Consider the following 227,055-nt stretch of genomic DNA (forward strand, 5'->3'; position numbering starts at 1 on the left):
AAGGCCCGGAAGAGCACCTCCGGCCGCACCCGCTCCGCGACGGTGGTGAACTGCCCGTGGTAACGGGTCAGGAAGAGCCCCGCCATGTCCCAGTTGCCGGAGTGCGGCAGGGTGAGCACCACCCCGCGCCCCGAGGCCAGGGAGGCGTCGATGTGCTCCCGCCCCTCGAGACCGGCGAGGAGGCGGTCGTGGAGCGTGGGGTCGTCGAGAAGCGAGGTGAGGCGGAACGCCTCCCGCCAGTAGCGGGCGTAGGAACGGACGGACGCGCGGACCAGCTCCGCCGTCACGTTCTCCGCCCCCACGACGCGCGTGAGGTTGCGGCGGAGCATCTCCATGCCCCGGCCCTCATCGGAGACCAGGTCGGCGCCCCTGTCGAAGAGCCACGCGACCAGCTGCTCCGGAAGATGACGGACCAGCCGCCAGCCGGCCAGGTAGCCCAGGGCCGCCGGATCGAGGGTCATCGGGCGCCGGCCCCCTGCGGATCGGAGTCACGGGTACCGGGCGGCGGGGCGATGTGGTCGAGCGCCTCCGGGTTCCGGGAGGCGGTGAACAGCCGCTGGACGACGGTGAACACCGAGCCGAAGGCCAGGGCCCAGAGGGCCGTCTCGATGGCGAAGGGCACGCCCAGGCCCTCCAGGCCGACGCCCACCAGGGCGATGATGAGGCGCTCGGGGCGCTCGACGAGACCGCCGACGATGGTGAAACCGCTGGCCTCGCCGCGCGCCTTGACGTACGAGGTCACCTGCGAGGCGATGAGCACGACAAACGCCGCGACGACCAGCGCCGGATAGGCATTGTCGACGAAGACGAGCCACCAGATGATCGAGGCGAAGAGCACGCCGTCGGTCACCCTGTCGCACGTCGCGTCGAGGGTGGCGCCGAACTTCGTGCCCCCGCCCCGCAGGCGGGCCATCGTGCCGTCGACGAGGTCGAAGGCGGCGAACAGCCCCGAGGCGACGGCGGCGGCGAACAGGTGCCCGCTCGGGATCAGCAGCAGGGCGATGGCGCTGGTGACGACCGTGCCGATGACCGTCGCCATGTTCGGGGTCAGTCCGACACGCAGCAGCGCCCGCGCCACCGGCTCCACGACGACCGACGCCGGCCTCCGCCCCCGGGTGCTAAGCACCGGAGACCTCCACCCAGGCGTCGGCGAGCAGCTGCCGGGTGTCACGCAGCAGCTGCGGGAGCACCTTCGTGCCGCCGAGGATCGTCATGAAGTTCGCGTCGCCCGACCAGCGCGGCACGATGTGCATGTGGATGTGGTTGCCCACCGACCCGCCCGACGCCTTGCCCAGGTTGAAGCCGACGTTGATGCCCTCCGGGTTCGACACCTTCTTCAGCGTCTTCACCGCGGTGGTGACGAAGCCCATGAGCTCCGTCATCTCCTCCGCCGTGAGGTCCTCCAGGTCCGCGGTCTTGCGGTACGGGATGACCATCATGTGCCCGGCGTTGTACGGGTACAGGTTGAGGATCGCGTAGACCAGCTCACCCCGGGCGACGATGAGGGCGTCCTCGTCGGACATCTTCGGCGCCTCGATGAACGGGTCGGCGGGTGCCCCGGACCCCACCGCCGGACGCTTCTTGATGTAGCTCATCCGGTAGGGGGCCCACAGGCGGGTCAGCGAGTCGTCCTCGCCGACGCCCGTGTCGGTCCAGTTACTGTCGGCGGGCTGCAAGGGCTGCCTCGCTCGGCTGCTCGTTGACGCGGTCCCGGACCCAGGCCTCAATCAGCTCGACGGCCTCGGCCACCGGCACGCCGTTGACCTGCGTGCCGTCCAGGAAACGGAAGCTCACAGCGTCAGCCTCGACGTCGCGGGCACCGGCCAGCAGCATGAACGGGATCTTGCCGGTCGTGTGGTTGCGGATCTTCTTCTGCATGCGGTCGTCCGAGGTGTCCACCTCGGCGCGGATGCCACGCCTGCGCAGCTCGGCGGTGACAGCCTCCAGGTGCGGCGCGAAATCATCCGCGACCGGGATGCCCATCACCTGGTGCGGGGCCAGCCACGCCGGGAAGGCGCCGGCGTAGTGCTCGAGGAGCACGCCGAAGAAACGCTCGATGGAGCCGAAGAGCGCACGGTGGATCATGATCGGGCGCTTCTTGGAGCCGTCCGGGGCGGTGTACTCGAGGTCGAAACGCTCCGGCAGGTTGAAGTCCAGCTGGACGGTGGACATCTGCCAGGTACGGCCGATGGCGTCCTTGGCCTGGACGGAGATCTTCGGGCCGTAGAACGCGGCGCCCTCCGGGTCCGGCACCAGGTGCAGGCCCGACTTGTCGGCCACCCGCTGCAGGATGTCGGTGGAACGCTCCCAGATCTCGTCGGAACCGACGGACTTCTTCGGGTCCCGGGTGGACAGCTCCAGGTAGAAGTCGTCCAGGCCGTAGTCCTGCAGCAGCGAGATGATGAAGTCGAGGACCGTGGTCAGCTCCTGCTCGAGCTGGTCCTCGGTGCAGTAGATGTGCGCGTCGTCCTGGGTGAAACCGCGGGCGCGGGTCAGTCCGTGGACGACACCGGACTTCTCGTAGCGGTAGACCGTGCCGAACTCGAACAGACGCAGCGGCAGCTCACGGTAGGAACGGCCCCGGGAGGCGAAGATGAGGTTGTGCATCGGGCAGTTCATCGGCTTGGCGTAGTAGTCCTGCGCCGGCTTGGTGACGTTGCCCTCCTCGTCCGTCTCACCGTCGAGCTGCATCGGGGGGAACATGCCCTCCGCGTAGAAGTCCAGGTGGCCGGACTTCTCGAACAGGTCACCCTTGGTGATGTGCGGGGTGTTGACGAAGGAGTAGCCGCCCGCGATGTGCTGACGACGCGAGTGCTCCTCCATCTCCATGCGGATGGTCGCACCGTTGGGGTGGAACACCGGGAAACCGGAGCCGATCTCGTCCGGGAAGGAGAACAGGTCCAGCTCGGCTCCCAGGCGACGGTGGTCACGCTTCTCGGCCTCGGCCAGCATGTGCTGGTACGCGTCGAGGGACTCCTTGTCCTCCCAGGCGGTGCCGTAGATGCGCTGCAGGCCGGCGTTGTCCTGGTTGCCGCGCCAGTAGGCGGCGGAGGAGCGGGTGATGGCGAATGCCGGGATGTAGCGGGTCGTGGGCACGTGCGGGCCACGGCACATGTCCGACCACTCGACCTCACCCGTGCGCGGGTTGATGTTGTCGTAGGCGGTCAGCTCGCCGGCGCCGATCTCGGTGGCCTCGTCGGAGTCCGGGTCGATGTTGCCCTTGTCGGCGACGAGCTCCAGCTTGAAGGGCTCGTCGGCAAGCTCCTCGGCGGCGGCCTCGGTGGAGGCGTAGGTGCGGCGCTCGAACTTCTGGCCCGACTTGATGATCTTCTTCATGCGACGCTCGATCGCCTTGAGGTCCTCCGGGGTGAAGGGCTCGGCGACCTGGAAGTCGTAGTAGAAGCCGTTGTCGATGGCCGGGCCGATGCCCAGCTTCGTGCCCGGGAACTCGGCCTGGACGGCCTGGGCGAGGACGTGAGCGCAGGAGTGACGGATGACGCCGCGCCCCTCCTCGGAGCTGGCCGGCACGGGCGTGAACTCCGCGTCGGTCTCCGGGGTGTGGGACAGGTCGCGGAGGTTGCCCTCCGCATCCTTGACGACGACGACGGCGTCCGGGCCCTTGTTCGGCAGATCCAGCTCCCGCATCGCGGTGCCGACGGGGGTGCCGGCCGGGACCGTGAACGAGGGGAATGCGGGGGCGGTGGTGTTCACCATGAGTGTGCTGCGCTCCTTAACTTGCGCTCACGCAGGCGGCGGCATACCTGGCCGCTGCCTGCTCGACATGTCGGGCACGGCTGCGATCCCCGGCGGGGCGCAGTCGCTTCGGCAACATACTACCCCGCCCGGTCACGGGTTCCTGCAGTGGCGTGGAACCGCGTCCTGAACAGCGGAAAGGCGCGGCACGGGGACCACCAATGTCCCGTGCCGCGCCCGGTTCTCGCGGGGGCGTCAGGCCTCGAGGAGGCGCTGCGCCCAGTAGGCGTCGCCGGTCGAGCCGTCCTCGCTGGTTCCCGGCGGGATCCAGTAGACGGCCGAGCCGATGTGCGTGATCCACTCGTTGAGGCGGTCGGCCTCGTCGAGACGCTTCTGGATCGGGTCGTACTGCAGGAGCGGATCCTTCTGGAAGCACAGGAACACCAGGCCCGAGTTGGACAGCTGTTCGCTGCCGGGCTCCGGGGCGATGTCGTAGTTGTAGGCACGACGCTTGATGCGCTGCTCCGGGTGTCCCTCCGCCGGTTTGGCGCGGAAGACATGGCTCTGCTGGTCGATGACCGGCAGGCCGAACTTGTCCGTGGCCGTGAAGTCCGGTTCGTCGAACTCGTCCTCACCGGTCAGCGGGGCGCCGGTGTCGAGCTTCCGGCCCATGGCCTCCTCACGGGAGGGGCGGTCGAGCATCTCCCAGGTGTCCATGTTCATGTTGATGCGGCGCACGACCATCGAGGTCGAGCCCTGCATCCACTCCGGGGCGCCGTCGGCGATCCACACCTGCTCGTTGAACTCCTCCTCCGAGCGGGGGTTGACGGTGCCGTCCACCTGGCCGAAGAGGTTGCGCGGGGTCTCCCCCGGCTTGTGCGCGCCGTAGGCACGCAGGAATCCCTGCTGCATCCAGAACACCCGTGCGTAGTCCATGCCGGAACGCACGAGGTGACGGGTGGCGTGCGCGAGCATGATGGGATCGTCGGAACAGATCTGGACGACCAGATCCGTCTGACCCCACCGGTCCTCGAGCTGGTCCAGCTTGTACTCGGGAAGTGGCTGCAGCCACTCAGGCCGCTTGTCGACGGCGTCGATCACCTCGAACACCCGCGGGCCGAATCCACACGTGATGGTGAGGTTCGACGGCGCGACCACGAGCTCCGGCTCCAGGCTGCCCAGCGGGGTCTCGCCGGTGCACAGGCGCCGGGAGTCCTCCGACCAGGACCGCATGAGACGGGCCACCGCTCCCCTGTCGACACCGTCGACCAGGTTGAAGCCGACGAGGTTGAGGTTGGCCTGGGCGGGCGTGGAGATACCCGCCTGGCGCTCCCCGTCGAAGGGGACGATGGCGTCGTAGAGCCGGGTGTCCGCGGCGGCGGTCATCTTCGCCGCTGCCCTGTCCTGCGGGGTGGCGCAGGCCGCCAAGGCAGCACCACCCGCCGTGACGGACAGTCCGGTGAGGAACCCGCGACGGGACAAAGCTGACATGTCTGTTATTCCACTTCCTGGGTAGTGTGCTGGATCTAGTTCTCGGACTCGGACTCAGCGTCGTCCATCTGGCCCATCTGGTGGCCCTGGAGGGAGCCGTCGGAGTTGTAGCTCTCCTCGCCGGAGGCGATGGTGCGGACCGGGAGGTCCTTGACCTCCTGGGTGGAGCCGTCGCCGAACTCGATGATGATGTCGATGGTGTCGCCGGCCTCGATCGGCTCGTTGTAGTCCATGATCATCATGTGGTCGCCGCCCGGCTTGAGCTCGTACTCCTCGCCTGCCGGCAGGACGAAGCCACCCGGCTTCATCTGCATGACGCCGTCGACGACCTCGTGGAGCTCGTAGGTCGGAGCACCGAGGTTGGAGGTGAATCCGACGACGTTGATGTCCTCGTCGCTGTTGTTGGTGAAGATGCCGAAGATACCGGTCATGTCCTTCTCAGCCGGCTTGGACTTGACGAAGCCCTCGGTGAAGGTGACCCACTCGGCGTTCTCGCCCTCGCCGACGACGTCGGTGGCCGTGGTGGTGGCGGTGGTCTCGGCCGCGGTGGTGGCGGTCGTGGTGGTGTCAGCGTCACCGTTGTCGGAGCAGCCGGCGAGCGCGAGAGCGGAGACAGCGAGAACAGAAAGTGCGATACGGCCTCGGGTGAACATAATTTACTCCTGGGTGTTTTTCTGGCCCCGGGCGATCACCATGACGATGACGCCGAGGATGGCGAGTATGCCCACTCCTGCGAGGATCCACGTGAGCGGATTCTGCAGCATTCCGGTGTCCTCCGACGCCTCGGACGCGGCATCCGCGGTCGACTCGGCGGCAGTGGAAGCCGCGTCGCGCTCACCGGCCACCGTGAAGGTGGTCATACCGCGCGTCGAGTGACCGTCGGAGGACGTGATCTGGAAACCGATGCGGTAGTCACCGGGCCCCGGGTTCACGTCGGCCGGCACCTCGATGCTGACCATGCGCCCGTCGATGGACGGCGGACCGGAGAAGAGGATCTCCCCGGAATTGATGTCCGAGATGGCGAAGGTGTTGAAGTCCAGCTTCACGTAACCGGAGAACTCCAGCTCGATGACCTCCGGAAACTCATCGACCACATCCCCGTTGTCGGGGTTGCCGCCGATGACCAGGTCATGAGCCGGGGAAACCGGGGCAGCCAGAACCAGCAGGCCGGCGGTTGCGGCCGCCGCCGTGAGGTTCCGGAGCTTACGGAATCGGGACTGCGTCACAGAGTGCTTCACCTTCGTTCGGATCATGATCAGGGCATACGATACCCACACTGCGCGGGCATCAACAGAGCTGTCGGAGTGGCGTCGGACATAGTTCCCGGGGGTACTTTCCATGACACGGATCTCCGGCAATTCCACAGATGGCTGTCACATCACGCAACACATGGGCCTGCGAATATATTCCCGACCAGGCGAAACTGTGATGTAAAGCACCCGCGCCCATCAAAGGGTTGAATCCCATACCCTCCTTGGGTATGGGTCGCCGCAGCGCTTCCCGACGCCCGGAAAAGCAGAAGACCCCCGGCCGACTGCTGTCGACCGGGGGTCTCCCGGGTGGTGGCCCCAGCCGGGCTCGAACCGAGACCCGCCACTGTCCGGCAAGCCCACAAAATCCCACCCCAGGTCCCACGCAGCCGCGACCACGAGGGTTAAGCACTAAAAAGTGTGTCCGTGACTCTGCGTAGCCCCAGCACAGTGCCACTAAACCGGGGTTTAATAGCTCCCGAACAGCTATTTCCCGCACGTTAACCCACCCCGGTGCCGCCTTCTGCTAGGCCCGCTCGATTGGCTGTAAGCGGTGACCACAAACCGACCCCGCTGCCCCGTATGCAGCCACACCACCAAGAAAAACGGCACCACCAGCAAAGGCACCACCCGCTGGCGCTGCACCGACTGCGGACACTCCTTTGTCCGCACCACCCAGCACGACCACCCCCACGCCGCCACCATGCGGACCTTCATCACCTGGGTCACCGGCACACAATCCCTGACGGCCCTGGCCGAACACCACGGCCGCCACCGCAACACCCTCAGCCGTCGGATGTCCTGGTGCTGGTGGATCATCCCACCCTCAGCAGTCGACCCGCACCGCATCCACGACCAGATCTTCCTCGATGCCACCTTCCTGGCCAGCGGCTGCCTGCTCATCGCCGCCAGCCGCACCCACATCATCAACTGGACCTGGGCACGCACAGAAACCACCGCCGCCTACCGGGAACTGATCAGCCCGATCCCCGCACCATTGATGGCTGTCATCGATGGTGGCCAAGGCGCCGCCTCCGCGATCACCTCCACATGGCCGACCACAATCATCCAACGGTGTCTGGTCCACGCCCAACGAGTTGTCCGCCGCCACACCACCAGCCGGCCACGCACCGACGCAGGGAAAACCATCTACCGTCTGGCCCTGCAGCTGACCCGGATCACCACCCTGGACCAGGCCGCCGAATGGACCGCGCACCTCCAGCAGTTCGGTGCCGTCTACCAGGACTGGCTCAACCAGAAGACCACCGTCCAGGACCCGGTGACCCGTCAGTACAAGCAGGTGTTCACCCATCCACGGGTCCGTGCCGCCTATCATTCGCTGCTGTCGTTGTACCGGCGGAAACTGCTGTTCAACTACCTCCAACCACCTGCCGGGGCCGTGGACCCGGACAGGTTCGCCCCGACCACCAACGTCCTGGAGGGCGGGTTCAACGCACCGGTCAAAGAGCTCGCCCGTCGCCACCGCGGACTGTCGCGTCCCCATCAACGCACCGTCATTGACTGGTGGCTGTACCTGAAGACACAAACTCCTGACGATCCAGTAGCGATCGCCAGGAGTCAGTCCTGGGGCCAAGTCGCACTTTCCACGGCGCAGGACTTGGTCAACCACGAAAACACCCGCCCCGACATAAACGGAATCGGTGCCCCTGCAGGCTACGACACTGCGATTGATTCCAGCTACCAGCACTCCATGGGCATCCAGCAAGGATGGATAGGCCGCTGACCCGCCTCGTCTGGCCCAGACGACACGCCCGGGCCAGACACACTTTTTGGTGCTTAACCCGACCACGAGCCCTGAAAACAGAAAAAACCCCCAGGCGACCGGGGGTTTTCACGTGGTGGTCCTAGCTGGGTTCGAACCAGCGACCTTTCCGGTGTGAACGGAACGCTCTTCCACTGAGCCATAGGACCTTGTGCGATAAGGAACCTTACACGGAGAGGCACAGTTAGACCTAATCCGCAGGTCACGCCACTTTCCGGCCCTCTCGACGCCCGCCGGACCGTCAGCGAATGACATCGACGTAATTTCGAGACCTTCCGGCAGCCCGGAACCATGCCCCGACCTGGCGATTTGTGTTCTGACGGCGGATGAGGATAAAGTTTTGACTCGCACCACGGCAACAGCCACGGTGCAGTGCGGATGTAGCGCAGTTGGTAGCGCATCACCTTGCCAAGGTGAGGGTCGCGAGTTCGAGTCTCGTCATCCGCTCTCATTTCACCGGGCCAATCGGTATGAAATGAACCCGCGCGATTAGCTCAGCGGGAGAGCGCTTCCCTGACACGGAAGAGGTCACTGGTTCAATCCCAGTATCGCGCACAGAGACCCACAAGGTCTCGATTGCGGATGTAGCGCAGTTGGTAGCGCATCACCTTGCCAAGGTGAGGGTCGCGAGTTCGAGTCTCGTCATCCGCTCTGGTACCTTCTCACCAAGGTACCCCTGAGGCGGCAACGCCACGGTGGAATGGCCGAGTGGTGAGGCAACGGTCTGCAAAACCGTGCACACGGGTTCGATTCCCGTTTCCACCTCTGGTTAGATCCTGCGCGATTAGCTCAGCGGGAGAGCGCTTCCCTGACACGGAAGAGGTCACTGGTTCAATCCCAGTATCGCGCACAGAGACCCACAAGGTCTCGATTGCGGATGTAGCGCAGTTGGTAGCGCATCACCTTGCCAAGGTGAGGGTCGCGAGTTCGAGTCTCGTCATCCGCTCAAGGCAGAAGGGCCGGTCCATCAGGACCGGCCCTTTTTCGCACGCTTGTCGACGCCCTCCGCCTACCCTGGTGACATGATCACAGACATCATCGGTCCGCTGCTTCCCCCCACGGAGCCGGAGCTGCGTGCCATCTTCATCACCTCCCTCAACGGTTCCATCACCGTCGACGGCCGTTCCGGGGCCCTCGGCAACGACACCGACCGCGCCCTGCTGCTGGCGATGCGCGACTGGTCGGACGTGGTCCTCGCCGGTGCCCACACCGTCACCGCCGAGAACTACGGAGGCGTGGTCACCTCGCCGGAGGTCTCGGCCGCCCGTGTCGCAGAGGGTCGTCCGCCGGTCCCCCGCCTGGCGGTGGTCACCCGCAGTCTCCGCCTGGATCCGGAGTCCCGTTTCTTCCGGGAGGCCACCACTCCCCCACTCGTGCTCATCCCCGGGTCCTCCTTCACCGACCCGGATCTCGCTGCACAGCGGGACCGTCTCACGGCCGCCGGCGCGGAGATCCACTCCACCGGAGACGGCAGTCCCGCGGAGATCGTCCGCGTGCTGCACGGCCTGGGGCTTCCCCGCATCTCCTGCGAGGGCGGGCCGGCGCTCTTCTCCGAGGTCCTGCGGGCCGGACTCGTGGACGTGCTGCACCTGACGGTCGCGCCGGTGATCCACGCGCCCGTCGAGAAGCAGCTGGCACACGACGTGCACACCCGCTTCACCCTCGACCGTCACCTCGCCACCGACGACGGCACGCTGTTCCTCCGCCTCCGCAGGCCGGGCGCGGGGCTGCGGTAATGTCGTCGGCGTGACTTCGCCGACGACCCGACTCGAGAACCTGTGGGTTGCCCGCACCCCGCTGACCGACACGACGCATTCCCGCCGCACCCCCGTCGACCGCATCGGCCGGCTCGTCGCCTGGCCGCTGGCCGTCGTGCTGGTGCTGCACCGGATCTTCGTGCTCGCGCTCAACGGCTCGGTCACCGACGACTTCACCACCGTCTACTCGGCGGTCCGCCGCTCGCTGGAGGGCGTGCCGGTCTACAACGAGGTGTACCACCACGTCGACCCGCACTACCTGTACAACCCGGGGGCCACGCTGCTGCTCTCCCCGTTGGGCTGGCTCACCGAGCCCGACGCCGCGCGCACGGCGTTCATCATCGTCAACGCGGCCGCCGTCATCGCCGCCCTGGGGATGCTCACGCGGATGTTCGGCTACTCGCTGCGCTCCCTGGTGTGGCCTGTGGCCGTCGTCATCGCCTTCCTCACGGAGGCGGTGCGCAACACGCTCATCTTCTCCAACATCAACGGGCTGCTGCTCCTCGCGCTGGTCGCCTACCTGGCGCTGCTCCTGCGGGGGCGCGGCTGGCTGGCCGGCCTGGTGATCGGGCTGGCGATCCTCATCAAGCCGCAGTTCGCGCCGCTGCTGTTCCTGCCCGCCGTGAAACTCGACTGGCGCACCGTCCTCGGCGGCGTCACCGTCCCCGTCGTGTTCAACCTGGTGGCCTGGCCGCTCGTCCCCGGGGCCTCCGAGTACCTGACCAACCTGGTCCCCTACCTCAGCGAGGTCCGCGACTACGCCAACTCCTCCCTCGCGGGCGCCGCCATCTACTTCGGTATGCCGCCCCTCCTCGAGAACGCCCTGTGGCTGCTCTTCGCCGCGGTCGTCGGCGTCGGCGTCATCGTGCTGCTGCGCTGGCGCTACACCGACCCCCTGCTGTGGGCGACCACCACGACGGGCCTGCTCATGACCGGCGTGTTCTTCCTGTCCTCCCTGGGGCAGATGTACTACTCGATGATGCTGTTCCCCATGATGTTCACCGTCCTGCAGCGCACCAGCGTGTTCCACACCTGGCCCGCCTGGCTCGCGGCGTACCTCTTCCTCACCCCGGACTCCTTCCACTCCTGGCGCGAGCCGGACCTGTCCCGCTGGATGGACTTCTTCCACCCGACCCTCGGCTGGGCGACGATGCTCGTCGTCATCACCACCTGCGCCGTGGTCTGGTGGCGCGCCGAATCAGTAGAATCGTCACATGACCGACTTCAAGCTGATCAGCGACGACGAATGGCGCCGGCGACTCACCCCTGAGGAGTTCCACGTCCTCCGGCGGGCCGGCACTGAACCGCCCTACGTCGGCGAGTACACCGACACGAAGACCGAGGGCGTCTACTCCTGCCGCGCCTGCGGCACCGAGCTCTTCCGCTCCACCGAGAAGTTCGACTCCCACTGCGGCTGGCCCTCCTTCTTCTCCCCCCTCGCCGGGGACCGCGTCATCGAACGACGCGACACCTCCCACGGCATGGTCCGCGTCGAGGTGCTGTGCGCCGCCTGCGAGTCCCACCTGGGTCACGTCTTCGAGGGCGAGGGCTACGACACGCCCACGGACCTACGCTACTGCATCAACTCGATCGCCCTGACCCTCGAGGAGGAGTAGGAACGCAAGAACGCCCCGCCGGCAGGAGCTGGCGGGGCGTCGTCACGCGGTGCCTACGGGAGGATCTCGACGACCTCACCGATGTCGGCGACACGACGGCCGGAGAAGAACGGGGTCTCCTCACGCACGTGCAGACGGGCGTCCGTGTAGCGCATCTGGTGCATCAGGTCAACGATGCGGTCCAGCTTCGGCCCCTCGAAGGCGAGCATCCACTCGTAGTCGCCGAGCGCGAACGCCGGGACGGTGTTGGCGCGGACGTCCGGGAAGTCGCGGGCGGCCTGGCCGTGCTCGGCGAGGATGCGGCGACGCTCCTTCGGGTCGAGGAGGTACCACTCGTAGGAACGCACGAACGGGTACACGGTGATCCAGGCCTCGGCCTCCTCACCCATGATGAACGACGGCAGGTGCGAGCGGTTGAACTCGGCCGGACGGTGCAGACCGGTGCCGATCCACGCGGCCTCGAGGAGCTGGCCGAGGACGGTGGTGCGTCGGAAAGCCTGGTAGGCGGCCTGCAGATCCTCGAACTCCTCCGCGTGCCACCAGATCATCAGGTCGGCCTCGGCGTTGATGCCCGCGATGTCGTAGATACCGCGGACGACGACCTTCCCGCCGTCGGCGAGGGTGTCGAAGAAGGCACGGGCCTCGGCGATGATCTCGTCACGCTCGGTGCCCAGGGCACCCGGGATGGCACGGAAGGTGACGAACTGGGTGTAGCGCTGCATGCTGTTGAGTTCGTCGAAGTTCAGTTTGCTCACGAAGATCCTCTTTCTGCGGTTGGGGGCGATGCCATCCATCATAAGTTGGAGTGACCCACGGAGGGCAACCCACGGCGCGCCTCCGCCTCAACAGGTGCACGCGTGGTTAATTTGATGACGTGTTCACCCCAGACTCTCCCGAGACCCCGACGCCGCTCAACCGCGCCACCGCGGGCAGGGGCGCCACCTTCGGTGCCGATGACGAGACCGGAACCCCGGCCGTGTTCACCCGCGCCGTCGAATCGATGCACAGGGCCGAACTGCGCCCCGAGATCACGCTCGGCACGATCCGTCCGCCGCAGCGCCTGGCCCCGTTCAGCCACGCCATCGGCCTCGAGGTCGAACGATCGTGGGACGAGGCCGCCGCCTACGGCGACGCCTTCGGCAGGCTCATCCTCCTCCATGACCCCGGTGCCGACGAGGCCTGGGAGGGTGCCATGCGCCTCGTCGCCTACATCCAGGCCGACATGGACCACGAGGTCGCGGCCGACCCGCTGCTTCCCGACGTCGCCTGGCAGTGGCTCAACGAAGGCCTCGCCGGGGCCGGCGCCGACCACACCAACCTCGGCGGCACCGTCACCGCCACCGCCTCCGTCCGCTTCGGCGAGATCGGCGGCCCGCCGCGTGCCCACCAGCTCGAGATGCGCGCGTCGTGGACCGCCTCCGAGCTCGACCTGGCCCCGCACGTCCTGGCGTTCTCGCGGGTGCTGGCCAACGTCGCCGGACTGCCCCCGGAGGGTGTCGCCCGCCTGGGCTGAGCCTGGTTTAAGCTGGGGGGACCATGGCTCCACTGATCTCTCCCCGCGACGGCATCCCCCGCGTGCTCTCCACGCCGGCGGATTTCACCGCCGCGGCCGCCGCCCTCGCCGACGGGCAGGGCCCCGTGGCGATCGACACGGAACGCGCCTCCGGCTTCCGTTACGACGACCGCGCCTTCCTCGTCCAGGTCCGCCGCCGCGACGTCGGCACCTTCCTCCTCGACCCGGAGGGACACCGCCCCGAGTTCACCGCCGCGCTGGCCCCGGCCCTCAACGGCCTCGACTGGATCATCCACGCCGCCCCCTCCGACCTGCCGTCCCTGGCCTGGTTGGGCCTCTACCCCGGCACCCTCTTCGACACGGAGCTCGCCGGCCGCCTCGCCGGCTTCGACCACGTCAACCTCGCCGCCATGACGGAGATGCTTCTCGACGTCCACCTGGCCAAGGGCCACGGCGCCGAGGACTGGTCCCAGCGTCCCCTGCCCGCCGACTGGCTCGCCTACGCCGCCCTCGACGTGGAACTGCTCCTGGAACTAGGCGACACGATGGCCGAGATACTCGACCACCAGGGCAAGCTCGAGTGGGCCTCCCAGGAGTTCGAGCACATCCGGCGCACCCACGCCACCATCACCGGCCCCACGGAAACCACGTGGCGCGATGTGAAGGGCATCTCCACCCTCGGCCGCCCCGAGCAGCTGGCCGTGGCCCGGGAACTGTGGATGACGCGCGAGTCCATCGCCGTCGCCGAGGACCTCGCCGTCGGCCGGGTCCTGCCGAACAAGGTCCTCATCGAGGTCGCCCGCACGCTCCCCCGCACCGGCCGTGACCTGGCCCGCGTGAAGGGCTTCCCGGCCCGTCGCCGCTCCGCGGTGAGCTTCTGGGGCGAGGTCGTCGAGCGTGCCCTCACGTCGAACCCCCGCACCTGGCCGAAGCGCGAACGCCCGCCCCGCGGTCTGCCCTCCAGGCAGGCATGGTCCAACGAGTACCCGGACTCCTACGCCCGCTACTCCGCCGCCCGCGACACGATCGACGAACTGTCGGCGGAGCTGGAGATCCCCACCGAGAACATCCTGCGTCCGGCCACGCTGCGCGAGGTCGCGTGGGCGGCGACGAACGGTCGCGAAATCCGCTCCCCTCTCGAGCTGCCCGACATGCTGCGGGCCCACGACGCGCGGGAGTGGCAGATCGACCTGACGTACCCGATCCTGCAGGACGCCCTGTTCTAGTTGTTGATCAACGCCATGGCGGAGAGTTGCCGTATCGGGTGAATGTTGCTCCGTGTTGGCCCACCATCCGGAGGCAGATGCACCACCCCACCAGGCCGGCGCTCCAGGCGTCCATTCCGGGGTGGGGCATTCGGATCATCGTCATTGCGCGCGTTATGTACCGCGCACGCCATCGACAGGTTCTCGATGTTGGTCTCCCCACCCTGCTCCCAGGCGATCAGATGATGTACCTGGCACTGACTCGCCGGGGTCGTACACCCCGGGTGCGGGCACAGGATCGTCTCCGCTGCCAGCAGCATCCGCTGCTTCCAGGTGGCGACACGCTCCTCCCGGTACATGTTCACCCCACCGGAGACCGGGTCGTACAGACCCACCACCCCGACAGTGGCCATCTCCCGGGCCACCAGCTCCGCCCCGGTGATGGTGGTGCCGTCGGTGAGGGCGAAAATCGTCTCATCACCCTCCTGCCGCAGCAGCTTCGCATAATCCGGTAACCCGATGACCACGTGCGGGACCGGGGTGACCGGACCGGTCACCCCCGCCCCGCCGGCCAGCAGGGCGTCGAACATCGCCTGCTCATACGACAAGCGTGGATCGGCTCGTCGTAGTTCCTGGGCTTTGGTGTGCAGGTCCCCGAGGAAAGCGGCCATGAGGTGTTCCGGGCCGGTGAACGTGGCGGTGCGCAGGCCCCAGGCGTCGGTGTTCTTCCCACCCTTGAGGGACCTGCCCCCGTAGGCCTTCTTCTCCGCGTCCTCCACCCCACGGTTGTAGGCACGCACCCGGGCGGCGGCCGCCTGATCAATCTCGGCAACCGTGCCTCGCAGGGCGCACAACTCGACACGCAGTTCCCAGGGGGACACGGCAGCACCCGACAGGAGGCGGCGGGTGTTCTTCTCCACCACCCCCAGAGCATCCAGAGACAACCCTTCGGCCGCCGACCTAGCAGCACGTTGCAGCTTCCGGTGACGGGTCGGCCCGAAGTAGATCCCGGCCAGCTTCTGCCAGGCCCCCGCGTCCCGGAAACCCAACCCTGACAGCGCAACGACGTCGACCGTGCCGGTCGCTAACGCCTCCAGCACGGGGATGGCCCGCAGGGCCTCAAACGCCGACATCAGGTTCATGCCCCGCACGCTAAACGCCCGACAGGCACACGTCGACACGCCGACCGCAAGGCCTGTGGACAACACCTAGTTATCCACAGAAAAACCGCTCCCGGAGGAACGGCGCTTGACAATCAGTCCTCGACGAGCCCCTCGAGCCAGCCGCTGATCGAGGCGAGGATGCCGTCGTGGTCGAGACCGACCTCGGCGAGCAGCTCGGAACGGGAGCTGTGCATCGGGAAAAGGGACGGGAAGCCGAGGCGGCGCAGCGGGGTGTCCACCTCGGCGGCGGAGAGCACCTCGGAGAGCAGGGAGCCGACGCCGCCGCGGACGATGCCGTCCTCGATGACGACGACGAGGTCGTGGTCGTCGGCAAGTCCCACCAGGGAGGCCGGGACGGGGACGATCCAGCGCGGGTCGACGACGGTGACGTTGACGCCGAGGGCCTCGAGGGAGGCCGCCACCTCGAGGGCCACTCCCGCGAAGGAGCCGACGGCGACGAGCAGCACGTCGAGGCCGTCCTCGGTGGCGTCGCTGTAGTGGAGCATGTCCACGCCGTCCTCGAGCTGCATGAGCGCGGGGACCTCGGTGGGCAGGGCGCCCTTGGGGTAGCGGACGACGGTGGGGCCGTCGGTGATGTCGAGGGCGGCGTCGAAAAGCTCCTTGAGCTGGGCGCCGTCGCGGGGGGCGGCGATCCGGATGCCGGGGACGATGCTGCTGAGCGCCATGTCCCAGACGCCGTTGTGGGAGGCGCCGTCGGGGCCGGTGACGCCGGAGCGGTCGAGGACGAAGGTGACGGGGAGGCCGAGGAGGCCGACGTCCATGAGCATCTGGTCGAAGGCGCGGTTGAGGAACGTCGAGTAGATCGCCACGACGGGGTGCATGCCGGCCAGTGCCAGGCCGGCCGCCGAGGTGACGGCGTGCTGCTCGGCGATGCCGACGTCGAAGAAGCGGTCCGGGAACTTCTCGGAGAAGGGTGCCAGTCCGGTGGGGCCGGCCATGGCGGCGGTGATGGCGACGATGTCGTCGCGTCGTTCCGCGGCGTCCAGGACGGCGTCGGTGAACACGCTGGTCCAGTCCGGCTTGGACTGGCTGAGGGCCACGCCGGTGAGGGGGTCGATGACGCCGGTGGCGTGCATCTGGTCGGCGATGTCGTTGACCGCGGGGGCGTAGCCGTGACCCTTCTCGGTGACGGCGTGGACGATGATCGGGCCGTCGTAGTTGCGTGCGTAGGTCAGTGCGTGGAGCAGCGACTTCAGGTCGTGGCCCTTGACGGGGCCGACGTACTTCATGTCGAGCTCGGGGAACATCTCGGTCGGGATGATGTGGGACTTCACGCCCTCCTTCACCGCCGAGAGCGCCTCGAAGGTCCGCTCCCCGACCCAGCCCATCGACTTCAGGGTCTTCTTGCCGTGCTCCATGAACTCGTCGTAGGAGCGCTCCATGCGCAGACGTGCGAGGTTGTCGGCGAAGCCGCCGATGGTCGGTGAGTAGGAGCGGCCGTTGTCGTTGACCACGATCACGACGTTGCGGTCGTGGCCGGAGGCGATGTTGTTGAGTGCCTCCCAGCACATGCCGCCGGTGAGGGCACCGTCTCCCACGACGGCGACGACCTTGCGTTCGCTGCGGCCGGTGAGCTGGAAGGCCTTGGCCATGCCGTCCGCGTAGGACAGGGCGGCGGAGGCGTGGGAGGACTCGGTCCAGTCGTGCTCGGACTCGTTGCGGGCGGTGTACCCGGAGATGCCGCCGCGCTGCCGGAGGGTGTCGAAGGCGTCGGCACGGCCGGTGAGGATCTTGTGCACGTAGGACTGGTGCGAGGTGTCGAAGATGATCGGGTCCTCGGGGGACTCGAAGATGCGGTGCAGGGCGATCGTCAGCTCGACGACGCCGAGGTTGGGGCCGAGGTGCCCGCCGGTCGCGGACACCTTCTCCACGAGCAGCTGCCGGATCTCGTCCGCCAGGGCCTCAAGCTGTGCCACATCGAGGCGCCTGAGATCGGCGGGCGAGGACAGTCCACTGAGAATACCCATCGTTGTCTGCTCGACTCCTTCAACCTTGTCCGACCGGGGTTCCGATCATCTTACCCGGACAGTCATCTGCCCCGAATCAGCGTGTCAGTTCCGCCATGACCTCGAAGTGGTGCGTGCCGGGGAAAGCGTTGAGCACCGCCAGACGCTTCAGGCGGTAGCCCTGCTCCCCCCACGCGGCGACGTCCCGCGAGAAGGTCGCGGGATCGCAGCCGACATGGATGACGCGCTCCGGGTTCTGCTTCGCGACGCCCGCCACCACATCATCCCCCGCGCCCGTGCGCGGCGGGTCCAGCACGACGACACGCGGCGCCGGCAGGTTGCCGATCGCCTTCTCCACCATCCGGTTGTGCTTCTCGACGACGTACCCCTCCAGCGACTCCTGCGTCAGCTTCGCCGCCGCCTGCGAGTAGTCGACGGAGTGGATGACGGCCCCCTCGCCGAGGGAGTCGGCCAGGGCGGGCACGAACAGGCCGACGCCGCCGTAGAGGTCCCAGCCGACGGCGGGCGTGCCGTCGGCCGGACCCAGGTCGGCGAGCCACTCCCGCACGAGCCCGGTGTAGGCGTCGGGGGCGGCGCTGTGGGCCTGCCAGAAGGCGGTGGCCGGGAAGCGGAACGTGTGGTCGTCGGCACGCTCGGTGACGGTGCCGGAACCCTCCAGCACCTGCTGGACCTTCTCCACGCGACGACCGCGCGGCGCGCGGCGGGACTCCACGACGTGACGCTCACCCGTCGAGTCCAGGACGGCGACGATCTCGGCGCCGGGGGTGTACGTGGCCTCGAGGAGACCGTCCAGCAGACCCGGCACCACCTGGGTGCAGGCCACGGGGATGATCTCGTGGGAGTTCCGCGCCCGGAAACCCGCGCGCCCCTGCTTGTCGACGCCCAGGCGCACCCGCGTGCGCCACCCACGTACCGGCTCCAGGGGGTGGAGCTCCGGGGTCGGCGGCTCCGCCACCCTGCCGAGGCGGGTGAGCTGCCCCTGCAGGATGTCGGCCTTCAGCTGCGTCTCCGCGGCCGGATCCAGATCACCGAAGTCGCAGCAGCCGGCGCCGGCGGCAGCCGCCGGGCAGGCCTGGGCGACGCGCAGCGGACCGGGGGTGGTCACGCTGACGACCTCGGCGCGGGCGAAGCGCTTCTTGTCCTGCGTGATGGACACCTCGACGACGTCGCCGGGGTACGCGCCGCGCACGAAGACGACCCGCCCGTCCAGCTCGGCGATGCCCTCGCCGCCGTGTGCCATGCGGGTGATCTCGAGTTCGGTCACAGAAGTGCTCCTTGGTGGTTGAGAAGTGGGGAGTCAGACGTTACACGCCGCTACTTCTCGGTCGTCTCGGTGGCGGACCCGTCCTCCAGGTCACGCAGGGCGGCGGCGGTGTCGTCGATCGCCTGCTCCTCGGTGTCCTGCTGGGTCTGCTGGGCCTGTGCCTCGCGCATCTGGGTGGCGCGCTGCTCCATCGCCTGCTGCACCTGGGACACCAGCTGCTGCGGCAGGACGACCGGCAGGGAGTTGCCGGCCAGGATCGGGTCGTCGCCACGGTAGACGAAGGTGCGGGCCGTGACCTCGCGGGCGAGGTCCCGCATGCCCTCCTCCTTGCCGTTCGGGGCGGTGGTGGTCATGCGGAGCATCCAGCGCGGCCCCTCGACGCCGATGACACGGATCATGCCGTGCTCCCCCGTGCCGACGACCTCGGGCCCCCAGGGGCCCTGCTCGACCTCCACGGTGAGGCCGTCCGCGGTCATGCCCTGGACGATCTGCTCGCTCGCCTCGGCCCACTGGCCCGCGGAGGTCGGGGCGGCGAAGGCGACGGGGGTGATCCGGCCGAACTCGGTGACGATGTGGACCATCTTCGGTCCCTGCTCGCCCATCTCGACCTGCACCTGGGAGGTCTTCGGCAGCGGGATACGCAGCGATCCGAGGTCGAGGACGCCGAGCGAGAAGTCGCTGAAGTCGAACTCCCCGATGTTGACGGTGTCACCGTCGAAGGGGCCGGTGTCACCGGTCGCGGCCTCCGGCTCCTCCTCCGCCGGGACCTCCGGGGTCGGCTCCTCGTAGGTGGACTGGGCCTCCTCTACCTCCCCGTCGTCGGTCTCGTGCGGCTGGTCCTGCTTCTTGCCGAATGGCCACAGTGCCATGAGTCATCGTCTCCTTGAGGTTGTGTTTCGGCCCACTGTACTAGCGGCTAATGAACGCCGGTGGACCCGTGCCCACCCGCTCCCCGCTCGGTGGCGTCGAGTTCGTCGACCTCCACGAAGTCCACGAGCTCGACGCGCTGGATCACGAGCTGCGCGATCCGCATGCCGCGGGTGATCTCGATCGGGGTGTGCGGGTCCAGGTTGATGAGGGACACCTTGATCTCCCCGCGGTAGTCCGCGTCGACGGTGCCGGGCGCGTTGACGATGCTCAGCCCCTGCTTCGCGGCCAGCCCGGAACGCGGGTGGATGAGGCCGACGGTGCCCAGCGGCAGGGCCAGGGCGATGCCCGTGCCGACGAGCTGCCGCTCCCCCGGCGCCAGGGTCACGTCGGTGGTCGCGTAGAGGTCGACGCCGGCGTCACCCCGGTGGGCGCGGGCGGGAAGGGGCAGGTCCTTGTCCAGTCGGGTGATGCGGACCGGGCTGTATTCACTCATGTACGTCACGGGCACCAATCTACCCATGGGTTAGAGTGGTGAATCGTGAGTGACACCGGTTCTGCTTCTGCCTCCCCCGTCCGCACGCTCTACCGTGAGCGTCAGTGGGTACCGCTCTACTGGTGGTTCCTGGCGGCCTTCCTCGTGGTGCTGACGTCGATGCAGCTCTACCACAACCGCACCATCATGTGGCTGATCGTGCCGCTGGTCGTCCTGTCGGCGATCGCGGTGTGGGTGCTGCTGAGCTGGTCGTCCACGGTGCTCACGGTCGAGCAGGATCCCGACGGCACGCGGTGGCTGTCGGTGAAGTCCGCGAACCTCCCCCACACCGTGGTGTCCCGCTCCCTGGCCGTCCCCGCGACGGCGAAGCGCAACGCGATGGGCCGTCAGCTCGACCCGGCCGCCTTCGTGGCGTCGCATGGGTGGATCCACGAGATGGTGATGCTGGTCCTCGACGACCCGGAGGACCCCACCCCCTACTGGCTGGTGAGCACCCGCAACCCGGAGGAGGTGCTCCGGGCGTTCCTGCCGGAGCAGACCGACACCTCGCTGGCACACCTCGAGCGCTGAGGTCGCCCGGAGAAGACGAGAAGCGCCTGTCCACCGTGGGGTGGGCAGGCGCTTCTGTGTCTCCGGGCTCCTTAGGCGCAGTCCAGGCAGACCTCGGAACCGTCGTCCTGGGTGAAGGCGACACGGTTACGACGCTGCACCAGGAAGCACTCCGCGCAGGTGAACTCGTCGGCCTGCTTCGGCACGACGGTGACGTTGAGCTCCTCGCCGGAGAGGTCGACGGCCGGGAGGTCGAAGGGCTCGACGATCTCACCGTCATCGTCGATGCCGGGGCTCTGGCTCTCCGCGGCCTTGAGACCCTCGAGGGAGTCGGTGTCGAGCTCGTCCTCGACGCGGCGGCGCGGGGCGTCGTAATCAGTCGCCATAACTCGTACATCCTTCACGTGTAGATCGTCCGCGGTCCACGGCCGATGTGCGTAGTATCGTGCCGCATATTAAGCCAGAATTCCCCGTGTGTCATACTCCCAGTTCGCGGGGGTGTTTCCTGGGGTTTTCCGCGACCTTTTCAACGACCGGTGAGCGGCCTGAGCACACCGGCCCCGGAGACCAGTTCGGCCCACGCCCCGGCCAGTGGACCGGCGGCGGCGGAGACGGCCTCGCCGGCGGACCCGGGCGTCGACAGCCGGGGGGTGTGCACGACCGCCCCCGCCTCCCGGGCAATGAGCGCGCCGGCCGCGAAGTCCCAGCAGTGCAGACCGTGCTCGTAGAAGGCGTCGACGGTTCCCTCGGCGACGCGGCAGAAGTCGAGCGCGGCGGCCCCCATGCGGCGGATGTCACGGACCTGCGGCAGCACGGTCGCCAGCAGCGCGGCCTGCTGGGCACGCCACGTGGAGGAGTAGGAGAATCCGGTCGCCACCAGCGCCAGCGCGGGATCGCTGACGTCGTTGCAGCGCAGCCCGATCTCCTGCCCGTCCCCGGAGCGGGTCGCCCCCTGGCCCAGCGCCGCGGAGTACACCAGGCCGCGCGGGACGTTGACCACGCAGCCGGCGAGCACCTCCCCGTCGACGGCGGCGGCGATGGAGACGGCGTACTCGGGCAGTCCGTAGAGGAAGTTCACGGTGCCGTCGATGGGGTCGACCACCCAGGAGACACCGCTTGCCGACGCCCGCTCGCTCCCCTCCTCCCCGATGATGCCGTCGTCGGGACGCAGGGTGAGCAGCCGGTCGACGATGTAGTCCTCGGCGAGGGTGTCCACGACGGTCACGGGGTCCACCGCGGAGGTCTTGGTGGTGGAGAAACCGCGGATGTCCCCACCCCCCTGTTCGGCGAGCTCCGCCCGCTTGGCCAGGATGCGTTCACCGGCGGCGACGGCGACCTCGACGGCGATGTCACGGAGGTCACGGAGGTGGGCAGGATCGTGAGAAGTCATGGGGCCCATTGTGCCCGCTCTTTGTATGCTGGGCGCCATGACCAACATCGGCTTCGGCATTGACATCGGCGGCTCCGGGATCAAGGGGGCCCGCGTCGACCTGGACAACGGTGACTTCGTCGGCGACCGCATCAAGATCGCGACGCCGCGGCCCGCGACCCCGGAGGCGGTGGCGAAGACCGTCGCCGAGATCGTGCGCCTCGCGGAGTGGGACGGCCCGGTGGGCCTGACGATGCCCAGCGTCATCAAGGCGCAGATCGCCCGCACCGCGGCGAACATCGACGAGTCGTGGATCGGCACCGACGTCCACGAGCTCTTCGCCCGCCACCTCGGCGACCGGGAGATCACCGTGCTCAATGACGCCGACGCCGCCGGCATCGCCGAGGTCGCCTTCGGCGATCCGCGGGCCCGCCAGGGTTCCGCGCTGTTCCTCACCTTCGGCACGGGCATCGGCTCGGCGCTGCTCATCGACGGCCACCTGTTCCCCAACACCGAGCTCGGCCACCTCATGATCGGTGACTTCGAGGCGGAGGAGCGGGCCTCCTCGGCGGCGAAGGACCGGGACGAGCTGAGCTTCCGCAAGTGGGCCAAGCGCGTCAACCGGGTCCTCGCCGAGTACGAACGCCTGCTCAACCCGGGTGCGTTCATCGTCGGGGGCGGCATCTCCCGCGAGCACGAGAAGTGGGTTCCGCTGCTGGAGGTGGAGGCCCCGGTCTTCCCGGCGCAGCTGCGCAACCGGGCCGGGATCGTGGGTGCCGCCATGGCCGTCGCGGCGCACGTGACGCCCTGACCGGGCGGGCGTAGACCAAGGGCGGTTGAACCGCCGGGGAATAATTGCTCTATACTGGGCGGTTGATCGTGAAGACCATGCCGACGGTGGACGTCGGCGGATTTTCACTAGTGTGGTCCCGGGGGCCGGTTCCCCATCCCCTCACAGGGACGAACACATTCATGTTGGCTAGGCGAAAGGGCGTACGTGGCAGCCACGGATTCTTCAGGCAATGCAGCGACCGACAATGCAGAGACTACTGCGTCGGCCGCCGATACCCCGGTGAAGAAGGCCGCCAAGAAGGTGGCGAAGAAGACCGCGCGCAAGGTCGCCAAGAAGACCGCGCGCAAGGTCGCGAAGAAGACCACGCGCAAGGTCGCCAAGAAGGCCGTCAAGAAGACGGCCCGGAAGGCCACCAAGGCCACCACCAAGGCCGAGGTCGACAACGAGGATCTCGAGGACGAGCTGGACGACGACCTCGAGCCCGAGGAGCCGGACTTCGACGAGGAGAACCTCGACGAGGACGAGCTCGGTGAAGAGGAAGAGGAAGAGGAGGAGGAAGAGGACGAGGGTGCCTCCGTCTGGGACGAGGACGAGTCCGCCGCCCTCCGTCAGGCCCGCAAGGACGCGGAGCTGACCGCCTCCGCCGACTCCGTCCGTGCCTACCTCAAGCAGATCGGCAAGGTGGCGCTGCTCAACGCGGAGCAGGAGGTGTCCCTGGCCAAGCGCATCGAGGCCGGCCTGTACGCCACCTACCGCATGGAGCAGATGGAGGAGGCCTTCGCCGCCGGCGACAAGGACGCGAAGCTGACCCCCGCGGTCAAGCGTGACCTGCGGGCCATCGCCCGCGACGGCCGGAAGGCCAAGAACCACCTGCTGGAGGCCAACCTCCGTCTGGTCGTCTCCCTGGCCAAGCGCTACACCGGCCGCGGCATGGCGTTCCTGGACCTCATCCAGGAGGGCAACCTGGGCCTCATCCGCGCGGTGGAGAAGTTCGACTACACCAAGGGCTACAAGTTCTCGACGTACGCCACCTGGTGGATCCGTCAGGCGATCACCCGCGCCATGGCCGACCAGGCCCGCACCATCCGTATCCCGGTGCACATGGTGGAGGTCATCAACAAGCTGGGCCGTATCCAGCGTGAGCTGCTCCAGGACCTCGGCCGCGAGCCCACCCCGCTCGAGCTGGCCAAGGAGATGGACATCACCGAGGAGAAGGTCCTCGAGATCCAGCAGTACGCCCGCGAGCCGATCTCCCTGGACCAGACCATCGGTGACGAGGGTGACTCCCAGCTCGGTGACTTCATCGAGGACTCCGAGGCCGTCGTCGCCGTCGACGCCGTCTCCTTCACCCTCCTGCAGGACCAGCTGCAGGACGTGCTGCAGACGCTGTCCGAGCGTGAGGCCGGCGTCGTCCGTCTGCGCTTCGGCCTGACCGACGGCATGCCGCGCACCCTCGACGAGATCGGCCAGGTCTACGGCGTCACGCGTGAGCGCATCCGCCAGATCGAGTCGAAGACGATGTCCAAGCTGCGTCACCCGTCGCGTTCGCAGGTCCTGCGCGACTACCTGGACTAGTCCGGCCACTGAAAGCAGAGAACCGCCCCCGGTCATCGACCGGGGGCGGTTCCTCTCTGTCTAGGGCAGCTGCGGCCGGTACGCGGCGGGCAGGCCCGCACGGCCGTAGCTGGCACGGCGGTGCGCCCACTCGACGGGGCCGGGCCAGCCGAGCCAGTCCCACACGTACGCCCAGAGCAGGGTGGCCAGCCACACGCCGGAGGCGATGCCCATCTGCACCAGGATGCCCGACTCGCGGCCGAGGCCGAGGGTGAAGGGCTGGGTGAGGATGACGAAGAGCGCCGACTGCAGGATGTAGCCCGACATCGAACGCTGGCCGAGGGCCACGAAGGCGCGCAGCGCCGGGTTGAGGGTGTCGGTGGTGCCGCGGAAGACCAGGGCCACGAGCGCCAGGATGCCGGGGCCCGTGAGCAGTCCGAGGCTGTTGTTGAGGATGGACAGCGGCATCTCCCAGGCGGCCGGCAGCACCCCGATGGAGGACAGTCCCCAGGGCAGGCCGATGACCAGGATGACGGCGGCGGCCACGGCCACCCAGGTCAGGAGGAGGCGGCGGTGCTGGTCGACGTCGACAAGCACTCCTCTCCGCGCCCACACGAAGCCGATGATCATGATCGGCCCCAGCATGAGGACCACCAGCGGCAGGCTCGCCAGGGTGCCCAGCAGTCCCATCGTGTTGAAACCGAGGTACTGGGCGTAGCTGTCGATGCTGATGTCACTCATGTCGGGGAACATGTCGGTGAACTGGGGGTAGAGCACCATCGCGGCGGCGACCAGCGAGGTGACGAACACCTGCAGGCCGATGAGCACCCACGCGATGATCAGGAGGGTGCGGTCACGCAGGGTGATTAACCCGATGAGGATCATCGCAATCACGGAGTACTGCACGATGATGTCGCCGAAGAAGAGGAGCACCAGGTGGACGACGCCGATGAGGGCGAGCAGCCCGTACCGCCTCCACATCACCTTCCGGGCCTCATTCGGCGGGAAACCGCGCCGCCACAGGCTCATCGTGATGAGGCCGACGCCGAAACCGAGCAGCGTGGAGAACATCGCCAGTCCGCGGACGTGGACGAACATGCCGTGGAACACGACCGCGACGGACTCGGCGAGGGTGGGGGTGCCGTAGATGCCTCCGAACCCGGCGGCGAGGTCCGCGTTCACCGGGATGGCCCACGCGGTGGGGAGGTTCGCCACGGCGATGCCGAGCAGCGCCAGACCCCGGGCCAGGTCCGGTGCGATGTAGCGGACCTTCTGCGGGGTGGTGGACGGGGTCGCGGAGCTCATGGCTACTGGTTCAGCCAGGTGTCGATCGCACGCTCCACGCACTGCTGCCGCTCGGTCGGGTCGCTGATGCTGATGCAGTCCATCATGCCGGTGTCCGACAGGACCACCGCCATCAGCACCCAGAAGATGACGGACAGGCCGATCGCGATGAGCGACAGCACCAGGCCGGTGACGGCCATGCCGGTGCGGCGCCCCGGACCGTTGATGCGGCGTCCGCGGACGAGCGCGATGATGCCGATGATGAGACCGACGAGGCCGAAGATGACGGCGAAGGCCGTCGCCACGACGCTCACGGCGACGAGGAGGGACAGGATGCCGACGCCGAGGGCCCAGCCGGCGACGCCGTTCTTCCTCTCGTCCACCGCCCACGTCGAGGCGGCGTCGGAACCACCGGCGGAACCGTAGCCGCCGTACCCGGCCGAGCCCGCCGAACCCCCGTACCCGGCATACCCGGGATCAGTGGGCGGGACCGGGGTGGGGGCCGGCGTGGCGTCCGCGCCACCGGAGGGGTACCGGTAGGCCTCGTAGTTCGGGGGCGTCGCAGCCCGGTCGGGGCCGGGTTCCTGCGGCTCCCCCTGGGGCGGGTGGGAATTGAAGGGGTTGCTCATCTTCGTCAACTTTCGGTGTGGTGTCCAGTGTTTTCCTCCACACTAACCACAGAATCGGGCAGTTTCCCGTCGCAGGACCGGGGAACCGGGCCTGAACTGGGAGTCACCACTGACGGAGATAGGCGATCCGGTCCCGGAGCTGCTCGGCGGTGCACAGGGCCGTGGGTGGTCCGCCGCAGGCGTTGCGGGCCTCGGTGTGGATGGCCCCGTGCGGGCGGCCGGTGCGACCGGCGGTGATGGAGACGATGGCGTTGAGTTCCTTGCGCAGCTGCGGGATCTCGTCGCTGGCCACCCGTTCGGCGGCCGCCCGGTTGCCCGCGGACTGGCGGGCCTCCTCATCGGCCTTGGCGGCGGCGTCGCGGGCGTCGAGCTGCTCCTCCTGCCGCTTGCGCAGGAGGGCCTTCATCTGCTCGGCGTCGAGAAGCCCGGGGAGGCCGAGGTAGTCGGCCTCCTCGTCGGAGCCGGCGAAGGTGGCGGTGCCGTAGGTGGAGCCGTCGTAGATGAGGGAGTCGAGTTCGGCCTCGGCGCCGAGGGACTCGTAGGACTTCTCCTCGTCCTTCTCGGTCTGCTCCCGGTTGGCCTCGGCGAGCGCCTCGTCGTCCCAGCCCTCCTGGGGGCGGTCGGGCTTGCCCAGGACGTGGTCACGGGAGGTCTCGAGCTTCTCGGCCAGGCCCAGCAGGACCGGCACGGAGGGCAGGAACACCGACGCCGTCTCGCCGGGCATGCGGGAACGCACGAAACGGCCGATGGCCTGGGCGAAGAAGAGCGGGGTGGCGGCGGACGTCGCGTAGACGCCGACGGCCAGGCGGGGGACGTCGACGCCCTCGGAGACCATGCGCACGGCGACCATCCACTCGTCGGTGTTGCCGGAGAACTCCTCGATGCGGGCCGAGGAGCCCGGTTCGTCGGAGAGGATCACCGCCACCGGGGTCGAGGACATCTTCTCCAGGATCCGCGCGTAGGCACGGGCGGTGGCCGTGTCGGTGGCGATGACGAGGCCGCCGGCGTCGGGCATGTTCTTGCGCAGCTGCAGCAGGCGGGTGTGCGCGGCCTGCAGGACGGCCGGAATCCAGTCGCCCTTGGGGTCGAGCGCGGTCTTCCAGGCCCGTGCCGTCTGCTCCGCGTTGAGGGGCTCGCCGAGGCGGGCGGCGTACTCCTCGCCGGCGGAGGTGCGCCAGCGGGCCTCACCCGAGTAGGCGAGGAACACGACGGGGCGGACGACGCCGTCGGCCAGCGCGTCGGCGTAGCCGTAGGTGTGGTCCGAGCGGGAGACGAGGTGCCCCTCGCCGTCCTCCTCGTAGCGGACGAAGGGGATGGCGGCGTCGTCGGAACGGAAGGGCGTACCGGTCAGCGCGAGCCGGTGCTCGGCGTCGGCGTAGGCCTCCCGGATGCCGTCGCCCCAGCTCTTGGCGTCACCGCCGTGGTGGATCTCGTCGAGGATGACGAGGGAGCGCTTCGCCGAGCACACCGCGTGGTGCTTGTACGGGTGCATGGACACCTGCGCGTACGTCACCACGACGCCGTCGTAGGCGGGGTTGACCGCGGAGGCGTTGGTGAAGTGCGGGTCGAGGGCGAGTCCGACGCGGGCGGCGGCCTGGGACCACTGGATCTTCAGGTGCTCGGTGGGCACGACGACGATGATGCGGTCGACGGTCCGGGAGGACTTGAGCTCGGTGGCCACGCGCAGCGCGAACGTCGTCTTGCCGGCGCCCGGGGTCGCGACCGCCAGGAAATCCTTCGGTTTGTGGAGCAGGAACTTCGTCAGCGCCGACCGCTGCCAGGCGCGGAGCTGCCCCTTCGCGGCCCCACTCACTTGCGACGCAGGCCCTTGTAGATCCGTTCGCAGTCGGGGCACACCGGCGAACCCGGCTTGGCCTGCTTGGTCACCGGGAAGGTCTCGCCGCAGAGGGCGACGACCATGCTGCCGCTCACGGCGGACTCGACGATCTGGTTCTTCTTGACGTAGTGGAAGAACTTCGGGGTGCCGTCGTCGAGGTCGGTGTCTTCCCTGATGTCGGTGCGTTCGATGGTCTTCGTACTGGTCTTCACGCAAACCATCATGCCCCACATCTGACCGGAAAGGCACACAGGGCTACCCTGAGCTGTATGGATCAGGACACCTTCGACGCCGTTGAGGACCCCGCGGACGAATCCCCGACCGGCGCTGGCCGCCGTCGCCGCCGACTGCTGCGACGCCGCCGTGCGGAGCTGATCACCACCGCCCGCCGCTCCCCCGCCGAGAATCTGCGCCACCGTGAGCGGGTCTACACGTGGCTCCAGCTCTCCCGCCTCCCGGCGCTGCTGGTCAGTGCCGGCAGCTACCTGTGGCTGGGTGACTGGGTCTTCTCCGGCGTCCTCTTCCTCATCTCCGTCCCGCTGCCGTGGATCGCGGTGGTCATCGCGAACGGCAAGGGTGAGGTCCGGGAGAAGCGCACCCGCAACGTGTACAAGCCGCAGGCGGCCCGCGAGTACTACGCCGCCGTCGACGCGGCCGAGAAGGCCCGGCTGGAGGCTCCGGAACGCCCGGAGCTGGAGGCCGGGGAATCCGACATCATCGACCACGAGGAGGACACCAAGTGACTCTCGCCGCACTCGCCCCCGAGTTGATCACCCTGTTCCGCGAGGCCGGGTTCACCGCCGACGGCATCGCCGCCCACCTGGGCCCGAACGCCACCGAGGCGATGCACCGCGGCGAACCCGCGGCCGTGCGTTACGTCGCCTCCGACGACTCCCTGCTGTCGCGGCTCATCCGTTTCTTCGTGCTCCGCGACGCCCTCCCCGCCACCGCCCTCGCCGATCTGGTGGGCGCCTCCCTGGCCACCCGGCTTCTCGACGCCGGCGCCGTCCGCGCCGACCGCACCGGCACGGTGACACCCGTGCTGGACATCCGTCCGCACGTCATCGTCGGCGAGAACCGCTGGGTGTTCTCCGACGCCGACGCCTCCATGACGCAACACGTCCCCGGCCCCGACCACGTGCTCGGCGTCGGCGCGGCGAGCCTCTCGCTGCTCCAGTCCACGCCGGTCACCCCGGTGGACACCGTCCTCGACCTGGGCACCGGCTCCGGCGTCCAGGCCCTCGGCCAGGTCGGCATCGCCGCGCACATCACGGCCACCGACATCCATCCGCGGGCCCTCGAGCTGGCGGCCGCCACCTTCGCGGGTGCCGACGCCCACGTGGAACTCCTCCAGGGCCCCTGGTTCGAGCCGGTCGCGGGCCGGACCTTCGACCGCATCGTCGCCAACCCCCCGTTCGTCGTCGGTCTGCCGGAGGTCGGCCACGTCTACCGGGACTCGGGCCTCAACCTCGACGGCGCGTCCGAGCTGGTCGTCTCCCAGGCGGCGGACCACCTCGCCCCGGGTGGCACCGCCCACCTGCTGGCCGCCTGGGTGCACACCCACGAGGAGTCCTGGGCCTCCCGCGTCGCCTCCTGGCTGCCCCGGCGCGGCGTCGCGGCGTGGATCATCGAGCGGGACGTCGCCGACCCGGCCCACTACGTCGGCACGTGGCTGCGCGACGAGTCCCTCGACCCCCGCTCCCCCGCGGCTGCGGAACGCACGCAGGCCTGGCTGCGGCACTTCGCCGACCACGGCGTGACCGGCATCGGCTTCGGTTTCGTCGCCATCCGCGAGATCGGCGACGAACCCTCCGACATCATGGCCGAGACCATGCCCCAGGCCTTCACCGATCCCCTGGGCCCCGAGGTCGACGAGTACTTCGACCGGATCGCCTGGCTGCGGCACCGCTCGGCGGAGGACCTGTCGGCCGCCACGTTCCTCGCCCGCCCCGGTCTCGCCCGGGAGGACATCTCCCAGGCCGACCTCGACGCCGGCGTGGGTTTCGCCCCCGCCGCCCTGCGGCTGACCCGCACGGACGGACCACGGTGGTCGCACGACGTCGACAAGCACCTGGCGTCGATCGTCGCCGGCCTGCACCCGCAGGGGCTGTCGCTCGGGGAGGTCGTCGGCCTCTACGCGATGGCCAACGACCTCGACGAGGAGCAGCTGCTCGAGTCGGCCGTGCCCGCGATCGTCGACCTGGTGCGTCACGGCCTGGTCCTGCCGGCGGAGCTGGTCCTGTGAAGGCCGTCCTGACGCGCGTGAGCTCGGCCTCGGTGACCGTCGACGGGGAGGTCGTCGGCGAGATCGGCCCCGGCATCCTGGCGCTCGTCGGCGTCGGCCGGGAGGACTCCCCCGACGCGTGGGAGACGATGGTGCGCAAGATCGCGGAGCTGCGCATCCTGGACGGGGAGCAGAGCGTCTCCGAGGCCGGACAATCGGTCCTGCTGGTCAGCCAGTTCACCCTCCACGGCCGGACCGCGAAGGGGCGGCGCCCCAGCTGGTCGGATGCCGCGCCGGGAGAGGTGGCGGAGCCGGTCATCGCGCGGATCGCCGAGGGCCTGCGGGCCCGGGGCATCCCGGTGGAGGAGGGTGTCTTCGGTGCGATGATGCAGGTCACATCGGTCAACGAGGGGCCGTTCACGGTGCTCGTGGAGTGCTGATCCGGCTTTCGGGAACAAAAGGGACCTCCGGAACGTTGTACCTTTAAGACCGGCGAAAATAGGAGGCCTCCTGATGACCAACCCTTCCCTGCAGGATTCTGACGTAGAGACCACCGACCGCGGGAGCCGTCGCGGCCAGACGAACGACAACCCGTCCGCGGACCTGGTCCGTGTCTATCTCAACGGAATCGGGCGCACTGCGCTCCTGAATGCGGAGGAGGAGGTGGAACTCGCCCAGCGGATCGAGGTCGGCCTGTACGCCGCCCATCTGCTGGAGTCGGACCGGAAGCTGACCCGCGCCATGAAGCGTGACCTCAAGGTCCTGGCGAAGGACGGCAACAAGGCCCGTGCACACCTGCTGGAGGCCAACCTGCGTCTCGTCGTCTCCCTGGCGAAGCGTTACACCGGCCGCGGCATGCCGCTTCTCGACCTCATCCAGGAGGGCAACCTGGGCCTCATCCGCGCGATGGAGAAGTTCGACTACGCCAAGGGCTTCAAGTTCTCCACCTACGCCACCTGGTGGATCCGCCAGGCCATCACCCGCGGCATGGCCGACCAGTCGCGCACGATCCGTCTGCCCGTCCACCTCGTCGAGCAGGTGAACAAGCTCTCCCGCATCAAGCGTGAGATGTACCAGCACCTGGGCCGCGAGGCCACCAACGAGGAGCTGGCCGAGGAGTCCGGCATCGAGGAGTCCCGCATCGAGATGCTGCTCCGCCAGTCCCGTGACCCGGTGTCCCTGGACATGCCCGTCGGCGCCGACGAGGAGGCTCCGCTGGGTGACTTCATCGAGGACGCCGAGGCCACCGACGCCGAGTCGGCGGTCGTGGCCACCATGCGCCACTCGGACATCCGCGCCGTGCTGGGCACCCTCGAGGACCGCGAGCAGGACGTCATCCGTCTGCGTTACGGCCTCGACGACGGTGTGCCGCGCACCCTGGACCAGATCGGCCGCCGCTTCGGTCTGTCCCGTGAGCGTGTCCGCCAGATCGAGCGTGAGGTCATGAGCAAGCTGCGCGACGGTCACCGCGCCGACCGGCTCCGCGAGTACGCTCTCTGAAGCGTCTGAGCACCCCATGATCAACACCCGTTGACACGGGTGGCACCGCCCTCCCGGACCCCGGGAGGGCGTTCTCCTTTAGGGTAGGCTTCTACCCAATGTGACTTGCAGAAAGGCGTTGTGGCTGTGAAGGATCTGGTCGATACCACCGAAATGTATCTGCGGACGATCTACGAGCTCGAGGAGGAGGGCATCGTCCCCCTCCGGGCCCGTATCGCCGAACGTCTGGAGCAGTCGGGTCCGACCGTCAGCCAGACCGTCGCACGCATGGAGCGTGACAACCTCGTCGTCGTCCGCCCGGACCGTTCCCTCGAGATGACCCCGGAGGGCCGCGAGTTGGCCACCGCCGTCATGCGCAAGCACCGCCTCGCCGAGCGTCTGCTCACCGACATCCTCGGCCTGGACATCCACCAGGTCCACGACGAGGCCTGCCGCTGGGAGCACGTCATGAGCGAGGCCGTGGAGCAGCGCGTCGTCGCGGTCCTCGATGACGCCACCCGCTCCCCCTTCGGCAACCCGATCCCGGGGCTGGACGCCCTGGGCGTGGTGGGTCCCGCCACCGCCGACCACGGAATCCGCGCCGTCGACCTGCCGGAGGGCAAGCCGGTGGAGGCACGCATCGTGCAGCTCAACGAGATCCTCCAGGTGGATCTGGAGCAGTTCTCCCGGCTCGTCGACGCCGGCATCGGTGTCGGCGCCACCGTCACCGTCACCCACGAGGGCGGCACGATCCGTCTGTCATCGGGCAACTCCGACGTGGAGCTCAACCCCGAACTCGCCCACGCCGTCCGCGTCGAGCTCGTCTGATGAAGCTGCTGGTCACCGGCGGTGCCGGGTACGTGGGTTCCGTGTGTGCGCAGGTCCTCCTCGAGGCCGGCCACGAGGTCGTGGTGGTGGACAACTTCAGCACCGGCAACCGGGAGGCGGTGCCCGCGGGCGCACGCCTGGTCGAGGGCGACATCCGTGATGTCGCCGCCGACGTGTTCTCCGAGGGCGGCTTCGACGGTGTCCTCCACTTCGCCGCCCGTTCGCTGGTCGGCGAGTCCGTGGAGCACCCGGAGGAGTACTGGCGGCACAACGTGGTCACTACGCTCGTGCTTCTCGACGCCATGCGCGCCGCCGACGTGACCAACCTCGTCTTCTCCTCCACCGCCGCCACCTACGGTGAGCCGGAGGTCGTGCCCATCACCGAGGACATGCCGACGCAGCCGACCAACCCCTACGGGGCGTCGAAGCTGACGATCGACCACATGATCACCTCCTACGCCCACGCCCACGGGCTGGCGGCGACGAGTCTGCGCTACTTCAACGTGGCCGGCGCCTACGGTGACATCGGCGAGAACCGGGAGATCGAGACCCACCTCATCCCGCTGGTCCTGCAGGTGGCGCTGGGGCACCGTGAGCAGATATTCATGTTCGGCGACGACTGGCCCACCGCCGACGGCACCCCGGTCCGTGACTACATCCACATCCGGGATCTCGCGGACGCGCACGTCCTGGCGCTGGAGACGAACGAGCCGGGCCGTCACCGGATCTACAACCTCGGCTCCGGGGACGGCTACTCCGTGCGCGAGGTCATCGAGATGTGCCGGAAGGTGACCGGCCACCCGATTCCCGCGGAGGTGGCGCCGCGCCGCGCGGGTGACCCGGCGACGCTCATCGCCTCCTCCGACCGCATCCGGCGGGAGCTGGGCTGGAACCCGACCCGCACCGACCTGGAGACGATCGTCACCGACGCCTGGGCGTTCACCAGCCGTCTCGGTGACCGGGCCTGGTCGACACGACGCTAGGCTCCACCCCGTGGTTGGCCCGCACGATCCGGGAGCCCTCCCGCACGGACCGCACCATGAACTCGAACTCCCCGGCCTGCGCGGGCACGAGCAGCAGCTGTGAGAGCGAGTGGCTGCGGTCCTCCTCCAGCACGGCCAGCAGGGCGTGGGTGGAACGCATCGTCAGACGCAGTTCCACCATGCACAGCGCGTAGACCGCCAGCGCGTTGTGCCGGATGAAACCCGTGAACGTCCGGGCCACCGCCAGCATGAGCTGCGCGCCGGTGCCCGGCTCCTGCAGGACATCCTCGATGAGCAGGTCACGCAGCTCGAGGGTGCCCAGGAGGGTCGCCACGGTGAGCAGGACCTCCTCGTCGGCGAGCAGGTCGTCGAGGGGCACGTCGCGGGCCTCCCCGATGAACAGGCGGGCGTCGGCCGCCAGCGCCGGGTAGACCGTGGGCGACAGCTCGTGTGCCCGTTCCAGGGCGAAGCGGGTGAGGTACGCGCACTCCGCCTCGTCGAAATGGGGGTTGGCGCGTCGGAAATGCTCCTGCGCCTCCGCCCGGTTCAGGTCGGGCAGCTCCCCCTGCTCCAGCAGGGGCTCCATCGCCCGGGCGCTGGACACGGGGGCGATGACGTCGTGGGTCCAGGAGGCGTCGAGCTCCGCGAGCGCCGAGGGCGGCCCGAAGCCGATCCGGACGGGCTCGCCGGTGAGGATCTCGCGGGTCACCCACGCGAGGTCGAGCCGGAGGAGCCCGGCGCGGGTCATGGCGACGAGGGTGTCGATGACCTCGTTGATCTCCGCGTCCGGGCGGGTGGTGACGAGGAACCCGAACACCACGTCCTGGCCCATGTCCTCCACCGCCTGGGCCAGCTCGGGGAGCATCACCAGGTCATCCAGGTCGATGCGCAGCACCGGGCCCAGTTCCATCTTGTCCGGGGAGCCGGTCTCGGAGAACGTGACGAAGACGAGGGAGTCGTGCGGGTAGAAGCCGAGGATCCCCGGCAGGTTGGCGGCGATCTGTCCGGGCGAGTTGAGTGACGTCGTGGCTGCTGTCATGCCCCGCACACTGCCCTGGATCGGGGCGGGGTGGAAGGGGGCGTCGGAAAGCGGCACCCGTGCCTGTGGACAACCCCACCCTGTCCACAGGCCGACGGACGCGCGCTGGCGGATCATTACCCGATCGGGCAGAATGGTACGGCTAGACTGGACCCTCACTGGAATAACACCCGTGTGAGGTGCGTTGCAGCGAATGTATGCCGTTAGAGCCGAAGGAGGATGATGGGTATGCACGACAATGAGCGCCGCATGTACGAGCTCGAGTACCCGGCCCCGGAGGTGGGTGCGGGGACACAGGACGGCCCGACGCTGATCGTCGCCCTGCAGGGTTACGCCGACGCCGGCCACGCCGTCCAGACGAGCGCCGACCACCTGCTCGCGGCCCTGGACTCACGTCCGTTGGCATCGTTCAACAACGACGAGCTGATCGACTACCGCTCGCGTCGCCCCGCCGTGACCATGGACAACAACCAGATCACCGGGATGGAGAACCTCGACCTCGGGATCCGCGTGCTCCGGGACACCGAGGGACGGTCCTTCCTGCTGCTCTCCGGCCCCGAGCCGGACCTGCGGTGGGAGGCGTTCACCGAGGCCGTCGCCGATCTGGTGGAGAAGTTCGGCGTGCGCCGCACCATCTGCCTCTACGCGGCCCCGATGGCCGTGCCGCACACCCGTCCCCTCATGGTGTCCGCGCACAGCAACACCCCGCAGCTGGTGAACTCCATGTTCACCTACGACTCGAAAGTCATCCTGCCGGGTTCGGCCTCCATGATGCTCGAGCGTGCACTGCACAAGCGCGGCCTCAACGTCGCCGGCTTCACCGCCCACGTCCCGCACTACCTCGCGGCCTCGCCGTACCCGGCCGCCACCCACGAGCTTCTCGACGCCGTGGCCCGCGCCGCCGACCTCACCCTCCCGCTCCGGGCGATCGAGATCGACATCGAGCGCGTCGCCCAGCAGCTGGCGGAGCAGGTCGACGACAGCCACGAGATCCAGCAGGTCGTCGCCCACCTCGAGCGCCAGTACGACGAGGAGCTGGAGCGCTACCGCGCCTCCAATCCGAAGGCCATGCTGCCCGGGGAGCACGAGATGCCCTCCGGCGATGAGATCGGTGAGGAGTTCGAGCGTTTCCTCGCCGCCCTCGACGCCACCGAGGAGGACAACCGGACCGAGGAGGTCGGCGGGCCGCGTGAGCTGCCCGACGAGGACCCGGACGACGACGAATAGATACAGCGGACACCCTGTCTGCCCCTGGAGGGCCGGCAGGGTGTTTCTGTGTCCGGGAACGCCCCCGCCTGCCGTCCGGCTAGGGTGAATAGGTGTGAACCTCGCTCAGATGCTGCCCGACCTGTCCGACGTCCCCGAGAGCCTGCTGGATGAATCGATCTTCGATTCCTTCCTCGCCTGGGTGCGGGGGCGCGGCATCGAGCTCTACCCCGCGCAGGAGGAGGCGGCGCTGGGCATCCTGGCCGGCGACAACGTCATCCTGGCGACGCCGACCGGTTCGGGCAAGTCGATGGTGGCCAACGCGGCGCACTTCATCGCGATGGCCCGCGGGCAGCGTTCCTTCTACACCGCCCCGATCAAGGCGCTGGTGAGCGAGAAGTTCTTCACGCTGTGCGAGATCTTCGGCCCGGAGAACGTCGGCATGATGACCGGTGACGCCACCGTCAACGGCAAGGCGCCGATCATCGCGGCGACCGCGGAGATCGTGGCGAACATCGCGCTCCGGGACGGCGCGGACGCGCGGATCGACCAGGTCGTCATGGACGAGTTCCACTACTACTCCGACCCGGAGCGCGGCTGGGCGTGGCAGGTGCCGCTGCTGGAGCTGCCGAAGGCGCAGTTCCTCCTCATGTCCGCCACCCTCGGTGACACGACCTTCCTGCAGGAGGACCTCACCGCCCGCACGGGCCGCACGACCTCGCTCGTCGCAGGTTCGGAACGCCCCGTGCCGCTGGACTTCTCCTACGTGTACACGCCGGTGCACGAGACGATCGAGAACCTGCTGCAGGACGGCAAGGCGCCGATCTACGTCGTCCACTTCTCCCAGCGCGAGGCCACCGAACGCGCGCAGGCGCTGACCAGCCTGAAGATCATCGACGACGAGACCAAGGAGAGGATCGTCGCGGAGATCGGCAACTTCCGCTTCACGACGACCTACGGCAAGACCCTCTCCCGCCTGCTGCGCCGCGGCATCGGCGTCCATCATGCCGGCATGCTGCCGAAGTACCGGAGGCTCGTCGAGAAGCTCTCCCAGACGGGCCTGCTCAAGGTCATCTGCGGCACCGACACGCTCGGCGTGGGCATCAACGTGCCGATCCGCACCGTCCTCATGACGGGGCTGGCAAAGTTCGACGGCACCCGCCAGCGCATCCTCAAGTCGCGGGAATTCCACCAGATCGCCGGGCGCGCCGGACGCGCGGGATACGACACCGAGGGCACCGTCGTCGTCGAGGCGCCGGAGCACGAGATCGAGAACTGGCGTCTGCGGCAGCGCGCCGGCTCGGACCCGAAGAAGCTGAAGAAGCTGCGCCTCAAGTCCGTCCGCGAGGGGGAGGTCACCTGGTCGGAGAAGACCTACGAGCGTCTCACGGTCGCCGAGCCGGAGCCGATGAGCTCGCAGTTCCGCATGACCAACTCGATGCTGCTCAACGTCATCGCCCGCCCCGGCAACGGTTACGAGCACCTCAAGCACCTGCTGCGCACCAACCACGACACGCGCGCCAAGCAGAACCGCGACATCCTCCACACCCTGGAGCTGTTCCGCGGGCTGCTCAACGCCGGCATCGTGGTCAGGGCCGAGGACGGGACCGACGAGGAGGGTCGCCCCTACCACCTCACGCAGGAACTGCAGCGCGACTTCGCCCTCAACCAGCCGCTCTCGCCCTTCGCCCTGGCGGCGCTCACGCTGCTCGACCCGGAGTCGGAGAGCTACACCGTCGACGTGATCTCCACCTTCGAGGCCATTCTCGACGACCCGCGACCCCTCCTCCAGGCCCAGCAGAAGCAGGCCCGCGGCGAGGAGATCGCCGCCCTCAAGGCCGAGGGTGTCGACTACACCGAGCGCATGGCCATCGTCGAGGACATCACCTGGCCGCAGCCGCTGGCCGAGGAACTCGAGGACGCCTACGAGACCTTCACCGAGGGCGCCCCCTGGGCCCGCGAGTTCGAACTCTCCCCGAAGTCCGTCGTGCGCGACATGATCGAGCACGCCATGACGTTCTCGGACCTCATCGCCACCTACGGCCTCGCCCGCTCCGAGGGCGTGGTCCTGCGCTACCTCACCGACGCCTGGCGCACCCTGCGTCAGTCCGTCCCCCTGGACTCGCTCAACGACGAGCTCGAGGACGTCATCGAGTGGCTCGGCGAACTCATCCGTCAGGTCGACTCCTCCCTCATCGACGAGTGGGCGCAGATGGGCGACGAGGACACCCCCATCTCCAAGGAGGACCTGGAGCGCGAGCTCGCCTTCGGCCTCGAGGACCCCACGGCGCTGACGGCCAACAGGCGCGCGTTCACCATCATGGTGCGCAACCTCATGTGGCGCCTCGTCGAGCTCTTCGCCTGGGAGAAGGAGGACCGCCTCGCGGAGCTCCTGGACTACCTCGAGCGCGACGAGAAGCCCGACTGGGGTGCCGAGCTCGACGCCTACTTCGACGAGTACGCCGACCTCGACATCGGGCCCGACGCCCGCTCCGGCGACTACTTCACGTTGTCGCAGGACGGCCGCGAATGGACCGCGCGGCAGATCATCAAGGACCCGGAAGGCGACAACTCCTTCCAGCTTGTCGCCGTCGTCGACCTCGACGCCTCCGACGCGGAAGGCGAGGTGCGGCTGAAGTCTCTGGAGATGGTGCGGCGATGAAATCCCACCAGCAGACCACGGCCACGCACTAGAGCCGGCAGGGCCACCTCCACTGCTCGACAGGCACGGGAAGCAGGGGTGCGACGGCGCGCAGGAACTCTCCCGTGTCCGCGTCGCCGCACTGTCCCCACAGGTCAGCGACCCGCAGGAAGTCCTCCACGCCGATCTGCAGATCCACCGCCGCGTCCGCCCCGTCCCGGAACACCACGTGACCATCGGTGGCCCGCACCGCCCAGGTGTCACCCGTGCCGCTGACTGCGACGCGCCGGTAGGGGGTATCGGTCCACCCTGCAAGATCGATCCTGATGTCGGGTGAGAGTTCCCGCCCCTGCAGTGCGACCAGCGTGTCGGCTGTCTCCCGCCCCAGGAGTTTCCTCACACGGAGTCGCACGACGGGGCTCAGGTGTGCGTCGGTGACGGCGGGGTACTCCCCCACCCGTCCGACGATGCGGGACAGCGTCCTCAGGTGCGGGACCGGTTCGACCGGGAGGAAGGTGTCCCGCTCAGAGTAGAAGCGCAGCGCCCGTGCACACAGCTCCTCATCAAGTGGGGATCCCTGGTGGTCCAGATTGAGGATCACGTCCTCGCACATCTGACCACTGAGGAAATAGTCCAGACCTCGTTCCCTCACCGCCGGCGGATAGGTCTCGGTATCGTCATCGCCGACCTCGGGGTACTCGTCGACGAGGTACTCCCCCGGGGTCATCCCCGGGCCTGTGTACAGGCACCAGCCGGAGCCCGAGGTCGGGTCGGCAAGGACCGTGTCAATGATGTCTGCCAGGGGGTGGGTGCGTCCGGTCTCCAGCATGCTCCGATGATAGGCCGCCGACGCGACCCGGGCAGCCTACATCCCCTCGACAATCCCCCGCATGATCTCCGCGGTCTCCGTCGGCGTGGTGCCCACCCGGACACCGGCCGCCTCGAGCGCCTCCTTCTTGGCCTGCGCCGTGCCGACGGAACCGGTGACGATGGCACCTGCGTGCCCCATGGTCTTGCCCTCCGGGGCGGTGAACCCGGCGACGTAGCCGACGACGGGTTTGGTCACGTGCTCCCGGATGTAGTCGGCGGCGCGTTCCTCGGCGTCGCCGCCGATCTCGCCGATCATGACGATGGCCCGGGTGTCGGGGTCCTCCTCGAAGGCGCTGAGCGCGTCGATGTAGGCGGTGCCGATGAGGGGGTCGCCGCCGATGCCGAGGGCGGTGGAGATGCCGACGTCGGAAAGCGCGTGCATCATCTGGTACGTCAGCGTGCCCGACTTCGAGATCAGTCCCACGGGGCCGGGGCCGCTGATATCCGCGGGGATGATGCCGGGGCAGTTCGGGCCGATGATCCGCGTGCCTCCCTCCGTCCGCGCGTGCGCCAGCATCTCGGCGGTGTCGCGGACGGGCACGCCCTCGGTGATGACGACGATGAGCGGGATCGCGGCGTCGATGGCCTCGCAGACCGCCTCCCGGACGAAGGGGGCAGGCACGAACACCACGGACACGTTCGCGTCGGTGGCCGCGCGTGCGTCGGCGACGGTGCCGAACACCGGCAGCTCGTGGCCGCCGACCGTCACCGTCTCGCCCGCCTTCTTCGGGTTGGTGCCGCCGACCACGTTCGCGCCGGCGGCGAGCATCCGGGCGGTGTGCTCCCGCCCCTCACGCCCGGTGATGCCCTGGACGATGATGCGGGATTCGGAGTTGAGGAAGATCGCCATGTCGGTGCCTTTCGCTAGACGACGCTCGGGGTCACCGCGGCGAGCTCCGCCACCCGGTCCGCGGCCTCGTCCATGTCGTCGACGACGGTGACGAGGGGGTGATCGTACTCGCGGAGGATGCGGCGTCCCTCGTCGACGCTGTTGCCGTCGAGACGCACGACGATCGGCTTGCGGGCCGTGTCCCCGAGGTGAGTGAGCGCCTCCACGATGCCGGTGGCCACCGCGTCGCAGGACGTGATGCCTCCGAAGACGTTGACGAACACGCTGCGCACCTGCTCGTCCGAGAGGACGATCTCCAGGGCCGCGGTCATCGTCTCCGGGCAGGCGCCACCGCCGATGTCGAGGAAGTTCGCCGGCTTCTGCCCGCCGTGCCGCTCCCCCGCCCCGGACACGACGTCGAGGGTCGACATGACCAGCCCGGCGCCGTTGCCGATGATGCCCACCGAACCCTCGAGCGTGACGTACTTGAGCCCCTGCTCGCTCGCGCGTCGCTCGATCGGGTCGAGGTGGTCGGCGGCCTCGGCGAGCTCCGCGCGGTTGTCGTGACGGAAGGCGGCGTTGTCGTCGAGGGTGATCTTCGCGTCGAGGGCGATGATGTCCCCCTGCACCGTGAGGACGAGCGGGTTCACCTCGACGAGGGTGGCGTCCTCCTCGCGGAAGACCTCGGCGAGCCGCCGGATGACGGGGACGACCTTGTCGCGGAGGTCGGCGGGGAGGGCGTCGACAAGTTCGTGGGCGTCGAAGCCCTCGAGGGGGTCGACCTCCACGCGGGCCAGCGCCTCCGGCCGCTCCGCGGCGAGCTTCTCGATGTCCACGCCTCCCTCCACCGAGAACAACCCCAGGTAGGAGCGCCGCGCGCGGTCGAGGAGCAGCGAGAAGTAGTACTCCGCCTCGATCTCCACGCACTCCACGACGAGCACCCGCTCGACCGTGTGCCCGCGGATGTCCATCCCCAGGATCGCCTCCGCCGCCTGCTCGGCCGCCTCGGGCGCCGCCGCGACGCGGACACCGCCCGCCTTGCCGCGGCCGCCGATCTTCACCTGCGCCTTGACGACGCACTCCCCGCCCAGCCGCTCCGCCGCCGCGCGTGCCTCCGCCGGAGTCTCAGCCACCGTTCCGGACAGAACCGGAACGCCGTGGGCGGCGAAGAGTTCAAGGGCCTGGTACTCGTAGAGGTCCATGCCCTGCAGTGTATAGACGTTGCCGCACGCACGACGCCGGATCGGCGATACCCTGCGGCCACACGCCCCGGACGGAGGCGCTACGCCGTGGTGGGCGCGTCCCACAGCTCCAGGAAGCGTTCCACCAGCTCCCCGAGCCGACCGCTGCAGAGTTCCGACGTCAGGTGGCCGTAGCCGAAACGGTCTCCCCTGCTCTGCCACGTGAACCAGGTGGACATGTCGCGCCAGGTCGCCTCACCGATGGGCTGGTCGTAGATCGGCTTGATGTGATCGAGGTACCGGAAGTCCGGACCGGCCAGCCGCACCCCAGCCAGCACACCGTCCCACACGATCTCCGGGGCGTTGAACTCGTCGGGATTCTCCCGGAACCAGGCCAGGTGTCGGCCGGCAGCTATCCACTCCGCGAGTGCCCGGACCTGCGAGATGTCCCCGCGGGCGCCGTAGAGCACGGGGTCCGCGCGATGTGAAGTCAGGTCCACATCCTCCCCCGGCCTCAACCACTGGGAGCTGTGGGAGAGGAGGAGAGCGGCGGGGAGCTCTGCGCCCGGCTCGCTGAACCACATGAGCAGGGGGCCTTCCGTGCCGAACATCACCGGGTCCGGGATCTGGCTCCCCCAGGTCGCGGCGAACCCCTCCGGACGAAGGAGGATCCGGAGCTCCTGGACGACGGGCACCGGCAGTCCGAACACCTCATCCGTGACCACGAACTGCTGGACCGGAACCGACACGGCTGTTGTCTCCGTCCGACTGACCTCCCACACAGCCATGATCTCCCGGGCCGCCGCGGTGAGTTCGAAAAAGTCGGCGCGGGGATCCCCCACCTCTTCCCTCTCTGCTTCCTGCTCATGCACCCACAGATGCACCGGGTCACCGTTCGGCGTACTCATGGGGATCCTGGTGACACGTCGACCGTCGACACGCATGACGGGCAGCGACGGGGACTCGAACGTCCAGCGGAGCTCCGAGTCATCCCCTTCCATCGCCCCGTGGGTGACGGGCACCTCCCACCCGAGCCGGGTGAGATCCAGGGTGGTACGGAGGTACTCCGCTCGCTTTTCGACGTGCACCAGCCGAGCCAGCGCAGAAGGCACGGATCCACCCAGAACACGCGGCAGACGGGTGTCGAGGAACTCGTCGACGGCGAGCCGGAGGCTCACGGGGTCCACGGCCGACCATGCGTAACTGACGGGATTCGGGGCATCGTAGGTGTTGGACATGACCACAGGGTCTCAGACAGGTGTGACAGACAGCGTGCGACCACCACACAACTGTCCTACAGGTCTGGCAGGGGGGAATTAGTTTCGTGCTGTCGGGAACACCGGTACAGGGGGTTCTGGAATCCATTCACGCAGGCCAGACACCGGAAGTGACTCTCGATTCGCGTTCCCGGACACTCCCTGCCGCCTCGTAGCAGTCAATGATTTTCCGCAATCTCGTGTTCACACGGCGTTAACCCATGTACCGTGGCTCATACAATCACATGCTTATGTAACCCACATCACTCGAAAGGTGAACACAATGAAGAGCCGTCTCATGCAGTCCATCGCTCTCGCCGCCACCGCCGGCCTGGCACTGAGCGCCTGCACCACCTCCGACGACACTGCCGCGGACGACCCGGGCACCGTCGTCACCACCGTTGAGACCCCGGGCGGCACCCCGGTGGAGACCACGGTCACCACCGCCGACACCGCCGACCAGGTCGCCGGCGAGGACCCGATCTTCAACGTCATCAACGCCGCCCTGGCCGAGTACCCGGAGGGCATCATCGTCGACATCGACCGTGAGGACGACACCGACAGCTACGAGATCGACCTGGTCCAGGGCGACCAGCTCATCGAGCTGCAGGTCGACTTCGACGGCACCCTCCGCGAGGACGACCGCCAGGGCGACGAGGACATGATCGTCCGCGCCCAGAACGCCACCGTCACCGCCGAGGACGCCATCCGCGAGGCACTCTCCCTGCACCCGGAGGGCCTGCTCGACGAGGCTGAGCTCGAGGACGCCGACGGCACCATCCAGTGGAAGATCCAGCTGGACGACGCCGACCGTAACGACCTCGCCGAGCTGGACATCGCCGCCAACTAGGCCGGACTGCCCCTTAGTGACCAGAACCCCGCCACCGGTCTCCGGTGGCGGGGTTCGCCATTGCCGCACGTCCCCTGCCCCACAGCCCCCGGAAACCACGAACGCCGCCCTCCGGGACGGAGAGCGGCGAAGTGGGGTACGTCGGCAAGCAGTTAGCGTGCAGCCTCGATCTGGACGGTCTGTGCGACCGCCTGGATGACGGCGGCGACCTTGACGGCCTCCCAGACCTGCTCCTTGGTCAGACCCTCCTCGCGGACGGTCTTGTCGTGGGCCACGACGCAGTTCTCGCAGCCGTTGATGGTGGAGACGGCCAGGGACCACAGCTCGAAGTCGGCCTTCTCGACGCCCGGCTTGGCGATGATGTTCATGCGCAGGCCGAACTTGACGTTGGTGTAGTCCTCGCCGAGGAAGTGCTTCGCGCGGTAGGCCACGTTGTTCATGGCCATGACGGTGGCGGCGCCGAGGGCTGCCTCGAAGGCCTCGTCGGAGAGGTGCTCCTTGGCCTCCTCGGAGATCTCTGCGAAGACGGTGTCGTTGCCGGTGGCGGCAGCGGAGGCCAGCAGGGTGCCCCACAGCTGCTGCTCGTTGAGCTCGGTGGTACGGGTCAGGGAGCCCAGGTTGAGCTTCTGGTCCTTCGCGTACTCGGGGAGGGCGCTCCTCAGGTTATCGATCGACATTTACTTCAGGGACTCCTGAACGACGTCCATCTTGTTGATGTTCTTGGTCGGGTCGTTGGCCTGCCAGTTGCATGCGCAGACCTCCTCGGACTGCAGGGCGTCGAGGACACGCAGGACCTCGTCGACGTTGCGGCCGACGGCGTCCGGGGTGACGGAGACGAACTGGATGATGCCGTCCGGGTCGATGATGAAGGTGGCGCGGTCGGCGACACCGTCGGCGTTCTCGACGCCCAGCTCACGGATGAGCTCGTGCTTGATGTCGGAGAACATCGGGAACGGGATGTCCTTCAGCTCTTCGTTGGTGGCGCGCCAGTTGAAGTGGGAGAACTCGTTGTCGATGGAGCCGCCCAGGATCTGGGTGTCGCGGTCCTGGAACTCCTCGTCGAGCTTGCCGAATGCGGCGATCTCGGTCGGGCAGACGAAGGTGAAGTCCTTCGGGTAGAAGAAGACGACCTTCCACTTGCCCGGGTACTTGTCGAGGGAAACGGTCTCGAAGTAGTCCTCCGGCTGCTGGGCGTTGGCCTCAGCCAGGTTGCCGCCCTTGAGGGCGAGCAGCTCGAACTCGGGGAACTTCTCTCCAACGGTCATGATTGCCATGCGTAAATCTCCTCAGAAAAGTGGGATGTGACGGCCGTCACGGAAAGGTCTTACGTTTGCGCCTTTCCGAAGCCACAAACCATTATGCACCCTCAAACACGATCCGTCAATAACAAATTCTGTGGAGTTGATGTAAAGTGATAGGCATGAACAATAAGGAGTACCGTCCGACGCTCTCTCAGCTGCGCACCTTCGTCACCATCGCTGAGAACAAGCACTTCGGCACGGCGGCCACGAAGCTGGGCATCTCACAGCCCTCCCTCTCGCAGGCCCTCGTCGCCCTGGAACAGGGACTGGGCATCCAGCTCATCGAGCGCTCGACCCGCCGCGTCATCGTCACGCCCGCCGGCGAGGAACTGCTCCCCTACGCCAAGGCGACGCTCGACGCCGCCGACGCCTTCCTCGCTCACTCCCGCGGCACCCACGGCACGCTGATCGGCCCGCTGACCATCGGCATCATCCCGACGATCGCCCCCTACGTCCTGCCCGGCCTGCTCACCGCCACCGCCGCGCAGTACCCGGAGCTGGAGCCGCGCATCGTCGAGGACCAGACCCGTCACCTCGTGCAGATGCTCCGCGACGGCCAGATCGACATCGCCGTCATGGCGCTGCCCTCCGAGGCCACCGGTGTCGCCGAAGTCCCCCTCTACAGCGAGGACTTCGCCGTCGTCGTCCCCGAGGGCCACGGGCTCGCCGGCCGCACGGATCTCGGCCTGTCCGACCTCGACACCCTCGACCTGCTGCTTCTCGACGACGGCCACTGCCTCCACGACCAGATCGTCGATCTGTGCCGCAAGGCGGACCTCAACCCCACCGAGGCCGCCAACTCGGTCACCCGCGCCTCCTCGCTGACGACGATCATGCAGCTCGTCGCCGCGGGTCTCGGCGCCACCCTGGTGCCCGTGTCCGCGTTGCGTACCGAGTGCCACCGCCCGGGCCTGGCCACCGCCACCTTCCGTGACGACGTCACCGCCCAGCGCGAGATCGGCCTGGTCTACCGCAACTCCAGCTCCCGGGCGGAGGAGTTCCACGTGCTCGGCACCCTGGTGACCGCCGCCTTCGAGGAGGCGGTCTCCCCCACCGAGTGAGCCGCTAGCGTGCGTCCACCGGCAGTGCGCCACCGGAGGCCTGGCGGTACATCATCGCCAGCGTGAGGAGGTACGCCGGGCCGAGGATGAGGAGCGCCAGCCCCAGGGTGACCATCGCGCCGAGGAGCATGACGATGCCGGCGACGAGGTTGAACACCAGCAGACGCCCGTAGTTGTTCAGGCCGGCGCGGAATCCCTCCTTGATCGCCCCGCCGAAGCTGGCGCGGCGGTCGATGACGTACCAGATCATGAGCTGGGTCAGCGGGGTCACCAGCAGCGAGAGGACCACCGCCACGAGGAGTAGCCCCAGGACGACCCCGAGGAAAGAGAGGAAGTCGTCCTGCGAGGTCAGCTGGTCGACCGCGAAGAGGCCGCCACCGAGGGCGACGGGCACCAGGATGACGGCCAGGACCAGCACCATGAGGAACTGGAGGAGGATGTAGAGGCCCACCGCGGGGCCGAGGTTGACGTTGCCGGTGAAGTCCCGGAAGCTCAGGTCCTGCTTGTCCACCTGGCGCAGTGCGCCGTGGTAGATGAGGACCGTCACCACGACCGAGGCCACTCCGTAGAGGAGCTGGAAGATCAGTCCCCCGGCGTTGAGACCGGTCTCCATCCCCGGGCTGAACTCCGCGGGGACCTGCCCGCCGGAGGTGGGGAAGAGGAACTCACCCACGGCGGACACGATGAGGCTGACCACCAGCAGAGCCAGCATGCCCAGGATCCAGACCTTCCAGTTGCGGAAGACCGCGCTGAAGGCCCAGCGCACGGCCGCCATCGCGTCGATACGACCGGTGCCCTGCGGCTGGATGCCGGCGGGCTGCCCGGCGCTGCCCCAGTCGGCCGCCCCGTAACCGGAGTAGCCGGAGTAGCCGGCGTAGCCCGGCGCGTCCTCCGGGTGCGGGGTCGAGGGGTAGGAGGGGTAGGAGGGGTAGGAGGGGAATTCGCCGTTCCCGCCGTCACCGGAATCTCCGCGGTTCTCCGGGTGCTGGGACCGATCCCCGAAAGGATCGTGGGGGTTGGTCATCACTCTGACCTTTCTCATGTGGAGGAAATGCTGCAACCGGTCCCACGATAGAGCAGTTGCCGCGAGCCGGTAGGATGAGACGTCAGCCATGACTAACGCTTCTCCTTCCCCGATCACCCGGGACGCGCTGTACGAAATGCTCAGCGACGTCACCTTCGCCGACGAACGAGCTTTCCGACGCCGCCTGCACCGCGCCCGCTCCCCGCAGGCGCTGGAGGCGATCGCGAAGGACGTCCACCGCGCCGTCGAGAAGCGGCAGCTGATCGACATCGGCGTGCCGGAGATCACCTATCCCGAGACCCTGCCGGTGTCGGCGCGCCGCGAGGACATCGCGGAGGCGATCGAGAACAACCAGGTCGTCATCATCGCCGGTGAGACCGGTTCGGGTAAGACGACCCAGATCCCGAAGATCTGCCTCGACCTGGGGCGCGGCCGCCGCGGCCTCATCGGGCACACCCAGCCGCGCCGCCTCGCGGCCCGCACCGTCGCCGAACGTATCGCGGAGGAGCTGGGCCAGCCGATCGGTGAGACCGTCGGTTACGCGATCCGTTTCGACGACCGCGTCTCCCCCACCTCCGCCGTCAAGCTCATGACCGACGGCATCCTGCTCGCCGAGATGCAGCGGGACCGCTTCCTCAACGCCTACGACACGATCATCATCGACGAGGCGCACGAGCGTTCCCTCAACATCGACTTCATCCTCGGCTACCTCAAGCGTCTGCTGCCGAAGCGTCCGGACCTCAAGGTCATCATCACCTCCGCGACGATCGACCCGGAGAGCTTCGCGGAGCACTTCGCCGACGCCTCCGGCGAACCCGCCCCCATCATCGAGGTCTCCGGCCGCACCTTCCCCGTGGAGATCCGCTACCGGCCGATGGAGTTCGAGCGCGACGGCAAGGTCGTCGACCAGGACCCCCTCGACGCGCTGTGCGAGGCCTGCGAGGAGCTCATGCTCGAGGGCCCCGGCGACATCCTCTGCTTCTTCCCCGGCGAACGCGACATCCGCGACGCGATGGAGGCCATCGAGGGCCGCAAGTGGCGCGGCGTCGAGGTCACGCCCCTGTTCGGACGCCTGTCGAACCAGGAGCAGCACCGCGTCTTCGAGCCGCACTCCGGCCGCCGCATCGTCCTGTCGACGAACATCGCGGAGACCTCGCTGACCGTCCCCGGCATCCGCTACGTGGTGGACACCGGCACGGCCCGCATCTCCCGCTACTCGACGCGCAACAAGGTCCAGCGCCTGCCCATCGAGCCGATCTCGCAGGCCTCCGCCAACCAGCGTTCCGGCCGCTGCGGCCGTGTCGCCGACGGCATCGCCATCCGCCTCTACTCCGAGGAGGACTTCAACTCCCGCCCGGAGTTCACCGACCCGGAGATCCTGCGCACCAACCTGGCCAGCGTCATCCTCCAGATGGCGCTCATGCGGCTGGGCGACATCGCCGAGTTCCCCTTCGTCCAGGCCCCCGAGAACCGCGCCATCCGCGACGGTCTCCTCCTGCTCCACGAGCTGGGGGCACTGACCGACGAGGAACGCGACGGCCAACCCGTGCTCACCCAGATCGGCCGCGACATCGCCCGCATCCCGGTCGACCCCCGCATGGCGCGCATGCTCGTCGAGGCCAACCGCCTGGGCGAGCTCGACGCCGTCATCGTCATCGTCGCCGCCATGACCATCCAGGACGTGCGCGAACGCCCCCTGGAGAAGCAAGCGCAGGCCGACCAGAAGCACGCCCGCTTCAAGGACTCCACGAGTGACTTCCTCAGCTCCCTGAAGCTGTGGGACTACATCACCCAGTCCCGCGACGACCTCTCGGGCAACGCTTTCCGACGCCGCATGAAGTCCGAGTACCTCCACTACATGCGCATCCGTGAGTGGTACGACCTGGTCCGGCAGCTGCGCGAGGTCACCCGTCAGCTCGGCTGGTCGGCCCGCCACCTGGGCGAGGTCGCCGGCGAGCGCAGCTCCGACGCGATCCACCAGTCGCTGTTGTCCGGCCTGCTCTCCCACATCGGCGCCCGTGACGGCAACACCCGGGAGTTCAGGGGTGCCCGCGGCACCCGCTTCATGATCTTCCCCGGCTCCTCCCTGGCGAAGAAGCCACCGGAGTTCCTCATGGCCGCCGAGCTGGTGGAGACCTCCCGCCTGTGGGCCCGGGACGTCGCGAAGATCGAACCCGCCTGGGTGGAGAAGCTCGCCGCCCCGCTGCTCAAGCACCAGCACTCCGAGCCCAGCTGGTCCCGCAAGCGGGCCTCCGGCATCGCGCACCAGAAGTCCACGCTCTACGGCGTCACCATCGTCGCCGACCGGATCGTCCCCTACCACCGGGTCGACCCGGAGGCGGCCCGTGACATGTTCATCCGGCATGCGCTCATCGAGGGCGACTGGACGACGCACCACACGTTCTTCCACTCGAACGTCGAGAAGCTCGAGGCCGCCGCGGAGGTCGAGGAGAAGGCCCGCCGTCGTGGCCTGGTCATCGACGAGGAGGCGCTCTTCGACTTCTACGACGCGAAGCTGCCCGCCACCATCACCACCGGCCGGCACTTCGACTCCTGGTGGAAGAAGGAACGCCAGAAGAATCCGCACCTGCTCGACTTCGACCCCGAGGCGCTCCTCGGCGACGACGCCGAGGAGATCACCGAGGCCGCCTTCCCCGACAAGTGGCGCAAGGGCACCATCGACTACGACCTCGAGTACCGCTTCGAACCCGGCCACCCGCAGGACGGCGTGACCATCCTGGTGCCGATCCCGCTGCTGGCCGGCATGGACCGGGAGGGCTTCGACTGGCTGGTGCCGGGCCTGCGCGAGGAGCTGCTCACCGAGCTGATCCGCACCCTCCCGAAGGACAAGCGCCGCACCGTCGTGCCCGCCCCCGACTACGCCCGGCAGGCACTGCCCCGCCTGGTCCCCTACGAGGGATCCCTCGTTGAGCAGTTCACCCAGGTGCTCCACTCCATGGGCGGCCGCCACATCACGGCCGAGGACTTCCGCCCGTCCGCGATCCCGCCGCACCTGAAGATGACGTACGGGGCCGTCGACAAGCGGGGCAAGGTCATCGACGCCGACAAGGACCTCGGGGCCCTCATCAAGCGGCAGGCCGGGTCGATCACCTCCTCGGTGAGCAAGGTCGCCCGCACCTCCGAGTCGCAGGCCGTGCCGAAGTGGACCAGCGACACCCTCGGCACCGTCCAGGAGGAGGTGACCACGGTCGTCGACGGCCACGAGGTCACCGCCTACCCGGCGCTGGTGGCCACCCCCGGGGGCGTGGAGATCCGCGTCCATCCGACGAAGGCCGCCGCCGACGCCTCCATGATGACCGCGACGCTGACGCTGCTCCTGCGGGAGATCTCCGTCAACGCCGGGCAGATGACCCGCGGGCTGCCGCTGCAGCAGCGCGTCGCCGTCGACAACTACCCGCACGGCGGTGCCCAGGGACTCGTCGAGGACGCCCGCGTCGCCGCGATCCGCGACCTCATGCTCGAACACGGCGGCCCTGTCCGCTCCCCCGAGGAGTTCGAGGCCCTCCGCGCGAAGGTCGCCCCCGAGGTGGCGGGCGTGGTGCGCCGCACCATCGTCTCCCTGGCGCCGGCCCTCATCGAGTACCAGTCCGTCGCCGAAGAACTCTCCCGCTGGAGCGGCGACGCCATCGACGACATGACCGCCCAGCTGGAGTTCCTCCTCCCCCGCAACGCCGTCACCCTGCACGGTGCCGCCCAGCTGCGCCACCTGCCCCGCTACCTGCAGGCCATGCGCATCCGCCTGGAGGAGATGGCGCAGGACCCGGACAAGGACGCCGACCGCCAGGACGAGGTCGAGGAGGCCCAGTCCTACCTGACGCTGCGCCTGGCCAAGCTCCCGCAGGGCCGGGAGAAGACGCGCGAGGTCAAGGACATCCGCTGGATGATCGAGGAGCTGCGCGTCAGCCTGTTCGCCCAGCGCCTCGGGACGGCCCGGCCGATCTCGCTGCGCCGGATCCAGAAGGCGGTGGACAAGCTCCGCTGACGGGTCAGCCCTCGAGGGCGGAGGCCTCCTCGCGGGCGCGGCGGCGCATGAGGCGGATCTCCGACTCGAAGTCCTCGGCCGACTCGAAGGACTTGTAGACGGAGGCGAAACGCAGGTAGGCGACCTCGTCGAGCGCACGGAGCGGCTCCAGGATCGCGAGGCCGATGTCGTTGGCGTGGACCTGCGAACTGCCGTGGGAGCGGACGGTCTCCTCGACCTCCTGCGCCAGGCGCTTGAGGGCGTCGTCGGAGACGTCACGGCCCTGGCAGGCGCGGCGCACGCCGAGCACGACCTTGTCGCGGCTGAACGGCTCCGTCACCCCGTTGCGCTTGATCACCAGCAGGACGGCCTTCTCGATGGTGGTGAACCTGCCGCGGCAGGAGGTGCACTCACGGCGGCGGCGGATCGAGGCACCGGAGTCGATGATGCGGGAGTCGATGACCCGCGAGTGGTCGTGATGGCAGAACGGGCAGTACACGGTGTGCTGTCAGCGCCTTTCTGGGACGGGAGGACGGGGCTGTTCGTGACCCCTCAGTCTACCCGCGGCGTTGGTCCACTCAGCGCCCCTGGACGGTGACGGGGTGCATGACCGGTTCCTCTCCCCCGTCCACGCCCAGCACGGCGGCTCCGACGACCGCCAGCCCGAGCAGTCCGCCGAGCAGGTAGGTGAGCCCCACCTCCCGGCGTCGGCGGGCGCGGTCCCGCCAGGTCTCGTGGCACACCTGCTCGACCGTCCCGGGCACGACTGCGACTCGGCCCTGCGTTCGATCGGAGGGCCGCAGCGTTCGAATGCCACGCTGTTCCGCGGAACCCTCCCGGAATCCGGAGGGCTCCCAGACGGCGGCCGCGGGCACCACGGCCTCCACCGGTCGAGAGTCGCTGCCACCTGCACGGGAGTCGTGGATGAAGGTCGTCATGGTGCGGTCCTTTCCTGGCCTGTCTGATCTGCGGGAAGAATATCGGCGACGGCAGACACCCCGAACCTCAAACCGTTCAGGTGTTCGAACCCGCCGCTGTGTTCGATTTATAGCACCCGTTCGAAAGTCTGTCCACAAAACGCCGGAAATACTCGAACATCCGTACCACGACGTGGTAGACATGTATCAGGTGAATCACGCACTCACGGTGCGTCATTCGAACAGACCCGGGCAGTCGCCGCCCGCGCACCACCAGCCCCCGCAAGGAGCGAGAAGACCATGTCCGCCAAGACCCCGCCCACCGGCAAGCCCGACCCGTCCACCCTGTCCGACCGCCAGCGCCGCATCCTGGAGGTCATCCGGGACGCCGTCGTCCTGCGGGGCTACCCGCCGAGCATCCGTGAGATCGGCGACGCCGCCGGGCTGCAGTCCACCTCCTCGGTGGCCTACCAGCTCAAGCAGCTCGAGAAGAAGGGCTTCCTGCGGCGCGACCCGAACAAGCCGCGCGCGGTGGACGTCCGCACCCTGCCGTCCACCGAGCCCGCCCGGAAGCCGGGCCGGAAGGTGGCGGCGAAGCCCTCCGCCCCGACCTCTGCCCCGGAGGGCGCGGGTGCCGCCAACTTCATCCCGGTGCTGGGTCGCATCGCCGCCGGTTCGCCGATCCTCGCCGAGCAGGAGGTGGAGGACTACTACCCGCTGCCCGCCGATCTCGTGGGCGACGGCGAGCTCTTCATGCTCCAGATCGACGGCGAGTCGATGCGGGACGCCGGCATCCTCCACGGCGACTGGGTGGTCGTCCGCTCCCAGCCCGTCGCCGAGCAGGGTGAGTTCGTGGCCGCCCTCATCGACGGGGAGGCGACGGCCAAGGAGTTCCACAAGGACTCCACGGGCGTGTGGCTTCTCCCCCACAACGACGACTACGCCCCCATCCCCGGCGACCAGGCGGAGATCATGGGCAAGATCGTCTCGGTGTTCCGCCGCCTCTGACCCACCCCCGAGGGAACGGGCATTTCACCGCCCCGAGATCCACAGCTTCCCACCCAAGCGGGCATGTCAGGGGCCCGTGACCGGCAATTCCGCCACCCCCGCCATAGGAGCCGTCCGCCCCCGTCGGCGCAGGACAACTGACTTCGTCCTCCCCCGAAACTCCGATGTTTGAAACAATGGGAAAAACGGACATGGCCGATGTCCGATTTCACCACCCGGGTGCCAGAGGAGTCCACATGTACGCAGAGGAACGCCGTCGGCAGATCGCCTCCCTCACCGCTGTTGAGGGGCGCGTCAATGTCACCGAACTGGCGAACCGATTCGAGGTCACCGCCGAGACGATCCGCCGGGATCTGGCGGTGCTCGACAGGGAGGGGGTGGTGCACCGCGTGCACGGCGGCGCCGTCGCGAGCCAGACCTTCCAGACCACGGAGTTCTCCCTCGACGCCCGTTTCCGTTCCGCCCCGACCGCCAAGTCGGCGATCGCCCGCGCCGCGCTCCGTTTCCTGCCCGAGCCCCAGGGGGGTCTCTTCCTCGACGCGGGTTCCACCATCGGCACCCTCGCGGATCTCATCGCCGAGCAGCCGAACGCCCGGCAGTGGTCGATCGTGACCAACAGTCTGCCCATCGCCCTCAATCTGGCCACCAAGGGTCTCAGCGAGGTGCAGCTGCTGGGTGGTTCAGTCAGGGCGATCACGCAGGCCGTCGTGGGCGACACCGCGCTGCGCACGCTGGCGCTCATGCGTGCCGACGTCGCCTTCATCGGCACCAACGCCCTCACCCTCGACCACGGCCTGTCCACCGCGGACGCGCAGGAGGCCGCCATCAAGTCGGCGATGGTGACCAACGCCCACAAGGTCGTCGTGCTCTGCGACTCGACGAAGCTGGGAACCGACTACCTGGTGAGCTTCGCCGGCATCGACGACATCGACGTCGTCATCACCGACCCGGCCGCACCGGAGTCCTTCGTCACCGCGCTCCGCGAGCGCGAGGTCGACGTCGTCATCGCCGAGAACTGACCTCGCGCCACGCGGGCGCCGGTTACCCGAGGATCATCTCCCGGGCGATCTCGCGTGCCGCGGTGGCGCCGGGGGCGTCGAGAACCGCGCGGGCGACCTCCTGGCACGCGGCGAGATCCAGCTCCGCCAGCTGCGCACCGACGCCGGCCACGGCGGTCGACGCCGCCGACAGCGAGGTCACGCCCAGGCCGGTGAGCACGCACGCCAGCTTCGGGTCGGCGGCGGCCTCGCCGCACACGCCGACGGGGGTCTCGGTGAGTTCACCGACGCGGCAGGTCTCCTTGACCAGACGCAGGACGGCCGGCTGCCACGGGTCGGTGAGGTAGGCCAGGCTCGGGGAGAGACGGTCGGCGGCCATCGTGTACTGCGTGAGGTCGTTCGTGCCGATGGAGACGAAGTCCAGGTGGGGCATGATCTTGTCGGCCATGATGACGGCCGCGGGGACCTCGATCATCGCGCCCGGGGTGAGGCCGCGCTCGCGGCACAGCTCGGCGAACCAGCGGGCCTCCCGCTCGCGGGCCAGCATCGGGGCCATGACCCAGGTGGGGGCGTCCTCGCCGCGTCCCTCGGCGGCCAGCGCGATGGCGTCGAGCTGCCGGACCAGGATGCCCTCGTTGCCCCAGGCGATGCGGAGACCGCGGACGCCGAGCGCCGGGTTGTCCTCGTGCTCCATGTTGGCGTAGGCGATGGGCTTGTCGGAGCCCGCGTCGAGGGTGCGGATGACCACCTTGGAGGCCGGGAAGGCCTCGAGGACCTTCCGGTAGACGGCGGCCTGCTCCTCCACGGAGGGCTCCTGGGAGGTGCTGAGGAAGCTCATCTCCGTGCGGTAGAGGCCGATGCCCTCGGCCTGGGTGTCGGCGGCGATGCGGGCGGCGTTGCCGTCGGCGACGTTGGCCAGCAGCTGCACGCGGTGACCGTCCTTCGTCTGGGCCGGACCACGCCACTGGGCGACGATCGCGGCACGCTCCCGGGAGGAGGCGACGGAGGCGCGGGCGGTCTCCTCGTCGGCGTTGAGGGTGACGGTGCCGCTGGCGCCGTCGACAAGCACGTACTCACCCGCGGGGATCTCGTGGACCGCCCGGCCGGCGGCGACGATGCAGGGCACGTTGAGCTGGCGGGCGATGATCGCGGTGTGGCTGGTGGGGCCGCCGAGTTCGGTGACCAGGGCGACGACGAGCTCCGGGTTGAGGGTGGCGGTGTCCGCCGGGGAGAGGTCGTCGGCGAACAGGACGGACTCCCGGGTGACGTCGGGCAGGCCCGGCTCGTCCTCGCCGCGGAGTTCGGCGATGACGCGGTCGCGGATGTCGCGCAGGTCGGTGGTGCGCTCCGCCATGAGTCCGCCGGCGGCCTCGAACATCTCCACGAACTTCTGGGTGGCGGCGACGGTGGCGTAGTCGGCCGGATGCCCGGCGGTGATGTTCTTCTTCACCGTCCGGCGCCAGCCACGGTCGGTGACCATGCCGGCGGTGGCCTTGAGGACCTCGGCGGCGGCCCCCTCGACGGTCTCGGCGCGGGCGCTCAGGCGCGCGGCGACGGCGTCGGCGGCGGTGGTGAAGCGCTCGAACTCGGAGTCGTGGGCGTCGTCGGCGATGGTGGTTCCGGCGGTGGGCAGCTCGGGTCGGGGGTGGACCCAGATGGCGGGTGCGTAGGCGATTCCGGCGACCACACCGGTGCCCTTGATGATCGTGGAGTCTGAAGTCATGGTTGCTTGTCCCATCTCACAGTGACGAGGTCTTGTGACCTCCAGAACACCACAAAATCCACTAGTTAGCAACGATCCAGACAGGCAACCCTTGACAAACGGACACAATCGGACAATGATGATGTTGTAACACCACATTAAATGTGACTTAATTCATCATTTTCATAACGTCCCGCCCGGGACAGCCCCGGAGCGCCCCGATCCCCGGGTCGCGCCCCATAGGATTGATCCAGCTCAGGACCTGTTCGGTCACCCGACCGGACACCGCTCCGGGCACGCGTCCCCCGCCACCCAGCGGACACGCCGCAACGACACGTTTTTCCGAACGGACAGGGAGCCCGCCGTGATTCTCACCCTCACCCCCAACCCCAGCATCGACGCGACCATGCAACTGGGGACGCGGCTGCGCCGCGGGCTCGTCCACCGTCCCTCCTCCATCTCCCAGGTGGCCGGCGGAAAAGGCGTCAACGTCACGCACGCCCTGACCCTCGCGGACAAACTCAGCCTCGCCCTCTTCCCGGCGGACGGCAACGACCCCTTCGTCGCCCTGGCCCGCCAGTCCGGGATCCCCTTCCACGCCATCCCGGTGTCCGAGGGCGTCCGCATCAACACCACCCTCACTGAACCGGACGGGACCACCACCAAGATCAACGGCCTCGGCGCGCAGATCGAGCCGCCCACCCGCCGCATCATCGAGGAGACCGTCGTCCGCCTCGCCGCGAACGCCTCCTGGCTGGTCATGGCCGGTTCCCTGCCGCCCGGGGTCCCCACCGGCTGGTACACGGAACTCATCACCACCGTCCGCGCGACGCACCCGGACCTGCCGGTGGCCGTCGACACGTCCGACGCCGCGATGATCGCCCTCGGCGAGGGCTTCGAGGTCGCCGCCCCGACCCTCATCAAGCCCAACGGCATGGAGCTCGGGCAGCTCGTCGACCGTGACGGCGAGCACCTCGAGGCGGCCGCCGCCCGCGGCGACTTCTCCCCGGTCATCGACGCGGCCCGCGTCGTCGTCGACCGCGGCGTCAACGAGGTCCTGGTGACGCTCGGCGTCGCCGGAGCCGCCCTCGTCACCGCGCAGGGCGTCTGGCTCGCCACCCCTCCCCCGGTCGACGTCATGTCCACCGTCGGCGCGGGCGACAGCTCGCTCGCCGGGTACCTCATGGCCCGCGCGGAGGGCGGCAGTCCCGCCGACTGCCTGGCCCGCGCCGTCGCCTACGGCACCGCCGCCACCGGCCTGCCCGGCACCACCATTCCTTCCCCCGCACAACTGAATCTCGAGGAAACCCATGTCCGTCATATCTCCTGACCTGGTACACCTGGACGCCGACCTCGGCGGCACGACCACCGAGGTGATCACCGCCCTGGCGGGCGTCGTCCACGCCGCCGGCCGCGCCAGCTCCCCGCAACTGCTCGCCGACGCCGCCCTCGCCCGTGAGGCCCAGAACCCCACCGGTGTGCCCGGCCGCGTCGCCATCCCCCACTGCCGTTCCGCCGCCGTCGAGGTCCCGACCCTGGCCTTCGCCCGACTGTCGCGCCCCGTCGACTTCGGCGGTCCCGACGGCGACGCCGAGCTCGTCTTCCTCATCGCCGCCCCCGAGGGCGGCGGCAAGGCCCACCTGAAGATCCTCTCCAAGCTCGCCCGCGCCCTCGTCCGGGGTGACTTCCTCGAACGACTGCGCGCCGCCACCACGGAGGAGGAGATCGTCACGGCCGTCGAGGAGGTCGTGGGTGACATCCCGCAGACCACCCCGCCCGCCGAGAAGCCCACCGACAAGCCCGTCGAGAAGCCGCGGACCCGCCTCGTGGCCGTCACCGCGTGCCCCACGGGCATCGCCCACACCTACATGGCCGCCGACGCCCTGGCGCAGACGGCCGCCGCCCGCGAGGACGTGGAGCTCCACGTCGAGACCCAGGGCTCCTCCTCCACTGAGGCCCTCGACCCGGACCTCATCCGCGACGCGGACGCCGTCATCTTCGCCACCGACGTCGGCGTGCGTGACCGTGAGCGTTTCGCCGGCAAGCCCGTCATCGAGTCCTCCGTCAAGCGCGCCATCAACGAGCCGTCGGTCATGCTCGACGAGGCCGTCGCCGCCTCCCGTAACCCGGAGGCACGCCGGGTGAGCGGGACGGCGTCGGCAAGCGCGGAGAAGCAGACCGAGCTGAGCTGGCCACGCCGCATCCAGCAGGCGGTGATGACGGGTGTGTCCTACATGATCCCGTTCGTCGCGGCCGGTGGTCTGCTGCTCGCCCTCGGCTTCCTCGTCGGCGGCTACGACATGGCCAACGGCTGGCAGGCCATCGCCCTGCAGCACTCGCTGACCAACCTCCCCGGCAACGAGGTGCTTGTCGACGGCGCCACCGTCGCCTTCGACCGCTCCGGCCTCGCGCTGTACCTCGGTGCGGTGCTCTTCGCCACGGGCCAGATGGCCATGGGATTCATCGTCGCGGCGCTGTCCGGCTACACGGCCTACGCCCTGGCCGGACGCCCCGGCATCGCCCCCGGTTTCGTCGGCGGCGCGATCTCCGTGCTCATCGGCGCCGGCTTTATCGGCGGTCTGGTCACCGGTATCCTGGCCGGACTCGTCGCCTGGTGGATCGCCTCGTGGAAGGTGCCCCGCATCCTCTCCTCGCTCATGCCGGTGGTGATCATCCCGCTGCTCACCTCCCTCATCGTGGGTCTGACGATGTTCCTGCTGCTCGGCCGCCCTCTGGAGGGCATCATGACCGGGCTGACCGACTGGCTGTCCTCGATGTCCGGCTCCTCCGCCGTCGTGCTGGGCGTCATCCTCGGTCTCATGATGTGCTTCGACCTCGGTGGCCCCGTGAACAAGGCGGCGTACCTCTTCGCCACCGCCGGCCTGTCCACCGGTGACGAGGCCTCCATGCAGATCATGGCCGCCGTCATGGCCGCCGGCATGGTCCCGCCGATCGCCCTGTCCGTCGCCACCATCCTCCGCCGCAGCCTGTTCACCCCGGCCGAGCAGGAGAACGGCAAGTCCGCCTGGCTGCTGGGACTGTCCTTCATCTCCGAGGGTGCGATCCCCTTCGCGGCGGCCGACCCGTTCCGCGTCATCCCCTCGATGATGGTCGGCGGTGCCGTCACCGGCGCCACCGCCATGGCCCTGGGCGTCGGTTCCCGCGCCCCGCACGGCGGCGTGTTCGTCCTCTTCGCCATCGACCCCTGGTGGGGCTTCCTGCTGGCGATCCTGGCCGGCACGGTCGTCTCCGCCGCCACCGTCATCGCCCTCAAGCAGTTCTGGCCGACGAAAGCGGTAGCAGCCGCCACGGTCGATGCCTAAACTGGCCACAGAACCCCTTAATTCACGAAAGGACCCCACCCATGGCCTCCAAGACCGTGACCGTCGGCTCCGCAGTCGGCCTCCACGCCCGCCCCGCCGCCATCGTCGCTGACGCCGCCGCCGAGTACGACGACGAGATCCTCCTCACCCTCGTCGGTGACGAGGACGGCGAGGAGGCCGATGCCGCCTCCTCCCTCATGATCATGGCGCTCGGCGCCGAGAAGGGTGACCAGGTCACCGTCACCTCCGACAACGCGGAAGCCGTCGAGAAGATCGCGGCTCTCATCGAGTCGGACCTGGACAAGTAGTCCGGACACGGAGAACGCCTCCCTCCCCTGTCAGCAGGGGCGGGAGGCGTTCGTCGATTCGGGGTCACATGTAGGCGATGATGATCGCGTCGTGGCGTTCGGCCGCCTCGGCGAAGAACTGCGCCAGGGCGGGCAGGTCGTGGGAGTAGGTGACCTCGCCGACCTCGGAGAGGGCCTGCGCGATCATCGTCACCTGGACGGGGGCCAGCGCGTTGCGCGTCGGCTTGAACTGCCACATCTCGCCGCCGTTGAGGGCCGGCTCCGCGTGCGTGAGCATGAGGTCGTCATCGAGGATGAACCACTCGTCGCTGAGACGCAGGACAGGGAGCTCAGCCTCCGCAATGAGCTTCTCGACGACCGCCACCCGGTCCGGGTTGACCGTCAGTCGCAGGTAATCGTCCTTGGAGACGGCAAGGTAAACAGGAACACGCATGCCTACCGTTCTACCACCGGCAGCCCCCTGCGGGCTGCCCGGAGGCGGGGATCACCCAGGTGTCTGTGACGAATATCGCGGGATGAGGCCAGGGTGACGTAGGGGTCGGGTCAGTGGTGGAACTTGGCGTGCCGCCCCTCCCCGAGCGTGACGTAGAGCCACTTCAGCACCGGGTAGGCGACGATGATGCCGGCCGAGCCCCAGGCGATGCCCTCCAGCTCGATGCCGCCGACCGTGAGCGTCAGGTTGCCGATGCCGGCGATGAGCGCCACCGCCGCGGCCGTGAGGTTGACCGGGTTGTTGAAGTTGACCCGGTTGTCCTGCCAGATGCGGATGCCCAGCATGCCGATGAGTCCGTAGAGCACCAGGGTCGCCCCGCCGAGCACGCCGGTGGGGATGGTGAAGATGAGTGCCCCGAACTTCGGGATGAACGCCAGGGCGACGGCGGTGGCCGCCGCCACCCAGTAGGCGGCCGTCGAGTAGACGCGCGTGGCCGCCATGACGCCGATGTTCTCCGCGTAGGTCGTCGTGCCGGAACCACCGAAGGAACCCGCCAGGGTGGTGGCCAGGCCGTCGGCGACGAGCGCGTCACCGGCCAGGTCGTCGAGGTTCCGGCCCGTCATCTCGGACACGGCCTTGACGTGGCCGACGTTCTCCGCGATGAGGACGATGACCACCGGCAGGGTGACCAGGATCGCCGAGAGACGGAACTCCGGGGTGTGGAACTCCGGCAGGCCGAACCACGCGGCGTCCGCGATGGTGTCCGCGGCCCCCTCTGCGAGGTTGCCCGTGAGGGTGGCGAACACCCAGCCGACGACCACGCCGATGAGGATGCCCAGCCGCGCCACCATGCCCCGGCCCGCGACGGTGGCCAGGAGGATGGCCACGAGGGTCACGGTGGCCACCAGGGGCTGCGTCTGGAAGTTGCCCGTCGCGACGGGCGCCAGATTCAGCCCGATGAGCGCGACGATCGCACCCGTGACGGCCGGGGGCATCACCGCGTCGATGACCTTCCGGCCCGCCGCCTTGACCGCCAGGCCCACGGCGACGAGCACCAGGCCGGTGACCAGGACGCCGCCGATCTGGGCGCCGGGGCCGTGCTGCTGGCTGGCGATCAGCGGGGCGATGAACGCGAAGGAGGAGCCCAGGTAGGAGGGCAGACGGTTGCGGGTGATGAGCAGGAAGAGCATCGTGCCCACACCCGAGAACAGCAGGGTGGTGTTGACCGGGAAGCCGGTGAGGGTGGGGACGAGGAGGGTGGCGCCGAACATGGCCACGACATGCTGCATGCCGATGCCGATGGTGCGGGGCCAGCTGAGTCTCTCGTCGGGCGCGACGACCGCGCCGGGGGCGATCTTTCGGCCGTCGCCGTGGACGGTCCATCCGAGGTTTCTGAGGGTCACGGTCTCACAGTAGCGCCGTTGCCGCCCGGACTCCGGCCGGGAGGCTACTCCTCGCCGTCGTCGACGACGAACTCGGCGAGCTCGCCGGCCATCTGCCGGGGCAGGCGGACGTCGATACGTGTGCCGTGCTCGGTGTACTCCTCGGAGCGGACGGTGCCGTACTCGTGGAGGCGCGAGATGATGTCGCCGCGGGTGAACGGGACGAGCAGCACGAGGTGGGCGTCGAGGGAGTTGAGGAACAGCTCGATGCGCGCCTCCAGCTCCTTGATGCCCTCGCCGGTGACGGCGGAGACGTACACCGCGTCCTCGACGGCGTGTCGCAGCTCCGCCAGGACCAGCGGGTCGGCCTGGTCGATCTTGTTCACCACGATCATCTCCGGCGGGGCCTCCTCCCCGGTCTCCTTGACGATGTCGTAGATGACCTTGTTCACGGCCTCGATCTGCTTGAGGGGGAAGGGGTCGGAGCCGTCGACGACGTGGAGGACCAGGTCGGCGGCGAGCACCTCCTCGAGGGTCGACTTGAAGGCCTCGACCAGCTGCGTGGGCAGGTGGCGGACGAAGCCGACGGTGTCGGTGAACACGACCGCGCGGCCGTCGGCCAGCTCGGCGCGCCGGGTCGTGGGATCGAGGGTGGCGAAGAGCGCGTCCTCGACGAGCACGCCCGCGCCGGTGAGGGCGTTGATGAGCGAGGACTTGCCGGCGTTGGTGTAGCCGGCGATGGCGATCTGCGGGATCGTGGACGCCTGGCGTCGCTGCCGCTTGATCTCGCGGGCGGTCTGCATGCCGGCCAGCTCACGGCGGAGCTTGGCCATCTCGGTGCGCAGGCGACGACGGTCGGCCTCGATGCGGGTCTCACCCGGACCACGCAGACCGACGCCACCGTTGGACCCGGCGCGGCCACCGGCCTGCCGGGACAGGCTCTCGCCCCAGCCGCGGACGCGGGTGTACAGGTACTCCATCTGGGCGAGGGAGACCTGCGCCTTGCCCTCCTTGGACTTCGCGTGCTGGGCGAAGATGTCGAGGATGAGCATGGTGCGGTCGATGACCTTGGTGTTGAGTGCCGTCTCGAGGGCGACCAGCTGGCCGGGGCTGAGCTCACCGTCGAAGATGACGGTGTCGGCGTCGGTGGCGAGGATGATCTCCTTGAGTTCCTGCACCTTGCCGGAGCCGATGTAGGTGCCCGGGTCCGGCTTGTCGCGGCGCTGGTAGAGGGCCTCAAGGACCTCGGCGCCGGCGGTCTCGGCGAGGGCGGCGAGTTCGTCCATGTTGGCCTCGACCTCGGCGGTCGTGCCCTCCGTCCACACGCCCACGAGGATGACCTGCTCGAGGCGCAGCTTGCGGTACTCGACCTCGGTGATGTCCTCGGCGTCGGTGGAGCGGATCTCCGTGGTGCGGGTGACGCGGCGGAAGCGGTTGCGGTCGTCCAGGTCGAGTTCACCGACGGTGGGGGTCAGGAGCCCGGACAGGTCCGTGCCGGAGTCCTCCCGGATGGTCGGCTGCGGGGCGTTGTCGCGGAAGGCGCGGGCCAGCAGATCCTCATGCGAGGTGTGGTCGGGGTCGTGCTTGAAAACATCAGTCATTAGTGTCCATTGTTCCACGCCGGACCGAGAGTTAACAGTACCGGTCCGCCGCAACCTTCCTGGACGGGGCAGGAACGGCACGCGCTGGCCCCGCAGGACTCCGGTGCGGTGAAGTGCCGGAGCACCGCGTGGACGAGGGCCTCGGGCAGCTCGGTGTGTTCCGCTATTTCCCGGGTGGTGCGTGCCCCGGCGTCGACGGCGGCGCGGATGCGGGCTACCGGTCCCACCGTCACCACCACACGCTGAGGAGCTGGAACGTGCCGACGGCCAGCAGCCACGCGACCCCGAGCTGCAGCACCAGGCCGGTGAGCGTCCACCGCAGGCCGATCTCACGGCGTTGGGCGGCGAGGGTGGCCACGCACGGGGTGTAGGCGAGCAGGAACATCATGAAGGCCCACACCGCGGGCACGGTGTGTCCGCCGGAGGCCTCCGCGAAGTCCCGGGTGACGGCCTCCCCCAGGTCCTCGCCGGGGTAGGTCTGCGCCCACGTGGACAGGACGGCCTCCTTGGCGACGAACCCCGTGACCAGCGCCCCCGTGAGCGTGCCGGAGCCGAAGCCCGCAGGCGTGAAGACCGGGGCGAGGGTGCCGGCGACAGCGGCGTAGGCGGAGTCCGCGACGGGCAGGTCCTCGTCGGCGAAGCGGTGGTCCCCGACCACCGGGGTCGCCTGCAGGAGGAACACGACCGTCACGCAGGCGACGATGACCGTCGAGGCGGTCCGCAGGAAGCCGGAGACGCGGGTCCAGGTCACCCGCCCCACCATCCGCGCGCCGGGCCACTGGTAGCGGGGCAGCGCGATGACGAGCGGTTCACTGCCGAAGCCGCGCCACAGCAGCCGCCGGACGAGCATGCCGACCCCCACGATGAGCAGCACCGACGTCAGGTACATGGCGAAGACGACGGAGCCGGCGTGCGTCGGGAAGAAGGTGGCGGCCAGCATGACGTAGACCGTCAGCCGGGCGGTGCAGGAGGCGAAGGGGATGAGCAGCGCGGTGAGGATGCGGTGCTCGCGGCGCCCCAGGATGCGCGTCGCCGCGATCGCGGGCACGTTGCAGCCGAAGCCGACGATGAGGGGGATGAACGCCCGCCCCGGGAGGCCGATGGCACGCATCGTCCGGTCGGCGACCACGGCCGCGCGCGCCATGTAGCCGGAGTCCTCCAGTACCGCCAGGCACAGGAACATGAGCGCCATGAGCGGGACGAAGGTGAGCACCATGCCCACCCCGGCGATGAGTCCGTCGACGATGACGGCCTCCGCGAACCGGTTGCCCAGCAGGGTGCGGGCGGCCTCGCTGACGGGACCGCTGAACAGCCGGTCGAGGAGGTCCTGGAAGGGGGCGGCCACGGTGGTGGTGATCTGGAAGACGCCCCACATGACGGCGAGGAACACCAGCGGCCCGGACACGGGGTGCAGGGTCACGGCGTCGAGCCGGTCGGTCCACGTCCGCTGCCGCGGCCGCGTGTCGACGACCCCCTCCATCACCGCGGCGATCCACCCGAAGCGTTCCTCGGCGGCGGCGATCTCGTCGCCGGCCACGGGGGCGGAACGCAGGGCGCGCGGTTCCCGCTCGAGCGCCGCCTCCAGGGCGGGTCCGAGCTCTGCGAGGTGACGGCGCTGCCGGGGGTTGACCGCCACGACGGGCACCCCGGTCGCGGCGGACAGCGCGGCGGTGTCCACCGGGTCCGCCACGTCCGTCTTCGTCAGGGCCACCACCACGCGGAGTTCGTGCTCGAGCAGCTGGGAGACCAGGTAGAGCCCGCGGGCGAGGGCGGAGGCGTCGACGACGGCGAGGACGGCGTCGGGTGGGTCGTCGAGAAGCATGTCGCGGGTGAACTCCTCGTCCGGGCTGGCGGGTTCGAGGGAGTAGGCGCCGGGCAGGTCGATGAGGTCGAGGGGCGTGCCGCCGGGCCGCCATTCGCCGCGGGCGACGTCGACGGAGGTGCCCGGCCAGTTGCCCTCCTGGACGCGGGAGCCGGTGAGGGCGTTGAAGAGCGTCGACTTGCCGGAGTTGGGGGCGCCGACGACGGCGACGACCGGGGAACCGGGAGGCGCGGAGCGCAGGGCGGGGCCGTGGCAGCCCGGGGTGTCGGCCATCATCAGGCGGGGGCGACGGTGAGACCGGAGGCGGTGCGCCGGTCGATGACGTACCGGGCCGTGCCGATGCACACGAGGCAGGCGCCGCCGATGGCGCGGCGGTCGAGGGAGAACTCCACGCCCTGTCCCAGCCCCAGTTCCGCCAGGCGGCGCCGGATGTCGGCCGGCAGGTCGGGGTTGACGGCGAGCAGGCGCAGCGGGCAGTTGCGCGGTGCCGTGGGTAGCGGACAGGTCATCATGTTCCCCTGATTCTCGGATAGGCCCCACCGATATGTAAGGCTTGCCTTACTGTAGTCCGGCGCGGGCGTTTTGAGAAGCCCCGGGCGGGCATGTTTTTCCCGCACCCGCGAAGGGATAGACTGGACAACCATGAGCACCGACCTGAAGAGCATCGGACTGGGTTTTGACCGCTGGCAGGACGCCGTCGAGGCGGCCATCGCCACCAACCAGCTGGTCGTCACCGGCGAACTGCGCGGTGGACAGCTGATCCAGTTCACGGACGCCTCCGGCGCCCAGATCAACATCCTGGCCGTCGAGCCTTTCGCCACCTTCGCCGGCTTCGAGTCGGTCACCCAGACCTTCGCCCACGTGAGCATGGTCAACGACGTCCTCGCCCTCTGCGAGATCGTCACCCCGGACGGCACCGTCCTCACCTCCGTCACCTGCAACCTCGCCCAGGGCCCCCTGCTTGTCGACGCCCCCACGCAGACCTGGCAGCAGGTCGGCATCACCGCCCTCGGCCTGGACACCACCACCTACGCCTCCGCCGCCGAGTACGAGGCCGCCACCGGCGAGGTCACCGGCCTGCTCATCTCCGAGGGTGCACAGCTGGTCACCTCCGGCTCCGGTGCCGCCGCCCCGGACGCCTCCGCGACCTTCTCCGCCCGCGTCCTCGACTCCGAGTACCGCCACAACCAGCTCACCGGCCAGCGTTTCATCCACGCCACCGTCGACGGGGCCTTCCCCTTCGACCTGTGCCTCCCCGACGGCCCGGAGCTCCCGGCCCGTGACTCCGTGGTCGCCGGCACCGCCGTGCTCACCGCCTCCGTGCTCTCCCCCATGTCCGATGGCGGGGGCTGCGGTGGCTGCGGCGGAAGCTGCGGCTGCGGCGGACACTAGGGGCGCGGTAACCGTGCCCGACCGGATGCTGGTGAGACCCGAGCCGAATCGACGACTGTGGATTCTGCTCATCATCCTCGCCAGCTGCGTCGCGGTCCTCGGCATCTTCCGCCTGCAGGGCTTCCTGCTCCTCGTGCCGATCGCCGCGGTCGCCCTGTTCGTGGTGACCAAACGCCCCGACTCCAGTGAGACCCTCGCCCTGCGCTCCTCCATCGCGCTGAGCGCCGAGGACATCCAGGACGTCATCCACGAGTTCGACCACTTCGCGTCGGGGACCGATGCGGAGGCCATCGCCGACCGCACCCTCAGCCGCCCGGCCCTCCTCGACCTGGACTGCACGGACGGCGACATCGCCGCGTTCCACCACCAGTACGCCACCGCCCGGCGTTTCCTCGGGCGTCTCGACGCCCGCCTGGCCAACCCGGACCTCGACGTCTCCCAGCTGGAGGCCCTGCTCCAGGTCACCGACCTGCGGGCCCTGGAGATCAAGGAGACCTGGCTCGCCGCCCGGCAGGCCGCGCAGCGTCTCGGCCCCGACTACTGAGCCCCTCAGGGGCGCAGCAGCTCCAGCGCCCGGGAGGCCGGGTCGGCGGCGGCGACGAGCCACACGATGCGGGGGTCCCGGTTGAACCACGACCGCTGACGACGCACGTAGCGCCGCGTGCCCGTGATCGTGCGTTCCACGGCGTCCTCCCAGCTCAACTCCCCCGCCCGGGCCGCCAGGACCTGCGCGTAGCCGATTGCCCGGCCCGCGGTGGAGTCCGCCACCAGCCCGTGCTCGGCGACCAGGTGGTCCACCTCCTCGACCAGTCCCCGCTCGAACATCTGCCGGGTGCGCAGCTCGATGCGCGGGTTGAGCCACTCCGGCTGCGTCCGCAGACCGAGGATCCGGGTGCCCCACCGCGGGGGCGCGTCCTTCGGCGGCTGCGACGCCTGGAAGGGCCGGCCCGTCAGCTCGATGACCTCGAGCGCCCGGACGGTACGGCGGGGGTCCTTGTCCTCGATGACCGCGGCCGCCGCCGGGTCCACGGCCGCCAGCTCGGCGTGCAGGGCATCGATGCCGACGTCCGCCAGGCGCCGTTCCCACCGGGCGCGAACGGCGGGGTCGGTGGGCGGGAACTGCCAGTCGTCGAGAAGCGACTGGACGTAGAGCATGGAACCCCCGACGAGGATCGGTATCTTCCCGCGGGACATGATGTCCTCGACGTCCGCCACCGCGTCGGCCTGGTAGCGGGCGACGGAGGCGGTCTCCGTGACGTCCCACACGTCGAGCTGGTGGTGCGGGATGCCCTCCCGCTCCTCCACGCTGAGCTTCGCGGTGCCGATGTCCATGCCGCGGTAGAGCTGCATGGAGTCGACGTTGACCACCTCGCCGCCCAGTTCATGCGCCAGCACCAGGCCCAGCGCCGACTTGCCCGAGGCCGTCGGGCCGACCACCGCGACCGGGGTCATATCTGCCATGCCGCCACGTACCTTCCCACTCCATGCTCCATGTCCGCGTCCACCAGTTCCGCCCGCCGCGGCCGCAGGGCCGCCAGCTCGTGCCACAGCTCCGGCTCCAGGATGCCGCCCCCGTCGGGCAGGTCACCGACCTCCCGCCCGGCCAGGAGGTCCCGGCACCAGGCGTCGGCCGCGGCGGCCTGCGGGAGCAGCGCCAGCGGGGCCCGCTCCGTCAGCCCGGCGGAACCGTCGAGGGCCACCAGGGTCAGCGCGGCGGGGTCCGGTTCCCCGAGCTCCGCACGCACGTCCGTCACCCGGGAGGCCCGCTCCCCCAGCACATAACGCTGCACCAGCTCCGGCAGGTGGTGCCCCGCCCCGACCTGCACCTGCGGGGCTCCCCAGGCCCGGAAGGAACCCTCCACGCCGGTCTCCCACCGGGGGGACCGGGAGCCGACGAGGTGGACGGGGCGGCCACCGGTGGCGTCGACAAGCGAACGCACCGCGGCGACCATGCGCTGACCTGCGGCATCGCGGGGGGCGAGTTCCCGGACCAGGGCCGGTCCGGCGGGCATCACGACGAGGTTGGTGCTCACCCGGGTCATCCTACTGACTCCTGCTGACAGGCCCGAACGCTGCGCGGTATGTTGGTTGAAGCACTACAGGCAGCCGTGTCGCGCGGCATGACGACCAGCAAAGGACCCCGACATGACGAACTCTCCGACGCCCTCCCCCACGCCCGGCCCCAAGCCGGGCCTCCGTCCGGGCCCGAAGCCTGGTCCGCTGCCCGGTGTCGGCCACCGTCCGACACCCTCGCCGCGTCCCGCCGCCCCGGCCGCCGTCCGCCCGCCGAAGAACGACCCCGCCAAGTGGGGCCGCGTCGACGCCGACGGCACCGTCTTCGTGAAGACGGCCGACGGCGAGCGCGAGATCGGGTCCTGGCAGGCCGGCACCCCCGAGGAGGGCCTCGCCCACTACGGCACCCGCTTCGATGACCTGGCCACCGAGGTCGAGCTGCTCGAGGCCCGCCTCATCGCCCACCCGGACGACGCGAACTCCATCAAGGAGACCGCCGCCCAGCTGCGGGAGACGCTGCCGACCGCCGCCGTCATCGGTGACCTCGTCGGCCTGGACCGGCGCCTGGGCGACATCATGGAGCACTCCGACGCCGCCGGCGAGCAGGCGAAGGCCGACCGCGCCCGCCGCCGGGAGCAGGCCATCGCCCGCAAGGAGGCCCTGGCCGCCGAGGCCGAGGAGCTGGCCGAGAACTCCACCGAGTGGAAGGCCGCCGGCGACCGCCTGCGCGCCATCCTCGAGGAGTGGAAGACGATCCGCGGCATCGACCGCCGGACCGACGACGCCCTGTGGAAGCGCTACTCCCGCGCCCGCGACTCCTTCAACCGCCGCCGCGGCTCCCACTTCGCGGAGCTGGACCGCAGTCGCGCCGCCGCCCGCCGCGCCAAGGAGGCCCTCGTCGAGCGTGCGGAGGCCCTCAAGGACTCCACCGACTGGAACGACACCGCCCGCGCCTACCGTGACCTCATGAAGGAGTGGAAGGCCGCCGGCCGTGCCCCGCGCGACGTCGACGACAAGCTGTGGGAGGCGTTCCGCGCCGCCCAGGACCACTTCTTCAACGCCCGTAACGCCGTCAACGCGGAGCGGGACAAGGAGTTCATCGCCAACGCCGAGGCCAAGGACGCCCTCCTCGCCGAGTACGACGCCCAGATCGACCCGGCCAAGGGACTCGACGGGGCCCGCGCGAAGCTGCGTGAACTGCAGGAGAAGTGGGACGAGATCGGCTACGTCCCCCGCCACCAGGTCCGTGAGTACGAGGACAGGATCGGCGCGATCGAGAAGCGTGTCTCCGAGGCGGAGGAGTCCCAGTGGCGCCGCACCGACCCGGAGGCCCAGGCCCGCGCCCAGCAGTTCCTGGACAAGGTCGCCGAGTTCACCGCGCAGGCCGACGCCGCCGCCGCGAAGGGCAACACCAAGAAGGCGGAGAAGCTGCGCGCCCAGGCCGCCCAGTGGCAGGAGTGGGCGGACGCCGCCGCTAAGGCAGTGGAGGACCTCTAGCCCGGGTTTTTCACGAGAAGTAGCGGGACACCGGCTGAAGAAATGAAGAAAGTGACCCTTGACCAGGTAAATTGGTAGTTGCTTAGACTCCAGACACCCAGGTCGAAAGGATCACCTTCAGGGTGGATACTACCAGCTTCCATATCGGCACCCCCGCACCTTCCCAGCTGTGTTCGAACGCCGGACTCATGCTACTGGCCACCACCGCTGATCAGGTCGGGGTGGCCGCTGCGATCGACACTGAACTCGGGGACCGGCAGAACCCGAACCTGGTCCACACCACCGGCCACACCATGACCACTCTCGCCCTGGCACTTGCCCTCGGTGGGGACGACGCAAATGACGTGGACCTCCTGGATCCGCTGGTGGCCACCGGCCTGATCGACCAGGTGCCCTCAGACTCCACGGTGCATCGCCGCCACGCAGAACTCGCCGGCCTGGGTTCTGACGGCACCACGGCGATCCTGGCGGGGATGAAATCGGCCCGTCGAGCCGCCTGGGCCGCCTGCGGCACCCGCAACCCCGCAGCCCGGGCCACCACCGACAATCCACTGGTCATCGACCTGGACGCCACCGAAATCCTCTCCCACTCCGACAAAGAGCATGCCACCCCGACGTGGAAGAAACACTTCGGATTCCACCCCCTGGCAGCGATCATCGACCACGGCGACGGGCTGACCGGGGAACCCGCAGCCGTGCTCCTGCGCCCCGGCAACGCCGGATCCAACACCGCCGCCGACCACATCACCGTGCTGGACCAGGCGGTGAGTGCTCTGCCCGAGCACGCCGACGGACACGAGTGGGACACACGCCTGCTGGTGCGTACCGATGCCGCCGGTGGTTCCCAATCCTTTCTCAACCACCTCAACGACCAGGGCCTGGCCTATTCCATCGGGTTCCCGGTGACCTGGCAGATCGGGGAGATCGCCTCGACCCTGGGGGACCCCGTCAAGCAGGGCATCATCCGCCCCGACGGCACCGTCACCGACCCGGGTGACGGCTACGTTGCCGATATCACCTCCCGGATGCGGTCCTGGGCCGGGGAACCCCTGGGCACCGACCTGGACAAATACCCCGACGATTTGCGGATCATCATCCGGGTGGAACACCCCGCGTCCGGGGCGCAGCTGCGCATCACGGATGTCGATGGCCGCCGGGTTCAGGCCTTTGTCACCAACCGCCCCGGCCATGCCAACCGGCTCGACGTCCTGCACCGCGGCAGGGGCAGGTGCGAGCAACGGATCCGGGATCTGAAAGACTGCGGGTTGGGGAAACTCCCGCACGAGGGTTTCCGAATGAACCAGGCGTGGTGTCATGTGGCGGTCCTGGCAATGAGCCTCGTCACCTGGGCGGGGTTGGTCACCGCTGCCGGCAGTACCGCGGCACAGCAACGGCGGTCGCGGTGGTGGGTATGGGAACCGAAGACGCTGCGGGCGAGGATGTTGTCGATCGCCGCGATCGTGGTGCGTCACGCAAGGCGGGTCAGCCTGCGGTTCGATGCCGCCGCGCCCCACCGGGAGTTACTGGAGCATGGGCTGGCCAGGATCAGACGGATCGTCTGATCCTGGCCCCATCCAGCCGCACGCTTTCGTCACTGCAGTCCTGAAGTTCCCCTACGATCTCATACCGGACCCTGGTTTCCCGGCCCAGTACCCGCCGGGACTCCGCAGACCCTGCAGTCGGTCACCCCCGTGCTGAGGACTCAGCAACAAGACCCGTGAAAAATCCGGGCTAGGGTGCGTTTCACCCGTATTGATCGGCCGGTTCCGGGTGCGGAACCGGCCGATGCCGTTGTCAACCTCGTATTCCTCGCCAACCTCGCCGCCCAGGAGACCACCGGCGACACCGCCTCCTCCACCTCCGTGGAGCGTGTGCAGCACCGCCTGCGCGGCTCCGTGGAGTACGACACCCTCGCCTTCGCCCTCGAGGTGCCGGACGAGGATCCGGCCGGCTACCTCCTCGTCAGCACGCCCCTGATGGAGGACCGGGACGTCGTTGAGGCCGAGGTCATCCTCGACGCAGGGCATCTCCCCCTCCCGGGCGCCGGTTTCGAGCCGGAGGGCCGCGCGGTGCTGTCCACGCTGTTCGCGGAGGCCGAGGCCGTCACCGCCTGCCTGGGGCGCAGCGTCGTGCAGACCTGGCTGCTCCACCCCGCCGACGAGACCCCGGGCACCGGCGAGTGGGCCGACCTCCTCCGCGAACGCGGCTACTCCCTCGGCCTCACGGAGATCCAGGGTGTCGTTGAAGTGGACGCGGGCACGCCCGACTGGCCCTCAGGGGTCACCGTGGAGGTGGTCCGCAACCTCCGCTTCCCGCCCCCGCTTATCGACGGCGTCCTCGCCCTCTACCACCGCGCCTCCGTCGACGTCCCCACCGGTGGGCTCGTCGCCGAGCCCGTCGACTGGACGCGGGAGCGGCTGGCGGCGGCCGCCCGCCGGGTGGTCAACACCGGACGCGAGATGGTCAGCGTGGTGCTCTCCGACGCCACCGGGGTCATCGGCATCAGTGAGATCACCCGCTTCCCCGGCTCCGAGCCGGGCATCGCGGAGCAGGGCATCACCGCCATCGACGTGCGGGCCCGCGGCAACGGCTACGGCCTACGCATCAAGCAGGAGGCGCTGCGCGCGGCGGCGGAGCACCTCGGGGCGACGCGCGTCTACACGTCGAACGCCGCCGACAACACCTGGATGGTCGACATCAACCGTCGGCTCGGGTGGCGGGTCGTCAGCGGCGGATCAGGCTGGCAGAAGCGTCTCTAGCCCTTCTGGTGACGCTCGCTGGCGCGGGAACGGCGGTCGTCGATGAGCAGCGGGTTCTCCTCCGGGGAGACGTTGGCCTGCTGCTGCATGCGGCCGACCTCGTCGAGGTTGTCGGAGCTGGCGCGGTCGCGGGCCAGCTTCTCCTGTTCCGGGTTACGGCGGAACATGGTCATCGCGTAGCCGAGGAAGGCGAGGACCAGTGCCAGCAGGGAGATCCAGAAGCCGAGGTTCATCTCGACGCCGTCGTCGGCGTTGGCGCGGGTCTGCCGCAGCCAGAGGGCGAAGAGCGAGTACGCGGTGCCGACGGTGGTGATCATCCACGCGGGGATGGCCACGAACAGGCGGCGGGTCAACAGCGTGAGTGTGGTCAGCACACCGACGCCGAGGAAGGCGAGGACGGCGTAGACGTACTCGGTGATCTTGATCCCGGCGTCGGCGGCCGGCTGCAGCTGGAACAGGACCTCGTAGCCCCGGACGGAGCCGGCCTGCGGCAGGACGAGCGACACCGCGTAGAGGACGACGGCCGCGACGAACAACCAGAGCCGACCTCCCAGATCCAGGCGGGAAGCCACGCGCTTCTCACGGGTGGCGAGCTCCTGTGGGACGTTACTCACGGTCGGTGTTCTCCTCTGGGGGTCGGTGGTGACTTTCTATGCAGCCTACGTCAGCAGCCGCAGGAATCCGCGGCGGCCGAGGGTGCCGAGGGCTCCGGGCGTCCGATGGACGGCAGCCCCAGGCCGACGCCGATGGGCTCGGTCGTGGGGACCTGTCCGGCGGCGGACATGTCGCCGGCGCGGGTGCGGCGGTGGGTGAGCACGGTGGCGTCGGCAAGCAGATGGTGCGGTGCGGAGGCGGTGACCGTGGTGGTGACGATGTCACCGGGACGGATGTCGCCATCGAGGTTGCCCTGCGGGGCGAAGTGCACGAGGCGTCCGTCGCGGGCGCGGCCGGTCATGCGGCCGGTCTTCTTGCGGCCTTCGGCCTGGACGAGCAGCTCCACCTCGGTGCCGACGAGCTTCGCGTTCTCCTCACCGGAGATGCGCTCCTGGAGGGCGAGGAGACGCTCGAAGCGCTCCTGGACGACCTCCTTGGGGATCTGGTCCTCATACTCGGCGGCCGGGGTGCCCGGGCGCGGGGAGTACTGGAAGGTGTACGCGGAGGTGAAGCGGGCCTTCTCCACGACGTCGAGGGTGCCCTGGAAATCCTCCTCCGTCTCGCCGGGGAAGCCGACGATGATGTCGGTGGTGATGGAGGCGTGCGGGATCTTCTCCCGGACCTCGTCGAGGATGCCGAGGAACTTCGCGGAACGGTAGGAGCGCCGCATCTCCTTGAGCACCTTGTCCGAGCCGGACTGCAGCGGCATGTGCAGCTGCGGGCACACGACCGGGGTCTCGGCCATGGCGTCGATGACGTCGGAGGTGAACTCGGCCGGGTGCGGGGAGGTGAAGCGCAGGCGCTCCAGGCCCTCGATCTCACCGCAGGCGCGCAGCAGCTTGGAGAAGGCGCTGCGGTCACGCTCCAGCTCCGGGTCGGCGAAGTTGACGCCGTAGGCGTTGACGTTCTGTCCCAGCAGGGTCACCTCGGTGACACCCTGGTCGACCAGGGCCTGTACCTCGGCGAGGATGTCGCCCGGGCGGCGGTCGATCTCCTTGCCGCGCAGCGCGGGGACGATGCAGAAGGTGCACGTGTTGTTGCAGCCGACCGACACGGACACCCAGCCCGCGTAGGCGGACTCGCGCTTGGCGGGCAGGACGGAGGGGAACGCCTCGAGGGCGTCGACGATCTCGACCTGCGCCTCCTCGTTGTGTCGGGCGCGTTCCAGCAGCGTCGGCAGGGAGCCGATGTTGTGGGTGCCGAACACCACGTCGACCCACGGGGCCTTCTCGACCACGGTGTCCCGGTCCTTCTGCGCCAGGCAGCCGCCGACGGCGATCTGCAGACCAGGCTGCTCGCGCTTGGTGGCGCGGAGCTGGCCGAGGGTGCCGTAGAGGCGTTCGTCGGCGTTCTCGCGGACGGCGCAGGTGTTGAACACGATGAGGTCGGGGTCATTTTCGCCGGCGGCGGTGTAGCCGGCCTCCTCGAGCAGACCCGAGAGACGCTCGGAGTCATGCACGTTCATCTGGCACCCGAAGGTGCGCACTTCGTAGGTGCGGGGGGTGTCGGTCTCAAGCTGTGCCACGGTAGGCCATTGTAACGACCGTGCTGGTGGCGACCTAAACGGTGCAGGTCGTCACCTTCCGGTGCTTAACAGGCTTCGCGATGTTGCAGAAAAGTTAACCCAAAGTCGTATGACCAAGGCGCGCTTATGTCTAAGATCAGGCTATGACCCAGACCACACCTGCTTCGGATCATGTTCCACAGAACACCGGCACGCCCATGATCCGGATGACGGACGTGCAGAAGTACTTCGATGACTTCCAGGCACTCAAGGACATCAACCTCGAGGTCCCCAAGGGCCAGGTCGTCGTCGTCCTCGGGCCCTCCGGCTCCGGCAAGTCCACCCTGTGCCGCACGATCAACCGCCTCGAGACCATCGAGTCCGGCACCATCGAGATCGACGGTGTCCTCCTCCCCGAGGAGGGCCGCGACCTGGCCCGGCTGCGCGCCGACGTCGGCATGGTCTTCCAGTCCTTCAACCTCTTCCCGCACCTGACCATCAAGGACAACGTCACCCTCGGCCCGATGAAGGTCCGGAAGATGAAGAAGGCGGACGCCGAGAAACGCGCCATGACCCTGCTGGAACGCGTCGGCATCGCCAACCAGGCCAGCAAGTACCCGGCGCAGCTGTCCGGTGGACAGCAGCAGCGCGTCGCCATCGCACGTGCGTTGGCGATGAACCCGAAGATCATGCTTTTCGACGAACCGACCTCCGCCCTCGACCCCGAGATGGTCAATGAGGTCCTCGACGTCATGGCCAGCCTGGTCAAGGAAGGCATGACCATGGTGGTGGTCACCCACGAGATGGGGTTCGCGCGTCGCGCCGCGGACCGGGTCCTGTTCATGGCCGACGGAGCGATCGTCGAGGACGACACTCCGGAGGAGTTCTTCACCAATCCGAAGACGGACCGCGCCAAGGACTTCCTCGGCAAGATCCTCTCCCACTGATCCCCCTGATCCCCCTCATTCACGCAACTTTCACAGCAAAGGAACCAAGACAATGAAGCGCAACATCTACCGCCTCACCGCCCTCACCTCCACCGTCGTCCTCGCCGGCGTCACCCTCGCCGCCTGTGGCGACTCCTCCGGCGGCGGTGACGGCATGCTCGCCGCCATCGAGTCCGGCAACGTCACCATCGGCACCAAGTACGACCAGCCGGGCCTCGGCCTGCGCAACCCGGACGGTTCCATGGCCGGCCTCGACGTCGACATCGCCGAGTACATCGTCAACCACATCGCCGAGGACAAGGGTTGGGACGCCCCGACCATCACCTGGCGTGAGACCCCCTCCGCGCAGCGTGAAACCCTCATCCAGAACGGCGAGGTCGACCTCATCGCCGCGACCTACTCCATCAACAAGGGCCGCTCCGAGTCCGTCAACTTCGGTGGCCCCTACCTCATCACCCACCAGGCGCTGCTCGTGCGTGAGAGCGAGACGGAGATCTCCGACCTCGAGTCCCTCGACGGCAAGATCCTCTGCTCCGTCACCGGCTCCACCCCGGCACAGAAGGTCAAGGACGCCCTCCCAGGTGTCCAGCTGCAGGAGTACGACACCTACTCCTCGTGTGTCGAGGCACTGCGCCAGGGCAACATCGACGCAATGACCACCGACGCCACCATCCTGCTCGGCTACTCCGCGCAGGCCCCGGGCCAGTTCAAGGTCATCGAGATGGAGAAGGACGGCGCCCCGTTCACCAACGAGTACTACGGCGTCGGCCTGGCCAAGGACGACTCCGAGGGCACCGACGCCATCAACGCGGCCCTCACCGAGCTCCACGAGTCCGGCGAGTTCGACAACCTGCTGCAGAAGAACCTCGGTGGTGACGAGGCCGTTGCACCGGGCACGCCGGGCGACCTGTCCTTCCTCGACAACTAGCAGACCGCCGACTAGGAGTCCCTCATGACGACGCTATGGGCCGAGCTCGGTCCCCGGTTGTGGCCGGCCTTCTGGCTGACCATCCAGCTGACGGTCTACTCCGCCATCGGGTCGATGATCCTCGGTACCATTCTCACCGCCATGAGGGTCTCCCCCGTGAAGATCCTGCGCGGGTTGGCCACGTTCTACATCAACACGGTCCGTAACACCCCGCTCACCCTGATCATCATCTTCTGTTCCTTCGGCCTGTACCAGAACCTCGGTCTGGTCCTGGCCGACCGGACCTCCCCCACCTTCCTGGTGGACAACAACTTCCGGCTCGCGGTGCTCGGCTTCGTGCTCTACACCTCGGCTTTCGTGGCCGAGTCACTGCGCTCCGGCATCAACACCGTCCACTTCGGGCAGGCGGAGGCCGCCCGTTCCCTGGGTCTGTCCTTCGGCCAGATCTTCGGCAACATCGTCTTCCCGCAGGCCGTCCGCGCCGCGATCATCCCCCTGGGCAACACCCTCATCGCCCTGACCAAGAACACCACCATCGCCTCGGCGATCGGCGTGGCGGAGGCCTCGCTGCTCATGAAGTCGACGATCGAGAACCACGCCAACATGCTCTTCGTGGTGTTCGGCATCTTCGCCCTCGGCTTCATCGTCCTCACCCTGCCCACCGGCCTGGCCCTCGGCCGGCTGTCCGACCGGATGGCGGTGAGGAAATAATGTCCGTACGCGCGACAGTGCTCTACGACGCCCCCGGGCCCCGTGGTCGTCGCAACAACGTCATCTTCACCGTCCTCACCGCGGTGCTCACCGCCCTGGTACTCGGCTGGATCATCTGGACCCTCAACGACAACGGCCAGCTCACCGCCGCCAAGTGGATGCCGTTCCTCGACTCCCTCACCTGGCGGACGTACATCCTGCCGGGCCTGTGGGGCACCCTGAAGTCCGCCTTCGCGTCCATCATCCTGGCGATGATCCTCGGTGTGCTGCTCGGCCTGGGCCGCCTCTCCGAGATGGCGTGGCTGCGCTGGATCTGCGCGGTGATCGTCGAGTTCTTCCGCGCCATCCCGGTGCTGCTGCTCATGATCTTCGCGTACCAGATGTTCGCCATCTACCGCATGGTCCCGCCCCGGGAGCTGGCGTTCGCGGCGGTCGTCTTCGGCCTGACGATGTACAACGGCTCCGTCATCGCGGAGATCCTCCGTTCCGGCATCAAGTCCCTGCCGAAGGGGCAGACCGAGGCCGCCCGCGCGCTCGGCATGTCCCACTCGCAGACGATGCGCACGATCCTCCTGCCGCAGGCGATCGCCGCCATGCTGCCGGCGCTCATCGCGCAGATGGTCATCGCCCTGAAGGACTCCGCGCTCGGCTACCAGATCGGCTACGTCGAGGTGGTCCGTTCCGGCATCCAGACGGCGTCCGTGAACCAGAACTTCCTGGCCTCGCTGACAGTCGTGGCGATCATCATGATCCTCATCAACTGGGCGCTCACCTCGCTGGCGCAGCGCATCGAGCGGCAGCTGCGCGCCGGCCGCGCCCGCCGCAACATCATCGCCAAGGTGCCCGAGCTCCCCGACCAAGGCCTCGACACCAAGGACAACGTCAACGTCGACTGGCACGACCCCGACTACGTCGAGATCAAGAACCCGGGCCAGTAACCTTCCGTTTGCCGACGCCGCCGTCAACCCCCGTGGTTGGCGGCGGCGTCACTGCAGTTGCGCGACCCGCTCCTCCAGGGCCTCCCGCGCGATGCGCAGGCTCATCCCCTGGTTGAATCCCCGCCGGGCCAGTACCCCGACGATCCGACGCAGCGCCTTGTCGGACTCGGCCCGGTCCTCCGGGACGGTACGCACGGAACGGGCCTTCTTCGCGGCGAGGCTGCGTGCCATGCTCTCCTCGTCCGCGGGGTCGATCTGCTCGAGGGCGGCGGCCCGGGTGCCGGCGTCGACGCCCTTGTCGCGGAGCTCGCGGTCGAGCACGCGCGCGGACTTGCCGCGGCGGGCGTGCCGCTGGCGCACCCACTCCTGCGCGAAGACCGCGTCGTTGAGCAGGCCGACGCCGGCGAGGTCGTCGAGGACGTCGTCGATGACCACCGGATCGAACTCGAGGTCCACCAGGCGGCCGCGCAGCTCGTGACGGGAACGCGCGCGGGCGTCGAGAAGCAGCAGTGCCCGGCGGCGTACCGCGGCCTTCGCCTCCTCGGCCTCGTGGTCGAAGAGGTTGCCGGGCGTGTACTCGGCAATCGCCGCCCGCAGCTGCGCGATCCTCTGTTCCTGGCTGGTCACCGCTGCCCTCCCCTACTTGGCGGCGGCGCTGGCGGCCTCCGCCTCATCGTCGTCGAAGTCGACGTTCGGGACCATGTCGACCGGGTCGTCGCTGAGGCTGTCCTCCTCCGTGGCGGCGTCCGGGCCGATGCCGAGCTTGCCGAAGATCTTGCGCTCGATCTCGTCGGCCAGCTCCGGGGTCTCCTTGAGCAGCAGGCGGGCCTTCTCCTTGCCCTGGCCGAGCTGGTCGCCCTCGTAGGTGTACCAGGAGCCGGACTTCTTCACGATGCCGTTCTCCACGCCCATGTCGATGATGGAGGACTCGCGGGAGATGCCCTCGCCGTAGATGATGTCGAACTCGGCGATCTTGAACGGCGGGGAGACCTTGTTCTTGACCACCTTGACGCGGGTGCGGTTGCCGATGGCGTCCTGGCCGTCCTTGAGGGTCTGGATCCGGCGGACGTCGAGTCGCACGGAGGCGTAGAACTTCAGGGCCTTGCCACCGGTGGTGGTCTCCGGGGAGCCGAACATGACGCCGATCTTCTCGCGCAGCTGGTTGATGAAGATGGCGGTGGTGCCCGAGGAGTGCAGCGCACCGGTCATCTTGCGCAGCGCCTGGCTCATGAGGCGGGCCTGGAGGCCGACGTGGGAGTCACCCATCTCGCCCTCGATCTCGGCCTTCGGGGTCAGCGCGGCGACGGAGTCGATGACGATGATGTCGATGGCGCCGGAACGCACGAGCATGTCGGCGATCTCGAGGGCCTGCTCACCGGTGTCCGGCTGGGACACGAGCAGGGCGTCGGTGTCCACGCCGAGCTTCTTGGCGTAGTCGGGGTCGAGCGCGTGCTCGGCGTCGATGAAGGCGGCGATGCCGCCGCCCTTCTGCGCCTGGGCGATGGCGTGGAGGGCCACGGTGGTCTTACCGGAGGACTCCGGGCCGTAGACCTCGATGATGCGGCCCCGCGGATAACCGCCGATGCCGAGCGCCACGTCGATGGCCGTGTTGCCGGAGGAGATGACCTGGATCGGCGGGCGGTTGTCGTCACCCAGGCGCATGACCGCGCCCTTGCCGAAGTCCTTCTCGATCATCGCCAGCGCTGCGTCGAGAGCCTTCTGGCGGTCATCGCCCTTGGCGGCGGTGGCCTTCTTCTTGGGTGCCATGGTGACGGTTCCTTCTCTTGGGTGGTCGATGGTGCCGGGGGTGCCGGTGTCGTCGGTTGCTGGGTCGGGTGTGCAAATGTCCACACCCTCTTAGACCCCGGTCTTCCCCGGAAGGATCCCGGTTCCGACAGGTCGGTCACGAGTGCGCGATCTGGGCCCCACCGTATCCACAGGGCGGGACATGAGGATCATCGACTTCGAACATACACGCACACCCGTTCGAACACAACGTCAACGGCCTGGCAGGTCGCGACCCAGACGGCGCTCCTCGGGGACGTCGAAGTCCCGGCAGACCTCCTCCCAGACGCGCCGCAGGTCAACGCCGTCCTCGACGAGGTCCCCGACCACCCCGCCGAGACCGGCGAGGTAGTGGCTGTGGACGATGTGGCGGGCCTTCGCCCGTCCGAACTCGTCCGCGAGCAGTTCATGGAATTCCGCCAGTCGCATGCCACGATGGTACCGACACGCCATCCACAGGCGCCCCGGACACCGTGCTGAACGGCGTTCAATGCTATCGTTTCCGCCATGACCACTGCTGCACGCCCCGCCCGCACCTCCCGTTCCGCGGTGCAGGATCTGGCCTACATCGCCGTCTTCGCCGCACTCATCATCGTGCTGGCCTTCGTGTCCATCCCGGTCGGAGCCGCCGGAGTCCCGATCGTCCTGCAGAACGCGGCGATCGTCCTCGCCGGCCTCGTCCTCGGTGGACGCCGCGGCTTCCTCGCTGCCGCCCTCTTCCTCTTCCTCGGCCTCATCGGACTGCCGGTCCTCGCCGGTGGCCGCACCACCCTCTCCGCCCTGGCCGGCCCGACCGTCGGCTACCTCGTCGGCTACCTCGTCTCCGCCGGCGTCGTCGGGCTCATCGCCTACCGCGCGCGCCCGCGCAAGCGCGGTGAGCAGGCCATCTGGTTCACCGTCGCCGCCGTCGTCGGACTCCTCCTCCAGTACACCCTCGGGGCGCTCGGCCTCGTGTGGCGTGCGGGCCTGTCCCTCACGGAGTCGATCATCGCCCAGGGTGCCTTCATCCTCCCGGACGTCGCCAAGTTCGCCTTCATGGTCGTCATCGCCCTCGGCATCCACGCTGCCTTCCCGGATCTGCTGGCACGTCGTAAGTAATGCCCACGATCACCTTCGAGGACGTCTCCGTCACCTTCGACGGGGACGTCTCCCCCACTCTCGACCGGATCTCGCTCACCCTCGACGAGCACCGCATCGGCGTCATCGGCGCGAACGGCTCCGGCAAGTCGACGCTCGCCCGCCTCATCAACGGCCTCGGTGAGCCCACCTCCGGGCGCGTGCTTGTCGACGCCGCCGACGTCACCCGCCACGGCCGCGACATCCGCCGCCGCGTCGGCTTCGTGTTCTCCGACGCGGAGAACCAGATCGTCATGCCCCAGGTGCGTGACGACGTCGCCTTCTCCCTCCGCCGCCTGAAGCTCTCCCGCGCTGAGCGGGACGCGCGTGTCGACGCCGCCCTCGCCCGCTTCGGCCTCACCGACCTCGCCGAGAACTCCCCGCACACCCTCTCGGGCGGGCAGAAGCAGCTGCTGGCGCTGGCGTCGGTGCTGGTCATCGAGCCGGACCTCATCATCGCCGACGAGCCGACCACCCTGCTCGACCTGCGTAACCGGGCCCGCATCGCCCGCGAGTTCGCCGCCCTCGACCAGCAGCTCATCGTGGTCACCCACGACCTGGACATCCTCGCGGACTTCGACCGCGTGATCTGCCTCGACGACGGCCGCGTCATCGCCGACGGCTCCCCCACCGAGGTCTGCGCCCACTACCGTTCCCTGATGCTCGCATGAGGAACATCCCGCTGGGCGTCTACCTGCCGGGAACCACCCCCATCCACCGCCTCCCCGCCGGCTGGAAGTTCCTGTTCCTCCTCACCTTCATCCTGCTCTCGACCTTTCTGGTGAAGACGCCCCTCGTGGCGGCGGGCTGGCTGGCGGCCGTCGCGCTCGGCTACGTCGTGGCGCGCGTGCCGCTGCGCACCGCCCTCGGACAGACCCTGCCCGTCCTGCCGGTGCTGCTCGTCCTCGGTGCCTTCCAGTGGTGGCAGCGGGGCTGGGAGTTCGCGCTGACCACCGTGCTGGTCCTCTTCGCCTCGGTGGCTGCGGCAGCCCTGCTCACACTGACCACGACCATCGCCGAACTCATGGGCGCCGTGGAACGCGGCCTCTCCCCCTTCGCACGGTTCGGCCTGCCCGTCGAGACGATCTCCCTCGCGGTGTCACTCACGCTGCGTCTCATCCCCCTGCAGCTGGCCACCGTCCACGAGGTGCTGGCCGCCCGGAAGGCCCGCGGCGCCGGGTTCTCCGTCGCCGCGTTCGGCACCCCCGTGCTCGTGCGCTCCATCCGCCGCGCCCGCCTGCTCGCGGAGGCGCTCATCGCCCGCGGCGTCGGCGACTAGAGGGTGTTACGAAAGTCGTTTCAGCCAGTAGCGGATATTCGCCAACTGCACCGTGGCCTCGAAATGCACCGCTAACTTGTCGAAACGCGTGGCACACCCACGATGCTGCTTGATCCGGTTGATACCCCGCTCCACGGCATTACGCCGCTGGTAAGCCACGGCATCGAAGGCAGGGGGTCGGCCACCGGCCGACCCCCTGCGCCGACGGTTGGCGACCTGGTCCTTCGGCTGGGAGATCGTCGCCTTGATCCCCCGCGCCCGCAACCACGCCCGGTTCGCCCGTGAGGAATACGCCTTGTCCGCCAACACCCGCTCGGGTCGTTTCCGCGGCCGACCACGCGTGGCGGACGGCACCCGGATTTTCTCCAGTACCCGCACCATCTGTGGACCATCACCGGCTTGACCTGGGGTGATCGCAAAGGACAGCACCCCGCAGTCAGCGTCAATGGCCACATGGATCTTGGTCGACCACCCGCCCCGCGAGCGGCCGAACCCATGATGATCCGGCTCCCCCGGGTGGCGGAGGGGGCTGTCTTTCCGTGCACCCGCGGCGTGGATATGTCCACGGGTGGTTGTGGAATCCACGCTGACCTCCCAGGAGGGTTTTCCTTTCTCCTGGGCGTGGGTGAGCAGCCGGGTGTGCACGTTCTCCCATACTCCGTTGGCCCGCAGCCGGGCGAACAGATCGTGGACCCGCCACCAGGGGCCGTAGCGCTCATGGACGTCGCGCCACGGGCAGCCGGTGCGGATGCGAAAGAAGATGCCGTTGACCAGGGACCGTAGGTCCCAGGTGCGGGGGCGTCCCCGCCGTGACGGGGCCGGTAGCAGTGGGACAAGCAGGTCCCATTCAGCGTCGGTGAGGTCATGGCGTGCTGAGGGCGGTACAGTAGGCAACGAGGGTTTCCTTGCAAGCGTTGATGATTCGACACCAACAGCGTGCGCGGGGAGACCCTCGTTGCTGTTTATGACACGCCGGTCTCACTCACCGGATTTTCGTAACACCCTCTAGTCCCCCAGGCACAACGCGGCCCCGGAACCTCAGTTCCGGGGCCGCGTCAGGTGCTGCCGGTTACACGTACGGGATGAACGGGAGGGAGGACAGGAGGGTGTACAGGGCCAGGGGGATGGAGGAGAGAAGTGCGCTCATGACATCAGCCTAACGTGAAAGTGGTGGAGGCGCCGCAGACGATCGGGCAGTCGGCGCCGGGGACGAAAACTACTCGTGCACGCACCCGCTGGTGTCGTGCAGACCGCACTGGGGGATGCCCAGCATCGTCAGACCCAGCGAGGAGAGGAACAACGCCATGGAACTGACGAAATAGGTGAAGTCTCGGATGTAGGAACTCATACCCTCACTGTATGCCATTTGACTCATGCGTTGTGGCAACACGTGATCACGGAACGGCAACAGCCCCGACCTTTCCGGGCCGGGGCTGTGTGGAGTTGACTACTCGCCGCGCAGTTCGCGCATGCGCTGGGCGACGGCGTCGTCGGTGACGTTCGTGGTGCCACCCTCGATGGCCTTGTCCGCCTGGCCGGAGGTCAGCTGACCGCCGCCCTGCATCTCGGCGCGGATCTGCTCGAGGCGGGAGTGACCGGCCATCTGGATGCCGGCCTGCTGCACCTCGGCCATGCGACCCTCGACGGAGTTCTGGGCCAGCTCGGCCTGACCGAGGGCGTTCGCGTAGCGACGCTCGATCTTCTCGCGCACCTGGTCCAGGTTCGGGGTGGAACCGGCGGTGATCGCGTTCATGGACTGCAGGGACTCGGAGACCTTCTCCTGCATCTTGGCCTGCTCCAGCTGGGAGAGCAGCTTGGTGCGCTCGGCGACCTTCTGCTGCAGGGCCATGGCGTTGCGCTCGACGGCCTGCTTGGCCTGGTCGGCCTGCTGCAGGGCCTGGTCGTGGAGCTGCTTGGTGTCCTCGACGGACTGCTCCGCGGTGACGAGCTGCGCGGCGAAGGCCTCGGCGGCGTTCTCGTACTCCACGGCCTTCTTGTCGTCGCCCTCGGCGCGTGCCTTGTCGGCGAGCTGCAGTGCCTGCCGGGTGTTGGCCTGGAGCTTCTCGATCTCACCGAGGCGACGGTTGAGCTGCATCTCCAGCTGACGCTGGTTGCCGATGACGGCGGCGGCCTGCTGCGACAGTTCCTGGTGCTGGCGCTGGGCATCCTCGATGGCCTGCTGAATCTGCACCTTCGGGTCGGCGTTCTCCTCGATCTTCGAGTCGAACAGCGCCATGAGATACTTCCATGCCTTGACGAAGGGGTTAGCCATGTCGGTTCGGGCCTTCCTGATTATCGTTCAATGTTTTACGCCACCATGGTAGCGGAGAGGTGTGTGGACCGTCGGTTATGCATGCAGTGATTCGGAGGCGAGTTCCTCGGCCACGGACTGCAGCGCCATGGAGCCGGCGGCCTCGATGAGGACGTCGGCGACCGAGGTGCCCAGCGCATGGCACACGGAGGCCAGCAGCTCGCTGGAGACCTCCTTGCGGCCGCGTTCCAGTTCGGAGAGGTATCCCGGGGAGACCCGCGCCGTTTCGGCGAGTTCCCGGAGGGTGATGCCCTGGTCCGCCCGGAAGGCGCGCAGGGCGGCACCGAGTGCCTCCCGCAGCAGTGGTTCGGGTGTGCGTCGGGTGGTGACGATCGGGGTATCAAGTACAGCGGTGGTAACCATTACTCCTTCTAACGTCCGGGTTGCCCGGATTGTTCCACGCGGGAGGCAAGTCCCGTTAATGCGGCCTGCACCGCCTGTTCACGGATGTCACGTCGGGTTCCACTGAGCTGCAGGCGCTGCGTGTCGACGCCCGCCTTCCCCGCGTACCCGATCCACACCTCACCCACCGGGTGCTCCCCCTGCGCGTCGGGTCCGGCGACCCCGGTGAGGGACACGCCCCAGTCCGCCCCGCAGCGCTCCCGTGCCCCGACCGCCATGGCCGCGGCGGTCTGCTCCGCCACGGGGTCCGCCCCCTCCGGCACGCCGGCGAGCGAGTACTTCAGGTCGGTGGCGTAGGTGATGAGCCCACCCCGCAGCACCGTCGAGGCACCCGGGGTGTCCGCCAGCGTCGCGGCGGCCAGCCCCGCGGTCAGCGACTCGCAGAACGCGACGGTGAGACCGCGGCGGCGGAGAGCCTCGACGAGGGTCACTGCTTCCTCGAGTCCCAGAGGTACTGCACGCCGGTGATGACGGTGACGGCGACGGCCGCGAGCATGATGAGCCAGGTCGGCAGGTCCATCCACGCGGGCAGCGGCATGAGGTACAGGCCGATCGCGAGGGCCTGCAGCGTCGTCTTGATCTTGCCGCCCTTGGAGGCGGGGACGACCAGGCCGCGGCGCAGCATGACCATGCGCCACAGGGTGATGCCGAACTCACGCACCAGGATGACCACGGTCACCCACACCGGCAGGACACCGGTGATGTTGAGGCCGACGAGGGCCGCGGTGATGAGCGCCTTGTCTGCGATGGGGTCGGCGATCTTGCCGAAGTCGGTGACCAGGTTACGGGCGCGGGCGATGTCACCGTCGAGTTTGTCGGTGATCATCAGGGCGACGAAGACACCGAAGGCCCACCACATCTGGCCCGTGAGCAGGAGCCAGAGGAAGAGCGGGATGACCAGGATGCGCAGGCTCGTCAACACGTTGGGGAGGTTGAAGTTGCTGGGCGGGGCCGGCTCGGTCGGCGTTGGTGCAGTCACGACTCACACCCTACCCGTCAGCCCCGGCGTAGAATCGGAGGGCATGAAGTACTTCGCAGTCCACTACCAGTACCCCGACGGTTCCGACGAGATCGTACGCCTGCGCCCGGAGCACCGCGCCTGGCTGTCCACGCTCGCCGAGACGGACCGCCTCGTCGGCTCCGGCCCCTACGTCGACCGGCAGGGTGGCGCGCTCATCGTCATCCGCATGTCGGACACCGCCACCCTCCGGGACGCGGAGGAACTGATGGACAACGACCCGTTCACCCGCGAGGGTGTCCTGGCCGGCCGTGAGGTCCGTGAGTGGAAGCCGGTGCTCAACGTGTTCCGCTCCCCGACCGACGAGTGCTAGACCCCGCACACCAGAGACCCCCGGCACCTCACGGCACCGAGGGTCTCTCGGTTACTTGTCGCCCAGGTCGCTGAGCCGGGTGGACCCGTTCGCGGTGCCGGGGCGCTCGGCCGGCAGGTCAAGGTGGCCGGTGGAGTACTTCTCCTCGTCGGTGAGCTCGTGGTCCCACTCCTCCGGACGGATGCGGGTGTCGATGGCGCCCTGCGCCTCCTCCCACTTGTTGCGCCAGATGGACGCGAGCACCGTGACCGTGAGGATGCTGACGATGACCAGCAGTGAGGCCTCCGTCGGGATCTCCGGGACCGAGACGTCCTCACCGCCGTTGATGAACGGCAGGTTGTTCTCGTGGAGGGCGTGCAGCATGAGCTTCGCGCCGATGAACGCCAGGATGAGCCCCAGGCCGTAGGGCAGGTACACCAGACGGTCGAGCAGGCCGTCGAGAAGGAAGTACATCTGGCGCAGGCCCATGAGCGAGAACGCGTTGGTGGTGAACACCAGGTACGCCTCGGTGGTGATGCCGTAGATCGCCGGGATGGAGTCGAAGGCGAACATGACGTCGACCAGGCCGATGGCGACCAGCGCCACGAACAGCGGGGTGAGTGCGAACTTGCCGTGGAACTTCGTGGTGAGCTTGTCACGGTCGTAACCCGGGGTGACCGGCACGACCTTGCGCAGCCACCTGATGATGCGCATGTCGTTCGGGCTGGTCTCGGGGGCGTCGGTGATCTCGTCCCAGAGCAGCTTCACGGCCGTCCACAGGAGGAAGATCGCGAAGAGGTAGAACACGTCGGACCAGGCGGAGATGATCGCCGCGCCCGCCAGGATGAACAGCAGGCGGAAGAACAGGGCCAGGACGATGCCGATGAGCAGCACCTTCTGCTGGTACTTCCGCGGGATCTTGAACGCGCCCATGATGAGCGCGAAGACGAAGAGGTTGTCGACGCTCAGCGCCTTCTCCGTCACGTAGCCGGTGAAGTACTCCATGCCGTGCTGGTGGTCCCACATGAAGTAGACGAACACACCGAACAGCAGCGCCAGGCCGACGTAGAACCCGGACCACAGGGCCGATTCCCGGATGGTCGGTTCATGCGGGGTGCGCACGTGGGAGTAGAAGTCGAAGATGAAGAATCCGAGGATCACCACGATGGTGGCGACCCAGATCCACAGGGGGACAGTCAAAGCGTGAGCCTCCGGTCTCTCAGGGGTTGCATAAAGGACCGGAGGTCTCCCCCACCCTGCCGGGGCGGGGCCGACACGACCGGATTCCACTGCGGGAAACGTGCTGACGATCGGTGCCGCTTAGGGGGTACTCCCCTCCATGCGCGTTCACTATACACGTGTCGACGGCGTCGAAAAGCAGTCTCAGAAGACGCCGCGCGGCGGGTCCGCCTGCACGACGGTGACGTCGTCGGCGGGCTCTTCCTCCCAGCCCTCCTCCTTGGGCGCCTCCGCCGGGTCGGCGCCCTTGATCATCCAGATGATCGTGTCCAGCTCCTCCGGCTTGACCAGCACGTCGCGTGCCTTGGAGCCCTCGGAGGGACCGACGACGCCGCGGGTCTCCATGAGGTCCATGAGGCGGCCGGCCTTGGCGAAGCCGATGCGCAGCTTGCGCTGCAGCATGGAGGTGGAACCGAGCTGCGAGGTGACGACGAGTTCGACGGCCTCGAGGAGGTCGTCCATGTCCTTGCCGATGTCCTCGTCGATCTCCTTCTTGGCGTCGCTGGCCCTGTCCTCGGTGACGCCCTCGGTGTAGTTGGGCTGGGCCTGGGACTTGGCGGCCTCGACGACGCCCTGGATCTCCTCGTCGGTGACGAAGGCACCCTGCAGGCGCTGCGGCTTGCCGGCGCCCTGCGGGATGAACAGGGCGTCACCCATGCCGATGAGCTTCTCCGCGCCGGCCTGGTCGAGGATGACGCGGGAGTCGGTGAGCGAGGACGTGGCGAAGGCCAGGCGGGACGGGACGTTCGTCTTGATCAGGCCGGTGACCACGTCGACGGACGGACGCTGGGTGGCCAGGACGAGGTGGATGCCGGCGGCGCGGGCCTTCTGGGTGATGCGGACGATGGAGTCCTCGATCTCCTTGGGCGCGGTCATCATGAGGTCGGCGAGCTCGTCGACGACGCAGATGATGTACGGGTACGCGCGGTACTCGCGCTGCGAGCCCGGCGGGGTCTCGATCTCCCCGGCCTTGATCTTCCGGTTGAAGTCCTTGATGTGGCGCACGCGCGCGGACTTCATGTCCATGTAGCGCTGCTCCATCTCCTCGACCAGCCACTGCAGGGCGGCGGACGCCTTCTTCGGCTGCGTGATGATCGGGGTGATCAGGTGCGGGATGCCCTCGTAGGGGGTGAGCTCCACCATCTTCGGGTCGACGAGGATGAGGCGCACCTCCTCCGGGGTCGCGCGGGTCAGCAGGGACACGAGCAGCGAGTTGATGAACGCGGACTTACCGGAGCCCGTGGAACCGGCGACCAGCAGGTGCGGCATCTTCTGCACGGAGTGGGAGATGAAGTCACCCTCGATGTCCTTGCCCAGGCCGACAAGCATCGGGTCGTGGTTGCCGCGGGTCGCGGGCGCGTTGAGCACGTCCGCCAGGCGGACCATCTCACGGTCGGTGTTGGGCACCTCGATGCCGACGAGCGACTTGCCCGGGATCGGGGTGAGCAGACGGACGTTGTCCGTGGCCACGGCGTATGCCAGGTTGGACTGCAGGTTCGTGATCTTCGAGACCTTCACGCCCGGACCCAGCTCCACCTCGTAGCGGGTGACTGTCGGGCCGCGGGAGAAGCCGGTGACGGTGGCGTCGACGTTGAACTCGTGGAAGACCTCGGTGATCGCCTCGATCATCCGGTCGTTGGTCTCGGTGCGGGTCTTGGGGCGCTCGCCGTCGATGAGCAGGTCGGTGCTCGGCAGGCGGTAGTCGGTGGTGGTCTCCGGCTGACGCGGCGCCGGGGCGGGCTCGTCGGCGAGCTCCGACTTCGGCGTCGCGGCGGGGACGGCGGCGGCGTCGATGCCGGAGCGCGCCACGATGGCCCGGCGCATCTGCTCGCGCGAGGCGGCGACGGCGTCCTCGGACACCGCCGGGAACTCGTCGGTGTCCGCGCGGGTGACGGGCGTGTCGAACAGCGTGTGCTGGGTGTCGTGCTCGAACTCGTCGCTGGGGTCGTCGTCCGGCTCCTCCACCGGGTAGTTGTCCATCGGGCTTCTCGACGTCCGCGTGGTCCGCGCAGCCCGGGCCGGACGCGCCGGCCGGGCGGGGCGGGGACGGCGTTCGCGGCCCTCGGCGAGGTCCTCGATGTCGTCGTCGGCGTAACCGTAGAGGTCGTCATCCCCGTCGGCGGGGAGGTCGTCGTGCTCCGCGCCGGGCCAGCGGAATTCGCGGATGAGCTCCGCGGCGTAGTCGAAGGCCTGCCGGGTGGTGATGCCCGTGACCTTGAGCGCCCCGTAGATGATCACCAGGATGAGCAGCGGCACCGCGACGTAGGAGCTGAAGCCCATGGCGAGGGTGCCGCCGGTCCACGCGCCGATCGCGCCGCCGGCGATGAGGCGGCCCTCCCAGGTCTGCGGGTCACCGGCGAACAGGTGCACGAGGCCGAGCATCGACACGGCGATGAGGCCGGTGCCGAGGGCGATCCTGCCGCGGTCGCCGGGGCGGTGGCTGACGCCGATCATCAGGGCGATGGCCAGGGCGATGAGGGCGACCGGCAGGATGAGCGCGCCCGCTCCGATGACGAGGTGCGCGCCGTGGGAGATGGCCGCGCCGATCGGGCCGGCGATGTCGAGCCACACGGAGGCGCCGAGCACCGCCGCCAGTCCGAGGATCGCCAGGGCGATGCCGTCGAGGTCGGCGGGTTCGTGGTCCTGCTCCGGCTCCGTGGCGCGGGTGTTCTTCGCGGGTGCGGTGTCGGAGTCGCCGCGGCGGGCGGCGCTGCGGGTGAGGCTGCCCACGCCGCGGGCGAGGGAGCTGAGGCCGCCGCCGACCGCACGGAAAGCGCTGCCGGTCCTCTCGTCGGAGGTCTCAGCAGCGCGGAACGCAGAGGTCTGGGCGGCCGGGGGTGCGGCCTTCGAGGAGCCGCGACCGGAGGGTCGGGTGCGGTCCTTCCTGTTGCCCTTCTGGGTGCGGGGTGCCGAGCTTCGTACAGACATGGTCCCCACTGTAGTTGCTCAAACCACACTATTCACATCAGCCACACCGGACTCAGGTGAATCCTCGGTTATGAAACAGTCAAGTTCACAGCCCTGATCGGCGGACGTCGGAGGCGGTGCCGTCAATAAGCACCTCGACGGCGTCGCGGCCGAAGACCCACAGCAGCAGCTCCCCCACGGAGCCGGAGACACGCACGACGTTCTCCCCGTCGAGGCTCACACCCCGCTGATCCGCCGCGACGATCCGCGGCATCCCCGTCGGGTGGAGGATCACCGGGGAGAGGCTGCGACGCAGCAGACGCGGCGCCAGCATCCGCAGGATCCCGTGCAGCTGCTCCTTCACCACCGTGCTGAACTCCCGCGGACGCGCCACCCCGTCACCGCGGCGCACGTCCTCGTGGTGGACGAAATGCTCCGCGGTGTTCATCTGCCTGTCGAGGAGCCGCACCGGATTCAGCCTCCCCGGCCCCTGCGCCCAGTCCCGCACGAGATCCTCGTAGTCGCGCTCCCCCGCCTTCGCGCTGGCCTTCGCCAGACGCCCGGCCAGCGCCGGCACGAACATGCCGGCCGCGGCGGGCAGGTTGTTCTCACGGAGATACAGGTGCACCGCGAGATCCCGGGTGGTCCACCCCTCACACAGCGTGGGGGCGTCGGGGCCGAGCTCGAGGAGGAGGGCAGCCAGGCGGGCACGTTCGGTGCTGGAGAAAGACATGCACCCCAGCATAGTGCCGGGGTGCATGCGGGGAACGGGATTAGAGCGACGGGCGCGCCGAGGCCCTGATCTGGTCGTCGTCGATGGTGCTGTCGATGTCGGAGGTCATCGGGACCACCGTCGGCAGGATCATCGGCTCACGACGCCACTTCTGCTCCACGAAACGGGAGACGCGGCGACGCAGCTGCTGGACCATGCGGTACGGGTTGTTCTCGCCCTCCGCGGCCAGATCGTTGAGGACGGTCTCCGCCAGCTCCTTGACCTCGGGGGTCATGGCGCGGTCGTCCTCGGTGAAGCCCTTGGTCTCCACGGTCGGGGACTCCATGAGTCGGCCCGTGCGGTTGTCGATCACCGCGGTGATGGAGATCAGGCCGCCGGAGCCGAGGCTCGTGCGGTCCGCCAGGACGTCGGCGTCGACCTCACCCATCGTGGTGCCGTCGACGTAGAGGTTACCGACCGGGATCTGGCCGACCACCTGGGCGCGGCCGTCGACGAGGTCGACGACGACGCCGTTCTGGGCCAGCACGACGCGGTCGCGCTCGGTGCCGGTCGCGATGGCCAGCTCCTTGTTCGCACGCAGGTGACGCCACTCGCCGTGGACCGGCATGGCGTTCTTCGGGCGGGCCGCGTTGTAGAGGAACAGCAGCTCGCCGGCGTAACCGTGACCGGAGGTGTGCACCTTGGCATCCTTGCCGGTGACCACGGTCGCGCCGATCTGGGCGAGCATGTTGATGACGCCGAACACGGCCTCCTCGTTGCCCGGGACGAGCGAGGAGGACAGGATGATCAGGTCGCCGTCGCGGACGGTGATCTGGCGGTGCTCACGACGGGCCATGCGGGACAGGGCCGCCATCGGCTCACCCTGGGTACCGGTGGTGATGAGCATGACCTTGTGCGGCGCCAGCTTCGAGGCGTCGTCCATGGACACGATCGTGCCGCGCGGGGCCTTGAGGTAGCCCATCTTCTCGGCGATCTCCATGTTGCGGATCATCGAGCGACCGTTGAACGCGACCTTGCGGCCGGCGGCGACGGCGGCGTCGACGGCGGCCTGCACACGGTAGACGTTGGAGGCGAAGGACGCGAGGATGACCCGCTGACGGGCGTCGGCGACCAGACGCTTGAGCGTCGGGGCCACGTCGGCCTCGGACCCGGAGACACCCGGGGTCGTGGCGTTGGTGGAGTCGCACAGCATGAGGTCGACGCCCTCGTCACCGAAGCGGGACAGGGCCGGCAGGTCGGTCGGGCGACCGTCCGTCGGGGTCTGGTCCAGCTTGATGTCACCGGTGTGGATGACCAGGCCGGCGCCGGTCTTGATCGCCAGGCCGAGGCAGTCCGGGATCGAGTGGTTGACGGCCCAGAAACGGATGTTGAAGGGGCCGCGGTTCTCGTTGGACTGCTCGTTGACCTCGATGAGCTTCGGACGCTGGCGGTGCTCCTTGCACTTCGCCGCGATGAGCGCGAGGGTGAAGCGGGAGGCGAGGATCGGGATGTCCGGGCGCAGCTTGAGCAGCCACGGGATGGCGCCGATGTGGTCCTCGTGACCGTGGGTGACGACGAGTGCGTCCACGCGGTCGAGGTGCTTCTCGATCGGACCGAAGTCCGGCAGGATGAGGTCGACGCCCGGCTCACCCGAGGACGGGAAGAGCACGCCGCAGTCCACGATGAGCAGACGGTTGTTGTACTCGAAGACCGTCATGTTGCGGCCGATCTCCGAGATGCCGCCCAGCGCGTAGATGCGCAGGCCGTTGCGCGGGGCCTTCGGCGGCTCCGGCAGACGACGGGTCAGGTCAGCGCCCTGCATGGACTTGACGACGTTGCGACGTCCCCGTCCCCCCTGCTGACCACCCTGACCGCCCTGGCCCTGGCCACCCTGACCGCCGCGGCCACCACGGCCGCCGCGGGCGCGGCCGCCACCGTTCCGGGAGCGGTTGCCGCCGCCCCGCGGGGCGTTGTCGGTGTCCGCGGACTTCCTTTCGGTGGTCTTCTTCTCGGCGGATGCGCCGTTTCCGTTCGTTTCCGGGGTCGGTGCCTGGAAAACCGGGGATGCACCAGTGCTCTCGGTCTCCGGCGGGCCCGCCTTGCGGGTGACCTTCCGGGCACGACTACGGGATTCAGTCATATTTAAAGGACTCCAGCCTTTTCCATGTCACGGCGGAGGGCCTCGATCTCCTGCTCGTCGGGAGCGACGACAGGCAGACGCGGGTCCCCCACCTCAATGCCCTGCAGACGCAGGGCAGCCTTGGCCATGCTGACACCACCCAGGCGACCCTGAGCGGCGATCAGCGGTGAAAGAACAGTGGCGTTGATTTCCCGCGCACGGGCGAGGTCGCCTTCCTCGAAACTTGTGTACAGCTCACGCAGTGCCTGGGGTGCGGCATGGCCGACCACGGAAACGAATCCCGAGGCGCCGAGCGACAGCCACGGGACGTTGAGCGGATCATCGCCCGAGTACCAGGCGAGACCGGTCTCATGCATGAGCGGTGCAGACTCAGCCATGTTACCCTTTGCATCCTTCACCGCACGAATGGTGGGCAGCTCCGCGAGTCGGCGGATGGTGTCCCCCTCGATCGGGATCGAGGAGCGCGGCGGGATGTCGTAGAGCATGATGGGCAGGTCGGTGGCCCCGGCGACGGCCTTGAAGTGCTGGTAGACACCCTCCTGGCTCGGCTTCGAGTAGTAGGGGGTGACCACGAGCAGGGCGTCGGCGCCGGCCTCGGCGGAGGCGCGGGCGAGCTCGATGGAGGAGGCGGTGTCGTTGGTGCCGGCACCCGCGATGAGCTTGCAGCGGTCGCCGACCTCCTCCTTCACCGCCTTGAGCAGGCTGATCTTCTCGTCGAGCGTGGTGGTCGGGGACTCACCGGTCGTGCCTGCGAGCACGAGGGCGTCCAGACCGTTGTCGACGAGGTGGGCCGCGATGCGGCGACCGGCCTCGAGGTCCAGGGCGCCGTCCCGGTCGAAGGGCGTGACCATGGCGACGCAGACGGTACCGAAGTCCTCGACTCCGGTCTTCGAAGTCATACCTGTACTCATGGTGTTCAAGGTTACCTGTTTACCTTTCCGCTGGGGAATCCCTCGCTGGTCAGAAGTCGGTGGCGTAGGGACTGACGGCCATCTCTGTGCCGTCGGAGAGAGTGGAGATCTGGAAATCGGCGAAGAGCACCGGGGACTGCTGCGCGAGGAGGCGGAGGCACGCCACCGCCAGTGCCCGGATCTCGACGTCCGCGTGCTCGGTGGCCCGGGCGCCGATGAAGTGGCGCCACGCCCGGTAGTTGCCGGTGACGACGATGCGTGACTCCGTGGCGTTCGGCAGCACCGCGCGGGCGGCCTGCCGGGCCTGCTTCTTGCGGAGCAGGGCGTTGGGCTCGTCGGAGAGCTTGTCCTCGAGGGCGTCGAGAAGCTCCTGGTAGATGAAGCGGGACTCGTCCACGGCGCGCAGCATGAGGCGGGCGAGCTCCGGGTCGTCGGCGATGAGCTTCGGCAGCACGACCTCGGCCTCGTCGGTGTGGACGAAACGCTGGGAGAGCTGCGAGAAGCTGAAGTTGCGGTGGCGGACCAGCTCGTGGGTGGCGGAGCGGGAGATGCCGCGGATGTAGAGCGTCGCGGTGGCGTGCTCGAGCAGTGCGGTGTGTCCGACCTCCATGATGTGGCGGAGGTAGGCGTCGTTGGCCGCGGTGCGCGGGTTGGGTTTGTCGAAGGTCTCGTAGCAGGCGCGGCCCGCGAACTCGACGAGCGCCTCGGCGCCGGTGGCGGTGTCGTCGGCCTCCCAGTCGACCCCGGCGGGCGGGGTGAACTGCGTGGCCGCGATGAGCTGGACGTCCAGGTCGACGGGCTTGGCCATCTAGAGTCCCAGGTAGCTGTCGAGCCCCACGGTCAGGCCGTCGTGGTTCGCGATCTCACGGACACCGAGGAGCACGCCCGGCACGAAGGAGGTGCGGTCGTAGGAGTCCTGGCGGATGGTCAGGGACTGGCCCTGGGCACCGAAGATGATGTCCTCGTGGGCGACCATGCCGGTCATGCGCACGCCGTGGACACGCACGCCGTCGACGTCGGCGCCGCGGGCACCCTCGAGGGTCTGCTCGGTGGCATCCGGGATGGGGCCGAGGCCGGCCTCCCGGCGGGCGGCGGCGATGCCCTGCGCGGTGTGGATCGCGGTGCCGGAGGGGGCGTCCAGCTTGTAGGGGTGGTGGTACTCGACGACCTCGGCGGAGTCGAAGAAGCGGGCGGCCTGCCGCGCGAACTCCATGGCCAGCACTGCAGAGATCGCGAAGTTCGGGGCGATGAGGACGTTGCCCGCCCCCTCGGCGGCACACCACTCACGGACCTGCGCGAGGCGCTCCTCGTCGAAGCCGGTGGTGCCGACCACCGCGTGGATGCCGTTGGCGATGCAGAACTCCAGGTTGCCCATCACGGAACCCGGAGTGGTGAAGTCGACGACGACCTCCGCCCCGGCGTCGAGAAGCAGCTGCAGGTCATCGTCCTGATCGACCTGCGCGACGAGCTCGAGGCCCTCCGCCCCGTTGACGCCCTCGCACACCGCCGAGCCGACACGGCCCTTCGCGCCGAGCACTCCCACCTTGATCGCCATGGTTCCTCCTTGAGTTCCTGAAAGATTCAGTGCCCCAGTCTAGGCGCATAGAATCGTTGCATGCGCATCAACATCACCAGCGGACCTGACCCCTTGATGGTGGACACGCTGAAACCAGCATTTCGCTGGGGAAGTGAGGTACCTTTCCACCATGCCACGCAAGACCTACACCGAGCAGTTCAAGCGTGACGCAGTGGCGTTGTACGAGTCGACTCCCGGAGCAACGATCAACGCGATCGCCTCCGATCTCGGAGTCAACCGCAACTCCCTGCGCACCTGGCTCGACTCCTTCGGCACCGGCACCAAAACCAACGCCAACGGCGAGAAAGTCGCCAGCCCCGTCGCCGCGGCCAACAGCGCACGCACCCCGGCTGAAGGACTCTCCGATACCGAGCGCATCCGCGTGTTGGAACGCGAAAACGCCAAGCTCCGGGAGGAACGAGAGATCCTGCGCAAGGCGGCTAAATATTTCGCGGAAGAGACGAATTGGTGAACCGCTTCCGATTTGTTGACGACCACCGAGACTTCTACGAGGTCAAGCGGTTATGTGAGGTTCTGAAGATCAACCGGTCCTCGTACTACGCCTGGAAATCGGCTGCCCCTGCCCGCCAGCAACGCCTCGTCGCCGACGCGGTGCTGGGAGCGCAGATCAAGACCACCTTCAACGCCGAGAACGGCTGCTACGGGGCGAAACGTGTGACTGCGACTATCAACTCCAGCGACGGCAACTCCGCCGGCGGCGTTGTTGTGCAGCGGGTCAATCACAAGCGCACGGCCCGGCTGATGCGGCAGATGGGTCTGTTCGGCTACACGAAAAAACGCCGCGTGAAGACCACCGTGTCTGCGAAACGGGTTCCGAAGTTCCCGGACCTGTTGAAACGTCGGTTCACCGCAGCCAAGCCGAACACGGTCTACGTCGGCGATATCACGTACCTGCCGATCGCGGACGGGTCGAATATGTACCTGGCCACCGTTATTGATTGCTATTCGCGGCAGTTGACCGGTTTCGCGATCGCCGACCACATGCGCACCGAGTTGGTCGAAGAAGCCCTCACGATGGCCCACGGGGCCCGAGGTAGTCTGAACGGGGCGATTTTCCACTCGGATCACGGCAGTGTTTATACCTCTGAGCAGTACCGGAGGTTGTGTGAGCAGTTCGGCGTCACCCAGTCGATGGGAGCGATCGGGACGAGTGCGGATAACTCGTTGGCGGAGTCGTTCAACGCGTCACTGAAGCGGGAAGTCCTTCAGGATGAGCCTGTTTTTCCAAGTCAGCTGGTGTGCCGCCGGGATGTGTTTCGGTGGTGCACCCGGTACAACACGAAACGTTTGCACTCATGGTGCGGCTACCGCTCGCCGAATGCCTTTGAAGCCGCCTGATTAGCTACACTGACTATCGCATCTTGATGAAATCCCCGTGTCCACTTTCCGGGGTTCGGGCCCAGCATCTACGTGGCGGATCAGCAGAAGGCGCAGAACTTCTACGTTAACACCCTGGGTTTCCGTATCAAGCACGACATTCCGGTCGGGGACGGCGCCCGCTGGCTCACGCTTGTCTCCCCCGCGGACCCCGAGGGCACCGAACTGCTCCTCGAGCCCATGGGGCACCCGGCGGCGGCCGTGTTCTGCGAGGCCCTCTACGCCGACGGGATGCCCTTCACCCAGTTCGCGGTCGACGACATCCAGGCCGAGTACGAGCGCCTGCGTGACCTCGGCGTCGAGTTCTCCATGGAACCCACCGAGACCGGCCCCGTCACCGTCGCCGTCTTCGACGACACCTGCGGCCACTGGATCCAGCTCATCGAAGGGGAATAACGAAACGGTAAGGCCCGGCGACAAACACCGGTTATGCCATCTATCGTGAGGATATGACCGCTTATCGACGCCCCCTCACCACCGCCGCCGTCACCGCTGCCGCGCTGGTGCTCACCGCCTGCAACGGTACGGGCACCACCGAAGGCGGAACAGGCACCACCTCCGCCACCCCCGTCACCGTGACCTCGACAGCCACCACGAACTCCCCCGCCCCGACAACCCCGACGACCACCACGGGGACGACGACGACGGTCTCCGCCACCACCGCGCCGGTCGACCGCCCGCTGGGCACCCCGACCACCGCAAGCGAGACCCGCACCCCCGTCATGTGGGATGAGCCCGCCCCGCTGGTCACCGGCGTGCGCATCGGCCGCCACGACACCTACACCCGCGTCGTCTACGACCTCGTCGGCAACGGCGAGCCCGGCTGGTACAGCGGCTACATCGACCAGCCCTACCAGGACGGCTCCGGCTTCCCCGTCGACGTGCAGGGCAACGCCTACCTGATGATCAACATCACCGGCACCACCTACCCCTTCGAGCATGACGCCGAGGAACTGGCCATCGGCCCGCATCCGGGCACCGGCGTGGTGAGGGAAGTGGTCAACACCGGTGTCTTCGAGGGCAACACCCTCACCTACATCGGACTGGATGAGCAGCTCCCCTACTCCGTCACCGTGCTGCACAGTCCTCTGCGCGTGGTGGTGGACATCCAGCACCCGTAGGCGCCGTAGGCACTGCCGGATGCGGCGGCGCGGCCTAGTATCGGCTCATGTTCGCTGACTCCGCCGCACTCCACGACTCCCTCGCCGACTCCGACCTCTCCCCCGCCCTCCGCGAGGAACTGGACTCCCTCGTCCGCCCCGCCGCCCGGCTCCTCTCCGAGCCGGGCGCACCCACGTCGCCGGGCCAGTCCCGGTTCGGAGGTCTCCCCGACCTGCCTGCGGACCTCGAGTGGCCCCGGCACCCGGACACCGGGCAGCCGCTGCCCTTCCTGGCCCAGATCAACCTCGCCGACGTCGTCGGACTCACCGACCTGGATCTGCCCGCCACCGGGCACCTGCTCTTCTTCTACGACTGCGACGAACAGCCCTGGGGCTACCAGCTGTCCGACCGTGCGGGGTTCCGCCTCCTCCACGTCGCTGACGGGGAGCTCACACCCCGCGCGGGCACCGGGGCGCTGCCCCCGCACCGCCTCACCGCCGCCCCCGGGGTGAGCGTGCCCTCCGAGAGCTCGCAGGCGCTCGACTGGTCCGAGGAGGACGACGCCTACCTCGACTGGTCCGACTCCACCCCCGACCCCACGGAGAACCACCAGCTCGGCGGCTGGCCCGCCGTCATCCAGGAGGACGACATGGAGGCCAAGTCCTCCGTGCTCACCCGCGGCGAGGAGTACCGCCACGGCATGGAGGCCGAGGGTGACTGGGTGCTGCTCGCCCAGTTCGCCTCCTCCGAGGACGGCGAGTGGTCCTGGGGCGACGACGGCTGCCTCTACGTCTGGATGCGCCGCGAGGACATCCGCGACGGCGTCTGGGAGAACGCGCACCTCATCCTGCAGTGCTTCTAACTGCCCACCAACGGCGAACGCCCCCGCTCACCAGGGTGAGCGGGGGCGTCGTCACGCAGGGGTCTAGCCCTCGATCGGGACGAGGGAGATCTTGCCGCGGTTGTCGATGTCGGCGATCTCGACCTGGATCTTGTCGCCGACGTTGACCACATCCTCGACCTTCTCGATGCGCTCGTCGCCACCGAGGTTGGAGATGTGGATGAGGCCGTCACGGCCCGGGGTCAGGGAGACGAAGGCACCGAAGGCGACGGCCTTCACGACGGTGCCCAGGTAGCGCTCGCCGACCTTCGGCAGCTGCGGGTTGGCGATGGCGTTGATCTTCTCGATCGCCGCGTCAGCGGCCTCACCGGAGGCGGCGGACACGTAGACGGTGCCGTCGTCCTCGATGGAGACGTCCGCGCCGGTCTCCTCGGTGATGGAGTTGATGGTCTTGCCCTTCGGGCCGATGAGCTCACCGATCTTCGAGACCGGCACCTTGACGGTGGTGATCTTCGGGGCCAGGCTGGACATCGCGTCCGGGCGGTCGATGACCTCGGCCATCGTGTCCAGGATGGTGATGCGGGCGTCACGGGCCTGGGCGAGGGCGTCGGCGAGCACCTGCGACGGGATGCCGTCGAGCTTGGTGTCCAACTGCAGCGCGGTGATGAAGTCCGGGGTACCGGCGACCTTGAAGTCCATGTCGCCGAAGGCGTCCTCGGCGCCGAGGATGTCGGTCAGTGCGACGTACTTGGTCTCACCGTCGACCTCGTCGGAGACCAGGCCCATGGCGATGCCCGCGACCGGGGCCTTCAGCGGCACACCCGCGTTGTACAGGGAGAGGGTGGACGCACAGACGGAACCCATGGAGGTGGAACCGTTGGAGCCCAGGGCCTCGGAGACCTGACGGATGGTGTACGGGAACTCCTCGCGGGACGGGATGACCGGCTCGAGGGCACGCTCGGCGAGTGCACCGTGGCCGATCTCGCGGCGCTTCGGGGAACCGACGCGACCGGTCTCACCGGTGGAGTACGGCGGGAAGTTGTAGTGGTGGATGTAGCGCTTGGAGGTCTCCGGAGACAGCGAGTCGATCTGCTGCTCCATCTTGAGCATGTCCAGGGTGGTGACGCCCAGGATCTGGGTCTCGCCACGCTCGAACAGCGCGGAGCCGTGTGCGCGGGGGACGAGATCGACCTCGACGCCGAGGTCACGGATGTCGGCGACACCGCGGCCGTCGATACGGAAGCCCTCGGTGAGGATCTTCTGGCGGACGATCTTCTTCATCAGCGCGTTGTAGGCGGCACGGACCTCCTTGGCGGCGTCCGGGTTCTCCGCGAAGGAACCGACGAGCTGCTCCTCGATCTCGACCATGTAGTCGTTGGCGGCGTCCTCGCGCTCGTGCTTGCCGGCGATGGTCATGATCTCCGCGAGCCTGCGGGAGGCCTTCTTCTCGACGGCCGCGAACACCTCATCGGCGTACGGCGGGAACACCGGGAACTCCTGGCGCTCCTTGGCGGCGTGCTCGGCGAGGCTGGCCTGCGCCTTGCACAGCAGGGCGATGAACGGCTTGGCGGCCTCCAGACCCTCGGAGACGGTGGCCTCGGTCGGGGCCGGGGCACCGCCCTTGACCAGCTCGATGACGTTCGCGCCGGCAGCGGCCTCGACCATCATGATGGCGACGTCCTCGCCCTTGCGACGGCCCTTGCGCTCGACGAGGCGGCCGGCGACGACCATCTCGAACACACACTGCTCACGCTGTGCCTGGTTCGGGAAGGCCACCCACTGGCCCTGCGGGTGCTTGTCGTCGGCGATGAGCGCCATGCGGACACCACCGACGGCGCCGGAGACCGGCAGACCCGACAGCTGGGTGGCGGCGGAGGCACCGTTGATGGCGACGACGTCGTAGTAGTCCTCCGGCACCTGCGACAGGACCGTGATGACCACCTGGACCTCGTTGCGCAGGCCCTTGACGAAGGTCGGGCGCAGCGGACGGTCGATCAGGCGGCAGGCGAGGATCGCGTCGGTCGAGGGACGGCCCTCACGACGGAAGAAGGAACCCGGGATACGACCCGCGGCGTACATCCGCTCCTCGACGTCGACGGTCAGCGGGAAGAAGTCGAAGCCCTCACGCGGCTGGTTGGAGGCGGTGACCGTGGCGAGAAGCATGTTCTCCTCGTCCAGGTAGGTGGTCACGGCGCCGCCGGCCTGGCGTGCCAGCTGGCCGGTCTCGAAACGGATCTCGCGGGTACCGAAGTCACCGTTGTCGATCGTGACAACTGCCTCGGTGACGCCGAAATCCTCGTCGACGTGGATCTCCACGGGGTTGCTCATGTATCTCCTCAGATCTGAGTTATCGGCGATCATCGGTGTCGCCGGATGCGTGTCTTAACAACGAGATGGGATTCTACCAGGTGAACCAGGGTGTTAAAAGCCCCTTCCGCGGTCCGGCGCGTGGGTATCTGCTAGAGGTGGGGATATGACCACATCACTGACCGCCGACCCGGCTCTCCGACGCGCCGCCGTCGCCGCCGCGAGCCCCCTCCGGGGCCGTCGCCTGTGGGGCGGACTGGCGGGTCTGACAGGCGGTGGGCTGGGTGGCGTCCTGGCCACCGGCAACGTCGGCGATGCCGCCGGCCCAGCGGCGGTGCTGCTGGTGATGCTCACGTTCGCGGTGGCGGTGGCGACGGCAAGATACTTGTCGACGCGCCGCCGCGTGGCACAGCACTACGAGCCGGGGTCGGAGCTGGTGATGTCCGAGCTTCCTCACGGTGGCGTGTCGGTGCGGACGGCAGCAGGTGCCTATTCCTTCGCGAACGACGCCCCGCGGCAGCACCGCGGGCCGGACTTCGTCTGGCTGGGAGGCCGGCGCGACGGCCTCCTGCTGCCGACCCAGCTGGTTCCCGCCGCATAGAAACGCAGAACCCGCCCTCCGACTGGAGAGCGGGTTCCGGGTGAAGTTGTTGCTTCGCTTAGCGACGCAGGCCCAGACGGGCAATCAGGTCACGGTAGCGGTCGATGTTGTTGTCGGCCAGGTACTTCAGCAGGCCACGACGACGACCGACGAGCAGCAGCAGGCCACGACGGGAGTGGTGGTCGTGCTTGTGGAACTTGAGGTGCTCGGTCAGGTTGTTGATGCGGTTGGTCAGCAGTGCAACCTGGGCCTCCGGGGAGCCGGTGTCGGTCTCGTGCAGGCCGAACTCGCCCAGGATGGTCTTCTTCTGCTCAGAGGTCAGAGCCATGATGTATCTCTCTTCGTTGTTTCAGTCCACATGAAATGTCCCTGGCCTGGTTCTTTGGGGAACCGGGCCCGGTGGCGCAACTGCTGTGGACCGCAGTCGCATGAAGCCTTGGAGGATCTTACCGGGTGTGGTGAGTGGGGACCAAATTCCTGTGACTGAGCTCAATAAAAATGCACTCTCGCCCAAATGATAGAACACGATAACTCTGTGTCCAGCTTTCGGTGCATTCTGTACCTTGTCTACTACTCTTCATCCAAAGCAGAAACCCAACAGCAAGGAACATCACTTTTCACATGAACTCCTCCACCTCGCTCTACCAGGCAGTCTGGCAGACAGCAGACACCTATCTCCGTGGCGTTGTGCCCCGCCAGAGTTACGGCGACTACATCCTCCCCTTCACCGTGCTGCGGCGGCTGGAATGCCTGCTGGAGCCCACCAAGGAGGCGGTGCTGCAAACCATCAGGCACACGAAGTTCCCGGAGAGCATGTGGGGGGCGCTGATCCGTTCCGACCATGAGCTCGGTTTCTACAACACCTCGGAGCTGTCGCTGGGGCTTATCGGCGGCAGTGACGACCACGTCAAGCAGGGCATGCTCACCTACCTGGACGCCTTCTCCGACAACGTCCGCGAGGTCTGGAGCGCCTTCAAGTTCCCGGAACTGTTGACCAAGCTAGAAGAGAACAACGTTCTGTGGGGAGTGGTCAAGCACTTCTCCCAGATCGACCTCTCGGATGAGGCCCTCGGCGAGAACGCCATGGGCAACCTCTTCGAGCACCTCATGTACCGGTCCTTCTCCGAGAACGGGCAGGTCGCCGGCGAGTTCTACACCCCCCGCGACGCCATCCGCATGATGGTCGATGTCCTGCTCTCTAGCGATGATGACGGCCTCTACGGCAAGGCACCCGCGCGTACCGTGTACGACCCGGCCGCCGGCACCGGCGGCATGCTGCTGGTCGCCAAGCGTGCCATGGAGGAACTCAACCCCAATATCCAGGTCTCCGTCCACGGCCAGGAGCTCATGGCCGAGTCCCTGGCATTGGGCAAGTCCGATCTCATCGTCTCCGGTATCTCCCCTGATGCCATCCGCGACGGTGACACTCTCGCCGATGACCGTTACGAGGGTGAGCTCTTCGACTACGTGCTCTCCAACCCTCCCTACGGCAATGACTGGAAGCGTTCCAAGGACGCAGTCGAGCGCGAGGCCAAGATCGAGGGCTCACGGTTCAGTCATGGCCTGCCGCCGGTCTCCGACGGTCAGATGCTCTTCCTCAGTCACGTGGTCCACAAGCTCAAGGAGCGGGAGCACGGCACCACCAACGGCGGTCGCGCCGGCGTGGTTACCAACGGCTCGCCGTTGTTCACCGGCGGGCCGGAGTCCGGCCCTGATCAGATCCGTAACTGGCTCATCAACGGCAACCTCATCGACGCCATCATCGCGCTGCCGACCGACATGTTCTACAACACCGGCATCGCCACCTACGTGTGGATCCTCGACAAGAACAAGGAACCGCAGCGCGACGGCAAGATCCAGCTCATTGACGCCAGCAGTATCTGGTCACCCATGCGCAAGGGCATGGGCGCCAAGCGCCGGGAGTTCTCCGACCAGGACCGGGAGTTCATCCTCGGCCTCTACCAGGACTTCGAGCACGCCGATCCGCAGTACTCGAAGGTCGTCACCCCTGAGGAGCTCGGCTTCACTGACGTGCCGATGTACCGGGTCAAGCGTTACTCGGTGTCGGTCACTGGTGACACGGTGGCAGCGGCGATGGAACACAAGCAGGCACTCACCGGCCATGAGGCCGTGATCCGCAGCTGTGCCGGCGTGGCCTGGAACGACCTACCGGACCACCTGCGTCAACAGGCCAAGAAGGCCGGTCTCAAGATGGGTGTCGGTCTTATCGACCACATCATGAACGCGCTTGCCGTCGAGGATGCTGAGGCGCCGGAGGCCGTGGACCGCAAGGGCAACAAGGTCATCGACACTGCCTCCCGGATCACCGAGCGCATTCCGCTCACAGAGGACATTGACGAGCACATAGCCCGCGAGGTGCTGCCCTTCGCACCGGACCTGGTCTGGGACATGGCGGACGCCAAGATCGGCTACGAGATACCCATGACCAGGCTCTTCTACCAGCCAGAGGAGCTGCCCTCGCTGGAGGAGATCGACGCCGAGATCGAGACCGTGCTGGAGTCCATCCGTGCCCGCTTCCAGGAGGTCAAGGAATGAGTCTTGAATGGATTGAGGGCGTTCCGACAGATTGGAAGATCTCAGAATCTCAGTTTGTGCTGGATTATCAAAGTCGAGATGTTCAAGAAGACGACGAAATAGTCACAGCTTTTCGTGACGGGCAGGTAACGCTCAGGAGCAACCGCCGAACCGATGGATTCACCATGGCAGATAAGGAGATCGGCTATCAGCATATCTGCGAAGGAGACCTCGTAGTCCATTCTATGGATGGTGGTTTCGGAGCAATCGGAGTGTCCGACTCATGTGGAAAAGCATCTCCTGTTGTCCACGCATACACCAGCACTTCGTGTGATCTCCGATTCGTTAGTTACCAGTTGAGGGCAGCGGTTGATGCAGGATGGATCGCCGCATTGGCAAAAGGCATCCGAGTTCGCTCGACTCAATTCGATCGTCCAGCCCTGGCAAACCTCAAGATCGCCTATCCGAGCATTGAAACGCAGCAGCGTATCGCCGACTACCTGGATCGGGAGACCGCCGAGATCGACGCTGCGGTCGCTGACCTGGACCGGTACGTGGACCTGCTGGAGAAGCGTCGACGTGAAGTGATCTACGAAACACTGAAGTTTCGCAAGGGACCTGGCTCAGGAATGACAATCAGCGATTCCCAACGGAGTAGAGTCGGGTTTGTCACTCGACTACTGCGACGGGGCATTTCTCCAAGATACGTCGACGAAGGTGTCCCGGTAGTGAATCAGAAGTGTGTGAGACCAGGCGGGCTTTTCGACATCAACAACTGTCGATACCATGACCCAGAAGCTAGAAGTGTCGATTTGGATTTGACGATTCAACATGGCGATATACTCATCAACTCCACGGGTACCGGAACCCTGGGGCGTTCCTGCATGGTGCGTGAAGTCTCGACCCCCATCACTTGGGACAGCCATGTCACGCTGGTGCGGCCAAACCCCGAGGTAGCATATCCCGGGTACCTCAGTTGGATGATTCTGAGCCAAGAATCTAAGCTAATTGAATTTAGCACAGGCAGCACAAATCAAATTGAACTCTCCCGCGACACGGTATTCAATCTTGATTTCATTAACGTTCCACTGGATTTGCAAAAGAAGATTGCATTTTACCTTGATCGTGAAACAGTCGAAATCGACGCCCTCATCGCTGACTCCACCAAACTCCGCGAGCTTCTCCTGAAGCGTCGCTCTGTTCTCATCACCGACGTCGTCACCGGCCGAAAGCAGGTCTAATCATGGGTATCCAGTCCACCATGGAGAAGGCGTTCGAGGACGCCATCGTCGATCACCTCACCACCCACGGCTGGCTGAGCGACACTGGCTCTGGCACCGGCGCTGGCAGCAGTGCAGCGTCTACCAGATCATCCACCGGCTGGGACAAGCGCCGGGCACTCTACGTCCCTGACGTCCTTCACTGGCTGGAGACCCAGTACCCGGAGGAGTACCTCAAGGCCGTGCCGGAGTCTCTCACCGGCGTTCAGCGCGAGGTCTACGTCTCCAAGCTGCTGGACCGGCTGGCCGAGATGCTCGACAAGACGCCGATCCTCAACAACCGCACCAAGCAGGTCCAGCACGGCCTGCTCGGTACCTTGCGGGGTGGTTTCTCGCACGCCCAGCGCGGTCAGAGGAAGGCCACCTTCGGCCCCATGGTGGCGTTCTACCCGGAGAACCCGCTGTACACGAACGCCATTGAGGACGCGCAGCGCAACCGGCTCCGTGTCTTGCGTCAGGTGCCCTTCGACGTCACCGGCACCGACACCCTTGATCTGGTGCTCACCGTCAACGGCATCCCGGTGGTCACCATGGAGCTCAAGACCGACAACACCCAGGCCGTGCGCGATGCCGTCAAGCAGTACAAGGAGGATCGCCGGCCGAACAAGAACCGGCCGCTGCTCAAGCCGGGCCGGGCTCTCGTGCACTTCGCGGTGTCCAACCAGGAGGTCTACATGTCCACCGTGCTGGCGGGCCTGAACACCTTCTTCCTGCCCTTCAATCAGGGCAACGACGGCCACGCCGGCAACCCCCCAAACCCCCATGGTTCCGACACCTCCTACCTGTGGGAGGAGGTCCTCGACACGGAGCTCTTCCTGCGTATCCTGCGCGACTACGCCCTGTGGGAACCCTCCTCAAAGGGCAACCAGGGCCGGTTGATCTTCCCTCGCTACCACCAGCTGCGTGCCACCGAGAAGGTCATGGATGACATCGCTACACGCGGCGCTGGTGGACGGTACCTCATCCAGCACTCCGCCGGCTCCGGCAAGACCAAAACCATCGCCTGGCTGGCTCACCGGGCAGGTCGATTCATTGACTCAACAGGTAAGCCGGTGTTCGACTCGGTCATCGTGGTCACCGACCGCACGGTCCTCGACGACAACATCAAGGAAGGACTGGACCTGCTCCGAGCCTCGGAGGGGCTGGTGGTCAACGTCGATAACAAGCTTGGTTCCAAATCGAAAACCCTGGAGGCGGCCCTGTCCCGGGGCGGACACATCGTTTCCTGCACCATCCAGACTTTTCCGGCACTGGCGAAGATGATGGAGAAGTCCCCCGCCCTGGCTGGGCGCAATTACTGCGTCATCATGGATGAGGCTCACTCCTCCCAGCACGGTGAGGCTGCTACCCGTCTGCGCGAGATTCTGGTCGACGTAGATCTCCCGGAGGGTGAGGACATCTCGGCAGATGATGTCCTACTCGCCATGAACAAGGCAATCGCCAACTCCCCCAACCTGAGCTTCATCGCGCTCACCGCCACCCCGAAGGGGAAGACTTTCGCTGTATACGGCGTACCGAACCCGAACGGCAAAGATGATCCGAGTGTTCCGGATGATCCCGAAAACCCCGAGAAGCGAGTGGCGTTCGACTCATACTTCATGAGCCAAGCCATCGAGGAGGGGTTTATTCTCGATGTCCTAGGCAATTACTCGACCTACCAGATGTTTGCCCGTATTCGTGACCAGCTCGACCGAGAAGACACCGTGAACCTGGGAGAGGCAGTCTCAGACATGGTCCGCTTCGTGCGGATCCACCCCACCTCCATTGCACAAAAGGTGGCGGTGACGGTCGAACATTTCCGTCGCAACGTCATGCATCACTTGAACGGCACCGCCAAAGCCATGGTCGTGGCACCAGACCGCATGTCGGCGGCCACTTGGTCGCACAAGATGAACGAGTACATCGCCAAGAGCGAATACACGGACATGACCACCCTGGTGGCTTTCTCGGGGTCACTGGCCTACAGCGACGATCCCGATGCTCCCGAGATCACCGAGGCGTCGATAAACGGTGTGCGTGACACCGCCCTACACTTCCGCGAACATGACGAGGCCAAGGTGCTCATCGTCGCCAACAAGTTCCAGACTGGATTCGATGAACCACGCCTGTGTGCCATGTACGTTGATCGCGAGCTCTCCGGCGTCCAAGCCGTGCAGACCTTGTCTCGCCTGAACCGCGTAATTCCGGACAAGCCAAAGCCCATGGTCGTCGACTTTGTCAACGAGCCCGCCAAGATCCTCAAGTCCTTCGAGCCCTATTATCGTGACGCCCACATCGAGGAGGAGATCCCAGCCAATGCACTGGCGGACCTGGGCGACATCCTCGACGCAGCTGCCTTCTACACCCCAGAGGAACTCCAGAGTCTGGCAGATGCCTACATCGCCCGTCAAGACGCTGAAACGCTGCAGGGGCTGGTCTCCCCCATCCGGGCTAGATGGAACAACCACATGCGTCAGGCGCGTCAAACCCACAACAAGGAGGCGTACAAGGAAGGCACTGCATTTCGGGCCAACCTCATCAAGTACGCCCACGCTTGGGAGTTCCTGAGCCAGATCGTGGACTTCCAAGATGTGCTCCTACACAAGCGGGCCATCGTCGCCGGCCTAATGGCGAAAAACCTCAACCTCGAACGCCAAGACGACGAAGATGACTACACCGTCGGCATCGAACTGGTCGGCGTCGCAGTCGAGCCTGCCACCGAGGGAATAGACCTGGGACTAGCTGCCGAAGAGATCGACGGCAAACTCGAACTGCCCGGTTTCGATGGCCGCCCGGTGGCCAAGAACTCACCCGTAAAGGCTGCCTTCGACGAGGCAGTGGACCAAGTGAACCAGATTCTGGCCGCAGTCGGTATCGATGCCTCGAATGAAGCCACCAAGTCTGCAATTCGAGCGAGCTACGGCATCCTAGTCGAGGATAGAACTGTGCAGGCATTGGCTCGAGAGAATGATCCTTCCCAGGTTGCTGGTACGGATGCCTTCAAGAACAAGGGTTTCGGAGCCATTATGCAAGCTGCCCGGGAGTCAAATGAAGTTTTCGAAGCCGTCACCGCTGATGCAGACAACCTGGACTTGTTCCTCACCGCCCTAGCGAAAATGCTCGTGGCTGCGTCCCCACGGTCTGTTGAGAAGTATTTCTCGTCCACAAACAGGCCAATCGAAGTTGATTTTGGAGCGAATTCGTCAACAGAAGCACCGGCTTCCTACTAAGAAAACAACCACAGCGTCTCGCTAGCTTCTCCGAGATACCCAGCGTGTGACAGGTATTCTCGGAGGAATTAGACGCGGCAAGATGAGACTTTCTAGCTCAACGTAGCGCGACGTGAGCTATTCTTCTCGCCGTGGCATTCCATTTACGTCACGATATTTGAAAAAGACCCAAAGATCGAAAAGTTGCCCAATTAGTAACGTGGATGTGCGCAAAGCTGCTGCATGTTGAGCCCACTGTTAGCTGTACGAACCGGGGGGCTAGTTAACCTGGTGACCTAAATCCCCACCCACGCCCCCGCCTCCGTGTACACCACAGCGAACGGCAGGGCCTTGTTCTCGTTGCCTTCGCTGAACCAGAACACCACGGGTCCCCGCTCCCCCAGGACGACGTGCTTCGGTGCGCCCCAAGTGGGCAGGCTGCTCTTGATCACGGTCTCGGCAATTACGCGGGCGCCCTTCTCGTCCACCACGGCGCGGATCTTCTGGCGGGTCGGGCGGTCGAGTCCTTTGACGAAGGCCTCGTAGTCCACGTCCTGCTGCGGGACGGTGAGGGTGTCCACCTTCTTGTCCTCGGTGGAGAAGTCCTTCATCCAACGGCGGGCGTCGGCAACCAACTTGAACCCGTCCAGGTCCAGATCGCCGGGGACCTCGGCGAACCAGGCGCGAAGCTTGCGGTCCTCGAGTGTGATGGAGACGCGGGCGACGGTGGCGTCGGCAAGCGAGGCGACCCGGGCGCCGGAGAGGGAGACTCCGGAGACCTCGGAACCGTCGTAGGCGACGAAGGGCTTCGCCTCTGCAGGGTGAGCCCAGGTGAGCTGGCCGGTGTCAATGCGCGCGGCCACGTCGAACGGCGAGACCTCCACCGTCGCCAACGCGCAGAGGTGCTCGGGCATCTCAGCGTCCAGGGCCGAAGGGAGCTGCACCAGGGGCAGCTGCTCCGCGGCGATCCGCAGGGTGACAGGGTCGAAGGCGGCGACGCCGTTGCGCAGTTCCATGGGCCCTCCCAGGTGGCTTATGTGTTAGCGGCCAGCCTAGTCAATCGCTCCATGAATGCGCCGAGGAATTTCTCCGCATCCACGCCGACGGCCACCTTGACCTGCGGCGCGACGCGCGAGAGGTCGCCGATTGTGCGGCCGCGGGTCTCCTCCGCCAGGTCGACCTGCATGGGCAGCGAGAGGCACGTGACCAGCGAGGGGTCGAGGGCGACCGCGACGGCCAGCGGGTCGTGGAGTCCGCAGCCGCCGAGGTGCGGGGCGGTGGTCTCGTAGGCGCGGATGTAGTACTCCGCGAGCTCAGCCAGCACCTCGCCGGCCCGGGTGCCCACGGCCCGCCACCGGGCGACCTCCGAGTGCGTGAGCAGGGTACGCAGCGTCACGTCGAGGCCGATCATCGTGACGTCCGCGGCCTGCCGGAACACCCGGTCAGTGGCCTCCGGGTCCTGCCACACGTTGGCCTCCGCCCAGGGGCGCACGTTGCCGGGGACGGTGAGCGCCCCGCCCATCATCACCAGGCGGGCGTGCGAAGCGAAGTACTCGTCCTCCAGCGCCGCCGCGATGCTTGTCGACGGCCCCGTCGGCACGATCACCAGGTCCTCGTGCTCACGCACCGCCGCCACGAGGAAGTCCACGGCGTCACCCGCCGACCCACCGGCCGGCGCCGGCAACGACACCTCCCCCAGCCCGTGGGCGCCGTGGATGAAGGCGGAGACCTCGGCGACCTCCCACCCGGCGGGCGAGGGTCCGGCGTACACGGGCACGTCAGGGCGACCGAAGAGATCCAGGAGAGCGCGGGTGTTGCGCACGGCATCGTCGACGGCCACGTTGCCGTAGGTGCAGGTCACGGCGATGAGCTCGACCTCGGGGGAGGCCAACGCATAGGCCAGGGCGAAGGCGTCGTCGATGCCCGTGTCAAGGTCGAGGATCAGTTTCACCCGAGGATCTCCCGCACGCGCGCCACGTCGGCCCGGATGGCCTCCAGCAGCGCCTCCACCGAGTCGAACTTCACCATGTCACGCACGTGGTCGACGAAGGAGACCTCCGCGACACGCCCGTAGAGGTCGGCGTCGCGGTCGAGGATGAAGGACTCGACGCTGCGCTCCTTGTCCCCGAAGGTGGGGTTCTTGCCCACCGAGATCGCCGCCGGGTACGCGACGCCGGGCTCCATGTCACCGTCGATGGGGTCCTCCCCCAGCACGGTGAACCAGCCGGCGTAGACGCCGTCCGCGGGCAGCGCGACGTCGTCGGAGAAGTACTGGTTGGCGGTCGGGAAGCCGAGCTCGCGGCCACCGCGGCCGGCGCCGCGCATGATCTCACCCGCCACGGTGAAGGGGCGCCCCAGGGCCCACTCGGCGCGGGCGACGTCCTGGTCGGCGAGGAAGGCACGGATGTTGGAGGAGCAGATGCGCAGGCCGTCGTCGTGAAGCAGGTCGACGATCTCGACGTCGACGCCGTGCCGCATGCCCTGCTCCCGCATCGTGTCGGCGGTGCCGGCGGCATCACGGCCGAAGGTGAAGTTCTGACCGACAACCACGCAGCGCGCGTGCAGACCGTCCACCAGCAGCGTCTGGAAGTAGTCCTCCGGCGACAGGCCCGCGAGCTCCCGGTTGAAGTCGATGACCAGCACCGCGTCGATGCCCAGCTCACCTGCCCGGCGGAAACGCTCCTCCACGGTGTTGAGCAGCACCGGCGCGCGGTCCGGCAGGAACACCTTGATCGGGTGCGGGTCAAACGTCACCATCACCGCGGGAACACCGCGGGTGTGCGCCTGCCGCACCGCCTCTTCGATGAGGCGCTGATGTCCCCGGTGCACACCATCGAACACGCCGATGGTCACCACAGTCCCCTCGAGGTCGGCGGGGATCTCCTCAACTCCGTGCCAAACAATCACCGCTACAGACTACGGCATACACTGCCTCCTATGACTGATCCCCTGGCCAGTTCCGGACTCGTCGTGGTGGACAAGCCCCAGGGCATGACCTCCCACGACGTTGTTTCCCGCCTCCGCCGCATCTTCTCCACCCGTCGCGTCGGACACGCCGGCACCCTCGACCCGATGGCCACCGGCGTCCTCGTCGTCGGCGTCGAGCGCGGCACCCGCTTCCTCGCGCACCTGGTCACCGCCACGAAGGCCTACGACGCCACCATCCGCCTCGGCGCCGCGACCAGCACGGATGACGCGGAAGGCGAGGTCCTGTCCACCGCCTCGGCGGCTGACGTGTCCCCGGAGGATGTGCTCGCCGCCATCGCGGACCTCACCGGCGACATCATGCAGCGCCCCGCCGCCGTCAGCGCCATCAAGATCGACGGCCGCCGCGCCCACGAGCGCGTCCGCGACGGCGAGACCGTCGAGCTCCCCGCCCGTCCCGTCACGGTCTCGCGTTTCGACGCCCACGAGTTCCGCCGCGACGGCGACTTCCTCGACGTCGACGTCTCCGTCGCCTGCTCCTCCGGCACCTACATCCGCTCCCTCGCGCGCGACCTGGGCGCGGCGCTCGGCGTGGGCGGTCACCTCACCGCTCTACGACGCACCGAGGTCGGCCCCTTCCTCCTCGCCGACGCCCTCACCCTCCCGGAGCTGGAGGAGTCGCCCCGCCTCTCGCTCACCCTCGACGAGGCCCTCGCCCGCTCCTACCCGGTGCTGCCCGTCACCGACGAGGAGGCCACGGCTCTGGCCATGGGCAAGTGGCTCGAACCCCGGGGCCTCAAGGGCGTCCACGCCGCGGTCGCCCCGGACGGCCGCTCCATCGCGCTCGTGCGCGAGAAGGGCAAGCGGCTGGCCACCGTGTTCGTGGCACGCCCGAACACTCTCTAGGCTGCCCGCCGCGCGTGCGCCTGCAGGGTCTCGCGCAGCATCCGGATGAAACGGCTCTCGCCCTTGACGACGTTCGCCAGGTCCCCGTACGTCACATGCATCCGCGGGATCCCGGCGTTGCTCAGCTCTCTGTCACGCTCCCGGTCCCGCCTCATCTGCTCGGTCGGCGCGACCCCGGTGGATCCGTCGTACTTCAGTTCACCGTCAGTCTCCACCACCAGGAAGCCGTTGACCATGAGGTCCACCCGGCGGCTCCCGCCGAGGACCGGCACCTGGGGCTCCACGCTGGTGACCTCCGGCAGGTCAGCGGTGAGGATCTGCGCCCGCGCCCAGGACTCGAGGGGGCTCTCCGCACGGCCGTCGGCGAGTGAGAGAGCGCGCCGGGCGGTACCCAGCCCCCGCATCCGCCCCAGATCACCGAGCAGGGCATCCGCCCGTCCGCGGCTCATGGTCGGCAGCGTGAGAACGTGATCGAAGGCCACGATCCCGTCCACCAGCCCGTGGTAGCGGCAGACGTCCGCGACCGTCCGCATGATGCGGGTCACCCGGACCCCGTTCACCTCCATGACCTGCTCCTCAGGCAGCAGGGCACGCCGGTACTGCACGCACGCTGGCCACTGCTTCACCGGCGGGCGTCCCCCACCGGGCAGCACGACGGTGGCGGGTTCCCTGTTCCCCAGGACCGGTATCCCGTGGAGTCGGGCGGCGGACTTCCCTACCAGCACCGCCTTCCGGCTGCCCAACCCCACCGCGAACGCCCGGATCGCCTGCTGCTCCCAGGGTGGGAGAGCCTGGAACTCCGCGGCAGGCACCGCGATCTCCGGGCACAAAAGCAGGAAGCTCCCCGCCCGCAGCTCCCGGCGGAACGACGGGGTACCCGCCCGGTGGGTCCGCATCCTGATGAACTCGATCTCGCCGCTCCAGTCCCGCATGGGTGCAGTATGGGCCTGGGCTGACGGGAGGTCCACCGGGTGACGCCGCGGCCTGTGGACAACGTGGCGGGCGGGTCGGGTTATCCACAGGTCCCGTAACGGGGTATCCGGGTCAGGGCATCAATCGGGTACGGCCCTCCGCCCCTCTCGATTGATGCCCGAGCTCGAATACCCCCGTAGTGAGCCGGGAAGGCGGCGGCGCCTACGTGACGGCGGTTGCGGCGATCACGTAGCCGTCGTCAAGCATCCAGCGCCCGGAGATGAACGGCACCGGCGTCGGACGCACCAGCAGGTAGGAGACGAAGGACCCGTCGGAGCGGATGTCGATCTCCGCCTCCTCGAAGCCGAGCCAGCGGTGCGTCATGGGGAACCACGCCTTGTAGGTGGCCTCCTTGGCGCAGAAGAGCAGCCGGTCGGCGCATTCGATGCCCTCGTCCTGGAGGCGTTCGAGCTGCGGCATCTCGCCGGGCCGGGCGATGGAGCTGATGACCTCGCGGGGCAGGGGCTGCGCGGGTTCGGCGTCGAGGCCCATGGAACGCACGTGCGTCTTGGGGGCGACGACGGCCGCCCGGAAGCCCTCGGTGTGGGTCATGGAACCGGTGATGTCGCGGGGCCACAGGGGCATGCCGCGTTCGCCGCGGAGGATGGGTTCGTGGTTCCACTCCCCCAGGTCGGAGAGGGCCTGGTGGGCGCACCAGCGGGCGTCGCCGAACTCGGCCTTGCGGATGTCCACGGAGTGGGACACCAGCGCCTGCTCGAGGGGGTGCAGTCCGTGGTAGTTCTGCAGGTCGGGGTGCTGCTTGTCGGTGATGACATAGCAGAAGCGCGCCGCGTCGGGGAAGAGGGAGGCGTCAAGCATCCTCGTCACCTCCGAGGCGCATGACCGGGTAGGGCCAGGGGTTGAGGTGGCCGTGGCGTTCCCATTCGCGCGGGTAGCCGAGGGAGACCTCGATGTGCGGGACGCCGGCGACCTCGATCTTGCCGGGCATGTGCAGGTGCCCGTAGATGACGGCCTGCGCGTTGTAGCGTTCGGCCCAGGTGCGGGTGTGGCGGGTGCCGCACCAGAGGGCGATCTCGGGGTGGCGCATCGTGAGGGTGGGTTCCTGCACGAGGGGCCAGTGGTTGATGAGGATGGTGGGGCCGTCGATACGCGAGAGGCGCTTGATGGAGTACGCCAGCCGGTCCCAGCACCACGCGCGGACGTCGACGAAGGGGGCGATGGCGAACTCGTCGGTCATCATGATCTGCCGGTCGTGCGCCGCCTGGACGGCCTGCTCGACGGTCATGCCGGGGCCGCGGAAGGAGTAGTCGTAGAGCGTGAACAGCGGCACGAGGGTCACACCGCCGAACACGGGGTACGGGTCCTCCGGGGTGAGCACGTCGATGGCCCGGCAGGCCTCGACGAGTTCGGTGTACTTGTCGCGCCCCTGGTAGCGGTCCGTCGAGCGGGAGAACAGCTCGTGGTTGCCCGGCACCCAGATGACCTGCGCGAAACGGTCGCGCAGCTGCGTGAGGATGCGCACCACCAGATCAGTGCGCTCCGCCACGTCGCCGGCCACGATGAGCCAGTCCGAGGGGTCGCTCGGCTGGATCTCGTCGAAGCGGACGGTGTTGGCCTTGACCGCGCCGTGCAGGTCGCTGACCGCCCACAGTGTCGTACTCATTGGCGCACCTCCTTCCTAAGTTGTCTACCACAGCGGGTCGCGGTGGCGTGTCCGCGTTGACACGTCGGTTTCCGCGCGGATCGGCGTTGCCGCAGGTCGCGGGATGTGACGCGTGGGGTTGACGTGTGAACGGTAGGTGTGACCAAACATTTCCCGGGACTACGGCTCCACCACGGCCCAGGCCATGGACCGGAAGCGCCAGACCACGGCGAGCAGTCGGATGAGGATGAACGCCAGCAGACCCACCCAGATGCCGGTCAGCCCGCCGTCGAGGGCGAAGGAGAGCCACACACCGGGCAGGAAACCGCCGACCACGGCGAGGACGGTGATGGTGCGCAGGAACGCGGCGTCACCGGCGCCGAGGAGCACGCCGTCGAGGGCGAAGACGACGCCGCCGAGGATGATCATCACGATCATGAGCCACCAGGGCCCGCCCATCGACGCGAGCACGTCCCCGTCGTCCGTGAAGATGCGCGGGATAAGCCCCGCCCCGAGGGCGAACCCGGCGCCCAGGGCGGCGGCGAAGATGAGCGAGTACAGCGTCACCCGCTGCCCCACCTGCTTCGCGACGCCCACCGTCCCCCGCCCCAGCGCCGCCCCCGTCAGGGTCTGCGCCGCGATGGCCAGCGAGTCGAGGACCAGGGTGATGAAGTTCCACAGCTGCAGCAGGATCTGGTGCGCCGCCAGCGAGGAGGTGCCGAACCGCGCCGCCACCGCCGCCGCCGAGATGAACGCCACCTGGAAGGACAGGGAGCGGACGATGAGGTCCCGTCCCATGACGAGCTGCCGGCGCATGATGTCCCAGCGGGGTCGCCAGCTGCCCGTGTGCTCCCGGCGCAGGGCCAGCAGGAAGAGCGTGCTCGTGATGCTGATGCCCACGACGTTGGCCATCGCCGAGCCCGGCAGCCCGAACTGCCCGACGAGCACCGGGATGAGGATCGCGCCGGGAATCACGCCCGCGAGCGTGTAGTAGAGGGGGCGTCTGGTGTCCTGCACGCCGCGCAGCCAGCCGTTGCCGGCCATGATGAGCAGCGTCAGGGGGATGGCGAAGGCCTCGATGTGCAGCCACTGGGCCGCGGCGGCCGCGGTGGCCGGGTCGCCGGAGAGCGCCAGGCCGATCTGCCCGGCGAACAGCCACACGACCGCGGCGAGCAGCAGCCCCACGCCGAGCCCCACCCAGGAGGCCTGGACGCCCTCGGCGACGGCGTCGGCACGCCGCCCGGAACCGTAGAGGCGGGAGGCGCGGGCGGTGGTGCCGTAGGACAGGAAGGTCAGCTGCGTGGTCACCGTCGACTGCACGGTCGTGCCCACCGCCAGCGCCGCCAGCTCGAAGGCGCCGAGGCGGCCGACGACGGCCGTGTCCAGGAGCAGGTACAGCGGGGTGGCGGCCAACACACCCAGGGCAGGCAGAGCCAGCCCGAAGATCTGCCGGGCGGTGACCGTCACTGTCGGCGCAGCTCCGCCAGCAGAGCGTCGGTGACCTCGTCCGCGGTGCCGTGCGCCGAGTAGCCGGCGGCGGGGATGTGCCCGCCGCCGCCCAGGGCCACGGCCAGGCGGGAGACGTCCATGTCCACGGAACGCAGGGAGACGTGCCAGAAATCAGGCGCGGACTCCTTGAACACCGCCCCCAGATCCGTGCCCTCCACGGTGCGGACGAAGTCGACGAGCCCCTCCACCGCCGGCAGGGAACCGGAGCACACCAGCTCCTGGTCCGCGACGATGAGCGCCAGGCGGTGCCCACCGGCCTCGTGGATCTCCACGCTGGCCAGGGCCCGGCCGATCATGCGCAGGTCGGCGAGCGAGTTGGCGTCGAGAAGGTCGACGGCGATCGCGCGGACGTCGAGCCCCGTCTCCATGAGGCGGGCGGCGTACGTGTGCATCTCGGGGCGGCCCCAGCGGAAGCTGCCGGTGTCGGTGAGCAGACCGGCGTAGAGGGCGTGCGCGATCGGCACGTCCAGCTCGACGCCCAGCTCCTCGAAGAGACGGCCCAGGATCGTGGTCGTCGACTCCGCCTGGAAGTCCAGCAGGTTGACCGCGCCGAAGCCGACGTTGGAGGCGTGGTGGTCGACGACCAGGGTGTCCTCCACCCGGGCCGCGATGTCCCCGGCGAGACGTCCGGTGCGGTCGAGGGAGCCGCAGTCGACGGTGATGATGAGGTCGACGTCGGGGAGCTCCTCCACCAGCTGCACCTCCTCCGCGCCGGGGATGGTCTGCAGATTCTCGGCGTAGGGCCAGGTCTGACCGATCAGACCCACCGCCTCCTTGCCCAGCTGACGCAGGGCACCGACGGTGGCGCAGACGGAACCGATGGCGTCGGCGTCGGGGCGCACGTGCCCCACGACAGCCACCGATCGCGCGGCCGTGACAGCCGCGGCTGCCTCGGCGTAGGAGTGCACTACTACGGCTCCTCGGTCTTGTACGGGTTCGCGTCGCCGGCCGGCGTGGCGTTCTTCTTGAGCTCGGCCAGCTCGGCGTGACGGGCCCGGGCCTTGGCCAGCAGCGCCTCCATGTGGGCGGACGCCTCCGGCACGGTGTCGACCTCGAAGGCGAGGGTCGGGGTGAAGCGCACCCCGAGCTGGTCGCCGACGATCTTGCGCAGCTGCCCGCGGGCGCGGTGCAGGGCCTCGGCGGCCTCGTCGTAGTTCGGCTCCTCGTCGATGGTGCGGCCACGGACGGTGTAGTAGACGGTGGCGTCGTGCAGATCTCCGGTGACCCGGGTGTCGGTGACGGTGATCAGCTCCAGGCGACGGTCCTTCACCTCGCGTTCGATAGCCGAGGCCACGATCGTCTGGATGCGCTTGGCCATGCGGCCGGCGCGGGCGTTGTCAGCCATGTCGGTCTCCTTGAGTCCGGGTGCGAATACGGTGCTCCATTCTACCCGCCGGGCACTGTCAGGGAACCCGCAGCCCCGGCAGGGGCCACGCCCGCCGCGGCATCCGGGCCTGCTCGAAGGGGTAGCCGAGGGAGACGTCGACATGCGGAACGCCGTCCACGTGCATCTCGCCGGGCATGTGGAGGTGTCCGTGGACGACGGCGACGGCCCGGTGGTCACGCACGAAGGACCGCGTGAGCGTCGTGCCGCACCACAGCGCCATCTCGGGGTGGCGCAGGCGGCGGGTGGGTTCCTCCACGAGCGGCCAGTGGTTGACCAGCAGCGTCGGGCCCTCCACCTCCGCCAGCCTGTCGCGGGAGTAGGCGACCCGCTCGGCGCACCAGTCCGCGACGTCGACGAAGGGGGCGATGAACAGTTCGTCGTCGAGGGTGGCGCGGGCGGCGCGGGCGTCGGCAAGCGCCTCCTCCGCGCTCATGCCCGCGGGGCGGAAGGAGTAGTCGTAGAGCGTGAACAACGGCGCCACGGTCACGTCCCCGAAGACGGGGTACGGGTCCTCGGGCGTATCGACGCCCACCTCCCGCAACAGCTCCACCAGGCGTTCGTAACGGGCCCGCCCGCGGTACCTGTCCGTGGGGCGGGCGAAGAGTTCGTGGTTGCCCGGGGTCCACACCACACGCGCAAAAAGTCGCCGGAGACGGGCGAGGGTGTCGACGACGGTGTCGATACTCTCGGCCACGTCTCCGGCGACGATGAGCCAGTCCCCCTCCTCCGCCGGCCGCAGGCGCTCGACGCGCTCACGGTTGGCGGGGAAGGTGACGTGCAGGTCAGAGACCAGCCACAAGGTGCTCATGCACCCCGAGGTTAGTCGCGCGGGACCTCGACCATCTCGAAGACCTCGAGCTTGTCGCCGATCTGGATGTCCGGGTAGGACAGGACCATACCGCACTCGTAACCGGCGTTGACCTCGGTGACGTCGTCCTTCTCGCGTCGCAGGGACTCGATCTTGACGTTGTCGGCGATGACGTTGCCGTCGCGGACCAGGCGACCCGAGGCGTTGCGACGGACCTTGCCGGACTCGACCATGCAACCTGCGATGAGGCCGATGGCGGAGGCCTTGAAGATCGCGCGGATCTCGGCGGTACCGATCTCCTTCTCCTCGTAGATCGGCTTCAGCATGCCCTTGAGGGCGGCCTCGACCTCCTCGATGGCGCGGTAGATGACCGTGTAGTAACGGATGTCCACGCCCTCGGCGTTGGCCTCCTCGGTGGCCTTGCCCTCGGCACGGACGTTGAAGGCGATGATGACGGCGTCGGACGCGGCAGCCAGCGAGACGTTGGTCTGCGTGACGGCACCGACACCACGGTCGATGATGTTGAGCTCGACCTCGTCCTCCATCTCGATCTTGAGCAGGGACTCCTCCAGTGCCTCCACGGAACCGGCGTTGTCGCCCTTCAGGATGAGGTTGAGGACGCTGGTCTCCTTCAGCACCGCATCCAGATCCTCGAGGGAGACGCGCTTGCGGGCGCGTGCCTGGGCGGCGGAACGCTTGCGGGCGTCACGCTGCGCGGCGATCTGACGTGCGACACGGTCGTCCTCGACGACGAGCAGGTTGTCGCCGGCGCCGGGGACGCCGTTGAGGCCCTGCATCTGGACCGGACGGGACGGGCCCGCCTCCTCCACGTCGTGGCCGTGCTCGTCGATCATGCGACGGACGCGGCCGTAGGTGTCACCCACGACGACGGAGTCACCGACGCGGAGGGTACCGCGCTGGACCAGGACGGTGGCCACCGGACCGCGACCGCGGTCGAGGTGCGCCTCGATGGCGACACCCTGGGCGTCCATCTCCGGGTTGGCGCGCAGATCCAGCGACGCGTCCGCGGTGAGGACGACAGCCTCGAGCAGCTCATCGATGTGGAGGTTCTGCTTCGCGGAGATGTCGACGAACATGGTGTCGCCGCCGTACTCCTCCGGCACCAGACCGTACTCGGTGAGCTGGCCACGGATCTTGTCCGGGGAGGCCTCCGGCTTGTCGATCTTGTTCACCGCGACGACGATCGGCACATCCGCCGCCTTCGCGTGGTTGATGGCCTCCACCGTCTGCGGCATGACACCGTCGTCGGCGGCGACCACGAGGATCGCGATGTCCGTGGACTTGGCACCACGGGCACGCATGGCCGTGAATGCCTCGTGACCCGGGGTATCCAGGAACGTGATCCGGCGCTCGCGGTCATCGACGACGCGCTTGATCTGGTACGCACCGATGCCCTGGGTGATGCCGCCGGCCTCACCCGCACCGACGTCCGCCTTGCGGATGGTGTCGAGCAGTCGGGTCTTACCGTGGTCGACGTGACCCATGACGGTCACGACCGGCGGGCGCTTCGCGAGGTCGTCCTCGCCGCCCTCGTCCTCACCGAACTGCAGGTCGAAGGACTCGAGCAGCTCGCGGTCCTCGTCCTCCGGGGAGACGACCTCGACGTTGTAGTTGATCTCGGCACCGAGCAGCTGGAGGGTCTCCTCCGGGACTGCCGCGGTGGCGGTGATCATCTCACCGAGGTTGAACAGTGCCTGGACCAGTGCTGCCGGATCCGCGCCGATCTTCTCGGCGAAGTCGGACAGGGAGGCACCACGGCGCAGACGCACGGTGTCGCCACCGCCGTCGGGCAGACGAACGCCACCGATGACGTTCGGGGCCTGCATCGCCTCGTACTCGGAGCGCTTCTGACGCTTCGACTTACGTCCCCGACGCGGTGCGCCGCCCGGACGTCCGAAGGCACCTGCGGTACCGCCGCGGCGTCCGCCGCCACGGAAACCGCCGCCACCCGGGCCACCCGGGCCACGGCCCTGGCCACCCGGACCGCCACCGCGGCCACGACCGGCGCCGGCCGCCTTCTGCGGCATCTGGCCCGGGGTCGGGGCCTGGGAGGTCGGCATCATGGCCGGCGACGGACGACGGCCGCCGCCCTGTGCCGGACGGTCAGTCTGGGCACCCTGGCCCGGACGCGGTGCGCCCTGGCCGCCACGACCGCCGCCGGGGCGCGGACCGCCCTGACCACGGCCACCGCCCGGACGCGGTGCCGGACGGTCCCCACCACCGGTGGAGAAGGGGTTGTTGGCCACGCGCGGGCGACCACCCGGACGCGGCATCGGACGCGGCATGGCGCCGGCGCCCGGCTTCGGTGCACCACCCGGCTTGGGGGCGGGTGCGGCCGGCTTCGGGGCAGCCGGCTTCGGGGCAGCCGGCTTGGGGGCCTCTGCGGCAGCCGGCTTCGGGGCCGGTGCCGCCGGCTTCGGTGCGGCCGGCTTCGGGGCCGGTGCCGCCGGCTTCGGTGCGGCCGGCTTCGGTGCCGGGGCTGCCGGCTTGGGTGCGCCACCCGGCTTGGGGCCGGGCTTCGGGGCACCTGCGGACGGCTTGGCCGCGGGCTTGGCCGCGCCGCCGTCCTTCTTCTGGTAGAGCGCCTCCATCTTGCGAACCACCGGGGGTTCGACGGTAGACGAAGCGGTCTTCACGAACTCGCCCTGCTCCTTGAGCGTGGCGAGCAGTTCCTTGCTGGTTACGCCGAGCCTCTTTGCGAGCTCATGGACGCGTAGCTTTCCGGGCACTTTACTCCTCTTGTTGTTACCAGAGATCGAGCGTCAAGCCCCGGAAAGGGAACTCGACCTCTAGATGACGTCTGTGACTTTCATCGCTGATGCTTCATCGTGCTGTGCTCATCAGTGTTCGGTCTTCCTTACAATGTCGGGTCCGGCAGCGGTTGCTGCGAGGTACGTACGCACGTGACCTGTGTCCAGGCTTGTCCCGGACACCCGGAACGCCCGCCCGAAGGCGCGGCGCTGTTCCGCCAGCTCGAGTGCAGTGATGTCAGGTGTGATCCACGCTCCCCGACCGGGGAGCCTCCGGCCCGGGTCCGCCAGCAGGCGGGTCGGGTCCCGGGGATCAAGAACCACCCGGAGCAGCTCGATGTCGGGCTTACGCTCACGGGTGGCGATGCAGGTACGGACGCGGATCTCGCGGGGTGCGCGGGTCTGCGTCATTCGTCTCCTACTCAGGTGCTGATCATCGACGGCACATGGGCCATCGAACAGTTTACCCCATTTTCACCTGAATTTGAACTCCCGGCCGGTGAACGTCTCAGTTGATGTCCGAGTGGATGTCGATCTTCCAGCCGGTGAGACGCGCCGCCAGGCGGGCGTTCTGCCCCTCGCGGCCGATCGCCAGGGAGAGCTGGTAGTCCGGCACGGTGACCTTCGCGGTCTGGGCCTCGGCGTCGGTGATCTCGACGTTGACCACCTTGGAGGGGGCGAGGGCATTGCCGACGTAGGTGGCCGGGTCCTCGGACCAGTCGATGATGTCGATCTTCTCACCACCGAGCTCGTTCATGATGTTGGTCACGCGCTGGCCGCGCGGGCCGATGCAGGCACCCTTGGCGTTGAGCCCCTTGACCTTGCCGGCGACGGAGACCTTGGAACGGTGGCCGGCCTCGCGGGCGATGCCGAGGATCTCGACGGAACCGTCGGCGACCTCGGGGACCTCCAGCTCGAAGAGTCCGCGGACCAGCTCCGGGTGGGTGCGGGACAGGTTGACCTGCACGTTGCGGGGACCCTTGTTCACGCCGACGATGTACGCCTTCACGCGGTCGCCGTGCTCGAGCTTCTCGCCGGGGATCTGCTCGGCGGGCAGGAGGATGCCGTCCTGTGGGTCGGCCTCGGTGCCGAGCTGGACGATGACGATGCCGCGGGAGTTCGCGGTCTCGTCGCGCTGGACCACGCCGGAGACGACGCGGCCCTCGAAGGCCTGGTACTCGTCGAAGAGGCGGACGTTCTCGGCCTCGCGGAGGCGCTTGACGATGGCGTCGCGCACGGCACCGGCGGCGATGCGGGCGAAGTTGCCCGGGGTGTCGTCGTACTCGGAGGTGACGTTGCCGTCCTCGTCGAGTTCGCTGACGATGATGGCGACGGAGCCGGAGGCCTTGTCGATGTCGACACGGGCCTCGTTGTTCTCCTCCTCCCCGCGGTACTCACGGTAGGCGTGGATGAGTGCGCTGCCGATCGTCTGGAGCATGTCATCCACCGGGATGCCCTTGTCCTTCTCGATGGTGGTCAGCGCAGCCATGTCGATATTCACTTGTTGTCCTCCTGCCAGGTGAGAGCCTGGTCATAGTCAAGTCCGGTCAGCTCTGTCTCGGCTGCCGGGGGGTTCGAGAATTCAATTTCTACCACCGCGCGGACGTTTTCCGAAAACTCGAGGACCCGCATCTCGAGGTCCTTCTTCACCGGACGCACCAGCACGACGGCCGTCTCGTCCGGGGAGAGGGCACCGACACGCCACGTGGACTTCTGCCCGTCCTCCAGCAGTTCCACGAGGCGGCCACGGTTGCGACGCCAGTGGCGCGGCAGGGTGAGCGGGGCGTCGACGCCCGGGGTGGAGACCTCCAGCGTGTAGCCGGCGCCGAGGTTGACCTCGCCGCGTTCCTCGGCGGCGTCGAGAAGCATGGAGACCTCCTGCGAGACCTGCTCCAGCAGGTCGAGGTCGGGGCGGATGTCGGAGTCGACGAAGATGCCGACGACCGACTTCCGGCCCGCACGGGTCACCTTGACGCCCTCGATGTCGAGGCCGCACGACTGTGTGACGGGAGTGATGAGGGTGACAAGTTCTGCTTCGCCGGGGAATGCCATGACACACACCCTATCGCGGGTATGGTGTCGGCTGTGAACCGTCGCCTCGCTCCCCTGCTGCTCGTGCCGCTGCTGGCTTCCTGCTCGTTGGAGGACGTCGCCGAGTTCCTCGGTCCGCAGCCGAACCCCGAGGTGGCGGCCCTCGCCGACCGGGCGCACGCCGACGGCCGCACCGCCCACGCCGCGGAGCTCGAGGCGGAGATCGCGCGCCTGTGCGGCGCCCACGAGGACGGTTCCGTGCCCGTGTCGTGCGACTACACCCCCACCCCGGTGGAACCGGGCGACGCCTTCCTGGTCACGGTGGACGCCGTCGACGCCGTCCCCGCCGAGTCCCGGGACCTCATCGCCCGGCAGTCCGTGGAGCTGGCCACGCAGGCCCCGGGCGACCACACCCTCCTCCAGGCGGAGGCCGAACAGGCGCGCGCGCTGCTGCGCGCGGAGTTCGCCACGCTCCACGGCCTCGAGGTCGCCCGCGCCTTCCACTCCCCCGACCTCACCGACCCGCTTATCGACGCCACCGAGCACCGCATCACCCTCCTCCGCGGGATCCTGGAGCCCACCGGTGACGTCCCCGTCGCGGAGCCGGGCTATGAACTACGCGGGGGCGCCGACCCTGCCGCGCCGGGGTTCGTGGCGCAGCTGGAGAAGGCGAGCGCCGACATGTGGCTCGCCGCGGTCCGCGACGCGCAGGCCGACGCCTGGCGTGAGTGGCTGGCCCGTGCCGCCGCCGCACCGGAATAACCGCCGGTAGCCTGGGAGAGGTGAGTACCTCCACCGCCCGGGCCTTCCGCTGGCTCGCCCTCCTGCTCATCGTCCTCGCGGGCGTCGCCCTGTCCTTCGGTCCGGCGGAGGCCCCCTCCGATCCGACCGCGATGGCCCCGGACGACGTCGACTCCACACGGGTCGCCCGCATCCTGCAGGAACGCCCCGGCGACAACGGCGGTGCCGCGCTCGTCCTGTTCAGCAGCGACGACCCCCTCGATCTGGCCGCCCTCGGGCCGCGGGCCGCGGAGCTGGGTGGGCCGCTGATCCCCAACGGGGACATGACCGCGGCGCTGGTGCCGGTCGAGGTCATCTCCGAGAGCCTCACCGAGAACTCCGAGAAGATCACCGGGCTGCGGGAGCAGGCGTCGGCGGACCTGCCCGCGGGGGTGACAGCGCAGGTGACAGGCCCCGCGGCCATCGAGGGCGACCTCGCCGGAGTCTTCGCCGGCGCGAACGTCCTGCTGCTGGCGGTGACGGGCGGCATCGTGGCGGTCCTGCTCATCGTCACCTACCGCTCCCCTCTCCTGTGGATCCTGCCGTTGCTGGTCATCGGCCTGGCCGACCGTGTCGCCGCCACCGGCTACACGTGGGCCCTCGACGCCCTCGGGGCCGCCTGGAACGAGTCCACCGCCGGCATCCTCTCCGTCCTCGTCTTCGGCGCCGGCACCAACTACGCCCTGCTGCTCATCTCCCGCTACCGCGATGAGCTGCACGGCACAGAGGACCGCTTCGAGGCCATGGCCACCGCGTGGGGGCCGACGGTGAAGACGGTCTTCGCCTCCGCCGCCACCGTCATCCTCGGCGTCGCCTGCCTGCTGCTCTCCGCCGTGCCGACGACCCGGGGCCTCGGTCTGGCCTCCATGTTCGGCATCGCCGTCGCGTTCCTCTTCGCCGTGTTCGTCCTGCCGGGCGTCCTGCTGCTCTTCGGCCGGTGGATCTTCTGGCCGCGGATCCCGCGCGTCGGGCAGGAGATCAGGCACGGTCTCTGGGACCGCATCGGCGGCGTGGTGCGCGCCCGGCCGGCCCTGGTCACGGTCGTCTCCCTTCTCGTGCTCGGGGTCGCCAGCCTCGGTGCCCTGCAGATCCGCACGGGGCTCACCCAGGCCGAGCAGTTCCTGGACACCCCGGAGTCCATCACCGCCGCGGCTGTGCTGGAGGAGAAGTTCCCGGACCAGGAGGCCACCCCGGCGATCATCGCCACGCAGGAGCCGGAGCGCGTCACCGCCGTCCTCGCGGACGCGGGCCACAACGTCACCCCGCAGGAACCCGCCGGCGAGTGGGACATCCTGCAGGTCAGCGGCGGCACCACCGAGGAACTGCGCTCCTCCCTGGAGGGCACCGACGCGCTCGTCGGCGGGCAGGAGGCCGAGCTCCACGACACCGAGCAGTCCGCCGCCGCGGACCGTACCCTCATCTTCCCGGTGATCCTGCTGGTCCTGCTGGTGGCACTGATGGTGATGCTGCGGTCGGTCGTGGCGCCGGTGATCATGACCGCGACGGTCCTGCTCACCAACATCGCGGCGCTCGGCCTGGGCTGGTGGATCTCCACCGGCGTCCTGGGCTTCACCAGCTTCGACGCCCTCACCCCGCTCTACTCCTTCGTGTTCCTCGTGGCGCTGGGCATCGACTACTCGATCTTCCTCATCACCCGCGCCCGCGAGGAGGCCCGGACTCACGGCACGAGCGAGGGCGTCCTGCGTTCGCTGTCGGCCACCGGTGGCGTGATCACCTCGGCCGGCATCCTGCTGGCCGCCGTCTTCGCCGCCCTGGGCGTCCTGCCGCTGGTGGTGCTCGCACAGGTGGGCATCGTCATCTTCATCGGTGTCCTGCTCGACACCCTGGTCGTGCGCACGATCCTCATCCCGGCGCTGGTGCAGCTGCTGGGTGAGCGGACCTGGTGGCCGGGCCGCGTCAGGGCGTGAGCGTGCGCATCGCCACCCGCGGCACCACGTCGAGGCCGAGGGCCCGCTCCATCTCCCGGATGATGCGCAGCCCCGGCTTCATCTCCTCCTCCGCCAGCACCCGGAACCCGAGCCGCCGGTAGAGCGGCCCGTTCCAGGGGACGTCGGCGAAGGTCGTGAGCGTCACCTCGGGCAGCCCGCGTTCCGCCGCCTGCGCCAGCGCCCACCGCACCAGTCCGGTTCCCAGCCGCCTGCCGCGGTGCTCCGGGTCGACGGAGACCTGCTCGATGTGCAGGCCGTCGTCGAGAGGCATGAGCCACAGCCAGGCGGACAGCCGCCCGTCGGGGCGCCCCTCGTCGATGACGTGGATCTCCCCGTCGGCGATGGGCCCGGCCAGGTCCTCCGCGCCCGGGGGCTCGTCGTCGGCGATCGAATCCAGCCCCAGGGTGCGGAAAGGCTCCCCGGCGCGGCGTTCCAGTTCCCGGATGAACGGGATGTCGCGCAGGAGAGCCTGTCGGAGCATGTGCCTAGCCGCGGACCAGTTCGACGACCTTGGCCACGGCCTCGTCGGCCGCGATCTCCAGGGTCTCGCCGCCGCGGATGCGCAGCTCCACCTTGCCGTCCGCGAAGGCGCGGCCGAGGATCAGGGCGAAGGGCATGCCGAGGAGTTCAGCGTCCTTGAACTTGACGCCGGGGCTGACCTTCGGGCGGTCGTCGAAAAGCACCTCGACGCCGGCGGCGTCGAGCTCCGCGACCATGCGGTCACCGGCCTCGATGGCGGCGGCGTCCTTGTTCGCGACCACGACGTGCACCTGGAACGGCGCCACCTCGACCGGCCAGTTGAGGCCCTTGTCGTCGTGACGCTGCTCCGCGAGGACGGCCATGAGGCGGGAGACGCCGATGCCGTAGGAGCCCATCGTCGGGATGGCGCGCTTGCCGTTCTCGTCGAGGATCTGGACGTCGAACGCCTCGGTGTACTTGCGGCCCAGCTGGAAGATGTGGCCGATCTCGATGCCGCGCTGCAGGGTCAGGGTGCCCTGGCCCTCCGGCGCCGGATCGCCCTCGCGAATCTCGGCGGCCTCGACGTGGCCGTCGATGTCGAAGTCACGGCCGACGACGAGGCCGACGACGTGCCTGTTCGGGGCGTCGGCGCCGGTGATCCAGGAGGTGCCCTTCACCACGCGGGGGTCGGCGAGGACGCGCACCCCGTTGGCCTGCAGGCCGCGGGGGCCGACGTAGCCGCGGACGAGGAAGGGGTTCTTCTTGAAGTCCGCGTCCTCGGCCATCGCGACCTCGGCCGGCTCGAGGGACGCCTCGAGGCGCTTCATGTCGACCTCGCGGTCACCCGGCACGAGCACGCCGAGCAGCTCGGGCTCCTCGCCCGGCGCGGTGACCTTGACCACGACGCACTTGAGGGTGTCGGCGGCGGTGACGTCGAGGCCCTCGGAGTTGGCCCAGTCCACCAGGGTGGCGATGGTCTCGGCGTCGGGGGTGTCGTACTCCACTGCCTCGGGCAGGCCCTCGACGGCCTTCTCGATGCCCGGCTGCGTCACCACGGCCTCCACGTTCGCGGCATAGTCACCCTCGGTGGCGCGGACGAAGGTGTCCTCGCCGTTCGGGGAGATCGCGAGGAACTCCTCGGAGGCGGAACCACCCATCGCGCCGGACGTGGCCCGGCAGATGGCGTAGGAGAGGCCCAGGCGGTCGAAGATCCGCTGGTAGGCGGCGCGGTGGGCGGCATAGGAGTCCTCGAGACCCTGGTCGGACATGTCGAAGGAGTAGGAGTCCTTCATCACGAACTCGCGGCCGCGCAGGATGCCGGCGCGGGGACGTGCCTCGTCGCGGTACTTGGTCTGGATCTGGTACAGCGTGACCGGGAAGTCCTTGTACGAGGAGTACATGTCCTTGACGGTCGAGGTGAACATCTCCTCGTGCGTGGGGCCGAGCAGCATGTCGTTGCCGCGGCGGTCCTGGAGGCGGAACAGGTCGTCGCCGTACTCGGTCCACCGCTGCGTCGTCTCGTAGGGCTCACGCGGCAGCAGCGCCGGGAAGAGGAGCTCCTGTCCGCCGATGGCGTTCATCTCCTCGCGCACGACGTCCTCGATCTTGCGCAGGGTGCGCAGTCCCAGCGGCAGCCAGGAGTACACACCGGGGGCGGCGCGGCGGATGTAGCCGGCGCGGACGAGCAGCTTATGGCTGGGCACCTCGGCATCAGCGGGGTCTTCGCGGAGGGTGCGAAGGAACAGCGAGGAGAGACGTGTGATCATGGTGTGAAACTTTACCCGTTACCCTGTCCCACATGCTGATAGTGCTCCCTCCTTCCGAAACCAAGGCCCCCGGCGGGGATGGTCCCGCGCTCGATCCGGAGGGACTGAGCTTTCCCGCACTCAACCCCGTCCGCGACTCGCTCCTCGAGGAACTCTCCTCCCTGCCCGTCCCGGAGGCGCTGGAGGTGCTGAGGATCTCCCCGCGGCTGCAGGAGGAGGCGGAGGCGAACCTGGCGCTGCGTTCCGCGCCGACGATGCCCGCGCTGCACCGCTACACCGGCGTGCTTTTCGACGCCCTCTCCGCCCCCACCCTTCCCCCGCACGCGTGGGAGCGCCTCGCCGTCGGCTCCGCACTGTTCGGCGTGGTCCGGGCCGGGGACCTCATCCCCCGTTACCGGCTCTCCGGTGGCACGAAGCTCGGCGGGCGGACGATGCGTTCCCGCTGGGGCTCGCTCATCACGGAGGCGCTGGCGGAGGAGGACTTCGTGGTGGACCTGCGCTCCGGTGCCTACCAGCAGCTGGGCCGGGTGCCTGCCGCCGTGACGGTGCGCGTGGAGAAGGACGGCAAGGTGGTCAGCCACTTCAACAAGCACTACAAGGGAGAGCTCGCCCGGGTGCTGGCCGGCGCGCCGGAGGAGGCCGGATCGGTCGCGGACGTCATCGCCATCGCGCGTGATTCCGGACTGGACATCACCCAGAATTCGGCGACGGAGCTGTTGCTTTCGGTGTGAGCCGGCGACCGGTTTTCTGGATTTACGCCAGCGTAAGTGGTGTAGTTGATGCCATGGGTGTTGATGAAGAGCTGAGGAAAGTAGCCGTCCTCTCCCCCTCGAAGGCGGCCCCCGCCCTCGGTGTGGAGGTCCACGAACAGGCCATGCGACGCCTGCGCGAGGAGTTCGGCCTCGAGCCCGTCGAGTACCCCACCACCCGTGAGTTCGAGTCGCTTCCCGAGGACCGCGCCCGCGACATCATGGCCGCGTTCACCGACCCGGAGATCGAGGCCGTCTTCGCCACCCTCGGCGGTGACGACCAGGTGACCGTCATCCCCTTCCTCGACCCGGAGCTCATCGCGGCGAACCCCAAGCCCTTCTTCGGGTACAGCGACAACACGAACATCCTCAACCTGCTGCACAGCCTGGGCATCCGCGCCTTCCACGGCGGCAACACCCAGGTGCAGATCGGCGCGGGCCCGAACATCGACGACATCACCGTCACCTCCCTGCGGGCCGCCCTCACGGGTGAGGGGGTCCTGGAGATCACCGACCCCGGCGAGTCCGAGGACCACGGCATCCTCTGGTCCGATCCCCTGGCGCTGGAGGTCAACGGCCTGCGCGAGTCGACGAAGCCCTGGCGCTGGGCCGGACCCTCCCGACGTGTGAGCGGCCGCACCTGGGGCGGCTGCTTCGAGGTCATCACCCAGATGTCCCTGGCCGACCGCGTGCCGCGTGCCGAGGAACTCGAGGGCGGCATCCTCATGCTCGAGGCCTCGCAGCGCCTGACCAACACGCACGGCATCATGGAGATCGTCCGCGCGCTCGGTGAGGCCGACATCCTCGGGGCGATGCGCGGCGTCATGGTGGCCCGTCCCCCGGCGCGCAGTCTCTTCCTGCCGGAGTACCGCGACCGCGAGGAGATGTACGACGCCGTCATCGAGCAGGTGACGCTGTACAACCCGGAGGCGGTCGTCGTGTGCGGCGTGCCCTTCGGTCACACCCGTCCGCAGTGGATCCTCCCCTACGGCGGCGAGATCACCCTCGACGGCGCAGAGCAGCGGATCTGGGCCGACTACAGCTAGGGCAACCCAAGTACACCGCGAGGGGTCCCGCGCCGGGTCCCCGGAGGGGCCTGAAGGTACGAAATGCGGAGCCCGGCAAAGTATCAAAGTATCAACTACCGTGGCGGGCATGAGAAACCCCTTCCGGCCCACCTTCGGCGCCAGCCCCTACCACTGGGCCGGCCGCAGCGTCGTCCTCGAGGAGTTCGCCCGCGGGCTGGACGGGTACCCGGGTGAGCCGTCGAGAAGCATGGTCATTGACGGCGCCCGCGGCATCGGCAAGACGGTGCTGCTCACGGAGCTCGAGGACATCGCCGCGCAACACGGCTGGATCGTGCTGCGCGCGACGGGTCGCGAGGACTCCGTACGCACCCTCATCGACACGACGATCCCGGCGAAGATCGCCGAACTCGCCCCACCCGCCGGTCGCGCCGTCACCGCGGTGCAGTTCAGCGGTTTCCGGGTGGACACGGAGCTTCTCGACGTCCCCTCGCCCACCCCGACCCTCGGCACCCGCATGCGCGACCTGCTGGGACTGCTGCGTGGCACCGGCGTGCTCATCACGGTCGATGAGGTGCAGGACGCCGACCCGGACAACCTCTCCGAGATCGCCCTGACGCACCAGGACCTCATCCGCGACGAGCAGCACGTGGCACTGGTCATGGCGGGCCTGACCCACGGCATCAACCGTCTGCTCGACCTGCCGGGCACGACGTTCCTGCGCCGGGCCCGCCGATTCGAGCTCGGCCCCCTCACGGATGACGACGCCCGCGCCATCATCACCGCCACCGCGGCCAAGGGGAAGCCCATCGACGCCGACGCCGCGGACCTGGCCGTCGAGATCGCCCGCGGCTACCCCTACCTCGTGCAGCTCGTGGGCTACCTGGCGTGGAACCGCGCGGGCTCGCGGATCACCCGTGCAGACGTGGAGGCGGTGTGTGCGGAGGCCGTGCAGACGATGGGCTCGCAGGTCCACGCCCCCTCCCTCAAGGGCGTGCCCCCGGCGCAGATGGCCTACCTGCGGGCGATGGCGGACCTCATCGGCGACGCGGCCGACGTCTCCAGCTCGGACGTCGCGGAGCGGGTGGGCAAGAAGCCGAATGAGGCCACCGACACCAGAGGCAAGCTGCTGGATCGGGGCCTCATCGAGGCTCCGGCCTGGGGGCGGGTGTCCTTCACACTGCCCTACCTGGCGGAGTTCCTGCGTTCCGACAACCGGACGACGCGGGTCAGCTGACGGCGGCCTTCTCGCGTCGCACCAGCGCCGCACCGGAGTACAGGCCGGCGGTGGCGATGAGGGCCGTGGCGACCATGACGGCGGTCATCGCGACGGGCTGGGACAGACCTGCGGCGGCAGCGAGGCCGACCAGCGGGGAGAGGATGCCGGCCATGACGAACTGACCGGAGCCCATGAACGCGGAGGCGGAACCGGTGACGGCGCCTGCCCGGGAGATCGCCAGGGCGGAGTTGTTGGCGAAGTTGACGCCCATGGAGGCGACGACGACGAAGAGTCCGACGAGGATGGCCCAGCGGTTGGCGTCGAGAAGCGCGGCGGCGAGGAGGAAGAGCGTCGCGCCGACGAGCACGCCGTTGCCGATGCGGGCCAGCTTCAGCGGGCCGACCTTCTTGACGATGCGCGCGTTGGTCAGCGCGACGAGGAACATGCCGAAGGTGTTGGTGCCGAAGATGAAGGCGAACTGGACCGGGGAGAAGCCGTAGTGGTCCTGGAGGATGAACGGGGAGGCGGCGACGTAGGCGAACATCGTCGAGAAGGAGAAGATGAACGCGAGGGTGAAGCCGACGTAGGCACGGTCACGCAGCAGCCCGCCCATCGCGGTGAACAGCGGCGCCATGCCACCGGTGGTGCGCTTCTCCGCGGGCATCGTCTCCGGGATCCACTTCGCGACGAGCAGCGCGCCGATGATGTTGAGGCCGAAGAGCACCCAGAACACGCCGCGCCAGCCCACACCGTCGACGATGAGGCCGCCGGCCACGGGACCCATCACCGGGGCGACGCCACCGAGCAGCATGAGCAGGGAGAACACGCGCGCCAGTTCCGGCCCCCTGGCCAGGTCGCCGGCGACGGCGCGGGCCAGCACCACGGCCGCACCGGCGGCCAGTCCCATGACGAAGCGGGCGGCGAACATCACCCACGCGTACGGCGCCAGGGCGGAGGCGGCGGTGGCCAGCACGAGGAGGACCGTGCCGCCGAGGAAGAGGCCGCGGCGGCCGCGGGCGTCGGAAAGCGGGCCGGTGACCAGCTGGCCGATGGCCATGCCGGCGAGGAAGAAGGTCAGCGTGAGCTGCGCGCCCGCCTGGGAGATGCCGAGGTCACGGCCGAGCTGCGGCAGGCCGGACAGGTACATGTTGACGGACAGGGGCTCGACGGCCGAGATGAACGCCAGGACGCCCAGGATGACCGGCGGGATGAGCGCCTTCCTGCTGGGTGGTGTGGACACGGTGGTCGCCATTTCTACTCCGGGAATACTGTTGGAACTCTATTGACAATGGTTTTTGATTACTTGTCAACAACATAGCATACACACCCCAGGGGGTATAGTCGTGCGTACCCTGGATCACATGAACGCGCCCCAGCTCGACCACCAGTTCGCCGACGCCTTCCCCGAGCTCGTCCACGCCGCGCACGCGGAGGAACAGCCCGACCCGCAGCTCATCGTGCTCAATGAACCGCTCGCCCGGGAACTCGGCCTCGACCCCGACTGGCTGCGCTCCCCCGAGGGACTCCGCTTCCTCCTCGGTCTCGGCGGCAACCGGACCGTCGCCATGGGCTACGCCGGACACCAGTTCGGCCAGTTCTCCCCGCGCCTCGGCGACGGCCGCGCACTGCTCCTCGGCGAGATCGACGGCCGCGACCTCCACGCCAAGGGCACCGGCCCCACCGTCTTCTCCCGGGGTGGCGACGGCCGCGGCGCCCTCGGCCCCATGCTCCGCGAGTACCTCGTCTCCGAGGCCATGCACGCACTCGGGGTGCCCACCACCCGGGGACTCGCCGTCATCTCCACCGGCCGGAGGATCATGCGCACCGGGGCGGTGCCCGGCGCGGTCCTCGTGCGCACGGCGGCCAGCCACCTGCGCATCGGCACCGTCCAGTACGCCCGCATCACCGACACCGGCGACCTCACCGAACGCCTCTGCACCTACGCGCGGCAGCGCCACTACCCCGACAGGAACACCCACGAGGAGTTCTTCACCGCGGTCATGGACGCCCAGATCGCCACCGTCGCCCAGTGGATGCGCCTCGGATTCATCCACGGCGTGATGAACACCGACAACACCACACTGTCCGGCGAGACCATCGACTACGGACCCTGCGCCTTCCTCGACCACTACGATCCGGCGACCTTCTTCTCCTCCATCGACACGCACGGGCGTTACGCCTTCCGCAACCAGCCGGTCATCCTCGGCTGGAACCTCGCCCGTCTGGCGGAGGCCCTGATCCCCCTCATCGAGGTCGAGACCGCGCAGGAGCTCATGAACTCCTTCCCCGACCGCTGGGAGAGGGCACAGGCCGCGGAACTGGCCCGCACCCTCGGCACCGACGACCCGGCCGTCGGCGAACGCTGGACCAGCATGCTCGAGGAGCACTCCCCCGACCTCACCGACACCCACCGCCTGCTCAACGACGACCCCGCCGCCCTCCCCGGCGGCGACTGGACCGGCCTGAACCCCATGGAGCACCCGTTCCACATCCCCCGCAACCACCTTGTCGACGCCGCTCTGCGGGCCGCCGAGGCCGGGGACCTGGCGCCGTTCCACACGCTGCTCGCCGTGGTGACGGACCCCTTCACCGACCACGGAGCCGAGTTCCGGGGGCCCGCCCCGGAGGAGTTCAACGAGCTGTTCCGGACCTTCTGCGGCACCTAGAACTCGTCGATGACCAGCTTCCCCATGCCCAGCATCCTCTGGTAGGCGCCGGGACGCGCCATGAGTTCGGCCATGTTGTCGGGCACGATCTGCCAGCTCACGCCGTAGCGGTCCTGCAGCCAGCCGCACCGCTCGAGCGCGGCGACAGCGGAGAGCCCGTTCCACAGCCGGTCGATCTCCTCCTGCCCGTGGGCGTTGACCATGAGCGACAGACCCGGCGTGAAGGTGAAAGGCTGCTCGACGGCGGAGTCCATGGCGGTGAACCACTCGCCGTACAGCTGGAACTCGGAGAACATGACCTCGCCCGAGTCGGGGTAGGTCACCCGGGTGCCCACCTGCGCCCCGGGGAACAGTGCCACGTAGTCGTCGACGGCCTGTCGTGCCTGCCCGCCGTACATGAGGTTGGGGATGATGTAGGGGCGCGGCTCCCCCGCCGGGTCGGTGAGCATGAGCTGCCAGTTGACTCCGAAGCGGTCCGCCACCCAGCCGTAGTGCTCGGAGAAGTCGTACCGGTCGAGCGGCATGAGGACGATGCCGCCGTCGGTCAGCCGATTCCACAGGCGGTCGAGGGCGCCGCGGGCATCCTCCGTGCGGGAGGGGTCGAAGTTGACGAAGAAGCTGATCGCGGGGGTCGGGCCGAACTCCGGCCCACCGTTGAGGAGGGTGACGCGGTAGCCGTCGATGAGCACGTCGACGGTGAGGGTCTCGCCGGATTCGGGGTGGGGGACGCGGGCGTCGACAAGCGTGTCGGGGAAGACGTCGGCGTAGAACTCGGCGGCCTCGTCGGCGTTCCGGTTGAACCAGATGGTGGGCACGATGCGTTGCATGGCCACCAGCCTACGGAATCGGCGAAGGCCGCGACCCGGTGGTCGCGGCCCTCACAGTGGAACTACTTCTCGAGCTTCAGGGTCTTCTGGGTGTAGTCCCAGAGCTCGTTGAACATCTTCTCGTCGTCGCCCAGCTTGGTGCCGTAGGACGGGATCATCTCCTTGAGCTTCGGGCCCCACTGGATCATGCGGTCACCGAAGCAGCGCTCGACGAGCTCGAGCATGGCGGCCGGGGCGATGGAGGCACCCGGGGAGGCACCCAGCAGGCCGGCGATGGAGCCGTCGGTGCTGTTGATCAGGGCGGTGCCGAACTCGAGGGAGCCGAAGCGCGGCGCGCGGGCCGGCTTGATCACCTGGACGCGCTGACCGGCGACCACGGTCTCCCAGTCCTCGGCCTTGGCGGACGGGACGTAGTCACGCAGGTCGACGAGGCGCTTCTCGAAGTCCTTCGCCACCTCGGTGATGAGGTACTTGGTCAGGGCGAACTCCTGGGCGGCGACACCGAGGTAGGACGGGAGGTTGTCCAGGCGGATCGACTTGAACAGGTCGAGGTACGAACCCTCCTTGAGGAACTTCGGGCTCCAGCCGCCGTAGGGGCCGAACAGGAGGCCCTTCTTGCCGTCGATGACGCGGGTGTCAAGGTGCGGGACGGACATCGGCGGGGCACCGACCTTGGCCTTGCCGTAGACCTTGGCGTCGTGCTGGTTGATCAGCTCCTCGTTGGTGCAGCGCAGCCACAGGCCGGACACCGGGAAGCCGGCGTAACCGCTGACCTCCGGGACGCCTGCCTTGCGCAGCAGGTCGAGGGCGTAGCCGCCGGCGCCGACGAACACGAACTTGGCCTTGACCACGGAGGTGTCACCCGTGTGGACGTTCTTGACGGTGATCTTCCACTTGCCACCGTCCTTCTTGATGTTCTTGACCTCGTGGCCGTAGCGGATCTCCGTGCCGGAGGCCTCGGCGGCAGTGAGGAACTGCTCGGTCAGGGCACCGAAGTTGACGTCGGTGCCGATGTCGGTGCCGGAGTAGGCGACCTTCTCGGCGGCGAAGTCACGGCCCTCGGACATGACCGGGAGGCGCTCGGCGAACTTGGCGTCGTCCTCGACCCACTCCATGCCCGGGAAGAGGATGTTGTCGGCCAGCGCCTCGTGGCGGCGCTTGAGGTAGTCGACCTGGTCGTCGCCCTGGGCGAAGGCCAGGTGGGCGACGGGGTTGATCCACTCCTTGGGGTCGTCCAGCACGCCGTGGTCGATCTGGTGGGACCAGAACTGGCGGGAGACCTGGAACTTCTCGTTGATGCCGATGGCCTTGGCCACCTCGATCTTGCCGTTGACCTCGGGGGTGTAGTTCAGCTCGCAGAGTGCGGAGTGGCCGGTACCGGCGTTGTTCCACGGGGAGGAGGACTCCTGGGCGGGGCCGTCCAGGCGCTCGAAGATCATCTGGGACCAGCTCGGCTCGAGCTCGCGGATCATCGCACCCAGGGTGGCGCTCATGACACCCGCGCCGACGAGGGCGACATCGACCTCGTCAGTGACCTTGGGAGCGTTCTTGTTTTCGGTGGACACCTTGCATTACCTCATTCGTCGTCGAAGGTTCTGGCCAGTCATGGCCCACACCGGGTGTCGGCACTACTCCCGGTGGGCAGGACAATTCCGGGTGCGGACTCTGACGTCCTCGGCACAGATCCGCTCCCCTTGTCCGGTAAACATCAACCTTACGCCTTAGGTTCACGGGGGTGTGACGAAGGTCCGGAAAACACGAACTTATCGACGCCCCTCACTCCCCCGCCCCCTGCCCCCGTACCCCCACTAGTGTGGTCATCATGAGCGTTCCCGCCTTCTCCGACTGGTATGAGGACATTCTCGGTCCCGATTTCTCCGCCTGTGACATTCATCTCGGCCCCGATCCGGACGGGGAGGGGGAGGCGGTGGCCACCCTCGTGCGCTACCAGGAGCCTGTCCCCGGACGGCTCTCGGTGCTGTGGGTGCACGGCATGACGGACTACTTCTTCCACGCCCATGTGGCGCAGGCGGTGGCGGAGGCGGGGTTCAACTTCTACGCTCTGGATCTGCGCAAGTGCGGCCGTTCCCGCCGCGAGGGCCAGACGTGGCACTACAGCACCGACTTCCGCCACTACTTCCCGGAGCTCACCGCGGCCCTGGACATCATCGACGGCGCCGTGGTCCCCGTCGCCCACTCCACCGGCGGCCTCATCGTCCCCCTGTGGGCGGCGCACCTGCGTCGCAACGACTCGGCCCGGCATGCCCGCCTCGCGGGGATCATCCTCAACTCCCCGTGGCTGGACATGATGTACCCGCGGGCGGCGGTGCGGGTGATGCGGCCGGTGGCGGGCGTGCTGGGTCGTGTCCTGCCGTCCGTGGAGATCCCCGGCGGAAACCTGGGCACGTACGGCGTCTCGATCCACAAGGACCATCACGGCGACTGGGACTTCAACGTCGATTTCAAGCCCGTCGGCGGGCACCGCAAGTACCTGGGCTGGCTGCGTGAGGTGCTGCGGAGTCAACGGCTGGTGCACGACGACCGCGTGGACGTCGGGGTGCCGGTGCTCACGCTGTGCTCCTCCACCTCCCTGCTGCGGCGCGGCTACTGCGAGGACTCGCACTGCAACGACACCGTCCTGGACACGGTGCAGATCCAGCGCTGGGCACCCCACCTGGGCGCGGACGTCACGGTCCTTCCCGTCGAGGGGGCTCGCCATGACGTGTTCCTCTCCCGCCCCGGCCCGCTCGAGGAGGCACTGACCGCCACGTTGGACTGGCTGGGGCGCAGGTAGACTCGGTTGTCGATCATTTTTCCTAGACAAGGAGCCCTCTCGCATGTCTGCTGACCTCAAGGTCGACAAGCACTATGACCTGATCATCATCGGCACCGGTTCGGGCAACTCCATCCCGGGGCCGGAGTTCGATGACAAGTCGATCGCGATCGTCGAGAAGGGGACCTTCGGCGGCACCTGCCTCAACGTGGGCTGCATCCCCACCAAGATGTTCGTCCACCCCGCCGACATCGCCCTGGCGGCGCGGGAGTCCGGACAGCTGGGCCTGAGCTCGCAGGTGTACCGCGTCGACTGGCCGGCCATCGTCTCCCGCATCTTCGACCAGCGCATCGACCTCATCGCCGAGGGCGGCGAGGCGTACCGCCGCGGCCCCGAGACCCCCAACATCGACGTCTACGACCAGCACGCCCGTTTCGTCGGGGAGCGCACGATCCGGACGGGTGACTCGGTCATCTCCGCCGACCAGGTCGTCATCGCCGCCGGTTCCCGTCCGATGATCCCGGAGCAGATCGCCGAGTCCGGCGTGACGGTCCACACCAACGAGACCATCATGCGTCTCGAGCAGCAGCCGCAGTCGATCGTCATCGTCGGCGGCGGCTTCATCGCCATGGAGTTCGCGCACGTCTTCGACGCGCTGGGCACCAAGGTCCACATCGTCAGCCGTTCCGGCCTCATGCGGCTTCTCGACGCCGACATCTGCGCCCGCGTCAACGAGGACTCCGCGAAGCGTTACGACGTCCGCGTGGGCCGCACCGTCGCCTCCGCCGTCGAGGACCACCGGGGCATCACCGTCACGCTCGACGACGGCGCTACCATCACCGCCGACGTCCTCCTCGTCGCCACCGGGCGCATCCCCAACGGCGACCAGATGGACCTGGACAAGGGAGGCATCGAGATGACCGACGACGGCCGCGTCGCGGTCGACGAGTTCGGCCGCTCCACCTCCGCGGAGGGCGTCTGGGCCCTGGGCGACGTCTCCTCCCCCTTCATGCTCAAGCACGTGGCGAACGCCGAGATGCGCACCGTGCGCCACAACCTCCTCCACCCGGAGGACCTGCAGAAGCTTCCGCACGACCACGTGCCGTCGGCGGTGTTCACCAACCCGCAGATCGCCACGGTGGGCATGACGGAGCGCCAGGCACGCCAGGCCGGCCACAACGTGACGGTGAAGATCCAGCGCTACGGCGACGTCGCCTACGGCTGGGCCATGGAGGACACCACCGGCATCTGCAAGCTCATCGCAGACAAGGACACCGGAAAGCTGCTGGGCGCCCACTACTACGGCCCGCAGGCCTCCACGCTCATCCAGCAGCTGATCACGGTCATGGCCTTCGACCTGGACGTCCGCGACGTCGCGACGAAGCAGTACTGGATCCACCCCGCGCTCCCGGAGGTCACCGAGAACGCCCTGCTGGGACTGGAGTTCTGACAGGCCTCTGACCTGGCCTTTCCCACCCACTACCCCCGACAATCACCCCTGTGTCGGGGGTGTGCCCTAGCGTGATGATCGAACACGCAGGCGAATGAAAGCAAGGGGGTGAATGCGGTGCTCCAGCCGTCCTGGGCGGTCCTCGACCCGAACGACTTCTACCACCCCTTCCGCCAGGCCCGTCTGGCGCAGGACTACGAGATGTGGCGGGCCTTCCAGCCCATCGCGGAGCCCACGTCCGAGCAGGACTGGACCATCCTGACCACCCTCCTCTACAACCGGACCGGCTTCCCCCGGCACCGCGTCACCCGCTTCCTCGACGCGCTGGACACCCTCGACCGTCTCCCCCGCCTCCGCTCCCTCGTCGAGGAGACGTGGCTGCTGGACATGGACCACCTGGCCGACATCGACCGCGCCGCCCGCCGGGCACCGGTGGAGCTGCAGAACGACGACCACTACTGGTCCACCCTCGACGCCGACCTCATCGAGCGTTTCACCCCGTCCCGGCCCCGGCAGGCGCTGCCCGGCCGACGCGCCATCCGGGAGGCGGTCGACGCCACCATCCGCAGCGTCGAGGCGGAGGCGGCCGCCGCCGGCAACCCCGAGCCGGACCCCTGGGGTGCGCCGCAGCCTGAGCAGGAGCCGGCCGGGCCCGTGCCCTGCGAGGATCCCGCGGCACAGATGCGGTCGCTGCCTCCCCGTGAGGAGCAGCCCGACGGCATCCTGTTCATCGAGGATCTCGCGGGCGGCAAGGTCCGCTTCGACCTCATCGTCGACCAGGCCACCGGCACGCAGATCGCCGACGCCGTCGCACAGGCTGCCTCCGAGAAGGAGACCACCCAGGCCCGGGCCATGGCGGACCTCATCCTGGGACAGACCAGCACCCGGGTCACCACCATGGTCTACAAAGCCACCGACGTGGAGGACGCACCCGCGTACCACCCGGACCGCGGCATCCTCACACCGGAGACCACCGCGGTGCTGGAGAAACTGGCGACCGGGACGCTCGACATGGACGCCGCCGCCACGCGACAGACCGACGCCTACGAGACATCCCCAGCCATCCGGGCCTACCTCTTCGGCCGGGACTGGATCTGCCGCTGGCCCGGATGCAACCGGCGGGCCACCCACTGCGACGCCGACCACCGGATCAACCACGCCGACGGCGGCCCCACCACAGCGTCGAACATGGTGATGCTCTGCCGGCACCACCACAACCGCAAGACCGATGAGCAGGCCTTCTACCTGCTCGATCCCGTCACCGGTGACGTCTTCTGGCTCTTCGCGGACGGCTCCTGGGTCGTCGACACCGCGATCGGCCCCCTGGCCCCGCGGCAGCGACGCTGGGTGCAGACCTACGCGCAGCGGCGCCAGAAGCAGCGCAAGCGCGCGGCCGCGCAGGCCGCGGAGGAGCGTTTCGAGCGGTACCAGGAACGGATCAACGCCCCGCCACCGCCACCTGCTCCCCAGCCGGGCACGCACACCCCCTGGCTGAACCCACCACCGGACGAGGATCCCCCGCCGTTCTGACGACCCCGCTAGTCGGCGAGGGTGAGGATTTCGTTGCCGTCGTCGGTGATGACGATGGTGTGCTCGAACTGGGCGGTGAACTGGAAGTCGTTGTTCTGGACGGTCCAGTCGTTGTCCCAGATGTGGTAGTCCAGGCCCCCGAGGTTGATCATCGGCTCGATGGTCAGGGTCATGCCCGGCTCGAGGATGTCGCGGTAGGCGGTGGAGTCGTAGTGGAGGACGACGAGGCCGTTGTGGAAGGTGGGGCCGACGCCGTGGCCGGTGAAGTCGCGGACGACGTTGTAGCCGAAGCGGTTGGCGTAGGCCTCGATGACGCGGCCGATGACGTTGATCTCGCGGCCCGGCTTGGCGGCCCGGATGCCGCGCATCATGGCCTCCTCGGTGCGTTCGACGAGGAGGCGGTGCTCCTCGGAGACGTTGCCGGCGAGGAAGGTGGCGTTGGTGTCGCCGTGGACGCCGTTCTTGTAGGCGGTGACGTCGATGTTGACGATGTCGCCGTCCTCGATGACGGTGTCGTCGGGGATGCCGTGGCAGATGATCTCGTTCATCGAGGTGCAGCAGGACTTGGGGAAGCCGCGGTAGCCGAGCGTCGACGGGTAGGCGCCGTGGTCGAGCATGTACTCGTGGGCGATGCGGTCGAGTTCGTCGGTGGTCACGCCGGGGGCGACGGCGGCGCCGGCCTCCTTGAGGGCGTTCGCGGCGATCTTCGACGCCTCACGCATCGCCTCGATGACCTCGGGGGTCTGCACGAAGGGCTCGCCGATGTTCTCCTGGACGGTGTCCTTCCACACGTACTCGGGGCGTTCGATGTGATCGGGGACGGTACGGATCGGGGACAGACGGCCGGGGACCAGAGGAGAACGAGAAGTCATGCATGTCATGGTAGCGCTCTCTCTGCGCGCATCTGGTCCAGGGTGATGAACATGTGGTCGGTGATGGCCACGGCGGTCTCGGATCCGCCGCCGAGGACGACGAGGGTGGCGAAGGCGATGTCGTCGTCGCGGTAGCCGGCGAACCAGGCGTGGGAGCCCTGGTTGATCTCGGCCTCACCGGTCTTACCGTGGATCTGGCCGCCGGCCTGCATGCCGCGGGCGGTGCCGGAGGTGACCACGGAACGCATCATCCGCTGGAGCTGTTCGATGGCCACCGGGTCGGGGGCGGGGACGTCCTCGGAGACGGTGGTCTCGTGGCCGTCGATGAGTACGGGCAGGGGCGTCTCCCCGCGGGCGGCGGTCGCGGCGACGAGCGCCAGGCCGAAGGGGCTGGCGAGGTCGAGGCCCTGGCCGTAGCCGGCCTCGGTGCGGTCGAGGGGGGTCTCGCCCTCGGGGACGGAGCCGGTCACCGTGTACAGCCCGGGGATGTGGAAGTCGAGACCGAGGCCGAACTGCTTCGCGACGTCCGCCAGCTCCCCCGGCTCCAGCCGCGTCGAGATGTCCGCGAAGGTGGTGTTGCACGAGGACGCGAAGGCCCGCTCGAGCGGCACGCTGCCGAGCGAGAACTGGTTGTAGTTGTTGACGATGCGCCCGTAGATGTTCATCGAGCCGGGGCACGGCACGATCGAGTCGACGCCCAGCCCCTCCTCCTGCATGCCGGCGACGGCGGTGATGATCTTGAACACGGAGCCGGGCGGGAACTGGCCGGACAGGGCGATGTCGCCCTTCTCGTCGGCGGCCTTCGTCTGCGCGACCGCGAGGACCTGCCCGGTCGAGGGGCGGATGGCGACGATCATCGCCTGCATGTCCGCCCGCAGGTTGACGGCCTGCTGGGCGGCCAGCTGGATGTCGTGGTCGAGGCCGACACGGACGGCGGGGGCGGGTTGCGGCCCGTGGTACTCGACGTCGTCGATGGTGGCGCCGTGCGGGTTGACGGCGGTGACGCGCCAGCCGTTGGCGCCGTCGAGTTCGTCGGCGACGATCGCGGAGACGCGCGCCATGATGTCGGGCGCGAAGGAGGGGTCGCGGTTGACCATGGCGGCCTCGTCGTTGACGATGATCCCCTCGATGTCCGCCAGTTCCTCCGCCACACGCGGGCCGTCAGCCTGGTCGACCAGCGCGACGGAGTAGACGCCTGCGGCGCGGGAGAGTTCCTCGGAGAGGGCGGCGGCGTCGAGACGCGGCACGGCGGCGGCGATGCGCGCGGCGACGGGCCGGACGTCGCTGACCTTGCCCAGGTCGACGAGGATGCGGTACATCGTGCCGGGCTGGAGGATCTCCACGCCGTCGGAGGAGACGACGCTGGCCTTCCCCGCCGGCACGGGGCGCAGCTCGAGGTGCTGGTTTGCGCCGAGCCGCGGGTGCAGGAGGCTGGGCTGCCAGCGGACGGTCCAGTCCTCGTCGGTCTTGGTGAGGGTGAGGGTGGTGTCGTAGGTGAGGTGGCGGTCGCGCGGCAGCTGCCAGTCGAGGGTGTACTGCGCGGTCGCCAGGTTCTCACGGACCTCGACCTCCCCCAGCGTCGCGGTGAGTCCCTCGGCCTGCAGGCCGTCCCAGGTGGAGTCGATGACCTCGCGGGCGGTCGTGGGCAGGTCGATGACCTCCGCCACGCCGTCGAGGTCCCGCGCCGCGAGGGCGGCGAGGAACTCCTCCGCCGTGGGCGTCGCGTCAACCGGCTTCGGTGTGCACGCGACGAGCCCGGACACCAGTCCGAGCACGACGAAGCCCCCCGTGATACTGCGTGCAGTCCCTCTCATGTGCGCAGGTTAACAGGCATTCTGCTTGTCGACGCCCAGGACTCGCCCTAGTGCGTGACCTTCACCTCCGCCTTGGCGCCCTCGACCTGCTCGAGGCCCTGCTCCTCGGCGATGCGCATGGCCTCCTCGATGAGGGTCTGGACGATCTGGGACTCCGGCACGGTCTTGATGACCTCACCCTTGACGAAGATCTGGCCCTTGCCGTTGCCCGACGCGACACCCAGATCGGCGTCACGGGCCTCGCCGGGGCCGTTGACGACGCAGCCCATGACCGCGACGCGCAGCGGGAACTCCATGCCCTCGAGGCCGGCGGTGACCTCCTCGGCGAGCTTGTACACGTCGACCTGTGCGCGGCCGCAGGAGGGGCAGGAGACGATCTCGAGCTTGCGCGGGCGCAGGTTCATCGACTGGAGGATCTGGTCACCGACCTTGATCTCCTCCACCGGGTCGGCGGACAGGGAGACACGGATGGTGTCGCCGATGCCCTGGGACAGCAGCGCTCCGAAGGCCACGGAGGACTTGATGGTGCCCTGGAAGGCGGGGCCGGCCTCGGTCACGCCGAGGTGCAGCGGGTAGTCGCACTGCTCGGCGAGCTGGCGGTAGGCCTCGACCATGACGACGGGGTCGGAGTGCTTGACGGAGATCTTGATGTCGCCGAAGCCGTGCTCCTCGAAGAGGCCGGCCTCCCACAGCGCGGACTCGACGAGGGCCTCCGGGGTCGCGCGGCCGTACTTCTTCATGAGGCGGGCGTCGAGGGAGCCGCCGTTGACGCCGATGCGGATCGGGATGCCCGCGTCACCGGCCGCCTTGGCGACCTCCTTGACGCGGCCGTCGAACTCCTTGATGTTGCCGGGGTTGACGCGCACGGCGGCGCAGCCGGCGTCGATGGCGGCGAAGATGTACTTCGGCTGGAAGTGGATGTCCGCGATCACCGGGATCGGGGACTTCTTCGCGATGACCGGCAGCGCCTCCGCGTCGATCGTCTTCGGGCAGGCGACCCGCACGATGTCGCAGCCGGCGGCCGTGAGCTGGGCGATCTGCTGGAGCGTGGCGTTGATGTCGTGGGTCTTGGTGGTCGTCATCGACTGCACCGAGATCGGGTGATCAGAGCCGACTCCGACGTTGCCGACCATCAGCTGGCGGGTCTTGCGGCGGGGTGCCAGGGTGGGCGGCGGGGTGGACGGGATACCAAGTCCGATGTTCATGCGGACAACTCTAGCCGAACAGCCGGACAGGGTTGACCACGTCAGCGACGATGACGAGCATGCCCACGGTGAGCAGGAGCGCCGCCATCGCGTAGGTGATCGGCAGCAGCTTCTCGTAGTTGGCGGGACCGGCCGGGGCGAGGCCCCGCAGACGGCGGAAGAAGTCACGCACCTTCTCCCACAGCACGACGGCGATGTGCCCGCCGTCGAGCGGCGGCAGCGGCACGAGGTTGAACAGGGCCAGGAAGAAGTTCAGCGAGGCGAGCATCATCCAGAACATGTTCCACAGGGAGCGTTCCACCAGTTCACCGCCGACGCGCGAGGCGCCGACGACGCTCATGGGGCCCTCCATGTCCCGCTCGGCGCCGAAGATGGAGGCCACGACGCCGGGGATCTTGGCGGGGAAGCTGGCGAGCCCGCGCACGGTGGCCTCGAAGAGGTCGCCGGTGAAGGCGGCGGTGGCCCCGACGGCGGCGACCGGGCCGTAGGAGACCCAGAGGTTCTCCAGGGGCGCGCTGCTCAGGCCGACGGCACCGGCGGTGACCGGGTTGCCGGCGGTGTCGAGACGCGTCACGGGCGCGACGGGGACGGTGACGTCGAGGGTGCGGCCGTCGCGCTCGACGGTGAACACGACGTCCTCCCCCGGCTTCCCGAGGACAGTGTCACGCAGCTGCACGAAGCTCTCCACGGGCTCACCGTCGAGCGCCACGATGCGGTCACCGACCAGGACCCCGGCCTCCCCGGCGGGGCCGGTGCCGGTGCAGTCCGCGAGCGTCTCGGGGCCGGTCTGGTCGGAGACGCAGGAGACCTCCCCGACGGTGGGCGTGGTGTCGACGTGCGGGTTCGGGAGTCCGGAGGTGACCGCCAGGCCGTAGATGATGAGCACGCCGACGATCATGTTCATGATGACGCCGCCCGAGAGCACCGCCACCCGCTGCCACCACGGCTTGTTCACCATGGCGTGCGGGGCCTCCTCGGCCGTGACGGGGTCCTGCGCAGTCATGCCCGCGATGTCGCAGAAACCACCGAAGGGGAGGGCCGCCACGCCGTAGGTCGTGTGCCCGCGCTTCACCGACCACACCGTCGGGCCGAAACCGATGAAGTAGCGGCGCACCCGCATCCCGAACGCGCGGGCCGTGAACATGTGGCCCGCCTCGTGCAGGGCGATGGTCACCGCGATGCCGAGGGCGAACAGGACCACGCCGAGCAGGTAGGCGCCCACTGATCTCCTTAGAGCTTGTCGACGATCGCGTTGGCCCGGGCCCGGGCCTCACTCTCGACCGCCAGGATGTCGTCGACGCTAGACGGTACACCAGCGAACTGGTCGGCCCCTGCGAGCACCTCGGCCACGGTGTCGACGATCTGCGGGAACCGGATCCGGCCCGCCAGGAAGGCCGCGGCGGCCTCCTCGTTCGCCGCGTTGTACACCGCCGGGAAGGTGCCCCGCCGCGTCGCGACGTCGCGGGCGAGCTGCACCGCGGGGAAGGCGGTGTCGTCGAGCGGCTCGAAACGCCAGTCGTGGGCGCGCGTGAAGTCCAGCGCCGGCTGGGCCCCGGGGACGCGGCGCGGCCAGTCCATCGCCAGCGCGATGGGCAGCTTCATCGACGGCGGCGAGGCCTGGGCGATCGTCGCGCCGTCGGTGAAGGTGACCATGGAGTGGATGATCGACTGGGGGTGCACGGTGACGTCGATACGCTCGGCGGGGATGTCGAAGAGCAGGGTGGCCTCGATGAGCTCGAGCCCCTTGTTGATGAGCGTCGCCGAGTTCAGCGTGTTCATCTGCCCCATCGACCACGTCGGGTGCGCGGCGGCCTGCTCCGGGGTGACGTCCCACATCTCCTCCCGGGTGCGGCCGCGGAAGGGCCCCCCGGAGGCGGTGAGGACGAGGCGGTCGATCTCGCGTTCCGTGCCGGAGTGGAGGCACTGGGCCATGGCGGAGTGCTCGGAGTCGACGGGCACGATCTGGCCGGGCGCGGCCTGCGCCATGACGAGGTCACCACCGGCGACGAGCGACTCCTTGTTCGCCAGCGCCAGGACGGCACCTGACTCGATGGTCGCCAGCGTGGCCGCCAGGCCGAGGGAGCCCACCAGGGCGTTGAGCACGGTGTCCGCCTCGACGCTGCGCACGAGGCGCTCCGCGGCGTCCGCCCCGGCGATGACGGCCCCGCCGAGGGCCGCCGAGACCTGTTCCGCGGCCCGCTCCCCCGCCACGGCCACGCGCTCCGGCGCCAGATTCAGCAGCCGCGCCTGTTCCACGACGAGGCCGGGATCGGAGCCTCCCGCCGCGATGCCGACGACCTCGAAGAGGGTCGGATTGGCGACGACGACCTCGATGGCCTGCGTGCCGATCGACCCCGTCGAACCGAGAAGAAGAATGCGCCTGGGGGAAACACCGGATGTAGTCACGGCCCCTATTCTGTCACTGCGCAACTCTTGGGGGTGTTTTGTCGCACCTGGGGGAACTATGTGCAAAGATATGGGGCAAGTTAAACATGCTTCCATGACAAGGAGAACAACGTGGCTGCTTCCCACGAGATCGTGCCTGAGGTCCACAGCGGAACCTCCACCCTGGACGTGCCTTCCGCCGCCTTCGGCTGGAGCGAGCTTTCCCGCACCACCGTCCAGGTGGCAGGCTGGGTTTCGGTTCTGATCCTGCTGGGTTACAACTTCGGTAACCACGAGGGCCACGTTGAGACCATCTGGCTGCTCACCATCGCCGCTCTGATCGCGATCGGCCTGCTCATCCACCTGTTCGAGCCGAAGCTCAACCAGGTCCGCACCCTGTCCGCCCGTAACCAGCCGGTCGGCCACAAGGAGCCGGACTGGACCTACAACCAGAAGACGCTCTCCGGCACCTACGCCAAGCTCTCCGACTCCCAGCTGCGTTCGCTCAACATCGAGCCGTCCCGCGTGCAGCACCTGCGCGAGCTGGACGCCTAAGCCGCACCGAGTCAACCGCCCCTCGTGAGGGGCGGTTTTTTCGTGCCTGATCCCGGGTGTGAGCTAATTCACCCAGCGTTCGACCCTGGCGTAGATCTCCGGGAGGTGGCTCTCCACGCGTCGTGTCGCCAGCCGCAGGCTCCCCAGGTAGAACAGCGCCGGCAGCGCCAGCGCCAGGAGGACGCCCGGGACGGTCCACCCGAAGACCACGAGTGCGGCGCCGGGGGCCGCCGGGATCCAGCCGGTGAGCAGCGCGGCGAAGGCGGCGGTGAAGGCCGCCCCGGAGAAACCGGACTTGTCCGCCCACGGGCTGGTGCCGGGCCGGGCCGTCGGGAAGGGGTTGTAGGTGGTGAGCAGCAGCGCGAGCCCCGCCGCCGACATCAGCAGGCCGAGGGAGATCACGGCGACGAGCAGCGCGCGGGCCGTGTCCTCGGCGAGGATGACCGCGGCGACGTCGACGAACAGCACGAGGGCCAGCATCGGGGTGAGCTGCGCCAGGTGCCGCGCGAGGAGCAGCGTCCGCGTCGGGACCCCGGCCACGACGTGCACCCACGTGGCGGGACCGTCGTAGCCGAAGTCGTTGCTGGCCAGCGAACCGGAGATGAGGGCCAGGAAGACCATGCCCATGTAGAGCATGAACTCGTCGAAGAACACGCCCTGCCCGAGCAGCACGAGCGCGATGAGCGGGAAGGACACCACCGTGCCGACCATGCGCGGGTCACGGCGGAAGTAGCGCACGCCCCGCGAGTAGATCATCGTCCCCGGACTGTAGGGCAGCCCCGGCAGCAGGACTCCTTCGCGACGCTCCCCCACCTCCTCACGCGTCACCCCGTCCAGCGGGGCGTCGAGGCGGCGGGCGATCACCCGCCGCCACCAGAGCACGCCGAGGACGAGGGTGGCCACCACGATGGCGAGCTGGGCGGCGGCGGTGAGCCAGGCGGCGTCGAGAAGCGCGGCGACGACGCCGGCGGGCGCCCCGACCGGGGTCCAGGCGAGGATGCGGCCGATGCGGTCGAGGGGGATGTTCTCCAGGCCGAAGGACATGAGCATGTTGAAGCCGAGGATCATCGCCACGACGAGCGCGCCGCTGAGAATGTTCATCCTCTCCGAGGACACCCGGCCTGATCCGGCGCTGACCATGCGGAACACCTCGCCGAGCAGCAGCGTCACGACCAGGGCGACGGGCATGGCCAGCAGCCACAGGGGGCTGCTGAGCCACACGGCGACGACGGTGGCCAGCACGGTGGCCAGGACCGCCGTCGCGCCCCGGGTGTTGAGCAGCGTCGACCACGCCAACGCCGGGAAGAGGTCACGGTCGGTGACGGGTAGTGTCGCGAAGTCCGCGGGGCTCAGCTGCGACTCGCCGGAGGGGATGATGACGGCCACCGCGACGAAGGCCAGCGTGCCCAGCCCGATCATGCCGGCCACCGCCCAGGCACGGTCCCCGGCAGGCAGCATCCAGATGCTCACCCCCAGGCTGACCAGCCCGATGAGTGCGTACATGAGGATCAGCGCCGTCATGATCGTCGCCGCCGGGTTGTCCTTCATCGAACGGCGCCACAGGGTGCGGTGCATCCGCAGCAGAAGTCCGGTCACCGCAACCACCCCAGGGTCTCGTCGTCGAGGTCCCCGCCGCCGACGAAACCGACGAAGGTGTCCACCAGGCTGGCTCCCTGACGCACCTCGTCGACGTGCCCGGCGGTGAGCACCCGTCCCTGGTGGATGATGGCGACATGGTCGCACAGGCCCTCCACCAGCTCCATCACGTGGCTCGAGAGCACCACCGTGCCCCCGCCGGCCGCGTACCGACGCAGGATCTGCTGGATCAGCCGCCCCGACACCGGGTCGACGGCCTCCAGGGGCTCATCGAGGATGAGGATCTCCGGGCCGTGCAGCAGCGCACCGGCCAGCAGGATCTTCTTCGTCATGCCGGCGGAGTAGTCGACGATGAACTTCGGGCCGGCCTCGGTGAGGTTGAGGGCGTCGAGAAGCTCCGTGGAACGTCGCTCCACCTCCTCCTCCGGGATGCCGCGCAGTCCGCCGAGGTAGCTGAGGTACTCGCGGCCGGAGAGACGGTCGAAGACGGGGACGCCGTCGACGAGCAGGCCCATCGCCCGCTTCGCGGGGAGCGGCTCCTCCCAGACGTCATGGCCCGCCACCCACGCGCGGCCCGCGTTCGGACGGGAGAGTCCGGCGACCATGCTGATCATGGTCGTCTTGCCGGCCCCGTTCGGGCCGACGATGCCGTAGATCGATCCACGGGGGATGTCCAGGGACAGCCGGTCGACGGCCAGCTGCTGTCCGAAGGCCTTCGTCAGGTCACGGACGGCGAGGGCCTGCGTGGTGGGGTCGGGGGCGAGCGGGGGCAGGTGTGGAACACTCATGCCCCCAAGATAGCGACGCTATCTCTCCTCGGCCGCCAGCTGACCGCAGGCTGCGGCGATCTCCTGGCCACGGGTGTCGCGCACCGTGCAGGGCACGCCCTGGGCGATGACGCGATGGACGAACTCGTCCTGGCGCTCCTTCGGGGAGGCGTCCCACTTCGAGCCCGGGGTCGGGTTGAGCGGGATGAGGTTGACGTGCACCTTCGGGCCCAGCGCCTTATGGAGCTTCTTGCCGAGCATGTCGGCACGCCAGTCCTGGTCGTTGATGTCCCGGATGAGGGCGTACTCGATGGACACGCGACGACCCGACTTGTCGGCGTAGTAACGGGCCGCGTCGAGGACCTCCTGGACGGAGAAGCGGTTGTTGATGGGCACGAGGGTGTCGCGCAGCTCATCGTCCGGGGTGTGCAGGGACACGGCCAGACGCACCGACATGTCCTCGTCTGCCAGCCTGCGGATCGCCGGCGCCAGACCCACCGTGGAGACGGTGACGTTGCGCTGGGAGATGCCGAAACCCTGCGGCGACGGCTGGGTGATCTGCCGGACCGCCGAGATCACGCGCTTGTAGTTGGCCAGCGGCTCACCCATGCCCATGAACACGATGTTCGTCAGACGGGAGTCCTCGGCCTCCATCGCGGCGGCCGCGGCGCGCACCTGGTCGACGATCTCCGAGGTGGAGAGGTTACGGTCCAGGCCGCCCTGGCCGGTGGCGCAGAACGGGCAGGCCATGCCGCAGCCGGCCTGCGAGGAGATGCACAGCGTCGCCCGGTCCGGGTAACGCATGAGCACGGACTCGAGGAGGGTGCCGTCGTTGAGGCGCCACAGCGACTTGGTGGTGTCCCCGTCGTCGGTCTCGATGGAACGGACCGGGTTCAGCAGGGTCGGGAAGAGCTCCTTGGTGATGGTCTCCCGTGCCGCGGCGGGCAGGTCGGTCATCGTCGAGGGGTCGGCCTCGAAGCGGCCGTAGTAGTGGCGGGCGATCTGGTCCGCACGGAACTTGGGCAGCCCCAGGTCGGTGATGCGCTCGACGCGCTCCCCGGGGGTGAGATCGGCGAAGTGGGTCGGCGGCATGCCCCGCTTGGGCGCGGAGAACTGGAGGGTCACGGGTTCAGCCATAATGCACCCATCCTTGCACGTCGGGCCAGGTGTTATCCAGTTGTTGACTCATTTCCGTGGCGCAACTCGCATGCACAGCGTTGAATGATGGTATGACACGATCAAACGAGACCGACCCCGTCTACGACATGAGCCCCGATCAGGTCCCCGCCGTCCGCGACGAACCCATGCCCGCCCACCTCGACGAGCACCGGGACGTCTACGCGGAGGAGACCTCCCGCGGACCGGTCACCGAGACCGTCGTGGAGACCAAGGTGAAGAGCTCCCTGGCGGGCGGCACCTGGGCGGCGCTCATCATCGGCGCGCTGCTGCTCATCGCCCTGCTGGTGTTCATCCTGCAGAACCAGCAGCAGGTGGAGCTCAACGTCCTCACGTGGACCTTCGAGTTCCCCGCCGGCATCGCCTACCTCTTCGCCGCCATCACGGGCGCGCTCATCATGGCGCTCGTCGGCGGTGTGCGCATGCTGGAGCTGCGCCGCCAGGTCAAGCGGCAGCGCAAGGCACGCGGCTAGCTGCCCAGCACGCTGAGCACGAGCCACGTGACCATGGCCGAGGGCAGCATGCCGTCGAGCCGGTCCATGAGGCCACCGTGTGCGGGCAGCAGGTTCGACATGTCCTTGATGCCCAGCTCCCGCTTGAACTGGGACTCGACGAGGTCGCCCAGCGTCGCACAGATCACCAGGCCGACGCCCATGATCGCGCCGATCCACCACTCGTGTCCGAGCAGCAGGGACACCGTCAGCGCACCGGTGACGGAACCGCCGATGACGGAACCCGCGAAACCCTCCCACGACTTCTTCGGGCTGACCGCCGGGGCCATGGGGTGTGAGCCGAACATGACGCCGGCGATGAAGCCACCGGTGTCGGAGGCGACGACGCACAGCATGAACGTGATGATGTACAGGCTGCCCGACACCCCGTCGGAGGAGATGAGGGAGAGCATCGCCGCGAAGCTGGCGAACAGGGGGATCCACGTGAGCACGAAGATCGACATCGCCGTGTCGCGCAGATAGTTCTGGGGCGGTGTCGTCCGCCCGTGGTAGAACAGCCGCCCGAACATGATGGACAGCACCGCGGCGACGTACGCCGCGACCAGTCCGGTCGTGCCGAAGGGCCAGGACAGCCACACCATGAGCTGCCCGAGCAGCAGCATCGGCATCCGGGGGATGTGGTAGCTGTGCTCCCGGAGGCGGGCCACGACCTCCCACGTGGCGACGGCCACCGCCGCGGCCACCAGGGGGTACCAGCCGACGGGGCCGATCCACACCGCCAGGAGGGAGAGTCCACCGAGTACGGCGCCGACGCCGATCGCCACGGGCAGATTGCGACCGGGGTTGTTCCTCGGTTTCGGCAGGTGGCCCAACTTCGCTTCGCTCACCTGGAGCCTCCTGTGGGTGTGGATGTGAGGGGATGGAGAGGGGGAGGAGGAGAGGGAGGTCCTAGACCTCCATCAGCTCCTCCTCCTTGCGGGCGACGAGATCGTCGATCTGGGCGACGTAGCCCTGGGTGACCTTGTCGAGCTCCTTCTCCGCGGTCTGCACCTCGTCCTCGCCGAACTCGCCGTCCTTCTGCAGCTTCTTCAGCTGCTCCATGCCCTTGCGGCGGATGTTGCGGATGGCGATCTTGCCGTCCTCGCCCTTGCCCTTGGCGATCTTCACCATGTCGCGGCGACGCTCCTCGGTGAGCTGCGGGATGGTCACGCGCAGCACCTGACCGTCGTTGGTCGGGTTGACGCCCAGGTCCGAGTTACGGATGGCGTTCTCGATCTCCTGCATGACGCTCATCTCGTAGGGCTTGATGATGAGCATGCGCGGCTCCGGCACGGAGATCGTCGCCATCTGGGTGATCGGGGTCGGCACACCGTAGTACTCGGCGATGACGCCGTTGAACATGGCGGGGTTCGCACGGCCGGTACGGATCGTCGTCAGATCCTCACGGGTGTGCTCGACGGTGTGGGTCATGCGGTCCTCGGACTCGAGGAGGATCTCATCGATCATGGTGAAACGCCTTTCTACAGTGTTTTTACCTGCATCAATCTACCAGGATGCGGCTAGGAGGTGACCAGAGTGCCGATCTGCTCCCCGGCCACGGCCCGGGCGATGTTGCCGTCGGTGAGCAGGTTGAACACCAGGATCGGCATGTTGTTGTCCATGCACAGGGAGAAGGCGGTGGCGTCGGCGACCTTGAGACCCTTCTCGATGACCTCACGCGGGGTGATCTCCGTGTACAGCTCCGCGTCCGGGTTGGTGCGCGGGTCGTCGGAGTACACGCCGTCCACGCCCTTCGCCAGGAAGAGGACGTCGCAGCCGATCTCCAGGGCACGCTGTGCGGCCGTGGTGTCGGTGGAGAAGTACGGCATGCCCATGCCGGCACCGAAGATGACCACGCGGCCCTTCTCCAGGTGACGGGCGGCACGCAGCGGCAGGTAGGGCTCGGCGACCTGGGCCATGTTGATGGCGGTCTGCACACGGCAGTCCACGCCCTTCTGCTGGAGGAAGTCCTGCAGGGCCAGGCAGTTCATGACCGTGCCCAGCATGCCCATGTAGTCGGAGCGGGCGCGGTCCATGCCACGCTGCTGCAGCTCGGCGCCACGGAAGAAGTTGCCGCCGCCGATGACCACGGCGATCTCCGCGCCGGTCTTCGCCACCTCGGCGATCTGGCGGGCGACATTCTCGACGACGTCCGGATCGATGCCGACCTCACCACCGCCGAACATCTCTCCTCCGAGCTTCAACATGACGCGCTTGTAGCTGGTCCGTCCGGGGTTGGTGTCAGCGGTGGTCACCGTGCGGTCTCCTTCACAGGGGGCGGTAGAATCGGCTCCCATCCTATCCCGTGCCCGTGAGACGCGAAAACCGCCGCGCTCAGGGTGAGCACGGCGGTCGTCGGAAAGCGGGGAGGCGGCGGTTAAGCCTGGCCGACCTCGAAACGCTGGAAGCCGGTCAGGGTGACGCCGGCGTCATCCATGAGCTGCTTGACGGTCTTCTTGGAGTCGGCGACGGAGGCCTGCTCCAGGAGGACGACGTCCTTGTAGAAGCCCTGCAGACGACCCTCGACGATCTTCGGGATGGCCTGCTCCGGCTTGCCCTCCTCGCGGGTGATCTGCTCGGCGATGGAGCGCTCCTTCTCCACGACCTCAGCCGGAACGTCCTCGCGGGTCAGGTAGCCGGCCTTGAGGGCGGCAACCTGCATGGCGGCGGCCTTGGCGGCAGCCTCGGCCTCGGCACCCTCACCGGTGTAGGAGACCAGGACACCGACTGCCGGCGGCAGGTCGGAGGCACGCTGGTGCAGGTACACGGCGACGTTGTCACCCTCGAGGGTGGCGGCGCGACGCAGCTCGAGCTTCTCGCCGATCTTGGCGGACATCTCCTGCAGGACGTCGGCGGCGGGCTTGCCGTCGACGTCGGCGGCTGCGAGCTCCTCCGGGGAGTTGGCCTTGACGGCGGCAGCTGCGTCGGCGATCTTCGCGGCGAGCTCCTTGAACTCGGCGTTCTTGGCCACGAAGTCGGTCTCGGAGTTGATCTCCACCATGGTGTTGCCGGAGACGGCGACGAGGCCCTCGGAAGCGGAGCGCTCAGCGCGCTTGCCGACGTCCTTGGCGCCCTTGATGCGCAGGATCTCAACAGCCTTGTCGAAGTCGCCGTTGGACTCCTCCAGAGCCTTCTTGCAGTCGAGCATGCCGGAGCCGGTGAGCTCGCGGAGCTTCTTGACGTCTGCAGCAGTGTAGTTCGCCATAGTCGGGGCGATCCTCCTCGTATCGGAACGGTTATCGACCACAGAGCGTAGTCGATGGGAAAGGCCCCCGCCGCGTACACGACCGACGGGGGCCTAAAGATTCAGGCCTTGCGTGCCCGGATGTTACTCGGTTGCCTCGGTGGCCTCGGCAGCCGGAGCCTCGGTGGCCTCGGCGGCGGCCTGCGCGTCAGCGGCGGCCTTCTCCTCGGTGTCACCGGCGGCCTCGCGGGAAGCGGCCAGGGCGCGCTCCTCGCGTGCCTTCTTGCCCTCCTCCACGGCGGTGGAGATCACGCGGGACAGCAGGGCGGTGGAGCGGATGGCGTCATCGTTGCCCGGGACCGGCCAGTCGACGACGTCCGGGTCGCAGTTGGTGTCCAGGATCGCGACGACCGGAATGTTGAGCTTCTGGGCCTCGTTGACCGCGATGTGCTCCTTGTTGGTGTCGATCACCCAGAGAGCGGACGGGATGCGGGTCATGTCGGCGATGCCACCCAGGACGCGCTCCAGCTTGGTGCGCTCACGGGTGAGCATGAGGATCTCCTTCTTGGTGCGACCCTCGTAGCCGTCCTCGGCAGCGTCCATGGCCTGCAGCTCCTTGAGGCGGTGCAGACGCTTGGAGACGGTCTGGAAGTTGGTGAGCATGCCGCCGAGCCAACGGTGGTTGACGTAGGGCATGCCGACACGGTCGGCCTCGACCTGAACGGCCTCCTGGGCCTGCTTCTTGGTGCCGACGAACAGGATGGTGCCGCCGTGGGCGACGGTCTCCTTGACGAACTCGAACGCTGCGTCGATGTAGGTCAGGGTCTGCTGCAGGTCGATGATGTAGATGCCGTTGCGGTCGGTGAAGATGAAGCGACGCATCTTCGGGTTCCAACGACGGGTCTGGTGACCGAAGTGGACACCGGCATCGAGAAGCTCGCGCATGGTAACGACAGCCATGTCACGCTCACTTTCTGGTAGTTTTCGGTTTTCTGTCTGGTGACGTGCAGGTTTGTTCCTGCACCCTAGCGACGGACCGCGTGCCGACACCCGGATCTCCGGGACCAGGTCGACGTCGGTGTTCCCCGCCGCGCGTAGTCAGCGTGACCTTTTCGGGCACACTGCTGGCGCCTACTTTAGCCCCCTGGCCTGCGATCTCCAAACCGGACGCGGGAGTTGTCCACAGGCCCGTCACACCCGTCCCACCATCCACAGGTCCCGTGCTTTCCGACGCCCCTCCGCCCCCGTTCCCGCTACCGTCCGGGGCATGCGGTGGCTCATCCCCCTGACCGTGTTCCTGCTGTGCGTGACCCCGGCCCACGCCTACGTCTCCCCCACCGGCACCGTCCACGTCCTGCGCGCCTTCGACCGGCCCGAGCACGACTGGCTGCCCGGGCACCGCGGCGTGGACCTCTCCCTGCCCGTGGGTGGCCAGGTGGTGGCGGCCGGTCCCGGGGTGGTGGCCTTCGCCGGCGTGGTGGCGGGCACGCCGACGGTGTCCGTCGACCACGCCGACGGGGTGCGCACCACCTACCAGCCGGTGCACGCCCGGGTCTCGCGCGGCGACGAGGTCCGGGAGGGCCAGATGCTGGGCGTGCTGGGACATCCGGTGGACGGGTACCCGGGACTTCACTGGGGAGCACGCCGCGGACAGGCGGACTACCTCAACCCGCTCTCGCTTCTCGACGCCCCCGTGATCCGCCTCAAACCGAATCCCTAGGCCCGCGGGTGGGCCCGTTTGAACACGTCCTTGAGCCGCTCCGCGGAGACGTGCGTGTAGATCTGCGTGGTCTGCAGGGAGGAGTGCCCGAGCATCTCCTGCACCACGCGCAGGTCCGCCCCGCCCTCCAGCAGGTGGGTCGCCGCAGTGTGGCGCAGGCCGTGCGGGGTGATGCGCTGACCGGTGACCTGCCCCGCCCTGTCGACGATGCGCCGCACCTGCCGCGGGTCGATCCGCCCGCCCCGGACGCCGACGAACAGGGCCGGGGTGTCGCCGGCGAGCTCCGCACGTCCCTGCTCGAGCCACTGGCGGACCGCGTCGGCGGCGGCCTCCCCGAAGGGGACGACGCGCTCCTTGTCCCCCTTGCCCCGGACCCGGACGGTACGCCGGGTCAGGTCCAGATCCTTGACATTCATGCCCGTGAGCTCCGAAACGCGCACCCCCGTGGCGTAGAGGAGCTCCAGCACGGCGGAGTCGCGGAGGAACTCAACCTCGTCGGCGGAGACCGCGTTGCCGACGAACTCTCCCGCCGTCCGCACCCCCAGCACCTCCGGCAGCGGCCGGGTGACCTTCGGGCTCACCAGTCGGGCGGCGACATCGGAGGAGAGGTGGCCCTGCTGGAGGGCCCACGTCGAGAAGCTCTTGACGGCGGCCGTGCGCCGGGCGAGCGTCGCCCGCGACCGACCCTCCGACACGGCCGCACCCAGCCAGGCACGCAGGGCCGGGAGGGTGAAGTCGGCGAAGGTGGGCACCTGCGCCGCCAGGCCCAGCAGGTCCGAGCGGTAGCCGCGGACGGTGGCCTCGGAACGCCCGCGCACCAGCCGGGCGTGCTCGGCGAAGTCCTCGACGGCCTCGGCCAGCTGTGACGGGTGTTGCCTCATGTGTTCAGAGTGTATCGTCCCTCCGCCACACCGTGCCGTCGCGCGTGAGCAGACCCCGGCGCACCAGGTCCAGGAGCAGGTGGACCGTGAGGGGCAGGGGCAGTCCGGCGGCCTCCGCGACGGTCTGCGCCTCGCTGCCGGCGGGGTCGACGGCGTCGAAGACCCGCAGTTCGTTGCGGGACAGCGCCTGGACCGGGGTGGCGGCGAAGGCGAGCTCGTACTGCTCGGCGACGTCGAGGGCCCCGGCGGCGCCCAGGAGGGCGCGGATGTCGTCGGCACCCGTGACCAGCTGCGCGCGTCCCTCCTTGATGCGCTCGTGGCAGCCGAGCGACCCGGAACCCGTGACCGGTCCTGGCACCGCCATCGTCACCCGGCCGAGGCCCTCCGCCCAGGACAGGGTGTTGAGCGCGCCGGAACGCCAGGCCGCCTCGACGATGACGGTCCCGGCGGTCAGTGCCGCGACCAGCCGGTTACGGGTGAGGAAGCGGTGCCGCTGCGGCGGGGTGCCCGGCGGGTACTCACTGATCCAGGAGCCCTGCCCGGCGATCCTTTCCAGCAGGGTCGCGTTGCGGGCCGGGTAGGTGCGGTCGATGCCGCACGCGGCGACCACCACGGTGAGTCCCCCGGCGGCGAGGGCCGACTCGTGGGCGGCGGTGTCGATTCCCAGGGCCCCACCGGAGACGACCGTCCACTGGTGGGTGGCCAGTCCGGTGGCGATCTGGCGGGTGGCCTCGATGCCGTAGCGGGTCGCGGCGCGGGTGCCCACCACCCCGACCGACTGCGCCACCGTCTCCCCCAGCGGCCGCCCCCTCACCCAGAGTGCATGGGGCGGGACGGCGTCCGCCTGGTAACTGCGGAGATGGTCGCTGCGTCCGGTGGCGGCGAAGCCGAAGGCGAGGTCGAACTCTGTGTGCGGCCACTCCGGGGACTCCGGGGTGATCAGGCGCGCCCCCACCGCGGCGGCGTCGGCGAGGTCCTGCTCGGCCCGGTCGAGGGCATGGCGGGCCTCGGTCTGTCCGGCGAGTTCGCCGAGCCAGGAGGCGCGGGTACGGATGCCGCGGGCGATCTCGGAGGGGTCGCGGCCGGCGTCGAGAAGCTGCCGGAGCGGGCGGGACGGTCCCTCGACGACGCGGTTGAGGTACGCCCAGTCACGCTGGCTCATGCGTCCTCCCGCAGTTCCATCGCGCGGGCCACGTGGTCGATGTCGGGCTGCGCCGCACCCTCCAGGTCCGCCAGGGTCCACGCCACCTTGAGGGAACGGTCGACTCCCCGTTGGGTGATCTCCCCGTGGGCCAGGGAGTTCCCGAGCAGCGCCATGCCGGCGTCGTCCGCCGGGTGCTCCCGCCGCAGACGGTGCGGGTCCATCGCGGCGTTGACCGTGCCGAAACGCCGCTGCGCCCGCTCCCGGGCCGTCGCGACCCGTCCGGCGATCACCGCGGAGGTCTCCTCCTCCCCCGCCAGCAGCCCGGCGGCGGAGGTGCGGGCGGTGATGTCGAGCCGGTCCCGCAGGGGTCCGGAGAGGTTGCGCAGGTAACCCGCCCGCTCGTGGGAGCGGCAGCGGCAGCGGGCCGGGTCCTCCGCCGCACACCGGCACGGGTTGGCCGCGAGGATGAGCTGGAAACGCGCCGGGAACACGACCTCCCGGCGCGCCCGCAGCAGCCGGACGCGACCGTCCTCGAGCGGGGTCCGCAGGCCGTCGAGGATGGCGGCGGGCACCTCGGAGACCTCGTCGAGGAAGAGCACCCCGTGATGGGCGAGGCTCACCGCCCCGGGGCGGGCGTTGCCGGAACCGCCCCCGAGCAGCGCCGCGCGGGTGACGGAGTGGTGCGGGTCGATGAACGGCGCACGCAGGACCGCTCCCCCGCGCCCCGCCACCGAGTGCACCGCCGTCGCCTCTAGCGACTGCGTGGGTGTGAGCGGCGGGAGGATCCCCGGCAGGCGGGCCGCGATCATCGACTTCCCCGATCCGGGTGGCCCGATGAGCAGCATGTGGTGCCCGCCCGCCGCGGCGATCTCCGCCGCCCGGCGGGCCTCCGGCTGCCCTGCGAGGTCGGCGAAGTCCGGCACGTGCTGCTTCCCGACGCCCACCCCGCCCCGCGCCACCGGCAGGTCCCCGTGCCCGGTGGCCCACGCCCAGGCGTCGGTGAGGGAGTCGGCGGTGAGCACGGTCAGGCCCTCCACGAGGGTGGCCTCGGCGGCGTTGCCCGGCGGGATGAGGGCGTGGGTGCAGCCGTGGGCGCGGGCGGCCAGCAGGGCCGGCAGGACGCCGGGAACGGGACGGACGGTGCCGTCGAGACCCAGCTCGCCGACGACCACCGCGTCCCGTAGCCGGGGCGCCGGGGTGCCGGCCGCCAGCACCGCCAGGGCGGTCGGCAGGTCGAAGTGCGAGCCCGACTTGCGCAGCGCGGCCGGTGACATGGAGACGACGATCTTCGTCCGCGGCCACGGCAGCCCGGAGTTGGCCACGGCGGTGCGGATGCGGTCGCGGGACTCGCTCACCGCGGTGTCCCCGAGCCCGACGAGGTGGATGCCCGGCAGTCCGGGGCCGACGTTGGCCTCCACGGTGACGAGCCGGGCGGTCACGCCCTCCAGGGCGATGGTCAGTGACCTACCGAGCGCCATGTTCGACCCCCTCGTGGAGCTCCACGTCGAAGCCGTGCCGGGTGGAGGTGAGGACGAGGACGTCGAAACGCACCGGGACATGGCTCTGGCTGTGCCCCTCCAACCAGCGGGCGGCCGCGCGCCGGAGGCGGGCCAGCTTGCGGCCCGTCACCGCCTCTGCGCCCCCGAAACCCCGCCCGGAGCGGGTCTTCACCTCGACGAACACGATCGTGCCGTCCGGTTCACGGCAGATGAGGTCCAGTTCCCCGACCGGGTAGGCGACGTTGCGTGCCAGGACCTCCGCGCCCCGGCGCCGGTAGAGGTGGGCGGCCTCGGACTCGCCCAGCCGACCCAGCCGCGTGCGTCTTCTCTGCATGGTGCTCATGTGTTTCCCCCTGATGTGACGGTGTGGTCGTCCTCAGGGTGACGCGGATGAGGGGAAAAGGCGAGCGTCGGAAAGCGGAAGGCCCCGGATCTGTGGATAACAGGGGGTTATCCACAGCCGGGGCCGGGGTGCACTTGACTATTCGGGGAGAATGAGGTCCGGCTTGTCCAGCTCCTCGATGTTGACGTCCTTGTACGTGATGACGCGGACGTACCGCACGAAACGGGCGGAACGGTACATGTCCCACACCCACGCATCCGACATGCGGACCTCGTAGTAGACGTCGCGGCCGTCGGTGTGCGGGATGAGCTCCACGGCGTTGGCCAGGTAGAAGCGCCGCTCCGTCTCCACGACGTAGGAGAACTGGCTGACCACGTCCCGGTACTCGCGGTACAGGGAGAGCTCAACCTCTGCCTCGTAGTTGTCGAGTTCCTCAGCGCTCACTGTCTTCTGCCTCCTGCATGTTCAGCCACTCGTCGTGGGCCTTGACGACGTTGGCGTAAGTGTATCGGTGCTCCGGCGTCGCGCCGTGCTGGCGCACCGCAGCCATGTGCACCTTCGTGGAGTAGCCCTTGTGCGACGCGAAACCGTAGCCCGGGTAGGTCTCGTCGAGGTCCACCATGAGGCGGTCACGGGTCACCTTCGCCAGGACGCTGGCCGCGGAGATCGACCGCACCACCGCGTCCCCGCCGACGACGGGCAGGTGCGGGACATCGAGGCCGGGGATGTGCCAGGCGTCGGTGAGCACGTAGCCGGGGCGCACGTCGAGGGCCGCGACCGCGCGCCGCATGCCGGAGATGTTGGCGTGCTGGATGCCGCGGGCGTCGATGGCCGTCGCGGAGATGGTGACCACCGACCACGCCACGGCGGCCTCGATGATGAGCGGGTAGAGCTTCTCCCGCCAGGCGGGCGTCAGTTTCTTGGAGTCGGTGAGCCGCTCCAGGCCGGGGATCTCCCCCGGCGGGAGGATGCACGCGGCCACCGTCAGCGGCCCGCAGCAGGCGCCGCGTCCCGCCTCGTCGACGCCGGCGACGGGGCCGAGGCCGCGGGCGTCGAGAAGTTCCTCCACTACTGGATCGCCGGGTCGGCGACACCGCCGATGCGGTTGAACGGGAAGATGATGAACTGCACCTTGCCGCGGATGTGGTCCTCCGGGATCGTGCCCTGGAACTCGTCGCCGATGTGCGCGCGGGAGTCGGCGGAGTTGGTGCGGTTGTCGCCCATCATGAAGTAGTTGTCCTCCGGCACCGTCAGCGGACCGAAGTAGGAGCCGCCGCAGGCCTCGGAACCCGTCGCCGGGTCCACCGGGTAGGCCAGGGGCTGCAGGGTGTAGGACTGGTCGATCGGCTGGCCGTCGACCATCACCGCCGGGTCGCCCTCCTGGCAGGACACGGTCTGCCCGCCGGTGGCGATGATGCGCTTGACCAGGTCATTCTCGTCAGGGGCGACCAGGCCCACGTAGGAGCCGAAGTTCTGCAGCGCACGGACGACGTCGTTCTGGGAACGCTGGGACACGAAGCCCTGGTTCCACGAGTCGGTGCCCTTGAACACGACGACGTCACCCGGCTCCGGGTCACCGAAGCGGTACGACACCTTGTCCACGAAGATGCGGTCACCCGTGCAGCCGGCACAGCCATGCAGGGTCGGCTCCATCGACTGCGAGGGGATCATGTACACCCGACCGACGAAGGTCTGGAGCAGGAAGATCGCGAGCAGCGTCAGGGCGATGACCACCGGAATCTCGATGTACCACGGTGCGGGCTTCTTCTCAGACTCCCCGGTTTCCTTCTCCGAATCAATCACGGGGACCGAGCTTAGCAGCAGGTGACGGGCCTACACTGGTACGACATGAAGTCCTCCGCGTTCCGTGCGCTTCTCAGCATGCTCGGCCACCACAAGGGAGCCCTCACCGCCGCGGTGGTGCTCTCCCTGATCGGATCGGCCCTCGGGCTGGCGCAACCCATGGTGATCAACCGCCTCATCTCCACCGTGGGTGAGGGTCCGATCGCCCACCTCGCGTGGATCCTGGTGGTGCTGCTGGTGGTGTCCTCGGTGCTCGGCGCGCTGCAGTCCTACCTGCTCACCGTCACCGCGGAGACCGCGGTCAAGGCCACCCGCCACGACCTCATCGGCCGTCTGCTGCGCCTGCCGATCCCCGTGTACGACAGGCACCGCACCGGCGACCTGGTCACCCGCCTGGGTTCGGACACCACCATCATCCGCGCCGCATTCACCGGCGGCCTGGTCAGCGCCATCGGCGGACTGGCCACGATGATCGGTGCGATCGTCCTCATGGCGCTTGTCGACGTCTTCATGCTCGTCCTCGTCCTCGCCGTCGTCGCCGTGACGCTGCTGGCGGTCATCGGCTCCTCTACCCTCATCCAGCGCTACACCAAACGCGCCCAGAAGGCGGTCGGTGACCTCGGCGCCGGCATGGACCGCGCCCTCGTCGCCGTGCGCACCATCCGCGCGTCCGGCGCCCAGGACAAGGTGGAGGCCGACCTGCGTGCCGACGCCGACAACGCCTGGCTCCAGGGTGTCCGCATCGCGCGGGTCGCGGCGCTGATCTTCCCCGCCGCCGGACTGGCGATGCAGGGCTCCTTCCTGCTCGTCCTCGGCATCGGCGGCGCCCGCGTCGCCGCCGGCACCATCACCGTCGCCGACCTGGTCACCTTCGTGCTCTACCTGTTCATGGTGTCCATGCCGCTCGGCTCGATCTTCGGGGCGATCACCACGATCCGCCAGGCCATGGGTGCGATCGAACGCATCCAGCAGGTCATGGACGAGGCCCCCGAGTCGACCGACGGCGTCGCCGCCCGCCCGGCCCACTCCGTGCGTTTCGACGACGTCTCCTTCGCCTACGAGACCGCCGAGGACGAGGAGCCGGTGCCCGTCCTGGAGAACGTCACCGTCGACATCCCCGCCAGCCGCAAGACCGCCATCGTCGGCCCCTCCGGCTCCGGCAAGTCCACCATGCTCGCGCTCATCGAACGCTTCTACGACCCCACCTCTGGGCGGCTGTTCCTCGGGGACCAGGACATGGCCGACCTCACGCGGGCGTCGGTCCGGGAGATCGTCGGCTACGTCGAACAGGAGGCCGCCGTGCTGGCCGGCACCGTCCGCGACAACCTGCTGCTCGCCACCCCGAACGCCACCGACGAGCAGTGCTGGTGGGCCCTCGACCAGGTCAACCTGCGCGAACGTATGGAGGAGGCCGACGGCCTCGACACCGAGCTCGGCGACCGTGGCCTCACCCTCTCCGGCGGTCAGCGCCAGCGGCTGGCGCTGGCCCGCATGCTCCTCATGGACAGCCCGATCCTGCTTCTCGACGAACCCACCTCCGCCGTCGACTCCCAGAATGAGCAGCTCATCCTCGACGCCATCGACGCCTCCGCCACGGACCGCACCCTCGTGGTCGTCGCCCACCGACTGTCCACGGTCACCGACGCCGACCAGATCATCGTGCTCGACGACGGGCGCGTCGCCGGGGTGGGCACCCATGAGGAACTGATGCAGTCGAGTCCGCTCTACCGCGACCTGGCCTCCCGCCAGCTGCTGGCTTAAGCCCCCTGAACGGCGCAAATCCCGGGCCCCGTCTTGCGACGGGACTACCGGGATTCACTTCTTCACCCTGACCTTTATCTCTAACTGTCCGGTGAAGCTTGTCCGATCAATGTAACCCAGGCCACACTCATGTGTCAATAGTCCCGTCCCAGTCCCGGACCTCCTCCCCTGCGGCGATGTCCCGGAACCAGTAGGTCTCCTCCGGTGCCCAGCCGGCCAGCACACTGGCCCGGCCCTCATCGACGGGCACCGCCAGACCGGCGGTGGTGAGGTATCCGCGGACCGTGAGGTGCACGGCGTCATAGTGCTCCGCGACGCCCTCGTAGTCAGGCATCACCCACCGGCCCTCCCGGCCCGTACACTGCGCCCAGTTGTAGCGCTTCTGGTTCGTCACCTCCAGCGGGAAACGACGGCACAGCCCGGCCCAGTCCTGCGGGCCCGTGATCTCGAGGACGCGGGGAGAATCAGGTACCTCCACCCGTCGGCACCGGACCTGTCTCCAGCCGAAGGAATCCTCCATGAAGTGCAGGCCGGCCGGGGTGGCGTCGGGAAGCAGCGTGGTCGTCACCGGCAGCCCGAAGGGCGGGGTCGACCACCATTCGCCGCCGCCAAGGTTCCTCCTCGCCTCCTCCCGCCGTGTCTGCTCTGCCCAGCGCCGCAGGACGCGGGAGGAGGGCGGGGCAGGCGCCTCGTCACGGTGTCCATCGCGCCACCACAGCTCCCACTGGTCGTCCCCGTCGAAGGGGGCGTCGAACCAGGGGGCCACCAGGTGCTCCTCCACGCGGGTCAGCGCCGCGCGGATCTCCGGGGTCGCCAGCAGATGGTCCCACCCGGAGGGCGGCTGCCAGTAGGCGGCGTTGTCCACGGCGTCGGCCACACAGTTCCGGAGCATGTCGACGGTCGGCTCCACCAGGGGTGTGCCATCCAGGAGTGCCGCCACCTCCCCCGGCGTCACGTCCGGCCAGTCAGGCGACGGCGTCGAGGAGCCTCCGTCGATGGTGTAGTAGGAGACGTTCGACGTCTCGAAGGGGCGTGTGGCGTGGAAGAGCGCCGAGTGCAGGGGGTGGTCGACTGTGTCGGTTGCCGCCAGGGCGAGCTCCATGAGGACGTCGCGGCCACGGGGCGCGTCAACCAGCTTCATGAGCCCACCGTACCCCCTGAACGGCGCAAATCCCGGGCCCCGTCTTGCGACGGGACTACCGGGATTCACTTCTTCACCCTGACCTTTATCTCTAACTGCCCGGTGAAGCTTGTCCGATCAATGTAACCCAGGACACATTAAAGTGTCAATAGGCGCCAAAAAGAAAAGCCCCACACCGTGCAGGTGTGGGGCGATTCCGGTGGAGCTTAGCGCTTCTCCTTGATGCGGGCTGCCTTGCCGCGCAGCTCGCGCAGGTAGTACAGCTTCGCACGACGGACGTCACCGCGGCGGACGACCTCGATGGAGGCGATGTTCGGGGAGTGGACCGGGAAGGTACGCTCCACGCCGATACCGAAGGAGACCTTGCGGATGGTGAAGGTCTCGCGGATGCCGGAGCCCTGGCGGCGGATGACGACACCCTTGAACAGCTGGGTACGCTCGGTGGAGCCCTCAATGACCTTGACGTGGACGTCGAGGGTGTCACCCGGGCGGAAGGCCGGGATGTCCTCGCGCAGCTGCGCGGAATCAACCTTGTCGAGAATGTTCATGCGACATGTTCCTTTTCAGTTCTGGACAGAGGACCCTGGCGGCTCTTCCCTGTGTCGGGATGCTCGACCGGTTCGTGCCCGTTACATACAACCCGCACAGTCTCCCATACCCGCCCCTCCCCCGCAAAATCTCCGGGCCCGGGAGGTGGTAGGCTTCCTCCCGACCCCACGGGCGCCCGAGGCATCGGGCTGAGATCGCGCTAGTGACGCCGCGCGAGCACCGTATGAACCTGTCTGGTTAGCACCAGCGTAGGAAGAGAGGCGATGGCATGCAGCCGACCCATGACTCCGGAACGGAAATCCACCCCAAGCACCGATTCTCCCCGATCGAGAAGAACGGTCTGAGTGTCCCTGAGACGGAGATCCTCCTGGACGACTCCCCCGACGGCCCGAACGAGCCGTTCCGCATCTACCGCACGCGCGGCCCGGAGTGCGACGTCACCGTCGGCCTGCCGGCGTTGCGGGCGGGGTGGATCGAGGAGCGGGGCGACGTCGAGAAGTATGAGGGACGTCCCCGCAACCTGGCCGATGACGGCCGGACGGCGACCCGGCGCGGCGCGGCGTCGGCGGAGTGGAAGGGCGAGAAGCGCCCGACCCTGCGCGCGCAGAAGGGGAAGAGGGTGACGCAGATGCACTACGCGCGGCAGGGCATCATCACGAAGGAGATGGAGTTCGTCGCGCTGCGTGAGCACTGCGACCCCGAGTTCGTGCGCTCGGAGATCGCCCGCGGCCGCGCGATCCTGCCGAACAACATCAACCACCCGGAGTCCGAGCCGATGATCATCGGGCGGAAGTTCCTGACGAAGATCAACGCGAACATCGGCAACTCGGCCGTCACCTCGTCGATCCAGGAGGAGGTGGAGAAGCTGCGCTGGGCGACCCGTTGGGGTGCGGACACGGTCATGGACCTGTCCACCGGCAACGACATCCACACCACCCGCGAGTGGATCATGCGCAACTCCCCCGTCCCGATCGGCACCGTCCCGATCTACCAGGCGCTGGAGAAGGTGGACGGCGTCGCCGAGGACCTGACCTGGGAGATCTTCCGCGACACCGTCATCGAGCAGTGCGAGCAGGGCGTCGACTACATGACCGTCCACGCCGGTGTCCGCCTGCCCTTCATCCCGCTGACCACGGAGCGGGTGACGGGCATCGTGTCCCGCGGCGGCTCGATCATGGCGGGCTGGTGCCTGGCGCACCACAGGGAGTCCTTCCTGTACGAGAACTTCGACGAGCTCTGCGAGATCTTCGCGCAGTACGACGTCGCCTTCTCCCTCGGCGACGGCCTGCGTCCGGGCAGCCTCGCCGACGCCAACGACGACGCCCAGTTCGCCGAGCTGAAGACCATCGGCGAGCTCACCCGCCGGGCGTGGGAGTACGACGTCCAGGTCATGGTCGAGGGCCCGGGCCACGTGCCGCTCAACATGATCCAGGTGAACAACGAGCTGGAGCAGGAGTGGGCCTCCGATGCCCCCTTCTACACCCTCGGCCCCCTGGTCACGGACATCGCGCCGGGCTACGACCACATCACCTCCGCCATCGGCGCGGCACACATCGCCATGGGCGGCACCGCGATGCTCTGCTACGTCACCCCGAAGGAGCACCTCGGTCTACCGAACCGCGACGACGTCAAGACCGGCGTGATCACCTACAAGCTGGCGGCCCACGCCGCGGACGTCGCGAAGGGGCACCCCGGTGCGCGGGACTGGGACGACGCGATGAGCAAGGCGCGTTTCGAGTTCCGCTGGCACGACCAGTTCGCCCTCTCCCTCGACCCGGAGACCGCGCAGGCCTACCATGACGAGACCCTGCCCGCGGAGCCGGCGAAGACGGCGCACTTCTGCTCGATGTGCGGCCCGAAGTTCTGCTCCATGCGCATCAGCCAGGACATCCGCGACACGTTCGGCGCGAAGCTGGGCATCCCGCAGGTCGGCGAGCCGGAGGCGGTCGAGGGGATGCGTACCATGTCAGAGGAGTTCCGCAAGCGCGGTTCCAACGTCTATCTCGAATCGGTGAACAATGCGACCCACCCTTGACCTGCGCTGCTACCTCGTGACGGGCTCCGGTACGCCGGAGCACATCATCGGGGTGGCCCGTAGGGCCGTCGACGGCGGCTGCGGCATCGTCCAGGTGCGCAGCAAGCCGATCGACGCGCTGGACCTGTACGAACTCACGGCGACCGTCGCCCGCGAGGTCGGCGACCGTGCCACGGTGCTTGTCGACGACCGCGTCGACGTCGCCCTCGCCCTCCGGCGGCAGGGGCTGCCCGTCCACGGCGTGCACGTCGGGCAGACCGACCTGCCGGTCCCGGCGGTCCGTGAGCTGCTCGGCCCCGACGCCATCGTCGGTCTGACCACCGGCACGCGGGAGCTGGTGGAGGCGGCGAACCGCTACGGCGACCTCATCGACTACGTCGGTGCCGGCCCCTACCGGCCGACCCCGACGAAGGAGTCCGGCCGGACCCCGCTGGGCGTGGAAGGCTACCACGACATCGTGGCGGTGTCGCAGGTCCCGGTCGTCGCCATCGGTGACGTGCGCGCCGAGGACGCCGCCGACCTGGGGGCCACCGGTGTGGCCGGCCTGGCCGTGGTCCGTGGCCTCATGGAGGCGCCGGACCCGCAGGAGTACGCGGCGCGGCTCATCGCCGGTTTCGAGGAGGGGCGGAAGTGATCACGGTCGTCGGTGGCGGGCTCGTCGGCCTGGCCACCGCCCTGCGGCTGGCCGACCGCGGCCACGGGGTCACCCTGCAGGACCCGGCCCCGGCGTCGGGTGCCACCCACCACGCGGGCGGCATGCTCGCCCCGGTCGCCGAGGTGGTGTACCGGCAGGAGGCGCTCTTCCCGCTCATGCTGCGTTCGGCGGAGCTGTATCCGGGGCTGCTGGAGGTCGTCGGCAGGCACACGGACCTGCCCACGGGGCACCGCACCGAGGGCACCCTCGTCGTGGCGGCGGACCGGGCGGACGCCACGCACCTGGCCGAGCTGACCGACTACCAGGCGCAGCACTCGATGACCGCGGAGCGGCTGCCGCTGCGGCAGGCCCGCTCGCTGGAGCCGGCGCTGTCGCCGCAGCTGGCGGGCGCGGTGCACATCCCGGGCGACCACCAGGTCAACCCGCGGATGTTCGCGGTGGCGCTGCTCGACGCACTGGGGAACCTCGGCGTGCGTGTCGTCCGTGAGCGGGCGGAGGAACTGCCCGCCGGCCAGGTCATCCTGGCCAACGGGCTCGGTGCCGCCGCCCTGCACCCGGGTCTGCAGCTGCGGCCCGTGTACGGTGACATCCTGCGCCTGGGGGTGCCGGAGCATCTGCAGCCGCTGCTCACGCGGGTGGTGCGGGGCTTCGTCGAGGACCGTCCCGTCTACCTGATCCCCCGCACGGACGGCACGCTGGCCATCGGCGCGACGAGCCGTGAAGATGACCGCCCCATCCCCCGCACCGGTGCCGTGCACGACCTGCTGCGCGACGCCACCCGCCTGGTGCCGGGCATCGAGGAGTGCGACTTCCTCGAGGCCACCACGGGGGCACGTCCGGGCACGCCGGATGATCTTCCGTACCTTGGGAGGGTGAACGAGCACCTCATCGTCTCGACCGGCTATTTCCGCCACGGGATCCTGCTCACCGCGCTGGCCGCCGACGTGGCGGTCCACCTCGTGGAGGGCACCGACCCGGGCATCGATCTGGCGGCCTGCGACCCGCACCGTCACACCGCCCACCAGGAGTGATCATGAACCTCACCGTCAACAACGAGTCCGTGTCCACCACCGCCACCACCCTGCTCGGGCTGCTCGAGGAGACCCTCGGTCAGCTGCCGGGCGCCGGTGTCGCCGTCGCCGTCGACGGTGACGTCGTGCCGCGTTCCGAATGGGACCGCGCCCTCGAGGAGGGCCAGACCATCGACATTCTCACCGCAGTCCAGGGAGGCTGACCCATGCTCACCATCGCCGACCGCACCTTCGAGTCCCACCTCATCATGGGCACCGGCGGCGCGACGTCCATGTCCATGCTCGAGGACTCGCTCGTGGCCTCCGGCACGGAGCTGACCACCGTGGCGATGCGTCGTCACGCGGCGAAGGCCGACCAGGGCGAGTCCGTGTTCGACATGCTGCAGCGCCTCGACATCGCCCCGCTGCCGAACACCGCGGGCTGCCGCACCGCCCGCGACGCCGTCATCACCGCGAAGCTCGCCCGGGAGGCACTGGGCACGAACTGGGTGAAGGTCGAGGTCATCGCCGACGAGCACACCCTGCTTCCCGACGTCGTCGAGCTCATCGACGCCTGCGAGCTCCTCGTCGCCGAGGGTTTCGTCGTCCTGGCCTACACCTCCGACGACCCGGTCGTGGCCAAGCGTCTCGAGGACGTCGGCTGCGCGGCGGTCATGCCGCTGGGCTCGCCGATCGGCACGGGCCTGGGCATCCTCAACCCGCACAACATCGAGCTCATCTGCTCGCGCGCCACGGTGCCCGTGCTTCTCGACGCCGGCGTCGGCACCGCCTCCGACGCCGCGCTCGCCATGGAGCTGGGCTGCTCCGGCGTGCTGCTGGCCTCCGCGGTCAACCGTTCGCAGGACCCGGTGGCGATGGCGCAGGCCATGCGCCACGCGGTCGAGGCGGGCCGCCTGGCCGCCGGCGCCGGACGCATCCCACGTCGCGAGCACGCCGTCGCCTCCTCCAGCTTCGACGGGCTGGTCTCCTGGTCGGACCAGGTGCTGTAGTGCTCCCCGAGCCTGAACTGCGCCGCACCGCCCGCCAGCTCGCCCTGCCCGGCTACGGCCTCGAGCAGCAGGAGCGGCTGCACCGCGCCCACGTCCTCGTCATCGGCGCCGGCGGCCTCGGCTGCCCGGCGATGCAGTCGCTGGCCTCCGCCGGTGTCGGCCACATCACGGTCATCGACGACGACACCGTCGACATCACCAACATCCACCGTCAGATCCTCTTCGGGGCCTCCGACGTGGGGCGCGTGAAGGTGGACGTCGCCGCCGAACGTCTCCGGGAGCTGCAGCCGGGGATCACGGTGACGGCGCTGAACGAGCGGCTGACCGTCGACAATGCGGTGGAACTGGTGGGGTCCGTGGACCTGGTCCTCGACGGCTCCGACTCCTTCGAGACGAAGTACCTCGTCGCCGACGCCGCCGAGATCACCGGCACCCCCCTGGTGTGGGGTACGGTGCTGCGTTTCCACGGCGACGTGTGCCTGTTCAACTCCGGCCCCGCGCAGCGCGGCGTCGGTCTGCGTGACCTGTTCCCCGAGCAGCCGCGCGGCGACTCCATCCCCGACTGCGCCACCGCCGGCGTCCTCGGCGCCACCACCGCGGTGGTCGGCGGCCTGCTGGCCACCACCGCCATCGGCTGGCTCGCCGGCCTCGACGTGGTGCCGGGCCGCATGTTCAGCTACGACGCCTTCCCCGGCTCTACCCGCACGTTCCAGATCCTGGCGGACCCGGCGCGCACGCCCGTGACCTCGCTGGAACCGTCGTATGGTGGGGACATGTGTGCATTCAATCCCGCTGAGGCGCTTCTCGACGACGTCCGCGCCGGCAAGGCCGTCCTCCTCGACATCCGTGAGCCCCACGAGAAGATGCTCAACGACTCCCTCGCGGAGCTGAACCCGGTGCGTCTGCCGCTCTCGGACATCTTCTCCCCCGACACGATCCGCCGCCGCCTGGGCGATGCGGAGCGGGTGGTCGTGCACTGCGCCTCGGGGATGCGCTCGGCCGAGTTCTGCGCGAGGTACGCGGACCTCGGCTACGAGTTCATCGACCTGCCCGGCGGGATCAACGGCCTGCGCTGAACGCCGCGGGAGCCTACTTCAGCCCGGCCCGCCTGAGGGCCTCGGCCATCGATCCCCCGGCCGCCTGCTCCCGGCGCGGCTTCTGCCGGCTCTTCGCGGGTTTCGCAGGCTTCCCGGACTTCCCGGACTTCCCGGGCTCGTCGTCGAGGCGGAGACTGAGGCCGATGCGCTGGCGGTCGACGTCCACCTCCATCACCTTCACCTTCACGACCTCACCCGAACGCACCACCTCGTGCGGGTCCGAGACGAAGCGGTCCGACATCGCGGAGACGTGGACGAGGCCGTCCTGGTGGACACCGACGTCGACAAAGGCGCCGAAGGCCGCGACATTGGTGACGGTGCCCTCGAGGATCATGCCGGGCCGCAGGTCGGAGAGCTTCTCGACGCCCTCCCGGAACGTCGCCGTCCGGAACTCCGGGCGCGGGTCCCGGCCGGGCTTGTCCAGTTCGGCGATGATGTCCGTGACCGTCGGGATGCCGAAGGTGTCGTCGGCGAAGTCGGCGGGCCGCAGGGAGGAGAGCACCCGGGTGTTGCCGATGAGCTCGGAGACGCCCAGCCCGGTGGCTTCCGCGATGCGGGCGACGACCGGGTAGGCCTCCGGGTGGACGGCGGAGGCGTCGAGCGGGTCGCTGCCGCCGGTGATGCGGAGGAAGCCCGCGCACTGCTCGTACGCCTTGGGGCCCAGACGCGGAACCTTGAGCAGGGCCCTGCGGTTCGGGAAGGCCCCGTGGTCGTCGCGGTGCGCCACGATGTTCTTGGCCAGGGTGGCCGTGACGCCGGCGACGCGCTCGAGCAGCGGGACCGAGGCGGTGTTGAGGTCCACGCCGACGGCGTTCACCGCACTCTCGACGACGCCGTCGAGCGTGCGGGCCAGGGCGTGCTGGTTGACGTCGTGCTGGTACTGGCCGACGCCGATCGCCTTGGGGTCGATCTTCACCAGCTCCGCCAGCGGGTCCTGCAGGCGGCGGGCGATGGAGACGGCACCCCGGAGGGAGACGTCCATGTCGGGGAACTCGGCGGCGGCGATCGCGGAGGCCGAGTACACGGACGCACCCGACTCGGAGACCACCACGGGAGTGGGGCGCTTCCCGCCGGCGGCGGCGAGGAGGTCGGCGATCTCCCCGGCCAGCTTCTCCGTCTCCCGGGAGGCGGTGCCGTTGCCGACGGCCACGAGGTCCACCCCGTGCGTGGCGCACAGGCCGGCGAGTTCCTGGCGGGCGGCGTCCCAGCGGTTCTGCGGCTGGTGCGGGTGGACGATGGTCGTGGCGAGCACCTTGCCGGTGGGGTCCACCACGGCGCACTTCACGCCGTTGCGGAAGCCCGGGTCCAGGCCCAGGGTGGCACGCTGCCCGGCCGGGGCGGCGAGGAGGACGTCGCGGAGGTTGCGGGCGAAGACGTCGAGCGCCCCCTCCTCGGCCCGCTCCTTCAGCCGCATGCGCACGTCGAGGCCGGAGGAGACGGCGAGCTTCGTGCGCCAGCCGAAGCGGACGGCGTCGGCCAGCCAGCGGGACTCCGCGACGGGCAGGTCGAAACGGGAGGCGATCAGGCCCTCGTAGAGGGTATCGTCGCCGGGGTCGAGGGTGAGCTGCAGGACACCCTCGGACTCGCCGCGCAGCAGGGCCAGGATGCGGTGGGAGGGCAGCGTGGTGAAGGTCTCCGAGAACTCGAAGTAGTCCTTGAACTTCGCCCCCTCGGTCTCCTTGCCGACGACCACGGAGGAGACCATCTGACCGGTGCGGAACATCTGCTCGCGGACCTCGCCGACGAGGTCGGCGTCGAGGGCGAAGCGGTCGATGAGGATCGCGCGGGCGCCCTCCAGCGCCGTCCTCTCGTCCTCGAAGCCCTCGGTGAGGTAGTCCGCGGCCAGGGTCTCCGGGGTGGCGGTGGGGGTGTCGACAAGCGTATCGGTGAGGGCCTCGAGCCCGGCCTCGCGGGCGATGTCCGCCTTCGTGCGACGGCGCTTCCTGAACGGCAGGTAGAGGTCCTCGAGGCGGGCCTTCGTCTCGCAGGCGAGGATGAGGGCGCGGAGGTCCCCGGTGAGCTTGCCCTGCTCCTCAATGGCCTCGAGGACGGTCTGCTTACGCTCCTCGAGTTCACGCAGGTAGGTGGCGCGTTCCTCGATGGTGCGCAGCTGGGTGTCGTCGAGTCCGCCGGTGGCCTCCTTGCGGTAGCGGGCGATGAACGGGACGGTGTTGCCTGCGGCGAGCAGGTCGAGGACGGCACGGATCTGGTCCTCGCGGACCTGCAGTTCACGGGCGATGGTGGAGACGATCATTCGCGTCAGTCTACGCGGGCTCAGCGCACCAGCGTCCACGCCACCGAACCGAGGACACCGACGACGAGGAACAGGCGCAGCAGCCGGTCATCGACGCGCGAGACCACCCCCGACCCCAGCCACCCGCCGAACGCGTTGCCGACGGCCAACGCCAGCACCGGCAGCAGCGGGGGCGGGGCGAGCAGTCCGAAGACCAGCGCACCGGTGCCGTTGAGGATGAGCTGGACCAGCTTCGCCGAGGCCAGACCGGTGCGCAGCTGCGCACCGAGGTACCACTGCATGACCAGGATGAGCACGCTGCCGGTGGCCGGGCCCAGGAAGCCGTCGTAGAAACCCAGGGCGGCGGTGAGGGCCGCCAGGGCCAGTGGGGTGGCCGCACGGGAGCGGGTCGGGGTGAGCCGCGGCTGCACGGCGACGACGTAGACGAGCACGACCAGCAGGGCCCCCACGAGGTAGGGACGGAACTGGGAGGTGTCCATCTGCCCCGCCAGCCAGGCACCCAGACAGACCATCGGGACGGCAGTGACCAGGGAGACCGCCACGGTGCGACGGTCGGGGCGGGCGACGTCGGGCAGCCGGGCGAAGCGTACGTACGACACCACGTTGCCCACGGCCGCCGATGCCTTGTTCACCGCCATCACCGGCGCGACCGCCCCTGGGCCGGCGAGGGCGAACAGCGCCGGGATCTGCAGCATGCCTCCCCCACCGGTGGTCGCGTCGGCGATGCCCGCGGCCAGTCCGACCAGGAGGAGCACCCAGAGGTCGGTGTCCATACAGTCGAGCATGCTCGTCGGAGCCGGTCATCTCAACCACCGGAGTGCGCAGCTGCGCACTTGTGCTAGCATGGATAGCACAAGCAGCAGAAAGGGAAGGGACAGGCATGATCCACGACGCCTGCAGTCACCGGGAGATCTGATGCTCATCCACCTCGACGCCTCCTCCCCCACCCCGCTCTACGCGCAGCTCATCGCGGCGCTGCGCAGGGCGATCGTCTCCGGGGACATTGCCGACGGCGAGCGCCTCCCCTCCGCGCAGGACCTCGCCGCTGCCCTCGACCTCAACCGCAACACGGTGCTGCGCGCCTACCGTGACCTCCGCGAGGAGGGGCTCGTCGAACTCCACCGCGGCCGGGGCACCATCGCGCGGCGGCCGACGCGGGCCCCGGACGGGGGCGTCGAGAAGCATCTTGACGCCCTCGCCGCCGCCGCCAGGGAAGCCCACGTCCCCCTCGCCGACCTCGTCGCCGGCCTGACCATCAGAGGAGTCCTGTGAACCGCCACCGACTGGCCACACTCGGCATCCCCGCCCTCGCGCTGTGCGTCGTGGCCAGATAGACGCTCACCGCCAGCCACCAGCTGCCCGACCCCGTGGCCAGCCACTTCGACTTCTCCGGGCGGGCTTGCCGACGCCGCCGACGCGACCCTCGGCCCGGCGATCCCCCTCGCCCTGGGAGTCGGTGTCGCGGGTGGACTGCTCGTGGGGGTGCTCGCCGATCCCCCTGCGCCCGGGATCACGCGCCGTGTGGTTCGGTCGCGCCCGCCTCTCCCGGGTCGGCTACTGGCTCACGCTCGGCGCACTGTTCACTGTCGCCCTCCTCGCAGTCATGGCCTTCCTCGACGGTGCCTGGGTGTCGGCGCTCCTGCTGGCCGTGGGTACCCCGGCTCTGCTGGCCTTCCTTGAGGTGCGGGTGCGTGTCGACGCCCGCGGCACCCACTGGCAGCTGCTCCCCGGCTTCCCGCGCGGCAGCATCCCCCACGACGAGGTGACCCGCGTCGGAGCCGTCGACATCCGCCCCGGCGACTGGGGCGGCTGGGGATGGCGCGTCGGCACGCAGGGGCAGGCGGTGCTCATCCGCGGCGGCGAGGGGCTGCGCATCCAGCGCGGCAGCAGGAACCTCTACATCACCGTCGACGATGCAGCTCGTGGGGCCGCCCTCATCGAGGCCTACCGCCGGGCCTGATGCGTGGCATGTGCGGAAGTACCCTTCTGTCTGCCCTCCGCGCACCATGACCAGGGGAAACGCACGGACCCCGAGAACATCGGGGCACTTCACAACGCGGCGCGCCTCAGGCCTTCGCCTTCCTCCGGTTCTGCCGCCATGCGCGGAACACCATGAGGCCCACCAGCCCCAGCGTGATCCACAGCAGGTAGCGGTTGACCACCTCGACGACCTCGAGGACCCGGTCACCGTAGGTGTATCCCAGCCACATGAACAGGCCGTTGACCGCCAGGATGCTGAGCACGTTGACGACGAGCATGATCCAGAAGCGGATCTTCAGCAGTCCCGCGACGGCGTTGACCACGGTGTTGGGCACCGGGCCCGGCAGGTAGCCGAGCGGGATGAAGGCCAGCGTGCCCGCGTACATCCTCGTCGACTCCGACTTCACGGCGCGCTGGAAGAAGCGGTGCGCCCGCGGCATGTACTGCAGCGACATGTCGATGAACTCCATGCCCCACTTGCGTCCCATGGCCCAGTAGACGGGCATGAACTTCACGGCGCCGATGACCGAGCACAGCAGGAACACCAGCCAGTGGCCGTTGCCCACGGAGGCGTTCGCCCCGGAGACCACGGCGGAGGTGTAGCCGCCGACCATGAGCGTGTAGATCAGCGGGTGCGTCAGCAGCCAGGCGCGCAGCGGGATGAGCACCAGGGACCAGAGTCCCATGATGAGCAGCGCCGCGAAGAGGATCTTGTCCAACCGGTCGGGGTGCGCCAGAAAACCCGGCAGCTCCGGTTCTTCCTTCTTCTTCGTGTCCTGAGTGCTCATGTTCATTGGGCTGAGCCTACCGGGTGACCCAGGTGTCGGGGTGTTTCATCAGCCGGAACGCGATGAACGCGGGCACCCGCGACAGTTTCTCGTGGGCTGCGGGGTACTTCTCCCGCAGGGTCTCGGTGGGTTTCGGTTCCACGAGCTTCTCGACGACGAACCCCGCCTCCCCGAACTCCGCCACCAGGGTCTCCAGCGGGGCACGCCGGTAGGAGGTCTGGACGCCCATCGACCAGGTCTCCTCGATGCGTTCGCGGGTGAAATAGCTGCCGCCGAGGCGTCGCCAGTCGTCGGTGGGGTGGCCGGTGGAGATGAGCAGACGGCCGTCGTCACGCAGGACGCGGTGGAACTCCCGCAGGGTGTTCACCGGGTAGTGCAGGTGATGCAGCACCAGCGCCATGAGCACCCGGTCGACGCTGGCGTCCTCCGCCCAGGTGAGGGGTTTCTCCAGGGTCCCGACATGGAACTGCGCCCCCGGGGCGCGTTTCCGCGCCAGCCGGATGAGTCTCTCACTCTCGTCGACGCCGACCACCGAGGCACCCCGCGCGAGCAGTTCGGCGGCGTAGAGCCCGGAGCCGCAGCCGGCGTCGAGAATGTGCAGGCCGGAGACGTCACCCAACAGGTCGAGCATGGCCGGGCGGTCGTAGTGCGCGTTGTAGGGGCTGTCCGCGGCGTGGCGGTCGTAGGCCTCCGCTGCGCGGTCGAACATGGCCATCGCTCAGGAGCGGTCCTGCCAGGCGCAGGAGGCCCCGATGCCGGGTTCCGTGGGACCCTCCATGCTCGTGCCGTACCAGTAGGTGCCCTCCGGGAGGGCACCGACGACCCGGGCGGTGGCGTCGCGCAGATCCAGATCGCTGCGGCCGTTGATGATCACCCGGTAGAGCACCTCGGTGGTGGGCATCCGCCCCTTGTCCTGGGCGAACTGGGTGACGAGCATGTTGTCGGGTTCGCAGGTGAGATCGACGATCTCCCCGTGCACGGTGTCGACGTCGTAGCTGACCTCACCCAGCGCCGCCGGGAGCACCCCGGAGAGCGTCTCCCACTCGGCGGGGCGGGCGAGGATGTTGAGGTCGGTCGAGATGGTGCGGGTGGCGTTCATGTCCCCACGCTACTCGAGGCCGAGGACCTTCCGGTCGGCCGGCGACAGGTCGACGTCGGCAAGCAGTTCCGGGCGGACGGCCTGCGTGCGCAGCAGTGCCTGGTCACGACGCCACCGATCGACGCGGGCGTGGTTGCCGGAGAAGAGCACCTCCGGCACGTCGAGGCCCCGCCAGGTGCGCGGTTTGGTGTACGACGGTCCCTCGAGCAGGCCGTCGGAGAAGCTGTCCTCCTCGTGGCTGCGGCGGTTGCCCAGCACCCCGGGGATGAGGCGGACGACGGCCTCGGCGATGACGAGCACCGCCACCTCCCCGCCGATGAGGACGTAGTCGCCGATGGACACCTCGCGGACGCGGTAGCGCCGCTCGGCGTCGACGATGACGCGCTGGTCGATGCCCTCGTAACGGCCGCAGGCGAAGACGATGTGCTCCTCGTGGGACCACTCCCGCGCGTCCGCCTGGGTGAAGGGCTTACCGGCCGGGGTGGGCACGATGAGCAGGGGCCGCTCGTCGCGCTCCCCCGCCTCGTAGGAGGACTCCACCGTGTCGACGGGCTTCTCCAGATGCGGCAGGGAGCTCTCCAGCTCGACACCGGCGACGCCGGCGGCGACGTCATCGAGCGCCGGACCCCACACCTCGGGCTTCATGACCATGCCGGGCCCGCCGCCGTAGGGGGTGTCGTCGACGGACTTGTGCACGTCGTGGGCCCAGTCACGCAGGTCATGGACCCCGACGGAGAGGATCCCCTGCTCGATGGCCTTGCCCAGCAGGGCGTGGCGCAGCGGGTCGAGGTACTCGGGGAAGATGGTGACGACGTCGAGGCGCATCACAGGTCCAGCAGTCCTTCCGGCGGGGTGATGACGATGGCCTCGTTGTCGAGGTCCACGATGGGCACGAGGGCGTGGACGAACGGGACCATCGCCTCGCCGCCCTCGTCGAGGGCGATCTCGAGGAGGCGGTGGGCGGCACCCCGGACGACGCTGGTGACCTCGCCGATGTCCTCCGGCTCGGGCTGCGCGCCCTCGTAGGCGCGCGCGTTGGCCTCCTCCTCGGAGACAGCGCCGACGTTGAGCACGCGCAGACCGATGAGCTCGTGGTCGTAGTAGGCGTCGTCGTCCTCGTCGACGACCGGTTCCGCGAAGAAACGCAGGCCCCGCAGGGACTCCGCCTCGGTGCGGGAGGGGATCTCCTCGAAGGTGACCAGCACGCGGCCCTGGTGCGGGCGCATCCCCCGCACGGTCAGCGTCACGGTCTTGCCGGTCTGCCGCCCCTCGAGCACGGTGCCGACGGCGAAACGCCCCGCCGGGTCATCCGTCGTGGCGTCGACGACGACCTCGCCGCGCACACCGTGGGGCTTGACCACTCGTCCGATCTGGACCTCAACCTGGGAATCTTCACTCACGGGTTACATGCTAGTCGGTACGCTCGGAGCCATGACCGACCACTCTGTCCCCGTGAACTCACCCGACACCTTCGGTGACGCCGCCACCCGTGACTCCGACGCGATGACCGTCCTCGCACTCGCCGACGCCGCGCCCACCCCCGACCCCTCCCGTCCCCGCCCGGCGGTGCAGCGCCTGCTGCAGGGCGACGGGGCCAACCTCATCGCCTTCACCTTCGCGCCGGGCCAGGAACTGCCCGACCACCGTTCCGCGCACCCCATCACCGTGCAGTGCCTCGAGGGCGTCCTCGACTTCACGTGCGGCGGGGAGACGGTGCGCCTGGCGCCGGGCGTGGTGGTGCATCTGCGCGCGCAGATCACCCACCGCGTCGACTGCCCGGCGGACGCCCCGGAACGCAACGTGCTCCTTCTGAGCATGCTGACCGGTGAACGCCATGAGTGAGCTGCCCGACACCCCGCACATCAACCCGGGTGGCGCGCCCATCGCGCAGACCGTGCTCATGCCGGGTGACCCGCTGCGTGCGCGGTTCATCGCGGAGACCTACCTGGACGACGTCGTCCAGTTCAACGCCGTGCGCAACATGCTCGGCTTCACCGGCACGTGGAAGGGGCAGGAGGTGTCGGTGATGGGCTCCGGGATGGGCATCCCCTCGATCTCCATCTACGCGCACGAGCTCATCCACGTCTACGGGGCGCAGCGGCTCATCCGCGTCGGCTCCTGCGGGGCGATGCAGCCGGATCTGGACCTCTACGAGATCATCGTCGCCCAGGGCGCGTGCACCGACTCCCGTTTCCTCGCCCAGTTCAACCTGCCGGGCACCTTCGCGCCGCTCGCGTCGTGGAAACTGCTCAAGGCGGTCACCGACGAGGCCGAGAGCCAGGGCGTGGACGTGCACGTGGGCAACATCCTGTCCTCCGACATCTTCTACAACGCCGACGACACCGCGATCTCCCGCTGGGCGTCGATGGGGGTCCTCGGCGTGGAGATGGAGTCCGCCGGCCTCTACGCCGTCGCCGCGGCCGCCGGGGTGGAGGCCCTGGGCCTGTTCACCGTGTCCGACAACATCGTCACGGGCCGGGCGACCTCGGCCTCCGAACGGGAGACCGCGTTCACCCGGATGATGGAGCTGGCGCTTCCGCTGTCAGCGCTGTGAGACGCTGCTGCGCCTCGGCGCGGGTGGGCGCGACGGCCTCGAAGTAGTACTTGATCTTCGGTTCCGTGCCCGAGGGGCGCACGATGATGCGGTCCGGTCCGATCTCCCGGACCTGCATGTCCCCGCTCGGCCTGGTCACCCGCACCGCCACCTGCGTGGTCAGGTGGTACCCGAAGAGCTCACCGAGCTCATCGAGCAGGGCCGTCAGGGAGCTTCTCGACGCCAGCTCGGCCACCCGCAGGCACGCCGTGACACCGTCCTTGTCCCCCACCGCCTGCGGGTCGACGCAGTAGCCGAGGGCCTCCTCGTAGCCGTAGATGAGGTCCGGGACGCGGGAGATCCACTTGAAGCCCGTGGGGGTCTCCGCGAAGCCGAGCCCGTGGTGCGCGGCGATCCGGCGCAGCAGCCGGGAGGACACGTTCGAGCAGGCCAGGACCCCGCCGGTGGCGCGGGAGGCCACGTCCCAGCCGAGCAGCGCCCCGACCTCGTCGCCGGTGAACTGCCGACCCGGGACGGCGACGGCGCAGCGGTCGGCGTCCGGGTCGAGCGCCAGGATGAGGTCCGCGCCGACCTCTGCGGCACGGGCGAACGCCAGGTCGAGGGCCCCCTCCTCCTCCGGGTTGGGGAAGGCGACGGTCGGGAAGTCCGGGTCGGGCTGCTCCTGCTCCGGCACCGGGTGGACGTCGGTGAAGCCGGCGCGCTGCAGCGCCTCCGCCAGCACCGCCCCGCCGACGCCGTGCATCGCCGTGGTGACGATCCGCGGCTGGGACGAGGGGGCGTCGATGAGCGAGACCGCACGGGCGAGATACTCCTCGCGGACGTCGACCGGGGTGATGTTCCCCCGGGACCGGGGCACCTCGTCGGCCCAGGGCGCGGCGGCGATGGCGGCGGCTATCTCCGCGTCGGTGGGCGGGATGATCTGCGAGCCGGTGGCGTCATAGACCTTGTAGCCGTTGTCGGTGGCCGGGTTGTGGGAGGCGGTGATCATGACGCCGGCGTCCGCACCCAGGTGGCGCACCGCGAACGCCGTCACCGGGGTGGGCAGCTGCGGGGGCAGGGCCAATACCTCGATGCCCGCGGCGGACAGCACCTCCGCGCAGGCCGCCCGGAAATCGGCGGAGCCGTGGCGGGCGTCGCAGCCCACGACCACGCGCGTGCCCGGCCCCAGCCAGGCGGCCAGTCCGGCGGTGGTGCGGGTGACGGTCGCGACGTTCATCGCGGTCTCCCCCGCCCCGACCGGCCCACGCAGTCCGGCGGTGCCGAAGGTCAGGGGCCCGTCGAAACGCTCCGCCAGCAGCGGGTCACCTGACGCCAGCCAGCCGCGCACCTCCGCGCGGGTCACCGGGTCGGGGTCGTGCGCGGCCCACTCCTCGGGGGTCACAGGCCGTCGAGAACCGCGGCGGAGGCGGAGCAGCCCAGGCGGGTGGCACCGGCCTCGATCATGGCCAGGGCGGTCTCGGTGTCACGGATGCCTCCCGAGGCCTTGATGCCGAGGAAGCCGCCGACGGTGTCGTGCATGATCTCCACGGCCCGGACGGTCGCGCCGCCGGCGGGGTGGAACCCGGTGGAGGTCTTCACGAAGTCCGCGCCCGCCCGTTCCGCCGCGATGCAGCACTGGACGATCTGGAAGTCGGAGAGCGCCGCCGTCTCGAGGATGACCTTGAGCACCCGGTTGGGGATGGCATCGCGCACTGCGCGGATCTCGGACTCCACCGCCTCGAACTCGTGCTCCATGGCGAAGGCGAGGTTGATCACCATGTCCACCTCGTCCGCGCCGGTGCTCACCGCCAGGGAGGCCTCGGCCGCCTTAATGTTGCTGTGGTGCGCGCCGGAGGGGAAACCACACACGGTGGCCACCCGGAGGTTGCCCGGGGTGTACACGGGCAGGCGCGAGGGGGAGACACACACCGAGTAGACGCCGAGGTCGACAGCCTCCTCGACGAGCCACTCGACGTCGGCGGCCGTCGCCTCCGGCTTCAGGAGGGTGTGGTCGATGTACTGGGCCAGTTCGCTGCGCTTCATACCTCCAGTTCTAGTCGATCTTCCCGTGGATGAGCGTGCGCGGGGTGGGCGGGGTGTCCCCGATGACCGGCGCCAGCACCTCCAGGGCGCGGTCGAATCGCTCCGGGGTGTCGGTGTGGAGCGTGAGCAGCCGCTGCCCGCGGGTGACCCGGGCGCCCAGCGGCGCGTGGATCTCAATGCCCGCCCCCGCCTGCACCGGGTCCTCCTTCCGGGAGCGTCCCGCGCCGAGCCGCCAGCTGGCGGTGCCGACCTCGAGTGCGTCGAGGCCCGTGACGTAGCCGTCCCGTTCGGCCAGCACGTCACGTGTGTGCCGGGCCTGTGGCAGCGGGGCGTCCGGGTCGCCGCCCTGCGCGGTGACCATCGCCCGCCACGTGTCCATCGCGCGGCCGTCCCGCAGAGCGTCGGCGGGGTCGGCGTCGACCCCGGCGAGGGTGAGCATCTCCCGGGCCAACGCCAGCGTCAGTTCCACGACGTCCGCCGGTCCCCCACCGGCGAGCACCTCCACGGCCTCGCGCACCTCCAGGGCGTTGCCCACGGTGCGTCCCAGCGGCGTCGACATGTCGGTGAGGAGTGCGCAGCTGCGCACTCCCGCGTCCTCCCCCAGCTCGACCATGGTGCGGGCGAGCTCGCGGGCGTCGGCAAGCTCCCTCATGAACGCCCCGGACCCCACCTTGACGTCGAGGACGAGGGCGTCGGTGCCCTCGGCGATCTTCTTGCTCATGATCGAGCTGGCGATCAGCGGGATCGAGTCGACCGTGCCGGTGACGTCGCGCAGGGCGTAGAGCTTACGGTCCGCGGGCGCGAGATCGGCACCCGCCGCCGCGACGAACGCCCCCGGACCGCGCAGGATGTCCTGCATCTCGGGCGTCGACAGGTCCGCCCGCCACCCGGGGACGGCCTCCAGCTTGTCCAGCGTCCCACCCGTGTGCCCCAGCCCGCGGCCGGAGAGCTGCGGCACCGCGACCCCGTGCGCCGCGACCAGGGGTCCGAGCGGCAGCGTGATCTTGTCGCCCACCCCACCGGTCGAGTGCTTGTCCACCGTCCCCTTTCCCAGCGTCCACCCCATCCGGCTGCCCGAGTCGATCATCGCGTTCGTCCAGTCGACGATCTCCCGCCGTTCCATCCCGCGGAGGAAGACCGCCATCGCCAGCGCCGCCATCTGCTCCTCGCCCACCCGGTCGTGCGTGTAGGCGTCGATGACCCAGTCGATCTGGGCGGTGCTCAGGGCGGCACCGTCACGCTTGGTGCGGATAATGTCGATCATGTCCATGGCGCCCATCCTAAGGAGATGACATGCTTCTCGACCTGCTGGACCAGGCCCGCCGCGCCGCCGCCCACGCCTACGCCCCGTACAGCAACCACCCCGTCGGAGCCGCCGTGCTCACCACCACGGGGGAGGTCTTCACCGGCTGCAACGTCGAGAACGCCGCCTACGGGGAGACCATCTGCGCCGAACGCGGCGCCGTCATGGCGATGGTCGCCGCCGGCTTCCGTGACATCGAGGCCGTGGCGGTCAGCGGCCCCGACGGCCCGTGCTGGCCCTGCGGCTCCTGCCGCCAGGTGCTCCACGAGTTCGGCTGCCGCCGCGTGCTTGTCGACGACCACGAGGTGGATTTCGCGGACCTGCTGCCGCACGCCTTCAGGCTGTGAATCGACAAACCCCGCTCACCGACGGTGAACGGGGTTGATCTCGGAGTGGCTTACTCAGCGGACTCCTCGGAGGACTCCTCAGCCGGAGCCTCCTCGGCGGCCTCGGCCTCTGCCTCAGCCTTGGCGGCCTCCTCGGCGGCAGCCTTCTCGGCGGCCTCCTTCTCAGCAGCAGCCTTGGCCTCGGCCTCCTCCTTGGCCTTGCGCTTCTTCTCGGTGATGGCCTCAGCGGTCGGGCCCTCGTTGGCCTCGGCCAGAGCCTGGTTGAACAGGTCCAGCTTGGACGGCTTCTCCTCGGCGACCTTGAGGGTGCCCTCGGCGCCCTCCAGGCCCTTGAACTTCTGCCAGTCGCCGGTGACCTTCAGCAGAGCCATGACCGGCTCGGTCGGCTGGGCGCCGACGGACAGCCAGTACTGTGCGCGCTCGGAGTCGATCTTGATGACGGACGGCTCCTGCTTCGGCTCGTAGATGCCGATGTTCTCGATGACCTTGCCGTCACGGCGGGTGCGGGCGTCGGCGATGACGACGCGGTAGTGCGGGGTGCGGATCTTACCGATACGCTGCAGCTTGATCTTGACAGCCATGTGGGGCTCCTCGTGAGTCACTGGGCAGTTCAGACACCCGCCTCCTGTCGGCGGGCCGGTTCAACCCTTGGATTTCACTGCGTGTGACTGACCGGTCGACCGTGGTCGGGGGCGGTGTTACGCAGTAACCCGGAAAACTATACCGGGTCACCGCACGAGGATGAAATCGCTACTTCCGGCCCTGACCGAAGTCGAGGTTGTCCAGGTCGATGCCCTCCATGCCCTTCGGCATCTTCGGCATTCCCGGGATGTTCGGCATGCCCGGCATGCCACCGCCGGCCTCCATCTGCTTCTGCAGCTGCTGGAGCTGCGCCATGTCGGGCATCCCCGGCATGCCGCCGCCCATGCCCGGCATCTGCGGCTGACGCATCGGACGACGCTTCCCGCCCTTGCCCTTGCGGCCCTTGGGGCGCTTCTTGGTGGCGGAACGGTTCATGCCGCCACCCGGCATGCCGAACTGGCCGGCCATCTTGCCCATCATCTTCTTCGCCTCGAAGAAGCGCTCGACGAGCTGGTTGACGTCGGAGACGGTGACGCCGGAGCCGGCGGCGATGCGCTTGCGTCGGGAGGCGTTGAGGATCTTCGGGTCCTCCCGCTCGGCGGGGGTCATGCCGCGGATGATGGCCTGGATGCGGTCGAGCTGCTTCTCGTCCACCATGTCGGCCATCTGGTTCATCTGCTTGCCACCGGGCAGCATCTTGAGGATGTTGCCCAGCGGACCCATGCGGCGGATCATGAGCATCTGGTCGAGGAAGTCCTCGAGGGTGAGCTCACCGGTGCCCAGCTTGGCGGCGGTCTCCTCGGCCTTCTTCTGGTCGAGGACCTGCTCGGCCTGCTCGATGAGGCTGAGGATGTCTCCCATGCCGAGGATCCGGCTGGCCATGCGCTCCGGGTGGAAGACGTCGAAGTCCTCGAGCTTCTCACCGGTGGAGGCGAACATGATCGGCTTGCCGGTGACCTCACGGATCGACAGGGCGGCACCACCGCGGGCGTCGCCGTCGAGCTTGGTGAGCACGACACCGGTGAAGTCGACGCCGTCGCGGAAGGCCTGGGCGGTGTTGACCGCGTCCTGGCCGATCATGGCGTCGATGACGAAGAGGACCTCGTCGGGGTTGACGGCGTCGCGGATGTTGCGCGCCTGGGTCATCAGCGTCTCGTCGATGCCGAGGCGACCCGCGGTATCGACGATGACGATGTCGTGCTGGAGGCGACGGGCCTCCTCGATGCCCCGCTTGGCGACGTCCACCGGGTCACCGTGGGAGGTGCCCATGTCGTGGTCGTGGGAGTCGATGGAGGTGCCCGGGTCGGGGGCGAAGGTGGGCACGCCGGCGCGCTCACCGACGATCTGCAGCTGCTGGACCGCGCCCGGTCGCTGCAGGTCACAGGCCACGAGCATCGGGGTGTGGCCCTGACGTGCCAGGTGCTTCGCCAACTTTCCGGCGAGGGTGGTCTTACCGGCGCCCTGGAGGCCGGCGAGCATGATGACCGTCGGCGGGGTCTTGGCCAGGGTCATGCGGCGGGTCTCGCCGCCGAGGATCTCGACGAGCTCCTCGTTGACGATCTTGACCACCTGCTGCGCAGGGTTGAGCGCCTCGGAGACCTCGGCGCCTGCGGCGCGCTCCTTGATCCGCTTGATGAATCCGCGGACGACGGGCAGGGAGACATCCGCCTCCAGCAGCGCGAGGCGGATCTCGCGGGCGGTGGCGTTGATGTCCGCCTCGGTCAGTTTGCCCTTGCCGCGGAGCCCGGTGAGGGCACCGGTCAGGCGGTCTGAAAGAGATTCGAACACAGGGACACTCTCCTACGCGGTCGACACATGAACTCCCCCATGCTAACCGTTCCCCAGCACGCGGGTCACATCCCTGTCCACCTTACGGCGGTCGACGACTCCCGGGAGGGACACGTGGACGATCATCGTGGCGCCCGGGGTGGTGAGCGAGAGCCACTCGAACTCCGGCAGGACGCCCAGCAGCGCGGCCAGCGCCCCGACCCGCACCCCGGTGCGCACCTCCAGGACCTGCCCGTGCCACGACAGCCACGTCGGCGCGGGCGGCGGGACGGGCACCGCGGTGTGCACGCCGGACTTGTGTGCCTGGATGAAGGCGCCGGTGTCGAGGTCGTCGAGCTTCTCGACGGTCGGGCGCGCGTCGTACTCCGCGTGCTCCCCCACGATCCGCACGGCGCTGAGCTTCCACGCCTTCGCCACGAGCAGGGCGAGGATGCCACGCGGGTCGTGCCCGCGGGCGGCGATGGTGACGACGTCGCCGTCACGTCGCAGGGTCAGCTGCTCCGGCGCGTGGACGTGCGGACGCAGCGGCGTCGCGGGCACCAGGGCGCGGCGTGCCCGGCCGACGAGTGTGCGCAGGCCGGACTCCAGGCGGGCGTTCCACACGCCGGGCCCGGTGGCGCGGGCGTCGGCCTCGGTGAGCACCTCGAGGAGGTCGAGGGTGTCGCGGTCGTAGTGGACGGCGTCGAGAAGCAGGTCCCGGGTGTCGTCGGACGTGGGGTCGTGGCGCGCGGCGAGGCGGGCGATGGTGGTGTGCTCGGCGACGAGCGTCTGCACCCGCGAGCGGTCCGGCAGGTTGAGGCCGAGGCGGGCGGCCATGCGGGCGACGAACTCCGCGCCGACCTGCTCGTGGGGCTGCCCGTACCCCTTGCCGATGTCATGGAACAGCGCCGCGAGGAACAGCAGGTCGGGGCGCGCCACCGAGACGCCCACCGCCGCGCAGAGGGCGACCGTCTCCAGGCTGTGCTGGTCGATGGTGTGGATGTGGGTCCGCTCCCGCGGCATGCGTCCCCGGACGTGCTCCCACTCCGGCACCAGCCGGGTCCACAGTCCGTGCCGGTCGAGCTCGTTGACCACCTCCGGGTGCGCGAGCAGCTCGAAGAAGTCCTCCGCCGCGGCCGCCGGGAACACCGCGGGCATGTCGGGCAGCTCCCGCAGCCGGAGCCACGTGTGCGTGGTGACGGGCAGCCCCGTCCGCGCGCTGGCCGCCGCGACGCGCAGCACCAGGGCGGGATCGCTGAAGTTGGGGCGGCGCGACAGGGTGATCTCGGAACCGGCGGCGACGACGTCGACGTCGAGGGGGCGGCGCACGCGGCGCACCCGGGACCCCAGCGCCGCCCGGGAGGCGGCCAGCGCGGCGGTGACGGCGGCGTCGATACGCCGGGCGGCGGCGGCCACCTCCCCGGAGAGCTCATGCCGGTCCGCCATGCCGAGGTCGGCGGCGATGTCGGTGGCGAACTCCGGGTCGAGGACGTCGCGCCGACGGCGGGCGTGGGTGTGGAGGAGCGCGCGGACGTCGAGAAGCAGCTGCCTCTCGGCGGCGAGCGCCGGCACGTCGCAGAGCTGCGCCAACGCCAGCGCCCGGAGCAGATCCAGGTCACGCAGGCCCCCGCGGCCGTTCTTCAGGTCCGGGTGCGTCATGGTCACCACCGACCCCGACAGCCGCCACCGCGCGATCGCCGCGTCGACGAGCGCGTCGAAGTTGCGGTGGATCTCGACCCGCCACTCGCGCAGCACCAGCTCCCGGGTCCGGGCGGTGAGCTCCGCGTCCCCCGCGAGGTGCCGCATCTCCAGCATCGCCAGCGCCGCGGTGGAGTCCGCGTTCATCATCCCCGCGCACTCCGCGGGCGTGCGCACGGCATGGTCGATGCGCCACCCGCTGTCCCACAGGGGGTACCACAGCTTCTCGACGTCCGGCTCCACCCCCTCCGGGTGCAGCAGCAGCAGATCGATATCCGAGTGCGGCGCCATCTCCCGCCGGGCCAACGACCCGGTGGCCACGAGGGCGCACCCGGGTGGGACGGGCAGGTCAGAGAGCAGCTTCATCGTGTTCGCCGGTGCGCACCCGGACCACACGCTCCACGGAGCTGACCCACACCTTGCCGTCACCCATCTTGCCGGTGTACGCCGCACGGGTGATCGCGTCGATGACGTCATCGACCTGCGCGTCGGTCACCAGTGCCTCGATCTTGACCTTCGGCACGAAGTCGGTGGCGTACTCCGCACCCCGGTACACCTCACTGTGTCCCCGCTGGCGGCCGTAGCCCTGCACCTCGGTGACGGTGAGTCCGCCGACGTCGAGCGCCTCGAGCGCGTCCCGGATGTCGGAGAGGGTGAAGGGCTTGATCACGGCGGTGACGAGTTTCATGGCCCAGATTCTAGGTCACCGGGCAGCAAAAAAGGGGCCCGTGGGCCCCTTCCTCACTTCCCGACGTCTACTTGCCGCCGAGCAGCGCGTCCACGAAGCCCTCGACCTCGAAGGGGGCGAGATCATCCGCACCCTCACCCAGGCCGACGAGCTTGACCGGCACGCCCAGCTCCTCCTGCACCTGGAAGACGATGCCGCCCTTGGCGGTGCCGTCCAGCTTGGTCAGCGCCACGCCGGTGATGTCCACGACGTCACGGAACACACGCGCCTGGGTCAGGCCGTTCTGGCCGACGGTGGCGTCGAGCACCAGGAGGACCTCGTCCACCACGGCCTTCTTCTCGACGACACGCTTCACCTTGCCCAGCTGGTCCATCAGACCGGTCGCGGTGTGCAGACGGCCGGCGGTGTCGACGAGCACGACGTCCGCCTGCTCCTCGACGCCCCTGGCGACGGCGTCGAAGGCCACGGACGCCGGGTCCGCGCCCTCGGCGCCCCGGACGGTGGTGGCGCCGACGCGACGGCCCCAGGTCTCCAGCTGGTCGGCGGCGGCCGCACGGAACGTGTCCGCCGCACCCAGCAGCACCTTGTGGCCCATGGACACGAGGACGCGGGCCAGCTTGCCGGTGGTGGTGGTCTTGCCGGTGCCGTTGACGCCGACGATGAGGATCACGGCCGGCTTGCCCTGGTACGGCATCGCCTTGATGGAACGGTCCATCTCCGGGTGGCACGCCTCGATGAGGGTCTCACGCAACATGGCGCGGGCCTCGGCCTCGCTGGAGACACCGTGCTCGGCGATCTTCTCACGCAGGGAGTCTACGACGTTCATGGTGACGGTGGTGCCCAGGTCGGCCATGAGGAGGGTGTCCTCGATCTCCTCCCAGGCGTCCTCGTCCAGGTCACCGGCGCTGAGGATGCCCAGCACGCCCTGGCCGATGACGTTCTGGGAACGGGCCAGACGGCCACGCAGACGACCGATGCGGCCGGCGGCCGGGGCGATCTCCTCGACCTCGGCCGGGGCCGGGGCCGGCTCGGGGGCCGTGGTCGGGACCGGGGTCTGCTCGAGGGCGGCCTCGACGGCTCCGGCGGTGACGGAAGCTGCGGCGGCGGCCTCCTCGGCTTCCTCCTCGGCGCGCTCCTGCTCCTCGACGACCTCCTGGATCTCCGGCTCCTCCTCCGCCTCTGCCTCGACCTCGGCGGGGGTGTCGATCTCCGGCTGCGGCTCCGGCTCCTCGGCGATCTCCTCGAGCTTCTCGGCGACCGGCTCGGTCACCTCGATCTCCACCGGCTCTTCAGGGACGTAATCGGTGGCCTCGGCGGCACCCTCAAGGGAGAACGGCGCCTCCTCCTCGTGCTCGAGGGGCTCGGCTACCTCCACCGGCTCGGGGATGACCGGCTCGGGGGCGGCGAGCCGCTGGTTGTCGAGGAGCTCCGGCTCACGCTCGTCGGCCTGGGCCGGGGCGAAGTTGAAGCCTCCGGTGGCCTGGTAGTTGCCGGACTTCTCCTGCTGGGTGAGTTCCTTGGGGGCCTCCTCCTTCTTCTCGAAGCTGACCGTCTTGGCCTTCTTGCGGTTGAGCCCGATGATGACGAGCAGGATGAGCAGCAGAATCGCGACGACGGCGATGCCGATGATCAGGTAGGTCGTGTTCATGACCTCCATAGTGTCAGTCCGGGCGTGAATATTCACGCTGGGCGCTGTGCCGGACTCATCCGCTGGCTGATCACCCGGGTGACGCCGTCGCCCCGCATCGTCACTCCGTAGAGCACGTTCGCGACGTCCATCGTCGGCTTCTGGTGCGTGATGACGATGAGCTGTGAGTCCTGCCGCAGATCCTCGAACAGGGCGATGAGGCGGCGCAGGTTGACGTCGTCAAGCGCGGCCTCGACCTCGTCCATGACGTAGAAGGGGCTGGGGCGGGCCTTGAAGATCGCCACGAGCATCGCCAGCGCGGTCAGCGACTTCTCGCCGCCCGAGAGCAGCGACAGGCGGCGGACCTTCTTGCCCGGCGGGCGGGCCTCGACCTCGATGCCGGTGGTGAGCATGTCGTCGGGGTCGGTGAGGAGGAGGCGGCCCTCGCCGCCGGGGAAGAGCGTCTGGAACACCAGCGGGAACTGCTTCTCGACGTCCACCCACGCATCCGTGAACAGCTGCAGGATCTTGGCGTCGACCTCGTCGATGACGCCGCTGAGGTCCCGGCGCGCCCGGATGACGTCGTCGAGCTGCGTGGAGAGGAACTCGTAACGTTCCTCGAGGGCCTTGAACTCCTCGAGGGCGAGCGGGTTGACCTTGCCGAGCGAACGCAGGTCCTTCTCCGCCTGCGCGAGGCGTGTCTCCTCGGCCGCGCGGTCGAAGTCCTCGCCCGGGGTGTACCCGGCCATGAGGTCGGCGACGGCGATGCCGAGCTGCTCGACGATCTTGGCCTCCGCCTCGTCGATGCGCACCTGCGCCCGGGAACGGGCGATGTCGCCGGCGTGGGCGTTGTCGGTCAGACGTCCAAGCTGCTGGCGGGCGGCGTTGACCCGGTCGCGGGACCGCGCCAGGCGGGAGCTCAGTTCGGTGCGCTGCCGGGCCAGCTCATCGCGTTCCGACGCCGCCCTCTCTGTCGCGTCCGCCACCCGCGCCGCCAGGTCGAGGGCGCCCCGCTGCACGACGGCCGCGAGCTCCGCCGCCTCCCGCCGCTTCCGCATGATCTCCTCGTGCCGGGCCTTCGCCTGCCTTTCGTGGGCGGCCTGCCGGCGCAGTGCCTCGCCCCTGCCGGTGGCCTGCCCGGCGCGTTCCTCGGCGGTGCGCAGGGCGAGGACGGCCTCCATCTCCATGGCCTTGACCTGCGCGAGCGCGGTGCTCGCCTCGTCCCGGGCGAGGGTGGACGGTTCCTCGGGGGCGTCGGCGTCCTCCACGCGGGCGAGGCGGTCGCGGGCCTCGGCGAGCTGGTTGCGCAGGGCGGCGAGGCGGGCGTCGGCACCCGTGGCCCGTTCCGCGGCGCGCTGGTGTTCCGCCCGGTTGGCCTCGTACTGCCGCTGCAGGCGGGCGAGATCGCGTTCCCAGCCGGTGACGGCCTGGTCGTGCTCGCGCAGCGCGGCCTTGCGGGCGGCGGCGTCGACACGCGCCTCCTCCGCGGCGATCCGCGCGCCCTCGAGGGTGCCGGAGAGCTGCTCGAGGAGGGCGCGGGCGTCGAGAAGCTCCTTCTCGGCGGCGGCGATCTGGGTGCCGACCTCCACGGAGGAGACGGTGCCGTGGCCGGCCTGCAGCCACCCCTCCCCGCACAGGAGGCCGTCGGGGGTGACGGCCCGCAGACGCGGGTCGGCGTCGACGGTGGCCCGCGCGGTGGGTAGGTCGGGGGCGAGGGCGACGTCGGCGAGCAGGCGGTTGAGGGTCCGCGCGATGCGGGCGTCGGCGTCGAGGTGGTCGAGCAGCCACGTCACGCCGGCGGGCAGGTCCGCGGACAGGCGCCAGGACTCGCCGTCGGTGGTCTCGTCGATGAGCACGGTGCGCGACGCCCCCGCGAGCTTCTCGACGACCCCCTCGTCCACCTCCCCCACCAGTCCCTCGGCGTGTGCGCCGAGCGCCGCGGACACCGCGCGGCCGTGCTCGGTGCGGATGAGCGCGGCCAGGCCCGGCCAGTCGAGGTCCACGGCGGCGACGGGCACGTTCTGGCGCAGCGTGTCGATGCGCGACTGCAGCGAGTACACGGCTCTCTCCCGCTGCCGCTGCTCGTCGCGGAGCTGGTCGAGGCGCTTGTCGGCGGCCCCTGCCTCGCTGGCGGCCCGGACGTGGGCGTCCTCCAGCGGGGCCCGCTCCCCCTGCAGCCCGCGGATCCGCTCCGCCACCTCCTCGGCCTCCCGCTGGGCCGTGGTCGTGCGTTCCAGGGTCCCGGCGAGGGTCTCCGCCTGGTGGGCGATCTCCTCCTCCGCCGCGCGGACCTGACCGGCGAGCGACTCCTCCGCGGCGAGCAGACGGACGACACCTTCGCGACGGTCCGCGATCGCCCGGACCTGCGCCATGTGCTCGGCCTCCGCCTCCCGGCGTGCCTCCTCCCGCGTGTGGACCTCGTCCCGGATGGACTCCAGCCGTTCCGCCGAGATCTCCACGGCCTCGGTGAGTTCGGCCAGCTCGGCGTCCGCCTGTTCGGCCCGCCGCTCCAGGGCCTCCGGGTCCGGGCCGGTGTAGGCGACGACGTCCGCGTTCGCGGCCCGTTCCTCCGCGATGCGGGCGGTCGCGGAGACCCGTTCCGCCAACGTCGACAGGGTGAACCAGAGCTGCTGCGCGGCATCGGCCTCGGGGGCGAGGGTCTCCAGCTCCCGCTCGATCTCCAGCTGCTCCCCGCTGGCCTCCTCGAGAAGTTCGGTGACCTCCTCCACCTCCTCGGCCAGGAGACGGGCCCGGCGGTCGGCGTCCTCGAATTCCCGCTGCAGACGGTGCAGGCGGTCGCCGGCGAGGCGGAGACGGGCGTCACGGAGAGTGGCCTGCACGGTCTGCGCCCGGCGCGCCGCCTCCGCCTGCCGGGCCAGCGGCTTGAGCTGCTTGCCGAGCTCATCCGTGAGGTCCTGCAGACGGTCCAGGTTGGCCTGCATGCCGACGAGCTTGCGCTGCGCCTTCTCCTTCCGGCGCCGGTGCTTGAGCACGCCAGCGGCCTCCTCGATGAAGGCGCGGCGCTCCTCCGGGCGGGACTCCAGGATCTGCGACAGCCGTCCCTGCCCGACGATGACGTGCATCTCCCGGCCGATACCCGAATCGGAGAGCAGCTCCTGGATGTCCACGAGGCGAGCCCGCGAACCGTTGATCTCGTACTCGCTGGCGCCGTCGCGGAACATGCGGCGGGTGATGGACACCTCGGTGTAGTCGATCGGCAGGGCACCGTCGGAGTTGTCGATCGTGAGCGTCACCTCCGCGCGACCCAGGGGCTTGCGGTCCCCGGCGCCCGCGAAGATGACGTCCTCCATCTTGCCGCCGCGCAGGGTCTTCGCCCCCTGCTCACCCATGACCCACGCCAGGGCGTCGACGACGTTGGACTTGCCCGACCCGTTCGGACCGACGACGGCACAGATGCCGGGCTCGAATTTCAGGGTCGTCGCAGACGCGAAGGACTTGAATCCCCGGAGCGTCAACGATTTCAGGTGCACCCGGTCAGGCTAACACCTGCCATGTGGAGTCCGTGCCCATGTGGTTGAGCGCGGCAGTGACGGCCGCCAACTTCCGGTCGAGCGCGGTGATGACCTCCGCCTTCTCGTCGGAGTACGGGGCCAGGAGGGTCCGCTCCCGGTGGAGCATCCGCTCCATCTCCGCCAGGCTCATCCAGATGGTGGGGTCGGGTTCCAGGTGCAGTTTCGTCCGCAGGATGACGACGGCCAGCTGCGACTTCACCAGGGCCTCCACCGACTCCGGGCTGGTGCCGGGGCTGAGCACCCCCACCGCGATGCCGGTCGTGCCGGCCGAGACCAACGTGCCGGCGGTCACGAGCCCACCGATCATGCCGCCCGGCCCGAATCCGGCCAGGGCACTGGTCACGGCCGCGGCCCCGGCCAGTCCCGGTGCCGCGGCGAGCGCCAGCCCACCTGTGGCGAGGGCCAGGGCCAACGTCCCGATGGCGACGGTCCCCCACTTCACCCAGCGGATCGCCCGTTTTCCCTCCAGCACCCTGGTGGCCTCGTCCAGCGCCTCGAAGACGCTTCTCCCGAGGGAGGAGCCCAGGCCCATGCCCGCGGTGAGGTCCTCCATCGCCTCGATTCGGACCTTCCTGTCGACGTCGATCTCGAAGGGTGCCAGAAGATTCTGTTCGGCGAGGGTAATCAGGGGGACCACCGCCTCCTCCTGGCTCAGATGCCTGCTCGCCGGTGGCACGGGCAGCCCCGACGAGGTGAGGTCCGGCTCGAGGTCCTGAACGGCGAGGGGCAGGGGCCGGTTGTTCCGGTGTGCGCGGACACGGATGTCGGCGATCACCGCTGCCTGCACCAGGCGCAACGCGCCCCGGTAGCGCTCCGCCTGCTCCCCGTCGAGCCTCTCGCTGATGAGATGCGCGTAGCGCAACGCCTGGAGGCCGGTCCGTTCCTGCGGGTCGAGGGTGATGTCGACGCCGGTGGAGGCCAGGACGATCTCCCGCGAACGGGAACCGAAGAGTGCGTACCCGACGGCCGTGGCCGCCGCGGCGGTGCCGAGGTACGCCCGCGAGGAGTGGGAGGGCCCCGGCAGCAGGGAGGTGGGCACCTTGAGGTCGAGCACCCAGGGGAACACCGAGGACACGCCGCGCAGGGCCGCCACGGGGTCCGAGGCGCTCCACAGGTTGACCCACCAGGCCAGGTTCGCGGGCGGGTTCCTCAGCTGTCCGTGCAGGGCACCGACGTCGAAGTGTGCGTTGGCCAGCGGGCTGCCGATGGTGACCAGGCCCGCCACCTCCAGCCCGGCGGGGAGCCGGCTGAGGAGGTCCGCCGCGATCACCGACCCGAGACTGTGACCGACGATGACGATGCGCCCCGACTCCGGCAGCTCCCCCAGAATCCGGGTGAGCACCTGCGCGCGGACGCCCTCGTCCTGGAGGTAGTTCTGTGCCTGCACGAAGCCCGGGCTGCCGACGGCTGCGTTGACCACCGCCGTCGCCAAGGGGGCGTCCTGTCCCCTGACGTGCCGCCCCAGCATCTGCTCCATCGCCGCCGTCCGCTGCACGAGGTCGCGGCGGTGGGCGTCGAGGGCCTCCTTCCGCAGCTTCCCCACGGTGGTGCCGGGCATCCGCACCTTCTCACCGCGTTCGCGCAGTGCATCCGCGTACCAGGGGGAGATGACCCGGACGTCGGACAGCCCGGGATATCCGACCCCGGGCAGCGCCGTCTCGAGGGCGGCTCGCCACCGGCCCGCCGGGTCGCCCTCCCCCACCCCGTGCAGGAACAGCAGGACCGGGACGCCGGACTGTGTGGTCTCCATACCGGGGATCCTAGGCGGTGTGGAAGCCCCGCTCCCCGACCGGTTCCTCCCGGTCCCACGTGACGGAGGTGACGTGGCCGGGACGTCGACGGGTGGAGGGCTGTTCCTCCAGGAGGGCGAGGAGCTTGTCGACGCCCTCGGCCGGTCCCTCCGCGACAACCCGCACACGGCCGTCATTGAGGTTCTCCGCGTAACCCGTCAGCCCGAGGCCCACGGCCTCGCCGCGGACCCACCAGCGGAAGCCGACGCCCTGCACGTGGCCGTCGACAAGCATCACGAGGCGTCTCATACCCGGTCCTCGAGGGAGCGGCGGGTGACGGGGTCGGAGCCGTCCCAGTACTCGACGTTCTTCAGCTCGGGCAGCATGTCGCGGTGGAAGACGGGGTCGATGCCGTGGCTGCGCTGCTCGCCGTAGTTGCGCAGCAGCTTGATGGCCACGCCGCCGAGCGGGACGATCGCGATGAGGTTGATGAACACCATCGTCGCAGCGAAGGTGTCACCGAGGGCCCAGACGAGCGGCAGGGAACCGACGGCGCCGAAGAACACGAAACCGACGACGACCACGCGGAACACGGTGAGGGCCGCGGCCGACCCGGTGAGGTACTCGATGTTCGTCTGCGCGAGGTAGTAGTTGCCCAGGATCGAGGAGAACGCCAGGAAGAAGAGGATGAACGTGAGGAAGTGCGTGCCCCACGCCCCGACGGTGCCGGCCAGCGCCTGCTGCGTGAGCGCGGCACCCTGGACGGTTTCCCCGTAGGCGATGTCCTCGACGCCCAGCAGGATGATCACGGCGGTGATGGAGCAGATGACGATGGTGTCGAAGTACACGCCGAGGGTCTGCACCAGGCCCTGCTTCACCGGGTGGGAGACGGTCGCGGTGGCGGCGGCGTTCGGGGCGGAACCCATGCCGGCCTCGTTGGAGAACAGACCGCGGCGCATGCCGTTCATGAAGGCGGCTCCGACCGCGGCACCGGCGATCTCCCGGAGTCCCAGGGCGTGACCGACGATGTCGGCGAGCACACCCGGCACCTCCTGGATGCGCAGCGCGATGACGATGAACGCCACCACGAGGTACGCGATCGCCATGAACGGCACGATGATCTGCGTGGCGTGGGCGATGCGGCGCACGCCACCGAAGATGACCATCGCGGTGAACATCGCGAGCATGCCGCCGACGACCATCTTGAAGGTGTTGTCGTCGCGCTCGAGGGAACCACCGACGGCCTCGACGATGGAGTTGGTCTGGATGGCGTTGTACACGAAGCCGTAGGTGATGGAGATGAACACCGCGAAGATGACCGCCAGCCACCGCGCGTTGAGGCCACGGGTCATGTAGTACGCGGGGCCACCGTGGTAGTTGCCGTGGGCGTCTTTGGTCTTCCACAGCTGCGCGAGCGTGGACTCGACGAAGGCGGTGGCACCACCGATGATGGCGATCATCCACATCCAGAACACCGCGCCGGGCCCGCCGAGGGTGATGGCGACGGCGACGCCGGCGATGTTGCCGGTGCCGACGCGGGAGGCCGCGGAGATGGTGAAGGCCTGGAAGGCGGAGATGCCGCCGTAGTCCTCATCCTTGTTCTTGCCGGGGATACCGGGCTTCTCCATGACGGAGCGGAGCATGTCGGGCACCATCCGGATCTGTACGAGGATGGTGCGGATTCCGAAGTACAGACCGGCCGCGATCAGCAGCCAGGGTACGACGGTCCACAGGTTGTCGTTGATCGTCCCTGTGACGAACGATTCGAGTGATTCCATTCCTCAAAGGTAGCGCTAAATGTGCTCCAGGTCACTGACACTTTTCGCAGAAATGAGATGACCGGCCACCGATGACGATCCTCCGCAGCGGCGTCCCGCAGCGCCTGCACGGCTCCCCCTCCCGCCCGTAGGCGTTGAGGGAACGGGAGAAGTAGCCGGACTCGCCGTTGACGTTGACGTAGAGCGAGTCGAAGGACGTGCCGCCCTCCGCGAGTGCCCGGCGCATGACGTCCTCGGCCGCCTCCAGCAGTGCCACCGCCTCCCGCTGCAGCAGCGACGAGGCCCGGCGCGTCGGGGCGATACCCGCCTGCCACAGGGCCTCATCGGCGTAGATGTTGCCGATCCCGCTGACGATCTCCTGGTTGAGCAGCACCGACTTGATCGGCGAGCGTTTCCGGCGGATCAGCCGCGCGACCGCGACGCGGTCGAAGTCCTCCTCCAGCGGATCCAGCGCCACGTGCGCCACCGGCACGGGCACCCCGCCGACCTGCGGGGTGTACAGCCAGCGGCCGAAGGTGCGCTGATCGACGAACGCGAGTTCGCGAGCCCGGCCGGCGGCGTCGGTGAGTGAGGCGTGGATGCGCATGTGCGGTGACGTGCACACGCCGGGGTCCCCGACGAGCATCTGCCCGCTCATGCCCAGGTGGACGTAGAGGGCGTCGTCACCGAGGTCCAGCCAGAGGTACTTGCCGCGTCGGCGTACCTCGTCGATACGGGCGCCGACGAGCAGATCCGCCAGGGGTGCGTCCTGCCCGCGGTTCGCGCGGGGGTGCAGCACGGTGACGTCCTCGAAGGTCGCGCCACCCAGGTGTTCCGCGAGTCCCCGGCGGACGACCTCAACCTCGGGGAGTTCCGGCACGCGGATTCTCCTTCAGCGCGAGATAGGCCTCGCGCGCGGAGGCCTGCTCGGCGATCTTCTTGCTCGGGCCGACGCCACGTCCCAGCTCGACGCCGTTGACGGTCACCAGGGCGCTGAACGTGAGATCGTGCTCGGGGCCGGTCGACGTGGCCTCGTACACCGGCATCGGGTACTTGAGCTCCGCGGCCCGCTCCTGCAGGTTCGTCTTCCAGTCGCGGTGGATGTTGCTTGCCGACGCAGTGTTGATCTTCTCCGCGAACAGGCGCAGGACCACGCTGCGGGCGACCTCGAAACCGTGCTCCAGGTAGATCGCGCCCAGCAGCGCCTCGGTGGTGTCCGCGAGGATGGAGTCCTTCTCGCGGCCCTCGGTGACCAGCTCTCCCCTGCCGAGCAGGATGTGCGGGCCGAGGTTGATCTCCCGGGCGATGTCGGCCAGTCCGAAGCGGGACACGATGGAGGCACGCATCTTCGAGATGTCCGACTCCGGACGCGACGGGTACTGGTCGTAGAGCTGGTTGGCCACGGACAGGCCGAGGACGGCGTCGCCGAGGAACTCGAGACGCTCGTTGTTCGGCAGGTTGCCGTTCTCGTTGGCGAAGCTGCGGTGGGTCAGCGCCAGCCGCAGGTGGGTGTCGGAGACGGTGACCCCGAGGGCGTCGAGAAGCGGGGTGTGGTCGACCGCCGCGAAGGCCGCGGCCCAGGCCTCCTTGCCCGTGGGCCGGGAACGCCTCCGACTCACAGGAACTTCTCCAGGTCGGCCCAGCGCGGGTCGAGCGGCTGGTACTCGCCGGAGACGCCGTCCGGGGCGGGGGTCTCGGAGTCGTCGCAGCCGCCCTCGCACTGCGGGTTGAAGGGCAGGGTCAGCCCGGCCTCGTCGATGACGGCCTGCAGCAGGTCGATCTCGTCGCCGACGATCTCCGGCAGCTCGTCAACCTCGCCCTCATCGTCGGCGTCACCGGTGACGAAGTCGTCGGAGCCGGAGAACACCTGCTGGACGCGGAGCTCCAGCGGTGGGGTGAGGTCGGCGAGGCAGCGGACGCACTGGCCGGTGAGCTGGCCGGTGACGGTCGCGTCGACGAGCACTCCCCCGCCCAGCTGGGTGAGGGTGGCGTCGACGGTGACCTCCGAGCCCTCGGCGATGCCGATCATCTCCGGCCCGATGCGGGTGGGGGCGGGGCCGGTCTGGGTGCACTGCGCGAAGTCGGTGAGACGGGCGACGTTGAACACGAAAGGTGAAGTCATAACGTACCGAGCCTACTCAGTTCGGCGGCGGGACACACCTGCGCCCCGACGCAGCGCCTGACGGTCGCGGGTCACGGTGCGCAGGACCTCGTTGAGGGAGCCCTCGAACTCGGAGAGCTTGGAGTCGACGAACTCGTCGCACTCGCTGCGCAGACGCTCGGAATCCGCGTGGGCGGCGTCGACGATGCGGTGCGCCTCCTCGTTCGCGCGACGCACGACCTCGGACTCGGAGACCAGTCGCTCCTGCTCCGCGATGCCCTCGTCGACGCTGCGCCGGTAGGAGTCGTTGCCGTCCTCGATGAGGCGGTCGGCCTCGACCTGGGCACGGTGGATGGTGTCCTCCGCTTCACGACGCGCCGACGTCACCATGTGGTCGGCGTCGTCCTCCGCCTTCGCCACCATGGTGGTGGCGCGGTGCTGGGCCTCGTCGACCATGTGGTCGGCGTCCGCCCGGGCGCGGGAGACGATCTCGTGGGCCTCCGCCTCGGCTGCGGCGATCATGTCGCGGGCCCGGTCCTCGGCCCCGCGGAGGATCTCGTCGCGCTGGTCCAGGACATCCTGGGCGTCGTCGATCTCGACGGGCAGGGCGTTACGCAGATCGTCGAGAAGCGCGAGGGTGTCGTTGCGCGGCACCATGCAGTTGGAGGTCATGGGCACGCCGTAGGCCTGCTCCACGGTCTGGTTGAGCTCGTCCAGGGCTTCGAAGACTCTATACATGACTCAAAGATTACTGGCCCTGCCGCACAATGTGTGGTGCGGCAGGGCCAGGGGGTCAGGGAATCCTGTGGAGAGCCTTAGATGACGCCCTGCGCGAGCATCGCGTCGGCGACCTTCTTGAAGCCGGCGATGTTGGAGCCGACGACGTAGTTGCCCTCGTGGCCGTACTCTGCGGCAGTGCGGGACATGGTGCGGAAGATCTTGGACATGATCTTGTGCAGGCGCTGGTCCGTGTACTCGAAGGACCAGGAGTCACGGGAGGCGTTCTGCTGCATCTCCAGGGCGGAGGTGGCCACGCCACCGGCGTTGGCGGCCTTGCCCGGGGCGAAGAAGATACCGCGCTCACGGAAGACCTCGATGGCCTCCGGGGTGGAGGGCATGTTGGCGCCCTCGGCGACGTAGCGGATGCCGTTGTCGGCCAGGGTGCGGGCGTGGTCGCCGTTGAGCTCGTTCTGGGTGGCGCACGGGAGGGCGACGTCGGCGGCGAGGTCCCAGATGGAGCCCTCGGCGTGGAAGGTCGCGCCGGTGGCCTCCTCGGCGTAGCAGGAGACGCGCTCGCGGCGCTTCTCCTTGACGTCGTGGAGCAGCTCGACGTCGACGCCGTTCGGGGTGGAGACCCAGCCGGAGGAGTCGGAGAAGCCGACGACGGTGGCGCCGAGCTCCTGGGCCTTCTCGATGGCGTAGATGGCGACGTTGCCGGAGCCGGAGACGATGACCTTCGAACCGGAGAGGGAGTCGCCGTGGGCCTTCATCATCTCCTGCGTGAGGTAGACGGCGCCGTAGCCGGTGGCCTCGGTGCGCACGAGGGAGCCACCCCAGGCGAGGCCCTTGCCGGTGAGGACGCCGGACTCGTGCTGGCCGGCCAGACGACGGTACTGGCCGAAGAGGAAACCGATCTCCCGGCCGCCGACGCCGATGTCACCGGCGGGGACGTCCTTGTACTCGCCGATGTGCTTGTGCAGCTCGGTCATGAAGGACTGGCAGAAACGCATGATCTCGAGCTCGGACTTGCCCTTCGGGTCGAAGTCGGAGCCGCCCTTGCCGCCGCCGATGGGCAGGCCGGTGAGGGAGTTCTTGAAGATCTGCTCGAAGCCGAGGAACTTGATGATGCCCAGGTTGACGGACGGGTGGAAGCGTAGGCCGCCCTTGTACGGGCCGAGGGCGGAGTTGAACTGTACTCGGAAACCACGGTTGACCTGTACCACGCCGTTGTCGTCGATCCACGGCACACGGAAGATGAGCTGGCGCTCCGGCTCGCACAGGCGCTGGATGAGGCCGTAGTCCGCGTAGTGCGGATCCTTCTCCAGGACGATCTTGAGGGAGGCGAGAACTTCTGCGACTGCCTGGTGGAACTCCGGCTCTCCTGCGTTCCGCTTGAGCAGCATGTTGTAGTAGGAGGAGACCTGCTCGTCAATAGACATACGAGTCCTTTCCGGCCCGCAGTCGCGGGCAGCCCGGGGGATGGGGTTTTCTAACGGCCTATAGTTTTCACGGGCGGCGCGGTTCATGCAAGTCACTCCGGAGTTGAATATGTCACTCCCACTACCCCTAGACTGCTTCCCATGGTCCACATCATCATCGCCCCCGACTCCTTCAAGGGCACTGCCACCGCCGATCAGGCCGCACGGCTGATCGGCGAGGGTGTCCGCTCGATCATCCGGGACGCCGAGATCACCCTCGCTCCCATGGCCGACGGGGGTGAGGGCACCGCCGCCACCTTCGACGGCCAGACCATCACCCTGCCCACCACCGACGCCGCCGGCCGCCTCACCGAGGCCTCCTACGTCCTCGACGGCTCCACCGCCTACATCGACATCGCCGCAGCCTCCGGTCTCCCGGCGGTGGCGGACCACCCCGTCCCCCTCACCGGCGACACCTACGGCACGGGCGTGCTCATCGCCGACGCCCAGACCCGCGGCGCCACCCGCATCGTCCTGTGCCTGGGCGGTTCCGCGACCTCCGACGCGGGCACCGGCATCCTCGTGGCACTCGGCGCGACACCACTCGACGCGGAGGGCTACTCCCTGAAGAAGGGCGGCGGGTCCCTCGGACAGCTGGCCAGCATCGACACCGCGCAGCTCAACATCCCGGCCGCGGCCGTGGAGTGGATCCTGCTCACCGACGTCGACGCGACCGTCCCCGAGGCCGCCACCGTCTACGCACCGCAGAAGGGGGCGTCCGCGGAGGACGTCACGCTTCTCGACGCCGCCCTCACCCACGCCGCCGAGACCCTCGGCGTCGACCCGGACACCCCGCGTTTCGGTGCCGCCGGCGCCGTGCCGGTGGGCATCCACTGGCTGTCCACGATGCTGCACGGCACGGACAGCCACATCCACGTGCTGCCCGGCGCGCCGCTCGTGGCGGACGCCCTGGGACTCAACGAGTCGATCCCGCAGGCGAACCTCGTCATCACCGGTGAGGGGGCCTTCGACGCGCAGTCGCTGACCGGCAAGGTCGTCGGCACCATCGCCGACATCGTCGCGGGCACCAACGCCACGCTCGGCATCGTCGCCGGGCGTATCGACGTCGACCCGGGCGAGGACGTGCTCACGGTGGAGATGGGCGAGCCGGTGGACGTCGAGAAGCAGCTCTTCGACGCCGGCGCCCGCCTCGCCGCGGACTACCTGCGGATCTCCACCGCCCAGGGGTAGATCGCGTCCACCTCGTAGTTCTGCTCCTGCTCGAGGAGCAGGGCGTCCTGCGGCAGGTCGGCCTGCGGCGTGAGGAAGCGGGAGAGGACCATGGCCAGCTGGTTCACGGAACCCGTCTGGCCCTCCACCCGGATGACGTAGCGGTGGACCTGCGCGTCGTAGAGATCGTCACGGTCCTCGCGCAGTCCCTCCTCGATGCCCTCGTAGAGAGCCGGGGCGTGGTGGTGGGTGACGTCGGCGGCGGTGAGCTTCCCGGCGTCGAGAAGCTTCCGCATGGCGTCCTCGAACACCTCCTGGAGCTGGAGTGCGGCGGAGTCGGGGATAAGGACATCGAACTGGATCGCAGGCATGAGGAAAGACTAGCCAATAACCTGGTGGGTATGAACCTCCCCGTCAACGCGCACCGCGACCCCATCACCATCATGGCCGACGGAACGATCAAACAGGTCAACCCGTTCTCCGGGACCGAGGTGTGGACCGTTCCGGGCCGGGGCAACCGCCCCCTGGCGAAACCGGCCGTCGACCCCGCCCCCCTGGGCCCGCACGACCGTGACCACCGCTGCGCCTTCTGCCCCGCCACCCCCCTGGCCACCCCGCCGGAGAAGTCTCGCATGGTCCGCGACGGGTCCGGGTGGCGGATCCTCAACGGACTGCTACCCCACGAACTCGACGACACGGTGCCCGAGTTCCGCCGCGTGCCCAACCTCTTCGAGATCATCTCCTACGACTACTGGGCCAAGAACTACGGCTACGAGATGGACTCGGAGACCACCGCCCGCATGGCGACGTACCTGGCGGACCCGGCGGGGCGTCGGCACGTGCTCGACATCGTGCGCACCCGTCTCACCGCCGGCGGGCAGTCCGCGGACCTCTCCGAGGAGAAGCTCCTCGAGTACGCGCCCGCCTACTTCGGCGGCGGCCACGACGTCATCATCTCGCGCCGTCACTTCACCGATGAGGCCACGCACGACAACGAGCTCGCGTCCTCCGGCACCCTCACCCCGGAGGAGCACTTCGCGCTCACCCTGTTCACGATCGACGGCATCGACGACCTCTACCAGCGCAACCGCTACGCCCCCTACGTCGCGGCGTTCCAGAACTGGCTGGCCCCCGCCGGCGCGTCCTTCGACCACCTGCACAAGCAGCTCGTGGCCATCGACGCCCGTTCCGTCCAGGCCGAGCTGGAGATCTCCCGTCTGCGCAACAACCACAACATCTACAACGAGTGGGGCGTCGACTACGCCGGCTACCGCAACCTCATCATCGCGGAGAACGAGCACGCCGTCGTCCACGCCGGTTTCGGACACCGCTACCCCACCCTGACGATCTACTCCCGTTCCGCCACCCCGGAACCCTGGCTGATGTCCAACGCCGAGATCCGCGGCATGAGTGACCTCATCCACGCCTGCCATGCCGCCACCGGCCCAGATGTGCCCGTCAACGAGGAGTGGCACCACCGCCCCGTCGACCTGGACCTGCCCATGCCCTGGCGTGTGAACATCAAGTGGCGCGTCTCGACGCTCGCCGGTTTCGAGGGCGGCACCAAGATCTTCGTCAACACCCTGTCCCCCGACAACGTCCGTGACCGCATGGTCTCCGCGATGTACCGGCTGCGGGACGAGGGGCGGATCGCCCAGGACATCCGGATCGCCACGGAGTGCTCCGCCCGCCGCAACTCGCTGCTCTACAACCCGCTGCTGCAGTAGTTCCGGGGTGGTGCGAGAGTGCGCAACTGCGCACTCTTTTTACCCGCTGACCTGCGGCGACAGCTTTGGGAGATCTCATGTCCGGGGCACCTGCTACGGTGGCCGTGATCGAACACCAATTCGACCACCGGGGGAATTCTTGCTCGCCACGATCACCGAGCCGTCCACACTCACCGACCGTCAACTCACCACCTCGATCACGCACGCCCACCGCAACCTCACCCGCCACAAGGCCGCCTTCATCCTCCACCTCGCCGAGTTCGACGACCGCGGCCTCGCCCGCACCTTGGGCGCCACCACCACCGCCGACTGGGCCGTGCGCACCCAGGACCTCTCGCGGCGAACCGCCTACGAGTACCTCCAGGTCGGCCGGGCGCTCCGCCCCTTCATCCTGCTCACCGGGGCCTTCACGGCGGGCGACATCTCCTACTCCAAGGTCCGCCTGCTCCTGCAGTACGTCACCCTGAACAACGAGCTTGAGCTGCTGGAGCTGGCCCGCGCCCACGCCATCACCGAACTCGAGGTCCTCCTCGCCGGCCATGAACGCGTCGGTGGACGCCCACGCAAGGCGGGCAACCGGCTCTCCGTCGCCGTCGACCCCGAGTCCGGGCGCGTGAACTTCTGGGGCAGCCTCGACCCTGAGCGCGGTGCCGAGTTCCTCGCCGCCCTCAAGGCCGCGGAACTGAGCCCCACCGGTGACGTACCGGAGCCGGAACCAGGCCCGGACTCCTCGAACACCCGCTTCGGCACACCCATCGCCGCCACCCGCGTCGGGGCGTTCATCACGATGTGCCACATCACCCGCACCAACGCCACGGAGGCTGCCCGCACCGCCCCCGGCGCGCAGGTGAACATCGTCATCGGCCCCGACGACCGGGCCAGCCTGCCCACCCAGCCCGGCGCGGCGAGCGGGGAACTGCTGCGCAGCATCCTCAACGGTTTCTTCGCGGTCCAGATCCGGGATGCCCGCGGACGCGTGCTCAACCTCTCCCGCACCTCCCGCCTGGCCAATGCCGCGCAGGTCAAGGTCCTGCTGACCCGCTGGCACTACCGCTGCGCCACCCCGGGGTGCACCTGCACCCGCTGGCTCGAGTTCCACCACATCCTCGCCTGGGCCTCCGGAGGTGCCACCGACCTTGACAACCTGATACCCCTGTGCCCGACGCACCACGCGATGGTCTCCAACGGTGAGCTGGTCATCGTGCCGGATGAGCGTGACCCGTCGCTCCTGCGCTTCCGCTTCCCCGGCGGGGAGTCCTACACGTCGGTGGACAGCGGGCCCCCGATGCTGGATCTGGCGATGGGGCAGCACTCCGACCGCTACTCGCACGGCCCGGTGCCGAAGGGCGACGAAGAACTTCTCGACGTATGGGAGCACCAGGACACCTTCGACGACGTCACCCCAGGTCACACCCCCTAAAGTGTGCGCAACTGCGCACTTTCCGGGTACCGTTCCCTCCTCCCCTGCTCTACTCTGGACACCAGTCCACCTCCCCCCCCTGCAAGGAGTCCCCGAACCCCCGATGAGCGACATCGCCCGTCTCCTCGCCCACCACGACGTCGATCTCAGCTGGCAGAGGTCCTTCTACGAGGACCTCCACGAACGCCCCGAGCTGTCCGGACACGAGCACGAGACGGCGGAGAAGATCGCGCGGAAGCTCGAGGACTTCGACTGTGAGGTCACCACCCACATCGGCGGTTTCGGCATCGTCGCCGTCTTCCGCAACGGGGAGGGCCCCACCGCCCTGTTCCGCGCCGACTTCGACGCCCTCCCGATCACCGAGAAGACCGGCGTGCCCTTCGCCTCCACGCGCGTGCGCCCCGGCCCGGACGGCACCCGGACGGGTGTGATGCACGCCTGCGGCCACGACATGCACACCACCGCCCTGCTGGGGACGTGTGCGCTTCTCGACGCCCACCGGGATGCCTGGTCCGGCACCTTCATCGCCCTGTTCCAGCCCGCGGAGGAGACGGGTGAGGGCGCGGCCGCGATGGTCGCCGACGGTCTGGTCACCCGCATCCCCCACCCCGACGTGTGCCTCGGCCAGCACATCATGCCCGGCCGCGCGGGAGAGGTACAGACAAAGGTGGGACCCCAGTTCGCCGCCTGCGACTCCATCCGCATCACCATCCCGGGCCGCTCCGCCCACGGTTCCATGCCGCACAACGCGATCGACCCGACCTATATCGCGGCGATGGTCATCATCCGTCTGCAGGGCATCGTCGGCCGCGCGGTGGACCCCAACGACTTCGCCGTCATCTCCGTGGGTTCCCTGCACTCGGGGACGACGAACAACATCATCCCCTCCTCCGCGGAACTGGTGCTCAACTGCCGTTTCTACAGTGAGACCACGAAGCGCCGAGTCTACGCCGCCATCCGCCGGGTGGTGGAGGCGGAGTGCGTGGCGTCGGGAAGCGAGGAGGCGCCGACCTTCGAGTTCTTCGGTCACGGCGAGCTCGTCGACAACAGCCCGGAGGTGTTCGCCACCGTCCGCCCGGTCTTCGACGAGGTCTTCGGACGCGAGTCGGTGGACGCGCAGCGGACGACGGTGTCGGAGGATTTCGCGAACATCCCCAAGGCCTTCGGCGTCCCCTACATGTACTGGGTCGTGGGCTGCACGCCGCAGGACCTGTGGGACCGCGCGGTGGCGGAGAATCGGGTGAAGGAGGACGTTCCTGTGAACCACATGAACACTTTCCTCCCCGAATACGAACCCACCGTCTCCGCCACCACGCGGGCGGCCACCGCAGGTGTGCTCGCTTATCTGGGTCACTGAGGCGCGGAACGCCAGGGGTGCCTATATGCTGAGACAAGTGGCTACCTGAGATAGCCCTTTGCCAGCCCGACAACCCAGGAGTTAACCCATGAGTGACACCCTGCCCCCGCTGAACTCGACCGTCGGTGGACACGTCCGCGCCGCATCCGGTCAGACCCCGGAGAGTGCCACCGACTACAAGTTCTGGTTCGGTCTCTCCCGCAGTGTCATGGAGCAGATCGCCGACAAGTGGGAGGCCACCACCCGGGCCTACGCGGGTGTCCGCCAGCAGCACTACTTCTCGGCGGAGTTCCTCATGGGACGCGCGCTGCTGAACAACCTCACCAACCTCGAGATGGTCGACGAGGCCGCCGCGGCCGTCCGCGAGCTCGGACATGAGCTGGGCGACGTCCTCGAGGCGGAGAACGACGCGGCACTCGGCAACGGTGGTCTCGGCCGCCTCGCCGCCTGCTTCCTGGATTCCTCCGCCACCCAGGACCTGCCGGTCACCGGCTACGGCATCCTCTACCGTTACGGCCTGTTCAAGCAGGCCTTCGACAACGGTTTCCAGACGGAGCACCCGGACGCCTGGAAGGAGAACGGCTACCCGTTCTACATCCGCCGTGAGGAGCAGCCGCGCATCGTCCACTTCGACGACATGACCGTGCGCGCGGTGCCCTACGACATGCCGATCACCGGCTACGGCACCGACAACGTCGGCACCCTGCGTCTGTGGAAGGCCGAGCCGATGGAGGAGTTCGACTACGACGCGTTCAACTCCCAGCGCTTCACCGACGCCATCGTCGAGCGTGAGGCCGTCATGGATCTCTGCCGCGTCCTGTACCCGAACGACACCACCTACGCCGGCAAGGTCCTGCGTGTCCGCCAGCAGTACTTCTTCGTGTCCGCCTCCCTGCAGGCCATGATCGAGTCCCACCTGGAGAACCACGGCGACCTGTCGACCTTCGCCGACTACAACTGCATCCAGCTCAACGACACCCACCCGGTGCTCGCCATCCCGGAGCTCATGCGCCTGCTTCTCGACGAGCACGGCCTCACCTGGGAGGCCGCCTGGGAGATCGTCACCGGCACCTTCGCCTACACCAACCACACCGTGCTGGTCGAGGCTCTCGAGCAGTGGAACGTCTCCATCTTCCAGCAGCTCTTCGGCCGCATCTGGGAGCTCACCGTCGAGATCGACCGTCGTTTCCGCGAGGACCTGCGTGAGCGTGGTTTCGACGAGGCCCACATCGCCCGCATGGCCCCGGTCCAGGACGGTCACGTCCACATGGCCTGGATCGCCTGCTACGCCGCGTACTCCATCAACGGTGTCGCCGCGCTGCACACCGAGATCATCAAGCGTGACACCCTCGGCGACTGGCACGACATCTGGCCGGAGAAGTTCAACAACAAGACCAACGGCGTCACCCCGCGTCGCTGGCTGAAGATGTGCAACCCGCGCCTGTCCGACCTGCTGACCCGCCTGGTGGGTTCCGACGAGTGGGTCACCGACATGGACAAGCTCAAGGAGATCGCGCACTACGCCGACGACGAGTCCGTGATGAACGAGCTGCTCGAGATCAAGGCGGCCAACAAGGTCGAGTTCGCCGAGTGGATCAAGGAGCGTCAGGGCATCGAGATCGACCCGGACTCGATCTACGACACCCAGATCAAGCGCCTCCACGAGTACAAGCGCCAGCTGCTCAACGCGCTGTACATCCTGGACCTGTACCTGCGCATCAAGGAGGACGGCCTCCAGGACGTCCCGCCGCGCACCTTCATCTTCGGTGCGAAGGCGGCCCCGGGCTACTACCGCGCCAAGGGCATCATCAAGCTCATCAACGAGATCGCCAACGTGGTCAACAACGACCCGGAGGTCAACGACGTCATCCGCGTCGTCTTCGTCGAGAACTACAACGTCTCCCCCGCCGAGCGCATCATCCCGGCGACCGACGTCTCCGAGCAGATCTCCACCGCCGGCAAGGAGGCCTCCGGCACCGGCAACATGAAGTTCATGATGAACGGTGCCCTCACCCTCGGCACGATGGACGGCGCGAACGTCGAGATCCACGACTCCGTGGGCGACGAGAACGCCTACATCTTCGGTGCCCGCGAGGAGGAGCTGCCGGAGCTGCGCGCCACCTACAACCCGTGGCACGCCTACGAGACCGTCCCGGGCCTCAAGCGCACCCTTGATGCGCTTGTCGACGGCCACCTGGACGACAACGGCACCGGCATGTTCCACGACCTGCGTTCCTCGCTTCTCGACGGCGGCGGCTGGGAGACCCCGGACGTCTACTACGTCCTCGGTGACTTCGCCGACTACCGCGAGACCCGCGACCGCATGGCCGCCGACTACGCCGACCGCCTGCACTGGGCGCGTATGTGCTGGGCGAACATCTGCGCCTCGGGCCGTTTCTCCTCCGACCGCACCATCAACGACTACGCGCGTGAGGTGTGGAAGCTGGAGCCGACCCCGGTGAAGTAGCCGCACACGACAGGAGCGGCGGAGAGGATGATCCTCTCCGCCGCTCCTTTTTCTGTTCTCCGGCTACCTGCCGGTCGGGGAACTCGTGTCCTCGCCCAGCAGGTGGACGTGGATCATGTTCGTGTTGCCGGAGACCCCGGGCGGGGTGCCGGCGACGACGACCATCATGTCGTCGCGGTGGTAGTCGTCCATGGCGAGCAGGGAACGGTCCAGCTCGGCCATCATGTCGTCGGTGGACAGGGCCTGGGCGCAGAGGAAGGTCTCGGCGCCCCAGGTGAGGGCCAGCTGCGAACGGACCGCCGGGTGCGGGGTGAACACCAGCAGCGGCAGGTGCGAGTGCAGGCGGGCGACACGGCGGGCGGTGTCACCGGAGGTGGTGAAGCAGACCAGGGCGCGGGCGTTGAGACGCTCGGCGATGTCACGGGCCGAGTAGGAGATGACGCCCCGCTTGGTGCGCGGGACATGGCTCAGCGGCGGCACGTGGCCGTCGGTCTCGGCCTGGGTGACGATGCGGGCCATGGTGCGCACGACGTTGTGCGGGTCCACACCGATGGAGGTCTCACCGGAGAGCATGACCGCGTCGGCGCCGTCGAGGACGGCGTTGGCGACGTCGGAGGCCTCGGCGCGGGTCGGGGTGGAGTTCTCGATCATGGAGTCGAGCATCTGCGTGGCGACAATGACCGGCTTCGCGTTCTCGCGGGCGATCTGGATGGCCCGCTTCTGCACCAGCGGGACCTGCTCCAGCGGCACCTCGACGCCGAGGTCACCGCGGGCGACCATGATGGCGTCGAAGGCGAGGACGATGGACTCGAGGGCGTGGACGGCCTCCGGCTTCTCCAGCTTCGCGATGACCGGCACGTGGCGGCCGACGCGGTCCATGACCTCGTGGACGAGGTCGACGTCCGCCGGGGAGCGGACGAAGGACAGGGCGATGAAGTCGACGCCCAGCTTGAGGGCGAACTCGAGGTCGGCGATGTCCTTCTCCGACAGCGCCGGCACAGAGATGTCCATGCCCGGGAGGGAGACGCCCTTGTTGTTGGAGACGGGGCCGCCCTCGGTGACCTCGCAGACGACGTCGTTGCCGTCGACCTCGAGGCAGGTCAGGCCGACCTTGCCGTCGTCGACGAGCAGACGGTCGCCGGGCTTGGCGTCCTGCGCGAGGTTCTTGTAGGTGGTGGACACGCGGTCGTGCGTGCCCTCGACATCGTCCACGGTGATGCGGATGACCTCACCGGTCTCCCAGACGGTGGCACCGTCGATGAAGCGACCGAGGCGGATCTTCGGGCCCTGGAGGTCAGCGAGGATGCCGACGGCACGGCCGGTCTCATCGGTGGCTTCCCGGACCCACTTGTAGTTCTGCTCGTGATCGGGGTGATCACCGTGGGAGAAGTTCAGGCGGGCGACGTCCATGCCGTCCTCCACCAGACGCGTGATCGCGTCCTTGGAGGCGACGGCAGGACCGAGGGTGCACACAATCTTGGTTCGTCTAGACACGGCTACCAACCTACTCTGTTTCTCGGACAACAGCCCGCTGACGTCGCTGCAACCACACGAATACCGCGATCGAGACGAGGAACACCACGGCGGAGACCCAGGTGTTGACCCGCTGGCCGAGGATCATCGTGGCGGAATCGTCGCGCATGAGCTCGATCCAGAAACGGCCCAGCGTGTAACCGGCGACGTAGAGGGCGAACAGTCCACCCGGTGCGATGCGGAAGCGGCGGTCGATGAGGATGAGCAGCCCGAAGATGAGGAGGTTCCACAGCAGCTCGTAGAGGAACGTCGGGTGCACGGACGTGATGACCTCACCGGTCGAGGTTCCCGTCAGCGGGGCGAACTCACCGTTGGCGTCGACGCGGTAGTAGATGTCCAGCGCCCACGGCACGTCGGTGGGGCGGCCGTAGATCTCCTGGTTGAACCAGTTGCCCAGGCGGCCGATCGCCTGCCCGAGGATGACGGCGGGTGCCACGGCGTCGGCGAAGGGCGCCAGGGGGACCTTCTTCCAGCGGAACAGCAGCGCCACGCCGACCGCACCGAGTGCCACCGCACCCCAGATGCCCAGGCCGCCGGCGGTGATGTTGAGGGCGGCGGCCGGGTTGCAGGTGTCGCAGAAGTACTTGTCGCTGTCCGTGATCACGTGGTACAGGCGGCCGCCGATGATGCCGGCGGGGATGGCCACGATCGCCGCGTCCCACACCATGTCGGTGTCGCCGCCACGGGCGGCGTAACGGCGGTGGGTCACCCACAACGCCAGGAGGATGCCGATCATGATGCATATCGCATACGCCCGGAGTGGGATCTTCCCCAGGTACCAGACGCCCTGGGGTGGGGACGGGATGTTCGCGAGGATAGTGGTCTGCACGTTAAGACAGTGTGCCAGAGTCCTCAGCGCGAAGGGCAGGACGGGTGCTGCCCCGTCGCGACGAGGGTGCGGGTCAGACGCCGCGGGTCCTCCGCGGTCATGAGCTCCTCACCGACGACCACCGCGTCCGCGCCGGCGGCCGCGTAGTAGAGCAGGTCCCGGGGCGAGTGCACCCCGGACAGGGCGATACGCACCGTCGACTCGGGCAGGCCCGGCGCGATCTCCGCGAAGAGCTTCCTGTCGACGTCCCCGCCCACCAGCGGGCGCGCGTTGACCGCCACGACCCGGGCACCGGCCTCCATCGCGCGATCCGCCTCCGCGGGGCTGCGCACCTCGAGGACGGCGGTCATGCCGAGCGACTCGATGCGGTCGAGGAGGGAGACGAGGCGGTTCTGGTCGAGCAGTTCCACCTGCAGGGGCACGAGGTCGGCGCCGTAGCAGCGGGCCTCGTGGATCTGGTACGGGTCGAGGATGATGTCGCGGCAGAACATGGGCAGCTCGACGGCCTCGCGGGCATCGCGCATGTCCTGGAGGGAACCCTGGAAGCGGAGGCGCTCCGTCTGGCAGGCGATGAGGTGGGCGCCGCCCTCCTCGAAGTCGCGGGCGAGGTGGGCGATGGGGGCGTCGGCGTCGAGAAGCACCCGGCCGTTCATCGCCCGCTTGATTTCGGCGATGACGCTGCACCCCGTGCGCAGCAGCGCGGACAGTCCGTCGCGGGCCGGGGTGGTGTCGCGGGAGCGGGCCTTGACGTCCTGGAAGGACAGGACGGCCTCGCGTGCGGCGACCTCCTCCAGGACTCCGGCGATGAGCCGGTCACGAGCGCTCATTCGCACCTCCGATCGAGATCCCTCACAGGGTATCCCGTGACCTTGCTCACGAAGAAATCAGGGTCGCGGAGGCTTCTGCGGGTCGGTCGGGTCGATGTCGGCGTCGAGGGCGTCCCACATGACGCGGCCGGAGTCCGGCTCGGCCTCGAGATCGTGGACGATCTTGGCCTCCCGGTTCTGGCGGATCTCGTAGCGGTTGAGCTTCGCGGAGTCCTGTCCCGGGCGCATGGCCAGCAGCACGCCACCGAACAGCGCGACCGCGGCGCCGACCATCGCCAGGGCGGGACCCGCGGAGTTGACGTTGAGGGCGACGACCTCGGCCCAGTCGGAGATGCGGGCCTCGTCGCCGGTGGACAGCAGCTGGTGCACGCGCCGCGGGTCCGGCTCGCCGGCCAGCAGGCCCAGCGGTGCCCAGCTCACGCCGATGCCGGCCAGGGCGGAGACGACGCCGACCAGGCGGCGGCCCACACGGCGCAGCGCCAGGCCCGCCAGGGAGCCGGCGACCAGCAGCAGCGCCACGGCGGTCTGCTCGGTCGACCACAGGCCGCCGATGACCTCGTGCACGGCGGTGCCGGACTTGTCGTCGAAGGTGTCGGCGGTGATCCACGACATCCGGGACGCCGCCCACAGCAGCGCCGCGGCGAGGGCCAGCAGCAGGGCGGACAGACGGTGCAGATTCTTCATGTGTCCCTAGAGCAGCTCGTCCGCGTCGAAGCAGGAGCGGTCACCGGTGTGGCACGCGCCGCCGACCTGCTTCACGGTCACCAGGACGGTGTCGCCGTCGCAGTCGAGACGCACGCCGGTGACCTCCTGGGTGTGGCCGGAGGTGAGGCCCTTGATCCAGTACTCGTCACGCGAGCGGGAGTAGTAGGTGCCCCGACGGGTGGCCAGGGTGTGGGCCAGCGCGTGGGTGTCCATCCACGCCATCATGAGGACCTCACCGGTGCCGTGGGCCTGGACGATGGCGGGCAGCAGGCCGGCCTCGTTGAGCTTGAGGCGCGCGGCGATGTCGGCGTCGAGGGTGTAGTCGGCGGGGTTGTCGGAGTTCATCGGCGGACCTCGTGGCCGGCGGCGGCCAGGGCGTCCTTGACCTCGGCGATGGAGACCTCGCCGAAGTGGAAGATGCTGGCGGCGAGGACGGCGTCGGCACCCGCCTCGACGGCCGGCGGGAAGTGCTCGGCCCGGCCGGCGCCACCGGAGGCGATGACCGGCACGGAGACGGCCGCGCGGACGAGGCGCAGCAGCTCCAGGTCGAAGCCGTCGCGGGTGCCGTCGCCGTCCATGGAGTTGAGCAGGATCTCGCCGACGCCGAGCTCCTCTCCCTTCCGTGCCCACTCGATGGCGTCGAGGCCGGCGGACCGCGTGCCACCGTGGGTGGTCACCTCGAAGCCGGAGGGCTGGTCGGTGGTGCGGCGGGCGTCGACGGACAGCACGATGCACTGGGAGCCGAACCGGTCCGCCAGCTCACGGAGCAGCTCGGGGCGGGCGATGGCGGAGGTGTTGACGGAGACCTTGTCCGCGCCGGCACGCAGCAGCTGGTCGACGTCCTCGACGGAGCGGACGCCGCCGCCGACGGTCAGCGGGATGAAGACCTGCTCGGCGGTCCTCCTGACCACCTCGAGCATGGTGCCGCGGCCGTCCTTCGAGGCGGAGACGTCGAGGAAGGTGAGTTCGTCGGCGCCCTCCTCGTTGTAGCGGGCGGCCAGCTCGACGGGGTCACCGGCGTCGCGGAGGTTCTCGAAGTTGACGCCCTTGACCACGCGACCATTGTCGACGTCCAGGCAGGGGATGACGCGGATGGCGACGGCCATGAATCCGCCCCTTTCAGTTCATGAGTTCAGGATCCCGTCCATCGTACTCATGATGGCCTGGTGCGCCCGCGCGGTACCCGCCACAACGCCGATCGACCGCGGGGTCCATTCGTTGCCCTCGATGTCGGTGACCACTCCCCCGTTGGCCCGCACCAGCATGACGCCCGCCGCGTTGTCCCACACGTGCGGGGAGAAGCTCACGGCCCCGCCGAAGATGCCCTGCGCGGTGAAAGCCAGGTCGACGCCGACCGAACCGGTGATCCGGGGGCGCAGGTACGTCGCCGACAGCTCCGCCAGCAGTCCCTGCCGCAGCAGCGAGGGGAACTGCGAACGCACCTGGGAGGCCACCGAGGAGAACCCCACCTGGGCGACGAGCTGGTTCGCCTCCGTCAGCGGGGTGATCGGCTGTCCGTTGAGGCGGACGGGTCCCCCCTCGTAGGCGGTGAGCCGCCGGCCGAGCAGCGGCATGGCGGTGATCGCGACGACGGGCTGGTCCTCGACGAGCAGGCTGATGAGGATCGCGCACATCGGGTTGCCCGCCGCGAAGTTGGCCGTGCCGTCGACGGGGTCGACGACCCACACGGCGTCGTGGCTGTAGCAGCCGCCGGCCTCCTCCCCGAGCACGGGGATGCCGGTGAACTGGGTGAGGGTCTGCCGCAGGTAGGCCTCGATCGCGAGGTCCACCTCGGTGGCGAAGTCGCCCGGGCTCTTCATCGCGGCCGGGTCGGAGCCGACCCCGGCGAGGAACATCCTCTCCGCGTCGTCGCACACCGCCTCCGCGACGGCGAGCAGTTCCCGGGCGTCCATGTCCCTAGAGCTTCTCGACGGCCGCGAGCGCCTCGCGCAGCGTGAAGCGCTTCTCGTACAGCGCCTTGCCGATGATGGCGGAGTCGATGCCCTCGTCGGTGTAGCGGGCGAGCTCGATGACGTCGTCGAGGACGGAGATGCCGCCGGAGGCGACGATCTTCGCGTCGGTGGCGGCAGCCACCTCACGCAGGAGCTGGACGTTCGGGCCCGCGAGGGTGCCGTCCTTGGACACGTCGGTGACCACGAAGCGGGTGCAGCCGGCGGCGTCGAGACGCTCGAGGACCTCCCACAGGTCACCGCCGTCGGAGACCCAGCCGTTGCCGCGGGTGCGCCACTCGCCGTCGATCTCGCGGACGGCGATGTCGACGGCGACCTTCTCCCCGTAGGAGCGGAGGACCTCGGCGATCCACTCCGGCTTCTCCAGCGCGGCGGTGCCGATGTTGACGCGCGTGGCGCCGGTGGCCAGGGCCCGCTCGAGGGAGGCGTCGTCGCGGATGCCGCCGGTCAGCTCCACCTTGATGTCGAGCTGACGGGTGATCTCCGCCATGAGCTCGTGGTTGGAGCCGCGGCCGAAGGCGGCGTCGAGGTCGACGAAGTGCAGCCACTCCGCGCCCTGGGCCTGCCACTCGAGGGCCGCCTCCAGCGGGGAACCGTAGGACTTCTCGGTGCCTGCCTCACCCTGATCGAGGCGGACGGCGTGGCCGTCGACGACGTCGACGGCGGGAAGAAGGGTGAAATCGCTCATGGTTGCCAATCCTATCGGGAATCAGAGGGTCTCAAGCCAGTTGGCCAGCAGCTGCAGCCCGACGTCGCCGGACTTCTCGGGGTGGAACTGGGTGGCCCACAGCGGGCCGTTCTCCACGGCGGCGACGAAACGGTCGTCCTCGTGCTCCGCCCAGGCGACGGCCGGCGGGGTGGTCAGGTCATCGGTCTCCAGGGTCCAGTCGCGGACGCCGTAGGAGTGGACGAAGTAGAAGCGCTCCTCGTCGGAGAGCTGCGCGAACATCTGCGAGCCGGGGGCACGGGAGACGGTGTTCCAGCCCATGTGCGGGAGGATCTGCGCGTGCAGACGCTCGACCACGCCGGGCCACTCCCCCGCGCCGCTGGTCCGGACGCCGTGTTCGTGGCCCTCGTCGAAGAGGATCTGCATGCCGACGCAGATGCCCAGCACCGGGCGGCCACCGGCCAGGCGCTGGCCGATGATGCGGGGGCCGTGGACGGCGTTGAGTCCGGCCATGCAGGCGGCGAAGGCGCCGACGCCGGGGACGAGCAGTCCGTCCGCCCCGGTAGCGACGGTGGGGTCAGAGGTGACTGTCACATCGGCACCGACCTTCTCCAGTGCCCGGTGGGCGGAGCGGAGGTTGCCGGAGCCGTAGTCGAGGAGGGCGACGGTTTTTGCCATGGCCGTGAGTGTAGTCGGTGGGTCCCCCTGCCCTGTCAGCCTGCCCCGCTACCGCCGCCGCGGACGACGGGGCACCGGGATCTGGCGCAGGCGGGTGCGGATGTTGTCGTGGTCGGTGACCCGGTGGGCACCCAGGTAGCGGTCGGCGAGGGTGGCCAGGATGCCCAGCGCGACCAGTCCCGCCGCCACCGCATACGCCCCGGAGTAGGCCGCCCGGGCCGCGACGAAGCCGAGGACCACGGAACCGATGCCCGTGCCGGCGTCGTAGGACATGTTCCACACCGCGGAGGCCTCGGAGACCTTGGTGCGGGGCAGTCGCTGGAACATCTCCAGCAGGGCCTCGTTCTGCACCATGCCGAAGCCGCCGCCGAAGAGCACGCCCGCGAGCACGAGCCACCACACGGACCAGCCGTTGGCGATGACCAGCGCCATGAGCGCGACACCCGCGAAGCCCATCGCCTGGCCGGGGAGCATGGTCACCCCGGCATGCCCCGCCCGGTCAGCGACCACCCCGGAGAAGTAGCGCAGCACCATCGCCGCGCCGCCGATGATGGAGAGCATGAAACCGCCGATGACGGCCCCGGTGACCGGGTCGAGGTCCTGCACCGCCGCCGGCAGGAAGGAGGAGACGGCACCGAAGCTCATGGCCAGGGTGTTGACGGCCACCGCGGGCACGGCAACGAGCTTCCACATGGACACGTCGCCGCCGGGTGCGTCCTTCGGGCGGCGCTGGGCGCGGATACGTGGGATCCGCAGACACATGACCGCGGCGACGAGTGCCACGACCGCGGCGGTGACGTACACCGTCGGGTAGCCGAACTCCCCCGCCAGCCACAGGCCCGTGGGCAGCCCGATCATCTGGGCCACGCCGAGGAACACGCCGAGCATGCCGGAGGCCTTGCCCAGGAAACGGGCGGGCACGATCTCGGCGATCAGCGCGGACTCCGCCACCGTCAGGGCGCCGAAGCCGACGCCGCGCAGGGCGGAGAAGAGCAGGAGGATCCAGGCGTCCGTGCCCAGCAGGTGGCCGAGTGCGGGCACACCGAGCATGAACGCCGCGGCGACCATCACCGGGTTGTACCCGATGCTCCGCAGCATCATGGGTGTGAAGATCTGGGTGGCCACCGTGGCGGCCATGAACACGCCGGTGGTGGCGCCGGCGAGGGTGGCGGAGTGGCCGTGGTCGAGCGCGGCCAGCGGGATCACCGGCAGCAGCAGCGACCAGGCCCCGAACGCGGCGAAGACCGCGACGAAGGTGGGTATGAAGCCGGGGGCCTTCCACATGCTGTCGAGGTTCTCGATCTCCGCACGCGTCAGTCCCGCCTGTGCCACTTAGCCCATCGCTCCCATCATCCAGAACACGGCACCCGCCAACGACACGATGGCGCACAGTGCCAGGAATATCGCCAGTCCCCTGTTCTCCGCCTGGTGCGCGGACCAGGTGCCGCCGACCAGGAGACCGGCGACGATGAACATCAGGTACACGAGCCAGAGACTGTCGTCCTGGCTCTCCTGTGCCACCGTAGCAATGGAGAGCACTTTCTACAGAGCTCCCTTGGTGGAGGGCACGCCCTCGACGCGCGGATCCTTCTCGACGGCCTCCCGCAGCGCACGGGCGACGGCCTTGTACTCGGCCTCGGTGATGTGGTGCGGGTCGCGGCCGTGGTGGCAGATGACGTGGAGGGTGATGCGGGCGTTGAGGGCCAGGGTCTCGAAGAAGTGCTCGTTGATGACCGTGGCGTAGTGCCCGCCGATCACGGCGGTGATCATCTGGTCCGGCTCACCGCGCATGACGAAGTAGGGACGGCCGGAGATGTCGACCACCGCCTCGACGAGGGTCTCGTCCATCGGCAGCTGACGGGAACCGAAACGACGGATGCCGGCCTTGTCGCCGACGGCGTCGAGAAGCGCGCGTCCCATGACGATGGCGGTGTCCTCGACGGTGTGGTGTGCGTCGATCTCGATGTCACCCTTGGCGTGGACCTTCAGGTCGAAGGAACCGTGGACGGCGAACGCGGTGAGCATGTGGTCGAAGAACGGCAGGCCGGTGTCGACGTCGACCCGGCCCGAACCGTCGAGGTTGATCTCGACGGTGATGTCGGACTCGGAGGTCGTGCGGGTCGCGCGTCCGATACGGTCAGTCACTTGATCTCCTTGATGATGTCGGCTGCGGCGCGGAGGAAGGCGTCGTTCTCCGCGGGCAGTCCGATGGTGGTGCGCAGGTGGCCGGTGACGCCGACGTCACGGATGAGGACGTCCGCGTCGAGGAACTTCCGCCATGCCGCCTGCTGGTCGGCGAAGGTGCCGAAGAACACGAAGTTGGATTCGCTGGGGACGACATCGTAGCCCAGTTCCTGCAGGGCGGCGACCACGCGGATGCGCTCCTGCGAGAGCTTCTCGACGGTCGCCAGCGTGTCCTCCCGGTGCCGCAGTGCGACGGTCGCCGCCGCCTGGCTGAGCATCGACAGGTGGTACGGCAGGCGCACCAGCATGACGGCCTCGACGAAGGCGGGGTCCGCGACGAAATACCCGAGGCGACCGCCGGCGAAGTCGAAGGCCTTGGACATCGTGCGGGACACGACGAGCTTCGCCGGGTACTCGGCGAGCAGCGTCGTCGCCGACGGGGACGGCGAGAACTCGCCGTAGGCCTCGTCGACGATGACGATGCCGGGGGCGGCGTCGAGAAGCGTGCGGATGTCCTCGAGCGAGGTGACGTCACCCGTCGGGTTGTTCGGGGTGGTGATGAAGATGACGTCCGGGCGGTGCTCCGCGATGGCGGCCAGCGCCGCGTCGATGTCGATGCGGAAGTCCGCGCCGCGCGGGCAGTCGATGAACTCCGTCTGCGTGCCGGCCGACAGGATCGGGTGCATCGAGTAGGAGGGCTGGAAACCCAGGGCCTTGCGGCCGGGACCGCCGAAGGCCTGCAGCAGCTGCTGGAGGACCTCGTTGGAGCCGTTCGCGGCCCACAGGTTCTCCACGCCGACGGCCACGCCGGTCTGCTCCGTGACGTAGTCGGCCAGCTGGGTGCGCAGCTCGACGGCGTCGCGGTCCGGGTAGCGGTTGAGGTCGGAGGCGACCCTGGTCACGGTCTCCACGAGGTCGTCGATGAGCGCCGGCGACGGCGGGTACGGGTTCTCGTTGGTGTTGAGGCGGACGGGGACGTCCAGCTGCGGGGCGCCGTAGGGCGACTGCCCGCGCAGTTCCTCGCGCAGGGGCAGCTGATCAAGAGAGAGACGGGTCATGGCTCCTACATAATCTCGAAGCGGGAACGGATGGACTCGCCGTGGGCCGGCAGGTCCTCGGCGTCGGCCAGCGCGATGATGTGCGGGCCGATCTCCTTGAGGGCGGTGCGGTCGTACTCGATGAGGTTGACCTCCCGCAGGAAGGTGTGGGTGGACAGGCCGGAGGAGAACCGGGCCGTGCCGGAGGTCGGCAGGACGTGGTTGGAACCGGCCGCGTAGTCGCCCAGCGGGACCGGCGAGTAGGCGCCGACGAAGATGGCGCCGGCGTGGCGGATGCGCTCCGCGACCTCGCGGGCGTTCTCCGTGTGGATCTCCAGGTGCTCGGCGGCGTAGGCGTCGGCCACGGCGATGCCCTGCTCGAGGTCGTCGACGAGCACGATGCCGGACTGCTGGCCACGCAGTGCCCCGGCGACACGCTCCGCGTTGCGGGTGACGGTGTAGCGCTCGTCGATCTCCCTGTCGACGGCCCGCGCCAGCTCCTCATCGTGGGTGATGAGGACCGACGCCGCAAGGTCGTCGTGCTCCGCCTGGGAGATGAGGTCGTAGGCGATGTACACCGGGTCCGCGGAGGAGTCCGCGAGGATGGCGATCTCGGAGGGGCCCGCCTCCGCGTCGATGCCCACCACTCCGTTGACCAGGCGCTTCGCAGCGGTGACGAAGATGTTGCCGGGGCCGGTGATGATGTCGACCGGGTCGAGATCGACGGAGTCGTCACCGTAGGCCAGCAGCGCCACGGCCTGGGCACCGCCGACGGCCCACACCTCCTCGACGCCCAGCAGGTGGCAGGCGGCGAGGATCGTCGGGTGCGGCCAGCCGTCGTGGTCCGCCTGCGGCGGGGACGCCACGACGAGCGAACGGCAGCCGGCCTCCTGGGCGGGGACGACGTTCATGATCACGCTCGACGGGTACACGGCCTTGCCACCCGGCACGTAGAGGCCGACGCGGTCGATCGGCAGGTGCACCTCGGTGACGGTCGCCCCCTCCGCGAGGGTGGTGGTGTGGGAGTCCGGCCGCTGGTCGGCGTGCACCTTGCGCACCCGGGAGATGGCCTCCCGCATGGCGGTGATGACCTTCTCGTCGAGCGTGTCGACGGCCCGCCCCAGCACCTCCGCCGGCACCCGCACCGCCGCCGGGGTCACGCCGTCGAACTTCTCGCCGTACTCGAGGGCCGCCTGCGCCCCCCGCTCACGGACCGCCTCGACGATGGGCGCCACGGTCGGGAGCACGGCGTTGACGTCGGTGCCGCCACGCGGGAGGGCACGTCGCAGTTCGCTGGTGGACGGGGTACGACCGCGCAGGTCGATGATGTTGAGCATCGTGAAGGTTCTCCTCGAACTGCCAGGATGAAAGCGGATGGGCCAGAGTCTATGTTGCCTTATTGTAGGGGTCAGGGGCCTACCACCCGAGCACGGCCCGGAGAATGCAGGAGGTGTCAGCCCGATGGTCACGCTGACCGAGGTCTACGTCGCTGCCGAGTCCTTCGGTTTCCACGCCTACGTGGGGGCCGACCGGCTGGTGTTCCCCTGGCACGACCACATCGTCACCGCCTACCTCGACGAACGCAGCCCCGGCGCGCTGGTCTTCGACATGGACCTGCGCAACACGACCGGCATGGAGCAGACCGGCGCCCTCGCCCGGACCATCACCGCCTGGAACCATGAGCGCCTCGGCCCGACGCTGTCGCTGCGGGTCGGGGACGACACGGCGGTGAGCCTGCACTCCCGCTCCAGCATCCTCGTCGGCACCGGGATCACGGACGCGCAGCTGGCGGACTTCGTGCGCCTGTCGATGGAGACCGCCCGCCTGGCCGTCGACCACCTAATCGAGGACTTCCCCGAGCTGGCCATGCCCGACTCGGAGGACACCGCCGCGCAGCGCCGCAAGCAGGACACCGCCGCCCTCAACGGTCCCCTCCCCCGAGACCGCCACGTCAGCGTCAATGAACTTGACGACGACACCGTGCGCCTCCGCGACCTGGATCACCGCCGCAGCCGCGAGGACATCGACCCCGGCGACGAACCCGACCCCGACGAGGAGTACTCCGCCAGCATGAGCACCGACCACGAGTGGGACCCGGGCGAGGACCACGACGACCCCACGGAGGTCACCCTCGACCGGGTGCGGGAGGCGCTGGGGAATCTCGGCATCGAGAAGACCCACGGCGACGAGGACGTCATCATCGCCTGGATCAACGACGTGCTCTTCGGCTTCTTCCTGGACAACGGGCCCAGCTACCTCATCAAGGGGCACTGGGACCCGGGCCTCGACCCGGACTCGGACTTCCTGCGCATGTTCCTGCTGTGCAACGACTGGAACGAGGCGTCGATCACGACGAAGGCCTTCTGCCATGAGGACGCCGACGGCCTGCAGGTCCGCGTGGAGTTCACCGCCCCCGTCCGGGAGGGCATGACGGAGCTCCAGCTCGAGCACAACACGGCGGTGGCCATCAACCAGGTGCTGCACGCCATCGACGAGATCAGCACCGACGCCACGGGCGAGTCTGCCGTGGCTTGGCCAAACTAGCCGAACTAGCCGGACTAGAAGTCCAGCCCCAGGTCGAGGGCCGGCGCGGAGTGGGTCAGGGACCCGACCGCGAGGTAGTCGACGCCGGTGCGGGCGTAGTCGGCCGCGACGTCGAGGGTGAGTCCGCCGGAGGCCTCGAGGAGGGTGCCGGGCGAGACGGCGTCGCGACGCTGCACCGCCATCTGCACCATCCACGGCTCGAAGTTGTCCAGCAGGATCTCGTCCGGCTGCTCCGGCAGCAGCTCGTCGAGCTGCTCCAGGGTGTCGACCTCGATCTCGCACCACTTGTCCGGGAACTGCTCACGCACGGCCAGGAAGGCCGGGAGCACTCCCCCGGCGGCGACGACGTGGTTGTCCTTGATGAGCGCCCGGTCGCCGAGCCCCAGGCGGTGGTTGACTCCCCCGCCGGTGGTCACCGCGTACTTCTGCAGCAGACGCAGACCGGGCAGGGTCTTGCGGGAGTCGCGGATCTGCGCGCCGGTGCCCTCGACCGCGTCGACCCAGCGGGCGGTCGCCGAGGCGATGCCGGAGAGGTGGGTGAGCAGGTTGAGCAGGGTACGTTCCGCGGTGAGCAGGTCCCGGGTGCCGGCCTCGATGCGGGCGACGACGTCCCCCGGTCCGACGCGGGTGCCGTCCGGGGTGACCTCCTCGACGCGGAACTCGGAGGTGGCCACCTGGCGCAGCACCCGGTCCACCACGAAGAGTCCGGCGATGGTGCCCGACTGGCGGGACACGATCCGCGCCTCGGAGCGGTGTCCGGAGGGCACGGTGGCCCGGCTCGTGATGTCGGGACCGTAGGTGAGGTCCTCGTCGAGGGCGGTGGCGATGAGGCGGTCCACGGCCTCCGGGTCGATCTCGACGGTCGGGAAGGCGGGGGTGTCAGGCGGCGTCATGTCTCTCACTGTATCGGGAGGGTCGGGGCGTCCGTCTCGGGGGTCACGAGGGCGGAGCACCAGTAGGCGAGGGCGGCGAGGAAGGGGGCGACGAGCCAGCCGACGCCCGGGTCCAGGCCCGGGACCATGCTCACGCGGTCCCCGGGGGACAGCAGGTCGGGGTCTCCGATGTCGTGGAGCAGGCCGGAGGTCACCGTCCCCACCGCCAGGAAGGAGAAGGCGGAGAGCGCCGCGACCCCCATGAGCCACCAGAGCATCGCCGGACCGCGGGTGGCCGGGGACAGGACGTAGGTGCTCAGGGAGATGAGCGTCGCCAGGAGTCCGGTGGCGGCGACGAAGCTGCCGAAGGAGACGAACTCGACGTTGCCGGCGGCGGCGTCGATGATCACCTGCCCGCCCTCGCCGAGAGTGCCGGAGTACGCGGGACGGAGCAGACCCCAGAGGGCGCCGACCACGGAGTGGATGAGGAGGGACACCGCCGCGACCCCGGCGGCGGTGCCCACCGTGCGTGGGATCCTCACCGTTAGTTGCAGAACTTCCAGCGGCCGTCCTCGTGCAGGTAACGCTGGGTGCGGGTCTCCGACTGGCCGGCGGAGACCGCGGTGACCACCGCGGAGGCGTGGTTGCCCTCGACGCGGATGTCCTCCACGGAGGCGATGTGGGGCTGCGCTGCGGCGTAGACGTCCCACTGGTGCAGCGGCTGGTCGGGGATGCCGGCCAGGTCCATGGACTGCGGGACGGCCTCGTTGCAGGTGTTCTCCGGGACGTAGAGGAGGAACTGGTGGAACGTCTCGACCTCGTAGATACCCCGGACCAGGCGCTCGATCTCGGCGCGGTCGGCCTCGCTGGCGGCGTGACCGGCGGCGACCGGCTCCGGCTCCTCGTAGAGTTCCTCGAGGATCGGGGCGGAGAGCGGATCCTCCACCGGCTCCGGCTCCTCGGTGGGTTCCTCGGAGGTCGGCTCCTCGCTGGTGGTCTCCTCCTCCGAGGAGGTGGTCGACGTCGTGGTCTCCGTGGTGCGGGTGGAGGTCACGGTGTGTGCCGTCGGTACCCCGGTCGCGGTGCTCTCGGCGGTCTCGCCGCCGCCGCACGCCGCCACGAACATGAGGGGGACGGTGAGGGCGAGCGCCACGGTGGTCTTTTTCACGGTCACTGCTGGGTACTCCTGCCGGAAGGTAACGGGTACGTCGACTGGTCACCCTAGCAACCACTTCACCCCGCGGGCTGAAAGAACCCTGGGAGTTTCAGTACCGGGTAGGCTCCAGGATGTGCAGCTGACCCGCGAATCCATCGTCACCGCCGCCGTCGCCATCCTGGACACGTACGGCCTGGCGGACATGACCATGCGCCGCGTCGCCACGTCCCTCGGGGTCGCCCCGGGCGCACTGTACTGGCACATCGCCAACAAACAGCAGCTCATCGCCGCGATCGCGGAGGAGATCCTGACGCCCGTGCTCGCCGCCACCGCCCCGCGGACCGCCCCGGAGCTCGCCGGCCTCCTGCGGGAGTCGATGCTCTCGCGTCGCGACGGCGCGGAGCTCGTCGCCGCCGCCCTCTCGCAGCCGGAGTCGGAGACACGGGAGGTCGTCGAGAAGCAGCTGGCCGCCACCCTGGAGGGGGACGCGGACCTGCGGCGCGTCGGCGCCGCCTCCCTCCTGCACCTCGTGCTCGGCGCCACCGCCCTGGAGCAGGCGCGGGCGCAGCATGCGGCGGACACGGGCGTCGAGAAGCCGCGGGACGCCTCCGGGGACTTCCACCGGGGAGTGGAACTGATGCTCGCAGGGCTCGACACGGCCCGCGCGTGAACAGGTGGAGCGCGGTGCTCTCCATTATGATCTGTCCACATGACTACTGAGTCCGACCATGATTACACGGTCTGGCCGGGTGACCCCTACCCCCTGGGGTCCACCTACGACGGCGCAGGCACCAACTTCGCACTCTTCTCATATGTTGCAGAGAAGGTGGAACTGTGCCTGATCGACCGGGAGGACAACGAAGTCCGCATCAACCTGGAGGAGGTCGACGCCAACGTCTGGCACTGCTACCTCCCCGGCGTGCAGCCCGGCCAGCGCTACGGCTACCGCGTGCACGGGCCCTACGACCCGCACAACGGCAAGCGCTGTGACCCCAACAAGCTGCTCGTGGACCCCTACGCCCGCGCCTTCGACGGCGACTTCGACGGCGACCCGTCCCTGTTCTCCTACGACATCTTCGCCGACCCGCCGGGGTCCGGCCGCAACACGGAGGACTCCCTCGGCCACACGATGAAGTCCGTGGTGATCAACCCGTTCTTCGACTGGGGCTCCGACCGTGCCCCGCGCATCCCCTACAACGAGACCGTCATCTACGAGACCCACGTCAAGGGCATGACGATGACGCACCCGGACGTGCCGCCGAACCTGCGCGGCACCTACGCCGGTCTCGCGCACCCGGCGATCATCTCCTACCTCAAGGACCTCGGCGTCACCGCCATCGAGCTCATGCCGGTGCACCAGTTCCTCCAGGACGACCGCCTCCGCGACCTCGGCCTGCGCAACTACTGGGGCTACAACACCTTCGGCTTCTTCGCCCCGCACCAGGACTACGCCGCCGCCCGCAAACCCGGCGGCGCCGTCTCCGAGTTCAAGGGCATGGTCCGCGCCTACCACGAGGCCGGCATGGAGGTCATCCTCGACGTGGTGTACAACCACACCGCCGAGGGCAACCACCTGGGCCCGACGATCATGTTCCGCGGCATCGACAACGAGGCGTACTACCGCCTCGTCGACGGTGACAAGTACCACTACATGGACTACACCGGCACGGGTAACTCCCTCAACGTGCGTGACCCGCACTCGCTGCAGCTCATCATGGACTCGCTGCGCTACTGGATCACCGAGATGCACGTCGACGGCTTCCGCTTCGATCTGGCCTCCACCCTGGCCCGCGAGCTGCACGACGTCGACCGTCTGGCGACCTTCTTCGACCTCGTCCAGCAGGACCCGGTCGTCTCGCAGGCGAAGCTCATCGCCGAGCCCTGGGACGTCGGCCACGACGGCTACCAGGTGGGCAACTTCCCGCCGCTGTGGACCGAGTGGAACGGCAAGTACCGCGACACCGTCCGTGACTTCTGGCGTGGCGAGCCCGCCACCCTGGGCGAGTTCGCCTCCCGTCTGACGGGTTCCTCTGACCTCTACGCGAACAACGGCCGCCGCCCCACCGCGTCGATCAACTTCATCACCGCGCACGACGGCTTCACGCTCAACGACCTGGTCAGCTACAACCACAAGTACAACGAGGCCAACGGCGAGGGCAACCGCGACGGCGAGTCCCACAACCGTTCCTGGAACCACGGCGTCGAGGGCCCGACGGATGACCCGGAGATCCTGGCCCTGCGCGCCCGCCAGCGCCGCAACTTCCTCACCACGCTCATCCTGTCGCTGGGTACCCCGATGCTCTCGCACGGTGACGAGATGGCGCGTACGCAGGAGGGCAACAACAACGTCTACTGCCAGGACAACGAGCTGGCGTGGATGGACTGGGACCAGCTGGAGGAGAACGCGTCGCTGCACGCGTTCACGAAGCGTCTGCTCAACATCCGCCGCCGCCAC

219 protein-coding genes, 7 tRNA genes, 1 pseudogene and 1 riboswitch (2 of these 228 running past the window's edge) are annotated in these 227,055 nt (G+C 68.7%); of the genes and pseudogenes, 85 read left to right on the forward strand and 142 right to left on the reverse strand.

Annotation, left to right across the window (positions count from 1 at the left end; all coding sequences use genetic code 11):
• The 8 genes and pseudogenes from B842_RS07570 to B842_RS07600 all read right to left on the reverse strand — a co-directional run.
• On the reverse strand, positions 1 to 461 hold the 5' portion of the coding sequence (locus tag B842_RS07570) for a phosphatidylinositol mannoside acyltransferase (RefSeq protein ID WP_040085977.1). The gene continues 409 nt to the left of window position 1, outside the view; only the first 461 of its 870 coding nucleotides appear in the window; the start codon lies at positions 459 to 461; its stop codon lies off the left edge, out of view.
• Positions 458 to 1,126, reverse strand: coding sequence for a phosphatidylinositol phosphate synthase (pgsA, locus tag B842_RS07575; RefSeq protein ID WP_040085978.1), 669 nt, complete (start codon positions 1,124 to 1,126; stop codon positions 458 to 460). Before pgsA (B842_RS07575) ends, B842_RS07570 begins: the two co-directional genes overlap by 4 nt.
• A complete protein-coding gene (locus tag B842_RS07580) occupies positions 1,119 to 1,676 on the reverse strand; it encodes an ATP adenylyltransferase (protein ID WP_040085979.1) in 558 nt (185 codons plus the stop codon). The genes pgsA (B842_RS07575) and B842_RS07580 overlap by 8 nt, the downstream gene beginning before the upstream one ends.
• Positions 1,657 to 3,714: a threonine--tRNA ligase gene (thrS, locus tag B842_RS07585; RefSeq protein WP_082028405.1), complete on the reverse strand. Its 2,058-nt coding sequence runs from the start codon at positions 3,712 to 3,714 to the stop codon at positions 1,657 to 1,659. The genes B842_RS07580 and thrS overlap by 20 nt, the downstream gene beginning before the upstream one ends.
• Positions 3,708 to 3,776 (reverse strand): annotated as a pseudogene (locus B842_RS14140) (hypothetical protein); the annotation flags it as partial. The pseudogene B842_RS14140 and the gene thrS, both read right to left, overlap by 7 nt.
• Before the next feature lie 172 nt (positions 3,777 to 3,948).
• Positions 3,949 to 5,184: a Dyp-type peroxidase gene (locus tag B842_RS07590; protein ID WP_040085980.1), complete on the reverse strand. Its 1,236-nt coding sequence runs from the start codon at positions 5,182 to 5,184 to the stop codon at positions 3,949 to 3,951.
• A gap of 35 nt (positions 5,185 to 5,219) precedes the next feature.
• On the reverse strand, positions 5,220 to 5,837 hold the full coding sequence (locus B842_RS07595; protein ID WP_040085981.1) for a copper chaperone PCu(A)C: 618 nt from the start codon (positions 5,835 to 5,837) through the stop codon (positions 5,220 to 5,222).
• Positions 5,838 to 5,840: 3 nt separating this feature from the next.
• A complete protein-coding gene (locus B842_RS07600) occupies positions 5,841 to 6,410 on the reverse strand; it encodes a copper resistance CopC family protein (RefSeq protein ID WP_052437814.1) in 570 nt (189 codons plus the stop codon).
• A 577-nt stretch (positions 6,411 to 6,987) separates the two neighbouring features.
• On the opposite strand from B842_RS07600, the gene B842_RS07605 reads away from it, so the two are divergent.
• Positions 6,988 to 8,178: an IS1249 family transposase gene (locus B842_RS07605; protein WP_040084484.1), complete on the forward strand. Its 1,191-nt coding sequence runs from the start codon at positions 6,988 to 6,990 to the stop codon at positions 8,176 to 8,178.
• 113 nt (positions 8,179 to 8,291) lie between these two features.
• On the opposite strand, the gene B842_RS07610 is transcribed toward B842_RS07605, so the two are convergent.
• Positions 8,292 to 8,366 (reverse strand) — tRNA-Val (locus B842_RS07610).
• Positions 8,367 to 8,591: 225 nt separating this feature from the next.
• On the opposite strand from B842_RS07610, the gene B842_RS07615 reads away from it, so the two are divergent.
• From B842_RS07615 to msrB, 9 genes are all read left to right on the forward strand, one after another.
• Positions 8,592 to 8,664: transfer RNA gene (locus tag B842_RS07615), tRNA-Gly, on the forward strand.
• Between the two features lie 36 nt (positions 8,665 to 8,700).
• Positions 8,701 to 8,772: transfer RNA gene (locus B842_RS07620), tRNA-Val, on the forward strand.
• A gap of 23 nt (positions 8,773 to 8,795) precedes the next feature.
• A tRNA-Gly gene (locus tag B842_RS07625) sits at positions 8,796 to 8,868 on the forward strand.
• Positions 8,869 to 8,911: 43 nt separating this feature from the next.
• Positions 8,912 to 8,982, forward strand: a tRNA-Cys gene (locus B842_RS07630).
• Between the two features lie 13 nt (positions 8,983 to 8,995).
• Positions 8,996 to 9,067 (forward strand) — tRNA-Val (locus B842_RS07635).
• A gap of 23 nt (positions 9,068 to 9,090) precedes the next feature.
• A tRNA-Gly gene (locus tag B842_RS07640) sits at positions 9,091 to 9,163 on the forward strand.
• Between the two features lie 46 nt (positions 9,164 to 9,209).
• Positions 9,210 to 9,953: a pyrimidine reductase family protein gene (locus B842_RS07645; protein ID WP_281178862.1), complete on the forward strand. Its 744-nt coding sequence runs from the start codon at positions 9,210 to 9,212 to the stop codon at positions 9,951 to 9,953.
• 10 nt (positions 9,954 to 9,963) lie between these two features.
• Positions 9,964 to 11,244 carry a glycosyltransferase family 87 protein gene (locus tag B842_RS07650; protein WP_082028407.1) on the forward strand — a complete coding sequence of 427 codons (1,281 nt, stop codon included), beginning with the start codon at positions 9,964 to 9,966 and terminating at the stop codon, positions 11,242 to 11,244.
• Entirely contained in the window at positions 11,189 to 11,590 is a 402-nt protein-coding gene (gene msrB / locus B842_RS07655) for a peptide-methionine (R)-S-oxide reductase MsrB (protein WP_040085983.1), read from the forward strand. The genes B842_RS07650 and msrB overlap by 56 nt, the downstream gene beginning before the upstream one ends.
• A 53-nt stretch (positions 11,591 to 11,643) precedes the next feature.
• Here msrB and hemQ read toward each other — a convergent pair whose 3' ends face one another.
• Positions 11,644 to 12,312 (reverse strand): hydrogen peroxide-dependent heme synthase, encoded by a 669-nt coding sequence (hemQ, locus tag B842_RS07660; RefSeq protein WP_346190135.1) that lies wholly within the window; start codon positions 12,310 to 12,312, stop codon positions 11,644 to 11,646.
• 152 nt (positions 12,313 to 12,464) lie between these two features.
• On the opposite strand from hemQ, the gene B842_RS07665 reads away from it, so the two are divergent.
• Positions 12,465 to 13,103: a DUF3000 domain-containing protein gene (locus tag B842_RS07665; RefSeq protein WP_040085985.1), complete on the forward strand. Its 639-nt coding sequence runs from the start codon at positions 12,465 to 12,467 to the stop codon at positions 13,101 to 13,103.
• Between the two features lie 23 nt (positions 13,104 to 13,126).
• Entirely contained in the window at positions 13,127 to 14,329 is a 1,203-nt protein-coding gene (locus B842_RS07670) for an HRDC domain-containing protein (protein ID WP_040085986.1), read from the forward strand.
• Here B842_RS07670 and B842_RS07675 read toward each other — a convergent pair.
• From B842_RS07675 to dut, 5 genes are all read right to left on the reverse strand, one after another.
• The gene (locus tag B842_RS07675) at positions 14,326 to 15,450 is read right to left on the reverse strand and encodes an HNH endonuclease signature motif containing protein (protein ID WP_156119473.1); all 1,125 of its coding nucleotides are present in this window, start codon (positions 15,448 to 15,450) and stop codon (positions 14,326 to 14,328) included. The two genes, B842_RS07670 and B842_RS07675, sit on opposite strands and share 4 nt — an antisense overlap.
• A 113-nt stretch (positions 15,451 to 15,563) precedes the next feature.
• Positions 15,564 to 17,459 (reverse strand): 1-deoxy-D-xylulose-5-phosphate synthase, encoded by a 1,896-nt coding sequence (dxs, locus tag B842_RS07680; RefSeq protein WP_040085987.1) that lies wholly within the window; start codon positions 17,457 to 17,459, stop codon positions 15,564 to 15,566.
• Between the two features lie 76 nt (positions 17,460 to 17,535).
• On the reverse strand, positions 17,536 to 18,723 hold the full coding sequence (locus B842_RS07685) for a class I SAM-dependent RNA methyltransferase (RefSeq protein ID WP_040085988.1): 1,188 nt from the start codon (positions 18,721 to 18,723) through the stop codon (positions 17,536 to 17,538).
• Between the two features lie 50 nt (positions 18,724 to 18,773).
• Positions 18,774 to 19,592, reverse strand: coding sequence for a DUF3710 domain-containing protein (locus B842_RS07690; protein ID WP_082028408.1), 819 nt, complete (start codon positions 19,590 to 19,592; stop codon positions 18,774 to 18,776).
• Positions 19,593 to 19,639: 47 nt separating this feature from the next.
• Positions 19,640 to 20,086 carry a dUTP diphosphatase gene (gene dut, locus B842_RS07695; RefSeq protein WP_211257069.1) on the reverse strand — a complete coding sequence of 149 codons (447 nt, stop codon included), beginning with the start codon at positions 20,084 to 20,086 and terminating at the stop codon, positions 19,640 to 19,642.
• Between the two features lie 45 nt (positions 20,087 to 20,131).
• On the opposite strand from dut, the gene B842_RS07700 reads away from it, so the two are divergent.
• Entirely contained in the window at positions 20,132 to 20,656 is a 525-nt protein-coding gene (locus B842_RS07700) for a DUF3093 domain-containing protein (protein WP_040085990.1), read from the forward strand.
• 71 nt (positions 20,657 to 20,727) lie between these two features.
• On the opposite strand, the gene B842_RS07705 is transcribed toward B842_RS07700, so the two are convergent.
• Both B842_RS07705 and B842_RS07710 read right to left on the reverse strand, forming a co-directional pair.
• Positions 20,728 to 21,021, reverse strand: a complete 294-nt coding sequence (locus B842_RS07705; protein ID WP_040085991.1) for a DUF4193 domain-containing protein — start codon at positions 21,019 to 21,021, stop codon at positions 20,728 to 20,730.
• Between the two features lie 140 nt (positions 21,022 to 21,161).
• A complete protein-coding gene (locus tag B842_RS07710) occupies positions 21,162 to 22,025 on the reverse strand; it encodes an inositol monophosphatase family protein (protein WP_082028409.1) in 864 nt (287 codons plus the stop codon).
• 37 nt (positions 22,026 to 22,062) lie between these two features.
• Between B842_RS07710 and ppgK the strand changes: the two genes are divergently transcribed.
• Complete coding sequence (gene ppgK / locus B842_RS07715; protein WP_040085992.1) at positions 22,063 to 22,815, forward strand: polyphosphate--glucose phosphotransferase; 753 nt, start codon at positions 22,063 to 22,065, stop codon at positions 22,813 to 22,815.
• 186 nt (positions 22,816 to 23,001) lie between these two features.
• The gene (locus tag B842_RS07720; RefSeq protein WP_040085993.1) at positions 23,002 to 24,372 is read left to right on the forward strand and encodes an RNA polymerase sigma factor; all 1,371 of its coding nucleotides are present in this window, start codon (positions 23,002 to 23,004) and stop codon (positions 24,370 to 24,372) included.
• Positions 24,373 to 24,432: 60 nt separating this feature from the next.
• Here the strand turns inward: B842_RS07720 and B842_RS07725 are convergent, their stop codons facing one another.
• From B842_RS07725 to B842_RS07740, 4 genes are all read right to left on the reverse strand, one after another.
• Positions 24,433 to 25,656: a DUF418 domain-containing protein gene (locus B842_RS07725; RefSeq protein WP_040085994.1), complete on the reverse strand. Its 1,224-nt coding sequence runs from the start codon at positions 25,654 to 25,656 to the stop codon at positions 24,433 to 24,435.
• 2 nt (positions 25,657 to 25,658) lie between these two features.
• The gene (locus tag B842_RS13190; RefSeq protein WP_052437817.1) at positions 25,659 to 26,264 is read right to left on the reverse strand and encodes a DUF4190 domain-containing protein; all 606 of its coding nucleotides are present in this window, start codon (positions 26,262 to 26,264) and stop codon (positions 25,659 to 25,661) included.
• A 103-nt stretch (positions 26,265 to 26,367) separates the two neighbouring features.
• Positions 26,368 to 28,077, reverse strand: a complete 1,710-nt coding sequence (locus tag B842_RS07735; RefSeq protein WP_040085995.1) for a DEAD/DEAH box helicase — start codon at positions 28,075 to 28,077, stop codon at positions 26,368 to 26,370.
• Positions 28,074 to 28,313, reverse strand: coding sequence for a DUF3039 domain-containing protein (locus tag B842_RS07740; protein WP_040085996.1), 240 nt, complete (start codon positions 28,311 to 28,313; stop codon positions 28,074 to 28,076). Before B842_RS07740 ends, B842_RS07735 begins: the two co-directional genes overlap by 4 nt.
• Positions 28,314 to 28,370: 57 nt before the next feature.
• On the opposite strand from B842_RS07740, the gene B842_RS07745 reads away from it, so the two are divergent.
• The 6 genes from B842_RS07745 (at position 28,371) to galE (ending at position 33,615) form a co-directional block, all read left to right on the forward strand.
• Complete coding sequence (locus B842_RS07745) at positions 28,371 to 28,844, forward strand: DUF3099 domain-containing protein (RefSeq protein ID WP_052437818.1); 474 nt, start codon at positions 28,371 to 28,373, stop codon at positions 28,842 to 28,844.
• Positions 28,841 to 30,346 (forward strand): DUF7782 domain-containing protein, encoded by a 1,506-nt coding sequence (locus B842_RS07750; protein WP_040085997.1) that lies wholly within the window; start codon positions 28,841 to 28,843, stop codon positions 30,344 to 30,346. The genes B842_RS07745 and B842_RS07750 overlap by 4 nt, the downstream gene beginning before the upstream one ends.
• Positions 30,343 to 30,765, forward strand: coding sequence for a D-aminoacyl-tRNA deacylase (gene dtd, locus B842_RS07755; protein ID WP_040085998.1), 423 nt, complete (start codon positions 30,343 to 30,345; stop codon positions 30,763 to 30,765). The genes B842_RS07750 and dtd overlap by 4 nt, the downstream gene beginning before the upstream one ends.
• Positions 30,766 to 30,838: 73 nt before the next feature.
• Entirely contained in the window at positions 30,839 to 31,825 is a 987-nt protein-coding gene (locus B842_RS07760) for a sigma-70 family RNA polymerase sigma factor (protein ID WP_040085999.1), read from the forward strand.
• 126 nt (positions 31,826 to 31,951) lie between these two features.
• The gene (locus B842_RS07765; protein ID WP_040086000.1) at positions 31,952 to 32,632 is read left to right on the forward strand and encodes a metal-dependent transcriptional regulator; all 681 of its coding nucleotides are present in this window, start codon (positions 31,952 to 31,954) and stop codon (positions 32,630 to 32,632) included.
• The gene (gene galE, locus B842_RS07770) at positions 32,632 to 33,615 is read left to right on the forward strand and encodes a UDP-glucose 4-epimerase GalE (protein ID WP_040086001.1); all 984 of its coding nucleotides are present in this window, start codon (positions 32,632 to 32,634) and stop codon (positions 33,613 to 33,615) included. The genes B842_RS07765 and galE overlap by 1 nt, the downstream gene beginning before the upstream one ends.
• Here galE and B842_RS07775 read toward each other — a convergent pair.
• A complete protein-coding gene (locus B842_RS07775; RefSeq protein ID WP_040086002.1) occupies positions 33,572 to 34,654 on the reverse strand; it encodes a DUF4192 domain-containing protein in 1,083 nt (360 codons plus the stop codon). The two genes, galE and B842_RS07775, sit on opposite strands and share 44 nt — an antisense overlap.
• A 228-nt stretch (positions 34,655 to 34,882) precedes the next feature.
• On the opposite strand from B842_RS07775, the gene B842_RS07780 reads away from it, so the two are divergent.
• Both B842_RS07780 and B842_RS07785 read left to right on the forward strand, forming a co-directional pair.
• Positions 34,883 to 35,881, forward strand: coding sequence for a PAC2 family protein (locus B842_RS07780; RefSeq protein WP_040086003.1), 999 nt, complete (start codon positions 34,883 to 34,885; stop codon positions 35,879 to 35,881).
• Positions 35,882 to 35,990: 109 nt separating this feature from the next.
• Positions 35,991 to 38,522, forward strand: a complete 2,532-nt coding sequence (locus B842_RS07785; RefSeq protein WP_040087457.1) for a DEAD/DEAH box helicase — start codon at positions 35,991 to 35,993, stop codon at positions 38,520 to 38,522.
• Positions 38,523 to 38,550: 28 nt separating this feature from the next.
• On the opposite strand, the gene B842_RS13195 is transcribed toward B842_RS07785, so the two are convergent.
• The 4 genes from B842_RS13195 to B842_RS07805 form a co-directional block, all read right to left on the reverse strand.
• On the reverse strand, positions 38,551 to 39,330 hold the full coding sequence (locus B842_RS13195) for a DUF7716 domain-containing protein (protein WP_052437820.1): 780 nt from the start codon (positions 39,328 to 39,330) through the stop codon (positions 38,551 to 38,553).
• A 36-nt stretch (positions 39,331 to 39,366) separates the two neighbouring features.
• Entirely contained in the window at positions 39,367 to 40,221 is an 855-nt protein-coding gene (sucD, locus tag B842_RS07795) for a succinate--CoA ligase subunit alpha (protein ID WP_040086004.1), read from the reverse strand.
• A gap of 14 nt (positions 40,222 to 40,235) precedes the next feature.
• Positions 40,236 to 41,402: an ADP-forming succinate--CoA ligase subunit beta gene (sucC, locus tag B842_RS07800; RefSeq protein WP_040086005.1), complete on the reverse strand. Its 1,167-nt coding sequence runs from the start codon at positions 41,400 to 41,402 to the stop codon at positions 40,236 to 40,238.
• Between the two features lie 80 nt (positions 41,403 to 41,482).
• Complete coding sequence (locus B842_RS07805; RefSeq protein WP_156119474.1) at positions 41,483 to 42,619, reverse strand: hypothetical protein; 1,137 nt, start codon at positions 42,617 to 42,619, stop codon at positions 41,483 to 41,485.
• Between the two features lie 301 nt (positions 42,620 to 42,920).
• Between B842_RS07805 and B842_RS07810 the strand changes: the two genes are divergently transcribed.
• Positions 42,921 to 43,487 carry a hypothetical protein gene (locus B842_RS07810; protein ID WP_040086007.1) on the forward strand — a complete coding sequence of 189 codons (567 nt, stop codon included), beginning with the start codon at positions 42,921 to 42,923 and terminating at the stop codon, positions 43,485 to 43,487.
• A 152-nt stretch (positions 43,488 to 43,639) separates the two neighbouring features.
• Here the strand turns inward: B842_RS07810 and ahpD are convergent, their stop codons facing one another.
• Both ahpD and B842_RS07820 read right to left on the reverse strand, forming a co-directional pair.
• Entirely contained in the window at positions 43,640 to 44,164 is a 525-nt protein-coding gene (gene ahpD, locus B842_RS07815; protein ID WP_040086008.1) for an alkylhydroperoxidase, AhpD family, read from the reverse strand.
• Positions 44,165 to 44,761 (reverse strand): peroxiredoxin, encoded by a 597-nt coding sequence (locus B842_RS07820; RefSeq protein ID WP_040086009.1) that lies wholly within the window; start codon positions 44,759 to 44,761, stop codon positions 44,165 to 44,167.
• A gap of 146 nt (positions 44,762 to 44,907) precedes the next feature.
• On the opposite strand from B842_RS07820, the gene B842_RS07825 reads away from it, so the two are divergent.
• Positions 44,908 to 45,849: a hydrogen peroxide-inducible genes activator gene (locus B842_RS07825; protein ID WP_040086010.1), complete on the forward strand. Its 942-nt coding sequence runs from the start codon at positions 44,908 to 44,910 to the stop codon at positions 45,847 to 45,849.
• Positions 45,850 to 45,853: 4 nt separating this feature from the next.
• Here B842_RS07825 and B842_RS07830 read toward each other — a convergent pair whose 3' ends face one another.
• On the reverse strand, positions 45,854 to 46,873 hold the full coding sequence (locus B842_RS07830) for a hypothetical protein (RefSeq protein ID WP_040086011.1): 1,020 nt from the start codon (positions 46,871 to 46,873) through the stop codon (positions 45,854 to 45,856).
• A gap of 88 nt (positions 46,874 to 46,961) precedes the next feature.
• Here B842_RS07830 and hrpA point away from each other — a divergent pair, with 88 nt between their 5' ends.
• Complete coding sequence (gene hrpA, locus B842_RS07835) at positions 46,962 to 50,876, forward strand: ATP-dependent RNA helicase HrpA (RefSeq protein WP_040086012.1); 3,915 nt, start codon at positions 46,962 to 46,964, stop codon at positions 50,874 to 50,876.
• A 4-nt stretch (positions 50,877 to 50,880) separates the two neighbouring features.
• Here the strand turns inward: hrpA and nrdR are convergent, their stop codons facing one another.
• Both nrdR and B842_RS07845 read right to left on the reverse strand, forming a co-directional pair.
• Positions 50,881 to 51,354 carry a transcriptional regulator NrdR gene (gene nrdR / locus B842_RS07840; RefSeq protein WP_040086013.1) on the reverse strand — a complete coding sequence of 158 codons (474 nt, stop codon included), beginning with the start codon at positions 51,352 to 51,354 and terminating at the stop codon, positions 50,881 to 50,883.
• A 79-nt stretch (positions 51,355 to 51,433) separates the two neighbouring features.
• Complete coding sequence (locus B842_RS07845) at positions 51,434 to 51,793, reverse strand: hypothetical protein (protein WP_040086014.1); 360 nt, start codon at positions 51,791 to 51,793, stop codon at positions 51,434 to 51,436.
• Between the two features lie 279 nt (positions 51,794 to 52,072).
• On the opposite strand from B842_RS07845, the gene lexA reads away from it, so the two are divergent.
• Positions 52,073 to 52,780: a transcriptional repressor LexA gene (gene lexA, locus B842_RS07850; protein WP_040086015.1), complete on the forward strand. Its 708-nt coding sequence runs from the start codon at positions 52,073 to 52,075 to the stop codon at positions 52,778 to 52,780.
• 236 nt (positions 52,781 to 53,016) lie between these two features.
• Complete coding sequence (locus B842_RS07855) at positions 53,017 to 53,799, forward strand: DeoR/GlpR family DNA-binding transcription regulator (protein WP_040086016.1); 783 nt, start codon at positions 53,017 to 53,019, stop codon at positions 53,797 to 53,799.
• A gap of 22 nt (positions 53,800 to 53,821) precedes the next feature.
• Here the strand turns inward: B842_RS07855 and ptsP are convergent, their stop codons facing one another.
• Positions 53,822 to 55,501: a phosphoenolpyruvate--protein phosphotransferase gene (gene ptsP, locus B842_RS07860; RefSeq protein ID WP_040086017.1), complete on the reverse strand. Its 1,680-nt coding sequence runs from the start codon at positions 55,499 to 55,501 to the stop codon at positions 53,822 to 53,824.
• A 343-nt stretch (positions 55,502 to 55,844) separates the two neighbouring features.
• Between ptsP and B842_RS07865 the strand changes: the two genes are divergently transcribed.
• The 3 genes from B842_RS07865 to B842_RS07875 are packed head-to-tail and all read left to right on the forward strand — an operon-like array spanning position 55,845 to position 59,111.
• Complete coding sequence (locus B842_RS07865) at positions 55,845 to 56,810, forward strand: 1-phosphofructokinase family hexose kinase (protein WP_040086018.1); 966 nt, start codon at positions 55,845 to 55,847, stop codon at positions 56,808 to 56,810.
• The gene (locus B842_RS07870; protein ID WP_040086019.1) at positions 56,791 to 58,803 is read left to right on the forward strand and encodes a PTS fructose transporter subunit IIABC; all 2,013 of its coding nucleotides are present in this window, start codon (positions 56,791 to 56,793) and stop codon (positions 58,801 to 58,803) included. The genes B842_RS07865 and B842_RS07870 overlap by 20 nt, the downstream gene beginning before the upstream one ends.
• A gap of 41 nt (positions 58,804 to 58,844) precedes the next feature.
• Positions 58,845 to 59,111, forward strand: coding sequence for an HPr family phosphocarrier protein (locus B842_RS07875; protein WP_040086020.1), 267 nt, complete (start codon positions 58,845 to 58,847; stop codon positions 59,109 to 59,111).
• Between the two features lie 64 nt (positions 59,112 to 59,175).
• Here B842_RS07875 and B842_RS07880 read toward each other — a convergent pair whose 3' ends face one another.
• The 5 genes from B842_RS07880 to B842_RS13850 form a co-directional block, all read right to left on the reverse strand.
• Positions 59,176 to 59,544: a hypothetical protein gene (locus tag B842_RS07880; RefSeq protein ID WP_156119475.1), complete on the reverse strand. Its 369-nt coding sequence runs from the start codon at positions 59,542 to 59,544 to the stop codon at positions 59,176 to 59,178.
• Between the two features lie 110 nt (positions 59,545 to 59,654).
• The gene (locus B842_RS07885; RefSeq protein WP_040086022.1) at positions 59,655 to 60,947 is read right to left on the reverse strand and encodes a uracil-xanthine permease family protein; all 1,293 of its coding nucleotides are present in this window, start codon (positions 60,945 to 60,947) and stop codon (positions 59,655 to 59,657) included.
• Between the two features lie 44 nt (positions 60,948 to 60,991).
• On the reverse strand, positions 60,992 to 62,527 hold the full coding sequence (gene hflX, locus B842_RS07890) for a GTPase HflX (RefSeq protein WP_040086023.1): 1,536 nt from the start codon (positions 62,525 to 62,527) through the stop codon (positions 60,992 to 60,994).
• 229 nt (positions 62,528 to 62,756) lie between these two features.
• A complete protein-coding gene (feoB, locus tag B842_RS07895) occupies positions 62,757 to 64,625 on the reverse strand; it encodes a ferrous iron transport protein B (RefSeq protein ID WP_040086024.1) in 1,869 nt (622 codons plus the stop codon).
• Positions 64,625 to 64,861 carry a FeoA family protein gene (locus B842_RS13850; RefSeq protein WP_169744857.1) on the reverse strand — a complete coding sequence of 79 codons (237 nt, stop codon included), beginning with the start codon at positions 64,859 to 64,861 and terminating at the stop codon, positions 64,625 to 64,627. Before B842_RS13850 ends, feoB begins: the two co-directional genes overlap by 1 nt.
• Positions 64,862 to 64,991: 130 nt before the next feature.
• Here B842_RS13850 and B842_RS07905 point away from each other — a divergent pair, with 130 nt between their 5' ends.
• The gene (locus tag B842_RS07905; protein ID WP_040086026.1) at positions 64,992 to 65,741 is read left to right on the forward strand and encodes a hypothetical protein; all 750 of its coding nucleotides are present in this window, start codon (positions 64,992 to 64,994) and stop codon (positions 65,739 to 65,741) included.
• Positions 65,742 to 65,766: 25 nt separating this feature from the next.
• Positions 65,767 to 66,285, forward strand: a complete 519-nt coding sequence (locus tag B842_RS07910) for a hypothetical protein (RefSeq protein ID WP_040086027.1) — start codon at positions 65,767 to 65,769, stop codon at positions 66,283 to 66,285.
• 5 nt (positions 66,286 to 66,290) lie between these two features.
• Here B842_RS07910 and miaA read toward each other — a convergent pair whose 3' ends face one another.
• Entirely contained in the window at positions 66,291 to 67,193 is a 903-nt protein-coding gene (miaA, locus tag B842_RS07915) for a tRNA (adenosine(37)-N6)-dimethylallyltransferase MiaA (protein ID WP_040086028.1), read from the reverse strand.
• Positions 67,190 to 67,783, reverse strand: coding sequence for a hypothetical protein (locus tag B842_RS07920; RefSeq protein ID WP_040086029.1), 594 nt, complete (start codon positions 67,781 to 67,783; stop codon positions 67,190 to 67,192). The genes miaA and B842_RS07920 overlap by 4 nt, the downstream gene beginning before the upstream one ends.
• Positions 67,784 to 67,886: 103 nt before the next feature.
• On the opposite strand from B842_RS07920, the gene B842_RS07925 reads away from it, so the two are divergent.
• The 3 genes from B842_RS07925 to B842_RS07935 all read left to right on the forward strand — a co-directional run bounded on the left by B842_RS07925 (position 67,887) and on the right by B842_RS07935 (position 72,010).
• On the forward strand, positions 67,887 to 69,251 hold the full coding sequence (locus B842_RS07925; RefSeq protein WP_040086030.1) for a DUF349 domain-containing protein: 1,365 nt from the start codon (positions 67,887 to 67,889) through the stop codon (positions 69,249 to 69,251).
• Between the two features lie 122 nt (positions 69,252 to 69,373).
• Positions 69,374 to 70,813: an IS1380 family transposase gene (locus tag B842_RS07930; protein WP_245631385.1), complete on the forward strand. Its 1,440-nt coding sequence runs from the start codon at positions 69,374 to 69,376 to the stop codon at positions 70,811 to 70,813.
• Positions 70,814 to 70,987: 174 nt separating this feature from the next.
• Positions 70,988 to 72,010: a GNAT family N-acetyltransferase gene (locus tag B842_RS07935; RefSeq protein WP_040086031.1), complete on the forward strand. Its 1,023-nt coding sequence runs from the start codon at positions 70,988 to 70,990 to the stop codon at positions 72,008 to 72,010.
• Here the strand turns inward: B842_RS07935 and B842_RS07940 are convergent.
• Together B842_RS07940 and miaB are read right to left on the reverse strand one after the other, a co-directional pair.
• Positions 72,007 to 72,624, reverse strand: a complete 618-nt coding sequence (locus B842_RS07940) for an Rv2732c family membrane protein (protein ID WP_040086032.1) — start codon at positions 72,622 to 72,624, stop codon at positions 72,007 to 72,009. The two genes, B842_RS07935 and B842_RS07940, sit on opposite strands and share 4 nt — an antisense overlap.
• Positions 72,625 to 72,674: 50 nt before the next feature.
• Positions 72,675 to 74,189, reverse strand: a complete 1,515-nt coding sequence (gene miaB / locus B842_RS07945; protein WP_040086033.1) for a tRNA (N6-isopentenyl adenosine(37)-C2)-methylthiotransferase MiaB — start codon at positions 74,187 to 74,189, stop codon at positions 72,675 to 72,677.
• 197 nt (positions 74,190 to 74,386) lie between these two features.
• Here miaB and gluA point away from each other — a divergent pair, with 197 nt between their 5' ends.
• The 4 genes from gluA to B842_RS07965 are packed head-to-tail and all read left to right on the forward strand — an operon-like array spanning position 74,387 to position 77,692.
• Positions 74,387 to 75,115, forward strand: coding sequence for a glutamate ABC transporter ATP-binding protein GluA (gene gluA, locus B842_RS07950; protein ID WP_040086034.1), 729 nt, complete (start codon positions 74,387 to 74,389; stop codon positions 75,113 to 75,115).
• Positions 75,116 to 75,167: 52 nt separating this feature from the next.
• Positions 75,168 to 76,043, forward strand: coding sequence for a glutamate ABC transporter substrate-binding protein (locus tag B842_RS07955; protein WP_040086035.1), 876 nt, complete (start codon positions 75,168 to 75,170; stop codon positions 76,041 to 76,043).
• Between the two features lie 24 nt (positions 76,044 to 76,067).
• Entirely contained in the window at positions 76,068 to 76,754 is a 687-nt protein-coding gene (gene gluC, locus B842_RS07960) for a glutamate ABC transporter permease GluC (RefSeq protein WP_040086036.1), read from the forward strand.
• Positions 76,754 to 77,692, forward strand: coding sequence for an amino acid ABC transporter permease (locus B842_RS07965; protein ID WP_040086037.1), 939 nt, complete (start codon positions 76,754 to 76,756; stop codon positions 77,690 to 77,692). Before gluC ends, B842_RS07965 begins: the two co-directional genes overlap by 1 nt.
• Before the next feature lie 48 nt (positions 77,693 to 77,740).
• Here the strand turns inward: B842_RS07965 and recX are convergent, their stop codons facing one another.
• From recX to B842_RS07980, 3 genes are all read right to left on the reverse strand, one after another.
• A complete protein-coding gene (gene recX, locus B842_RS07970) occupies positions 77,741 to 78,319 on the reverse strand; it encodes a recombination regulator RecX (RefSeq protein ID WP_040086038.1) in 579 nt (192 codons plus the stop codon).
• Positions 78,320 to 78,331: 12 nt separating this feature from the next.
• Positions 78,332 to 79,459, reverse strand: coding sequence for a recombinase RecA (recA, locus tag B842_RS07975; protein ID WP_040086039.1), 1,128 nt, complete (start codon positions 79,457 to 79,459; stop codon positions 78,332 to 78,334).
• A 231-nt stretch (positions 79,460 to 79,690) separates the two neighbouring features.
• Positions 79,691 to 79,906 carry a DUF3046 domain-containing protein gene (locus B842_RS07980; RefSeq protein ID WP_040086040.1) on the reverse strand — a complete coding sequence of 72 codons (216 nt, stop codon included), beginning with the start codon at positions 79,904 to 79,906 and terminating at the stop codon, positions 79,691 to 79,693.
• Positions 79,907 to 79,984: 78 nt separating this feature from the next.
• Here B842_RS07980 and B842_RS07985 point away from each other — a divergent pair, with 78 nt between their 5' ends.
• The 3 genes from B842_RS07985 to B842_RS07995 are packed head-to-tail and all read left to right on the forward strand — an operon-like array spanning position 79,985 to position 81,872.
• Complete coding sequence (locus B842_RS07985; protein WP_040086041.1) at positions 79,985 to 80,575, forward strand: biotin transporter BioY; 591 nt, start codon at positions 79,985 to 79,987, stop codon at positions 80,573 to 80,575.
• Positions 80,575 to 81,264: an energy-coupling factor ABC transporter ATP-binding protein gene (locus tag B842_RS07990; protein WP_040086042.1), complete on the forward strand. Its 690-nt coding sequence runs from the start codon at positions 80,575 to 80,577 to the stop codon at positions 81,262 to 81,264. The genes B842_RS07985 and B842_RS07990 overlap by 1 nt, the downstream gene beginning before the upstream one ends.
• Entirely contained in the window at positions 81,261 to 81,872 is a 612-nt protein-coding gene (locus tag B842_RS07995) for an energy-coupling factor transporter transmembrane component T family protein (protein ID WP_040086043.1), read from the forward strand. The genes B842_RS07990 and B842_RS07995 overlap by 4 nt, the downstream gene beginning before the upstream one ends.
• A 6-nt stretch (positions 81,873 to 81,878) precedes the next feature.
• Here B842_RS07995 and B842_RS08000 read toward each other — a convergent pair whose 3' ends face one another.
• The 6 genes from B842_RS08000 to pgsA (B842_RS08020) all read right to left on the reverse strand — a co-directional run bounded on the left by B842_RS08000 (position 81,879) and on the right by pgsA (B842_RS08020) (position 85,564).
• A complete protein-coding gene (locus tag B842_RS08000; protein ID WP_040086044.1) occupies positions 81,879 to 82,766 on the reverse strand; it encodes an IS5 family transposase in 888 nt (295 codons plus the stop codon).
• A 322-nt stretch (positions 82,767 to 83,088) separates the two neighbouring features.
• A complete protein-coding gene (locus B842_RS14080) occupies positions 83,089 to 83,220 on the reverse strand; it encodes a hypothetical protein (RefSeq protein WP_281178883.1) in 132 nt (43 codons plus the stop codon).
• Positions 83,221 to 83,319: 99 nt separating this feature from the next.
• On the reverse strand, positions 83,320 to 84,144 hold the full coding sequence (locus B842_RS08005) for a PspA/IM30 family protein (RefSeq protein ID WP_040086045.1): 825 nt from the start codon (positions 84,142 to 84,144) through the stop codon (positions 83,320 to 83,322).
• A 75-nt stretch (positions 84,145 to 84,219) separates the two neighbouring features.
• Positions 84,220 to 84,546: a helix-turn-helix domain-containing protein gene (locus tag B842_RS08010; protein ID WP_040086046.1), complete on the reverse strand. Its 327-nt coding sequence runs from the start codon at positions 84,544 to 84,546 to the stop codon at positions 84,220 to 84,222.
• Positions 84,547 to 84,554: 8 nt separating this feature from the next.
• Positions 84,555 to 85,016 carry a CinA family protein gene (locus B842_RS08015; RefSeq protein ID WP_245631408.1) on the reverse strand — a complete coding sequence of 154 codons (462 nt, stop codon included), beginning with the start codon at positions 85,014 to 85,016 and terminating at the stop codon, positions 84,555 to 84,557.
• The gene (pgsA, locus tag B842_RS08020) at positions 85,013 to 85,564 is read right to left on the reverse strand and encodes a CDP-diacylglycerol--glycerol-3-phosphate 3-phosphatidyltransferase (RefSeq protein ID WP_040086047.1); all 552 of its coding nucleotides are present in this window, start codon (positions 85,562 to 85,564) and stop codon (positions 85,013 to 85,015) included. The genes B842_RS08015 and pgsA (B842_RS08020) overlap by 4 nt, the downstream gene beginning before the upstream one ends.
• 43 nt (positions 85,565 to 85,607) lie before the next feature.
• Between pgsA (B842_RS08020) and B842_RS08025 the strand changes: the two genes are divergently transcribed.
• The gene (locus B842_RS08025) at positions 85,608 to 85,916 is read left to right on the forward strand and encodes a YciI family protein (RefSeq protein WP_040086048.1); all 309 of its coding nucleotides are present in this window, start codon (positions 85,608 to 85,610) and stop codon (positions 85,914 to 85,916) included.
• Between the two features lie 51 nt (positions 85,917 to 85,967).
• On the opposite strand, the gene B842_RS08030 is transcribed toward B842_RS08025, so the two are convergent.
• The 7 genes from B842_RS08030 to dapB form a co-directional block, all read right to left on the reverse strand.
• Positions 85,968 to 87,095 (reverse strand): TerC family protein, encoded by a 1,128-nt coding sequence (locus tag B842_RS08030; protein ID WP_040086049.1) that lies wholly within the window; start codon positions 87,093 to 87,095, stop codon positions 85,968 to 85,970.
• 183 nt (positions 87,096 to 87,278) lie between these two features.
• The gene (locus B842_RS08035) at positions 87,279 to 90,062 is read right to left on the reverse strand and encodes an FtsK/SpoIIIE family DNA translocase (protein WP_052437822.1); all 2,784 of its coding nucleotides are present in this window, start codon (positions 90,060 to 90,062) and stop codon (positions 87,279 to 87,281) included.
• A gap of 85 nt (positions 90,063 to 90,147) precedes the next feature.
• A complete protein-coding gene (locus tag B842_RS08040) occupies positions 90,148 to 90,774 on the reverse strand; it encodes a TIGR03085 family metal-binding protein (protein ID WP_245631407.1) in 627 nt (208 codons plus the stop codon).
• 40 nt (positions 90,775 to 90,814) lie between these two features.
• Entirely contained in the window at positions 90,815 to 92,893 is a 2,079-nt protein-coding gene (locus B842_RS08045; RefSeq protein WP_040086051.1) for a ribonuclease J, read from the reverse strand.
• A 2-nt stretch (positions 92,894 to 92,895) separates the two neighbouring features.
• On the reverse strand, positions 92,896 to 93,804 hold the full coding sequence (gene dapA, locus B842_RS08050) for a 4-hydroxy-tetrahydrodipicolinate synthase (protein WP_040086052.1): 909 nt from the start codon (positions 93,802 to 93,804) through the stop codon (positions 92,896 to 92,898).
• A 49-nt stretch (positions 93,805 to 93,853) separates the two neighbouring features.
• The gene (gene thyX, locus B842_RS08055) at positions 93,854 to 94,612 is read right to left on the reverse strand and encodes an FAD-dependent thymidylate synthase (protein WP_040086053.1); all 759 of its coding nucleotides are present in this window, start codon (positions 94,610 to 94,612) and stop codon (positions 93,854 to 93,856) included.
• Complete coding sequence (gene dapB / locus B842_RS08060; RefSeq protein ID WP_040086054.1) at positions 94,613 to 95,359, reverse strand: 4-hydroxy-tetrahydrodipicolinate reductase; 747 nt, start codon at positions 95,357 to 95,359, stop codon at positions 94,613 to 94,615. It abuts the gene before it with no gap.
• Between the two features lie 151 nt (positions 95,360 to 95,510).
• On the opposite strand from dapB, the gene B842_RS08070 reads away from it, so the two are divergent.
• The 4 genes from B842_RS08070 to B842_RS08085 all read left to right on the forward strand — a co-directional run bounded on the left by B842_RS08070 (position 95,511) and on the right by B842_RS08085 (position 98,741).
• A protein-coding gene (locus B842_RS08070) for an IS3 family transposase (RefSeq protein ID WP_156119477.1) occupies positions 95,511 to 96,739 on the forward strand; the annotation gives its coding sequence in 2 pieces (ribosomal slippage) (positions 95,511 to 95,838 and positions 95,838 to 96,739; 1,230 coding nt in all).
• Between the two features lie 72 nt (positions 96,740 to 96,811).
• Positions 96,812 to 97,174 (forward strand): VOC family protein, encoded by a 363-nt coding sequence (locus B842_RS08075; protein WP_282955606.1) that lies wholly within the window; start codon positions 96,812 to 96,814, stop codon positions 97,172 to 97,174.
• Positions 97,175 to 97,227: 53 nt separating this feature from the next.
• Entirely contained in the window at positions 97,228 to 97,899 is a 672-nt protein-coding gene (locus tag B842_RS08080) for an AMIN-like domain-containing (lipo)protein (RefSeq protein ID WP_052437823.1), read from the forward strand.
• A gap of 47 nt (positions 97,900 to 97,946) precedes the next feature.
• Entirely contained in the window at positions 97,947 to 98,741 is a 795-nt protein-coding gene (locus tag B842_RS08085; RefSeq protein ID WP_040086057.1) for a YwqG family protein, read from the forward strand.
• A gap of 63 nt (positions 98,742 to 98,804) precedes the next feature.
• Here the strand turns inward: B842_RS08085 and B842_RS08090 are convergent, their stop codons facing one another.
• Complete coding sequence (locus tag B842_RS08090; RefSeq protein WP_373277279.1) at positions 98,805 to 101,048, reverse strand: polyribonucleotide nucleotidyltransferase; 2,244 nt, start codon at positions 101,046 to 101,048, stop codon at positions 98,805 to 98,807.
• Positions 101,049 to 101,193: 145 nt separating this feature from the next.
• Between B842_RS08090 and B842_RS08095 the strand changes: the two genes are divergently transcribed.
• A complete protein-coding gene (locus B842_RS08095) occupies positions 101,194 to 101,628 on the forward strand; it encodes a hypothetical protein (protein ID WP_040086059.1) in 435 nt (144 codons plus the stop codon).
• A gap of 58 nt (positions 101,629 to 101,686) precedes the next feature.
• On the opposite strand, the gene rpsO is transcribed toward B842_RS08095, so the two are convergent.
• On the reverse strand, positions 101,687 to 101,956 hold the full coding sequence (gene rpsO, locus B842_RS08100) for a 30S ribosomal protein S15 (protein WP_040086060.1): 270 nt from the start codon (positions 101,954 to 101,956) through the stop codon (positions 101,687 to 101,689).
• 293 nt (positions 101,957 to 102,249) lie between these two features.
• Between rpsO and B842_RS08105 the strand changes: the two genes are divergently transcribed.
• From B842_RS08105 to B842_RS08120, 3 genes are read left to right on the forward strand one after another with little or no spacing between them, the layout of a single operon-like run.
• Positions 102,250 to 104,184 carry a type I restriction-modification system subunit M gene (locus B842_RS08105; protein ID WP_040086061.1) on the forward strand — a complete coding sequence of 645 codons (1,935 nt, stop codon included), beginning with the start codon at positions 102,250 to 102,252 and terminating at the stop codon, positions 104,182 to 104,184.
• The gene (locus B842_RS13690; RefSeq protein ID WP_156119478.1) at positions 104,181 to 105,404 is read left to right on the forward strand and encodes a restriction endonuclease subunit S domain-containing protein; all 1,224 of its coding nucleotides are present in this window, start codon (positions 104,181 to 104,183) and stop codon (positions 105,402 to 105,404) included. Before B842_RS08105 ends, B842_RS13690 begins: the two co-directional genes overlap by 4 nt.
• Positions 105,405 to 105,424: 20 nt before the next feature.
• Positions 105,425 to 108,652 (forward strand): type I restriction endonuclease subunit R, encoded by a 3,228-nt coding sequence (locus B842_RS08120; RefSeq protein ID WP_082028500.1) that lies wholly within the window; start codon positions 105,425 to 105,427, stop codon positions 108,650 to 108,652.
• Positions 108,653 to 108,927: 275 nt separating this feature from the next.
• Here the strand turns inward: B842_RS08120 and B842_RS08125 are convergent, their stop codons facing one another.
• Genes B842_RS08125 through B842_RS08135 form a run of 3 tightly spaced genes read right to left on the reverse strand, consistent with a single transcriptional unit; the run spans position 108,928 to position 111,538 of the window.
• Positions 108,928 to 109,647, reverse strand: a complete 720-nt coding sequence (locus B842_RS08125; RefSeq protein ID WP_040086064.1) for a hypothetical protein — start codon at positions 109,645 to 109,647, stop codon at positions 108,928 to 108,930.
• A 17-nt stretch (positions 109,648 to 109,664) separates the two neighbouring features.
• Positions 109,665 to 110,582, reverse strand: coding sequence for a nucleoside hydrolase (locus tag B842_RS08130; protein WP_040086065.1), 918 nt, complete (start codon positions 110,580 to 110,582; stop codon positions 109,665 to 109,667).
• A complete protein-coding gene (locus B842_RS08135) occupies positions 110,579 to 111,538 on the reverse strand; it encodes a bifunctional riboflavin kinase/FAD synthetase (RefSeq protein ID WP_040086066.1) in 960 nt (319 codons plus the stop codon). Before B842_RS08135 ends, B842_RS08130 begins: the two co-directional genes overlap by 4 nt.
• A 30-nt stretch (positions 111,539 to 111,568) precedes the next feature.
• Here B842_RS08135 and truB point away from each other — a divergent pair, with 30 nt between their 5' ends.
• Positions 111,569 to 112,462, forward strand: coding sequence for a tRNA pseudouridine(55) synthase TruB (truB, locus tag B842_RS08140; RefSeq protein WP_040086067.1), 894 nt, complete (start codon positions 111,569 to 111,571; stop codon positions 112,460 to 112,462).
• Here the strand turns inward: truB and B842_RS13200 are convergent.
• The 11 genes from B842_RS13200 to rimP all read right to left on the reverse strand — a co-directional run bounded on the left by B842_RS13200 (position 112,459) and on the right by rimP (position 123,564).
• The gene (locus B842_RS13200; protein ID WP_052437824.1) at positions 112,459 to 113,394 is read right to left on the reverse strand and encodes a hypothetical protein; all 936 of its coding nucleotides are present in this window, start codon (positions 113,392 to 113,394) and stop codon (positions 112,459 to 112,461) included. The genes truB and B842_RS13200 overlap by 4 nt on opposite strands.
• Positions 113,395 to 113,596: 202 nt before the next feature.
• Complete coding sequence (locus B842_RS08150; RefSeq protein WP_040086068.1) at positions 113,597 to 114,253, reverse strand: 4'-phosphopantetheinyl transferase family protein; 657 nt, start codon at positions 114,251 to 114,253, stop codon at positions 113,597 to 113,599.
• On the reverse strand, positions 114,246 to 115,058 hold the full coding sequence (locus tag B842_RS08155; RefSeq protein WP_040086069.1) for a metallophosphoesterase family protein: 813 nt from the start codon (positions 115,056 to 115,058) through the stop codon (positions 114,246 to 114,248). Before B842_RS08155 ends, B842_RS08150 begins: the two co-directional genes overlap by 8 nt.
• A 159-nt stretch (positions 115,059 to 115,217) precedes the next feature.
• Positions 115,218 to 116,504 carry an MATE family efflux transporter gene (locus B842_RS08160; protein WP_040086070.1) on the reverse strand — a complete coding sequence of 429 codons (1,287 nt, stop codon included), beginning with the start codon at positions 116,502 to 116,504 and terminating at the stop codon, positions 115,218 to 115,220.
• Positions 116,501 to 117,454: a DHH family phosphoesterase gene (locus B842_RS08165; protein WP_040086071.1), complete on the reverse strand. Its 954-nt coding sequence runs from the start codon at positions 117,452 to 117,454 to the stop codon at positions 116,501 to 116,503. Before B842_RS08165 ends, B842_RS08160 begins: the two co-directional genes overlap by 4 nt.
• Before the next feature lie 2 nt (positions 117,455 to 117,456).
• Entirely contained in the window at positions 117,457 to 117,891 is a 435-nt protein-coding gene (rbfA, locus tag B842_RS08170) for a 30S ribosome-binding factor RbfA (RefSeq protein WP_040086072.1), read from the reverse strand.
• A gap of 58 nt (positions 117,892 to 117,949) precedes the next feature.
• Entirely contained in the window at positions 117,950 to 118,741 is a 792-nt protein-coding gene (locus B842_RS08175; RefSeq protein ID WP_040086073.1) for a metallophosphoesterase family protein, read from the reverse strand.
• Positions 118,742 to 118,752: 11 nt separating this feature from the next.
• The gene (infB, locus tag B842_RS08180) at positions 118,753 to 121,491 is read right to left on the reverse strand and encodes a translation initiation factor IF-2 (protein ID WP_040086074.1); all 2,739 of its coding nucleotides are present in this window, start codon (positions 121,489 to 121,491) and stop codon (positions 118,753 to 118,755) included.
• A gap of 111 nt (positions 121,492 to 121,602) precedes the next feature.
• Entirely contained in the window at positions 121,603 to 121,923 is a 321-nt protein-coding gene (locus tag B842_RS08185; RefSeq protein WP_040086075.1) for a YlxR family protein, read from the reverse strand.
• Positions 121,924 to 122,020: 97 nt separating this feature from the next.
• A complete protein-coding gene (gene nusA / locus B842_RS08190) occupies positions 122,021 to 123,013 on the reverse strand; it encodes a transcription termination factor NusA (RefSeq protein ID WP_040086076.1) in 993 nt (330 codons plus the stop codon).
• On the reverse strand, positions 123,010 to 123,564 hold the full coding sequence (rimP, locus tag B842_RS08195) for a ribosome maturation factor RimP (RefSeq protein ID WP_040086077.1): 555 nt from the start codon (positions 123,562 to 123,564) through the stop codon (positions 123,010 to 123,012). The genes nusA and rimP overlap by 4 nt, the downstream gene beginning before the upstream one ends.
• Positions 123,565 to 123,597: 33 nt before the next feature.
• Between rimP and B842_RS08200 the strand changes: the two genes are divergently transcribed.
• Together B842_RS08200 and B842_RS08205 are read left to right on the forward strand one after the other, a co-directional pair.
• Positions 123,598 to 124,305, forward strand: coding sequence for a hypothetical protein (locus B842_RS08200; protein WP_061241396.1), 708 nt, complete (start codon positions 123,598 to 123,600; stop codon positions 124,303 to 124,305).
• A gap of 20 nt (positions 124,306 to 124,325) precedes the next feature.
• The gene (locus tag B842_RS08205; protein WP_040086079.1) at positions 124,326 to 126,251 is read left to right on the forward strand and encodes an MMPL family transporter; all 1,926 of its coding nucleotides are present in this window, start codon (positions 124,326 to 124,328) and stop codon (positions 126,249 to 126,251) included.
• On the opposite strand, the gene B842_RS08210 is transcribed toward B842_RS08205, so the two are convergent.
• A complete protein-coding gene (locus B842_RS08210) occupies positions 126,241 to 126,753 on the reverse strand; it encodes a GNAT family N-acetyltransferase (protein WP_040086080.1) in 513 nt (170 codons plus the stop codon). The genes B842_RS08205 and B842_RS08210 overlap by 11 nt on opposite strands.
• Before the next feature lie 4 nt (positions 126,754 to 126,757).
• Positions 126,758 to 128,497, reverse strand: a complete 1,740-nt coding sequence (locus B842_RS08215) for a proline--tRNA ligase (protein WP_040086081.1) — start codon at positions 128,495 to 128,497, stop codon at positions 126,758 to 126,760.
• Between the two features lie 32 nt (positions 128,498 to 128,529).
• Here B842_RS08215 and yaaA point away from each other — a divergent pair, with 32 nt between their 5' ends.
• The 3 genes from yaaA to B842_RS08230 all read left to right on the forward strand — a co-directional run bounded on the left by yaaA (position 128,530) and on the right by B842_RS08230 (position 131,508).
• A complete protein-coding gene (yaaA, locus tag B842_RS08220; protein WP_040086082.1) occupies positions 128,530 to 129,228 on the forward strand; it encodes a peroxide stress protein YaaA in 699 nt (232 codons plus the stop codon).
• Positions 129,229 to 129,281: 53 nt separating this feature from the next.
• Positions 129,282 to 130,292: a S66 family peptidase gene (locus tag B842_RS08225; RefSeq protein WP_040086083.1), complete on the forward strand. Its 1,011-nt coding sequence runs from the start codon at positions 129,282 to 129,284 to the stop codon at positions 130,290 to 130,292.
• 109 nt (positions 130,293 to 130,401) lie between these two features.
• Positions 130,402 to 131,508, forward strand: coding sequence for an AAA family ATPase (locus B842_RS08230; protein WP_040086084.1), 1,107 nt, complete (start codon positions 130,402 to 130,404; stop codon positions 131,506 to 131,508).
• Here B842_RS08230 and B842_RS08235 read toward each other — a convergent pair.
• Complete coding sequence (locus B842_RS08235; RefSeq protein ID WP_245631328.1) at positions 131,501 to 132,730, reverse strand: multidrug effflux MFS transporter; 1,230 nt, start codon at positions 132,728 to 132,730, stop codon at positions 131,501 to 131,503. The genes B842_RS08230 and B842_RS08235 overlap by 8 nt on opposite strands.
• A gap of 121 nt (positions 132,731 to 132,851) precedes the next feature.
• Between B842_RS08235 and B842_RS08240 the strand changes: the two genes are divergently transcribed.
• Positions 132,852 to 134,156: a protein adenylyltransferase SelO family protein gene (locus tag B842_RS08240; RefSeq protein ID WP_052437825.1), complete on the forward strand. Its 1,305-nt coding sequence runs from the start codon at positions 132,852 to 132,854 to the stop codon at positions 134,154 to 134,156.
• Here the strand turns inward: B842_RS08240 and B842_RS08245 are convergent.
• Entirely contained in the window at positions 134,153 to 134,983 is an 831-nt protein-coding gene (locus B842_RS08245) for a VOC family protein (protein WP_040086086.1), read from the reverse strand. The two genes, B842_RS08240 and B842_RS08245, sit on opposite strands and share 4 nt — an antisense overlap.
• Positions 134,984 to 135,045: 62 nt before the next feature.
• On the reverse strand, positions 135,046 to 136,548 hold the full coding sequence (mqo, locus tag B842_RS08250) for a malate dehydrogenase (quinone) (protein ID WP_040086087.1): 1,503 nt from the start codon (positions 136,546 to 136,548) through the stop codon (positions 135,046 to 135,048).
• Between the two features lie 257 nt (positions 136,549 to 136,805).
• Between mqo and B842_RS08255 the strand changes: the two genes are divergently transcribed.
• The 3 genes from B842_RS08255 to B842_RS08265 all read left to right on the forward strand — a co-directional run bounded on the left by B842_RS08255 (position 136,806) and on the right by B842_RS08265 (position 140,736).
• On the forward strand, positions 136,806 to 137,777 hold the full coding sequence (locus tag B842_RS08255) for an alpha/beta hydrolase (RefSeq protein WP_040086088.1): 972 nt from the start codon (positions 136,806 to 136,808) through the stop codon (positions 137,775 to 137,777).
• A 43-nt stretch (positions 137,778 to 137,820) separates the two neighbouring features.
• Positions 137,821 to 139,206, forward strand: coding sequence for a mycothione reductase (gene mtr, locus B842_RS08260; RefSeq protein WP_040086089.1), 1,386 nt, complete (start codon positions 137,821 to 137,823; stop codon positions 139,204 to 139,206).
• 117 nt (positions 139,207 to 139,323) lie between these two features.
• Positions 139,324 to 140,736 (forward strand): HNH endonuclease signature motif containing protein, encoded by a 1,413-nt coding sequence (locus B842_RS08265; protein ID WP_156119479.1) that lies wholly within the window; start codon positions 139,324 to 139,326, stop codon positions 140,734 to 140,736.
• Between the two features lie 8 nt (positions 140,737 to 140,744).
• Here the strand turns inward: B842_RS08265 and map are convergent, their stop codons facing one another.
• Genes map through dxr form a run of 5 tightly spaced genes read right to left on the reverse strand, consistent with a single transcriptional unit; the run spans position 140,745 to position 147,033 of the window.
• Positions 140,745 to 141,608, reverse strand: a complete 864-nt coding sequence (gene map, locus B842_RS08270; RefSeq protein ID WP_040086091.1) for a type I methionyl aminopeptidase — start codon at positions 141,606 to 141,608, stop codon at positions 140,745 to 140,747.
• A gap of 5 nt (positions 141,609 to 141,613) precedes the next feature.
• A complete protein-coding gene (locus B842_RS08275; protein ID WP_052437826.1) occupies positions 141,614 to 143,422 on the reverse strand; it encodes a penicillin-binding transpeptidase domain-containing protein in 1,809 nt (602 codons plus the stop codon).
• A gap of 47 nt (positions 143,423 to 143,469) precedes the next feature.
• On the reverse strand, positions 143,470 to 144,627 hold the full coding sequence (ispG, locus tag B842_RS08280) for a flavodoxin-dependent (E)-4-hydroxy-3-methylbut-2-enyl-diphosphate synthase (RefSeq protein ID WP_040086092.1): 1,158 nt from the start codon (positions 144,625 to 144,627) through the stop codon (positions 143,470 to 143,472).
• 10 nt (positions 144,628 to 144,637) lie between these two features.
• On the reverse strand, positions 144,638 to 145,849 hold the full coding sequence (locus tag B842_RS08285; protein ID WP_040086093.1) for a M50 family metallopeptidase: 1,212 nt from the start codon (positions 145,847 to 145,849) through the stop codon (positions 144,638 to 144,640).
• 8 nt (positions 145,850 to 145,857) lie between these two features.
• Complete coding sequence (gene dxr / locus B842_RS08290) at positions 145,858 to 147,033, reverse strand: 1-deoxy-D-xylulose-5-phosphate reductoisomerase (RefSeq protein WP_245631327.1); 1,176 nt, start codon at positions 147,031 to 147,033, stop codon at positions 145,858 to 145,860.
• A gap of 111 nt (positions 147,034 to 147,144) precedes the next feature.
• Here dxr and B842_RS08295 point away from each other — a divergent pair, with 111 nt between their 5' ends.
• On the forward strand, positions 147,145 to 147,567 hold the full coding sequence (locus B842_RS08295; protein WP_040086094.1) for a DUF2631 domain-containing protein: 423 nt from the start codon (positions 147,145 to 147,147) through the stop codon (positions 147,565 to 147,567).
• Positions 147,568 to 147,630: 63 nt separating this feature from the next.
• Here the strand turns inward: B842_RS08295 and B842_RS08300 are convergent, their stop codons facing one another.
• From B842_RS08300 to rlmN, 3 genes are read right to left on the reverse strand one after another with little or no spacing between them, the layout of a single operon-like run.
• Positions 147,631 to 149,163 carry a hypothetical protein gene (locus B842_RS08300; RefSeq protein WP_040086095.1) on the reverse strand — a complete coding sequence of 511 codons (1,533 nt, stop codon included), beginning with the start codon at positions 149,161 to 149,163 and terminating at the stop codon, positions 147,631 to 147,633.
• Positions 149,160 to 149,951: an ABC transporter ATP-binding protein gene (locus tag B842_RS08305; RefSeq protein WP_040086096.1), complete on the reverse strand. Its 792-nt coding sequence runs from the start codon at positions 149,949 to 149,951 to the stop codon at positions 149,160 to 149,162. Before B842_RS08305 ends, B842_RS08300 begins: the two co-directional genes overlap by 4 nt.
• 18 nt (positions 149,952 to 149,969) lie before the next feature.
• Positions 149,970 to 151,067, reverse strand: coding sequence for a dual-specificity RNA methyltransferase RlmN (gene rlmN / locus B842_RS08310; protein ID WP_040086097.1), 1,098 nt, complete (start codon positions 151,065 to 151,067; stop codon positions 149,970 to 149,972).
• Between the two features lie 92 nt (positions 151,068 to 151,159).
• Between rlmN and B842_RS13455 the strand changes: the two genes are divergently transcribed.
• Positions 151,160 to 151,579 carry a LapA family protein gene (locus tag B842_RS13455; protein WP_082028414.1) on the forward strand — a complete coding sequence of 140 codons (420 nt, stop codon included), beginning with the start codon at positions 151,160 to 151,162 and terminating at the stop codon, positions 151,577 to 151,579.
• Here B842_RS13455 and B842_RS08320 read toward each other — a convergent pair.
• The 5 genes from B842_RS08320 to rpsB form a co-directional block, all read right to left on the reverse strand.
• Positions 151,576 to 152,445 carry a phosphatidate cytidylyltransferase gene (locus tag B842_RS08320; protein ID WP_082028415.1) on the reverse strand — a complete coding sequence of 290 codons (870 nt, stop codon included), beginning with the start codon at positions 152,443 to 152,445 and terminating at the stop codon, positions 151,576 to 151,578. The genes B842_RS13455 and B842_RS08320 overlap by 4 nt on opposite strands.
• A gap of 61 nt (positions 152,446 to 152,506) precedes the next feature.
• Complete coding sequence (gene frr, locus B842_RS08325) at positions 152,507 to 153,064, reverse strand: ribosome recycling factor (RefSeq protein WP_040086098.1); 558 nt, start codon at positions 153,062 to 153,064, stop codon at positions 152,507 to 152,509.
• Positions 153,065 to 153,117: 53 nt separating this feature from the next.
• Positions 153,118 to 153,804: a UMP kinase gene (pyrH, locus tag B842_RS08330; RefSeq protein ID WP_373277281.1), complete on the reverse strand. Its 687-nt coding sequence runs from the start codon at positions 153,802 to 153,804 to the stop codon at positions 153,118 to 153,120.
• 170 nt (positions 153,805 to 153,974) lie between these two features.
• Complete coding sequence (gene tsf, locus B842_RS08335) at positions 153,975 to 154,802, reverse strand: translation elongation factor Ts (RefSeq protein ID WP_040086100.1); 828 nt, start codon at positions 154,800 to 154,802, stop codon at positions 153,975 to 153,977.
• A gap of 123 nt (positions 154,803 to 154,925) precedes the next feature.
• The gene (gene rpsB, locus B842_RS08340) at positions 154,926 to 155,741 is read right to left on the reverse strand and encodes a 30S ribosomal protein S2 (RefSeq protein WP_040086101.1); all 816 of its coding nucleotides are present in this window, start codon (positions 155,739 to 155,741) and stop codon (positions 154,926 to 154,928) included.
• A 307-nt stretch (positions 155,742 to 156,048) separates the two neighbouring features.
• Here rpsB and B842_RS08345 point away from each other — a divergent pair, with 307 nt between their 5' ends.
• Entirely contained in the window at positions 156,049 to 156,501 is a 453-nt protein-coding gene (locus B842_RS08345; RefSeq protein WP_040086102.1) for a M23 family metallopeptidase, read from the forward strand.
• Here B842_RS08345 and B842_RS08350 read toward each other — a convergent pair.
• The 7 genes from B842_RS08350 to lepB all read right to left on the reverse strand — a co-directional run bounded on the left by B842_RS08350 (position 156,498) and on the right by lepB (position 162,171).
• The gene (locus B842_RS08350) at positions 156,498 to 157,382 is read right to left on the reverse strand and encodes a tyrosine recombinase XerC (protein WP_040086103.1); all 885 of its coding nucleotides are present in this window, start codon (positions 157,380 to 157,382) and stop codon (positions 156,498 to 156,500) included. The two genes, B842_RS08345 and B842_RS08350, sit on opposite strands and share 4 nt — an antisense overlap.
• Positions 157,383 to 157,386: 4 nt before the next feature.
• Entirely contained in the window at positions 157,387 to 158,544 is a 1,158-nt protein-coding gene (gene dprA, locus B842_RS08355) for a DNA-processing protein DprA (protein WP_040086104.1), read from the reverse strand.
• The gene (locus B842_RS08360; protein WP_040086105.1) at positions 158,541 to 160,004 is read right to left on the reverse strand and encodes a YifB family Mg chelatase-like AAA ATPase; all 1,464 of its coding nucleotides are present in this window, start codon (positions 160,002 to 160,004) and stop codon (positions 158,541 to 158,543) included. Before B842_RS08360 ends, dprA begins: the two co-directional genes overlap by 4 nt.
• The gene (locus tag B842_RS08365) at positions 159,991 to 160,368 is read right to left on the reverse strand and encodes a YraN family protein (protein WP_040086106.1); all 378 of its coding nucleotides are present in this window, start codon (positions 160,366 to 160,368) and stop codon (positions 159,991 to 159,993) included. The genes B842_RS08360 and B842_RS08365 overlap by 14 nt, the downstream gene beginning before the upstream one ends.
• 138 nt (positions 160,369 to 160,506) lie before the next feature.
• Positions 160,507 to 160,812, reverse strand: a complete 306-nt coding sequence (locus B842_RS08370; RefSeq protein WP_040086107.1) for a DUF2469 domain-containing protein — start codon at positions 160,810 to 160,812, stop codon at positions 160,507 to 160,509.
• Positions 160,802 to 161,437: a ribonuclease HII gene (locus B842_RS08375; RefSeq protein ID WP_040086108.1), complete on the reverse strand. Its 636-nt coding sequence runs from the start codon at positions 161,435 to 161,437 to the stop codon at positions 160,802 to 160,804. The genes B842_RS08370 and B842_RS08375 overlap by 11 nt, the downstream gene beginning before the upstream one ends.
• Complete coding sequence (gene lepB / locus B842_RS08380; protein ID WP_245631326.1) at positions 161,437 to 162,171, reverse strand: signal peptidase I; 735 nt, start codon at positions 162,169 to 162,171, stop codon at positions 161,437 to 161,439. The genes B842_RS08375 and lepB overlap by 1 nt, the downstream gene beginning before the upstream one ends.
• A 45-nt stretch (positions 162,172 to 162,216) precedes the next feature.
• Here lepB and B842_RS08385 point away from each other — a divergent pair, with 45 nt between their 5' ends.
• Positions 162,217 to 163,932: an ABC transporter ATP-binding protein gene (locus B842_RS08385; protein ID WP_052437827.1), complete on the forward strand. Its 1,716-nt coding sequence runs from the start codon at positions 162,217 to 162,219 to the stop codon at positions 163,930 to 163,932.
• A gap of 127 nt (positions 163,933 to 164,059) precedes the next feature.
• Here B842_RS08385 and B842_RS08390 read toward each other — a convergent pair whose 3' ends face one another.
• Together B842_RS08390 and rplS are read right to left on the reverse strand one after the other, a co-directional pair.
• Positions 164,060 to 165,073, reverse strand: coding sequence for a hypothetical protein (locus tag B842_RS08390; RefSeq protein WP_052437828.1), 1,014 nt, complete (start codon positions 165,071 to 165,073; stop codon positions 164,060 to 164,062).
• A gap of 206 nt (positions 165,074 to 165,279) precedes the next feature.
• Positions 165,280 to 165,621, reverse strand: coding sequence for a 50S ribosomal protein L19 (rplS, locus tag B842_RS08395; protein WP_040086111.1), 342 nt, complete (start codon positions 165,619 to 165,621; stop codon positions 165,280 to 165,282).
• 158 nt (positions 165,622 to 165,779) lie between these two features.
• A riboswitch (TPP riboswitch) is annotated at positions 165,780 to 165,895 on the forward strand.
• Between rplS and thiC the strand changes: the two genes are divergently transcribed.
• The 6 genes from thiC to B842_RS13985 all read left to right on the forward strand — a co-directional run bounded on the left by thiC (position 165,891) and on the right by B842_RS13985 (position 171,408).
• The gene (thiC, locus tag B842_RS08400) at positions 165,891 to 167,657 is read left to right on the forward strand and encodes a phosphomethylpyrimidine synthase ThiC (protein WP_040086112.1); all 1,767 of its coding nucleotides are present in this window, start codon (positions 165,891 to 165,893) and stop codon (positions 167,655 to 167,657) included. (Overlaps the previous riboswitch by 5 nt.)
• Positions 167,641 to 168,291: a thiamine phosphate synthase gene (locus B842_RS08405; protein ID WP_040086114.1), complete on the forward strand. Its 651-nt coding sequence runs from the start codon at positions 167,641 to 167,643 to the stop codon at positions 168,289 to 168,291. Before thiC ends, B842_RS08405 begins: the two co-directional genes overlap by 17 nt.
• Entirely contained in the window at positions 168,291 to 169,343 is a 1,053-nt protein-coding gene (gene thiO, locus B842_RS08410; RefSeq protein ID WP_169744870.1) for a glycine oxidase ThiO, read from the forward strand. The genes B842_RS08405 and thiO overlap by 1 nt, the downstream gene beginning before the upstream one ends.
• A gap of 2 nt (positions 169,344 to 169,345) precedes the next feature.
• A complete protein-coding gene (gene thiS, locus B842_RS08415; RefSeq protein WP_040086116.1) occupies positions 169,346 to 169,546 on the forward strand; it encodes a sulfur carrier protein ThiS in 201 nt (66 codons plus the stop codon).
• 3 nt (positions 169,547 to 169,549) lie between these two features.
• Positions 169,550 to 170,332, forward strand: coding sequence for a thiazole synthase (locus B842_RS13980; protein WP_040086118.1), 783 nt, complete (start codon positions 169,550 to 169,552; stop codon positions 170,330 to 170,332).
• The gene (locus tag B842_RS13985) at positions 170,332 to 171,408 is read left to right on the forward strand and encodes a ThiF family adenylyltransferase (protein WP_245631325.1); all 1,077 of its coding nucleotides are present in this window, start codon (positions 170,332 to 170,334) and stop codon (positions 171,406 to 171,408) included. Before B842_RS13980 ends, B842_RS13985 begins: the two co-directional genes overlap by 1 nt.
• Positions 171,409 to 171,421: 13 nt before the next feature.
• On the opposite strand, the gene B842_RS08430 is transcribed toward B842_RS13985, so the two are convergent.
• Positions 171,422 to 173,683 (reverse strand): Tex family protein, encoded by a 2,262-nt coding sequence (locus B842_RS08430; protein ID WP_040086119.1) that lies wholly within the window; start codon positions 173,681 to 173,683, stop codon positions 171,422 to 171,424.
• 20 nt (positions 173,684 to 173,703) lie between these two features.
• Positions 173,704 to 174,456: a sulfite exporter TauE/SafE family protein gene (locus B842_RS13205; RefSeq protein WP_052437829.1), complete on the reverse strand. Its 753-nt coding sequence runs from the start codon at positions 174,454 to 174,456 to the stop codon at positions 173,704 to 173,706.
• Positions 174,457 to 174,598: 142 nt separating this feature from the next.
• Here B842_RS13205 and B842_RS08440 point away from each other — a divergent pair, with 142 nt between their 5' ends.
• Positions 174,599 to 174,955 carry a GntR family transcriptional regulator gene (locus B842_RS08440; RefSeq protein ID WP_040086120.1) on the forward strand — a complete coding sequence of 119 codons (357 nt, stop codon included), beginning with the start codon at positions 174,599 to 174,601 and terminating at the stop codon, positions 174,953 to 174,955.
• Positions 174,956 to 175,202: 247 nt separating this feature from the next.
• Positions 175,203 to 175,643, forward strand: a complete 441-nt coding sequence (locus tag B842_RS08445; protein ID WP_052437830.1) for a hypothetical protein — start codon at positions 175,203 to 175,205, stop codon at positions 175,641 to 175,643.
• A 106-nt stretch (positions 175,644 to 175,749) separates the two neighbouring features.
• On the opposite strand, the gene B842_RS08450 is transcribed toward B842_RS08445, so the two are convergent.
• Genes B842_RS08450 through rimM form a run of 5 tightly spaced genes read right to left on the reverse strand, consistent with a single transcriptional unit; the run spans position 175,750 to position 178,950 of the window.
• Positions 175,750 to 176,451, reverse strand: coding sequence for a DedA family protein (locus B842_RS08450; protein ID WP_040086121.1), 702 nt, complete (start codon positions 176,449 to 176,451; stop codon positions 175,750 to 175,752).
• 16 nt (positions 176,452 to 176,467) lie between these two features.
• Positions 176,468 to 177,166, reverse strand: coding sequence for a class I SAM-dependent methyltransferase (locus B842_RS08455; RefSeq protein ID WP_040086122.1), 699 nt, complete (start codon positions 177,164 to 177,166; stop codon positions 176,468 to 176,470).
• 3 nt (positions 177,167 to 177,169) lie between these two features.
• Entirely contained in the window at positions 177,170 to 177,550 is a 381-nt protein-coding gene (locus B842_RS08460; RefSeq protein WP_040086123.1) for a hypothetical protein, read from the reverse strand.
• 9 nt (positions 177,551 to 177,559) lie between these two features.
• Positions 177,560 to 178,375, reverse strand: coding sequence for a tRNA (guanosine(37)-N1)-methyltransferase TrmD (gene trmD / locus B842_RS08465; RefSeq protein ID WP_040086124.1), 816 nt, complete (start codon positions 178,373 to 178,375; stop codon positions 177,560 to 177,562).
• Entirely contained in the window at positions 178,375 to 178,950 is a 576-nt protein-coding gene (rimM, locus tag B842_RS08470) for a ribosome maturation factor RimM (RefSeq protein ID WP_040086125.1), read from the reverse strand. The genes trmD and rimM overlap by 1 nt, the downstream gene beginning before the upstream one ends.
• Before the next feature lie 103 nt (positions 178,951 to 179,053).
• On the opposite strand from rimM, the gene B842_RS08475 reads away from it, so the two are divergent.
• On the forward strand, positions 179,054 to 179,392 hold the full coding sequence (locus B842_RS08475; protein WP_040087482.1) for a cupin domain-containing protein: 339 nt from the start codon (positions 179,054 to 179,056) through the stop codon (positions 179,390 to 179,392).
• Positions 179,385 to 180,104: a purine-nucleoside phosphorylase gene (deoD, locus tag B842_RS08480; RefSeq protein WP_040087483.1), complete on the forward strand. Its 720-nt coding sequence runs from the start codon at positions 179,385 to 179,387 to the stop codon at positions 180,102 to 180,104. Before B842_RS08475 ends, deoD begins: the two co-directional genes overlap by 8 nt.
• Here the strand turns inward: deoD and B842_RS08485 are convergent.
• Genes B842_RS08485 through B842_RS08495 form a run of 3 tightly spaced genes read right to left on the reverse strand, consistent with a single transcriptional unit; the run spans position 180,061 to position 183,396 of the window.
• Positions 180,061 to 181,485 carry a phospho-sugar mutase gene (locus tag B842_RS08485; RefSeq protein WP_040086126.1) on the reverse strand — a complete coding sequence of 475 codons (1,425 nt, stop codon included), beginning with the start codon at positions 181,483 to 181,485 and terminating at the stop codon, positions 180,061 to 180,063. The two genes, deoD and B842_RS08485, sit on opposite strands and share 44 nt — an antisense overlap.
• Complete coding sequence (deoC, locus tag B842_RS08490) at positions 181,482 to 182,126, reverse strand: deoxyribose-phosphate aldolase (RefSeq protein ID WP_040086128.1); 645 nt, start codon at positions 182,124 to 182,126, stop codon at positions 181,482 to 181,484. The genes B842_RS08485 and deoC overlap by 4 nt, the downstream gene beginning before the upstream one ends.
• A 10-nt stretch (positions 182,127 to 182,136) precedes the next feature.
• The gene (locus B842_RS08495) at positions 182,137 to 183,396 is read right to left on the reverse strand and encodes a thymidine phosphorylase (RefSeq protein WP_052438000.1); all 1,260 of its coding nucleotides are present in this window, start codon (positions 183,394 to 183,396) and stop codon (positions 182,137 to 182,139) included.
• Positions 183,397 to 183,419: 23 nt separating this feature from the next.
• Here B842_RS08495 and B842_RS08500 point away from each other — a divergent pair, with 23 nt between their 5' ends.
• Entirely contained in the window at positions 183,420 to 183,776 is a 357-nt protein-coding gene (locus tag B842_RS08500) for a cytidine deaminase (RefSeq protein ID WP_040086130.1), read from the forward strand.
• Positions 183,777 to 183,826: 50 nt separating this feature from the next.
• Here B842_RS08500 and rpsP read toward each other — a convergent pair whose 3' ends face one another.
• The 14 genes from rpsP to gdhA form a co-directional block, all read right to left on the reverse strand.
• A complete protein-coding gene (gene rpsP, locus B842_RS08505; RefSeq protein ID WP_040086132.1) occupies positions 183,827 to 184,357 on the reverse strand; it encodes a 30S ribosomal protein S16 in 531 nt (176 codons plus the stop codon).
• Between the two features lie 169 nt (positions 184,358 to 184,526).
• Positions 184,527 to 186,146 (reverse strand): signal recognition particle protein, encoded by a 1,620-nt coding sequence (gene ffh, locus B842_RS08510; RefSeq protein WP_040086134.1) that lies wholly within the window; start codon positions 186,144 to 186,146, stop codon positions 184,527 to 184,529.
• 42 nt (positions 186,147 to 186,188) lie between these two features.
• Positions 186,189 to 188,189 carry a [protein-PII] uridylyltransferase gene (locus B842_RS08515; RefSeq protein WP_052437831.1) on the reverse strand — a complete coding sequence of 667 codons (2,001 nt, stop codon included), beginning with the start codon at positions 188,187 to 188,189 and terminating at the stop codon, positions 186,189 to 186,191.
• Positions 188,173 to 188,511: a P-II family nitrogen regulator gene (locus tag B842_RS08520; protein WP_040086138.1), complete on the reverse strand. Its 339-nt coding sequence runs from the start codon at positions 188,509 to 188,511 to the stop codon at positions 188,173 to 188,175. The genes B842_RS08515 and B842_RS08520 overlap by 17 nt, the downstream gene beginning before the upstream one ends.
• A 67-nt stretch (positions 188,512 to 188,578) precedes the next feature.
• Positions 188,579 to 190,159, reverse strand: coding sequence for a signal recognition particle-docking protein FtsY (ftsY, locus tag B842_RS08525; protein WP_040087485.1), 1,581 nt, complete (start codon positions 190,157 to 190,159; stop codon positions 188,579 to 188,581).
• 32 nt (positions 190,160 to 190,191) lie between these two features.
• Positions 190,192 to 193,629, reverse strand: a complete 3,438-nt coding sequence (smc, locus tag B842_RS08530) for a chromosome segregation protein SMC (protein ID WP_040086139.1) — start codon at positions 193,627 to 193,629, stop codon at positions 190,192 to 190,194.
• 4 nt (positions 193,630 to 193,633) lie between these two features.
• On the reverse strand, positions 193,634 to 195,421 hold the full coding sequence (locus B842_RS08535) for an alpha/beta hydrolase (protein ID WP_052437832.1): 1,788 nt from the start codon (positions 195,419 to 195,421) through the stop codon (positions 193,634 to 193,636).
• A 10-nt stretch (positions 195,422 to 195,431) separates the two neighbouring features.
• Positions 195,432 to 195,710 carry an acylphosphatase gene (locus tag B842_RS08540; protein ID WP_040086140.1) on the reverse strand — a complete coding sequence of 93 codons (279 nt, stop codon included), beginning with the start codon at positions 195,708 to 195,710 and terminating at the stop codon, positions 195,432 to 195,434.
• Positions 195,707 to 197,179, reverse strand: a complete 1,473-nt coding sequence (locus B842_RS08545) for an alanine/glycine:cation symporter family protein (RefSeq protein WP_040086142.1) — start codon at positions 197,177 to 197,179, stop codon at positions 195,707 to 195,709. Before B842_RS08545 ends, B842_RS08540 begins: the two co-directional genes overlap by 4 nt.
• A 31-nt stretch (positions 197,180 to 197,210) precedes the next feature.
• Entirely contained in the window at positions 197,211 to 198,038 is an 828-nt protein-coding gene (gene mutM / locus B842_RS08550) for a bifunctional DNA-formamidopyrimidine glycosylase/DNA-(apurinic or apyrimidinic site) lyase (protein WP_040086144.1), read from the reverse strand.
• Positions 198,016 to 198,777 (reverse strand): ribonuclease III, encoded by a 762-nt coding sequence (gene rnc / locus B842_RS08555; protein WP_040086146.1) that lies wholly within the window; start codon positions 198,775 to 198,777, stop codon positions 198,016 to 198,018. Before rnc ends, mutM begins: the two co-directional genes overlap by 23 nt.
• Entirely contained in the window at positions 198,774 to 199,280 is a 507-nt protein-coding gene (locus B842_RS08560) for a YceD family protein (protein WP_040086147.1), read from the reverse strand. The genes rnc and B842_RS08560 overlap by 4 nt, the downstream gene beginning before the upstream one ends.
• Before the next feature lie 12 nt (positions 199,281 to 199,292).
• Complete coding sequence (locus B842_RS08565; protein WP_040086148.1) at positions 199,293 to 199,997, reverse strand: DivIVA domain-containing protein; 705 nt, start codon at positions 199,995 to 199,997, stop codon at positions 199,293 to 199,295.
• A gap of 77 nt (positions 199,998 to 200,074) precedes the next feature.
• A complete protein-coding gene (gene gdhA, locus B842_RS08570) occupies positions 200,075 to 201,418 on the reverse strand; it encodes an NADP-specific glutamate dehydrogenase (protein WP_040086149.1) in 1,344 nt (447 codons plus the stop codon).
• A 141-nt stretch (positions 201,419 to 201,559) separates the two neighbouring features.
• On the opposite strand from gdhA, the gene B842_RS08575 reads away from it, so the two are divergent.
• Entirely contained in the window at positions 201,560 to 202,648 is a 1,089-nt protein-coding gene (locus tag B842_RS08575; RefSeq protein WP_040086151.1) for a glycerate kinase, read from the forward strand.
• Here B842_RS08575 and B842_RS08580 read toward each other — a convergent pair.
• Positions 202,618 to 202,998: a hypothetical protein gene (locus B842_RS08580; protein WP_040086153.1), complete on the reverse strand. Its 381-nt coding sequence runs from the start codon at positions 202,996 to 202,998 to the stop codon at positions 202,618 to 202,620. The two genes, B842_RS08575 and B842_RS08580, sit on opposite strands and share 31 nt — an antisense overlap.
• 30 nt (positions 202,999 to 203,028) lie before the next feature.
• Between B842_RS08580 and B842_RS08585 the strand changes: the two genes are divergently transcribed.
• From B842_RS08585 to B842_RS08600, 4 genes are all read left to right on the forward strand, one after another.
• Complete coding sequence (locus B842_RS08585) at positions 203,029 to 204,354, forward strand: DUF4921 family protein (protein ID WP_040086155.1); 1,326 nt, start codon at positions 203,029 to 203,031, stop codon at positions 204,352 to 204,354.
• Between the two features lie 139 nt (positions 204,355 to 204,493).
• Positions 204,494 to 205,774 (forward strand): HNH endonuclease signature motif containing protein, encoded by a 1,281-nt coding sequence (locus B842_RS08590; RefSeq protein ID WP_052437833.1) that lies wholly within the window; start codon positions 204,494 to 204,496, stop codon positions 205,772 to 205,774.
• Positions 205,775 to 205,877: 103 nt separating this feature from the next.
• Positions 205,878 to 207,131, forward strand: a complete 1,254-nt coding sequence (locus tag B842_RS08595) for an amidohydrolase (RefSeq protein WP_040086156.1) — start codon at positions 205,878 to 205,880, stop codon at positions 207,129 to 207,131.
• An 88-nt stretch (positions 207,132 to 207,219) separates the two neighbouring features.
• A complete protein-coding gene (locus tag B842_RS08600; protein ID WP_040086157.1) occupies positions 207,220 to 209,598 on the forward strand; it encodes a glycogen/starch/alpha-glucan phosphorylase in 2,379 nt (792 codons plus the stop codon).
• Positions 209,599 to 209,661: 63 nt separating this feature from the next.
• Here B842_RS08600 and pyk read toward each other — a convergent pair whose 3' ends face one another.
• Genes pyk through hisD form a run of 14 tightly spaced genes read right to left on the reverse strand, consistent with a single transcriptional unit; the run spans position 209,662 to position 221,365 of the window.
• Positions 209,662 to 211,092: a pyruvate kinase gene (gene pyk / locus B842_RS08605; protein WP_040086159.1), complete on the reverse strand. Its 1,431-nt coding sequence runs from the start codon at positions 211,090 to 211,092 to the stop codon at positions 209,662 to 209,664.
• A gap of 10 nt (positions 211,093 to 211,102) precedes the next feature.
• A complete protein-coding gene (lgt, locus tag B842_RS08610) occupies positions 211,103 to 211,960 on the reverse strand; it encodes a prolipoprotein diacylglyceryl transferase (RefSeq protein ID WP_040086160.1) in 858 nt (285 codons plus the stop codon).
• A 23-nt stretch (positions 211,961 to 211,983) separates the two neighbouring features.
• Positions 211,984 to 212,787 (reverse strand): indole-3-glycerol phosphate synthase TrpC, encoded by an 804-nt coding sequence (locus tag B842_RS08615; protein ID WP_040086161.1) that lies wholly within the window; start codon positions 212,785 to 212,787, stop codon positions 211,984 to 211,986.
• A gap of 57 nt (positions 212,788 to 212,844) precedes the next feature.
• Positions 212,845 to 213,471, reverse strand: coding sequence for a TIGR02234 family membrane protein (locus tag B842_RS08620; protein WP_040086163.1), 627 nt, complete (start codon positions 213,469 to 213,471; stop codon positions 212,845 to 212,847).
• A gap of 6 nt (positions 213,472 to 213,477) precedes the next feature.
• Positions 213,478 to 213,837 (reverse strand): phosphoribosyl-AMP cyclohydrolase, encoded by a 360-nt coding sequence (hisI, locus tag B842_RS08625; RefSeq protein WP_040086164.1) that lies wholly within the window; start codon positions 213,835 to 213,837, stop codon positions 213,478 to 213,480.
• The gene (gene hisF, locus B842_RS08630) at positions 213,834 to 214,598 is read right to left on the reverse strand and encodes an imidazole glycerol phosphate synthase subunit HisF (RefSeq protein WP_040086166.1); all 765 of its coding nucleotides are present in this window, start codon (positions 214,596 to 214,598) and stop codon (positions 213,834 to 213,836) included. Before hisF ends, hisI begins: the two co-directional genes overlap by 4 nt.
• Positions 214,599 to 214,616: 18 nt before the next feature.
• Positions 214,617 to 215,405, reverse strand: coding sequence for an inositol monophosphatase family protein (locus tag B842_RS08635; protein ID WP_040086168.1), 789 nt, complete (start codon positions 215,403 to 215,405; stop codon positions 214,617 to 214,619).
• A 4-nt stretch (positions 215,406 to 215,409) separates the two neighbouring features.
• Positions 215,410 to 216,150: a bifunctional 1-(5-phosphoribosyl)-5-((5-phosphoribosylamino)methylideneamino)imidazole-4-carboxamide isomerase/phosphoribosylanthranilate isomerase PriA gene (priA, locus tag B842_RS08640; RefSeq protein ID WP_040086170.1), complete on the reverse strand. Its 741-nt coding sequence runs from the start codon at positions 216,148 to 216,150 to the stop codon at positions 215,410 to 215,412.
• A gap of 21 nt (positions 216,151 to 216,171) precedes the next feature.
• On the reverse strand, positions 216,172 to 216,807 hold the full coding sequence (gene hisH, locus B842_RS08645; protein WP_040086171.1) for an imidazole glycerol phosphate synthase subunit HisH: 636 nt from the start codon (positions 216,805 to 216,807) through the stop codon (positions 216,172 to 216,174).
• Positions 216,808 to 216,855: 48 nt separating this feature from the next.
• A complete protein-coding gene (locus tag B842_RS08650) occupies positions 216,856 to 218,091 on the reverse strand; it encodes an MFS transporter (RefSeq protein ID WP_040087490.1) in 1,236 nt (411 codons plus the stop codon).
• A 48-nt stretch (positions 218,092 to 218,139) separates the two neighbouring features.
• Positions 218,140 to 218,346 (reverse strand): hypothetical protein, encoded by a 207-nt coding sequence (locus B842_RS08655; protein ID WP_052437834.1) that lies wholly within the window; start codon positions 218,344 to 218,346, stop codon positions 218,140 to 218,142.
• Positions 218,347 to 218,349: 3 nt separating this feature from the next.
• Positions 218,350 to 218,952, reverse strand: a complete 603-nt coding sequence (gene hisB, locus B842_RS08660) for an imidazoleglycerol-phosphate dehydratase HisB (RefSeq protein ID WP_040086172.1) — start codon at positions 218,950 to 218,952, stop codon at positions 218,350 to 218,352.
• The gene (locus B842_RS08665) at positions 218,949 to 220,049 is read right to left on the reverse strand and encodes a histidinol-phosphate transaminase (protein WP_040086174.1); all 1,101 of its coding nucleotides are present in this window, start codon (positions 220,047 to 220,049) and stop codon (positions 218,949 to 218,951) included. The genes hisB and B842_RS08665 overlap by 4 nt, the downstream gene beginning before the upstream one ends.
• Positions 220,050 to 220,054: 5 nt before the next feature.
• Entirely contained in the window at positions 220,055 to 221,365 is a 1,311-nt protein-coding gene (hisD, locus tag B842_RS08670) for a histidinol dehydrogenase (RefSeq protein ID WP_040086178.1), read from the reverse strand.
• Between the two features lie 124 nt (positions 221,366 to 221,489).
• Between hisD and B842_RS13210 the strand changes: the two genes are divergently transcribed.
• Complete coding sequence (locus B842_RS13210) at positions 221,490 to 222,572, forward strand: YbjN domain-containing protein (RefSeq protein WP_052437835.1); 1,083 nt, start codon at positions 221,490 to 221,492, stop codon at positions 222,570 to 222,572.
• Between the two features lie 14 nt (positions 222,573 to 222,586).
• On the opposite strand, the gene nadC is transcribed toward B842_RS13210, so the two are convergent.
• From nadC to B842_RS13215, 3 genes are read right to left on the reverse strand one after another with little or no spacing between them, the layout of a single operon-like run.
• Positions 222,587 to 223,465: a carboxylating nicotinate-nucleotide diphosphorylase gene (gene nadC, locus B842_RS08680; protein WP_040086180.1), complete on the reverse strand. Its 879-nt coding sequence runs from the start codon at positions 223,463 to 223,465 to the stop codon at positions 222,587 to 222,589.
• 5 nt (positions 223,466 to 223,470) lie between these two features.
• On the reverse strand, positions 223,471 to 223,986 hold the full coding sequence (locus tag B842_RS08685; RefSeq protein ID WP_156119481.1) for a hypothetical protein: 516 nt from the start codon (positions 223,984 to 223,986) through the stop codon (positions 223,471 to 223,473).
• Positions 223,987 to 223,988: 2 nt separating this feature from the next.
• On the reverse strand, positions 223,989 to 224,612 hold the full coding sequence (locus B842_RS13215) for a hypothetical protein (protein WP_169744838.1): 624 nt from the start codon (positions 224,610 to 224,612) through the stop codon (positions 223,989 to 223,991).
• 121 nt (positions 224,613 to 224,733) lie between these two features.
• Here B842_RS13215 and B842_RS08695 point away from each other — a divergent pair, with 121 nt between their 5' ends.
• Together B842_RS08695 and glgX are read left to right on the forward strand one after the other, a co-directional pair.
• On the forward strand, positions 224,734 to 225,270 hold the full coding sequence (locus tag B842_RS08695; protein WP_040086181.1) for a TetR family transcriptional regulator: 537 nt from the start codon (positions 224,734 to 224,736) through the stop codon (positions 225,268 to 225,270).
• A 39-nt stretch (positions 225,271 to 225,309) separates the two neighbouring features.
• On the forward strand, positions 225,310 to 227,055 hold the 5' portion of the coding sequence (gene glgX, locus B842_RS08700; RefSeq protein ID WP_040086182.1) for a glycogen debranching protein GlgX. It continues 717 nt past the right edge of the window; the window shows 1,746 of its 2,463 coding nt (coding positions 1-1,746); the start codon lies at positions 225,310 to 225,312; its stop codon lies off the right edge, out of view.

Source organism: Corynebacterium humireducens NBRC 106098 = DSM 45392, from assembly GCF_000819445.1.
GTDB lineage: Bacteria > Actinomycetota > Actinomycetes > Mycobacteriales > Mycobacteriaceae > Corynebacterium > Corynebacterium humireducens.

Excerpts from the sequence above, each read along its gene's own strand:
- B842_RS08595 (WP_040086156.1), top strand. The coding sequence starts at position 205,878 with ATGAGCGACATCGCCCGTCTCCTCGCCCACCACGACGTCGATCTCAGC.
- B842_RS08585 (WP_040086155.1), top strand. The coding sequence starts at position 203,029 with ATGAACCTCCCCGTCAACGCGCACCGCGACCCCATCACCATCATGGCC.
- B842_RS07670 (WP_040085986.1), top strand. The coding sequence starts at position 13,127 with ATGGCTCCACTGATCTCTCCCCGCGACGGCATCCCCCGCGTGCTCTCC.
- ahpD (WP_040086008.1), bottom strand. The coding sequence starts at position 44,164 with ATGTCGATCGATAACCTGAGGAGCGCCCTCCCCGAGTACGCGAAGGAC.
- B842_RS08580 (WP_040086153.1), bottom strand. The coding sequence starts at position 202,998 with ATGCCTGCGATCCAGTTCGATGTCCTTATCCCCGACTCCGCCGCACTC.
- B842_RS08360 (WP_040086105.1), bottom strand. The coding sequence starts at position 160,004 with ATGGCGCTCGGTAGGTCACTGACCATCGCCCTGGAGGGCGTGACCGCC.
- galE (WP_040086001.1), top strand. The coding sequence starts at position 32,632 with ATGAAGCTGCTGGTCACCGGCGGTGCCGGGTACGTGGGTTCCGTGTGT.
- sucC (WP_040086005.1), bottom strand. The coding sequence starts at position 41,402 with ATGGACCTCTACGAGTACCAGGCCCTTGAACTCTTCGCCGCCCACGGC.
- B842_RS13190 (WP_052437817.1), bottom strand. The coding sequence starts at position 26,264 with ATGAGCAACCCCTTCAATTCCCACCCGCCCCAGGGGGAGCCGCAGGAA.
- dut (WP_211257069.1), bottom strand. The coding sequence starts at position 20,086 with ATGAGTGAATACAGCCCGGTCCGCATCACCCGACTGGACAAGGACCTG.
- B842_RS08405 (WP_040086114.1), top strand. The coding sequence starts at position 167,641 with ATGCGACCCACCCTTGACCTGCGCTGCTACCTCGTGACGGGCTCCGGT.
- B842_RS08155 (WP_040086069.1), bottom strand. The coding sequence starts at position 115,058 with ATGAGTACGACACTGTGGGCGGTCAGCGACCTGCACGGCGCGGTCAAG.
- B842_RS08025 (WP_040086048.1), top strand. The coding sequence starts at position 85,608 with ATGAAGTACTTCGCAGTCCACTACCAGTACCCCGACGGTTCCGACGAG.
- B842_RS08035 (WP_052437822.1), bottom strand. The coding sequence starts at position 90,062 with ATGTCTGTACGAAGCTCGGCACCCCGCACCCAGAAGGGCAACAGGAAG.
- hisH (WP_040086171.1), bottom strand. The coding sequence starts at position 216,807 with ATGGCAAAAACCGTCGCCCTCCTCGACTACGGCTCCGGCAACCTCCGC.
- nadC (WP_040086180.1), bottom strand. The coding sequence starts at position 223,465 with ATGACGCCGCCTGACACCCCCGCCTTCCCGACCGTCGAGATCGACCCG.
- pyrH (WP_373277281.1), bottom strand. The coding sequence starts at position 153,804 with ATGTTGAAGCTCGGAGGAGAGATGTTCGGCGGTGGTGAGGTCGGCATC.
- hrpA (WP_040086012.1), top strand. The coding sequence starts at position 46,962 with ATGACTAACGCTTCTCCTTCCCCGATCACCCGGGACGCGCTGTACGAA.
- B842_RS08500 (WP_040086130.1), top strand. The coding sequence starts at position 183,420 with ATGCTTCTCGACCTGCTGGACCAGGCCCGCCGCGCCGCCGCCCACGCC.
- B842_RS13205 (WP_052437829.1), bottom strand. The coding sequence starts at position 174,456 with ATGGACACCGACCTCTGGGTGCTCCTCCTGGTCGGACTGGCCGCGGGC.
- B842_RS08080 (WP_052437823.1), top strand. The coding sequence starts at position 97,228 with ATGACCGCTTATCGACGCCCCCTCACCACCGCCGCCGTCACCGCTGCC.
- truB (WP_040086067.1), top strand. The coding sequence starts at position 111,569 with ATGACTGATCCCCTGGCCAGTTCCGGACTCGTCGTGGTGGACAAGCCC.
- tsf (WP_040086100.1), bottom strand. The coding sequence starts at position 154,802 with ATGGCGAACTACACTGCTGCAGACGTCAAGAAGCTCCGCGAGCTCACC.
- B842_RS08040 (WP_245631407.1), bottom strand. The coding sequence starts at position 90,774 with ATGTCTTTCTCCAGCACCGAACGTGCCCGCCTGGCTGCCCTCCTCCTC.
- B842_RS07905 (WP_040086026.1), top strand. The coding sequence starts at position 64,992 with ATGAGCACCGACCTGAAGAGCATCGGACTGGGTTTTGACCGCTGGCAG.
- B842_RS08210 (WP_040086080.1), bottom strand. The coding sequence starts at position 126,753 with ATGCTCCGACAGGCTCTCCTGCGCGACATCCCGTTCATCCGGGAACTG.
- map (WP_040086091.1), bottom strand. The coding sequence starts at position 141,608 with ATGACTTCTCGTTCTCCTCTGGTCCCCGGCCGTCTGTCCCCGATCCGT.
- B842_RS07780 (WP_040086003.1), top strand. The coding sequence starts at position 34,883 with ATGCACGACAATGAGCGCCGCATGTACGAGCTCGAGTACCCGGCCCCG.
- B842_RS08350 (WP_040086103.1), bottom strand. The coding sequence starts at position 157,382 with ATGAGGCAACACCCGTCACAGCTGGCCGAGGCCGTCGAGGACTTCGCC.
- B842_RS13200 (WP_052437824.1), bottom strand. The coding sequence starts at position 113,394 with ATGCGGGACTGGAGCGGCGAGATCGAGTTCATCAGGATGCGGACCCAC.
- B842_RS08230 (WP_040086084.1), top strand. The coding sequence starts at position 130,402 with ATGAGAAACCCCTTCCGGCCCACCTTCGGCGCCAGCCCCTACCACTGG.
- B842_RS08650 (WP_040087490.1), bottom strand. The coding sequence starts at position 218,091 with ATGTGGAAGGCCCCCGGCTTCATACCCACCTTCGTCGCGGTCTTCGCC.
- B842_RS08575 (WP_040086151.1), top strand. The coding sequence starts at position 201,560 with ATGGTCCACATCATCATCGCCCCCGACTCCTTCAAGGGCACTGCCACC.
- B842_RS08535 (WP_052437832.1), bottom strand. The coding sequence starts at position 195,421 with ATGGAGACCACACAGTCCGGCGTCCCGGTCCTGCTGTTCCTGCACGGG.
- gluC (WP_040086036.1), top strand. The coding sequence starts at position 76,068 with ATGACGACGCTATGGGCCGAGCTCGGTCCCCGGTTGTGGCCGGCCTTC.
- B842_RS08305 (WP_040086096.1), bottom strand. The coding sequence starts at position 149,951 with ATGAGTGTTCCACACCTGCCCCCGCTCGCCCCCGACCCCACCACGCAG.
- hisF (WP_040086166.1), bottom strand. The coding sequence starts at position 214,598 with ATGGCCGTCGCCATCCGCGTCATCCCCTGCCTGGACGTCGACAATGGT.
- B842_RS08085 (WP_040086057.1), top strand. The coding sequence starts at position 97,947 with ATGTTCGCTGACTCCGCCGCACTCCACGACTCCCTCGCCGACTCCGAC.
- B842_RS08345 (WP_040086102.1), top strand. The coding sequence starts at position 156,049 with ATGCGGTGGCTCATCCCCCTGACCGTGTTCCTGCTGTGCGTGACCCCG.
- B842_RS07965 (WP_040086037.1), top strand. The coding sequence starts at position 76,754 with ATGTCCGTACGCGCGACAGTGCTCTACGACGCCCCCGGGCCCCGTGGT.
- B842_RS08475 (WP_040087482.1), top strand. The coding sequence starts at position 179,054 with ATGACCGTCCTCGCACTCGCCGACGCCGCGCCCACCCCCGACCCCTCC.
- B842_RS08105 (WP_040086061.1), top strand. The coding sequence starts at position 102,250 with ATGAACTCCTCCACCTCGCTCTACCAGGCAGTCTGGCAGACAGCAGAC.
- B842_RS08095 (WP_040086059.1), top strand. The coding sequence starts at position 101,194 with ATGACCACATCACTGACCGCCGACCCGGCTCTCCGACGCGCCGCCGTC.
- B842_RS13195 (WP_052437820.1), bottom strand. The coding sequence starts at position 39,330 with ATGCTGGAGACCGGACGCACCCACCCCCTGGCAGACATCATTGACACG.
- B842_RS07775 (WP_040086002.1), bottom strand. The coding sequence starts at position 34,654 with ATGACAGCAGCCACGACGTCACTCAACTCGCCCGGACAGATCGCCGCC.
- B842_RS07805 (WP_156119474.1), bottom strand. The coding sequence starts at position 42,619 with ATGTCCAACACCTACGATGCCCCGAATCCCGTCAGTTACGCATGGTCG.
- B842_RS08565 (WP_040086148.1), bottom strand. The coding sequence starts at position 199,997 with ATGTATAGAGTCTTCGAAGCCCTGGACGAGCTCAACCAGACCGTGGAG.
- B842_RS07590 (WP_040085980.1), bottom strand. The coding sequence starts at position 5,184 with ATGTCAGCTTTGTCCCGTCGCGGGTTCCTCACCGGACTGTCCGTCACG.
- B842_RS07875 (WP_040086020.1), top strand. The coding sequence starts at position 58,845 with ATGGCCTCCAAGACCGTGACCGTCGGCTCCGCAGTCGGCCTCCACGCC.
- B842_RS08540 (WP_040086140.1), bottom strand. The coding sequence starts at position 195,710 with ATGAGACGCCTCGTGATGCTTGTCGACGGCCACGTGCAGGGCGTCGGC.
- B842_RS07675 (WP_156119473.1), bottom strand. The coding sequence starts at position 15,450 with ATGAACCTGATGTCGGCGTTTGAGGCCCTGCGGGCCATCCCCGTGCTG.
- B842_RS08225 (WP_040086083.1), top strand. The coding sequence starts at position 129,282 with ATGGGTGTTGATGAAGAGCTGAGGAAAGTAGCCGTCCTCTCCCCCTCG.
- ppgK (WP_040085992.1), top strand. The coding sequence starts at position 22,063 with ATGACCAACATCGGCTTCGGCATTGACATCGGCGGCTCCGGGATCAAG.
- B842_RS08150 (WP_040086068.1), bottom strand. The coding sequence starts at position 114,253 with ATGCTTGACGCCTCCCTCTTCCCCGACGCGGCGCGCTTCTGCTATGTC.
- feoB (WP_040086024.1), bottom strand. The coding sequence starts at position 64,625 with ATGATGGCCGACACCCCGGGCTGCCACGGCCCCGCCCTGCGCTCCGCG.
- dapB (WP_040086054.1), bottom strand. The coding sequence starts at position 95,359 with ATGGCGATCAAGGTGGGAGTGCTCGGCGCGAAGGGCCGTGTCGGCTCG.
- rpsO (WP_040086060.1), bottom strand. The coding sequence starts at position 101,956 with ATGGCTCTGACCTCTGAGCAGAAGAAGACCATCCTGGGCGAGTTCGGC.
- B842_RS13455 (WP_082028414.1), top strand. The coding sequence starts at position 151,160 with ATGACACGATCAAACGAGACCGACCCCGTCTACGACATGAGCCCCGAT.
- B842_RS08560 (WP_040086147.1), bottom strand. The coding sequence starts at position 199,280 with ATGACTTCACCTTTCGTGTTCAACGTCGCCCGTCTCACCGACTTCGCG.
- B842_RS07705 (WP_040085991.1), bottom strand. The coding sequence starts at position 21,021 with ATGGCGACTGATTACGACGCCCCGCGCCGCCGCGTCGAGGACGAGCTC.
- B842_RS08090 (WP_373277279.1), bottom strand. The coding sequence starts at position 101,048 with ATGAGCAACCCCGTGGAGATCCACGTCGACGAGGATTTCGGCGTCACC.
- B842_RS14080 (WP_281178883.1), bottom strand. The coding sequence starts at position 83,220 with ATGAGTTCCTACATCCGAGACTTCACCTATTTCGTCAGTTCCATGGCG.
- B842_RS08240 (WP_052437825.1), top strand. The coding sequence starts at position 132,852 with ATGAACGCGCCCCAGCTCGACCACCAGTTCGCCGACGCCTTCCCCGAG.
- recA (WP_040086039.1), bottom strand. The coding sequence starts at position 79,459 with ATGGCACCCAAGAAGAAGGCCACCGCCGCCAAGGGCGATGACCGCCAG.
- B842_RS08175 (WP_040086073.1), bottom strand. The coding sequence starts at position 118,741 with ATGAGCACCTTGTGGCTGGTCTCTGACCTGCACGTCACCTTCCCCGCC.
- B842_RS08440 (WP_040086120.1), top strand. The coding sequence starts at position 174,599 with ATGCTCATCCACCTCGACGCCTCCTCCCCCACCCCGCTCTACGCGCAG.
- B842_RS07855 (WP_040086016.1), top strand. The coding sequence starts at position 53,017 with ATGTACGCAGAGGAACGCCGTCGGCAGATCGCCTCCCTCACCGCTGTT.
- hflX (WP_040086023.1), bottom strand. The coding sequence starts at position 62,527 with ATGACTGATGTTTTCAAGCACGACCCCGACCACACCTCGCATGAGGAT.
- thiC (WP_040086112.1), top strand. The coding sequence starts at position 165,891 with ATGCAGCCGACCCATGACTCCGGAACGGAAATCCACCCCAAGCACCGA.
- ispG (WP_040086092.1), bottom strand. The coding sequence starts at position 144,627 with ATGAACATCGGACTTGGTATCCCGTCCACCCCGCCGCCCACCCTGGCA.
- B842_RS08125 (WP_040086064.1), bottom strand. The coding sequence starts at position 109,647 with ATGGAACTGCGCAACGGCGTCGCCGCCTTCGACCCTGTCACCCTGCGG.
- lexA (WP_040086015.1), top strand. The coding sequence starts at position 52,073 with ATGTCCGCCAAGACCCCGCCCACCGGCAAGCCCGACCCGTCCACCCTG.
- B842_RS08215 (WP_040086081.1), bottom strand. The coding sequence starts at position 128,497 with ATGATCACACGTCTCTCCTCGCTGTTCCTTCGCACCCTCCGCGAAGAC.
- B842_RS07990 (WP_040086042.1), top strand. The coding sequence starts at position 80,575 with ATGCCCACGATCACCTTCGAGGACGTCTCCGTCACCTTCGACGGGGAC.
- B842_RS08515 (WP_052437831.1), bottom strand. The coding sequence starts at position 188,189 with ATGAAGCTGCTCTCTGACCTGCCCGTCCCACCCGGGTGCGCCCTCGTG.
- trmD (WP_040086124.1), bottom strand. The coding sequence starts at position 178,375 with ATGCGCCTCGACGTCGTCACCATCTTCCCCGAGTACCTCGACCCGCTG.
- B842_RS08120 (WP_082028500.1), top strand. The coding sequence starts at position 105,425 with ATGGAGAAGGCGTTCGAGGACGCCATCGTCGATCACCTCACCACCCAC.
- B842_RS07980 (WP_040086040.1), bottom strand. The coding sequence starts at position 79,906 with ATGCGACTGGCGGAATTCCATGAACTGCTCGCGGACGAGTTCGGACGG.
- B842_RS07925 (WP_040086030.1), top strand. The coding sequence starts at position 67,887 with ATGACGAACTCTCCGACGCCCTCCCCCACGCCCGGCCCCAAGCCGGGC.
- B842_RS08545 (WP_040086142.1), bottom strand. The coding sequence starts at position 197,179 with ATGGAATCACTCGAATCGTTCGTCACAGGGACGATCAACGACAACCTG.
- hemQ (WP_346190135.1), bottom strand. The coding sequence starts at position 12,312 with ATGCAGCGCTACACCCAGTTCGTCACCTTCCGTGCCATCCCGGGTGCC.
- yaaA (WP_040086082.1), top strand. The coding sequence starts at position 128,530 with ATGCTGATAGTGCTCCCTCCTTCCGAAACCAAGGCCCCCGGCGGGGAT.
- B842_RS08635 (WP_040086168.1), bottom strand. The coding sequence starts at position 215,405 with ATGGACGCCCGGGAACTGCTCGCCGTCGCGGAGGCGGTGTGCGACGAC.
- B842_RS07820 (WP_040086009.1), bottom strand. The coding sequence starts at position 44,761 with ATGGCAATCATGACCGTTGGAGAGAAGTTCCCCGAGTTCGAGCTGCTC.
- B842_RS08010 (WP_040086046.1), bottom strand. The coding sequence starts at position 84,546 with ATGGTTACCACCGCTGTACTTGATACCCCGATCGTCACCACCCGACGC.
- dprA (WP_040086104.1), bottom strand. The coding sequence starts at position 158,544 with ATGAGCCAGCGTGACTGGGCGTACCTCAACCGCGTCGTCGAGGGACCG.
- sucD (WP_040086004.1), bottom strand. The coding sequence starts at position 40,221 with ATGGCGATCTTCCTCAACTCCGAATCCCGCATCATCGTCCAGGGCATC.
- rimP (WP_040086077.1), bottom strand. The coding sequence starts at position 123,564 with ATGGCATTCCCCGGCGAAGCAGAACTTGTCACCCTCATCACTCCCGTC.
- B842_RS07595 (WP_040085981.1), bottom strand. The coding sequence starts at position 5,837 with ATGTTCACCCGAGGCCGTATCGCACTTTCTGTTCTCGCTGTCTCCGCT.
- deoD (WP_040087483.1), top strand. The coding sequence starts at position 179,385 with ATGAGTGAGCTGCCCGACACCCCGCACATCAACCCGGGTGGCGCGCCC.
- B842_RS08455 (WP_040086122.1), bottom strand. The coding sequence starts at position 177,166 with ATGGCCATGTTCGACCGCGCAGCGGAGGCCTACGACCGCCACGCCGCG.
- B842_RS08665 (WP_040086174.1), bottom strand. The coding sequence starts at position 220,049 with ATGACCCGTCTCTCTCTTGATCAGCTGCCCCTGCGCGAGGAACTGCGC.
- B842_RS13210 (WP_052437835.1), top strand. The coding sequence starts at position 221,490 with ATGGTCACGCTGACCGAGGTCTACGTCGCTGCCGAGTCCTTCGGTTTC.
- deoC (WP_040086128.1), bottom strand. The coding sequence starts at position 182,126 with ATGAAGCGCAGCGAACTGGCCCAGTACATCGACCACACCCTCCTGAAG.
- B842_RS13980 (WP_040086118.1), top strand. The coding sequence starts at position 169,550 with ATGCTCACCATCGCCGACCGCACCTTCGAGTCCCACCTCATCATGGGC.
- B842_RS07785 (WP_040087457.1), top strand. The coding sequence starts at position 35,991 with ATGCTGCCCGACCTGTCCGACGTCCCCGAGAGCCTGCTGGATGAATCG.
- B842_RS08245 (WP_040086086.1), bottom strand. The coding sequence starts at position 134,983 with ATGCAACGCATCGTGCCCACCATCTGGTTCAACCGGAACGCCGACGAG.
- B842_RS08460 (WP_040086123.1), bottom strand. The coding sequence starts at position 177,550 with ATGAACGCCACCCGCACCATCTCGACCGACCTCAACATCCTCGCCCGC.
- B842_RS07725 (WP_040085994.1), bottom strand. The coding sequence starts at position 25,656 with ATGAGCTCCGCGACCCCGTCCACCACCCCGCAGAAGGTCCGCTACATC.
- B842_RS08255 (WP_040086088.1), top strand. The coding sequence starts at position 136,806 with ATGAGCGTTCCCGCCTTCTCCGACTGGTATGAGGACATTCTCGGTCCC.
- B842_RS08045 (WP_040086051.1), bottom strand. The coding sequence starts at position 92,893 with ATGACTGAATCCCGTAGTCGTGCCCGGAAGGTCACCCGCAAGGCGGGC.
- B842_RS08600 (WP_040086157.1), top strand. The coding sequence starts at position 207,220 with ATGAGTGACACCCTGCCCCCGCTGAACTCGACCGTCGGTGGACACGTC.
- B842_RS13850 (WP_169744857.1), bottom strand. The coding sequence starts at position 64,861 with ATGATGACCTGTCCGCTACCCACGGCACCGCGCAACTGCCCGCTGCGC.
- B842_RS08275 (WP_052437826.1), bottom strand. The coding sequence starts at position 143,422 with ATGAGAGGGACTGCACGCAGTATCACGGGGGGCTTCGTCGTGCTCGGA.
- B842_RS07910 (WP_040086027.1), top strand. The coding sequence starts at position 65,767 with ATGCTGGTGAGACCCGAGCCGAATCGACGACTGTGGATTCTGCTCATC.
- B842_RS07760 (WP_040085999.1), top strand. The coding sequence starts at position 30,839 with ATGACCAACCCTTCCCTGCAGGATTCTGACGTAGAGACCACCGACCGC.
- dxs (WP_040085987.1), bottom strand. The coding sequence starts at position 17,459 with ATGGGTATTCTCAGTGGACTGTCCTCGCCCGCCGATCTCAGGCGCCTC.
- thiS (WP_040086116.1), top strand. The coding sequence starts at position 169,346 with ATGAACCTCACCGTCAACAACGAGTCCGTGTCCACCACCGCCACCACC.
- B842_RS07810 (WP_040086007.1), top strand. The coding sequence starts at position 42,921 with ATGAAGAGCCGTCTCATGCAGTCCATCGCTCTCGCCGCCACCGCCGGC.
- thyX (WP_040086053.1), bottom strand. The coding sequence starts at position 94,612 with ATGGCCAAGCCCGTCGACCTGGACGTCCAGCTCATCGCGGCCACGCAG.
- B842_RS08185 (WP_040086075.1), bottom strand. The coding sequence starts at position 121,923 with ATGACGCAGACCCGCGCACCCCGCGAGATCCGCGTCCGTACCTGCATC.
- B842_RS08450 (WP_040086121.1), bottom strand. The coding sequence starts at position 176,451 with ATGAGCACTCAGGACACGAAGAAGAAGGAAGAACCGGAGCTGCCGGGT.
- rpsB (WP_040086101.1), bottom strand. The coding sequence starts at position 155,741 with ATGGCTGTCGTTACCATGCGCGAGCTTCTCGATGCCGGTGTCCACTTC.
- msrB (WP_040085983.1), top strand. The coding sequence starts at position 11,189 with ATGACCGACTTCAAGCTGATCAGCGACGACGAATGGCGCCGGCGACTC.
- priA (WP_040086170.1), bottom strand. The coding sequence starts at position 216,150 with ATGAGCGATTTCACCCTTCTTCCCGCCGTCGACGTCGTCGACGGCCAC.
- B842_RS08620 (WP_040086163.1), bottom strand. The coding sequence starts at position 213,471 with ATGAAGAATCTGCACCGTCTGTCCGCCCTGCTGCTGGCCCTCGCCGCG.
- rlmN (WP_040086097.1), bottom strand. The coding sequence starts at position 151,067 with ATGGCTGAACCCGTGACCCTCCAGTTCTCCGCGCCCAAGCGGGGCATG.
- thrS (WP_082028405.1), bottom strand. The coding sequence starts at position 3,714 with ATGGTGAACACCACCGCCCCCGCATTCCCCTCGTTCACGGTCCCGGCC.
- B842_RS08615 (WP_040086161.1), bottom strand. The coding sequence starts at position 212,787 with ATGAGCGCTCGTGACCGGCTCATCGCCGGAGTCCTGGAGGAGGTCGCC.
- hisI (WP_040086164.1), bottom strand. The coding sequence starts at position 213,837 with ATGAACTCCGACAACCCCGCCGACTACACCCTCGACGCCGACATCGCC.
- B842_RS08430 (WP_040086119.1), bottom strand. The coding sequence starts at position 173,683 with ATGATCGTCTCCACCATCGCCCGTGAACTGCAGGTCCGCGAGGACCAG.
- mtr (WP_040086089.1), top strand. The coding sequence starts at position 137,821 with ATGTCTGCTGACCTCAAGGTCGACAAGCACTATGACCTGATCATCATC.
- B842_RS07955 (WP_040086035.1), top strand. The coding sequence starts at position 75,168 with ATGAAGCGCAACATCTACCGCCTCACCGCCCTCACCTCCACCGTCGTC.
- hisD (WP_040086178.1), bottom strand. The coding sequence starts at position 221,365 with ATGCTCAACATCATCGACCTGCGCGGTCGTACCCCGTCCACCAGCGAA.
- B842_RS08385 (WP_052437827.1), top strand. The coding sequence starts at position 162,217 with ATGAAGTCCTCCGCGTTCCGTGCGCTTCTCAGCATGCTCGGCCACCAC.
- B842_RS08390 (WP_052437828.1), bottom strand. The coding sequence starts at position 165,073 with ATGAAGCTGGTTGACGCGCCCCGTGGCCGCGACGTCCTCATGGAGCTC.
- B842_RS13690 (WP_156119478.1), top strand. The coding sequence starts at position 104,181 with ATGAGTCTTGAATGGATTGAGGGCGTTCCGACAGATTGGAAGATCTCA.
- B842_RS08365 (WP_040086106.1), bottom strand. The coding sequence starts at position 160,368 with ATGAGCACCATGCAGAGAAGACGCACGCGGCTGGGTCGGCTGGGCGAG.
- B842_RS08520 (WP_040086138.1), bottom strand. The coding sequence starts at position 188,511 with ATGAAACTCGTCACCGCCGTGATCAAGCCCTTCACCCTCTCCGACATC.
- B842_RS07995 (WP_040086043.1), top strand. The coding sequence starts at position 81,261 with ATGAGGAACATCCCGCTGGGCGTCTACCTGCCGGGAACCACCCCCATC.
- B842_RS07870 (WP_040086019.1), top strand. The coding sequence starts at position 56,791 with ATGTCCGTCATATCTCCTGACCTGGTACACCTGGACGCCGACCTCGGC.
- rbfA (WP_040086072.1), bottom strand. The coding sequence starts at position 117,891 with ATGGCTGACAACGCCCGCGCCGGCCGCATGGCCAAGCGCATCCAGACG.
- rpsP (WP_040086132.1), bottom strand. The coding sequence starts at position 184,357 with ATGGCTGTCAAGATCAAGCTGCAGCGTATCGGTAAGATCCGCACCCCG.
- B842_RS07825 (WP_040086010.1), top strand. The coding sequence starts at position 44,908 with ATGAACAATAAGGAGTACCGTCCGACGCTCTCTCAGCTGCGCACCTTC.
- miaA (WP_040086028.1), bottom strand. The coding sequence starts at position 67,193 with ATGACCCCGGTCGCGGTGGTCGGCCCGACGGCCTCGGGCAAGTCGGCG.
- rplS (WP_040086111.1), bottom strand. The coding sequence starts at position 165,621 with ATGAACATTCTCGACAAGGTTGATTCCGCGCAGCTGCGCGAGGACATC.
- B842_RS08495 (WP_052438000.1), bottom strand. The coding sequence starts at position 183,396 with ATGGACATGATCGACATTATCCGCACCAAGCGTGACGGTGCCGCCCTG.
- frr (WP_040086098.1), bottom strand. The coding sequence starts at position 153,064 with ATGATCGATGAGATCCTCCTCGAGTCCGAGGACCGCATGACCCACACC.
- B842_RS08005 (WP_040086045.1), bottom strand. The coding sequence starts at position 84,144 with ATGGCTAACCCCTTCGTCAAGGCATGGAAGTATCTCATGGCGCTGTTC.
- B842_RS07710 (WP_082028409.1), bottom strand. The coding sequence starts at position 22,025 with ATGACTTCTCACGATCCTGCCCACCTCCGTGACCTCCGTGACATCGCC.
- ftsY (WP_040087485.1), bottom strand. The coding sequence starts at position 190,159 with ATGAACACGACCTACCTGATCATCGGCATCGCCGTCGTCGCGATTCTG.
- ptsP (WP_040086017.1), bottom strand. The coding sequence starts at position 55,501 with ATGACTTCAGACTCCACGATCATCAAGGGCACCGGTGTGGTCGCCGGA.
- B842_RS07830 (WP_040086011.1), bottom strand. The coding sequence starts at position 46,873 with ATGACCAACCCCCACGATCCTTTCGGGGATCGGTCCCAGCACCCGGAG.
- B842_RS07920 (WP_040086029.1), bottom strand. The coding sequence starts at position 67,783 with ATGACCCGGGTGAGCACCAACCTCGTCGTGATGCCCGCCGGACCGGCC.
- B842_RS07985 (WP_040086041.1), top strand. The coding sequence starts at position 79,985 with ATGACCACTGCTGCACGCCCCGCCCGCACCTCCCGTTCCGCGGTGCAG.
- B842_RS07880 (WP_156119475.1), bottom strand. The coding sequence starts at position 59,544 with ATGCGTGTTCCTGTTTACCTTGCCGTCTCCAAGGACGATTACCTGCGA.
- B842_RS07690 (WP_082028408.1), bottom strand. The coding sequence starts at position 19,592 with ATGGCACTGTGGCCATTCGGCAAGAAGCAGGACCAGCCGCACGAGACC.
- B842_RS07845 (WP_040086014.1), bottom strand. The coding sequence starts at position 51,793 with ATGACGACCTTCATCCACGACTCCCGTGCAGGTGGCAGCGACTCTCGA.
- gluA (WP_040086034.1), top strand. The coding sequence starts at position 74,387 with ATGATCCGGATGACGGACGTGCAGAAGTACTTCGATGACTTCCAGGCA.
- dapA (WP_040086052.1), bottom strand. The coding sequence starts at position 93,804 with ATGAGTACAGGTATGACTTCGAAGACCGGAGTCGAGGACTTCGGTACC.
- B842_RS07745 (WP_052437818.1), top strand. The coding sequence starts at position 28,371 with ATGGATCAGGACACCTTCGACGCCGTTGAGGACCCCGCGGACGAATCC.
- gdhA (WP_040086149.1), bottom strand. The coding sequence starts at position 201,418 with ATGTCTATTGACGAGCAGGTCTCCTCCTACTACAACATGCTGCTCAAG.